This is a genomic window from Hymenobacter sp. BT730, from assembly GCF_030542105.1.
In the GTDB taxonomy this organism is placed as follows: Bacteria; Bacteroidota; Bacteroidia; order Cytophagales; family Hymenobacteraceae; genus Hymenobacter.
Window position 1 is genome coordinate 287198 of sequence record NZ_JAUOFB010000003.1, and the last position, 230686, is coordinate 517883.

Below are 230686 nucleotides of genomic sequence, written 5' to 3' on the forward strand. Positions count from 1 at the left end.
CGTCTGGCTACGCTGGAAGGCGTACTGGAAGTAGGGCAGGAAATTGACGTGAAACTGCTCGATATCGACAAGAAAACCGGTAAGTACCGCTTGTCGCGCAAGGTATTGCTGCCAAAGCCTGAGAAGGCCGCTGCCAGCAATGGGGAGGAGCAGCCCAGCTAGCTGAACTTAATCGGGCGTCGGAGGGTTGATTCTCTCCGATACCCGTACCCATCCGGATGTTCTACGTAACCAAACACACTTCACTTCCGCGCCCGCAATGAGACAGTTAAAAATCAGCAAGCAGATAACCAACCGCGAAAGCCAGTCGCTGGATAAATACCTCCAGGAGATTGGTAAAGTGGATCTGCTCACTCCCGATGAGGAGGTGACGCTGGCGCAACGCATTAAAGAAGGCGACCAGCAAGCGCTGGAAAAGCTGACCAAGGCCAACCTCCGTTTCGTGGTGTCGGTGGCCAAACAATACCAGAACCAGGGCCTTTCGCTGGGCGACTTGATCAACGAGGGTAACCTCGGTCTGATCAAGGCAGCCAAGCGTTTCGATGAAACCCGGGGCTTTAAGTTTATCTCCTACGCTGTTTGGTGGATTCGTCAGTCGATTCTGCAGGCTTTGGCCGAGCAGTCGCGCATTGTACGTCTGCCCCTTAACCGGGTAGGCTCGCTGAATAAAATCAGCAAATCCTTCTCGGAGCTGGAGCAGAAATTTGAGCGGGAGCCCTCGCCCGAAGAAATTGCCGAAGTTCTGGAACTCACCACCTCCGAAGTAGTGGACACCCTGAAAATCTCGGGTCGCCACGTATCCGTGGATGCACCGTTCGTGCAGGGCGAAGAAAACCGCCTGCTGGACGTGCTGGAGAACGAGGACGAGGAGAGCCCGGACATGGGTCTGATGAACGACTCGCTCCGCAAGGAAGTGCAGCGCGCCCTGAGCACGCTCACCAAGCGCGAAGCCGATGTTATCACGCTGTATTTCGGCCTGAACGGGGAGCACTCCCTCACGCTGGAAGAAATCGGTGAGAAGTTTAACCTCACCCGTGAGCGGGTTCGTCAGATTAAGGAAAAAGCTATTCGCCGCCTGCGCCATACTTCGCGCAGCAAAGCGCTAAAGCCTTACCTGGGGTAAGCGCTTTACTCAATTTAAAAAACCCTGACCCACCGGTTGGGGTTTTTTGTTGTAGTACTAGGCTGCTACTTTTTTAAGCTTCCAGAGAAGATTTAATAGTAGCTGGCAACTTAGTAAAAGGCAATTACCTGCAGCAGGCTGCTGAGCTTGGTGTTACTAGTTACCTTTGCACTCCCAACCCCAACTTGTCGGGCCCTGGCGGGCCCCTTTGCTACTGCCTTCTCATGGAGAATACTACCCCGGAACACGTAAAGTGTCTGATTATTGGCTCCGGCCCCGCCGGCTATACTGCCGCTATTTATGCAGCCCGCGCTAACATGGCGCCCGTTATGTACCAGGGCCTGCAGCCCGGCGGTCAGTTGACGATTACCAATGACGTAGAGAATTTCCCCGGCTACCCCGACGGCATTATGGGCCCGGAGATGATGGAAGACCTGAAAAAGCAGGCCGCCCGCTTTGGTACGGACATCCGCTATGGCCTGGCTACCGCTGTAGATTTCTCGGGGCATCCACATAAGGTGACCATTGACGAAAGCAAGGAAATTACCGCCGATGCCGTCATCATTGCTACCGGAGCTTCGGCCAAATGGCTGGGCCTGGAGTCTGAGGCCCGGCTGAATGGCTCAGGTGTATCGGCTTGCGCCGTGTGTGACGGTTTCTTTTACCGGGGCCTGGACGTAGTCATTGTGGGCGCCGGCGACACGGCTGCTGAGGAAGCTACCTATCTGGCTAACCTCTGCAAAAAAGTGTATATGCTGGTGCGGAAAGGGGAGATGCGCGCCTCGAAAATCATGCAAAAACGCGTAGCGGATAACCCGAAAATTGAGGTACTATATAACACCGCTACCGACGAGATTCTGGGCGAGCATGCCGTGGAAGGCGTACGCGTGAAAAACGTGCTGACCCATGAAACCCGGGAACTGCAGGTGCAAGGTTTCTTTGTGGCTATTGGCCACGAGCCCAACTCCAAAATATTCCAGCCTTACCTGCACCACGACGAAATGGGCTACCTGAAAACCATTCCAGGCACGGCCAAAACCAACGTGGACGGTGTGTTTGCCTGCGGTGATGTGCAGGATTACACCTACCGTCAGGCCGTAACCGCTGCCGGCTCTGGCTGTATGGCTGCGCTGGATGCTGAGCGGTATCTGGCAGCCTTAGGCGTACACTAGCCTGCACACCAGCGTTATATTCCGGCTTGTATACCAGTTGAGCTTGGTTATGCGTTGGTTGCGTACTTTGCTGAAAGCCTCTGTCTTTTTACGCAGCGGCTTTCCTGAATCCTAATTCTATTGCAGTTGTTGAACTTCGTGAAATTCTGGCTGGTGCCGCTACTTTTGATAGTGGCCCTGCTGGCAGCTCCCACCTCCGCACAGGCCCAGCGCCGCAAGCCCGGCCCAACCCGGGCCAAAGGCAGCTCCAGCGGAAACCGTAAGGACTTTTTTCGGTTTAAGTCGCCCGTAATCCGTTATGTGCGGCCTGATACCACCGTCCTGATAAAGACGGAGGACTTACCCGACGACGACTCGGAAGCAGCAAAATCCATTTACTTCAACCCGGCTAAAAAACTCTCTATTGTTAGTGAGGATACTTCTTCGCTAAACGAGGGAGAGCAGCGCATTGTGGAAATATCGGAACAGGTGCTGATTGACAGCTCCTGGATTAAGGTGGCCGGGTATTATGCCATTTGGGACACGCGCAACATCAACCCTTATCGGGTAGATGGACGCCGCCTCAAAGACACGCTCAACCTGCACCTGACCGACCCACCCCGGCAACGCTTCGCCAAAATGCCGCTGCTCACCACGCCGCTCACTTCCGATTTCGGTTTTCGGGGTTCGCGCTGGCACTACGGGGTAGACCTGGATCTGGAAACCGGGGACTCTGTGAAAGCGGCCTTTGATGGGGTAGTGCGCATTTCCAAGTGGGACGGCTCGGGTTATGGTAACTACCTCCTGGTGCGCCATTACAATGGTGTTGAAACCCTGTACGGTCACCTGCAAAAGGCGCTGGTGGCACCGGGTACCTTTGTAAAAGCCGGCCAGCTGATTGGTAAGGGTGGCAGTACGGGCCGCAGTACTGGCTCGCACCTTCATTTTGAGGTGCGCTACGAAGGCAACCCCATTGACCCGGAGCGCATGTACGACTTCCCGGACTACAAGCTGCGCGGTGACAATTTTCAGATTACTTCGGCGCTGTTTAATTACTATAGCCGCGCTTTGCGGGCCCGCTCATCCTCGCACCGTTCCGGTACACCCACCGCCGCTCGGCGCGTAGTTACGCACCGCATCCGCTCCGGCGATACGCTTTCCGAAATTGCTCAGAAGTATGGGGTATCGGTCAGCCAGATAAAGCGCCTAAACAAAGGTACCGCCACGCTAAAGCTCGGCCGTACGCTGCGAATTAAGTAAACGAAGTAAAACTACATTTGTCATCCTGAGTGGGCGCAGAGCCTCTTTCCAATTAGCACAAATCGTTCATCTGATTTGTAGCTCGGGAAAGGCCCTACCTCTACTCAGGATGCTGGTTTTTATAATCTTTCCTTCTTTCTTGCTTCCATGAAATTAGACATACTGGCTTTGGGTGCTCATCCGGATGATGTAGAAATGTCCTGTTCCGGCACCCTGCTAGCCGCTGCTGCGGCAGGTAAAAAAATCGGTATTGTTGATTTCACGCGGGGCGAATTAGGGACTCGCGGCACCCCCGTAACCCGCGCCCAGGAGGCTGAAGTGGCCAGCCGCATTCTGGGCCTGAGCGTGCGCGAAAACCTGGGCCTGCCCGATGGCTTCTTTCGCAACGACCGGGAACACCAGTTGCCCGTTATTGCTGCCATCCGCCGTTACCGGCCCGAGGTGGTGCTCTGCAATGCTATCCATGACCGGCACCCTGACCATGGACGTGGCTCTCAGTTGGCCTCGGAAGCCTGTTTTCTTAGTGGACTACGCATGATTGAAACCTTGGGCGATGATGGGCAGCCCCAGCAGCCCTGGCGACCACACGTGGTGTACCACTACATTCAGGACCGGCAAATTGCCCCCGATTTTGTAGTCGACATCACGGAGTTTTGGCCCAAGAAATGGGAATCCATTAAAGCCTACCGCACTCAGTTTCACGATCCGGAAAGCACGGAGCCTATCACGTACCTCTCTACGCCCGTTTTCTCCAATTTCATGGAAGCCCGCGCCCGTGAGTTTGGCCACATGATAGGAGCGGAGTTTGGGGAAGGATTCACGCGTGAACGGCCCTTAGGAGTGAAGGATATTACGGAGTTGATTTAACAGGTATCAGCAGAAGCCACCACTAGCCCTTTGTAGTGGCTACACTGCATAACATGGTGGACATTATACCCTGGGCAATACCCTCCGGTGGTGATTCTCACGCCAGGCAACCCAGCCCTTTGGCCGAACCATGGCTTTCTTTAGATTTAGGCTCTGAATCAAATTAATACCATTGCTTTATTTCATTATTCATGGCGGTTGAATCCAATAATTCATCGAACAAGGATATTGCCTCGCATAGGTTAGTTGAAGCCAAATCCCAAGTAAATGAGGTAATATTTCCTAGGCGAAAGCGGCTCAATGAGGCTGTTGTTACTACAGCAGTACAATTAGTGCCCCTTATAAAGTTGCTTGATTTCATTCAGCCACAAGTAGCCAGCGAATCGGTTTTTCATACCCGCCGCAAGAAGATACAGGCTCATTTTGCCGAAGTGTATTCCGAAATCAGAACAGAGCGGCCCAAACGCCAGGCGTTGATTTTTGCCTTTCAGGCACTTTCAGAACTGGTACGGGAAGAAGCCCACGACATCAGTAAAGATGAGCTACAGCAGGCTGCCAAGGAAGTAGTGCTTGCTACACTCAAGAACGCTCCCGGCTTGATTAATGTGGCCCACCAGGCGAGGTTATTGTCTTAATTAGCCTTTGCCATAAACACTCTATTCATCCGGCAAGATGCACGAGGTATGGTTAAAGAAAAGGGCGGCTCTCAATAAGGGCCGCCCTTTTCTTTTTGCTAAACTCTGCTAGCGTGAGCCTAATCGGTTCCGTTTCCAGGCAGAACCCGTTGTAGCGGGAGCATCTTGCGCTGCGGAAGTAGGTGTCTTCTTTTCCAAAAGCAGCATAGCCCCTAATACTGCTGCCAACTTATGTTCTGCTTCAACCGCCGCAGGTTTCAGGGAATCAACTGTGAAATGGTCCCGGATGAAGTTCGTGTCGAAGTGGCCGCTTACAAAGGCGGGGTGCTGCAGCACATAGCGGCCAAAGCCCAGCGTGGTTTCGATGCCCGTAATCTGATACTCGTCGATGGCGCGCAGCATCCGCTCAATGGCCTCTTGGCGGTCCTTACCAAAGGTGACAAGTTTGGCAATCATGGGGTCGTAGTAAATCGGGATGTCCATGCCTTGCTCGAAGCCATCATCCACGCGTACTCCGGGGCCTTGCGGGCGCACATAAGTGGTCAGGGTTCCGATGTCGGGCAGGAAGTTGTTCTGCGGGTCTTCAGCGTACACACGCAGCTCTAGGGCATGGCCCGTTATGGTTAAGTCTTCCTGCGTGAAGGGTAGGGGCTGACCCTCGGCCACACGGATCTGCTCCTTTACCAGATCAAGGCCTGTGATTTGCTCCGTTACGGGGTGCTCTACCTGCAGGCGGGTGTTCATCTCCAGGAAGTAGAAGTTGTGGTTCTCATCCAGCAGAAACTCCACGGTACCGGCTCCGGTGTAGTCGCAGGCGCGGGCCACGTCTACGGCGCACTGGCCCATACGAGCGCGCAGTTCCGGAGTGAGCACGGAGGAAGGTGCTTCTTCAATGACTTTCTGGTGGCGGCGCTGAATAGAGCATTCCCGCTCAAACAGATGCACAATATGGCCATGTTCATCGCCCAGCACCTGAATTTCGATGTGGCGCGGCGAGCCAATGTATTTCTCGATGAAAACAGCACCGTCACCAAAGGCGGAAACTGCTTCGTTTACCGCCAGCTGCATCTGTTCCTCAAAATCAGCTTCCGCATTTACAATGCGCATGCCTTTACCGCCGCCGCCCGCGGAGGCTTTAATCAGGATGGGAAAGCCTACTTCACGCGCAATCTGCTTGGCAGCCTCTACATCCGAAATGGCCTCTTCTGTGCCCGGCACCATCGGAATGCCATATTGGGAAACCGCCTGTTTAGCAGCCAGCTTCGAGCCCATCAGCTCCATAGCTTCCGGCGAAGGGCCCACGAAAATTAACCCAGCTTCCTTCACCATTCGGGCAAATGCGGCGTTTTCGCTCAGAAAGCCATAGCCTGGGTGAATAGCATCAACGCCCAACTCCCGGCATACTTCCAGAATCTTATCACCGCGCAGGTAGCTTTGGGCTGAGGCAGGCGGGCCCACACATACGGCCTCATCAGCATAGCGTACATGCAAGGCGTTGCGGTCAGCTTCACTATATATAGCCACGGTTTTCAGCCCCATTTCTTTGGCTGAGCGCAGTACGCGCAATGCAATTTCGCCCCGGTTGGCAACAAGCAGCTTGGTGATTTTTTTCATGCAGTGGGTGGGAGAGGAGCAGAATAAATAAATTGGCAGGCAACGGCAACAGGGCTGGTTGGGTACTCAATTAGCACCCCAACCTCGGCACGCCTCATGGATCGGCTGCATTTTACTATCGTTCTGGGTTATCTTTAACCTGGAACCGATACCCAAAGAAACGCCATTCTGGCGGCTCCATAAAATGCAAGGCGGAATTTCAAGACCACCCTCGTTCTGTTGGATGCCTCGCACGGGAAGGTTACCTTTGCGGATTGCCATAACTTTGCACATCGGGGGTGCTGTTATTTTCTACCCAACCCCTTGATTTCTTTTCACATCTAACCCTGTTCCTTCGTGGATCTATTTGAGAAGATTGCCGCCAACCGCGGCCCGCTGGGCAGCCACGCGCATTATGCACATGGTTATTTCTCATTCCCTAAACTGGAAGGCGAGATAAAGCCCCGCATGATTTTTCGCGGTAAAGAGGTGCTCACCTGGAGCCTGAATAACTATCTGGGCCTGGCTAACCACCCGGAAGTTCGCAAGGCGGATGCCGAGGCGGCAGCCGAGTACGGTATGGCCCTGCCCATGGGCGCCCGCATGATGTCCGGCAACTCCAACCTGCACGAGCAGCTGGAGAGCGAGCTGGCCGACTTCGTGAAGAAGCCCGACTGCATGCTCCTCAACTTCGGCTACCAGGGTGTAGTTTCTATTATCGACGCCATGGTGAACCGCCACGACGTGATTGTATACGATGCCGAGTCACACGCCTGCATCATTGATGGCGTACGTCTGCACCAGGGCAAGCGCTTTGTGTATACCCACAACGACATGGCCAGCCTGGAAAAGCAGCTGGAGCGCGCCAAGCGTATCACGGATGAAACCGGTGGCGGTATTCTGGTAATTACGGAAGGCGTATTCGGCATGTCCGGCAACCAGGGCGACCTGCGCGGCGTGGTGGCTTTGAAGGAGAAATTCGAGTTCCGTTTGTTCGTAGATGATGCCCACGGTTTCGGCACAATGGGCACTACCGGCGCCGGAACGGGCGAAGAACAAGGCGTGCAGGATGGTATTGACCTTTATTTTTCGACGTTTGCGAAGAGCATGGCCAGCATTGGTGCCTTCGTGGCCGGCCCTGAGAACGTAATTGAATATTTGCGCTACAACATGCGCAGCCAGATTTTCGCCAAATCCTTGCCCATGGTGCTTGTTGTGGGCGCTTTGAAGCGTTTGGAGCTGCTGCGTACGCAACCCGAGCTGAAGGATAACCTCTGGACCGTGGTACGTGCCCTGCAAAGCAGCCTGCGCGAAAAAGGCTTCAACATTGGCACCACAACCTCGCCCGTAACGCCCGTGCTGCTGGCCGGCGAAATCAGCGACGCCACCCAGCTAATCTTCGATCTACGTGAGAATCACGCTATTTTCTGCTCTATCGTGGTTTATCCGGTAGTACCGAAGGGAGTAATTATGCTCCGCCTGATTCCTACGGCGTCTCACTCGCTGGAAGACGTAAAAGAGACCATAACGGCCTTTGAGGCCGTTGCAGCCAAGCTTGATAAGGGCTTGTACTCCAAAACCCAGGTGACTGTATAAGCAGCAGGCACTATGGAGCAAGCGCCGGAGCCCGCAAGGGTTCCGGCGCTTATGCTTTATAGGACTTTCTATAGAATTGACTTGGCAAGCTGGACAGGGTAACTAGATAAATTAGAGGTCGAATCTGGGAATAGCGGCTGAAAAGGGGGTTTTTAAAAAAAGTTGAACTATTGCTTGTATTTGAAATCCCTGTATATTAGGCCCGGTCAAACCCATTATTCCACATCTCATAACCCTCCCCCTCATGAACAATTTTGGCAAACTGCGTGACCTCGTAATGGCTATGGAAGGCGACTTCGAGAAGTTCTACGACAAGAGCAACTCGGCAGCCGGCACTCGCGTGCGTAAAGGCATGCAGGAGCTGAAGAACATGGCTCAGCAAATCCGCTCGGAAGTGCAGAACATGAAGAACGATGCTGCTGGCTCGGCTGGTGCCGGTGCTGGTGCAAAAGCTCCTGCTGCTAAGAAAGCTGCTCCTGCTGCTAAGAAAGCTGCTCCTGCAAAGAAGAAGTAATGTCGGGCGGCCTTAGTTGCCGCATCCGCTTACAAACAAAAGGGAGTCCGTCATTCGACGGACTCCCTTTTGCTTTCTGGCATAGTAGGACCAGCTACACTACCTTAATCAGGTAGTAGTTCTTCTTGCCTTTCTGGGCCACCATGTATTTATCCAGCAGCAGGGGTACTTCTGATGCTTGCTGCTCCAGTCCGGCTTTCTCCCGGTTCAGACTCACACCACCGGCCTGAATCATCTTCTTGGCTTCGCCTTTGGACGGGAAGATGACCGAGTTGGTAGCCTCACTCAGCAGCGTAACGGCATTCAGCTCGGCCAGCTGGGCGCGTGGCACTTCCATATGCGGTACGCCGGCAAATACATCCAGCAGGGTCGCTTCATCCAGGCTGGAGAGGGCACCACCACCGAACAGCACCTGAGAGGCAGCCAGTGCGGCTTCGTAAGCCTCGGCAGAGTGCACGCGGGTGGTTACATCCTTAGCGAGGGCCTTCTGCAATACGCGCAGGTGCGGGGCCTGGGCGTGTTCCGCTTCCAGCGCTTCAATTTCCTCCTGGCTCATCAGCGTGAACACCCGGATGAGACGCGGTACGTCGGCATCGGCAGCGTTCAGGAAGAACTGGTAGAACTGGTAGGGCGAGGTCATAGTGGGGTCGAGCCACACGGTGCCAGTTTCGCTCTTGCCGTACTTAGTACCATCGGCCTTGGTGATGAGCTGGCCGGTGAGAGCGTAAGCTTTGCCTTCGCCGCCGGTCATGCGGCGGATGAGCTCCGTGCCGGTGGTGATGTTGCCCCACTGGTCAGAAGCGCCCATTTGCAGGGTGCAGCCCAGGTTTTTGTAGAGATGGAAGAAGTCGTAGCCCTGTAGCAGCTGGTAGCTGAACTCGGTGTAGCTGATGCCTTCCGCTCCGGTGTCCTCGTTGCCGCTGATGCGGCGCTTTACCGAGTCTTTAGCCATCATGTAGTTCACCGTGAGGTGCTTGCCTACCTCGCGCAGAAACTGAAGGAAGCCGAAGTCTTTGAACCAGTCGTAGTTATTTACCACCAGGGCGCCGGTAGGGCCTTCGGAGAAATCCAGAAACTTCTCCAGCTGGGCCTTGATGCCGGCTTGGTTGGCCCGTAGGGTTTCCTCGTCCAGCAGGTTGCGCTCGGCTGATTTGCCGGAAGGGTCGCCAATCATGCCGGTGGCGCCGCCTACCAGGGCCAAGGGGCGGTGGCCAGCGCGCTGCAGGTGTACCAGCAGCATAATGGTGGCCAGGTTACCGATGTGCAGGGAGGCGGCAGTAGGGTCGAAGCCGATGTAGCCGGTAATGGGGGCATTGGTGCGCAGGTGCTCATCGGTACCGGGCATCATATCGTGGAACATCCCACGCCAGCGCAGTTCGGAAATCAGGTCCATCAAGGAAGTATTGTTTGTCAGAGAGTCGTTGCATTTGGCCGCGGAAATCCACCGACCGAACAGCAAAGGTAACGCGCCGGAACGGTACCTTTATGCTTCGTTTTGAAGGACGCTAGTGGATTCCGCCTGAATCCTGCCTTTCCTCCATCTGCCACTGACTACCCCGCCATGCCCGCCGTTTCCGCCGACGAAATCCTGAACCAGCTGCGCCAGCGCCAGTTTGCGCCCGTGTATTTTCTGCAGGGCGAAGAGCCGTACTACGTGGACCTGGTGACTGATATCCTAGAGAAAGCCGTGCTGCAGGAGCACGAAAAGGGGTTTAACCAGGTGGTGCTGTATGGCAAGGACACCGATGTGGCTACTATCCTGAACCAGGCCAAGCGCTTTCCCATGATGGCGGAACGTTCCGTCGTTATCATCAAGGAAGCACAGGCCGTTGCGGATCTGGAAGCGGAAAAGACGTGGCCGTTTCTGGAAGCCTACCTGAAAAACCCACTGCAAAGCACCGTACTGGTGTTCTGCTACAAGCACAAAACCCTGGACTCGCGCAAAAAGCTGGGCAAGCTGCTCACGGAAAAAGCCACCGTACTGACCAGCAAAAAGCTCTACGATAACCAGGTGCCGGGGTGGCTCACGGCCTACGTGCGCAGCAAAGGCCAGCAGATTACGCCTCAGGCCACCGCCATCCTCTCCGAATACATCGGGGCCGAGCTGGGTCGCCTTACCAATGAGGTAGACAAAATGCTGCTGAACGTGCCGGCCGGTCAGCCCATCGACGACGACCTGGTGCAGCGTATGGTAGGCATCAGCAAGGAATACAACATCTTCGAGCTGCAGAGCGCCCTCATCCGCCGCGACGTGCTGAAGGCCAATCGGATTCTGCTCTATTTCGAGGCCAACCCTAAGGCAAACCCGCTCATTCCGAACCTCACACTGCTGTTCAACTACTTCTCCCGCCTGCTGGCACTGCACCAATTGCCCAATCCCACCGAGGCCGACTGGAAGCGCCTGGGCCTGGTCAGCACCTTCGCCCGCAAAGACTACCAGACCGGCCTGAAGGTGTTCAGCTTTGAGCGCACCCGCGGCATAGTACACCTCATCCGTCGTGCCGACCTGCAAAGCAAAGGCATCGAAAGCGGCTCCATGACCGACGGCGAAATTCTGCGGGAGCTGATTTTCCTGATTCTGCACCCCGTGCCGCTGCACGCCATTGGGGCGTAGGTGGTACACTTAGTGTAAGGCTGGAGTTAGTAGTAGAGCTATAAGCTGTTCGCCTTCTTTTTGCAGAAGGGGGGTATGGGTGTATCTCATCGTTAAATAAGAAAACACCTCGCCAGGCCGTGCGTGGTTTGCAAAGTACACCCTAAAGCATATGGCCAAACGGCTTAAATCCGGACATATCCTACGCCTTCCACTCTGGCACGGCTGGGGTTTTGCCTATGCCAAGTATGTTAATGTTGTTGGCCTACAGGGCAATGACTTATACCCCGATCTTCTCAAAATTTTCGACTACCGCTCCCCAACGGATGAACCCCTACAGCTTAATAAGTTGGGGGATTATTTGACCCAACCGGTGTTATTGGCAGGTCGCCTACCCACAATGCGGCAGCAACTCTGGCAAATTGTCGGGGAAATGCCTTTGTTAGACGAAGATCGTCTACTGCCGGATATGCGAGTTCGGGAGGAAAGTATTTCAAATTCCATCTGTGGTTTTTCTCCTCCCCGGCCTGGCGCAACGCTATATACCCGGAATTTAGCCATTCGCCCGGCAGTTGAAACGGCTACGTTCAATGCGGCCCATTTAGAATTTATAGGTGCCTTTGGCTCCGGCCTGATTGAGATTCGTGCCACGATGGCCTTCATGCAGCAGGAAGGTGCTAGCATTGCTGATTATTTCGATCTAAACGACCCGAGAGACAAGTACGAATATGAACTTATCAAGGACCGGCCATTAGCTAATACACTGCCTAAGAGCCTATATGGCCGTGCGCGCCAGCCCGGGGACCCCGGTTACGTAGAGCTTCTCTAGCTTTATAATAGCTATGCTGGAAAGACAATTGTAGATCGAAAAAATGCTGGAGCCAAGAATAGAATTCTTATCCGAGAAAAAGCTAATAGGCCAGCGGCTGCGAATGTCTTTTGCCAACAATCGAACAGGGGAGTTGTGGCAGAACATCATGCCCCGGCGCCATGAAATTCAGCAGGCAGTAGGAGCAGACCTATACTCTATGCAGCAGTATCCGCCGGGCTTTTTCACCACTTTCAGCCCAGCGGCAGAGTTTGAAAAGTGGGCCGGCATAGAAGTGACGGACTTTGGCGCGGTGCCGCCGAATATGGAATCTGTGATAATCCCCGCCGGCCAATACGCCGTTTTCTTCTACCGAGGGCTTAACACGGATGCCAGCATCTTCCAGTACATTTTAGCTACTTGGCTGCCAGCCTCTGATTACGTGTTAGACGACCGGCCACATTTTGAAGTTCTAGGACCGAAGTACAAGAACAATGATCCTGCGTCGGAAGAGGAAATCTGGATTCCGGTTAAATCAAAAAGGTAGTCCAACACTATCTATTTCGTTGATATTACGCTTTATGTTATGTTGAAATGGTGCTGGATGGCAGCTACAAGCATAATTATGCTTCTCTATTATTTAAGATATCCAAACGACCATAATATTCTGCCTGCTATAATCGGGGTGGGCTTTCTATCGTTCTTCTTATATGCCCTTGCTTGGATCCTAATCAGGATTAAGAAGAATTAGGGCTTGAATAAACTCAGTATACTAGGTCCTGATTAGCGCTGAAGAAACCAAAGGAAAAATTTCCGCGTTATATGGAAAAATTTCCATAGCTTCGTCAACGTCAATTCCCGAAACCATGGCCAGCACCGCAACCCGAGTTAAAGCCGCTCCACAAAATATGTGGGCCCAATGGGGCCGCACCGGGCAGGATTCGTTTGCCCTGGTGATGGCGGCGCGCAAGGGTATTCCGGCCGCTACGGCGTTTGAAGTGGCCGAGGCACTGCACCTGCAACCCAGCCAGTTGGAGGCTATTTATGACCTCTCTACCAAAACGCTGCGGAGCTATCTGCAGGATAAAAAGCTGCTGAACGCCGCCAGCAGCGAGAAAACGCTCAAGATTATTGCTCTTTATAACCTGGGCGTGGAAGTGTTTGGCGAAGCCGATGCGTTTCTGCGCTGGCTGGGCAAGCCTGCCCACGGTCTGGATGGTGAAGTGCCGTTGCGTCTGCTGGAAACCAGCGGCGGCATAGATTTGGTAGAGGAGGAGCTGAGCCGCATTGCCTACGGCGACCTTGCCTAAGCATGTTCGTCTACCGCATCTGCCTGGCCAAATATGCCGAAGACCTGTTTGCCTCCGGCCGCCGCGCCCGCTGGAACAGTAAGGATAGGTTTGTAGTGTACACCGCCGCCACGCGCGCCCTGGCCTGCCTGGAAAACGTAGTGCACCGGAGCGGTGAAGGTCTGAATGACCAATTTCGGGTCTTGGTCATCGATATCCCCGATGACTTGGCCATCGAAGAAATAAAGCCTACTCAACTGCCCGCCGGATGGGAAAAAGCCAGCAGCTACTCCGTCTGTCAGCCTTTGGGTGACGCATGGTACGAGCAGCGCAAAGCTGCGGTGTTACGAGTGCCCTCGTCCATTATTCCCCAGGAAAACAACTACGTCCTGCACACCCGCTACCCGGATTTTAAGCGCATCCGAATTGTGGCTTGGGAAGAGTTTAGCTTTGATAACCGCATCAAGGCAGAGGAACCGGAAGGCTAACTAAACCCGTCGTTCATGCTGAGCGGAGCCGAAGCATCTCGTGTGCAGTTGTAGCCAGAGTAATTGTCATGCTGAGCGCAGTCGAAGCATCTTGGTAGTGTAGTAAACCCAACGAAGCGGGAGAGATGCTTCGACTGCGCTCAGCATGACACCACTAATAATAAAGTAGCTTCTATTTTAACCTCACTCTATGCAAGTCCTCGATATCATTCAAATGTCACCGAAAGAAGTGTTCATCGTGGGCAATCTGGAGGGTGCGGTGAAGCCGGGTCCATGGGAGTTGCGGCTAAATGGCGAGGCAATAATTACACTGGAAGCCATGGGCGAAGCGCAGATTCAAGGCAGTTCAAAAGGCAAGCTAGCGCCGCCGCGGGTAGTGGTTTGCAAAGGGCAGGTAGACAAAAGCCGCTTTGACTTTACCAAGGATGAAGTGATGTTGGTGAAGATGTAAAGCGGAGCAACAGCTGCCTGGCACACCAAAACTTCTCCTCAACACGTTACAACCGGCAAAAAAGGGCATTTTAGCGGCAACCCGCCGTAAACTTTTCGCTACTTTTGGCCATATGCGGCCTTTGGAGGCCGCCTCCCGTAACGACCCGCAATGAAGTTTATAAACCGGATTGTACTGGCTGCTGCCCTTGGCACGGCGGCCCCGCTAGCGGCTCAGGCCCAGCAGACGCAGGTTTTCGCCAACGATGAACGCTACTTCCAGGCAGGCCTGGAGCTTTTCGACCGCGCCAAGTACGGCGCCGCCCAGGTGGCTTTTCAGCATTACCTGGAGCTGGCCCAGCGCCGCACAGGCGACCAGCAGGACCGCACCACCGATGCCGAGTACTACTACGCCGTATCGGGTCTGTACTTGCTGCACCCCGATGCCGAAGGCCGCATTCTGGCCTTTGCCGGGCGCAACCCGGCGCATCCCAAGGCTGCCGTGGCGTTTTTTGAGCTGGGTAAATTCTACTTCGATAAGAAAAATTACCCTAAGGCCATTGAGTACCTGCAGAAAGTAGGGCCCGATAACCTGTCAGCGGACCAGCGGGCGGAGTCGGAGTTTAAGCTGGGTTACAGCTACTTTGCCCAGAAGCAGTTTGATAAAGCCCGCCTGCTCTTCGACCGTAACAAGCAGGGCAACCACCAGTATCACTACGCCAGCAGCTACTACGCCGGCTACCTGGCCTACCTGAACAACGACTTTGCCGGCGCGCGCAAAGACCTGGCCGTGGCCGAGGAGAACGACGCCTACCGCCCCGTGGTGCCGGCTGTGATGACGCAGATTTACTACAAGGAAGGCGACCTGGACGGGCTCATCAGCTACGGCACCAAAGCCCTGGCCCAAACGCCACTGCCACAAAGCGCCGATGAAATTCAGTTGCTGGTAGGGGATGCCTTCTATCAGAAGAAGGACTATAAACAGGCCGCTGAGTATTTCGACCGGTATGCCAACGGCCGCAAACGCATTGAGCCGGAGGTGCAATACAAAGTAGGCTTCGCCAACTACAAGATGGGCGACTACAAAGGCGCCATTGGTAGCCTGAAAGGCGTGGCTGCCCGCCGCGACTCACTGGGGCAGAACGCCGCCTACCATCTGGGGTTGAGTTATATGCAAACCAATCAGAAGCAGCTGGCCCTGAACTCTTTTGATGCCGCGCGCAAGCAGAACTTCGATAAGAACATCACCGAAAATGCTACGCTGAAATATGCCCAGCTGAACTATGAGCTGGGTAACTCGGCAGAGGTAATTGCGGCGCTGAAAGACTTCAACAAGAAATTCCCCCGCTCCAAGAATGCCCCCGCGGCGGATGATATTCTGAGCGAGAGTTTCCTGAACTCCAACGACTATGCCCAAGCCCTGAACTATCTGGAGGGCCTGGACAACCGGAGCAGCAAGCTGAATGCCACCTATCAGCGCGTGGCCTACTATCAAGCTGCCACACTTTACAACAACACCCGCTACAACGAGGCGCTGCCCTTAGTAGAAAAGTCCCTGAAATACCCGCAGGATGATGCTCTGCAGGCTGCCGCCCAAGTATTGCAGGGAGACTTGTACAGCGTAGGTCAGCAGTATCAGCCGGCTATTACCAGCTACACTGCCGCGCTACGCACTGCAGCAAGTGGCCCTGCTTCGCAAACTACCTTCGATCAGCAGGCCCGCTACGGCCTGGGCTACGCCTACTACAACACCAAGCAGTATGAGCGTGCCCGTCCGCAGTTTCAGGCGTACCTGAGCGATGCGCAGGCCAAGCCCACTGACCCCAATTATTACGACGTAGTACTACGTCTGGCCGACATCAACTATATAGCTAAAAGCTACCAGCAGGCGCTGGATGGCTACAACAAGGTCATCAACGCCAACGCCGCCGATAAGGACTACGCCTACTACCAGAAGAGCGTAACGCTGGGGCTGATGGGCCGCCGCGACGAGGCAGCCAGCACACTGGCCACGCTGCTGAAAACCGCGCCCAGCTCCCGCTACGCCGATGACGCCGTGTATCAGCAGGCTGATTTGGAATTCCAGGGCGGTAACTATCAGGCCGCCGTGGCCGGCTTCACGCGCCTGCTCGACAACCGCCCCAACAGCCCGCTGGTGCCCACTACGCTGCAAAAACGGGGGGTAGCTTACGCCAACCTGGACCAGCAGGATAAAGCCGTAGCCGATTTCAAACGGGTGCTGGACCAATATCCGCGCAGCAAAGCCGCCAGTAGTGCTATTTACTCGCTGCAGCAGTCTTCCACGGCTCTGGGGCAGACGGCGGAGTTTGATATGTACCTGGCGCGCTATAAGCAGCAGAATCCCAATGACGCCGCGGTGGAAAGCGTGGAGTTTGAGGCCGCCAAGTCCTTGTACCTCGCTGAGAAGTACGAGCTGGCCATTCCCAAGCTGGATGCTTATCTGAAGCAATACCCGGGCAATGCGCTGTCGGCGGATGGGCGCTACTTCCTGGCCGACTCTTATCTGAAGACCGGTAAGAAGGACCTGGCGCTGCCCCGCCTGCGCGCGGTGGTAGAAGAAGGCAAATCAGAGTTTCTGAACCGGGCTATTGGCCGGGTAGCCGAGCTGGAGTTCGAGAACAAGAACTACTCTGAAGCCATCAAGTACTACGCACGGCTGCGGGAAGTGTCGCAGAGCAAGCGCGAAATTGCCAATGCTGCGCTGGGGCTGATGAAGAGCTACTACGAGAGCGGTGACTATGCTGCCACGCGCCGCACGGCGGAAGAACTGCAGGCTATGGGCAATGCCTCGCTGAACGCTACCAACTCGGCGCTGCTGTATCTGGGCAAAGCCAGCTACAAAGCAGGCAACCTGGACCAGGCCGTAACGGAGCTGGGCAAAGCCGCCGGCACCGCTACCGATGAAATTGGAGCCGAAGCGCAGTACCTGCTGGCCGAAGTTCTGTTCAAGCAGCAGAAGTATGATGCCGCGTTGGATGCCGCCTACAAGAGCAACTCCAGCTTCTCCAACTATGAGCTGTGGCAGGGCCGCTCGTTCCTGCTGATTGCTGACATCTACACGGCGCAGGGCGAAACCTTCCAGGCAAAAGCTACGCTGAACTCCATCATCGACAATAAATTCCCGGTGCCGGAAATTATTGAAGGAGCCAAACAGCGGCTGGCTGCACTGGACAGCGGTGCAACTCCGGCTGCGCCTGCCAAACCCACTCCGTCCAAGGCAGGCGCCGGCAAAGCCCCCTCCACCGGCAAGCCTGCCACAACGGGCAAACGCACGCCGCTGAAAAACTCCCTGACCGACACGCCCACGGACTCAACGGCCACGCCCGCCAATTCCGACGAACAGTAAGCCGGTTATTCAAACCCATTACCCATGGTTCGGCAGGAGCGGAGTACGGCTCCTGTCTGCATCAACCCCAACTATATGACGCTTCGCTCTCCTCAGATTCTTGCCCTTGCTGCCGTGCTGGCGGCCAGTGCCGCGCCCCGTACCCTGTGGGCGCAGACCACCCGCGGCAAGATTGAAGACGCAGAAATTGAAATCGTGAAGGAGCGGGTAAATCAACTGCCCGAGGCCACCCGAAATTTTGATAAGATCAAAATTGAGCCGCCGGCGAAAGGTGACCAGCAGGTGAAGTACTCCTTCCAGGACTTCCAGCTGCCTTCCAATAACCTGAACCCATCGGTGCGGGTGCTCACCATTAAGCAGGAAGAACTGGCCCCGCTGCTGGGTAATTATGCCAAGGCAGCCATAGGTAACTATGGCTCCTTATACGGAAAGCTCTACCTGCACAACACCCGGGACAATGCGGCTTCCTACGGCGTAAACCTAAGCCATATTTCCTCAGCTAAGGGTCCGGTAGATGGCAAGAACTCAGCCAGCAGCCAGAGCAGCTTAGGCCTGAATGGGGAAACCTACAGCGGTCCGCTTACCCTGGGCGGCAGCCTGGATATGGGCCATGAGCGTTACAATTTCTACGGGTATAAGGCTCAGAATGAACGCCCCGACGCCGACTCGCTCAAGCACGCCTTCAACCGCGCCGCGGCCAAAGTGTACTTGCGCAACCGCGCCGCCGATGCCCAGTTTCAGTATGACCTGAGCGCCGGCTTTAACTTCTGGAAAGACAACCTGGAAGCCCGTGAAAGCAATTTCCTGGTGGGGCTGCAATCCAAGTACTACCTCACGGAAAATACCCGCGTAGCCATCAACGGCGACGCCTCGTTCATCTCTTATAAAGACTCCCTAACGGTAAGCCGGCCCTATGTGCAGGTAACGCCCGCGTTTGAAGTAGACCTGGACCGGCTGGATATTTCGCTGGGCGCTACCATCGGATACACCGGCGACACTATTGGCACGGCCAAGCAACTGAGTGTAAACCCGGCCGTGCGCCTGGGCTATACCGTGGCCGAGGATAAGTTTGTGGTGTATGCCGGCCTGGGCGGTGGGCTGCAGCGCGTGACCATGTACGATCTGAGCACTGAAAACCCCTGGTTGGGCCGAAACCAACGTGTGGCCGATACGCACCGGGGCCCTTCGCTGTTCGTTGGTTTTAATGCTGCACCGGTGCGGGCACTGGAGCTGAACGCCAAAGTAACCGTAGCCCAGGACCAGAACCTGTACTTCTACAACAACTCCCTGCGCGACCAAAGCCGGTTTGATTTAGTCTACGACCGGAAATCGACGCAGCTGTTGAATGTGCATGGCGAGCTGCTGTATAATGCCGCCGAGCGGTTCCGTTTAGGCTTTAAAGGCGACTACAACAGCTATAAGGTGCATTCGCTGGAAAAAGCTTTTCACCGTCCCAATTTCCAGGGCTCGTTTTTCAGCACCTACAACATGAACGACAAGCTCCTGCTGGGCGCCGAACTGTACACTCTGAGTTCCAGCTTTGGCTCTGAGTTCGTGCCCGGTACCTTCGAACCCGCCTACACGCCGGACCATCTGGCTCCCAAGGCAACCGACAGTGTTCTGGACCTTAATCTGCGGGCGGATTACCGTTTTACGGAAAATCTATCAATATTTGCTTTGGGCAACAACCTGCTGGGCCGCAAATACGAGCGTTTCCTGTACTATCCGGTGAAAGGCGTGAACGTGCTGGCGGGGGTTACCTATGAGTTTTAACCTTTTGCTATCCGTTCCAAGCCACCGTCCCTTGCAGCTATCTGACCACATCCGCGCCTTGCTGCGCGAGCACGACTGCGTTATCATTCCCGATTTCGGGGGACTTATTTCCGACTATGCTCCTGCCCATATTCATCCGGTACGCCACACATTGGCCCCGCCGGATAAACGGGTAGCTTTCAACCAGGCACTTACCCGCAACGATGGGCTTCTGGTAGATGCCCTGAGCAACACACTCAATATCACTTCGGCCCAGGCCCGCCAGTTGGTGCGGGAGGCTGTAGCCCGTTTGCAGGGCGAGTTGGCCGAAAACCACCGCACGGAGCTTCCGGGTATTGGCGTATTCCGGTATGCAGCCGGTCGAGGTCTTGATTTTGAATATACGGGTACCCAGAATTTGCTGTCGGCCAGCTATGGTTTGCCCGAGCTGCTCTCGCGCCCCGTGCGCGCTACCGATGCGCTGATTGCCCGCGAACGTCCCACGGAGGTGGCTCCGCTGCTGGCTATTACGCGCCGTCGTTTGGGTAAGCGCGTATTTAATACACTGGCTGCGGTAGTTGTATCCGGCCTGGTGCTGTCAGCTAACTACATGTTGGCCCAACGCTTGGACTATCTCCCCGCCAGCCTGAAGTTCTCCAGTGAAACTGTAGCCCAGGCCCCTGCAACGCCGACGCCCAAGCATCAGCAGGCTGCCTTGGCCCAGACCGACTGGGACGATCAGCGCGTAGTAGAGCCAGTAGCGGAAGCAACGCCGCCTGAAGTTAAGACTGCGCCAACTGCACCAGCCAAAGCCCCGGCTACGGCAGCTGCAACTTCTACTGTACCTCCAGTGTCGGTTGCCAAAGAAAAACAGCCGGTTATCTCCGAGACAATTTCTACCATCACCAACCGTTGGTACGTGGTGACGGCGGCGCTGACAAACGCTAAAGCAGCCGAGCAGCTACGCAAGCAATATGTAAGCAAGGGCATTGCAGTAAAGCTGCTAACGCCCCGCCGCGGTAACCGCTTCGTGCAGGGCACCCGTTACTACCGCATTTCTGTAGCCGACTTCGCAGACAAGGCTTCGGCAAAGAGCAGCCTGCCCGCGCTGCGTAAGAGATTCGGCAACGACATTCTGGCCACCAATTATTAGCATGACGCCCTTCCTCCTTCAGATTACCACCACCGCTGCTGATACTGCTGCTGCCGCCACGGCGCTACCAACCACCGCTGCCGATACTGACCTTTCGCTGATTGATCTGATCCTGAAAGGGGGCTGGATCATGATTCCGCTGTTTATCCTGTCGGTTATTTCGGTGTACATCATTATCGAACGGTACATCACTATCCGTCGGGCAGCAGTCAATCCGGATTCCTTCATGAACGGTATCCGTAACCTGATGGTGAAAGGAGACCTGCAGGGTGCTAAAATGCTATGCGCCCAGAACCCTTCGCCGCTGGCCCGCATGATTGAAAAGGGCATCCGCCGCATCGGCCTGCCTCTGAAGGATATTGAAGCCAGCGTAGAAAACGTAGGCAAAATTGAAATTGCCCGCCTCGAGAAAAACATCAGCATCCTGGGCATTATTGCGGGTATTGCGCCCATGCTGGGTTTCGTAGGAACCATCATCGGCGTAATCAAGATTTTCTACGCCATCAGCGCTACCGGCGACTTCGGCATTGCCCAGATTTCGGGTGGTCTGTACACTAAAATGGTAACTTCTGCTGCCGGTCTGATTGTGGGTATTATTGCCCACGTAGGCTACCACTGGCTCAGCATCATGGTTGAGCGACTGGTGTTCCGCATGGAGAATTCGGCCATTGAGTTCATGGACATTCTGCAGGATAATTAATCGGCTGACGGTAACCAGTAAGGAGTTAGAGGCCATTCGAAGAAAGGCATCATCCATAAACTGGCAATAGTCAACTGAAAACTGGTAACTGAAATGGATTTAAGCCGGCGCCGTAAGCTTTCCTCGCACGTCGAGACCAGCTCGATGAACGACATCATGTTCTTCCTGATGCTGTTCTTCCTGATTGTGAGCACCATGGTTAACCCGAATGTGATAAAGCTAATGCTGCCCAATGCCCGTTCAGGCAAGGCAGTCATGAAGCAGACCATCAACATTTCGGTGGATGCACAGGGACAGTATTTCCTGGACCGTCAGCCCGTAACCTCCGCCACGCTGGAGCAGGCCCTGGCCCAACGCATAGCAGGGCTCGATAAGAGCATTGAACCCACCGTGGTGCTGCGCGTCGATTCGTCGCTGAACGTGCAGAAACTGGTCGATATCCTGGAAATCGGAAACCGACTGAAAGTAAAAATGGTGATGGCCACTCAGGCCCAGCAAAGCGCCAGCAAGTAATTGGGTTGGTTTTTGGTTAGAGGTTTCAGACCAAGTGCTTTATGAAAAATGCGTAAAGTCGAACCCTGAAACCCACCGGGGCTGTTTACTGAAAAAGCAGCCAGCAGGACGATATCAGCCTGATTTCTTACCTACCTAAATGTAACTAGTATTTATCCCATGGAATACCGCGAGGAACATAAGCGCGAGGCGCTGGTTGGCACGGTGGTATTTCATGCCCTGCTAGCGGCTTTCTTCATCTTCACCATCTTCAAAGGTCCCGACCCGCCACTCACCGAAATTGGTGGCGGAGGTGTAGAGTTGAACTACGGTATTGATGAAGCCGGCTCCGGTGACATCCAAAGCATGGCTCCGGCCAACGAGTCGAAAAACCGCGAGGACAGCCGTCCGCCGGCTGCCCGCCCGGACCCCACGCCTCAGCCGGCCCGCACGGCCGCAGCGCCCGAGCCGCAGCCTGCGGCCCAGGAAAAGATTGTAACCAGCGAAGCGGAGGAAAGCCCGGTAAAAATCCCACCAGTGGAAACGGCCGCGCCTCCACGCCCGGAGCCCGTGCGCGAAACGCCCAAGCCCGCTGAAAAGCCTCGTACCCTGTACACGCCTAAAGGCAGTACTGCCGGCGGTGGCAATGGCCAGAATGGCACCAGCAACACGCCCACCGGCAACAACAATGGCGACAAGCCCGGTTCAGTAGGCGACCAGGGCGACCCAAATGGTTCCCTGGATGCCAAAGCCCTATACGGCACGCCCGGTAGCGGCGGTGGCAGTGGGGGCGGCAGTGGTTTGGAGATGAGCGGCTGGGCGTTTGAAGAAAAGCCTTACGCTCCGGCTATTGATAACTCTTCCGGCTCCATCCGCTTCAAAATCAAAATCAACGAAGACGGCGAAGTAGAATCCGTAACGAAGGTGTCAGGCAACGTGTCACCCACGCAGGAAAAAGCCTGTCGGGATGCTTTGTATAAAGCGAATTTCCGGCGCACCACGGCCGTGGCCGGTGGCGCCACCGGATTCTACACTTTCCGCTACACGGTGAAATAACGGCACTGCCAGAACAGAAATAAACGGGCCGCCGGTGGGATATTCCTGCCGGCGGCTTTCTTTTGCAGAATAATTTCTCCCTCCACCAGCAAGATTCTACTACTGGATGTGGAGCAAGCACAATGCGTATGAATTATCAGGAAACGCTGGCCTATTTATACGCCCAGTTGCCCATGTTTCAGCGGGTGGGAGCCGCCGCTATTACCAAGAGCCTGGCCAATACCGAGGCGTTGGCTGCTGCCCTGGGCAACCCGGAGCGGAAGTTTCGTTCGGTACATGTGGCCGGAACGAATGGGAAGGGCAGTAGCTCCAACTGGCTGGCTGCAGTGTTGCAGGCCGCTGGCTACAAAGTAGGCCTATACACCTCACCGCATCTACGGGAGTTTACAGAGCGCATCAAAATCAACGGCCAGGACATTTCGCCGGCGTATCTGGTGGATTGGGTGGAACGCTGGAAACCTTTGTTTGAGCAGATCAAGCCGTCTTTTTTCGAAATGACGGTTGCGCTGGCTTATGAGTATTTCGCCGATGAGCAGGTAGATATTGCCATTATTGAAGTAGGCCTGGGCGGCCGGCTGGATTCCACCAATATTATTACCCCGCTGGTCTCACTCATTACCAATATCAGTTTCGACCACCAGGCGCTGCTGGGAAATACGCTGCCAGAAATTGCCGCCGAAAAAGCGGGAATCATCAAACCCAACGTGCCGGTAGTCATCAGTCAGACGCAGCCGGAAGTACGGGCCGTGTTTGAGCAATATGCCTCGGCTGTGCAGGCGCCTCTTGTTTTTGCTGATGAAGTCTATCAGGTAGAAACAGTGGGGGTGCCGGCGGCAGATGCTGAACAACAGCTGGTGCGTGTGCAAAGGGCTGGAAGACCTGCTCAGGAATACCTCCTGGGCCTGGTAGGCGACTATCAGCGTTTTAATCTGCCCGGTGTGCTGGCTGTGCTGGTAAGGCTGCGGGAAATGGGCTTTCAAATTTCAGAAGCGGCCTTGCAGGAAGGGCTTCGCGATGTACGCCGCCTGACCGGATTCCGGGGACGTTGGCAGATTCTGGGCCGGCGCCCGCTGGTGGTCTGTGATACCGGGCATAATGAAGCAGGTATTCGCTCGGTAGTAGCCCAGCTGCGACGGTTAAACTACCACCGTCTGCACATGGTGCTGGGCACGGTGGCCGATAAAGATGTGGCGGCAATGCTGGCTTTGCTGCCGAAAGAGGCTATCTATTACTTTTGTCAGGCCGCCATTCCCCGGGCGCTTTCCGCTGCTGAGCTTTCTACGCAGGCTGCCGGAGTAGGGCTTTCGGGCGGGGTATTTACCTCCGTTGCCGAAGCCGTGCACGCTGCCCGTGCGGCTGCCGCTCCCGATGATGTGGTCTTTATTGGTGGCAGCACCTTTGTGGTAGCCGAGATTGAAGACCTGTTTACATAAGGGCTTGCGCCTGATTTCCTCCACATCAACCGGCGCCTTGGGTGCCAACCTCTTTCCCGCTTTCCGTGAGTAGAATTAAACTAGTACGCTTCGCCGAAAATGCCACCCGTTCCGAAATTGTAGAGCCGGGTAAAGAAACCTACCTGCAGTTGGCCGGGCGGTGGAACGAAGCATTTTTCTCAGCAAACCAACCTATCACCTTGGAAATGGGCTGCGGAAAAGGAGAGTACACCGTAGGGCTGGCCCAGCGCTACCCCGAGCGCAACTTCCTGGGGCTCGATATTAAAGGGGAAAGAATCTGGCGCGGCAGCACCCGGGCTCGGGACATGGGCTTGGCCAACGTAGGCTTTCTGCGCACCCAAGGTCAAACCCTGGCAGAGCATTTCGCCCCTGGTGAGCTGAGTGAAATCTGGATAACGTTTCCCGATCCACGCCCCCGCGACCGGGACATCAAGCGCCGCCTAACCGCTCCACGCTATTTAGACCTGTATCAGCAAGTATTGCGCCCAGGAGGGATAGTACACCTGAAAACGGATAGTGAAGCGCTGTACGACTATTCACTGGAAACCGTGCTAGCCCGTCCCGGTGCTCAGGTGCTGGCACAAACCAAGGATTTGTACGCCACGCCTGAGCTGCTGCCGCACGCCGAGGATATTCAGACGCACTATGAAAGCCGCTACCGTGCCAGTGGCATTCCCATTAAATATTTGCAGTTCCAGCTTAGCTAGCGTCAGCTTATGGCTCCCATTCACACAGTGCAGCTGTTGCCGATTCTTGATGAAAAGCTGCTGCAGTTACTGCGCAGCCTGAGTCCGGCAGAATGGGAACTGCCGACTGTAGCCCCCAACTGGCGTGTGCGTGACGTAGCCCTGCACTTGCTGGATGGGAATGTGCGCACCTTGTCTATACTACGGGACGGCTACTTTGGTCAGGCCCCCGCCAGTGGCAGTTATACCGATGTTGTTAGCTTTCTTAATCAGTTGAATGCCGATTGGATAGCAGCTGGCCAGCGCCTGAGCCCGGCCGTGATTTCCTGGCTGCTGGAATTGACGGGCCCGGAGTATTGCCGCTTTCTGGCTTCTCTGGACTTGCTCGCGCCAGCCGTATTGGCTGTGGCCTGGGCCGGGGAGCAGGAGTCAGTAAACTGGTTTCATGTGGCCCGGGAGTACACTGAAAAGTGGCATCATCAGCAGCAAATTCGTCAGGCAGTGGGGCAGGAGGAGGATTTGCTTACGCGGGAGCTTTACTTCCCCTTTCTGGATACCTGTCTGCGGGCCTTGCCATTCCATTATCGAAATACCCAAGCTGACCCAGGGACTCTTCTTCAAATTTTAATAACGGGCGAAGGGGGCGGCACCTGGCAGCTGCAGCGCTCTACGGACGCCTGGCAATTGTTGGAGACACCAGCCCCGGAGCAGGATACAGCAACCCAGGTAATATTGGATGGGAGGGTAGCATGGCGGCTTTTCACCAAAAGCTTACCCCGCCCGCAAGCCGATGCGCACATTCAAATTACCGGCAATGCGCAACTGGCAGAGCCCTTCTTTAGCCTGATAACCGTAATGGCGTAAGATCCTTAGTCTTCCAGTTCTTCAAATACTGCTTCCATTTCGGAAAAGTCGCGCAGGCCGGGTTTGATTTCGTTGCCACCTTCCAGCACAATGCCCGCCGGATGCACCGTGTTCAGGAGTTCACGCAACTTGCCATTGGCAAATCCTGCCGCCAGCCAAATAGGATAAGTGCGGGCCTGCTCGGTGAGGTGAGCAAGCTGAATCCCGTTAAGCGGCTGCGGGGGAATGGTAGGCAGCACGAAACCCGCCACATGCGCCTGCATCTGCTGGAAGCGCATATCCACGTCTTCAGGTAGCATATCAGGTACCCAATTCATCAGCTGTAGCACGGGAAGCTCCAAAGCGGCTAGCTCTTCGGTGGAGCGGATGCGGGTGAGGAGTATATAGCTTAACCCGCATTCCCGTGCTATGGTATTGATTTCGAGGACTGGGAGTGTGCTGAATTCGCCCACCAGCCCGATGCCAGCAACCCAACCACTAAGTTCCTTGACGGCCTCTGGAGCAAGGTGATTAGGTAAGGCAGGATCCAAAAGGAAAGTGAGATAATCGGCACCCATGCCCGCGCAATATCGGGCATCAGACAGGTTATTGATTCCGCGCACCAGCACGGATGTAATAAGTGACATAAGGGAGAAGCTAACGGAGCAGAGAGGGCTGGACAGGGCCAGCAGGCAGGTTTGCCGCTGCAATATCCGAAACCTGGTGAAATTGGTTTGGTTTATAGTCCATCAAACTGCACGCTGTTGCCTGCGGACCTACCCAGCTTTAGGCAGTAACTTCAAAGAGGGGAGTAAAACGGAACTCCGTACCTTTGTTTATTCGGCCGGAACCTTTCACGCTTCGGGCGCAATTTGATTCACGTATGAACACAACGAAAGGACGGGTGCTGGTAGCCATGAGTGGCGGCATCGACAGCTCCGTGGCAGCTGTATTGCTGCACGAGCAAGGCTATGAGGTGGTTGGCATGACCATGAAAACCTGGGATTACGCCTCCGCAGGCGGCAGCAAGAAAGAAACCGGCTGCTGCTCCCTGGACAGCATCAACGACGCCCGGCAGATTGCCGTGGACCTGGGCTTCCCACACTACATTATTGATATCCGCGAAGAGTTCGGTGACTTTGTCATCAGCAACTTCACCGATGAATACTTGGCTGGTCGCACGCCTAATCCCTGCGTGCTGTGCAATACCCACATTAAATGGGATGCCCTGCTACGCCGCGCCGACCAACTGGGCTGCGAGTTTATTGCCACTGGTCACTATGCCAACGTACGCCAGGAAAACGGCCGCTACGTGGTCAGCAAAGGCATTGATGAAAACAAAGACCAGAGTTACGCCATCTGGGGCGTAAGTCAGGAGAGCCTGGCGCGCACCATGTTCCCGCTGGGCAGCCTGCGCAAAACCGAAATCTATGACATGGCCCGTCAGCGCGGCTTTACGGAGCTGGTAAACAAGCCGGAGAGCTACGAAATCTGCTTTATCCCCGACAACGACTACCGCGGGTTCCTGCGCCGCCGCGTGCCGGGCCTGGAGGAGCGCGTGGCCGGGGGCGAGTTTGTGCTGCGCGATGGCACCGTTATTGGCAAGCACGAAGGCTATCCGTTCTACACCATTGGTCAGCGCAAAGGCTTAGGCGTAGCGCTGGGCTTCCCCGTGTATGTCACCGAAATTCGCCCTGAGACCAACCAGGTGGTGTTAGGCAACTTTGATGAGCTGGCCAGCACGGCTACTGTAGTGGGCAAGCTCAACATGGGCAAGTATGCCTCCCTGGAAGGAATGGGCCTGGTACCGAGCCGTACAAAAATCCGCTATAATCATGATGGCTCGCCCGCATTTTTAGAACAGATTGGTGATAAAATTCGAGTATATTTCGAAGAAGCCGTTCATGCCGTAACGCCCGGGCAAGCTGCCGTTTTCTATGATGGCAATGATGTGCTGGGTGGCGGCTGGATTGAACGGCACGTTATGGATGTGGCACCCGTAGCCACAGAAGATATTATAGCTACCTCATGACTCAATTCGTAAGAATGCAGCGGCAGGCCCGCTGGGCAGTGCTTTTGGTTGGAGTGGTCGTCAGTTGTAAAAATGAAACGGAGGCCCCGGCGCCACTGGGTAAGGAATACTACCCGGTGGCCACCGGCACCTACCGCACCTTTGCTGCCGAAGATGTTATCTGGGATGATAACGTAGCCACCACCACCCAGTACCAGCTGCGCGAACGAATTGAAGATACCTTTACTGATGCCGCCGGCCTGCTGAGCTACCGCATTATTCGCTCCCGCCGGGAAAAGGCCGCCGAAGAATGGGCCGATGACAGCGTGTTTGTGCTTACGCCCACCAGCCAGAGCTTGCAGCTACTGCGCGGCAACCGCCGCACGGTAGAGCTGGTATTCCCGGTGCGCGAAGGCAAACGCTGGAACCCCTTTGCCTTTGCCGCGCTCGATACCGTGGGCCGGCAGTATCAGAACGTAGGCCAGCCTTTCAAGGCAGGCGAGAAGGAGTACACCGAAACCCTGACTACGCTGGACGATGTGGAGAATAACCTCTACTACCTCACGCAGCGTAAGCAGGTATACGCCCGCAACGAAGGCCCTATCTTCCGGGAAAATAAGCGGTATATCTACTGTGATGGCAGCACCGCCGGGCAAAATTGTCAGGTAGGCACAGGCTACATCCTGGCAGGCCGGGAGCACCGCGAAACGCTGCTGGAATCGGGCAAGTTATAAGCGGCAGGCTGCATCCTTTTGCCGGAATTGGTGTTAATAATACAGCTGTTGATCTTCTTTAAGCTGGTATATGCGCGCGTGGCTACTGCTGCTTCTTTCAATTGGATTTAATGTAGCGGCCCTGGGCAATCCACCGGCAGTAGCAGGGGGCACCGTGCGCAAGCATCTGGTGTATTTCCGGGATAAAACCGGCACGCCTTTCTCCACCACGCGGCCAGATGCTTTTCTCTCGGCCCGTGCCCTGCAGCGGCGTAGCCGGCAGCAAATACCTGTATCCTCCCGGGACCTGCCCGTAGCTCCGGCTTACGTAGCCCAGGTGCGGGCCGTGCCGGGCGTGCAACTCTGGTATACCTCCCGGTGGTTTAATGCTGCTGTTATCAGTTGCGACTCCGCCACGCTGGCCCAGGTGCAAGCCTTACCCATTATCCGTAGCGCAGAAACGCTCAACCGCAAGCCCCAGGCCGGTAGCAGGCCGGCTCTCCGGCCCGCTCTGCCACAAAAGCAGTCTACGCAAAGCCGCCGCGCCGACTATGGGTTGGCCTTTGCTCAGGCAGCACAGCTGGATGCCGTAACCATGCACGATGCCGGCTTTAAAGGGGAAGGTATGCAGATTGCGGTATTTGATGCCGGCTTTCCCAGTGTAGATCAGCTAGAGGCCTTTAAGCCTCTTTTCAGTGAAAAGCGAGTAGCCAGCACCTTCAATTTTGTTGATAAAACCAAAACGGTTTTTGAGCGTGACGCTCACGGCACCAGTGTCCTCTCGGCGCTGGCAGCCAATACTCCGGGTTTTTTTGTAGGCACTGCGCCCCAGGCTACTTATCATCTCTGCATTACTGAAGATGCCAGCTCTGAGCATCCGGTAGAAGAAATGAACTGGCTGATAGCGGCCGAGTATGCTGATTCGGCCGGGGTAGATATTATCAGCTCTTCCTTAGGCTACACCACCTTTGATGAGCCTTCCATAGACCATACCTACCCCGATTTGAACGGACGCACTACTATCGGAACCCGCGCCGCCACAATGGCCGCGCGCGTAGGTATGGTGGTTCTCAATAGTGCCGGCAACGATGGGGATAAGCCCTGGCGCTACATTGACGTGCCCGCTGATGCTGATTCGGTCATTGCCGTCGGAGCTGTCGATTCGCTGGGTGTTCGGGCAGGTTTCAGCTCCGTAGGGCCTACTGCCGATGGGCGGATCAAGCCCGATTTAATGGCTATGGGTTACCTGGCAGCTGTTATTCGCCCTAGTGGGGTTGCCGTGCGGGGCAATGGTACTTCTTATGCCTGCCCGGTGCTGGCAGGCATGGTAGCTGGGCTGTGGCAGTCCAGCCCGGGCTTAAGCGCCCAGCAGGTTATTGAGACCCTGAAGCGCTCCGGTTCGCAGGCTGCCAATCCGGACAACGAGCGGGGGTACGGCATTCCTAACTTTGTACGGGCGTATGAGCTGGCTAACCCGGGTAAACCGTTGAGCTTACCTGGTAAGGCCACCGGGCTGTTGGTGTATCCGAATCCGACGGCCAGCAATGAGCTTTTTCTGACTATTCCGGAAGAGTTGCTGCTGAAAAATCTGCGCGTGCGGGTATATGATTCCCGCGGGGCGCTGGTTCTGGACCGGACTATGTTTAATAATAGCCCGAAAATGCAGGTGCGAACCGGGGTACTGGCCCGTGGTACGTATACCTGCACAGTCAGTTCAAACGGTGTGCGGCGCACCGCCCGCTTTGTCCGGCTGTAGCGTCAAGTTTTTTTATAAGGAAGCGACCGAGGCTACTGTTCAGAATTCCAGGCAACTCCTACCTTCGTGGCATGAATACTTCGCACCGCCCGGCCCCACTGCTGGCTCCCTCTTTCCTGGCTGCTGATTTTGCTAATCTGCAGGCTGAAACCGAACGCCTGGCGAACAGTGCTGCCGACTGGCTGCACTGTGACGTGATGGATGGGCGGTTTGTACCGAATATTTCCTTTGGCATTCCGGTGTTGCAGGCAATTCATCGGCATGCCCAGCAGCCCCTGGATGTGCACCTCATGATAGAGGAACCCCAGCACTACCTGGCTGCCTTTCGGGATGCCGGCGCGGCTAACCTTACTGTGCATTATGAGGCCTGCCCGCACCTGCACCGCGTTATTCAACAAATTAAAAGCCTAGGATGCCGGGCCGGTGTGGCCCTGAATCCCCACACGCCGGTATGGGTACTGGAAGACATTGCCGCCGACCTGGACCTGGTGTGCGTGATGTCGGTAAACCCTGGGTTTGGTGGACAGAGCTTTATCCCCAATACCCTGCGCAAAGTAGCGGCCCTGAAAGAGCTGCTGGTAGATTGCGGCAGCCGTGCCCTTATTGAAATTGATGGCGGAGTTACGCTTGACAATGCGGCGGCGCTGGTGCAGGCTGGCGCCGATGTGCTGGTAGCTGGCAGCTTCGTATTCCACTCAACGGACCCCGTAGCAACTCTGGCCGAAATGCGCGACTCATTGGCAGTAGCTCTGACTTCCGACCTCGACTAATGCGGGGCGGCCAGGTTCCGGGAAGTCAAATAATGTTCAGGTGGCCGGCATTAGTGCTGGTGCTACTACTCCTGGGTGGAAGCTTACCCGCCGCTATGGCTCAGCAGAACGAGGCCATACAGCTTTCCGGTACTGTGCGTGATGCCGCGGGTATCCCCCTGGAGTTGGTGGTAGTAGGCGTAGAAGGCCTGCCAGGCGCAAGCACCACGGATGCGGAAGGACATTTTCTCCTGAAAATCTCTACTCCATCGGGAAGCCGAAAACTGATGTTGATTGCCCGGCGACTGGGCTATCAGACTTTGCGCCAGCCTGTGAACCTCTCTGCTCCTCGCGAACTAACCCTGGTTCTAAAAGCAGATTCCCGCTCCCTGCGTAACGTCACTGTGCGCGGCCGCACCGAAACCGCCGACCCGCGGGAGCAGGTCAGCATTACGCCCTTAGATCCACGGGCGGCTAAAGAGCTGCCTTCCGCCTTTGGCGACTTCAATAAGATATTGACCACGCTGCCCGGGGTGGTTGCCAATAATGAGCTGACCAGCACCTATTCAGTGCGCGGCGGTAACTACGAGGAGAACCTGGTATATGTGAACGGCTTTGAGGTATACCGGCCCTTTTTGGTTACTTCGGCCCAGCAGGAAGGCCTCAGCTTCGTGAACCCCGACCTGGTCGATAAGGTAGATTTCTCCAGTGGAGGCTGGCAGCCAAAATATGGCGACAAACTTTCCTCGGTGCTGAATGTAGCTTATAAGGTGCCACAGCACTTTGCTGCCTCTGCCTCGGCCAGCTTAACCGGTGCTACCGCCCATGTAGAGGCGGTTTCGCCTAACAAACGTATTAGTTACCTGGCTGGAGTGCGCTACAAGAATCCTACCTATGTATTCAATTCGCTGCGCAGCGCCCAGGGAAATTATAATCCCACGTTCTATGATGCGCAGCTGTACGTAACGGCCGCACTGGGCCGCGATACTACCGACCTGGACCGCACTACAGTGGGGCTGCTCACCACGGTGGCCCACAACGATTTTGTATTTGCTCCGGAGAGTGGAGAGTCTACCTTCAGCACCGGTACGGCGCAATTCCAGCGACTGTATATTGCGTACGGTGGCCACGAGCGGATGCAGTATGATACGTACCAGACGGGCCTGAACCTGCGCCACCGCTTCACCCGGGAGTTGCAGGCCGAAGTTCTGGCGGGGGTATTGCTTTCCCGGGAGCTGGAGTACCGCGACGTGGAAGCAGGCTATTCGCTGGCGGATATTGAGAATGACCCCAACTCGCCGGATTTCCGCAAGCCGGTGCGCCAGCGCAACCTGGGTTCCCGCTTTGATCATTCCCGGAATACGCTGCAGGCTCGCATAGGTACGCTGGAAACCCGCGCCAGCTGGACGCCCGGCACCCGCCATACGGTACTGGCCGGCATAAAAGCGGGCCGCGAAAAAATCAACGATGTTCTAAACGAATACAGCTTTGTAGACTCGGCAGACTTTGTGCCCGATTACCGGCGTACCCGCCTGCAGGCCGACCTGGGTCTGAGCAGCTTCCGGTATCAGGGTTATGCGCAGCATACCATTACGCTGGATTCGTTGCGCACGCTTACCTACGGCATGCGGGCCAGCTACTGGACGGTGAACGACCAGTTCACGATTAGTCCCCGGGTGCAATATTCCATGATTACGCGCCGCAACCCCAATCTTTCCTTTAAACTGGGTACGGGCGTGTACTACCAGCCCCCGTTTTACCGCGAGCTGCGGGACCAGCAAAGCGCCCGCGACGCCAGCGGCGTGCAGGTGTACACCGGCGTGCTGAACCCCGAGCTACGCGCGCAACGCTCCCTACATTTTATTGCCGGCTCCGACCTGAAGTTTGAGCAATGGGGGCGCCCTTTTCGTTTCTCCGGCGAAGTGTACTATAAGTACCTGACGGATGTAGTGCCCTACGATGTAGATAATGTTCGGCTGCGCTACTTTGCCCGTAACAATGCCACGGCCTATGCTGCTGGTATTGATGCCCGGGTAAGCGGGGAGTTTGTGAAAGGAGCAGAGTCGTGGTTCAGCTTGGGAATTCTAACCACCAAGGAAAACCTCAATGGGGATTCTATTACACGCTATGATGCAGATGGGCAGGAAATTGGGCGGGATGCCAAAGGCTACATCCGCCGCCCCAGCGACCAGCGGGTGAACCTGGGTATTTTCTTCCAGGACCATCTGCCCAATAACCCCTCCGTGAAAGGCTACGTGAACCTGGTCTTTGGCTCCGGCCTGCCGTTTAGCCCACCGGCGCTGCCGGAATTACGTGGTACCAGTAAACTCACTCGCGCTTACCAACGGGTAGATTTAGGCTTCTCGAAAGCTATTACTATGCACGCGGAAGGGGCCCGTCGCGTGGGCCAGCTGGAAAGCCTGTGGATAGGCCTGGAAGCGCTGAATATTATTGATGCCAATAATGTGGGCGGCTACAACTACGTACAGGACCTTAATGGGCGCACTTATTCGGTGCCCAATTACCTTTCCCGCCGCGTGATAAATGTGCGGGTGATAGCCCGGTTTTAAAGAGTTAGGCCTGTTTCTGAAGTGACATTAGGAGTCCTCTTCGTGCACATCTTTGAAAAAGAGCATCGGTAGTAACTGTTGCTCTTTTTCATTGTCGAAGCCGCAGGTGGCCTCGAAACGGTCGGGGTTGCGGTAAGTGCCAAAGAGCCAATCCCACACTACCAGGTCGCCGTAGTTATGGCTGTGTTGTTGGTACTGATGATGGACACGGTGCATTTCCGGTCGTTGAAAAACATATCCTACCCAACGAGGGGACCGAACGTTGGTATGATAAAAGAACTCGCCCAAGGCGGTACATAATGTGTAAATGGCGCCGGCGGCCGGGCTAAGCCCCAAGAGGGTATATACCAGCAAACCGCCAATCAATGAGTTGACAGCCATTTCCAGCGGGTGTTTGTAGAAGGAAGTTATTACCTCTATCCGCTGGGGGCTGTGATGAATCTGGTGGAAGTGCAGCCACAGAAAATCCTGGGTATGGCGCCAGCGGTGCCACCAGTAAAAGATGAATGTGGCTACCACGTAAGCCAGCATACCACTGGCCAGGGGCTCTAAATGCTGGGAAAGATGAAAGACAGAGTAAGCCGAAAACCACTTTTCCCACGTCAGGCCCGCTACAATGACAATAAGTAGCTGAGCCAGGTTAACCAAAAGCACTCGCAAGGGCCAGGTGGGTACCCATGGCAGCTGCCAACCTGGTACTAAACGCTCCAGTACAAAGCAGAAAACAAAGACAGAGAAAATAATGGTGAGCATGGGCGGCGGACTCCAGCTCAGCGTAATGAAAGGGCCGTTGTCAAAAAATGACAGTAAGGAGGCGGGCATGGACATAGCAAAAGGACTTAAGGATAAAATCATGATCCAAAAGTCAGGTATGCGCTGGCCAATGCGCTTGACAAATGTCAAGAAAGAAGCTTAGTTACTGCGGCGGGCACGTAATCGGCTTAAAGTTTCCGGTGACATGCCCAGGTGGGAAGCCAGCATTTTAAGTGGAACCCGCTGAAAAATACCAGGGAAATGAGTCAGTAGCTGCTCATACCGCTCGGCTGCGGAGTACATACGCAGATGTAAAGCCCGCTGCTCACTCAGGACATAATACTTCTCCGTGAGGGCGCGGCCGATAAAGTTGAATTCCGGAAACTCCCGATAGAGCTGTTGGAGCTGCTCATAAGTCAGGGACCAGAATGTACAGTCCGTCAGCGCCTGCAAATACTCATGCGAAGGTTGCCGGGAAAAAAAGCTATGGATTGAGATAACAAAGTCGCCTTCCTGCATAAACCAGGCAGTAACCTCTTTTCCTTCTTTCAAATAAAAGCCCCGCACCAGGCCCTGTTCCAGAAAATACAGGCGGTTGGCCGTTTGCCCGGGCTGCAGCAGATAGCTCCGCGCCGCCACTGTTTCCGGTTTTACCAGTTGCTGAAGTGCCCGTCGTAAGGGTTCCGAGAGGGGCTGTATGGCTTCACAAAGGGTTAAGAAGGCTTCCACGCTGGGCAATATACCGCGCCAGGTTTAGAAAAAGGAAAGCCGCTCTTCAGGGAGCGGCTTTCCTTTTTCTAATAAATAGGGAAGGTTAGTAGGCCTTGGCTTGCCATTCCGTTAAGGCAATGCGCATAGTAGGCTGCTGCGACATGAAGGCATTGTCGTCTTTTTCGCCCAGCTTGAGGGCTTTCCGGGCGTATACAATGGCAGTGCTGTAATCCTCTTTGGAGGCCAGCAAGCGGGCTTTCAGCCAGTTGTTCAGGTATGTGTCGTTTAGGCGAATCGACTCATTAATATAACGCAGAGCCAATTCCGCCTGAATGTTATTCTGAATCAGATACTCTGCTGCCTGCGCCAGCAGCTGCCAGTTGCCGGGCTGCTTGGCCAGAGTTTGCTCTATGCCCGCCAGCGCTTGGGCGTGTACATCAGTGGTAATGTAGAGTGAGCCGGTTAACTTTTCCCAGCTCAGATTGAGACGGGCAGTTCCATTTTTGGCATCGGAAAACCAATAAAGCAGCGTTTCACGGAATGGCGAGGCTTCCGGTACGATAGGAATGCGTACCAGGTCGTCCTTTTCCTCATAGCCCTCTGCCCCCCAGTGGGTAATTACGCGGTTAAGCACAAACTGCCAGTCTTGGTCAGAAACCGGTAAAACATAGATGGAGTAGCTGCCAGCAGGCACAGCCTGGCCGTTGATGCGCACGGCCGCCGAAAATTTGATAATGGTATTCTCATTGGCCCCGGCCCGCCAAATCTGGCTATAGGGCACTAACTGGCCCCAAATGGTACGGCCTTTCACCCCAGGGGCATGATAGTCTACGGAAATATCCGTGAGGCCAATGGTTTGCTGCACCAGGGCATGTGGGCTGGCCTGGGGCAGGGGCAGCTGAACGGCTGGCTCACTGGCCTGCTGCTGGGCTTCTGCGGCAGGAACAACCATGCCCAGACTCACAACCAGACTTATTCCACCAGCCAGAACGGTATGAAAACAGCTACGCATACTTAATTATGAAACACTTGTTAAACGTAACGGGTGACACCGAAACAATAGTGCCACTTTTAGAGTTTGGCCCATAAACCACTTCAAAGGTCAGATTTCTACGGATTTTTTTGAAGAAAAAGATTATTTCTGACGCTTCTACCGTAGTATTGCACCACCATTTCCCCCTCCATGCCTTTCGCCGCGCCTATTATAAGCTCCATCAGCCCCCGTGCTGCCGCCTTTGCGGCCGCTGGCTCGCTGCGCGCGGCGCATCATCATCTGCATGGGCATCATTCCTCTTTCTAGAGGAATGCACGAATCATATTGACCCGTTGGGCGAACCGCATCAGGTTCCCCGGCCCCCGCAAACTGGTGGCCCCGGCAGTCTTTTGCCGTTTTCCAACGAAAGGGTCCCGCTGCCCGTTTCCCCTATAGACTTTCACGAATGAATGGACAGTAACTAGCTGTAGCTGGTTCTGGCTTTCCGTCCCTCGCTTTTAAATTCAACCTTATGCTCCGTCTGGCTATCCAGAAATCGGGCCGCCTCAGCGAAGACTCCCTGAACTTGATTCGGGAGTGCGGCATCAGCTTCCTTACTTCCTCTTACAAGCTTAAAACCGAAGCCACCAACTTCCCCCTGGAAATCCTGTATCTGCGTGACGACGACATTCCCGGCTATGTGCAGGATGGAGTGGCCGATTTGGGCATTGTGGGGCAAAATGTGCTAGTGGAAGCCGGTTTCCCACAGCTGCAGATTGAAGGGCTGGGTTTCAGCAAATGCCGCCTGAGTCTGGCAGTGCCCCGTGCCGCCGCCTATAATTCTGTACAGGACTTGGAGGGAATGAACATTGCTACCTCATATCCACAGATATTAGGAGGCTATCTGGCGGATCGTGGTGTGAAGGCCCACCTGCACACCATTAGCGGCTCCGTAGAAATTGCGCCCAGCATTGGTCTGGCCGAAGCCATTTGCGACATTGTTAGCAGTGGCTCTACGCTACTAGGGAACGGACTGCGCGAGGTGGAAACGGTGTTTCGCTCTGAGGCAGTACTAATTGCCAACCAAAGCCTGAGCGCGGAGAAAAAAGAATTGCTGGAGCAGCTGCAATTTCGGATGCAGGCAGTTCGTCGTGCCCGCCGCAATAAATACATTCTGCTGAATGCACCCGTGGCTTCACTGGAAGCCGTGAAGCAGTTGCTGCCCGGCATAAAGTCACCCACGGTTACGCCTTTGGCCGAGGAAGGCTGGGTATCGGTGCAGTCGGTGGTAAACGAGGATGACTTCTGGCACATAACCGGTCAGCTAAAAGCGGTGGGGGCCGAGGGTATTCTGGTGCTGCCTATTGAAAAGATGATCAGCTAAGCATTCAGGCCTTAGCTAAATTTTTACTTATCAGCCGAGTTTGAACCCATGCAGATTTTTCAATACCCCAGCCAGTCAGACTGGGCCAACCTGCAGCAGCGTGCTGCCCAGCAGCAAGCGCAGGACGTGGAGCAGCGGGTGCAGCAAATTTTTGAAGATGTGCGTCAGCGCGGCGACGCCGCTTTGCTCGAGTATGCCCGGCAGTTTGATGGTGCTGACCTTAGCGCTGGCTTACGGGTAAGTAACGAAGAGCTGGCAGCCGCCGCCGCCGCGGTACCGGCCGAGCTGCAAACTGCCATTCGCCTGGCGCACGCTAATATTCTGCGTTTTCATCTGGCCCAGGTGCCGCAGGAAGAAAGGGTAGAAACCATGCCGGGCGTTACTTGCTGGCGGCGGGCCGTGCCCGTGCAGCGGGTAGGGCTCTACATTCCGGGTGGCACAGCTCCACTGTTCAGCACATTGCTCATGCTGGGCGTGCCCGCGCGCCTGGCCGCCTGCCCCGAAATTGTGCTGTGCACGCCGCCTCAACAGGATGGCTCTGTAAACCCCATTATCCTGTTCACGGCTCAGCTGCTGGGTATCTCCATTATCGTGAAGGCCGGTGGCGCCCAGGCCGTGGCTGCTCTGACCGGCGGAACCGAATCGGTGCCGGCCGTTGACAAAGTCTTTGGGCCCGGCAACCGTTATGTAACAGCTGCCAAACAGCTGGCCACCCGCTATGGTGTGGCTATTGATATGCCCGCGGGCCCATCGGAAGTACTCATTATTGCCGATGATTCTAGCATCCCTGCTTTTGTAGCGGCAGATCTGCTAAGCCAGGCAGAACACGGCCCCGATTCTCAGGTAATTTTGCTTTCTGACTCCATGGCTGTGCTGGAGCAAACCAAAGCAGAAGTTGAGCGTCAGCTGCTCGCACTACCCCGGGCCGCAATTGCCGCCCAGGCCTTGGCCGAAAGTCGCGCCATTCTGCTGCGCACACCGGAGGAAATGCTGTATTTCTCGAATCAGTATGCCCCTGAGCACCTGATATTGGCTGTACGAAACCCCGAGCAAATGGCCGAAGGTGTTACCAGTGCTGGTTCTGTCTTTCTGGGGCACCTCACGCCCGAAGCTGCCGGCGACTATGCTTCCGGAACCAATCATACCCTGCCCACCAACGGCTATGCCCGCAACTACAGCGGAGTTTCCCTGGATTCCTTTTTCAAGAAAATCACCTTTCAGCGGCTCACCCCCGAAGGGTTATTAAATGTGGGGCCTGTGGTAGAAACAATGGCCGAAGCGGAGGGGCTGCGCGCCCACGCCCGGGCCGTTACGCTGCGGCTGGAAGCACTGGCCAGCGGAGATTCAAAAACTAATGCGTCATGAGCGCCTCATCTTCCTCATTTAACATGTTCAACTTAGAAAGTCTCGTGCGGCCTAACATTCGGGCCATGAAACCTTACTCTTCGGCACGTGATGAATTTCAGGGGGAGGCCCATGTCATGCTCGATGCCAACGAGAACAGCCTGGGTAGTGCCGGTCCTGAACGGTTTAACCGCTACCCCGATCCACTACAGCGTGCTGTCAAGGCCGGGCTGGCTCCCCTGAAAGGCGTAAGCCCTGAGCAGATTTTCCTCGGCAATGGCTCCGATGAAGCCATTGACTTGCTGGTGCGCCTTACCTGCACACCCGGCCAGGATAGTATTCTGATTCTGCCGCCCACGTATGGTATGTATGAAGTGGCGGCAAACCTGAACGATGTAGGAATTGAGCGGCTTCCCCTGAGCGCCGACTTTCAACTTTCCGCCGAAACGGTAGCGGGCATATTAGCCTCAGAGGCTAAGCTGGTGTTTCTGTGCTCGCCCAACAATCCCACCGGCAATCTGCTGCATTCGGAAGGCATCGAACAAATACTGCGCGGGTTCCGGGGGCTGGTAGTAGTTGACGAAGCCTACGTGGATTTCGCCGAAGCGCCCAGCTGGACCACGCGCCTGCATGAGTTTCCGAACCTGGTGGTGCTACAGACTTTTTCGAAAGCCTGGGGTTTGGCCGGCCTGCGCCTGGGAATGGCTTTTGCCTCCCCAGAGCTAATCAAATACCTGAATAAAATTAAGCCTCCTTATAATGTATCGGAGGCTACGCAGCAGCACGCCCTGCAGGCCTTGCGCGATGCGCCTCATTTTGAGCAGATGCGCCGGGAGTTACTCCTGGGCCGCGACTGGTTGCAGGAGCGGCTGCCGGCTCTGAAAATAGTAGAGGAGGTATTTCCTTCCGATGCCAACTTTCTGCTCGTGCGTTTTCGCCCCGATGCCACGGCTGTATATGACTTTCTGCTTGGCCGGGGTATTGTGGTTCGAAACCGGACCTCCCAACCTGGTTGTACTGGTACGCTTCGCCTTACGGTTGGCACGCCCCAGGAAAACCAGTTATTACTGTCCGCACTGCAGGAGTATGTATAATCCACTTCGTTTCTAAAGTTCAAAACCTGTGTCGTGCAGCACTGCACCAAGCATATCAATTGCGTGGGGTTTGCCAAAACAAGAGATGTCTGCATTCAATGGAAATGAAGTCACAAACTGTATCATGAAAAAAGTACTCTTTATTGACCGCGACGGGACTATCCTGATTGAACCGCCAACGGATTTTCAGGTGGATTCCCTGAGTCGGGAAAAATTTCAATTTGTACCTGGTGCCATTACCGGGCTGGCTCGTATTGCCCGTGAGCTGGACTATGAGCTGGTGCTGGTAAGCAACCAGGACGGTCTGGGTACCGAGAGCTTTCCGGAGCATACCTTTTGGCCTGCCCACCAAATGATGCTGGACATTCTGCGCTCAGAAGGGGTGGAGTTTTCACGGGAGCATATTGACCGTAGCTTCCCACACGAGAACCTGGCTACGCGCAAGCCCGGCATTGGAATGCTGAAAGAATACCTGAGCGACGCTAGCCAATATGACCTGGCGCATTCATTCGTAATCGGCGACCGGCTGACGGATGTGGAGCTGGCCCAGAACCTCGGGTGTCAATCCATCTTAATGCGGCCACAAGAGGAGAGTGACGAGCGGGCTGCCTTAACCACCACTAGCTGGGAAAAGATATACCAGTTTCTGCGGCTTCCTTCCCGCACCGCTATAGTGCAGCGCGACACGAACGAAACCAAAATCCATATTGAGCTCAACCTGGATGGTAGTGGCCGCCCGAAGATGCACACCGGACTAGGCTTCTTCGACCACATGCTCGACCAGCTTAGTAAACACTCTGGAGTCGATATGAAAATCACCGTGCAGGGCGACCTGCATATTGATGAGCACCACACCATCGAAGACACGGCCATTGCTTTGGGCGAAGCCTTCACCCAGGCACTAGGCGATAAGCGCGGCCTGGCCCGCTATGGTTTTCTTTTACCCATGGATGATGTACTGGCACAAGCTGCCATCGATTTTTCGGGTCGACCATGGATAGTATGGGACGCAGAGTTTAAACGCGAAAAAATAGGGGACATGCCGACGGAAATGTTTTACCATTTTTTCAAGAGCTTTTCCGATACCGCGCGCTGTAACCTAAACATTAAAGCCGAAGGTCAGAACGAACATCATAAAATAGAAGCCATTTTTAAAGCAGTGGCTAAGTCTATAAAGATGGCTCTGGTGCGTGACGCAGGACGTATGGAGATTCCAAGTACGAAAGGGGTTTTATAGATTTTAACAAATGAGTAAATGCGCGCTTCTTATTGCATCTGGCTTAACAGAAGGTATATACATTTTCAATGCATATACGGTATGCTAAAGGGATGTTGGGCATTAATTGTGTTTGTTCAAATGTATAAAGAAGGTAAATTGCTCTTTTAACTGCGGTTTCTCATATGGATATAGCTGTAATTGATTACAAAGGCGGCAATGTGCAGTCTGTCTTGTTTGCACTGGAACGGTTAGGTGTGCAGGCAATGCTGACGGCAGACCACGATGTAATTCGGCGGGCGGACAAGGTATTGTTTCCCGGGGAAGGCGAAGCAGCCTCTGCTATGCGAGAGTTGCGCGCCCAGGGACTAGATGAGTTGCTGCCCACGCTTACTCAACCTTTTCTAGGGATTTGTCTGGGCATGCAGTTACTGGGTCGTCATACGCAGGAAGGCGGCGGAACTGATATGCTGGGTATTTTGCCGTTCGATGTAGTACGCTTTGAAGGCTCTCCGGAACACAAGGTCCCGCATATGGGATGGAATACTTTACAAGCTCTCCGCACGCCACTGTTTGAGGGCTTGCAGCAGGAGGACTATGTATACTTTGTGCATAGCTATTATGCACCGGTTGGTCATTACACCATTGCCCAAACAGAATATCCTGCTCCTTTCAGTGCGGCCGTACAACACCGAAACTTCTATGCCGTGCAGTTCCACACGGAAAAAAGTGGCCCCGTCGGCACACGTATTCTCGAAAACTTTCTGAAACTGTAAACAAACCTCGGTCTGCAGTACGCTCAGACCGAGGTTTGTTTGCCTCAATAATCTTATGGAAATCATTCCAGCAATTGACCTCATCAACGGCCAGTGTGTACGCCTGACGGAGGGTGACTTCGCTCAGCAAACAACCTATGATGCCGACCCCCTGGCCGTGGCGCAGCGCTTTGAGCAGCATGGCATAAAGCGCCTGCACCTGGTTGACCTGGATGGAGCCCGCGCCAAGCAGCCCGTAAACCTAGTCGTGCTGGAACGCATTGCCCGCCATACCAACCTGATTATTGATTTTGGGGGCGGACTACAGAGCGAGGAAGCCGTACGTCAGGCATTCGACGCCGGCGCCCGGCAGATTACGGCAGGCAGTATTGCTGTGCGGGAACCTGCTACCGTGAGCGGCTGGCTGCGCACATTCGGGCCTGAGCGTATCCTGATTGGAGCTGATTTTCGTGACAACCATATTTCCATCAATGCCTGGGCCGAACAGAGTGACCGAACGCTACGGGAGTTTTTGGAGAGCTATGGCACCGTTGGAGCAACTACGTTCATCTGTACCGATGTTAGTAAGGATGGCAAGCTGCAGGGGCCTTCCCTGGCCACCTACCAGGAGTTGCGGAAGGAGGTGCCGTCTGCCCACCTGATAGCCAGCGGCGGTGTTACTACCATTGCGGATGTGGAGGCGTTGGCAGCGGTAGGCATGCACGGCGCCATCATTGGCAAAGCTATTTATGAAGGCACTATCACCTTGCAGGAACTGCAGCCCTGGCTATAAGGCTATGGAGCTGACTTTGTGTTTCGAGAATTGAAACATGCATTGCTCAGGAACAAGATAATTAGCTGGTTCTCGCTTCAAATCATCCCAAATGCTGACCAAACGAATAATACCCTGTCTTGATATAAAGGACGGCCGCACCGTAAAAGGTGTTCGGTTCGAGGGCCTGCGCGACGCTGGCGACCCGGTAGCCCTGGCTGCCCGATATGCCCGCGAAGGCGCCGACGAGCTGGTTTTCCTGGATATTACAGCCACCAATCAGAAGCGCGCTACGTTGGTAGCCTTGGTGCGTGATGTAGCCTGTGAGCTGGATATTCCATTTACTGTTGGGGGCGGAATTGGGACCGTAGCAGATGTGGAAGTGCTCTTACTGAACGGGGCCGATAAAGTCAGTATAAACTCGGCGGCCCTGGCTCGTCCGGAGCTAATAAACGAGCTGGCAACCCGTTTTGGGAGCCAGTGCATCGTAGTGGCCGCTGATGCGCGACATCATGAGACGGATGGATGGCAAATCTACACCCGGGCTGGGACCAACAACACTGGCCGCAATGCCGTGGATTGGTGCCGGGAAGCCGCCGACCGGGGCGCCGGGGAAATCCTGCTGACCTCCATGAGCAACGATGGCACCAAGGATGGTTTTGCCCTGGATATAACCGGCGCTGTCAGCCGGTCCGTATCCATTCCTGTGGTGGCTTCCGGCGGGGCAGGCACTAAGCAGGACTTCACGAATGTGTTTCGACAGGCCCACGCCGATGCCGGGCTTGCCGCCAGTATCTTCCATTTTGGGGAAATCGGTATTCGGGAGTTGAAGGAGCATTTACGTCAGGACGGAATTCCCGTGCGACTGTAAGAATCGTTCGTAGTGCTTGGGACAACCATGCATGACACATAGCCAGAACGCTCAAATCAATGGATTTTCAGAAAATGCCCGACGGGCTAATACCCGTCATAGTACAAGATGCACAAACGGGGCAGGTACTCATGCTGGGCTATCAGAATGAAGAAGCGCAGCGTGTAACCGAGGAAACCGGACGCGTAACCTTCTTTTCCCGCTCTAAGCAGCGCCTCTGGACCAAGGGAGAAACCTCGGGCAACTACCTCACCGTGGTAAGTCAGCACCCGGATTGTGACCAGGATGCCCTTTTAATTCGCGCAATTCCCGATGGGCCTACGTGCCACCGCGGCACCACCAGTTGCTTTGAGCAGCTGGATCAGACGGCTTACCCTGCGCCGGCAGTAAGCTTTATTGCCGAACTGGAAAGGCTGGTACAGCGCCGCAAGCAATTTCCTGACGAAGATGCCAAATCCTACACAGCCTCGCTGTTTCGGAAGGGAATGCCCAAAATTGCCCAAAAAGTGGGAGAGGAGGCTGTGGAGACGGTTATTGATGCCGTAGCCGGCAATACCGAAGGCCTGAAAGGAGAAGCGGCCGACCTGCTGTTTCACCTGCTGGTGCTGCTTACGGCTGCCGGTTTGGGGCTGGAGGATATAGTTGCGGTTTTGCGTCAGCGTCATGCTACCATCTCTGGCGGGGTACGGCGGGAGGAATAAGAAGTAATGTTCCTGGTTTGTTAAGCGGGGAAGGCCGCCAAAACCTCCTTACCTTGCCCGCCGTTTCATCATTCTACTATGCCTGACCACGCTTCTACTTACCTTTCCCTACAAACTCTGACCGTTCTGGTTCCCGTGTACAACGAAGAAGAGAGCCTGCGGCAGTTTGTAGTGGAGATGAATAAGTTTCTGGAAAAAACGCCGGTAGCCACAACCGTTTTATTTGTAAATGATGGTTCTACAGATGATTCGCTGCCGATTCTGCGCGACATCTGCCGCCAGGACTCCCGCTACGAGTTCATCTCCCTGAGCGAAAACCGGGGCCTGAGCACAGCCATCAAAGCCGGCGTAGACCATTGCCGCACCACGCTTATCGGCTACATCGACTCCGACATTCAGACCTCGCCAATGGACTTTCTGAAGTTCTTCGAGTTCTTCCCGGAGTATGATATGGTGAATGGCATCCGGGCCAAGCGGCAGGATACCGTGGTGAAGAAGCTTTCCTCTAAGGTGGCCAACACAGTTCGCCGCACGCTTATCAACGACGGGATTCAGGATACGGGCTGCCCGCTCAAGATCATGAAGGTGGAGTATGCCCGCCGGTTGCCCTTGTTTCATGGTATGCACCGCTTCCTGGGGGCATTGGTACAGCTGCAGGGCGGGCGCGTAAAGCAGATACCCGTGCAGCACTTTCCGCGCTTCGCCGGCACAGCCAAATACAACCTTTGGAACCGGGCCTGGAAGCCTCTGGTAGATACGTTTGGTTTCCGCTGGATACGTTCCCGGTGGAAAAACTATGAAATTGGCGAGCATCACCGTGCTGAAACGACGGGACGCTAAACGGCCAAACTATGACTACACAAACGGTAGCACTGGGCATTGGACTGGTTTCGCAGCTTTTGTTTTCCAGCCGCATTGTGCTGCAATGGATCCAGAGCGAGCGGGCCAAGCGCGTGCTGGTGCCCACCTTGTTCTGGCAGATCAGCCTGATATCATCGTTTCTGATGATAGTCTATGGTATTCTGCGCCACGACCCCATTATCCTGGCTGCCCAGCTTATCAGCTACGGTATTTATATCCGTAACCTACAGCTGCTGGGTGAATGGCGTAAGCTCAATCCGTGGTTTCGGGCAGGCGCCTATGTGTTTCCGGTGGCCATGTTAGCTTGGTTTGTGGCCGGCAACCAGCACTTTAGTCTGCGCACCATGCTCGATAACCGCATACCGGGCGGGGTGCTGCTATTGGGGGCCTTTGGTCAGGCTATTTTCCTGCTGCGTTTCGTGTATCAATGGCTATACTCGGAGCGCAAAGGGGAATCTACGCTGCCTTTGAGCTTCTGGGTAATTAGCCTGCTGGGTTCTGTCCTTATTCTAGTGTATGCCTTACTCCGGAAGGACGCCGTCCTCATTATCGGAAATATGTTTGGCACAGTAGTCTATGCTCGTAACATTGTCCTGCTGCGCCGGGAGCTAGCCCGCCACCAGCAACAACCTAAAGCTTCTGTGGTGTAGCTACAACCTATCTAATTGTTTAGTCGAAACCTTAAAAGAAAGCCCTGGCAGAACCTAACTGCCAAGGCTTTCTTTTTATTCATGTCCGATTTATTCTTCCTGCTGATCCAGCCACTGCACAAATGCCCGCAGGCCCTCCTGCAGGGACGTTTGGGGCGAATAGCCCAACAATTGATTCGCTTTTGAAATATCGGCGTAAGTCACATCCACGTCGCCGGCCTGCATAGGCTGAAACTCCAGCTGCGGCTCCGTGCCTACGGCTTCGCCAACTGCTTTTATAAGCTCCAGCAGCGCTACCGGGCGGTGGTTGCCTAGGTTAATGGTTTCATACACGTCGGAATGGCCTAGTAAGTAATCTATTCCCCGTACGATGCCGTCTACCGTGTCCAGGACGTAAGTGTAGTCCCGGGCCGTGCTGCCGTCTCCGAACACGGAAATAGCTTCCCCGGCCCGCAGGCGGCGGACAAACTTATGGATAGCCAGGTCGGGGCGCTGGCGTGGGCCATACACCGTAAAAAATCGGGCATTCAGTACATCCAGCCCGTAGAGGTGGTGGTAGGTGTACGTAAGCTGCTCGCCGGAGAGCTTAGAAGCAGCATACGGCGAAATACAGGTAGCCTGCAGGTTCATATCTTCCCGGAAAGGCAGTTCCCGGGTATTGCCGTATACCGAAGAGGAGGAGGCGAAGAATAGCTTCTGAATCTCGCGCAGGCGCATCCATTCCAGCAAATGGGTGGTCCCGATAACGTTATTCTGCAGGTATGCGGCAGGTTCCCTCACCGAAGGGCTCACGCCAGCTTTGGCGGCCAGGTGCACCACTATTTCTATGGGGTCGGCAGGAAGTGCGTCTACCAGAGCATCCAGACCATCCCGCAGGTCGGCTTCATGAAAGCTGAACCGTTCATGATGCAGGAAGTTGGCCATATTGGCCTGTTTGATAGCCCGGGGGTAAAACGGGTCGAAGTTATCCAGGCCCACCACGCGGTGGCCTTGCTGCAGTAGCCTGTCACAAAGATGAGAGCCAATAAAGCCGGCACAACCCGTAACCAGAATAGACGCCATATACACAGTAAATAGGAGAGAGCCGCTGGTCCAGGACCGGGCAGGCGGGCAAAGGTAAGCTGATTTTGATACCCTGAGTGGCCATTATGCGTAGGCTACCATTCTATGAGAAAATCCTTCCGTATGGCACTGCTTTTTAGCAGCTGGCTGTCGTCCATAGTAACTGTAGCCACGGGGCAGTCAGGGGCCAAATCTCCCTTGGAAGCAATGCCTGTTCAACAGGTTCAGGTGTTGGGCCATGCGGGCTCAGGTTTTTTCACGTTTCTACATCCCTTTAATGCCTGGCCCCCCAGCAGCCTGCGGGGAATTGAGCGCGCCCTGGAGCGTGGGGCCGATGGGGTAGAAATTGATATTCAGCTTAGCCAGGACAGTGTACCCATTTTGTATCATAATACGGAGCTTTCCACCCTTACCAATGCCCGGGAAGGCTGCATTAGCGCCGTAGCAGCAGACAAAATTACTACCCTGCGCTACCGGGGTGGCTGGCCATATGACTGGCTACAGCAAGAGCGCCCGCAACGCCTCGATACACTGCTGGCCCATCTGTCTCGGCGCGGCAGCTTTCCTTACCTGCATCTGGATCTGCACGAAACCGATGCCTGCACCAGCTACGGCAATGGCAGCCGCTCCCGTGCCTTAGTAAGGGCGCTGGCGGCAGTACTTCATCAATATCAGGTACCAGGAGAAAAGATATTAATACTCACGAACCAACCCGAAACTCTTCAATATCTACACCAGCAACTTCCAGCAGTATCTCTGGGGCTGGAGGTTACCCATGATTTTGAAGCCGGCCTGCTACAGGCTAAGGAATTGAATGTCCATGCGGTGGTAATGTCCAAGTATGTGGCCACTCCGGAGCGTTGTGCCCAAGTGCATCAGGCAGGCTTGAAAGCCGTTATCTTCGGAGGCCGCTCACCCCGGGCTATCCGGCGGTTGTTAAGCTGCCACCCCGATGCCGTGGAGGTAGATAACCTGCGGCAGTTGCTGCGTTTGCGTCGTAAGGGTACTTAAGCTCACCGCCGATTATGCTGGTAATTATTAAAGGTCCTTAACTTATTATACTGCAGCAGCATTTATGCGAATTCCGTTTTTTGAGTCGGGACCGGGTCGATTAGTTGCCGTGTTGCTGGTCTGTTTCTTTTGCTTTTTCCTGCACTTGGGTGTGCAGGAGGTAGGGCTTATGGAAAGCCGCAACTTCGTGGCCGCCCGGGAAATGGCAGGTGGTGGATCCTGGCTTCTGCCTTCCATGAATGGCGAGCTGCGCCTGGCTAAGCCTCCTTTGCCTACCTGGGCAGTAGCTGGCATGATGCGTGTCATTGGCTTTCCTCAGCAAGAACAGCTTTTCTGGCTGCGACTTCCCGCGGCTGTTATGTCTACACTGCTGGTGCTTTTTTTCTGGGGTTTGCTGTGGGAACTCACCCGGGGCCGCCCCGGCGAAGCAGAAGAACCTGGCCGCACGGCCTGGCTGGGGGCGCTGGTACTGGCAAGCAGCCTGCTGATGGTTACCGTGGGTCGAGATGCACAATGGGACATCTTCTCGCATGGCTTTATGGTGGGCTCCTTATGGCTGATGGTGCGAGCAGGCAGCAAGGCTGATAAAGGGGGGCTTTGGGCACTTTCCGGGCTCCTGTTAGGCTTATCAATGCTCAGCAAAGGTCCGGTGGCTCTGTATGGCATTTGGTTGCCGTTTTTGATTTGCTATTATCAACCGCGCCTGTGGGGCGAATCCGGGCGGTTACGGCAGGAGTGGAGAGGCCTTTTGCTGTCGGTGCTGGTAGCCTTGACGGTGGGTGCCTCCTGGCCTTGGTATATATGGCAGCATGTTGCCGCTGCTGCCCTAACAGTTGCACAAACAGAAGTTTCCTCCTGGCAGGGGCGCCACGTGCAGCCTTTCTGGTATTACTTTAATTTTCCGGTGTTTACCGGTGTGTGGGCCATGGTGGCTCTGGTCTCACTGGCTGTGCCGTATGCGCGCCGCCGGGCTACGGCGTATGTTCCATATCTATTGGGCTTGGTCTGGCTGCTAGTTTCAGTAATACTGTTGAGCGTAGTTCCTGAGAAAAAAGAGCGCTATATGCTGCCTCTTATGTTCCCTTTGGTCATGCTCCTTACCGGGCTGCTTCGGGCCTGGGAAATTGCTGCCCGCCAGCAAAAGCTCACTCAAACGGATAATCGGGTCCTCTGGGCATGGGGTATCCTCCTAACGCTGGCCGGAGTGGCCCTGCCAGCTGCTATGGCAGTGGGTGGGCTGCCAGGCTTCGGAATGGGGAGTGCGCGGTTCTGGGCCGCGTTGTTGTTGGGTGGGCTGTTGGCATTCGGAATTCTCCGCCAAACCGGGCACGGGAAAGCTCCCCGGCCGCTTCGGTTGATACTGGCTTCCATAGTCCTAATGGCAGCTGGATTAGCCATTCTGATGCCGGCATATCCGCTGTGGGAAAACCGCAAAGCAGAGGCCGGCCTGCGCCGTATGACCGATGTCCGCCGGGAAGCCCGCTGGCAACACTATGCCTGGCGCAGCCTGAGCGAAATTCAGATCAAGCAGGTATGGGCTGCCGGGAAATCTATTCCACTTTTGACCCATCAGAATTCTCCGGAAATGCCTTTTCTCTTGTTTTCCCCAGCTCCGGTCACCAAAGATGCGCTCGGAGAGAAAGGAAGAAATTTTCAGTTTCAGCTCGTCGATAGCTTTTTTCTAGGCCGTAACCGTAAGTCAGAGCAGTGGTTTGTTACACTGGTCAAATAGTATGAAATGAAATTATATGCGTTTCATTATTAATGAGATAATAAAAAAAACGTCTGGGTATCGGAATCCAGACGGTTTTTTATGGCTTATTGGTTAGCGGCTTACCTGCCGTCGTATTTTCTCCAGCAGGCTGTTCACAATCAGTAAGTCATCAACATCCTGAATGCTTAATTCAGTATGAATACCAGGCCCGGATATCAGAATTCGAAACCCCGAATCTATAGTTGGGGTTGTTGCTGGCGGCGGGGCCACTTTTTCATTTGTATATAATGCTGGCACCTGGTCAGGTGGTGCAGTCGCTAAAGTCGGAACATCCCGTACAGCTTGTCTGATATCTTCAGATGGGTGTGTCAGGATTGTGGTATTAGGGATACTCCGTTCTAAAGAAGGCTGAGGCATCGGAATGTCCAGATCTTCGGTGTCTAATCCAAACAGTTGAGATATAGCATCGCCACCCGATACTGATGGAGGTACAAACAGAGGCTGTTCTTTATTGCCAGCGGATGTACCGGCCCCGGTTGAGGTATAAGATAAGCTAGCATTGGATATACTAGTCGGCGAGGACGAGGGAGCATCGGCCTTAAATAGATTGATAGGCATTTCCCCGGCAGCTAACTCACGACGCGGGCCTTGTTGGGCTGCCAGTTGATCAATGTCGGCTATGATGTTACGCTCATCCAGGATATCGACCATACGGGCGCCATCCAGAAATGCTTTAGCAACACTCTGAGCATTGATTTCCTCCACATTGAACTCGCGAATAAGCATGACATCAAGCATATGCACGGGTAATTCGCGGTTCCTGAACTTGCGACATATCTGAGTAAATAGCGGTGGATGCAGAAAGGCTTCCCGATGATATATCTTTTCCTCTCGCTTGTCATAGGCATGCTTGATTCTACGGAAGAGGTTAGTCGTCGTCAAGAACTCACGCTTACTGGTAAGCAGGCCAAACTTAACGGCTGAACCAATAATAGCCTTAAAGGAGCCACTAACCTTACGGTCAAGCTTTCGAGCAGCCATTTCTATGGCGCACTTACCACCAGTGTCATCAACAATCTCAGCTACTTCCCAAGCACTATCATAAGAAGTGCGAGGGTAATCAATTGTCTTTGGCATAAAGAAGAAAGTAGAAGGGTAATATTAACACAAGGATAGCAAATAAAGACAGTATATGAAAGTAGTATAAAGTATAAAAAAGTATAGAAAAGTATAACCATTTTGTACTTTTTTATACTTTTATACACTAATTGATGCTTATTAACTACAAACATCACATAAAATGTATATAAATACTAAACTAACGTAGGGGCACGAACGGCAAGGGCGGGGCAGGAGGGTAGGGTTCTAGAAGAGGTATAAACGCTTAGGATTGTCCTGACAACAACCTAGCTATGGTTGGAGAAGGAAATCGGGAATCATTCAGCCAGTCTCATATTTCGCTATCTATTTGAGCTGTCCTTTAATCGTCCGATGATTAACTTCCTATTTTTAGAGTGTTGTAATTACTTAACATAACTACAAATAATATAGAGGTGGCTCGCAAGGGGAGAGCCACTTCATTCAGTACTGCCAATCAACGTTCCGTCATCTACAAGAATGATTTGCTTCTTCAGCATCCAATTACATTATGATTTTAAATGTGACAGGCTCAAGAGCAATTTCTTCCGCGTTAGGGTGATTGAATCAAGTAGGAAATAAAGCCAGTCCCGAGAGAAACAGCAGGTAAAAATTCCTTAAGGAGCAAATGAGTTGAATGCAGCAAATGCATTGGCCTGGCCTAAACGCCTAGCTTACCAAGCTTTTCTTTATAGGCTATTTATTCGCACAATAAATCTTTCCACAAACCCACATTACTAGCTGTGCTACGAACCATTGGGAAGGGAATCAAAATCTTTATTTAAATAAGCTATGCTGTTTTCAAGTACTTAATAGGGAAGCTTAATGAAAGGCATAAATGGCTGCTGGTTTATATGGCCATAGGATCAAGTGGCAACAGCTAATCTTATCTTCTAACGTTCTACACCGAACACCAAACGATTCCAGCTATATCCACTGTAATTGCTCTCCGTTACTTTTTATACTCTGGCAAACTCCATACACCAGCTCAAAAACCGCCTAAATCAAAACAAATCTTTTTGTCTTATAATTTATATTATGTTAAGTAGCATCTCTTAAAAGCAGCCCGAGTATGACCCGGGCTGCTTTTCTTACCTCCCCTTACTTCTTAAGGGCTTCCAATTTCGTATTCATCCGTTCCGCATCAGCATTACGGTTGAGACGTACATACACTTTCTGTAAAGAAGAAATGACAGCCCGGTCATTAGGCTGCAACTGCAATGCCTTTTCAAAGTATGGCAACGACTGCTCGAAATACTTCTTGCCATCAGCTTCCATCTTTTTGCCAGACTTCTGATACGTGGCTAAGCTCATGCGGCTAGCTTTAGTATACAAGTCAGCTGCCTTATTATAGTTGTACACGCCAAGGTTAAATTGCGCGTCGAAGTTATTCGGATCAATTTCTACAGCTTTCCTATAAGCAACTACCGCCTGTTCAGGCTGCTTATTCTGATCCAGAATGGAGCCTTTTACAGCATACAGGTTGGCATTAGTTGGATCGGCCGCAATGGCTTTGTCAATCTTATCCATGGCCTGTGCGCCCTGGCCCGAGCTGAGCAGCATATTCAACTCTTCCAACATAAAGCCCTTATTGTTGGGGTATGCTTTCAAAGCTTGCTGAACTACATCCATAGCTGCTTTCTCATCTTTTTCCTGACGAGCAATTTGCAGCAAACGGGTGTACATCTGGGGCGACTTATAATTGATGCCCATCAGCTTGTTGTAGCTCTCCTTGGCTGAAGCAAAATCCTGCTTGGCCTCAGCGGCATAGGCTGCATACAAATACGCCGTGGTATCCTGCGGACGAATCTGCTGGGCCATTTTGTACGAGTTAATAGCATCGTCGTACTTCTGAGCGTTGTAGCTTTCTACCCCAGCGTTGAGGGCGGCACCAAACAGGTTATCCATTTTGGCTGTGGCCAGCTTGCCATACTCACCATCTTTACCATCCAACTGAATGGCTTTCTGGTATGATTCGAAAGCAATTTTAGCACCTTCTCCTGGTGCCAGCGTCTTCCCGTAAATGGGGCTCACAGCCATAGCGTCGTATACTTCGCCACGAGTGTACCAGGTCTTCGCTTTATCAGAAGTCTTGGGGTTCTGAACTGCTTTGTCGATTTCCGTACGGGCTTTATCCAGCGTGCCTTGGCGCTGGTACAGCACCGCATTGGTAACCGCTGAGTTCTGAGCCATAGCCGCTTGCATCGATAGTGCAGCCAGGCAGGTTAAAATAATCTTCTTCATAGGGTTGTCGAAGAATAACGAGTGAGAGAATGGGAATTACTTGACAAACGAAAGCACGAAAGCCCGGGTTCAGGCCCGGGCTTTCGAAACAGAGGTTAGTTGGAGCTAAGCGCGTCAGGATCAGATAGCGCACCCAGATCAGATTCGGCCGCCGAATCGGCAGTGCCAGCCTCCACGGGCGTTGCTTCCTCCGCCAGCGCCTCCTCCACTTTATCTTCAGCTTCTACTTTAGCTACTGAAGAAATGGCATCTCCTTCTGAGATTTTCAGCAGACGTACGCCCTGCGTAGCCCGACCAATAGTACGCAGATCAGCTACCCGCAGACGAATAGTGATGCCGGACCGGTTGATAATCATCAGATCATCGGAATCGTTTACGGCCTTAATGGCCACCAACGCACCCGTCTTATCCGTGATTTTCATAGCCCGAACACCTTTACCACCGCGGTTGGTGATGCGGTACTCTTCCAGCTCGCTGCGTTTGCCGTAGCCCTTTTCGGATACTACGAGCAGCTCCTGCGTGGGGTCAGATACACATACCATGCCTACTACCCGGTCTTCGGGGCCTACCAAGGTTATACCGCGCACACCAGCCGCGTTACGGCCCATAGAGCGCACTTTGCCTTCATGGAAGCGAACAGCGCGGCCCGAATTCAGGGCTACGATGATTTCGCTATTGCCCGTCGTGAGCTGTACGTCCAGCAGTCGGTCACCTTCGTTGATGGAAATGGCGTTGATACCGGCGGTGCGAGGACGCGAGTAAGCTTCCAGCGGGGTTTTCTTCACGGTGCCCTGCTCCGTGCAGAACATCAGGAAGGTGTTTTCGAGATAATCCGGGTCACGCAGACCGCGCACGTTCAATACCGAGCGGATGGAGTCTTCGCGCGGAATCTCAATCAGGTTCTGAATTGGACGGCCTTTGGTGTTCTTCCCTCCTTCTGGCACTTCGTATACTTTCAGCCAGAATACGCGGCCCAGTTCGGTGAAGAACAGGAGGTATTCGTGGGTGGTAGCGACGAACAGGTGCTCGGTGAAGTCATCGTTCTTGGAGGCAGCACCACGGGCGCCAACCCCTCCCCGACCTTGTGCCCGGTATTCGTCCAGCGCCGTGCGCTTGATATAACCTTCCCGAGAGATGGTAATCACCATGCTCTCATCGGCAATCATATCTTCCATCGAGAAGTCGCCACCGGCGTACTCAATGTTGGTGCGGCGGGCATCCCCGTAACGCTCCCGGATATCAATGAGCTCGTCTTTAATGATCTGCCGCTGCATCTCATCCGACGCCAGAACGGCATTCAGGTGGTCAATCAGACGCATCAACTCATCGTATTCCTTCACAATCTTGTCGCGCTCCAGGCCGGTGAGGCGCTGCAGACGCATATCCAAGATAGCGCGGGCCTGCACTTCGCTCAGCTTAAAGCGCTCAATGAGCTCGGTGCGGGCTACCTCGGGGTCACGCGAACCACGAATCAGGGCAATTACCTCGTCCAGGTGGTCAAGCGCAATCAGCAGACCTTCCAGGATGTGGGCGCGCTTCTGGGCTTCGGCCAACTCGTAGCGTGTGCGCCGAATAACTACCTCGGCGCGGTGCTCTACGAAATATACAATCAAATCCTTCAGGTTGAGCGTGAGCGGCCGGCCTTTCACCAGCGCCACGTTATTTACCCCAAAAGAAGACTGCAGCTGCGTGTACTTATATAGGTTGTTGAGAACCACGTTGGGCATGGCGTCCCGCTTCAGCTCATACACAATGCGCATACCGTCGCGGTCAGACTCGTCGCGCAGGTCGGAAATGCCTTCGATTTTCTTTTCGTTGATGAGCGCCGCCGTTTTCTCAATCATGGAAGCCTTATTCACCATATAGGGAATTTCGGTTATCACGATTTGCTCACGGCCAGACGGCTGCACTTCTACGCTGGCTTTGGCCCGCACTACCACGCGGCCACGGCCGGTTTCGAATGCCTGCCTTACGCCTTCATAGCCATAAATGGTACCACCCGTGGGGAAGTCGGGAGCCACAATGTGCTCCATCAACTCGGCAATGGTAATTTCGGTATTATCCAGGTAGGCAATGATGCCACTTACTACCTCGGTGAGGTTGTGGGGCGCCATGTTGGTAGCCATACCCACGGCAATACCGGAAGTACCGTTTACCAGCAGGTTAGGGAACTTGGCTGGAAACACCGAAGGCTCCTCCAGGGAGTCGTCAAAGTTGGGCTGGAAGTCAACTGTTTCTTTGTCCAGGTCGCTCAGCAGCTCATCGGCCAAACGCTTTAGGCGGGCTTCGGTATAACGCATGGCCGCCGGCGAGTCGCCGTCCACGGAGCCAAAGTTACCCTGGCCGTCTACCAGCGGGTAGCGCAGGCTCCAGTCCTGGGCCATCCGTACCATGGTATCGTACACGGAGGAGTCGCCATGCGGGTGGTACTTACCCAATACCTCGCCCACGATACGGGCGCTTTTTTTGTAGGATTTGTTGTAGGAGACACCCAGCTCGCTCATGCCGTAGAGCACGCGCCGATGCACAGGTTTCAGGCCGTCGCGCACATCGGGTAGAGCCCGGGAGATGATAACCGACATCGAGTAGTCGATGTAGGCGCCGCGCATTTCATCTTCAATGTTAATTGGGATGATTTTCTCGCCTTCTGCTTCTGCCATAAGAGGTCGGAAAAGCCAACCAAGCTAAACGGTTGGTGGCTAATTGGTGGTTACAGTATTAAGCCTGCAAGATACAAAAAAACGGCCTTATTGCCTAGCCCTGCTAGGTTTTCGACTTGCTTTTATCCGCTTTATTCTTTCCCTTTTGCTGCTGGTGCACCTTTATTTTTTCACCAATAGCAGGGTTCTGTTTTTTCCAAAGCGGCTGGCCGCGGTAACGGGCTCCATTATGGTAATGCACCTTACGGGTATGGCACGATAACATGGGGCACGTGCGGCAGGAACTTACTCCCAGTAACACAAAGAGTGGAAGGAGAAGCCGAAGTGCAACGGTACGTGTGGTCATTGGTCAAATGTACGATTCTATTCGGAAGCCTGTATAGGGGCTGTACCGACATCGGCACTATCCCACTCGCGCAGGAATTGGGCCAGAAACTGTTCCATAAAGGCATGGCGCTCTTCCGCCACCGCCCGGGCGGCCGGCGTGTGTAGCCGCTCGCGCAGGTGCAGCAGCTTCTCGTAGAAATGGTTGATGGTGGGTCCGGTATTCTTTTTGTAGCTCTCGAATGAGTAGTGCTCCACCGGCGGCACGGCAGGGTCGTGCAAGGGGCGCCCTTTATGGCCGCCGTAAGCAAAAGCCCGCGCTACTCCAATGGCGCCAATGGCATCCAGGCGGTCCGCATCCTGCACCAATTCCCCTTCCAGCGTGCTCATGGGTGTGGGCACACCTAAGCCTTTAAAGCTGATTTCCCGGATAATGGCTTCTACGTGCTGGATTGTAGCTTCCTCAACCTTCAGGCCAGTGAGCCACTGACGGGCTGCGCGTGGACCCGCCTCTTCATCACCGCCGTGAAATTTCCAGTCGGCTACATCGTGCAGCAGCGCGCCCAGTTCTACAGCTTCCACCTGAGCGGTAGGCGTATTCTGTGCCAGGGTTCGGGCCGTTTGCCATACCCGGCGGATATGCTCCCAGTCGTGGCCGGAGCCTTCATTCAGGAATTTATCCCGCACGAAGTCGGCCGTGCGGGCAATTATATCGGAGTTATTCACTGACAGAGAAATTTAAACAACAGGAGACAAGCCGTAAGCTTTGCGGATGAGAAGCTACAAATCAACGAATCTGTCGGGAGAAGCTTGCCTCCCTCCTACTAAAAGCCCGTTTTTCTTCTGCTTGTGATACATCAGTCTTCAGTCGGCCCTCGTCTTTTCTCAGTCAATGATGGGGTGGCGCTGAAACTCGCGGGTACTGTCAAACAGAAAGCGAAGCGTTTCATGCGTGCGCCACGGCCGGGCACCCACCAACTCAGCCACATTCATCATTTTAGGATTGAAGTCCCCAATCCAGTTCATGATGGTTTGGGTATAGGGTATTTCGCCGGGCTTTTGCACAACCAGGGAAGTGGCATACACCAGGGCAGCCTCCACACCTTTGCGCTGATGTTCCGGCACCACGCCAAAAACTACCCCAAACATGGTTTTAATGGTACCGCGCAGCTGGTAGTACTTAAACTTCATCTTTTCCCACCAACCCAGTTTACCATTTAAATGCCGGACGATTTCATTTATCTCGGGTAGGTTGATGTAGAAAGCCACGGGCTCCTGGTCATAATAGCCGAACCAAATGATTTTCTCATCCAGGATATCCAGCATACTACGCATCATTTTCTGCGCTACTTCCGGGCTCAGTGGCTTCACACCCTCATGCTTCACCCAGGCTTTATTATAGATGGAGCGAAAATCTTCGGCATAGCGCTTCCAGTCCTTTTTCCGCATATACTGAAAGTGGTACCGCGGATCATGGTAGATGCGCTCAGCCCGGGCCAGCACGGCCGGCTGGAGTTTTGCCTGTACGGTGCGGTAATATGAAAGCTGGCGATAAAACGTCTGGAAGCCATATTTCCGGAATAGCTCCTCATAATAGGGCGGATTGTATGTGGCGCGATAGATAGGCGCGCCGAAGTTCTCCGTCAGCAACCCCCACCACTGGTCCCGGTCGCCGAAGTTGATGGGGCCGTCCATGGATGTGAGGCCCCGCGCAGTCAGCCAGTCCCGACAGGCATCGAACAAGGTATTCGCAGCCTGCTGATCATTCACACACTCAAAGAACCCCATAGCGCCGGTGCCCAAGAAGGCGTCCCGCTTCTGGCTGGTACCACTACCTGTTGAGAAAGCAGTTTCGCGGTTGTAAAAAGCGGCTACGCGGCCGATAGTTGTCCCCGCCGCATCCAGCAGTAACCAGCGAATGGCTTCTCCTTTCTGAAACATTTTATTCCGGGCTGGATCAAATACGGCTTCTACGTCATGATTCCAGGGGCGGATATAGGCAGCATCGTTCGGGTATATCTTGCGGGGCGGAAATTCCAGAAATTCACAGGCTTGTGCCGCTGTAGCCACTTCTATTAACTGCATATCATAGTTTATATCTGACTCAGGAAGCTACGAAGTAATATTATTTGTCACGGAAATTTCCATTCAATATTTGGCCATTTGCAGCGAATGGCGTAGGTTTGTCCCACAATTAAGGCCTCCTTAGCTCAGCTGGTAGAGCAACTGACTTGTAATCAGTAGGTCGCTGGTTCGATCCCGGCAGGAGGCTCCAATACAAAAAAACCGTTTACAGCCTGTAAACGGTTTTTTTGTCTGTAAACGGTTTAGTTAACCATTTACCAAGCGAGCGACGCCTTTACTTGGTGCTTTGCATAGCATTTAGGGAGTATTTCCATACCGTTAAATTGCGCGTATCCGCAGGCATAGAAGCTGCGGCGGATTCAAATAGACAAGGATACGAGAGAGGTCAACAGGCCCAAAATAGCAGGGTTACTTCGGATATCTTCTTCATCTTTATTCAGGGTAAGCACTAACCATTTACAGAAGTAGATGTAGCAGTCGTGTTGGCTGGGAGCCTTTCGTTTGACCAATACAGGCGGGCATCGCCCCACAGGGTCCGCACTTGGTCCGCGTCACGGGAAAACAACAGATGCACTCCACCTACCCACCCGATGGAGCCTACCCAGCCGGCCAAAACGTCGGAGGGAAAGTGTACGCCCAGGTAGACGCGTGACCACCCCATAAGCAGCATCCAAGCCACCCCGAGCGTTACGGCCAGCCAACGCGCCCGGGTGGACCATAGTAATATGGCTACTGTTAGGGCCAGGGCGGCAGCGGCCATGGCGTGGCCGCTGGGAAAGCTGTAGGAGTCGAGAGCCGCCCCAACCCACAAAACCTGCGGGCGGGAACGGGCCAGCATGAATTTCACAAACAGGTTCAACAAGGCTGCGCCCCCGGTGGAAAGCAGCACAAATAGAGCCGCACGCCGATACCCGGCCAGCAGCAAGCCGGCCATCAGGATGAGTTCAAGCACTGGCATCCATAGGGGCCCGCCCACCTGAGCAAGCCCCAGGGCCAGGGCATCCTGCCCGATGCTGTGGTGGGCGTGCACCTGTTCCAAGATAAGCTGGTCGATGGGAAAGCCTTTGTCTTCCCACAGCTCCTGGGCCACCTTTAGAAAAACAAACCAGGGCACCAGAAAGCCCAGCAGTAACCAAAGCAGCAGTTGGCGGTGCTTGTACCAGATTAGGGCTGTAAAGCCCAACAGGGGGTTTCGCATTATCAGACCGGGATATGCCGACTTCTACGGCAGCAAGCGAAAAAAGGGAGACCTTTCCTCCTCTACCTGGCCCTGCTTCGGGCGGCCACTGGCAGCCGGCAGCTACAGCACCACGACGGCCGTTAAGCCAGCGGCCCGCAGCTGGTAATTAGGCAGTACCATGGCGTGGCGACCCACCATTCTTTGTAGGGGGCGCTGCAGGTGGGGATACAGCCAGTAAGCCGCTTCCGTGGAGAGGATGCCGATGCCGGCTCCGGCCAGCACGTCCGACAGCCAGTGGGCATCCTTGACCATACGCATGCCACCGGTAGTGGCGGCTACGGAATACCCGCCTATGCTGTACCATAGGCTGCGCCCCCCGTACTCCTGGTGCAGAAAGGTGGCGGCGGCAAAGGCCGTACTGGTGTGCTGGCTGGGAAAAGAGTGATAATTGGAGCCATCGGGCCGCTGCACATGCGTAAGCTTTTTCAAATGGCTGGTCACCGCATCGTTGATGGAATATGTTAAAGCGCCCAGCATTAACTGATCAACGGGGGTATGCCGGCCTTTTACCCCGGCCAGGCCCAAGCCAAGCGTGGCCACACCTGGCAGGTAGCGCAGCTGGTTGTCGATAGTGGTGGTGGGGCGGGCCATGTGTTCCCGAATTTCCTCATGTAGCTCCTCATCCGTTTCCAGCACCTGCCTTTCAGCCATCATCAGGGCTCCGGCGCCGAGCAGCAGTGAAGGAACGAACAGCGGGCGCATGCAGCTGCGGTGTACCCGGATGGGCTCATGCTGGCCAAGGTCTATGGCCAGGGAATCTGATGAGGATAGAACCGTAAGGGGAAGAGGAACCGCAAACGGCTGCTGAGCAAAGCCCTGGTAGCTGACGAGCAACACTAATACCGTCCCTGCTGCCCGCAGACCCCACAAGCGCAAAACGAGGAAGCAATTCATGGCGTCTGTTTATGTCAGAAAGCTACCGAATTCTTCTTTGACCACCTACTCCACCGGCTTGCTGATACTACAGGCAGAAACTTCTCAAATGTAGCTTATGGTGCTTACTGAGACTTCCTTCAAAGTCAAGCACCTTCCCTACTGTTAGCAAATCCTCTAACCGAGTGGTATACGCCGGGCTGCGATGCCGGGCTTTCCCTACCAGGGGGCTGGCTGGTTAGCGACGGGACGTACGGCGCCCCCGCCGAACCGGCGGTTGAGGCTGTCAACACTTAGCATGAGCTACTGGCTCCGGCTCCCGGATATGACCTGGACTTCCTCCTTGGCAGAGGCAAACAAGTCGATAGAGCTTTTCCAGTTGGCGGCGGCAGTAGGCCAGCAGGCGGAGCGTATCACTGGTGGGGCCCGAGGCTAGCGGGCCGGGAACTGGCGCTGATAGTGCAGTTTGAGAATCGTATCGACTTTCTCCTTGGTGAGGGGCTTGCTGACCAGGCCGGCAATGGGCAGGGCCTCAATGCGCCCCAAGTCCACGGAGCTCATGGAAGAGGTATGCATGACAATCACCACGGCCTGCTGCTGGGCCGGAGGCAACTGTTGGTACGCTTCGACAAAGGCCAATCCGTCCATGCCGGGCATTTTCACGTCGAGCAGTACCAGCACCGGGCTGGTTGGGTTTGCCTGTTGGCTGAGTTGGTCCAGGGCGGCAAAAGCGGCCACGCCATCGGTGGCGGCCAGGTATTGGTCGGCGACGCCGAGCTGCTGGAGCAGGCGTTCATTGAGGTCATTGGTGAGCGGGTCGTCGTCGACGAGCAGCACACTGGAAAGCTTGCGCATGAAAAGCGGGACTTGGGCGGCAGATGCAGTTGGGGAAACCAAGAAGGTCGTACCCTGCTCGTCGTAAAGATAAGGCAAGGCCAGCTAAGGAAGTTCGATAAAGAAGGTAGAACCTTCCTGCTCGCGACTTTGCAGCCAGATGTGTCCGCCGTGCAGCTCTACAATTTGCCGGGCAATGAACAGGCCCAGCCCGGTGGTGGTTTCGCCCTGCAGGCCGGCCCGGCGGGTGGGGTTGAATTTATCAAAGAGGTTGGCGTGCAGCTTGCCGGGGATGCCAATACCAGTGTCCTGGATGGAGATGCGCGACTTCCCGCCTTCTTCCAGCAGGCCGATGGTAATTTTGCCCCCGGCCGGTGTGAACTTAATGGCATTGCTGAGCAGATTGTCCAGCACCCGACCGAACTTCCCCGGATGTATGGAGGCATACCGAGGCTGGTCGGGCAGGGCCAGGGCCAGGGCCACCCCTTTCTCCTGAGCGGCCAGGCGGTGTACCGTCAGCTGCTGGGCCAGATAAGCATTCAGGTCGGTGGGGTTCTTCTGCAGGCCGTGTTCGTCCAGGTCGCCGACGTAGAGAATATCCTGCAGCAAAGTACTGGCATGGGTACACGCTTTCTGGATCAGGTCCAGGTAGTGCACCATTTCCGGCGGTGGGGGCGCTTCCCCGTTGCGGCTGATGAGTTCCCGCTGGAGCAGGTCGGCCAGTAGCTCAATCTGGGCAATGGGGTTCTTGATGTCGTGGGTGGCCAGTTGCAGAATGGTTTCCTGCGCATCGTACACCCGTTTCAGGGAAGCTTCCAAGCCCTTGCGCTCGGAAACGTCTTCCAGGATAGTGTAGCCCAATTCCCCCCCCTCATCAGGAAATAGCACAGACGTGACCTGGCACCAGAAGCTGGAGCCGTCGGCCCGGATCATACAGGTTTCCAGCGTGAAATGGGGTGTCTTGTGCTTCCACAACTTCTCCTGTAGGTGTTGCCAGTCGGCGCTGTACTGTGGGTGTGAAAACTCCATGATTTTGCGGCCAATCAGCTCCTGGGGGTCCGTAAAGCCAAGCATGGCCACCACGGCCGGGTTGACCTGGCGGATGGTCAGGTCGGGCGTAATGATTTTCTGCCCCAGGGGCGAGTTTTCGAAAACGGTGCGGAAGCGGGCCTGGCTTTGCTCGTAGCGGTCGTGGTGCGCCTGGTGCTGGGTAGCAGTTGCTTGATTTTCCCGGAGCTGGCGGTTTTCCTCCCGCAGGGCCTGGATTTCTGTTGCCGCGGAATGGTCGTGGGCAGAAGGGGATTGGGGGGAAGACATGCGGAAAGGGAATATGGGAGATGCGCAGGCCGGAAGGATGCGACGAATTGGTTAACTATCAAATATATACAATAGCTAAAAAGGAAGTTTTTATTCTACGGGCACTCCTCCCGGTGCCAGGGCAGGTAGCGTAATGATGAAAGTTGAGCCTACTCCCAGCTCGCTCTTCACGGCAATAGTACCGCCGGCGTTTTCGACCATGCGCTTGACCATATAGAGCCCGATGCCCGAGCCCTCGACGTGGTCGTGGAGGCGTTGAAACAAGCCGAAGAGTTGCGCCTGCTGGACCTCATTGAGGCCTAGACCATTGTCCTGCACCTCGAGGACCATTGTCGCGGCTGTCCGATAAGTGCGCAGGTGCACCACGGGCGGGCAACCGGGGCGCTGGTACTTGAGAGCGTTGCTGAGCAGGTTGTAGACAATGCTGCGCAGGTTTTGGGGAGCAAAGGAAATGCTGGGGCAGGTGGTGACGTCGATGGTGAGGCGGGCATCGGTGGCAGCCAGCAAGTGGGCCAGGTCGAGGCGAATGTCGGCGATGAGGGCGGCCAGGTCCACGGTTTCAGCAGGTTGAGCCTGGGCCCGCTGGAGCCGGTACACGTCGGTGAGCTGGGCAATGGTGAGCTGGAAGCGACCTACCGCGCGTTGCATGCGCTCGAGCAGAGGCTGCACATTGTCGGAATGCTTGACGGTGGCGGGAAGTTCCTGGTTCAGCGCCATCAGCAACCCTTCCAGGTTGCTGATGGGGGTCTTCAGGTCGTGGCTGGCGGTGTAGACAAAGGTGTCGAGGTCGGCGTTGGTGCGCGTGAGCTGGATGTTGGCGGCGGTCAGCTCGGCGTTGGCCTGGGCCAGTTGCTGGCGGGCCAGCACTTGCTCGGTCACGTCGGTACCAAACACGGAGATACCCGCCGGCTGGCTTGCTTCCTCGAACCGGTGGTAAGTGAAGTTAAAGTAATGGCGTTTGGGGGGCAGGCCATCGGGCTGGTCGAGGTCGGCAGGCACTTCGACCCCTACTTGCGGCTCGCCGGTGGCGTACACCCGGTCGAGCAGGGCCACGAAGGCCGGCGTGGCGGCGTCGGGTAGCACTTCTGCCAGGGGCCGACCCCGGCGCTGGCGTCCAGGAAACACTCGTTCCTGGGCCGCATTGCAGTACTCAAACCGGTGTTCGGGGCCCCGCAACAGGGTGAGCAGAGCGGGAGTTTGCTCGAACACCTGGTGAAAGGCTTCGCGCTCGTCCAGCTGCCGTTGGGTAGCGGCCAGCGCGTCGGCCTGCAGGGTTTCGTTGAGGCGCCGGGCCAGCACTGCCTCGGTTACATCATAGGCGAAAAGGGACACACCCACAGTGTGGCCCTGCTCCTGGTAGGCGTCGCAGGAAAACGTGAAGTACTGGGTGCGGGCCACCTGCCCCACGGGCGGTACCAGGGCCAGGGGCGTCTCCACACCGAAGTACGAAACGCCGGAGCGGTACACGCCGTCGAGCTGCGCCACGAGGCCTAAGGCCACGGCTTCGGGGTGCCAGTCGGCCACGGACCGGCCGAGGGGCATGGGGTGGTCTGAAAAAAGCTGCTGAAAGGCGGGGTTGCCGTAATCGAGCTGGTGGGTAGGCCCGCGCAGGATGCACACGGCGGCCCGGGTCTGGCTCAGGAAGCGTTCGAGGCTGGCCCGCTGATGGTCCGCCTCGGCCTGGGCTGCCTTAGCAAACCGGGTTGATGCCAGCACCTGGGCTTCCAGGTGCTGGTTGTGCGCATGCAGGTCGGCATTGCTGGTGAGCAATTCCTGGTTGGTAGTCTGCAGGACGCCGTTAACAGCGGACAGCTCAGGGTTCTGCGGCACCTGCTTGGGAGAGTCAGGAGCAACGTTTAGGGGGGTGGGAGTCCCGAGGGAGGAATTTGACATAGCGGCGCAGGATGCGCCAGGGGAAAACAGGAGCCAGGAAAGCAGCGGCGAAGACTGCGGGCGAAAAGGGCCGACGGCCGCCCTGAGGCGGTGGAGGAGCCTCCGGGGGCGGAAGGCAAGCCGGGCGGCCGTCCACGCGGACCCGGCAATAGGGATATACGGAGGTAACCGAACAATGAACGGGGAAGAAGAAAAGCCGGACCGTATGCGGGACCTTGTCCGTATACTAGAAAAGATGCACAGCCCTACCCCAACGGATGCCTCAGGGGCCAGAGCCTAGACAGGGCTATGCACTTCGCGGGTTTTCGAGCGGCATTGTCACCGGGGATTTTGGGCACTACTAAACCTCACCGGGAGCCAATTGGCCTCCAACCGAAACAAACATGGCCATTTCCAGAACAAAAGACCACCGGAAACACCGCCGGGATATTGTGGTGATTGGTGCTTCGGCGGGCGGCGTAACGGCCCTGCTGGATTTGGTAAAGACCCTGCCAGCAGACTTCCCGGCCCCTATTTTCGTGGTGCAACACGTGGGTCCCGACTCGCCCAGCATCCTGCCGCAACTGCTCAGCACTGCGGGGTCGCTGCCGGCAAAGCACCCCGAGAACGGAGAAATCATCGAGGCCGGGGTGATTTATGTGGCAATGCCCGACCACCATTTACTGGTAGAAAACGACCGGGTGCTGGTAACCCGGGGCCCGAAGGAAAACCGCTTCCGGCCCTCTATCGACGCGCTGTTTCGCTCGGCCGCCTACATGTATGGCCCCCGCGTAATTGGCGTGGTGCTCACCGGCTACCTCGACGATGGCACCTCGGGCCTCTGGAGCGTACAGCGCATGGGCGGGCTGGCCGTGGTGCAGGACCCGCATGATGCGCAACAGCCGGCCATGCCGGAAAATGCGCTGCAATTTGTTCAGGCAGACCATATCGTGCCCCTGGCTGAACTCGGGTCGCTGCTGGTGCGCCTGACCCTGGAGCCGGCCCCGGCCAAAACGCGCCTGCCGGCCGCGCAGTTGGACCTGCTTAAAATTGAGTTCACCATTGCAAAGCAAAACAACGCCTTTGAGCTGGGTATCATCGAAAAGGGCGAGCTTACGCCCTTCACCTGCCCTGACTGCCACGGCGCGCTCACCCAGCTCATCGAGGGCAAGCTCATTCGCTACCGCTGCCATACGGGCCACGCCTACACCATCAGCGCGCTACTGAGCGAGGTTACGCAATCAGTAGAAAGCCTGCTCTACCAATCCATGCGTGGGTTGGAAGAAACCAAGCTGCTGTTGCTGAACCTGGGGCAGCACTTTGAGCAGGAAAAACAGCCGGACGTAGCCGCGCAGTTTTTTCGCAAAGCCGACGAAACCGGCCACCAGGCCCGCGTGGTGCACGACTCCATTCTCAAGCAAGAGTTGCTGAGTGGCGACCTGCAGTTCCAGCCAAAAGACCAGAGGTAGCCGGTGCACCTATGGCCAGCCTGCCCGCGGAATAAAAGCGTACCTTACAGGTAGTTTCTACTAATATGCCTGATTCCGAGTCGTTTACCAATCCTGACACCCACCCCAATCCATCGGCAGGTTCCCCAATACGCCCCGAGCCGGAAACGGCGAGCAGCGCCGGTGCCCGCCAGTTGCTGGCCCTGGTACAGGATTCACCATCCTGCGTGGCCAGCCTGGCCGGCCCCGACCACATGGTCACGGTAACCAATCAGCGGTTTCGGGAGCTGTTCGGCAGCCGGCCTCTGGTGGGCCTGCCGCTTAGGGAGGCCTTGCCGGAGCTGGCCAGTCAGCCCTTTTTTAGCTTGCTGGATGAGGTATTTGCCAGCGGCCGCACGTGTTACGGCCTTCAGGAAGTGGCTTACCACGGCCGCGCCAGGCACCGTCCCGTGCATTTCACGTTCATTAGCCAGGCCGTGCGGGACGCCACCGGCACGGTGACGGGGCTGCTGCTGTTTGCCTACGACGTAAGTGCTCACGTGCTGGCTCGCCAGTGGGTGGAGACCCACGAAGAGCATGCCGCCCGGACCCGACACCAGCTGGCGGTAGCCAACGAGAAACTCTCCATTACCAATGAGGAGCTGGACGTGACCAACGAAGAGCTCACCGTGAGCAACCACGAGTTGAGCGTCACCAACCTGGAACTGGCCCTGGCCAATGAGCGGCTGTCGGTCGTCAACGAGCAGCTACGCGCCTCTAATGAGGGAGTCCGCCTACAGGCTGCGGAGCTGCGCCGGGCCGAGGCGGCGGTGCGCCAGCTCAACGACGAGCTGATGCTTACCAACGATGGACTGGTAGAAACCGTGTCCAGCGCCGTGGAGGAAGTTGAGGCGGCCCGGCGTGAGGCGGAGGCTCAGCGCCTGCGTCTGCACCGGCTGGTAGCCGAGGCCCCCGCCCTGATTGCCGTTCTTTCCGGCCCGGAGCACCGCTTTCAGCTGGTTAACGAGGCATTTCAAAACCTGCTCGGGAACCGCCCCCTGATGGGCCAGCCTTTTCGCAAGGCGCTGCCTGAACTGGCGGGCCAGCTGTTTGGGGAGCGGCTTGATGCCGTGTACCACACAGGTGCCACCTACCATGGCACCGATGAACCTGCCGCCCTGGACCGCACCAACACGGGCCAGTTACAGATGGGATATTTCAACTACATCTACCAGGCCACCCACAACGCGGCCGGGCACATCGATGGCATCCTGGTCTTCGCTTACGACGTGACGGCCCAAGTGCTGGCCCGGCAGGTACTGGCCGACAACCGCCAGCAGATGTTGGCCCTGAACCAGCAGCTGGCGGCGGTAAACGAAAAGCTATACGCCGCTAACGCTCAGTTGGGCGACGCCAATGTGCTACTCGGTAATGCCAATGACCAGTTGGGCGACAGCAACCAGCACCTCACGTTCGCCAACAGTGAGCTGGACACCTTCGTCTACACGGCCTCACATGACCTGCAAAACCCTATTACCAACCTGGAAGGGCTGCTGAGGGCCTTGCGCGAAGAGTTGCCGGGCGAATGCCAGGCGGGCCCGGCGGCACGTATTCTGGAGCTGATGCAGGATTCGATGGAGCGGTTCCAGCGTACCTTGGGCCACCTGGCCGCCATTACCCGCCTAGCCCCCGCCCTGGGCGCTCCAACTGTCCCGGTGAGCCTAGCAGAGGTGGTACGGGATGTACTGCTGGACCTGGCGCTGCCCATCACCGCAGCCGGCGCGCAGGTGGATGTGGACGTGGCCGCGTGCCCGGCGGTGGCCTTCCCGGAAAGCAACCTGCGCAGCATTGTCTACAACCTGCTCAGTAACGCCCTCAAGTACCAGCGCCCCGGCCTGCCACCGCGCGTGGGGGTACGCAGCCGAACGGAAAACGGCGGCTGCGTACTGGAGGTTGAAGACAACGGCCTGGGGCTAAGCGCGGCCCAGCAGGCGCAACTCTTCGGCTTGTTTCAGCGCTTGCACGCGCATGTGTATAGTTGCATAGCACTTTCGTGTGCCGAATTAGCCCGGCAGGCTTTGCCTTACTATCCGCGCTGGGGGCTACTGAAAAGCGGAGTGGAATGGTGGAGGTTAGGGATTGGGGCTGGTAGAAATAATAGTCTTGTTGACTTGCTTTTATTATTCAAGAAAGCTAATATTTACTTAATCCCTGATTAATACTCCTTATCAATTACTCGCGCTATTGCCGCGCTTAAGTTCGCCGCTGAGCTAGAAGGCTCCCCACCGTTTTGCCGTTTTCCGGACTTGTAGATGTGTTGTTGATGGCCCTGGTGGTGTAGCCGGGGCGGTGTTAGGCGTACTACTTCCCCCTCTTTTTATGGGACATTTTTTTACCCGCGCCCTGCTACTGGCAGGAGGCATGCTGTGTGTATCTACTTCACAAGCACAGCAAAATCGAATATCACCCCATCAAGGCATCCTGCCCAAAATATCATCCAGTAGTTCTTCTAAGAATAATACTTTTAGCCCCCCCGTTTTGCGTCGACCGGTTCTTATGCAAAGGGACTCAGATTTTGGCGCCAAAGTGCCTACCAAACACGGATATCTTCCTCCTGATGAACCCGCAGCACCAGTCGCCGCACCCCTAACCCTAGCCAGCACTACCGGCCCCGTTTCCCAGGTTTGGGCTTCGCGCTACAATATGCCTGCATACGATCAGGCGGAGGCATCTGCCATTGAAGCCGATAGCGAGGGCAATGTTTTTGTAGCAGGGCGGGCGCATAATAATGAGACCAATAGTTCTGAATTTGTTACGATTAAATACGATGGTGCAACAGGCGACACACTATGGACTTCCATTTACAACGGTTCCGCTTCAGCGCAGTATATCGTCATCGACGGGGCTGGAAACGTGTTTGTAGCAGGTTCTACTTTAAATGGAAGTCTGGTAGTAAAATATAACGGGGCGACCGGAGCGCAGATTTGGTCCACTTTTTATAGGGGTTCTGCAAACATTAGTTTCGGCGCATCGGGAATAGCCATTGATGCGGCAGGCAATGTGTTTATAGCCGGCTATTCCTATAATGGTCACGATTACGACTTTGCGACCCTCAAGTACGATGGGACAAGCGGAGCACAAAGCTGGGCAACCATCTACAACAGTCCGGCTAACAGTGACGAGGGGGCAAATGGGCTAGTGGTGGATGCAGACGGCAATGTATTCGTGACAGGCTTCAGTAACAACGGAACCAATAATGATTTTGCCACCATTAAATATGATGGCGCTACTGGTAGCCAGATCTGGAATACCATTTATAATGGGGACTCGAACAACAACGACAATGCTCATTATCTCGCGGTAGACGCAGTAGGCAACGTGCTGGTTCTGGGTGAGTCTTTTAACACCACCAGTGACTACGCCATCCTTAAGTATGATGGTGCTACTGGTGAACAGATCTGGGCTACCATTGCTGATTCGCCCTCACACGGTAGTGAATTTACAAGAGGCATTACCGTGGACGCAGCGGGCAATGTGTTCATTATTGGCGGCACCATCTACACCTCAAACTTCGATACCTTCAAATATAATGGTGCTACGGGCGAACAGCTGTGGGCCGCCACCTACTATGGCCCGCAACCCAACGCAGATCAACCTTCCGACTTGGTGGTAGATGCTCTTGGCAACGTGTACGTGACGGGCTACTCGGCCAAGGCTTCCGGAAGAGAAGATTATGCAACCGTTAAACATGATGGGCAAACGGGCCAGATCCAGTGGGTAGCCCGCTACGACGACCAAGCCCAATCCCGGAATCGGCCTAAGTGCATTACGCTGGATGCCAACAATAATGTATTTGTTAGCGGTAGGGCAAATGATGAATTCGCCACGATAAAATATGCTCAAGTAGCTCCTCCTCCCGGGCCCACGGTTTGGACCGGCGCTAGCTCCACCATCTGGTATGATGCGGCCAATTGGACAGATGGCACGCCTACTGCCACCCGTGATGCGGTAATACCTGAGGGAACTACGAACTCCCCGGTTATTGGCCCTGGCTCCTACTTTGTGCATGATTTAACGTTGAATAACAGCACCCTTACAATTTCCGGAGGTAGCCTCACCATTAGCGGCTCCTTGACGAATAATGGCGGGACACTCACTCAAAATGGAGAAGGTGAATTAGCCTTTGACAGTGATACGCCCCAGGTACTGGGCGGTAGTGGCGGCACGGTGGAGCTGACGACGCTGACGGTGGGCGAGGCCGGTATTGAGCTCAGTGGTCCTGTAGAGGTGCAGCAGGTTTTGACCCTGCAGGGCGACCTGATTTCGAATGGGTTCCTGGTGCTGCGCGGGGATGAAAACGGCACGGCCATGGTGATTCCCTCCGGCGACGGGGTGATTATCGGGGACGTGACGGTGCAGGTGTACGTGGGCGGCACCAGCAGCAGTACGCTGAGTGCGGCCAAGGCTTCTGCCCTGCTCGTCAGCAATGCCGTGGCCAGCACGGACCGATACCTGCAGGTGGGCTCCCCGGTAGTGGGCGCGACCATAGCTGACTTAGCGACGCCGGAGTATACGCCGGTGATAAACCCGGCCTTTAACTCTCTGAAATCTCCTACAGCCAAGCTGAACCCAGTACCTACCGTGTTCCGGTATGCGGAGTCTCTGGCCACGAGCGGCTTCTGGCGGGGGTGGCAGTCGCCTACGGCCCTGTCGAATTCGCTTACGATAGGCAGTGGTTATAATCTACGCATCAGCAACGCCACTAAGTTTGAGTTGACGGGTACCCTGAACACGGGTACCATCAGTAGCCCAGCGCTTACCCGCATGCGGGCCGAGGGGGGCTGGCAATTGCTGAGTAACCCCTACCCTTCGCTGCTGGACTGGCGCGTGATTGTGAGTAGCCTGCCGGCCAACTCCAGCCTGGGTCGGGCGCTGTACGTGTACGATAACGCCACCGGGGCCTTCCGGTACTACGTCAATGGCATCGGCAATCCGCTGGTAGATGTGATGCAGGGCTTCTGGGTGCGGGTAGTGGGCCCGGTGGGCGGGGCGGCTACCACCTTTAACTTCACCGACGCCGCCCGGCGGGCGGACTTCCCGCGCGCGGCCGATTACGTGCCGGCCCCCAATTCCGATACGCGGCCGGTGGTGCAGTTGACGGTACGCACCAACGCGGGTGCTACGGACCAAACCGTGGTGTACTTTGACAGCCAGGCCACCACCACGGCCGAGGCGAAAGCCGATGCCTGGAAAATTCCCACGGAGGCTATTTCGCCCCTGCTGGCCAGTAATTCTCGTCCCATCTTCGGCTCGTGGGCGGGGACGGAGCTGCTGGCGGTGAATGGGCTCCCCGCGCTGGGCACGAAAAAGGTATCGGTGCCCCTGAGCCTGGAAATACCCCAGGCCATGGCCTGCACCATTAGTGCTTCGCTAAGCCGTATCCCCACCAACATGGATGTGTTACTGGTGGACCAGGTCAGCTCCAAGACTATCAATCTAGGACAAGTGCCAGCGCCCAGCTATTCCTTCCAGAGCACGACCAACAACATGAAACAGCGCTTCACCCTGCAGCTGGCCCCGAAGAAGCAAAGCCTGGCGGTTACTTCCACCACGGCGGAGACGCTGCGTATTTACCCGCAACCCGCCCGGGAGGAAATGGACGTGCTGCTGCCGGAAGCGTACGCCGAAGGGGAAATGGTACGCGTGCAGTTGGTGAACATCTTTGGCCGGGTGGTGCTGGACCGGCGGATGCCGGCCGCTCAGGCAGGGACGCCCGTGCGCATACCTGTTCGGGGGCAACGGAGTGGGGTGTATACGCTGCGGATATCGAGTGCTCAGTCAGTGCAGTCCCAACGCGTGGAGGTGGAGTAGTTACCAAATGCCCTCGTTCCATCCCTAAAGTAGTGTTGAAACGAGAGCATTACTTACTCCAATATGCCTTTCTTCATGACCACGTGGACGCCCGTACCGGGGCCGGAATAGATTTGATTGTTACTGCCTTAAATAATTAGAGAGGAGCCCTGGCAGGAGGCTCAACAATTAAAACCCGGAAAACCGCATATCTGGCAACAGAAGCTGGTTTCCGGGTTTATGCGTTTAGGCAAAAGCCCTTATCCGCGCTATGCAAATCCGGGTTATAAGTAGGTAAATGAACTACTAGCCTCCCTGTCGGCGCGGGTGTTGGAAGCGCACCGTAAACAACGGCAGCAGGATTGACGCCGACACCTGCTACACTGAAGGAAGCACTAAGCTCCGCGCCTGCACCGGTAGCTGTACGTCTCGGTGATAAAAGCTGTGAAGCCCGTTGCTTCGGATACGGCGACAATTAAGTGGGCCAACAACAGCAACGTAAAGCTGACTCATTCGGCCCCATTTCTAATACTCCTGGAAAGGCAGGCCCGAAAAAGTTTCTAAGTAAACCATCCATCTGGGACCTTCTGCGTAAGGTAGCACGGTTTGTGGTTTTAATCCGGTTTTAATCTAACCCAGAACTTTTTGCCATGCGTTTCCTCTCATTTTGCCTGTTACTGCTACTTTCCGTCGTAAGTGCACAGGCACAGACTCCGGCGCAGAACGTCACCTGGAATACGGACCTCACTCAGGCCCTACAACAGGCGAAAGCCACCAACAAGCCTGTCCTGGCCGTGTTTTCGGGTTCCGACTGGTGCAAGCCCTGTATTATGCTCAAGCAGGAAGTGTTCGACCAGCCCGAGTTTCAACGCTATGCCCAGGAGAACCTGATACTTGCTCGATTCGACTTTCCGCGCGGCAAGAAGAATAAACTGTCGGCTGATCAGACCAAACGCAACGAGCAGGCCGCCGCCCAGCTTAACAAGGAGGGCTCGTTCCCATTGGTGATTCTGCTTTCGCCACAGGGCAAAGTGCTAGCCAAAACTGGCTACCGCCCTGGCGGTGTGGAGGCCTACGACGCCTACCTGTCTCAACTGCTGGCCAAACACTAATACCGGCATGTTCAGCACCTTCCTTGTTAAGTTGGGCGGCGGTCTATTACTCGGACTAATGCTGAGTGGCAGCGGGGTGCAGGCCCAAACGTCCGCCGTCCGGGTCCGCAATTTCACGCGCTCAGCCCACCTGATGGGTTCCCACTTTACCTTCACGGCAGTTTCAAACGACGACTCGCTGGCCTGGCGGGCTATCAGAGCGGGTATCCGGGAAGCCCAGCGCATTGACAGGCTATGCTCCTACTGGGACTCTACGTCGCAAATCACCCGGATAAACCGACTGGCCGGTATTAAGCCAGTGGTGGTGGACCAGGAAGTCTACGACCTGATTCAGCGCACCCTAAAGCTCTCAGAGCTTAGCGGCGGGGCTTTCGATATCACCTTCGCGGGCGGCGAAAAGATATACAAGTTCGACCGGCAGGAGCACGCATCCCTACCCCCGCCCGAAGTCGTGAAGGCCTCGGTAGCCCGCATTGACTACCGCAAAGTGCTGATGGATCCGGCCACGCATTCGGTCATGCTGAAAGACAAAGGCATGCGCCTGAATCTGGCCGGTATCCTGCAGGGCTACGGCGTGCGTCAGGCTCAGGCCCTGATGAAGCAAATGGGTGTAACGGGCGGCCTCATCAATGGCTCCGGTGATGTCTCATGCTGGGGCCGGCAGGCCGATGGCTCGCTCTGGCGTATTGCCATTGGGGACCCGGCATTTCCGAAGTCCGTGTCTTCATGGGTCACAGTAACGGATGTGGCTGTGGTGACGGCGGGCAACTACGAGCAGTATTTCACGGTGAATGGCACGTACTACGGGCACATTATTGACCCTCACACTGGCTACCCGGCTACGGGCCTGCGCTCGGTCACTATCATCTGTCCGGATGTGGAGCTGGCGGATGGACTGGATGAGGTAGTGTTCGTGAAAGGGCCGGAGCAGGGCCTGGCCTTTATCAATCAATTGCAAGGCGTGAACTGTACACTTATCACCAACGACGGCCGCACGCTCACCTCGCGCGGCATGGCCATCAACTATTACTCCACCCAGCCACCCCAGGCCGCCGCGGCTTCTAAACCATGAGCACTATTCCTAGATATATCCGGCGGGTTCGGCTCCTGGTAGTACTACTGCTCCTTACGGCCGGCAGCGGGCTGACCAGTTGTGTGTCGGTGGCTGCCTACCAGAAGGTATACCTGAACGACGAAGACATGAAGCTGGCTAACAAGCGCGTGGAAGTGTACGAAACCAACTTCGAGAGCTACCGCGAAGGCGCGGGTGGGGCCAACGGGGGCAAAGTAGGCGGCGGCTGCGGCTGCAATTAACCAATGACGAACCCGATTCTCCCGATGTCTATACTCCGTTCCATCCCTCGGCTGGCTGGACTACTCCTGGCCTTGGTAGCACTGCCCACACTAGCTTTTGCCCAAGCCACGCCTATTCCTAACCGCGTGGACGGCTACGGGACTCCGGCCGCTACAGCCCCTAGTCCACCTAACCCCAGCAACCACGGCGAAACTGAGGTAAACATTCTTTCCAGCTACTATGCTCAGGATGGCGACCACGGGGCCGTAGAAGGCGGACGGGGCACCCAACAGCTCACCGATTTTACTCCTACCATTATCCTGAATGTGCCGCTGGATTCGGTCACGCGCCTTTCGGCTAACCTGGGCATGGACTATTACGCCTCGGCCTCGACTGACCGGATTGACCAGGTACTGTCTTCCCCCTCATCGTCGGATACCCGCTACCACCTCGACCTGGGGCTCTCGCGCCAGTTGGCTGACAAGCGCACCACCGTGGGGCTGGGCGGCGGCTTTTCCAAGGAGTATGATTACCTCTCGGGAAATATTACGGCTTCCTGGGCCCATGCCTCCGCCGACGGTAACCGGGAACTGAGCGTGGCCGCCCAAGCCTTTTTTGACCGTGCTACAGTTATTTTGCCGGAAGAACTGCGCGTGAACGGCCGACGTGAGGACGGCACCGATACACGACAGAGTTACAACCTGAGTCTGGTTTACTCACAGGTGCTTTCGCAACGTCTGCAGGCAGCAGTGAGCACCGAACTGGTGGCCCAGAACGGGTTGCTGAGCACGCCCTTTCACCGGGTTTACTTTAAGGAAACGGGCGGGGCACTGGGTTCGGCCAAAACCGAGCTGCTACCTCGCCAGCGCTACAAGTACCCGGTGGGCCTCCGCCTAAACTACTACGCCACCGACCTAGTGCAGCTGCGCGGCTATTACCGCTTCTACAACGACAACTTCGGCATCACGGCTCATACTCTGGAGTTGGAGACGCCGGTGAAAGTGACGCCCTTCTTCGTACTCTACCCTTTCTACCGTTACCATACCCAAACGGCAGCCCGGTACTTCGCACCTTACCTGGAGCATAGTATCACCGACACATATTTCACCTCCGACTACGACCTAGCCAGCTTCGCAGCCAACAAATTTGGCCTGGGGTTGCGCTACTCACCGGTGTACGGTATCGGCCGCTTCAAAACTCCATTTGGAGGCCGGGTTGCCAAGTTTAAGGCTCTAGACGTTCGCTACGCCTACTATCGTCAGAGCGTCGGCCTGACCGCCAGCTTGCTCAGTGCTGACCTTTCTTTCACCATGCCCTGAACGAACTCGTTGACTCGGGCCGGCAACTTGGCAGCCAGGTTATTTATCCTGAAATCCGGAGCGAAGCGGTTTCAGATTTACTAGACCACTAATACTAAGGGAGTTTTCATTGTCGAATAAACAAAAAGAGCCTCAGCGGAAGCGGAGGCTCTTTTTTGTTTATTTCAACCTGGCAAGCTAGCTACGCACAATTTTGAGCTGCTTTTTCAGGCCTTCGATGCGCTGTTGAGCTTCATCTATGCGGCCTTGATATTCCTCGCGCAGCTGACCTGCGTTTTTGGAGCGGGCGAAGAACTCAAGGTTCGTCTTCAGCGTGGAAATGTCATTTTCCAGCTCATTGATTTCCCGACGCAGCGCCTGCTCCTTCTTATACAGTTGCTGCTGAGAATCCGGGGAAGACTTAAGGCGGTCAATTTGCAACTGAAATAAAAGGTCGGCGCGCTCCGCATAGGAAAGGGCAGGCACCATATCCAGGTACTTCGCCATCAGCCCCTGGAAGCGTGCATCAGCCCGTTCAGATTCAGCGCGGCCACCGGTTCCGGCAAACGCCTGCCATTCGGATGTAAGCTGGCGGAAGCCCTCCAGAGTGCCAGGCTCATCCACGGTCAGTGTGGCAACGGTATCTGCCACCCGGTCCAGGTAAGCTGCCTGCTCCTTGGTTACCTGCTGAGCATGCTGCTCGCGCTGGCGACTTTCCTCGTGCTTCCGCTCAAAGAAGGCGTCGCAGGCGGTGCGGAAGCGGTTCCACACTTTATCGGACTGTTTTTCAGGTACCCGGCCAATGGTTTTCCAGTCTTTCTGCAGGCGAATAACAATCTCGCGGCCTTCTTCCCAATTGGGGTTTTGCAGCGCCGCTTCCGCTTGTTCGCACAACTCCAGCTTGCGCTTCAGGTTGGCGTTTTTTTCTTCGTCGAGAGCTTTAAAGAACTGATTTTTACGCTGGAAGAAGCCTTTGTAGGACGACCAGAACTGCTTGTTCATCTGCTCGGCCTTGTCGCGCGGCACCAGGCCGGCGGCATCCCACTCCTCCTTCAGCTTCTGCAGCTCATCGGTTTTACTGCGCCACTCGTTTACGCGGTCTGTCTGGAACTCTGCATAGGGCTTAATTTGCTCCAGCAAAGCCATTTTGCGCGTGAGGTTGGCGTTTTCCTGGGCGGAGCGGGCATCCAGAAACTCCTTTTTACGGTCGTGGACTTTCTCCGAAGCCGCCAGGAAGCGGGTCCAGATGGCATCCCGCTGCTCCTGGGGAACCGGGCCAATATGCTTCCACTCCTCATGCAGCTGACGCAGTTCCTGCAGGGCTTTGTTAATGCTGGTATGCTGCTGCAAGGCCTCAGCGCGAACGATAAGGGCCTCTTTCGCTTCCAGATTTCGGCGTCGGTCCAGCTCCTTCATTTCGAAAAAGAGCCCGCGGTTATTATAGAAAATGTCGAGCAGGGCGTGGTAGCTGTTCCACAGGTCCTGTGCGTCTTTCTGCGGCACAGGGCCGGTGGCCTTCCAGTCGTTTTGCAGGGCCTTAATGCGGGCCGAGCTATCCTTGGTTTCTGCTGACTCAACCAACTGGCGCAGCTGGGAGAGCAGATATTGTTTGTGTGAAAGGTTTTTGGCGCGTTGCTCTTCCTCGGCCCGAACATCACGAGCCCGGCTTTCCCGGAACTCCTGCATGGCTCTTACTACCTCCTGATAGCCCTCCGGGCCAGCATAGGAAAAGTCATCCGCCTCATTACCCCCGTCGGTAAAGCGCTGCCGGGCGGCGTTACGGTCGGCGGTGACGGCCGCTTCATACAGCCGGTGCAGGTCGAAGATTTGCTTGCGGTTTTGACGAGCATCGGACCGGCGCAGTAAGGTGAGCAGGTGCGTACCCTGGCCGGCTAAATCCAGCGTGGCAAAGTCTGGGGCGGGGGTTTCGGGCACATATTCCTCTTCCTCCTCTGTAGCCTCTTCGCCGGAGGGCAGCTCCGCTGAGGTTTCAGCAGATGAAATAGAAGGCGGCGAATCCGGCGTACCCAGTGTGGCGTGGGGTGCTGGGGGAGCGGGGCTTATGGCATCCTCGGCAACCGGCGCAACGGTCTGTTTTGTTTCGGTGGCAGGCACCGGCGCAGCAGCTAGTTCTTCCGAAATGAAAGCTTCTTTGTTCTGCGTTCCAGCATGGTCGATAGACCGGGCCTGGGAGGCCGATATGGGCTCATCTTCAGCAGGTGCTGTAGCAGAGGCGTCGGGCTCGGCCGGCGCTTCGGCAGTGCCGGCACCTAGCGGCTCGGTAACGGGCGGCGCAGCGGCTCCCTGGGCAGGCTGCTCCTGAATTTCTTCGGTAGGCGTGGCAGGGGCTGCCGCAGGTTGGCCCTGGGCATTAATCTCAGCCAAGCGGCGCTCCAGAATGCTCATGGGCGAGTCAGAATCGGGAGCGGTGCCGTTGGCAGGATTGGTGGGAGTGGCTTGTTCGTTTTCAGGTACCATAACTTCAGCAGAAAAGCCCTGTAGTATACAGGGAATGGAAGGCGGCCGGCGGGGATATTAGTTAAGCCGGGGGTCTACAGGGTAATTGGACAGCATGCGGTAGCGTCCGCCTTTCTCACGCAAAATAGCTTGCCAGAATGCATCACTTTCCAAAGTAAATACTTTCCCGGCAGCATTGGGATGCACTATCCAAACATTTTCCCGGACTTCTTCGGCAAGCTGGCCATTTGTCCAGCCAGAGTAGCCGGCGTACAGGCGCACCGAATCGGGGCCGATACTACCACTTTCAATCAGGCCCAGCAGCACGGAAAAGTCGCCACCCCAGTAAACGTCCTGGCCAATGGGCTCGGCTCCAGGTACATCGGAGCGGCGATGCAGGTAGTGCAGTGTATCGGCCTGCACAGGGCCGCCAATACCTAGTGGGAGTTGCGCCGCAACGGATTCGTCGCCTGCGGGCAGTTCCATCACGTCGCCCAGCATTAGTACGGAAGGCCGGTTCAACACTAAACCAAAAGAGCCCTCCTCCGGCGAATCCTGGCACAGCAGTAGCACCGTCCGCTCGAAGTTAGGGTCGCCCAGGAAGGGCTGCGAGATAAGTAAGCTACCGGGTTTCATACGCAACATGCTGGTGAATGACGCCCAGTGGCCAGCAACACCGCCGGGATGGAAAGATGCACAAGATTCGCGGCAATATGCAGGAAAATATATGGGTGTTTTCCTTCTGCAGTACGTGTGTGTACTAGCTGCGGGTTCCCGGCATAGCCGCATTCTGTTACCTTGCAGCCGGATTACCACAGGGTGCTGCTACCAGCCCCCTGCCATTATTACCACCTTCCATCTAGCGTTATGACTGACCAGCAGCTGGCTGATTTGCGCAAAACCTACGCGCAGCATACCCTTACAGAAGCCGAGGTTAACCCAGATGCTGTTCAGCAGTTTCGGGTATGGCTGCAGGAGGCACTGGACGCCCGCCTGGACGAGCCTACGGCCATGCTGCTTTCTACCGTAAATACGGAAGGCCAGCCCACCGGGCGGGTAGTATTACTGAAAGGCCTGCCTGATGATGCGGGATTTCTGTTTTTTACCAACTATGAAAGCCGGAAAGGTCAGGAACTGGCCGCGCAGCCGCTGGCTGCCCTCACTTTTTTCTGGCCTGGCCTGGAGCGGCAGGTACGCATTGAAGGGCGGGTAGAAAAAGCCCCGGACAACTTATCTACGGAGTATTTTCAGAGCCGCCCACGCAGCAGCCAGGTAGGGGCCTGGGCCTCGCCCCAAAGTCAGGTAATACGTAGCCGCGAGGAACTGGAAATGCGGGAGAAAGAAACAGCTGGCCGCTTTGCCGGGCAGGACCCACTGCCCCGCCCGGAAAACTGGGGCGGTTATATTCTACAACCACACCGTCTTGAGTTCTGGCAGGGGCGGCCTTCTCGTTTGCACGACCGAATTGTTTATGAGCGTACCCCGGATAATTCCTGGCGCCTAAGCCGCTTGGCCCCGTAAGGGCGGCTTCTCCCCTGCTATATTCCCTGCTAACTTGCGGCGCCGGCCCTTAACCCACCGTTATACTTGTCACACTCTTCTACTCCTTTTATCTCGGTCATCAGTCCGGTTTATATGGCCGAAAAGCTGCTGCCCGAGCTTGTGGCACGTATTGAAGCAAGTGTGCGGCCCATTACGGAGGATTTTGAGATTATTCTGGTGGATGACCGGAGTCCTGACCAGTCCTGGCAGGTGATTGAGCAGCTGACGCACGCTTATCCCCGCGTGCGAGGGCTGCGCCTGAGCCGGAATTTTGGGCAGCACAGCGCTATTACTGCCGGCCTGGATTATAGCCAGGGCCAGTGGGTGGTTATTATGGATTGTGACCTGCAGGACCGCCCGGAGGAAATCCCGCTCCTGCTGGCCCACGCGCGCAAAGGGTTTGATTGGGTTATTGCCCAAAGGGCCAACCGGCAGGACAGCTGGCTGAAGAAAACCTTGTCGCGGCTGTTTTACCGCGCTCTGGCATACCTCACCGACACCCGGCAGGACAGCAGCACTGCCAACTTCGGCATTTACAACCGCCGGGTAATTGATGCCCTGTGTAGGATGCGGGAAACCGCCCGCTATTTCCCCACCATGATTCGGTGGGTAGGTTTCCGGGGGGCAACGCTGCCGGTAGCGCATGCTCCGCGCCCTTCCGGAAAAAGCGCTTATGGATTCCGCCGAAAGCTGGATCTAGCAATGGATACTATTCTGGCGTATTCTGATAAGCCCCTGCGGCTGACTATCAAGCTCGGGCTGTTGATTTCGGCCACTGCCTTTATTGGCGTATTCTACACGCTTATTCGCTGGCTGGAAGGCCGGATTACCGTACTGGGTTATGCCAGCTTAATTACCTCTATCTGGTTTTTCTCCGGCCTGATAATTTTCGTGTTGGGCGTAGTAGGGCTATACATCGGCAAAACTTTTGAAGGAGTTAAAAACCGGCCGCTGTACCTTATTGATCAGGATATACGGACTGATCAGCTAACAGAAAAGCCTTAACTCTTACCCTCCTTATCTTCCAACTCGCGCCGTTCCTGTGCCCATGATTCCTTTTAACAAGCCGTATCTCTCGGGCAGGGAAACCCGCTACATTGAAGAGGCCGTACGGATGGGAAAAATATCGGGTGATGGGGCCTTCACCAAACGTTGCCACGCGTTTTTTGAACAGCAGCTGGGCTTTCACAAAACCCTGCTCACGACATCGGGAACCGCCGCGTTGGAAATGGCCGCTTTGCTGCTGAATATCCAACCCGGCGACGAAGTCATTATCCCTTCTTTCACCTTTGTCTCCACGGCCAATGCCTTTGTGTTGCGCGGGGCAAAAGTGGTGTTTGCAGATAGCACCCTAGAAAACCCCAACCTGGATGTAGACCAGCTGGAGGCGCTCATTACCCCACGCACCCGCGCTATTGTGCCCGTACACTATGCCGGCATTGCCTGCGACATGGATGCCATTATGCGCCTGGCGCGGAAGCACCATCTACTGGTGGTGGAAGATGCGGCCCATGCTATTGATAGTTATTACAAAGGCCAGCCTCTGGGCCAAATAGGCCATTTAGCGGCTTTTTCCTTTCACGAGACCAAAAATATAATTTCCGGGGAAGGCGGCTTACTGGCCATTAACCAGGCTGAGTTTGCCCGGCGCGCAGAAATCATCTGGGAGAAAGGCACTAACCGCTCAGCCTTCTTTCGGGGAGAAGTAGATAAATATACCTGGGTGGATATAGGCTCCTCTTTTCTGCCTTCGGATATCATCGCCGCTTTTCTGTATGCCCAGCTGGAAAACCTGCAGGATATTCAGCAGCGCCGCAAGCACCTCTGGACGGAGTACGCTACCCAGCTGGCTCCGCTCCGGGCTCAGAGCATTGGCCTGCCCACGCTGCCAGACTATGCTACCAACAATGGCCACCTGTTTTATCTGGTGTGCCGGAATTTGCAGGAGCGTACGGCCCTGATTGCCCATTTGCGGGCCTGTAACGTGCTGGCTGTATTTCACTATCAGCCTTTGCACCTGAGTCCATATTATCAGGCGCAGCATGATGGCCGTACACTCCCATGGGCCGAACACTATGCTGATTGTTTGGTGCGTCTGCCGCTGTTTTATGAGTTAGAAGCTTCCCAACAGGCTATGATAATAGAGGAGGTAAATACTTTTTATAGCTCCATCGTCTGAGCGGGGTTAATACCTTTACACTTGTAAAAACTGACCTGCTCCTTTGGCTGAAATTCAACCCGTGCGCGGCTGGCGCTACAATCCGGCGCTCAGCGCTGCCATAGACGATTATGTATCCCCACTATTCGACGTGGTTTCGCCGAAGCAACGGGAGGCATTGTACCGCAATCCGCTGAACAGCATTCATCTCTCCGTGCCCCGGGGTGATGATGCCGCCGGAGCCGCTCTGGCCCGCCTTACGGAGTGGCAGGAGAAAGGCGTGCTGCTGCAGGATGAGTTGCCCGGCATCTATGTGTACTACCAATATTTCCGTTTGCCCGGTCACACCCGTGAATACTGCCGCAAGGGCTTCATGTGTCACATCCGGGCATACGACTGGCAGGAAAACGTAGTATTGCGGCACGAAAACACCCTGCCACTAGCCGTAAACGACCGGGCCGAGTTGCTGGCCCGCACCCAGTTTCAGACCAGCGCCACCCATGGCTTGTACCGTGATGTGCTCCATGAGCTGGAGCCTTTTATGGATGAGGCCATGAAAGCCCCATTATATGAGACGGAAGAAGATTACCAGGGTGCGCGGGATGTACTGGCCGTTATTCAGGATGCGGCGGTTATTCAGCGTTTTCAGCAGGTACTAAAGCAGCGGGAGGTTATTCTGGCCGATGGGCACCACCGCTACGAGGGCTCTCTGGCTTATCGCCAGGCCCGGCAGTTGGCCAACTCTACGTCTACGGGTCAGGAAGCCTGGAACTACCACTTGATGTACCTGACCAACTCCGCTTCTGATGACCTGCGCATTCTGCCTACGCACCGGTTGCTGCTGGAGCTTCCCGATGGTTTGACGGACGCCGAATTTCTTTCCCGCCTTGAGCCGTATTTTACTGTTCTGCCTCAGGAAGACGCTTATTCGCTGCCGGAGCTGATTGCCGGTAAGCGCTGGGCCTTTGGCCTGTATCTGAATGGCCAAGCCTACAAGCTGCGTCTGCGACCGGAAATACATGAACAGCTCAGCTGGCCCACCACCCCCGAGGTGAAAGCCCTGGATCTGACGGTGCTGCATTACTTCGTTCTGGAAAAAGCCCTTGGTATCATAGGGCCTGATGCCCAGCGGCAGTGGACGGGCATTGCGTACGTCCGGAATTTCTCAGAATGCCTGACACGCGTAGACCGAAACGAAGCGCGCGCGGCCTTCATCACCAACGAAGTAACCATGGCAGAAGTGGAAAGTGTGTGCCACAGCGGCGCTGTAATGCCGCCTAAGTCTACTTTTTTCTACCCCAAAACCATTGGTGGCTTTCTGTTCACCTCCATCCGCGATGACGAGCACACGCATGCATTTACTACTTGCTTCTAATTCTCCGCGCCGCCGCCAGCTGCTGTCTGATCTGGGTATACCCTATGAGGTGCGCCTGCAAGAGGTAGATGAGAGCTTCCCTACCCATTTGCGCCGGGCTGAAATTGCCGAATATCTGGCCGCTCATAAAGCCTCAGCCTACGCCGCGGGCCTGGCCCCAAATGAAGTAGTGCTAACCGCCGATACAATTGTGTGCCTGGATGACGACGTGCTGAACAAGCCTGCCGATGAAGTGGAAGCCCGGCAAATGCTGACCCGCCTGCAGGGCCGCACGCATGACGTGTTCACCGGGGTGTGTCTGCTGGGAGGAGACGGCCGGAAAGTGGTTTTTTCTGATCAGACCCGGGTACATTTCAAGCCGCTCAGCCCCGTGGAAATTGACTATTACGTGCGACAGTACCAGCCTTTGGACAAAGCGGGCGCTTACGGCGCCCAGGACTGGATTGGTATGGTAGCCGTAACCCGGCTGGAAGGCTCTTACTTTAATGTGATGGGGCTGCCGGTACACCGGGTGTGGGAAGAGCTGCATAAATTCGGGTTGAGTTTGCCCGTATGAGCCCTTCGTTAGCTCGGATACCTGGTTCGCAAAAGGATGCCATGCACCCTGGCTTAGCCTTTTTCGGGGCCAGCGGCTTGCTGGTTTGGTGGGTAATTCTGCTTTTCCTAACGGTGGTATTCGGGTTCAGCCGTTACGCTGAAATCCAGCGCCTGCAGGAGCTTACCTATCATGAGAGTGGGTATCAGCACTTACCCGTAAGGATGAGCGAAACCGGTTTTGGTTATTTCCGCTTACTTATTTGGGTGGCTTTTGCCGCGGTTACTACAGTAGTGGCCTTCGGATATCGACACCAAAGCCAGTTACAGCAGGAGCTTCGAGTTCTAGGCCAGGAATTCAACGAAGGGATACGTACCCTGTGGAATACCCTTGACCATCTTCCCAAGCCCTACAAAATTACGTCCCTGCTCCTTCTGCTGCTGCTTATGGCAGCCCGGACCTATTATTTATTTTATTACCCTCAGGAAAGCGACGAAACCCAGTCTCATATGTGCTTTGGCAGCGAAGGGTTAGTGGCCGCTGCCAGCTACTATCCGCTGCCCAATAATCATATTCTTTACAACGTTATCAGCAACCTGTTCCATCAGGTATCCTCTAATTTCTACTGGACAACAAGGGCACCTACCTACCTGATAAGTCTGGTTGGGACGGTTGTGCTCTTTGCGGCTTTGCTCCGTTTTACCAGCTTTACGGTAGCACTTCTCGCGGTGGGGATTTTTTGCTTTGCGCCTTTTGGGCTTTACTACTCATTTATTGGCCGGGGGTATTTTCTGCAAGCAATCTGCGCCAGTCTGGGGTTTCTGGCAGTACTAGGCCTGGGCTTCCGACAGACCCGGCAACGGCTTTATTGGTTTGTGCTGCTGGCCACTAATATTCTGGGCTTTTACACGATTCCTACCCACGCGTATGCCATTCTCCCCCTGATGGCTATACTGGGGCTTTATAGTATAGGACGACGCGGGACGGTGGCTTTGTCAGGCGTTATAGCTACCGGTATAAGCACTGGTGTTGGCTGCCTCTTGCTTTATTCCCCTGTCGTGCTGATTTCGGGCAAGCAGATGCTACTGGGCAACCCGTACCTGGAAACCATCCCCTTTTCAATATTTCTGGTTGGGTTCAGGAGTTATTTCGGGCCTGTGCTGGAAGTGTTGGTGGGTCAGGAACGGGTAGGGCTGGCAGCTGTTCTGCTTGTTCATGCCGGTTTATTAGTGGGCCTTTTCTTAGCAGGTTCCGGAACGTGGGTACGACGTTATGGCCCGGCTCTGCTGATCATGCTGGTATTACCCTATGGCATTATGGCCGTGCAATTGCTTTATCCGCCGGCCCGTACGCTTACTTATTTAATGTTCTTCCTGTTTATGGGGGCAGGTATCCTGTATGTACAGTTAGGACGGCAACTTAAGGTATCCGATACCTGGCAATTCCGGGGCGCACTGGTATTTATCCTGGCTTATGCCGGCTACCAGCTTTATTATCTGAATCATTATGCTCGAAAAACGGCATCCGTCCAGCAACAGGTGGAAGCTACTTATGCTTGGTTAACTCAGCATCACCCTAAGCGGGTTTTTGTTGAAAACGGGCACTACCAGTTTTTCTTTTGCTTTTTTAATAAGCAGGATCAACATATTCCGCACTTATCATCTACTTACCAGTTTGGGGCCGATTACGATTACCTGGTCCTGGATAAAACGAAGCCCGGCCTCTGCCCCAGCAGTAGTTGGAAACGGGTTTATGAGAATCAATATGTGCGAGTGTTAGCCCAAGATCCTACTATAGCCGCCGGTGCTCTAGTGCCCACGCGCCAGTAGCGCAATACCTCCCACAATTAGCAGCAAACCTAAGGCCTGTGGGAGAGAAAGGGATTCACGCAGCAGTAACAACCCCATAGCAGCCGTTAGCAGCACCGAGCCCCCCACAATGATGGGTGTGCCCACGGAGGATGGCACGCCCCTACTGAATATCACAAACGTTAGAATCTCGGCCAGTCCTACGCCCAGCCCCGCCAAGGCGGCCAGTGCCAACCCTTTCCCTGATACGGGTAGCGGCTGGCCCTGCAGTTTTAACTTGAGCAACCAGGCTCCGCCCAAAACAGCGGCTACGAGCTGCAGCACCACTGCCCCTACCGCCGCTGGCAGCTGATCGGAGGCCAGTTTGATGAAGAAATTGTAGAGGGCCAGACAAAAGGCCGTGAGCAGGGCCAGGACAAACCAAGGCATTGGGCTAAACAAGCTTATAGTTGCGGTATTCGCCCGGGCGGTAGCCCGTCAGCTTTTCTACCAAGTGCTTGAGTTGGTCTTTGCGGCGGTAGCGGTTGCGGGACATATCGTGCTCATACTGCCAGTTCTGGGTCTTGATGCGCGCCAGCATCACCTGTGGATGCGTACCTGTGTAGCGCTGCAAGGAGTCTACCTGGCTATAATCGAACTCGGTAGCGGGTACTACGTTTTCGGCCATCCACTCATCAGAATGCCAGAGCTTGCCAAAGGTTTCCTGCTTGCGTTGCATGGCCGCAGGCGCTTTCACGTAACCATAGTGGTGCACCGTGGCATCCAGCAACTTCACGCGCAGCTTTTCATCCTGCTTTTTGCGAAAGCCCTGCGCGTCTCGGTAAGAATAAATGCCCGCGCCGGGCCGTACAATGCGTATCTCCCGGCGGTACCAGCGGGGAGCATCGCCCAGATAGTCATAAGAGCCATAGAAATGGCGGTATTTCAGCAGTAGGCCATCTACTTGCTTATCAGTTACCCAGCGCTGCATGCCTTTCCGAATAGCCGGGTAGTCCTGCTCGTGCAGCACCTCATCTGCCTGCAGGTAAATGGCCCAGTCAGCATCCGGGGCAATGGCGGAAAATGCCTTGTCGGTTTCTACGGCCAATACCTTTCCTCCTTCCCGCAGGGTATCATCCCACACGGTTTCGATAATGCGGATTTTAGGTGAGTTAATGCTACGGATTAGGCCCAGTGTATCATCGGTGGAGTTGCCAACGGCTACCACAACCTCGTCGCAGAGCGGCAGCAGGGACTGAATGCTTTCCACCACCGGGTAGTCATACAGCACGGCATTGCGCACAAACGTGAAACCGGAAACTTTCATCAAACCCATCTATTTCGGTAAAACCGCTGCTAGTACCTTGTTCTTACCGTAACTTCTCCTTCAGAATCTCCAACTCTACAGCTGGTGAAATCTTCTCGTAAAGAATATGATAAGCCGCCGACGTAATAGGCATCGATACATTCAGCTTCTTGTTGAGCTCATGAATGCTTTTCACTGCATAATAGCCCTCGGCCACCATGTTCATTTCCATCTGTGCCGATTTTACGGAATAGCCGCGCCCAATCATGTTACCGAAGGTGCGGTTGCGCGAGAATTGGGAGTAGGCCGTTACCAGCAGGTCGCCGAGGTAGGCGGAAGCCGACAGGTCGCGGGGTTGTGGGTTTACGGCATGCACAAAGCGGCGCATTTCCTGCACGGCATTGCTTACTAATACAGCCTGAAAATTGTCGCCATAGCCCAGGCCGTGGGCTATGCCGCTGGTCAGGGCAATGATATTCTTCATTACGGCGCAGTACTCAATACCATCCAAATCGGCCATAGGATAGGCTTTGGTGTAGCGGTTGCGCAGCAATTGGCTAAACTCCTCCGCCAACTCCGGATCGGGGCCGCCAATGGTGAGGTAGCTTTGTTTTTCCAGGGCTACTTCTTCGGCGTGGCACGGACCAGCCACTACGCCCAACTGGGTATGCGGGAGTCTGAAACGCTCGGCCACATAATCCGTCACCAGCACGTTTTTGCCCGGAATCATGCCTTTAATGGCTGAGATAATACGCTTATGCTTGAGGGCGTCGCGGTCCAGCTTGTCTAGGGCTTCTTTTACGAAAGCGGCGGGCACGGCCAGCACCAGCCAGTCGGCTTCCTTTACAGTTTCCTCCAGGTCAGTGGAAGGGAAAACGCGTGTCAGATCAAAGGCGACTGAAGACAGATAGCGGCGGTTGTGGCGGGTGCGCTGCAGGTGCTGCACATCCTCTTTGCTGCGCATCCACCAGCCCACACGGGCTCCGTTTTCAGACAGAATCTTGGTTAAAGCTGTGGCCCAGGAACCACCGCCAATCATGGCTATTTTTTCCACGCAGAAATGCTGTAAAGCACCAGAAGGAGGTGCCAAATCGAGGTTCAGGCCAGGGAGGGTACACTCATCCGGCACGTTCCGACAGTTAGGGCTACTATGCCCCAACTGTCAGAAAGGACGAGTTTAGACAAAAAAAATGAGAGGCCGGCACCCACTCAGGGCACCGGCCTCTCCTACGTAATGCCTCTCAGCAGGTTAGCGGCTTACTTTTCTTCGCCTTCTTCCTGCTTCTCTTCTACTTTGCTGATGCTCTTGGCATCTTTCACAACCACGGCAGCGCCATCTTTCAGGCTTTTGGCTACAGCCCGGAACGGCCCACTCACCACCTCGGTGCCATTGGTAATGCCGCTTACGATTTCAATATTCTGGAAGTCACTGATGCCGGTTTTCACGGGCGTGAGCACTGCCTTACCATTGCGCACCACAAACACAGCTTCCTGCACATCAGCGCGCGGCGCGGCTTTATCATCGGCAGCATCACCGCCGCTGCGGCGTGGCCCGCCTACGCGCACCTTTACCCCGTTTTTGTCTTCGCCGCCTTGCGTAAAGGCACTGTCAGAACGGGTGGTTACGGCGGCCAGTGGCACGCTCAGCACGTTGCTTTTGCGGTCGGTAATAATATCAACGGAGGCCGTCATACCGGGGCGAAACGGAACTAAGGTACGGCCTCCCACGGTGCGCAGCAGGTGGCGGTAAGACTCCGGCAACAGGCGGATGCGCACCTCAAATTCCGTTACGGCTTCGGCCGTCAGGGCATCTTTGGCGGTGTTGGCGATGCTGGTCACAATGCCGCGGAACTTCTCATCCTTGCTGGCATAGCTGTCTACCTCCACAATGGCAGAGTCGCCGAGGTGCACGTTGATGATGTCATTTTCATTTACGTTCACGCGCACTTCCATCGAGTTCAGGTTGGCGATGCGCATGATTTCGGTGCCGGCCATCTGGGAAGTACCTACCACCCGCTCTCCACGCTCCACGTTCAGCTTGGAAACGGTACCACTCACGGGCGCATAAATGGTGGTTTTGTTAAGGTTTTTGCGGGCTTCTTCCAGCGAGGCCTGAGCGCTGGCCACATTGCTCTGCGCAGCCCGAATGCTCTGGCGGGCCGAGTTTATTTCTTCCTGCGACGCCTCATATGCTGCTTTGCTGGCTTCAAAATCAGCCTGAGAAATTACTTTCTGCTTGTAAAGCGAGGCGTTGCGGCGGTAGCTTAGCTCCGTTTGGCGGGCATTGGCCAGGAGCTGCTGCAACCGGGCATTGGCCTGACCGACGCCGGCCCGCTGGGAATTTACCATTGCCGACTGCTGGCTCACCATGGCCTGATAATTATCAGGGCGGATGCGCAGCAGCAGCTGGCCTTTCTTCACGGAGTCTCCTTCGTGCACATACAGCTCTGTAATTTCGCCGGACACGTCGGGCGAAATTTTCACTTCGGTTTCGGGCTGCACTTTGCCCGAGGCACTTACTTTCTCCACAATGGTGGCCGGCTTGGCTTTAGCGGAAATTACTTCCATGCCGGCGGGGCCACCCACCCACCCTTTCTTCTTCGCAAAGACAAATCCAAACAGCAACACGGCCAGCACTGCCAGCAGGATGTACAGAAGGCGGTTGTTTTTCATTTTAGGGTATTAGGAGCTTGAAAACTTAGTTACTGGAAATTCTGAGTTCTGGCACCATGAAAAGTGGTGCAGAAATATGGTTATGGATGAGCTTGCGGATCAGGGCGAGCTATGCTTTGGAGCTTGATTTCTTTGCCCCTGTTATCCGCTATTACAGGCTTACTGGCTTACCCTGATAGAATTCCAGCACTTTGCTACGGAAGATGAATTCGTATTTCGCCTGAATCATGCTGGACTCCGCTGCCGAAAGGTTGTTTTTGGCAATGTTGAACTCCGTGCCGTTGAGCAGGCCATTGTTAAAGCGAATTTCGGAGTTGCGGTAGGACGTAGTCAGAGCTTCTACCTGGCGCTTGGCCGCCACAAACTTGCGCTGTGCTGCAACAGCATCCGCATAAGCCTGCTGAATGCTCTGGCGAAGCGTAAGGCGGGTTTGCTCAGCGCGCAGCTCGGCCTGCTTCACGGCAATCTGGGCGCGTTGCACGTTGGTGCGGGCCTGCAGGCCATTGAGAATGGGAATATTGAGGTTGAATTGCAACTGCTTACCCAGGTTGTCTTTCAGCTGGCTATTGAAAGCCGTGGGCTTCACATCATATTTGGGCTGCACGTTCAGCAGGGCCAGCGTGCCCGATGGGCGGTTCGTCACCGAATCAACTACCGGTATGTAGGTTCTGGTGAACTCGCCCGTGGGAATAAACGACGAGCGGGCCGAGGAATAACCTGTGAAAATGCCCGCCCCAAACGTGAGGCGCGGATAATAGCCGCCACGGGCTATTTCCTGCCCGTACTGGGCGCTGCGCACGCGCAGATCAGCCGCTTTAATTTCCGGCAGCAGGCTTTGCGCTGTCTGGTACGTATCGTTTACATCAAGTCGTACTTCTGTTTCCTCATCAGGGTCACCTAGAACAGGTACCTCAATCTGAAAGTCGGTGGAAGCAGGGTCAATATTCATCAGCTGCATGAGCTGCAGGCGGGCTATGTCGCGCTGGTTCTGGGCCGTAATAACGTTCAGCTGATCGGAGGCCAACTGCGCCTGGCTGTCGAGCAGGTTGCTTTCGGCCACCGCACCGGCTTTCAGCAGCTTGCGCGTGCGCTCAATCTGCTGCTCGTCGCTGTTCACGCGCAGGGCGTTGGATTTCACCAGCTCCTCGGCCAGTACCAGCTGTAAAAACGCCGATGCTACGTTCAACGACAAATCGTTGCGGGCCTTGGTAATATCGTTGCGGCTGGCCTCATAGCTCAGCACGTTCTGCTTCACGGTATTGCGCAGCTGAAACCCCGAAAACAGCGTGACCTGCGAAGAAGCCGAGAAGTTGTTGGAGCGAATAGTCTGGGTAATGAAGTCGTTGGTCAGTGGGTCAAGGCTGGTACCAAAGTTCCAGGCCTGGGAGCCGCTGAGGTTGGCCGAAGGAAGCATAGCCGCCCGGCTCTGGCGCAGGTCGGCCTCATCCAGATCCGCCGTCAGCTGGTTCTGCCGCACAGTCAGGTTATTCTGAAGGGCGTAGTCTACGGCCCGCTGCAGGGTCCAGGGGCCGCTGGGAGCCACTTGCATGGTACCGGCGGGCGGTTGCGTGGGCGCGGTGGTCTGCGCGGAAGCCGGCAGGGCGGACAATACCGCTCCGGCAATGGCCAGGCGTATCAGAACGGGGGTAAAAGCTGCTTTCATAGCAAGAAAATGTCGAAAAAACTGCTTAATCGGCGGCGGAAATATAGGTAACCCGGTGCACCCAGCTAAGCTGGCGCAGGTATTCCAGGGTAATATCCTTCAGGCCCGAGTCCATTTCAATAAACTGCCGGGCTGCATCGTGCTTGCCCTTACGGGACACCGACATGGTGGCAATGTTGCAGTCGTCGTGGGCAATAACGGAGGCAATGAAAGCAATAGAGCCTGGCACATCATCGGCATCAATAATGAGTGTGTGCAGGGCCGTAGAGAAATCAGACGGGAAGCCATCTACCTCCACAATGCGAATTACCCCGCCCCCCCGGCTTTGCCCAACAACTTCTACCGCGTGGCCCGTGTGCTCATCACGCAGCTGCACCTTAATAGTGTTAGGGTGCATAGTGGAGGCATTGCCCACACTTTGAAACGTGTACTGGAGGCCAGCCGCCTTGGCGTGGTCAAAGGCCTCCCGGATGCGCACATCATCGGTAGCCATGCCCAGCAGGCCAGCCACAATGGCGCGGTCGGAGCCGTGGCCTTCGTAGGTGCGGGCAAAAGAATTGTAGAAAGTGATGACGGCGTGGGTGGGTAATGAGCCCAGAATGCGGATAGCCGCCCGTGCAATGCGCACTACTCCGGCCGTATGCGAAGAGCTTGGTCCAATCATGACGGGACCAATCATATCAAAAATGCTGCTTTTTTCTGCCATGTTGGGCTAAAAGTAGAAGTTTCGCCCGGGAATTTTACACCACGGGCGTAGGCTTCGCTATTATTCTTTATTAATAGATGTAGATAAGGCCATAGAGGTGGCCTGCCGGTGTTGCTTTCAGCGGGTTTTTCGTTCTTTGCAAGCCTTAACCCACCCTACGCTCTCATGAATACCCCACTCCCGCCGGATGAATTTTCGCCAGCCGTACTGGAACAGCTGCGGCGGCTACAGCAGAAATACGCCGCCGACGGCCAGGATCTGGCTGGCTACCTGGAAGGCCTCTACTACGCCGACTACGTTAACTACTGGGACTACATTGAGCTAGACACGCTGCTGAGCCTGCAGCGGCCGCTGACCAAAATTCCCGACGAGCGGATTTTCATTATCTACCATCAGATTACCGAGCTGTACTTTAAGCTCTGCCTCTGCGAGTATGAGCAAATAGGCGACTTAAAAGAGCCAACCCTGCAGGAGCTGGTACTACGCACCGGACGCATCAACCGCTACTTTGAGAATCTCATCAACTCCTTCGAGGTGATGGTGGATGGCATGGAGAAGGCACAGTTCCTGAAATTCCGCATGTCATTGATGCCGGCCTCAGGCTTCCAGAGCGCACAGTACCGCATGATTGAGCTGGCCAGCACCTCGCTCTACAACCTGGCCGACAAGGAAAAACGCCGACTGCTGGGCGAAGCCGCCGCCCACGATGACCTGATGGGCTGCATTTACTGGAAAGCCGGCGCTACCATAGAGGAAACCGGTGCCAAGGCCCTCACACTGTTACAATTCGAAGAGAAATACACGGATACTCTGCACGAGCACGCCCGCCGCTTCCAGAACCGCAACCTGTGGAGTGTAGTGCAGCGCCTGCCGGAAGAAGACCAGCAGCACCCTCGGCTGCTCCGCCAGCTCCGCCAGTTGGATGTAAATGTGAACGTGAACTGGCCGCTTATGCACTTTAAATCGGCAGTGCGCTACCTGGAGCGCGACCCTACTGCCCTGGCTGCTACCGGCGGCACCAACTGGAAGAAGTACTTGCCTCCCAAGTTCCAGAAACGCATCTTTTATCCCCAGGTCTGGACCGAACAGGAACTGGAAGACTGGGGCAAGGCCTGGGTAGAAAGTGTGATGGGCGAAGGATAAAACCTGACCTCATCACCCGCTGTCATCCTGACGCAGGAAGGACCTTCTCACATTAGAGCGACAATCGTACTAACGACTCGTTCTAGTGTGAGAAGGTCCTTCCTGCGTCAGGATGACTCTTGGTATTATTGGTATTGATTATTTCGCAGACGCCACCATAAAGTCCACCTGCGTATTCTCCCACAGGATGGAGACTTTGCCGGATTTGTCAACAGTGAAGGTCATTTGCTCCGTCAGCTTAGGCGTTACCATCGGCTTTACTTTCACGCGCAGCGCATCCTGTTTCTCATCATATTTAAAGGCGCCCCACTGCACGGGCACTTTGTTGAAGATGATAGTCCACTCATCCTGAGCAGGAATGGTGAACAGACTGTATTTTCCGGCAGGCAGCGCCTTACCCTCTATTTTCACATTTTTATCTACGGTGAAGGTAGTGGCCTCGTTAGCGCCCGTGCGCCATACCTGATTCAGAGGGACCAACTCCCCAAAAATCTTGCGCCCCCGCACCGATGGCCGGCTATAGTCGATAGTGATAGTTGCGGCCGGCGTTTTGGCAGCAACCACCGCTGGCGGGCTGGGCCGCTTGGATTTGTCTTCAGGCATTTTGTCCTGCGCGTAGCCACTCACAGAAAGCAGTAGCAAACCCAGCCACAGCGCGCTAAGGGCCGCGAAATGCAAACGGGTGTTTTTCATAGCGGAAAGAGAGTTGGTGAAACGGATAGCACTAAGGTACGATTTCAAGAAAACTTTTCATTCCCGTATTCTTGAAAGCCGAACAGGCCCGGTAACCCACAGCTACCGGGCCTGTTCGGCTTTTTAAAAGGTACTTATCCAGGGAAATCAGCCGAGTCGCCAATGCTGGCTACGCTTTCCAGCTCCTTCACCAAACCGGCAAATTTATCTCGCGCGCCTTTCACGGCAGCTTTGCCCAGCGGCAGGTGGAGCGGTGGGTTTTCCTGGCGCACCAGGTCATACATAATCTGCGCAGCGCGCTGCGGGTCGCCGGGCTGGCGGCCGCTGTAGCCCTGAATGCCTTTCAGGTTCTCGCCCACGGTTGCCTCATAATCTGGAATGCCGGTGGTAATGATGTTGGCGGAACGGCCGGCCCAGTCGGTACGGAAGCCGCTGGGCTCGATGTTGGTGACTTTAATCCCGAGTGGCCCTACCTGCTGAGCCAGACTTTCGCCAATGGCTTCCAGGGCAAACTTGCTGGCATTGTACACGCCCACCCCGGGGAAAGTCTTCAGACCGCCGATGCTGGTAATGTTGAGCACGTGGCCGCTGCGCCGCTCGCGCAGGTGGGGTAGCACGGCCCGCAGGACGTGTAGGGGCCCGAATACATTGACATCAAACTGGCGCTTTACTTCCTCCGCCGTAATTTCTTCAATGCTGCCCAGGGAGCCGTAGCCGGCGTTGTTTACAATGACGTCCAAGTGGCCGAAGTGCTGAATAGCATCGGCTACGCCTTGTTTCACCTGGGCTTCGTCGGTTACTTCCACCACGAAGCCGCGGCCATTTTCACCGGCTTTTTGAGTGAATTCATCAGCCTGCTCCTGCTGGCGGAAGGTGGCGGCTACTTTGTCACCTTTCTGGAGTAGCAAATCGGCCAGGGCAGCGCCAAAACCGGTACTTACGCCGGTAATAAACCAGTTTTTAGGGGTATCAGCCATGAATTTTCTCTATAGAAATGAAACACCAAGCAGCGGTATGGCTGCAGTTGGGTTGTTCAACTGCCAGAGGCGGCCGCAGGTTTTGACGGGCGGGCAATTCCTTTCGTTTCCGGTACTATTTCGCCTGCAAACAAGCTAGTATCTTTGCAGCTCAATTGATTTTTTGGTCTAAAGGCTAAACACCTTTCACCCCGATGCCCGATAAACAGGAAATTGAGGTCATGCTCCCGCCGGAAGTGGCCTACGATGAATACGCGCGCTACCGCGCATTGCTGCAGGCCGCGGGCCTGCAGCCCGGCCAGGCCGATTTTGTACACCTGCGCAAACGCTCCATCGATGCCCGCGGACGCCAGCCGCTGGTACGCCTGCGGGCCGATATTTATCAGGAAGCGCCACCTGCTGACTTGTTTGGCCCCTGGTTCCGGTTTCCGGATGTGAGCCGGGCCCGACACTCTGTGATTATTGTGGGTGCTGGTCCGGCCGGACTGTTCGCTGCCTTGCGGGCTATTGAGCTGGGCATTAAACCCATTGTGCTGGAGCGCGGCAAAGACGTGCGCACCCGCCGCCGCGACCTGGCTGCGCTCAACAAAGAGCATATCGTCAACCCCGACTCTAACTACTGCTTCGGAGAAGGCGGCGCGGGCACTTATTCCGACGGGAAGCTCTATACTCGCTCTACCAAGCGCGGCGACGTCGGCCGCATTCTGCGCTTATTGGTGCAGCACGGCGCTACTCCGGATATTCTGGTAGACGCCCATCCGCATATCGGCACCAATAAGCTGCCCTTGGTAGTGGCGGCCCTGCGCGACAGTGTGCGCGAGGCCGGCGGCGAAGTGCGCTTCGATACCCGTGTTACGGACCTGATTATTGAGCAAAACCGCCTGCGCGGTGTCGTAACCGCCACTGGTGAAGCAATTGAAGCGGATGCTACTATTCTGGCCACCGGCCATTCGGCCCGGGATATTTACGAGCTATTGCACCGCCGGCAGGTGCTAATTGAGGCCAAGCCGTTTGCTCTGGGTGTGCGCGTAGAGCATCAGCAGCAGCTGATTGATCAGGCGCAGTACCGCCTGCAAGACCGGGGCCAGCTGCCGGCGGCTTCGTATGCCCTGGTGCATCAAACCCAGTGGCAGGGCAAGCAGCGGGGCGTATTTTCCTTCTGCATGTGCCCGGGTGGCTTTATAGTGCCTGCGGCTACTGCGCAGGGCGAAGTGGTGGTAAACGGCATGAGCCCCAGCCGGCGCGATTCCCGCTTTGCCAACTCCGGCATTGTGGCCGCAATTGAGCTGGAAGAAATGGACGTGCGCCAATACGGGCCGCTTGCCGGGCTACGCCTGCAACAGGAAATAGAGCAGCGCGCCTGCCTGCTGGGAGGCAATACGCAGGTAGCCCCAGCTCAGCGCCTCGCCGATTTCCTGAAAGGCAAGGTATCCTCGGAGCTGCTGGAAACCTCCTATCAGCCGGGCCTGGTATCCGTTTCGATGGATGAGGTACTAGGCAAAGGGCTGGCGGAGCGACTGCGCCAGGGCTTCCAGAACTTTGGTCGTAAGATTCCGGGCTATGCCACTAACGCCGGGCAGATAGTGGGCGTGGAAAGCCGCACTTCCTCCCCTGTGCGCATCCCCCGCGACCGGGACACGTTGCAGCACCCCATCCTGGCGGGACTGTTTCCCTGCGGCGAAGGTGCCGGCTATGCCGGAGGCATTGTCTCGGCGGCCATGGATGGCGAACGGTGCGCAGAAGCCGTAGCCGCCCTGGTTGGGTCGCGCTGAGACCTGGATTATTGTAATTGGGGTGCTGCCTCTTGTAGTACTTCGCCCATACGGGCCAGAACGTGGTGCACCATGGCGTCGCAGCGGGGACCCAGATAAGTAAAGGTATGCGCTGGGGCAAAGTCCTGAAGCTGACTGCGCAGTCGTTCCCGGGCGCGCAGCAGGCGCACCTTTACGTTGGTTTCAGACAGGTGCAGCATCTGGGCGGTTTCCACCACGCTCATGCCCTCTACTTCCCGGAGCATAAATACGCTCCGGTAGGTATTAGGCAGGGTACCAATGGCCGTTTCCAGGGCCTGACGCAGCTCCTCGTTCAGCACGTCATGCAGCGGAGTATGCTCTTCACGCAACGAGGCTTCCGTAGTGGCTTCGGGTTGCGGCAGCTCTACCAAGCGGTGTTGCCCGCGCAGACTCATCAGGCATTCATTGAGCATAATACGGGTAAGCCAGGTAGGAAAGCTGGCCCGGCCCTCAAACCGGCTCAGGTGCTGATAGGCCTTTATCCAGGCATTTTGCATGGTTTCCTCCACCCCTGCCACGTTGCCGCCCAGCGCGGCCAGGCCAGTGCGGTACAGGCGCTGGTTGTAACGGCGCATGAGCAGCTCAAACAGCTGCTTTTCTCCGGACAGTACCCGGTGAATAACTTCCAAATCAGAAAGCGGAGTGTAAGGCATAGGAACGAGAGCGGGCAGCATGGGGCGAGCTATTGGGCCGGCTAAGCAACCGGCTTACAATTGATGCTGCGGGCCCTAATAAGTTACAAAAATCTACTGTAACCTTCCCGGGTGGTAGTGCATCCAATGGCAACAAAACATCCTTCACCAAACGTCAACTGTCATGCAAACCGACCTTCATTATCCGGCTGATTCCTCCGCTACCGCAGCCCCCAGCGTAACGCAGGTGTTGCGCCTCACCTATGGCCTGATACCCATTGTAGCGGGGGCCGATAAGTTTACCAACCTGCTGACCAACTGGGAAGCGTACCTGAATCCGGCTATCGTGGCCATGCTGCCTTTCTCGGCCCACACCTTTATGCTGGTGGTAGGTATTATTGAAATTGTGGCCGGGGTATTGGTGCTGTGGCGCCCCCGTATTGGTGCGTGGGTAGTTATGGCCTGGCTGATTGCCATTGCCCTCACCCTGATAACCAGCGGCCGCTACCTGGATGTAGCCGTGCGCGACCTGGCCATGGCCGTAGGTGCCTGGTCGTTGGCGCGTTTAAGCGCAGGGGCTCATCCGCACCACTAATCCCGGCAAGCTATTCTTAGCTTTGCCGCCCCTGGCTGCGTATAAGGCGAAGGCAGTGCTTTTGGCTGCCTTTCTGACGCTGCTTTATTTTTCTTCTGATGTCTTCTAAAAAAACCCTCGTTCTGGGAGCCAGCGACAACCCAGCCCGCTACTCCTTTCGCGCTGTTCATCAATTAAAAAGTCATGGTCACGAAGTGGTGCCCGTCGGTATTCGCAAAGGGCAGGTAGCCGGCCTCGATATAGCTATTGACCGCCCCCTGTCTTCGGATGTTGATACCATAACGCTGTACGTAGGCCCACAGCACCAGCCTGTCTGGTACGACTATATTCTGGATCTGAACCCCAAGCGCATCATTTTCAACCCGGGCACTGAAAACCCGGAACTGGAGAAGCTGGCGCAGCAGCGCGGCATTCAAACCGAAGAAGCCTGCACGCTGGTCATGCTGGCCATTGGTCAGTATTAGTAAGCCCTTCCCATTTGGTTTCTAACCTGCTTACAGGCCCCGCGGCCCGGCAATACCGGCGGTGGGGCCTGTGGTTTTTCCGGAGGCAATAAAAATTTCTTTTCCTTCAGGCAACCGGGGTAACCCTGCCTGCATCTACCCTTCCAAACGCCACCGCTATAGTTTCACCTTTACTTTTTCTGTTGTGACCGAGGCCGAACTCATAGCCGCCTGCCGACAAGGCAGCAGCCGTGCCCAGAAACAGCTCTATGAGCAGTTTGCGGGCATGATGCTGGGCGTGTGCATTCGGTACCTGCGCCACCGCGACGATGCCGAGGAAGTAATGCTGATGGGCTTTGTGAAGGTGTTTCGGGCCCTGGAGCAGTACCGCCATGAGGGCAGCTTTGAGGGCTGGATTCGCCGGATTATGGTGAACGAGGCGCTGGGCCAGCTGCGCCGCAAGGAGCCCATGCACCTGGCCATTGACGACCTGACCCACGATGTGCCGGCCACGGCTGCCGAGGCCGAAAGCCATTTGAATGCCGAAGACCTGCTGGCTTTGCTGGCAGAGCTACCTGCCGGCTACCGTACCGTGTTTAACCTCTATGCCTTGGAGGGCTACTCTCATCCCGAAATCGGCGAGCTGCTGGGTATTTCGGAGGGCACCAGCAAATCCCAGCTTAGCAAGGCCCGCGCCATGCTGCAACGCCGCGTAGCCGCTGCCAATACGGTAGCGACTCCTCACTCTTCACCGAAAGAATATTATGCAACCGGAAGATATTGATAAGCTGTTCCGGGACCGGCTGCAGGGCCACGCGCCCACGCCCCCCGCTTTTTTGTGGGATAAGCTGGAAGCTGAGCTGCAGCCCGCCCGCAAGAAGCGCCCCGTTATGTGGCTGTATGCCACGGCGGCTGTTATAGCTGTGCTGTTACTGGCGGGGGGTGCCTGGCTGCTACGCACCGGGCCACTGGCTCCCGCATCAGTTGATATGGCTACGGTAGTTACGCGTCCTGCTGACCAAGCCATTTCGCAGCCTCAGCCAGGCAATCAGGCCATTGAAAAAGAAATTTCTACACCTCAGGCAACGGTCACTCAGGCCCCTGCATCTACCCTCTCGAAAGCAGTAGCCACTGCCACCCAGGCCTCGGCCAAAGGGCAAAGGACTACGAAACCTGCTTCTACCCGCCGGAACACCGCCGGTATGGCAGCCACTGAAAACCGGGCCGTAGCGGCCGCTACTTCCCGCCCTGCGCAACCGGAGCGCACAGTGAAAGCCGAGCCTATTCCTACTCTTTCGCCTGAAAAAGTGCCGGCTACCCTGGCCAGCACGACGACTACTCCAGAACCCGCGGCGCCGCAAGGTTCTATTGAGGTAGAAGTGCGTCGGCATACCCAGGCACCGGTAGCCCTGGCCAGCAATGCGCTAGCCTCCCGCCCCCGTTTGGGGTCTATCATTCGGCAGGCCCGCAATGCCCTCCGGGGCGACCAGGTAAGCCTGGCGGATGCCGGCTTACCAGAATCCGTGACGGTACAGGCCCGTGTGGCCGGTCACACCCTAACCAAAGTCATTCAACTCTAATTTTCCCCTTTGTCATGAAACGCCTCCTCTCACTGCTGGCCCTGCTGCTGCTGGTAGTGCTGGCCCCGGGCCGCGCCCAGGCCGCCTCCGGCCCTATTACGACTTCCACCGATGACACCATTATGGTAAAGCTGCCGAATCAGGCTACCATGACGCTGTATGTCAAAAACAAAGAGCAGCTTCGCGAATTCCGGGCTTACAAGCTGGATTCTCTGATGCGCATGCTGGATATGTATATCAACCAGGCTGTGGAAGCCGGTGCCAGCTCTAAAACCGACCAGGTAACGCTGGAATTCAAGCCTTCTAAAGACCACCCCGGCACCCAGGCAGAACTGGTGCGGATAACTGTACGCAACGATGAGCCCGGCAATGCTAAAAGTAAGCCCAAGGCTGAAAAAGTAGACGTGATACTGGGCAAAGCCTTTGGCGTGACCGTAGTAGAAACCGGCGAGAATGAAGATGGAAACCACATTTCGGTGCACGTAGGCTCCACTCCTGCCGAGGATTCGGTTCGGCAGGTACAGAAGCGGGCGCGGGAACTGGAACGGGCCAACCGCCGCGTACATCAGGACTTTGGCATTGACCTGGGCGTCAACACATTGGTGAACCGCCCAACTCCTGGTGCCTCTATAGCCGACCAGGACTATGAGCTCAAGCCTTTAAGCTCCCGCTATATCAGCCTGAACTGGCGCTATGATTTGCGGCTGGGCTCTAAATCCTCGCCCCTGCACCTGATAACCGGCCCAGAGGTAGCTTTCAATAACTACATGCTGGATAACAACCAGTTCTTCCGCAACGACCGTACCCGCCAACCCAGCGCTACATTCATTAGCCGTGATACGGCGCGCAGCCTGGAGAAAAGTAAACTGGCCGTGACTAGCCTGAACCTGCCCCTGATGATGGAGCTGCGCTTCAAGAATGATGAAGGCAAAACCAACTTCCGAATAGGAGCCGGTGGGTTTGTGGGCTACCGCCTCAGCAGCCATACCAAGCTTAAATATGAGCAGGAAGGCCGCTCCCACAAAGACAAGGACCGCGACAACATGAACCTGGAGGACTTCCAGTATGGCTTGCAGGGTATGATCGGGGTGCGTGGACTAGACCTGTTTGTGAAGTACCATCTTACCGATGCCTTCAAAGCCAACCGCGGACCAGAAGCCCAGACTGTCAGCTTCGGCATCTCGCTGCTGAACTAGAAGTCGGTTTGGCAAAGAGTTACAAAAAAGGGCAGCCAAACGGCTGCCCTTTTTGCGTCTTGACTACGATAACCAAGCCATTAGTCACAATGGTTAGATTCGTTGTATCTGGTAAGCGTTTCATTCAAATTGCTTGTCTGACTTGTGGGCAGGGTGCCATATACTTTGCCTGTCAATAAGGCGTCAGCAGCATCAATAGCATCTGTTGCGTATTCGGGGGCACAATTGTTTTTCTTATAATTGAGTTTGGCGGCGATAAGCTGATGCTCGAGCTGAATCACGCCATTGCCTTGTACTGGAGTTTTAAGTATTTCAAGCAGTTTGGCCTTCTCTACTCTTTCTCCGCCTATATATAAGTGGTCAACAGGCCATGCAGAGGGGTGATTCTTCCAGTAGCCCTGCGTGTAGGTGCACTTATTGCATTCTTCTTTAGGGCATTCTTTAGTATGGCATTTAATCTCACAGCTGTAGGGACTGCAAGCGTAATAGCAGCCATCCTTCGTGTAGCTGTTGGCGGAAGCACGAATTACGTAGCACTTGCCGCATTCCAGTTTATCAATGCAGATAATTTTACACTCATAGGGCTTCAGACAGTAATCGTAGGACTTAGTCAGGCACTTGCTCCAGTCTTCCCCTTCTTTTTTCCATTGCACCGTGAAGCCGCCAGGAGCCCCTCCAGCGCCTGCTTTTACTTCAATGGTAATACTAGTCTCGGTGCTGCTAATGCATTTTATGGTTGGGGTAGAAGCCTGTTTGACTTCGCTGTTGCTTACTGCTTTTACGTCGGCTGGAGACGCTTGAGGCTCTACCTCTTCTTTGCCGCAACTGGTGAACAGCATGGAGGCAGCAAGCAGGCCAGCAGGAAGTAGCTTGGCCCAACTCTTCAAAACGGACGAGGTTGTGAAAGTTTTCATAATAGATGAGGTAATGGTGAATAATAAAATGGGGGGCTTACCGATGAAGGCCGATAAAGAAGCCCGGCAAAGCAGCTGGTTACAACAGTGGGCAGCTTGATTAGCGAGACTACCCAGGGCACATGCCTCTCCTGCTGACTTTTTACAAGTCAGGGCCATTCTATACCTGGCATTTCATCAGTGGCCGCAGAGCACTACTTTGGCAGATTGCGGCTTGCCTGAGACACGGTTTTGCTGCGCGCTAGCAAATCCGCGAGAGGCAAGCACCTCGAGCCATGCCAGTCCGGGCCCGGACTGGGCACAGCAACGAACAACAGCGCAGCACGGCAAAGTGGCTAGCTGCACAGTAAGTGTACTGATACAGATGAATCAGTAAACAGAAGGTAATGTGAAGGGGGTGGTAGTTGCGGGCAGAAAGAAGCTACTTAACTAATTACTTCTCAATTTCTGCAGGCGAGGCCATTTGGCCAATAAGTTAAAGTGGCGGGTAATGGGTCACTAATTGCATTTTATAACAGGTAATTGCATCATGAAAGGCCCTTTGTTTTTTACCTATTCCCGGGCGACGCCCACACCTCCATAGTGTAAGCCAGGGGCACGAATTAATATATGCAATTATACATATTACTTCCCGGTAAAATCAATTAAAAATTGATATTTATTTTAATTAATATTCTGTTTAACTATCCTACCCTTTTTATTTAACCCAACAATAAAACAACCATTTCATCAGCTAACATTGCCCATATTAGCTTCTTTAAGCCTTACTTAAATTTATTATCAAAACAAATTAATAATAAACACAACAATAAAATTCAGCTATTTAATATCATCTATAGTTAAGTTCCATAAATCAATAACATGATATACTCGTCTATTATTTATTTACGCTGTTGAGCATACATACTATAAATTTCGGTGAAAATTATCCAACAAAATAGCGGCTGAAACGGCCACATTTAAACTTTCGGCCCCACCCGCACCCGGGATATATAAACGCTGCGTCAGGCGCGCCAACACCTCAGTGCGTGGGCCGTGCGACTCGCTGCCCATTATGAGTACGCCGCCGGGCTGGAGCGTGAGGCGATGCACATTATCCCCCTCCAGGTGGGCACCATAGCGGGGAAAAGCAGGCGGCAACGTGTCCAGCCACCCGGGCAGGTCGCGCTGCCAGATGGCCACCCGGCTGAAGGAACCCATGGTGGCGGCCACGGTTTTTGGCGACCAAGGGTCGGTGCAGGTATCGGAGCAAACCACGCCGGCCAGCCCGTACCAGTCGGCCAGTCGGATAAGGGTGCCCAGGTTGCCAGGGTCACGGACCTGGTCTAGCGCCAGCAATAGTTGGTTGGGGGCAGCCTGCAGCGGGGTTTCTTCGGGAATTCGGGCTACGGCCAACGCGGCGTTATTAGTAGCCAGCGTACCTAATTTGGTCAGTTCGTCCTCCGTCGCCAGCTCGGTGGGCACGTTCGGGGGGAGCAAATGTGCATTTTTGTCGGCGAAATCAGCCGTCACAAACAGTCGTTCCGTTAGAAGTCCTGAACTTAGCAACTCGCATACGTTCTTGCCGCCTTCCACCAGAAAGGCGCCGCTACGCAGTCGATATTTCTTCTGCTGCAAAGAATGCACGTACTTGGCAACTGCTTTTGAAATCATATTCTTCTATTGTGCTGACCGCGCGCCGGCGAGTTCTACTTGTTTTTCTGCTGCTGACCGGAGGCAGCTTGCTTCCGGCCTGCTCTCCTACCCGGCTGCTGCTGCCGGGGCAAAACCTGCTGTATAAGATAAAGCTGGAAGGCGTGAAGCAGGCCGATGCGGACCGCCTGCAAACCCTGTATCAGCAGAAGCCCAACAATCGGTTTCCCATCCCAAAGCTAGCAATCTACCAGCTAGGGCAGTATTTCTATAAGCCCGACGAGCTCCAGAAGGAGCTGCAGGATGAGCGTACCAAGTACGACTCCCTTATCCGAAAGGCGGGCCGCGACTCTGTAGCGGTGGGTAAGCTGCTGCTGAAGCGCGAGCGGCACACCCGTCGGCACCAGTTGGCCCTCAGCGAAGGTAATGCCCTGATGCGTCTGGGCGAGCCGCCCGTGGTGTACGACTCCACCCTGACGGAGCGCACCACCGAGCAGCTGAGTACGTTTTTGAAGTCGCAGGGATTTTTCCGGAGCTCAGTAAGTGCGCGGGATGCGGTGAAAGACCGGCGCGTTACGGTCACGTATCAGGTGACTGAAAATCAGCCTTTCCGCTATACCCAGCTCGATTATGACATTCCGGACTCGACAGTAGCTAAGGTGGTGTTAGAGAATCAAAAACACGCCATTATTCACAAAGGCGACCAGTACAGCGAGGAAGCTATTGGGCTGGAAAGGGCGCGGCTGGAAAACCTGCTGAAGAATGCGGGCTATTACGATTTCCGGCAGCAGTACATTACTCTGGAGGCCGATACCAGCTATGCGCCCGGCACCGTGCGCCTGCGCACGCTCATTGCCAATCCGGGACCGGGGCAGCTACATCAGATCTACACCATTCGGCACGTTAGCTTCCTGACCGATGCCAGCACCATCCGTTTTGGCGTGAAGCGCGACACGCTGGTGCGCGACTCTATCTACTTCCTGGCGTACAAGCACCGGTTTAGCACCAAAGTACTCAATCAGCGGGTAGAAGTACGGCCGGGCTCGGTGTACAGCCTCAACAACACGCAAACCACCCAGCGCCAGCTCGCTGACCTGGACATGTTCAGGTTTAACACCGTGAGCTACCAGAAAGTAGCCGGAGACTCGGCCAGTGGCTTGCACCGCCTGGATGCGATAGTGAATGCGTCCCCGCAGAAAAAATTCCAGGAAACCACCGAGTTGGGGGGAACTATGGTAGCTAACCGCCCGGGCCCTTTCGGCAACTTCCGGCTAAAAACCCGCAACGTATTTGGCGGTGCCGAAGTCCTGGAAATTGGCCTGCGGGCCGGTTTGGAAGGGCAGTTCCCCCTGGTGGCGCCCAGTGAAGGATCCAAATTTTCTACGGCCTATACTACTCAGCTCGGTGCCAACCTCAGCCTGATTTTACCGCAGTTTCTGGTACCCTGGCGCACCAATCGGTTCCTGACCCGCTACAACCCCAAAACGCGCATCTCTACCAGCTTCACCTTTGTAGACCGGCCGGAGTATACGCGTACCAACCTGGAGGCCAGCTACGACTATATCTGGCAGCGCAATGTGTTTCAGCAGTATGTTGTCACGGTGCAAAACATCAGCCTGGTAAATAGCCGCCTGGATCAGGGATACCGACAAGAGCTGCTGAAACTACCCAACAATGCTGCCCTACTGCGCAGCTTTAGTAGTCTGCTGATACCCAGCGCCAACGCCACCTCCTACTATAACAGCAACGACTTCAACCAGACCCGCGACGCACGTTCCTTCCGAGCTACCGCAGAAATTGGAGGCTTGGGCAGGCGCCTCTATTCGCGCCCAGGTTCCACCGACAATTCCGGCACGGTAGCGGAAACTACCATCGGCGATGTACTGGTGCTGGACTACGCCCGCTTCAACGCCGATTTCCGCCGTTACCACAAGCTTACGCCCCAAACCTATTTTGTGTGGCGCCTAAATGGTGGCTTGGCGCACGCCCTCACCCCTACACGCCTCTCCGCCCAGGATGGCACTTCTACCTCCCCCTACATTATTCCCTACGATAAGTATTTCTTTGGCGGTGGGGGTACTAGCTTGAGGGCGTGGCGCCCTCGCCGGCTCGGCCCTGGCTCCTACACCTCCGTGCTGATGAAAGAAGGCGTGGTAGAGTTAGACAGCCGAGGCAAGCCTATTCAGGATGAAAATGTGGAGCAGCCAGGTGAGCTGCTACTGGAAGCCAGCGCCGAGTACCGTTTTCCTTTGTATGATTACCTGGATGGCGCATTGTTTACCGATATCGGCAACGTTTGGTCGTTACAAAAAAACGATCCTAGGCCTGGCGCTCAGTTTGACCCCGGCCGCTTTTACAAGGAACTGGCTGTCAGCAGCGGCTTCGGTCTTCGCTTCGACTTTACTTTCCTGATTATCCGGCTCGATATTGCCACCAAAATATATGATCCAACAGCCGTAGACGGTGACGAATGGGCCATTAACCGCTTTGCCATCTGGCGTAACAAAAACAAGCCCTGGCAGAACACGCCCACGCTGAATGTAGGCATTGGCTATCCATTCTGATGCCGCATGAAATGCACAAAAAAGGCTGACCCGGTATGGGTCAGCCTTTTTTGTGCTGTAGAGTCAGGTGAGGTTAGTACTCCAGCAATTCACTCAGCATAGCAGCTACTTTATCCGCATTAGGCAGCATCTGCCTCTCCAGGTCTACGTTGAGAGCAATAGCCGGCAGGTTGGCGGCACCCAGCGTAAACACCGGGGCATCCAAGCGTTGAAAGCAGTGGCGCTGAATACGGCCCGCCAGACTCTCTGCGAAAGAGTTCATAAGTGGTTCTTCCGTGAGGACCAGCACTTTGCCGTGGCGGATTACCGCGGCCTGCACTGCTTCAAAATCCAGCGGATTGAGCGTGCGTAAATCCAGGATTTCTACCTGACCCGGGAACTGCCTGCTGGCTGATTTAGCCCAGTATACGCCCATGCCGTATGTTACAACCACGCAGGTTTCGCCATTACGGAGCTTTTCCGCGTCGGCTTCCTGCACTATGGCGGCTTTGCCCAGTGGAATGACGTACCCAGCGGCCGGTTCTGTAGTTTTGGCGTCTTCAGTACCGGGCACTTTGCTCCAGTAAAGACCTTTATGCTCCAGCATTACCACCGGGTTGGGGTCGAGGAAGGCCGCACGCATCAGCCCTTTCATATCCGCCGCATTGCTGGGATACACCACTTTGATGCCCCTGATAGTCAGCAAAGTGCTTTCAATGGAGCCCGAATGATACGGCCCACCGCCACCGTAGGCCCCAATAGGCACGCGGATGAGCGACTGCACCGGGAACTTGCCATTAGAGAGGTAGCAGGATTTCGACAGCTCCTCCACCAACTGATTCAGCGCTGGCCAGATGTAGTCAGCAAACTGGATTTCCACAATGGGTTTCGCGCCTACAGCACTCATGCCGGCGGTGCTGCCCACAATGTAGGCCTCCTGAATGGGCGTGTTAAATACGCGGGCGTCGCCGTACTTTTTAGCTAGCAGGGCGGCCTCGCGGAACACCCCGCCTAACTCACCGCCTACGTCCTGGCCGTAGAACAGTGCTTCGGGAAATTCACGCAGAATATCATCCACGGCGTGTAGCGCGGCGTCCACCATCAGGGCTTTATCAGCACCGGCGGGGCTACGCTCCCCGGCTTCCTCCATTACGGCCGGGGGTGCAAACTCATGGTCCTGAAAAGTGGCGGGGTCGGGCGCGGGCGCGGCCAGAGCACGCTGGTAGTCGGCCTCCACCGTGGCGCGCGCCTGGGCGCCTAGCGCTTGCAGTTCGTCTTCGGCAAAGCCTAGCTCCAGCATTTGCTGGTGGAAGCGTGGCAGTGGGTCGTTGAGCGTATGCGAGGCCAGGTTGTCGCCGCGGTACCACTCCCGGCGCACGCCACTGGTATGGTGGCCCAAAAGCGGGCACTTAGCGTGTACCAATACCGGCCCCTGGCGCTGACGAACGTAGTCGAAAGCTTCTCCCATGCCGGCATAGCTCGCCAGGAAATCGGCCCCATCAAACTGCAGGCGGTGCAGCCCTTTAAAGCCAGCGGCAAACTCGTAGGCATCCATGGCGCGCATTTCGCGGCTGGTGGCCGAGATACCCCAGTCGTTGTCCTGCACCAGGTAAATAATGGGGAGCTGATGCAGCACGGCCATCTGCAGGGCCTCAGCAACTTCGCCTTCCGTCATGGCCCCGTCGCCGATGGAGCAAAGCGAAACGGGAAAATCTGAGGCTGCCGCATCAGCAGAAAGCAGCCCCTGACTTTCCAGATACTTAATGCCGTGGGCAATACCCGTAGCTGGAATAGCCTGCATGCCAGTAGCCGAGCTTTGATGCGGAATAACCGGGAAACCCGCGCGGCGCAATGAGGGGTGGCAATAATAGGTACGCCCGCCCGAAAAAGGGTCGTCGCGCTTGGCCATCAGCTGCAGCATCAGCTCGTAGGGCTGCAGGCCCATGCCCAGAAGCATGGCGTCGTCGCGGTAGTAGGGCGCGGCGTAGTCCTGAGGCGTGAGGTGGAAGGCAGTGGCGAGCTGAATAGCTTCGTGGCCACGGGCCGTGGCGTGCACGTATTTAGCCGTTATGGCCTTGTTTTCTTCGTAGAGGCGGGCCATTTCATCGGCCGTGCGCATGAGGCGGTATGCGCGGGCCAGGGTGTGGCGATTGGGCTGGGTAGTAGCGGCGGTAAAGTCGGTTTCCAGGGTGGGGGCAGTTTGCGTCGACATGAAGCAGCGGAAGATTGACCGGGCGAAGTTACGCCTTCGTTGCCAAGTATGCCCAGCCATGGCTTATAGAAACCGACGGAGCAGCAAGGGTTGCCGCTTGGGGTTCTTTCCTGGCCCTCCTACCTTTGCGCCATGCCTGAAACTCTCCACATTTCTCCGGCCACCGAAGCGGATATTCCTGCCCTGGCAGTACTGGTAAACAGCGCCTACCGCGGCGAGGTCTCCCAACAGGGCTGGACCACCGAAGCCCACCTGCTAGGTGGTCAGCGCACCGATGCCGAAAACCTGCGTGAGATGATGGCCCCGGAAAATGCCACTATTCTTTTAGCACGTACTGCCGAGGGAATATTGGTTGGCTGCGTCTATTTACAGCATCAGGCTGATGCGCTGTACTTGGGTATGCTTTCTGTAGCCCCTGACCGGCAGGCGCTGGGTATCGGCAAAAAGCTGATGCAAGCCGGTGAAGAGTATGCTCGAAAACGGGGCTGCCCTGTAATGCGCATCACGGTTATTTCGCTACGGCATGAGTTGCTGGCCTGGTATGAGCGCCACGGCTACCAACGCACCGGTCAAACCGTACCTTTCCCCACAGACCCACGTTTTGGTCTGCCCCGCCAGCCATTGGAACTGCTGGTGCTGGAAAAGGCTATTGATAATCCATAATCAGTTGCAGGATAAATAAGGGTGATGTTTTGATTTGCATCTAAATAGAGTCTGCCTTTGTTAAACAGACGAAGCATCGGTTGGGAACCATCCCGGCAACCATACACTCAAAAGCCGCAACTCTTACCTTTGCTATACGAAACAACAGCGGCGGTCCTGATTTATGTCAGGTGGCGCGTTGGTTTTCCCGCTAGGTTTACCCCGGATTTATCCCTCGTTGTTTATGGATACTTTGCTCGCCTCCGCACCTTCCTTCCCCGTTCCCACCCCCGCTCCGGCCTTCCGGGACACCGTCGCCAACTGGATGCGTCAGTTTCAGGACTGGCTGTGCCAGGAGCTGGAAGAGGCCGACGGCCTGGCCCAGTTTCAGGAGGATGCCTGGGAGCATCACGGCGGTGGCGGTGGCCGCTCCCGAATCCTCACCAACGGCAATATCATTGAGAAAGGCGGGGTCAATTTCTCGGGCGTTTCGGGCACCATGAGCGACAAGGCGGCTCAGATGCTGCTAATGCCGGACCCGCGCTATTTTGCCACGGGAGTATCCGTAGTGCAGCATCCGCGCAGCCCTATGGTACCCATTTCGCACATGAACGTGCGCTATTTTGAAGCCGGCAACGGTGAATCCTGGTTTGGCGGCGGCCTCGACCTGACCCCCATTTACGTGGATGAAGCCCAGGCCCGCTGGTTTCATGAGCAGATTGCCTGCGTGTGCCAGCGCCACAACCCTACCTATTATACCCGCTTTAAAGAGTGGGCCGATGAGTACTTCTACATCACACACCGCCAGGAAACCCGCGGCGTGGGTGGTATCTTCTTCGACCGCCTCACTGTGGGACAGGATGGTGACCGGGATGCCCTGTTTGCTTTTGTGCGGGAAGTAGGCGAAGTATATGGTCGCGCCTATACGGAGCTCATGCGCTGCAATGCCGAACTGCCTTACACAGCGCGGGAGAAAAAATGGCAAATGGTACGCCGCGGCCGCTACGCCGAGTTCAACCTGGCCATTGACCGAGGCACCCGGTTTGGCCTGGAAACCGGGGGCCGTACTGAAAGTATTCTGATGAGTTTGCCACCTCAGTGCGAGTGGCACTACAACCTGCAACCCGAGCTGGGCTCACCTGAAGCCGCCACCCAGGAGTGGTTGCGCAAAGGCGTAGACTGGCTTGCCACCTCTCCCACCGTTTGATTGATCAGCTTCAAGGCCTGGACCGCTGGCTGCTTGTAGCCGCCAATGCTCGACATCAGAAATGGCTCGATGCCTTCATGGTCTTTTTCTCGGAACGCTTTGTGTGGTTCCCGGCGTATCTCGTGCTGGTGGTAGCCCTGGCTTATTACCTGCAGCGGCGCGTGTTGCTGGCTGTGCCTCTGCTGGCCCTGTGCATTGGCCTGGCCGATAGTATTTCCAGCCGCTTCTTCAAGCCCTTCTTCGCGCGCCTACGCCCCTGCCACGACCCTGAGCTTTCCGAGACACTGAACCTGGTGCATGGCTGCGGCGGGCAGTTCGGGTTTATTTCCTCACACGCGGCCAACTCCTTTGCGTTGGCCGTGTTTCTCTCCCTGATTCTACCCCGTCGCTTCCGCATCGCCAAGGTTTTTCTGTTTATCTGGGCGGCCTTAGTGAGCTATAGCCGCATCTATCTGGGTGCCCATTATCCGAGCGACGTGGTGGCTGGTGCTCTGCTGGGCAGTGTACTAGCCTGGGTGGCCGCCATCACTTATGAACGGATAGCCGTGCGGGTACCGCCCACTTTGCAAAATATGCGCTCCAATGCCTGAATCAGCCTCAAAATTCCTCTTCCTGCTCTCTAGCACCCGGCGGCAGGGCAACAGTGAACAGTTAGCGCAAGCCGCTGCCCAACATTTACCAGCCGGTACTGAGCAGCAATGGCTTCAGCTTATTGATTACCCATTGCCTGATTTTGTAGATCTTCGGCATGATGGGGCCTATCCGCCGCCTGAAGGGAATTCCCACTTTTTACGGGAGGCCACGTTGCAGGCCACAGATCTGGTGTTGGTAGCACCACTCTATTGGTATACCCTCCCTGTGCCCGCCAAGCAGTATCTGGATTATTGGAGCGCCTGGATGCGTGCCACCGATGTGGCATTCAGGGAGCAGATGCAAGGCAAAACCTTTTGGGCCGTTGTGGCCAGCAGCGGAGACCGGGCCGACGCGCAGCCTCTGGAAGATACGCTGAAGCTGTGCGCGCAGTATATGCGCATGCACTGGGGTGGTTTTCTGTTTGGCAATGGCTCCCGCCCCGGCGACATCCAGCAAGACGCCTTAGCGCTGGAACAGGCTCGGCAGTTTTTCTCGGAGGCTGAAATCGTTAAATAATATGAAGTCTGCCGCCTTTTGGTAGCGTCCAAAAACAGAAAGCCCCACCTATGTATAGGTGGGGCTTTCTGTTTAAAGTTACCTGGGCTTATTGGGCAGGTTTGCGTTTACCGGTGTGGCCATCTCCTTTATCTCCCTGACCTGATTTGCTGGTCTTTTTGGAGTTATGCTGATCATCCTGTGACAGGGACTTGTGTAGATCAACGGACTGCTCAATTCGGCCGTCTTTATCCCGGCGGATGTAGCGCTTATCTCCTTCGTTCGGCTCAATTAATTCGCGTTTCGACATAGTATAACAAAGCTGGTGGAGAGCTTGCTACGCAGATACGCGGCACTATGTTGAGCTCTAGCGCCCCAGCAGTTTTGCCACGTACTTTCCCACAATATCAAATTCCAGATTCACTACCTCGCCCGGGCGCAAGTCCTGAAAGGTAGTGTGCTCGTAGGTGTAGGGAATGATGGCTACCGCGAAGGTTTCATCCGTGCTGTCGAAGCAAGTGAGGCTGGTGCCATTGATGCAGATAGAGCCCTTTTCTACCGTAACGCGGCCGGCGCCCGGCTCATGGCGGAAGCGGAATACCCAGCTGCCGTTCTGATCTTCCACAGCCGTGCAGGTGGCCGTCAGGTCTACGTGGCCTTGCACAATATGCCCATCAAAGCGGCCGTTAGCGGCCAGGCACCGCTCCAGATTGACCCGGCGGCCGGGCTGCCACTGGCTGAGATTGGTTTTTTGCAGCGTCTCGTCAATGGCAGTGACTATATGGGTGCCGGCCATGCCATCCACAGCTACAACCGTCAGGCACACGCCGTCATGGGCTACACTCTGGTCTATCTTCAGCTCAGCGGCAAATGGCGAGGCCACAGTGAAGTGAAGGTTAGTGCCTTCACGTTGTACGTTCTGGATGGTCCCCAGGCCTTCTATAATTCCGGTAAACATGGTTGGTTGCTTGAGAGCGGCTGTAAACTAAGCCATGAGCAGTATTTTATTCCCTGTGAAGCGCGGAATCAGGCTTATTGTTTGACCTCTAGAGTGCGCGCTTCACTAAAGAAATCAACCCGAATTTTACTGCCCTCGTCCCTCTAGTATAATTTTCAGGGTATAGAGCATCACGCGGAAGTCCATTGCCAGGCTCATGTTTTCGATGTATAGGATATCGAATTTGAGGCGCTGCACCATTTGCTCCACGGTTTCGGCATAGCCGTATTTCACCTGCCCCAGGCTGGTGATTCCCGGCCGCACACGGTGCAGATGGCGGTAGTGCGGGGCTACCAGCATTATCTGGTCGATATAGTACTGGCGCTCCGGGCGGGGGCCTACCAGGCTCATGTCGCCCTTCAGCACATTCCAGAATTGCGGCAGCTCATCCAGACGCACTTTGCGCATGAATCGGCCCCAGGGCGTAATGCGCGGGTCGTTCAGCGACGACAGCGCCGGCCCCCGTTCTTCGGCATCCACGTACATGGAGCGGAACTTGTAGATCATGAAAGGCACCCCCAACCGCCCAATACGCTCCTGACTGTAAAACACCGGCCCTGCGGACGACAGCTTCACCATAATGGCCGTGAAGGCATAAATGGGCCAGGCCAGCAGCAGAAATAGGGCTGAGCCTAGGACATCTAACCCACGCTTGGCCACTTCCTGCCACACCGGCAGCAGATCCTGCTTAATCTCAATAAGCGGGGTGCCGAACACGTGGTTTACCTTTACCGAGCCCAGCAGCATCTGGTAAAGGTCGGGCAGAATACTAACCCGGGCGGGCGTGCCTTCCAGCAGGGTTAGAATATCCTGAATCAGGCGATGCTCACCGGGCTCCATAGCAATGACAATCTGCTCTACCTGCAGGCTGCGCACCAGTTCGGGCAGTTCCTGGTAGTGGCCCTGCAGCGGCAGGGCCTCGGCCAACTCGGGTGCCACCGTGTCGCCTACGGCCACGTACCCAATTACCTTCAAACCCAAATAGCGGGTGGTGCGGGCCAGTTCCCGGCGTACTTCGCAGGCCAGGCCATTAGAGCCTACAATCAGCGTATTAAAAGCAATGATGCCTCGGCGCACCAGGTGCTGCACGCTGGTCACGGCCCAGATGCGAAACACGGCCGTAATCAGAAAATGCAGCAGAAAATAGGCTGTGATGGTGCGGTAATACAGCCGGTAGTTACTTACTCCCTGATCATCGAGCAGCAGGGCAAAGAAAATTACCAGGGCCCCGAGCAGCGAAACCTGCGCCAGCCGAATGATTTCCCCCAGCCGCGATTTGCGGAAGATGTCCCGGTACTCGCCAATAAGCGTGTAGAGCACCAGCCAGAAGCTGGAAATCATAAAAGCCGAGCCCAGAAGTGTGAGCAGCTCCCCGCTCGTATACTGGTACCCTTCATTTAACTCACCAAGCAAGTATTTACGCAGCAGGTAAAACGCCATCCATGCCAACAGCGCGCCGGCAAAGTCGGCGGCCATCAGTTTAAGCTTCTGGAATGTTCGAATCAAGCGAAGGAAATAGACAACAGGAAGACAGGAACCACGAAGGGACAAAAATGCGGTTTTCTAGCTGGCAAATGATAGTTTTGCAAACTCCTTAGCCGATACAAGGCGCCCCCAGGCCGCGCAAAGGTAGGCATTCTGGTGAACCCCTAAACCTGCCTCGTGCATGCAAACTGACACTTACCGGCACCGTGGGCAGCGCCGAGCGTTAGTAGCCGAGCTACGGCGCAAAGGTATTCACGATGAGCGGGTACTGGCCGCCATGGAGCACGTACCCCGCCACCTGTTTTTTGAGCCCGGTTTCCGGGAACATGCCTACCAGGACAAGGCTTTTCCCATTGGCGAAGGCCAGACGATTTCGCAGCCCTACACCGTAGCGTATCAGACGCAGCTGCTGAACGTGCAGCCCACTGACCGGGTGCTGGAAATCGGGACGGGTTCGGGGTATCAGTGTTCGGTGCTGCTGGCCCTCACCGGGCAGGTATATAGCATTGAGTATAACCGTGTATTGTTTGAACGCACGCAGCGCCTGATGGCCCGCATGCACGCCCCGGCGCACCTGTTCTGTGGGGATGGCTCCCTGGGGTTGCCGGACTACGCGCCCTACGATAAAATTCTGGTTACGGCCGGTTCTCCCACGCTGCCCCGGCCCCTGCTGCGCCAGCTGCGCGTGGGTGGCGCGCTGGTAATTCCCGTAGGCGACGCCAGCAGCCAGCGCATGGTCCGCGTGGTGCGGGAATCAGAGGAGTCCTTTGCGCGCGAAGATTTTGAGGTTTTTCGTTTTGTACCCCTGCTAGGTGAAGCCGGCTGGCAGAAGTAGTTTTGCGTTGTCCGTTTGAAATAGACATTGCTATTCCGGCACTTGCTTCGGAAGGAACTGGCAAATGGCTACTCTAAACTGCCAACTGCTGTATCTTTGCGACCCTTCATCCGCTTAAACCCTATTCATGCTCTCGCGCAAACAGAAGCCCGTCAAAGAATCCTTCGTTAACATGACCGAGCTGGTTCTGCCCAACGATACCAATACCCTCAACAATATGATGGGCGGCCGCATGATGCATTTGATGGACATTGCCGCTGCCATTGCCGCGCAAAAGCACTCCAACCGCATTGTGGTTACGGCTTCCGTCGACAACGTTTCCTTCCGTGACTCCATTCGGCTGGGCAACGTGGTAACGCTGCAGGCACAGGTGACGCGCGCCTTCAGCTCTTCTATGGAAGTGCATATTGATGTATGGGCCGAGGATATTCCCAGCGGCACCAAGGTAAAGAGCAACGAAGCCTTCTTCACCTTTGTGGCCGTAGATCAGTCGGGCCGCCCAATAGATGTGCCGGAAGCAGTGCCGGAAACAGAGGAGGAAATTAAGCTGTACGATGGCGCCCTGCGCCGGCGGCAGCTGCGCCTGATTCTGGCCGGCCGCATGAAGCCCACCGACGCCACCGAGCTGAAAGCCCTTTTTGAACTGCAGTAAGCCCTAGTTGGGCCACCAGCCATGCAAGAAGCAAACCTTGCTTTTTTTCAGGAATTCTACGCCAACGTAACCCTGTACACAGTGGCGGAGGAAGCGTCGGTGGCGGTGCCTGAACCAGCCTTAGAGGCGGTTGAGCCGGTAGTGGCTCCGGCACCAAAGGCTGAGGTAGTGGCAGCACCCGTACCCGTAACGCCTGCGCCGGCTCCAGCACCTGCAGCACCTGCCGCGAGCCTGAACCGGCTACCGTCGCTGAGCCAGCTTAAAACACCGCCTGCTCCTGCCGTTCCGGTTTCCACGCCGCCGCCTACTCCTGCTGTCCCAGTTAGTCCGGTTAGTGCTGCTCCGGCCCCTCCGGTACGCACGGCGCCGCCACTTACGGAAACGCCCTTTACCACGCTGGGCAGCAACCCTAACGGCCTGTTAATTTTGGTGCGTATGGATCCGGTACTGTTTCAGCGCCTGCCGCGTAATTTCTTCCTGAACAACTTATTGAAAGCCATTCGGCTGGTAATGGAAGATGTGGTGCTGATTAATGTAGAGTCTCACCTGCCGGTAGCTCTAAGCACACTGCGCCAGAAGCTGGCGGGCAAGCAAATTATTGCCTTCGGCAAAAACCTGTTGGATGTAGCCGTGCATAAAACCCAGCTTTATGAGCCTGTTTTACTGGTAGGCGACGCCGCCTATCTGCCCGCCGCCGAAATTGAGCTTATTGAGGAGGACAACAGCCGTAAAAAGCTGCTTTGGCAAGCTATGCAGCGCATGTTTCTGAGTTAGCAGCCACGGAAGTCTTTCTCACTTCAAATAAAAAAGGCCCGTCAACTTAGTTGACGGGCCTTTTTTAATAGCTAAGCGCTAATACCAAAAGCTTATTTCAGCACCGAAGCCAGCTTAGCTTCCAGCGCAGGGCCGCGTAGGTTTTTGGCAATGATTTTTCCTTGAGGATCCAGCAGCAACGACATTGGAATTGAGGTAATGCCATAGGACTTGCCGGCTGCGCTTTCCCAGCCTTTCAGGTCTGAAACATGCGTCCAGGTCAGGTTATCATCTTTAATTGCCTTGAGCCACTTATCACGGTTTTGATCCAGGGAAACGCTGTAGATTTCGAAGCCTTTGCCTTTAAACTTCTGATAGGCTTTCACCACGTTGGGGTTTTCCTTGCGGCAGGGGCCGCACCAGGAGGCCCAGAAATCCAGGAGCACATATTTGCCCCGCAGGCTGGAAAGAGGCACCGTTTTTCCGTCTGGTGCTGACAGGTTGATTTCCGGAGCCTGCACACCTTCTGCGGTAGCCCGCAGGGGGTCTAACCGGGCAACCAGCGCCTTAGTATAGCGCGACTCCGGCATGGCTTTCTTATAAAGCGTAGCCATAGAGTCGGCAAACGGAAACTCCTGTTCCAGATTAAGAAGGTTGTTGACCACAAAGGCCGAGGCCACCGATGTAGGCCGCTGGCGAATGAGTTTTTTGATGGTGGCCGAATTGCGCGTCTGAGCTGCCATAAACTGCGCTTCAATGGCCTGCATAGAATCGGCGCGGCCAGCAGCGGCGGCAGCGTTGTAGCGCTGCTCCAGCGCCTGCCCCGATTCGCGGCCCTTACTCAACACCGAACCGAGTTGGCGCAGCATCTCCGAATCTTCGGAGCCTTTCACCGAATAGCCTTCCGTCAGGCGAGTGGCATCTCCCTTTAGCTCCAGTTGGGTACTGTTATCCAAGGCCACCAAGGCTTGATTTTGGTCGTTCAGCTTTACTTGGTATAAGCCAGCCTCCGGCACGGTGCCTTTAAAGGTGAATTGCCCCTTATCGTCCACGGTAGCCGTATCGCGCGAGACGAACTGGGCTTCGCCCAGCTCCGCCAGATACACCTTGGTACCTGCCGGAGCATTGCTCAGCTGCCCACTGATCTGGAAGCCCGCACCGGGCTTAGCACCCGACGAGGTAGGTACATTCGATTTGTTACAGGCATTGGCCATGCACAGCACGGAGCCTATCAGGAGCAGACTTTTAGGGGTTTTCAGCATCAGTATTGAGGATAAGCTGCGGGCTTACCGGCCGTTTGGTCATAGACCAGGTTTGGGGCTGCAAGTTGCCGGTTTTCGTGTAAATTCAGGATATTCCCGGAAGAATCCTGCCTGAGTTAACGGCCACCGCCAGTATTGCAGTATCCAGGAAGCCCGACAACCAGCGTTACTAACAAGATATAGAAGAGAACTTGAAAACCGAAAAACCACTAACAGCGCTAGGCTATTAGTGGTTTTTCGGTTTACGCTAAGTCAACATGAGTGCTAGGCATCCAGCTTCTGGCGCAGGAGTTGGTTGGCCATTTTGGGGTCGGCTTTGCCGCCGGTCAGCTTCATCAACTCGCCCATAAACATGCCTGTGAGGCTCTTTTTGCCAGCGCGGTACTCCGCTACTTTGGCCGGGTTGGCGTCCAGCACCTGCTGAATCATGGCTTCCAGCGCCCCTGCATCCGACTGCTGCAATAATCCCTGGGCCTGGGCAGCTTCGGCAGCCGACTGCGTCGGGTGATCGAGCAGATAAGGGTAGAGCTGTTTGGCGGCTACCGAGTGGCTGATTTTGTTTTCGTCGATGAGCTGAATAATGTCGGCCAGCTGGCGGGTGCTCAGCGGGAACTGGTCCAGCGTGAGGGCGCGCTCATTGAGGAAGGATTTCACCGGGCCCTGCACCCAGTTGGCGGCGGCTTTGGCATTGGGCGTCAGGCGCGTCAGCTCATCAAAGAACAAGGCCACGTCTTTCTCCACCGTCAGCACCGAGGCATCGTAGTCAGACAAACCCAGCTCGCCGGTGAAGCGGGCGTAGAGCTGGTGCGGCAGAGCCGGCAGCTCCTGCTGCATGCGGTGTAACCAGGCATCATCAATAATAACGGGAGGCAGATCGGGCTCCGGGAAGTACCGGTAGTCGTTCATAGTCTCCTTGCTGCGCTGCCCGCTAGTGGTACCCGTTGTGGCATCAAAACCACGGGTTTCACTGTCGATAATCTCGCCGGCTTCTACCAGCGCAATCTGCCGCTCAATTTCGTACTCAATGGCCCGCTGCACATTGCGGAAGGAGTTCATGTTTTTCACTTCCACCTTGGTCCCGAACTGGTTGGCGCCTTTCAGCATCACGGAAATGTTAGCGTCGCAGCGCAGCGAGCCTTCCTCCATATTGCCGTCGCAGATACCCAGGTACTGCACCAGCTTCTTGATTTCGGCCAGATACGCGTAGGCTTCCTCCGAGGTACGGATATCGGGCTCCGATACGATTTCAATCAGCGGTACGCCGGCGCGGTTCAAATCCACCAGGGTTTCGGTTTCGCCGGCCAGGTGCATGCTCTTGCCCGCGTCTTCCTCCATGTGAATGCGCGTGATGCCGATTTTCTTCTCCGTGCCATCCGAGAGACGCACTACCACGTGGCCGCCAGTGCAGATGGGTGTTTTGTCCTGGGTAATCTGGTAGCCCTTGGGAAGGTCGGGGTAGAAATAGTTTTTGCGCGCAAACAGGTTGGTGCGCGTAATGTGGCAGCTGGTAGCCAGGCCCATTTTCATGGCAAACTCCACCGCCGAGTAGTTAATCCGCGGCAGTGTGCCGGGGTGGCCGAGGGTAAGAACCGAGAGGTTGTGGTTGGGCAGCGCGCCGTACTCATTCTCATCTGAAGAGTACATTTTGCTCTGCGTGAGCAGCTGCGCGTGTACTTCCAGGCCGATAACGGGCTGGTATTTGGCTTTTATTGCTTCGTCCATACGTCCTAAATAAGGCGGAAATACCGCCGGGGCTGCAAGATAAACACTATCCGGACGCCTCTACCAGACATTAAACTTGTTAATGGTAAAAAAGGCTTACCAAAAATGCAGTCTGCATCTTAGTGCTGCCCGAACTGCCCGTCGATCTGCTGGATAAGCCCGCGGCTGTGTTGCATCACCTTGTGGTACTTGTTTATAATCAGCGGTATATTTCTCCCGCGCATCAGATAGTTTTGCATGGGAATACTGGTGAATACGGCTTTAAAATTTTTCTTATCCGGAGCCAAGTGTTCGTCGAGGTAAGCTCCAATGTGCTGCTGCTTATAGGAAGAGTAGTTATCGGACTCTGAAACCAAATCCGGTATCAACTCCTGATAATGATCCAGGATACCTGCCTGCAACTCCTCGTCTTCCACTATATCAATTCCGCCGACCGATTTCAATCCTTCAAAGCGGGAGTTATTAGGGATTAGTACAGTAGTATTGCGCAGCGTCCAGCTGTAAAAGCTCACGCTATCCGCTGGCTGCAATCCGGCCGCATAAGCTAGGTAGTAGCGCATAGCCCGCATCTGCGTTATATAGGAGGTTGAATCCCCACTCATTTCTTGCAGGTCGTGCTGTAAATCCTGGCGCAGCCCCACCAGAAATTTACGCTCCTTTTCGCGCTCCAGCGAATGCTCGTGCCAACTGTGAAGCTGAATGGAAAGGGTTATAGCAAATACGATAATGCCGATTTCCAGCAAAATATCGGGTAGGCGCTGCCGCCACGTTTGCGCTGCGTGGCCGTGCTCCTCCATGCCCATGGCTTTTTTACCGTGTTTTTTTATTAGGTCCGCTTCTATCATGTCTATCCTTAAACTGTTTGCTGTGCGCTTTTCAGGCTGCTGCTGAGCAATGCTTCAGCTTTGGCAATAGCAGTGCTGTTGCGCGCGTACTTCGAGGCCGATGACGGACTGGCAGTAGCTGTTTTTGCTAATCGTTAAACACGGGCACGTATGTAGCCATGAAAACATTTCCGGCCTGGTTATAAGCATTTATCATCTTCTGATTCTGGGTATTATAGAAGTTGATGTACTTGTTGTAGTTATCGACATCCACCTTCGTAAGCTTGTCTTTGCGCTCAATCAGGTCCTTCATTTTCACAAAATGATCAGCACACATGGTGTTGTAATGCTTGATGAGGTTGCGAGCCGCGTTGCGGTACTGAATGTCTTTGCCCCGGAACGCGGGTACGGCCGCCAGGCTTTCCAGCGCTAGCCTGGTATCCTCCAGTAATTTCACCCGGGCCACTTCAAATTCGGCAGCATTTTGCAGGCGCAAAGCATCGGCCAGCATGGCGCTGGCTTTCTCCGTCCGGAACTGCGCCAGGAATACCTGGTGCTGGTAGGCATTCACTTCCGATACCTGCCGCATGTATTGGGCCAGGCGCTTGCCCTCCGGATCTTCGCTGATGCTCATTTTATGGCGCTTGGCAAAACGCGTTTGAGCAGCATTTACACTGTCGTTTACCACCTGCAGCTTGGCTTCGGCCACTTCCTGGGCGTGCAGATAGCGCTCCATGTTTTCCACGCTGCCCGTGCGCGTGGAGGCCATCATGTCCACCGCTTTGTAGTCCTCGGAATACACTTTCAGCAGCTGGTAAAAAGCTTCGGTGGTTTGGTCCTTGAAGCCTTTATCATCTTGGAAGGCGGGTAGCTTAGCTAGTTTGTTAAGCGAAATTTCTGTTTGCTTAACCAAATCGAGCCGTTTGGCCTCAATTCTTTTTTCGTTCTCGCTGTGCGCCGACTTGCTGATATAGCGCAGGTTCTTTTTGAGCATGGCCCGCTGCTCGCCAATAATGAAGTTGTTATAGGCGCCCGGGTCAGTAAAGGTCTGGGCCGAGGTGGTGGTGGTAAAACCAGCCAGCAGCGTGCCGGCTAGAACAAGGGTAGAAATACGCATTTGGGAATCAATATGAATGAAGAATAATGGAGATGACGCGGAATAAAAAAACCGAGCGTCGGAAAGTAGCGGGGATGCCCCCAGTACCTTACAACGCTCGGTTTGGCAATTATATGGACTTCCAAAAATACCGTCCTCTTGTTAAAATACAAGCTTAGTCTAAAGACTATTCTACCAGCTCTCCCGCCTCTACACCGCATTACCTTAGCCAGCTCGTGCAATAGCTTGCTTATGTTCAATTAAGCATTACGGGCAGGTGCGCATGCACTTGGCGGCAAATGACAGGCTGGTATTTGGCTTTTATGTATTTGGCTTTGAATGGCATATAATAAACGGAAACAGCAATTGAAGTCGCAACCGGGCTACAAGATTCAAAGCCAGATTCAAATCTGGCTTTGTTTCATGTCGTAATTAAGGTAGCATCATGAGTGATTCAGTTATTAATCCTTGTTCTCCCTGCGCTATGAATACCGATAACACTGGTTTCGATCTAAGCAAGCTGCCTACCCATGCTCCCCATAACATGCATAAGGCAGCCACCGAGGCGAAGCTGCAACACCTCGTACAGGAGCTGATTGAACTTCAGAACCGCCTTTACGCCGAAAACCGACGCAGCGTCCTCATCATCTTACAAGGAATGGATGCCAGCGGAAAAGACGGCCTCATACGGCAGGTGTTCAGTGGAATAAACCCACAGGGCGTGCAAGTACATTCCTTCAAAGAGCCTACAAATGAGGAACTAGGGCACGATTTCCTGTGGCGGATACATCAAAAAACGCCGCGCCGGGGAATGATGCAGGTCTTCAACCGCTCCCATTATGAGGATGTATTGATTACCCGAGTCTCAGGCTTAATTAATGCGGATGAAGCCCGGTGGCGTTTTGCGGCTATAAATGCCTTTGAAAAGTTACTGCAGAACTCAGGCACTACGGTGCTCAAATTTTACCTGCATATATCACAGAAGGAGCAGCGCGTGCGGTTGATGGAGCGCGTCACAGACCCTAATAAGCGTTGGAAGTATGAAGCCGGCGACGAGGAAAAAGTAAAGCAGTGGCCCCAGTATCAAAAGATGTACGAGGACGTATTCAGGCACTGTAACCCCGATAGCTGCCCCTGGCACATTGTGCCTGCCGACCAAAATTGGTACAAAGCCTACGTAGTGGCCAGCACCCTGCGCAATACGTTGGTAAGTATGGACCCTAAATATCCTCTGCACAAAGCCGACCGGCCAAAATAGCCTTTCGGTATCGCACCCGCAGTCATTAGGTTGTCTACTCCATGGCAGGATGCTCCTTTTAAGCAAGTTGCCGCGGCTACGAGTAAAAAACTCATAACCGCGGCAACCTACTATGCTTGGTATTAGTGCGTGATGACTATACCAGTGACTTCCCTATCAGTTCCTCTGCCTTGGCAATGGCAGCCCCCAAACCAGCCGCATTCTTGCCGCCGGCCGTGGCGAAGAACGGTTGACCGCCCCCCCCACCCTGGATTTCCTTGGCCAGCTCCCGCACCAGCGTGCTGGCGTTCAGCTTGCCGGTTTTGGCCAGCTCGTCGTCCAGCATCACAGCCAGCTGCGGCTTGCCATCAATTTCAGCACCCAAAATGGCTACCAGATTCGGTACGGCCTGGCGCAGGTTGTAGGCCAGCGTTTTCAGGCCATCGGCCGACGAAACCTGCACCTGAGCGGCCAGGAAGTTGACACCGTTCAGCGGCTTCACCTGGCTCACCAGCTGGTCTTTCTGCTGATTGATGCTTTGCTGCTCGAACTGCTCAATCTGCTTGCGTAGGGAGGCCATTTCCTCAGTCTGCTTTTCGATGCTGGGGATGAGGTGCTGGGGGTTGCCCAGGGCCTCACGCACCTGCTGCAGCAAATCCAGCTGCTGGTTCACGTAGGCTTCGGCAATACCGGCGGTTACGGCCTCAATGCGGCGCACGCCCGCGCCCACGGCACTTTCCGAAGTAATTTTAAAGTACCCAATGTCGCCGGTGGTGCGCACGTGGGTCCCACCGCAGAGCTCCACGGAGTGGTCCTGGCCGAAGGTGATAACGCGCACGAACTCGCCGTACTTCTCACCGAACAGGGCCATAGCACCGAGTTGCTTGGCTTCCTCAATGGGCACGTTGCGGCGCTCATCCAAGGGAATCTGCTGACGAACCCGCTCATTTACCAGGCGCTCAATGTCGCGCAGCTGGTCGTCGGTTACTTTGGTGAAGTGCGAGAAATCGAAGCGCAGGAGCTTTTCGTTGACTAATGAGCCTTTCTGCTGCACGTGCGTGCCAATTACCTCACGCAAGGCGGCCTGCAGCAAGTGCGTGGCCGTGTGATTCTTGCGGATCAGGTCACGGCGGGCCTGGTCTATGCGGGCATTGAAGGGCACATTCAGATCCTCGGGCAGGTCCAGCACCGTGTGCACGATGAGGTCGTTTTCCTTTTTCGTGTCGATGACGCGCACCCGGGTGAAGTCCGACTCCAGGTAACCGGTGTCGCCCACCTGTCCGCCCGACTCGGCGTAGAACGGTGTTTGGTCAAGCACTACGTGGTATTCGGTTTTGCCTTTCATGGTGGTTTTGCGGTAGCGCAAAATGTGGGCGGGAGCTTCCTCCAGATCATAGCCCACAAAAGCAGGCTGCTCCTCGGAAGGCGTTACAATGGTCCAGTCGCTCTGCTCCGATTCCTGGGCGTTGCGGCTGCGGTTTTTCTGCTCCTCCAGGGCTTTCTGGAAACCGGCTTCATCCACTGACAGACCTTTTTCGCGGGCAATCAGGGCCGTGAGGTCCAGCGGGAAGCCAAAGGTATCCGACAGCTCGAAAGCCGTTTTGCCATCAATTACACCGCCCTGAGCGCGCACGGATTCTTCCAGCGCATCAATGCGGCGCAGGCCATTTTCCAGGGTTTTCAGGAAGGCAATTTCCTCTTCCTCAATCACGCGCTGCACAAAAGCCGTCTGGGCTTTCAGCTCGGGGAAGATCAGGCGCATTTGGTCGGCCAGCACAGGCACCAGTTTGTAGAGGAAGGGCTGCTTGAAGCCCAGCGAGGAAAACGCATAGCGCACGGCACGGCGCAGAATCCGACGAATGACGTAGCCGGCCTTCACGTTGCTGGGCAGCTGCCCATCGGCAATGGCGAAGGAAATAGTGCGGATGTGGTCGGCAATAACGCGGATGGCAATGTCCGTCTTCTCTTCTTCCGTAACGGGCTGGTCGTTCACCGTAGCGGGCGCGGTGCCGTGGTATTTCAGGCCGGCTTCGGAGGCAATGAACTGGATGAGCGGCTGGAAAACGTCTGTGTCGTAGTTGGACTTCACACCTGACACAGCCATCATCAGGCGCTCAAAGCCCATGCCCGTATCTACGTGCTGGGCCGGCAGTTTCACCAGCGAGCCATCGGCTTTGCGCTGAAACTCCATGAACACGTTGTTCCAGATTTCCACCACCTGCGGGTGGTCGGCATTCACCAGCTCGGCGCCGCCTTTCAGGGCAATTTCGGCCTCGTCGCGCAGGTCAATGTGGATTTCGGTGCAGGGGCCACAGGGACCGGTGTCGCCCATTTCCCAGAAGTTATCCTTCTTGTTGCCGGGCAGAATCCGGTCATCGGTGGTGTATTGGCGCCAGAGGTTCTGGGTTTCGGTATCGGCCTCCAGCTTGTCGCCGGCGTCCCCTTCAAAATACGTTACGTACAGGCGCTCTTTGGGTAGCTTGTATACTTCAGTGAGCAGTTCCCAGGCCCAGTTAATGGCGTCGGTCTTGAAGTAGTCACCAAACGACCAGTTGCCCAGCATCTCGAACATGGTGTGGTGGTAGGTATCGTAGCCTACTTCTTCCAGGTCGTTGTGCTTGCCGCTCACGCGCAGGCACTTCTGCGTATCGGCAATGCGCTTGTAGGGTGCAGGCTTGTTGCCCAAGAAATAGTCCTTGAACGGGGCCATACCCGAGTTAATGAACAGCAGCGTTGGGTCGTCCTTCACCACAATAGGCGCCGAGGGCACAATGTGGTGACCTTTGGAGGCGAAGAAATCCAGGAATTGCTGGCGGACGTGAGAGGCTGAGGGAAGTGACATGAGGGAGATTATGAACGCGCCGTGTGATTGGGGACGGAGGCAATTTTGGCTACTTTGCGCTTTCAAAAACCCAAATAACCGGGCTGGAAGGCAATTCTGCAAAGGTAGCCACTTCACTTGGAAGTCGGAGCAGTACCAGCGGTTAGCGGCCCCTGATAGCCATATTTTAGTATTTATTATGAAGTCTTCTGTTCTGCACTGCAGGTCATCAATCTCCTCGGCACTATCTGCCTGGCTACTCCTGGGCCTGTTTTTAGCGTTTCTGCCCGTTGGCTCGCCGGCACAAGCGCAAGCCAACAAGCCCGCGCAACGCGCCGCTGCGCCGAAGAAGAAAATTGGCAAAATGCTGGGCGCCGACATTTCCTTTCTGCCGCAGCTGGAAGCTAAGGGCGTTAAATTCTCTGATAAAGGCCAGCAGAAAGATGCTATTGAGATTCTGAAGGACCACGGCTTCAACTACGTTCGACTGCGTTTATTCCACAATCCGGCCGCTGACAGTGGCTATTCGCCCCAGCAAGGTTTCTGTGATTTGGCGCACACCCAGCAAATGGCAACGCGCATAAAGAAAGCCGGCATGAAATTTCTGCTCGACTTCCACTACAGCGACAACTGGGCCGACCCACAGAAGCAATTCAAGCCATTGGCCTGGAAAGACCTGCAAGGCGCCCAGCTGGAGCAGGCCGTGCACGACTACACCCGCGACGTGCTGCTGGGCCTGAAGGCCCAGGGCACCCCGCCCGATATGGTGCAGATTGGCAACGAAATCAACCACGGTATGATCTGGCCCGATGGCGACATTCACCAGGCGGACAGCGTGGCCAAGCTCGATAACCTGGCTCGCTTACTGAAAGCCGGCGTAGCGGCGGTGCACGAAGCAACGCCCAAAAGCCTGGTGATGATGCACATTGCACTGGGTGGCCAGAATGTGGAATCCGTCTACTGGCTCGACAACATGTTTTCCCGCGGCGTTACCTGCGACGTAATCGGCCAGTCGTACTACCCCAAGTGGCACCGCACCCTCCCCGATCTGAAGCAGAACCTGACGGATCTGGCCCGCCGCTACCCCCAGGATATTGTGGTGGTGGAGTATTCGGAGCTGAAGCGCGAGGTGAATGATATTGCCTTCAACCTGCCCGGGGACAAAGGAAAAGGCACCTTCATCTGGGAGCCGCTCAACACCTGGGAGCAGATTTTCGATAAAGAGGGCAAGTCCAACGAGCTGCTGATGGTGTATGATGAGATTAGCAAAAAGTACAAGGTGAAGTAGCTTCCACTATAGTAACTTGACGCTTTTCTGAGAATTATACTGTTGCGCTCAGTAAATTCGAAACAAGATTCACGTGGCAGCTCTGGCCCCTTTCAGACTTCCTCCAAATTTCATAAGCTCTAAGCCCCAACCGATGCCCTACAAAGAGCGCGACATCGAGAAGCAATATTTTACTATTGGCGAAGTAGCCCAGCAATTCAACGTGGCTCCGTCGCTGATTCGCTTCTGGGAGACGGAGTTCGACGAGCTGCGCCCCCGCAAAAGCAAGAAAGGCAACCGCCTCTATACCCCGCAGGACATTGATATTTTCCGCACCATTTACCACCTGGTAAAGGAGCGCGGCTACACCATTCCCGGCGCCCGCGACATGCTCCGCCAGAAAGGCCCTCAGCTAAAAGAGAAGATTGACGTGATTCAAAGCCTGGAGAAAATCCGCGGCTTCCTGGTGAAGATGAAGAAGGAAGTAGATGCGGCCGGGAAGGCGGAGTAATGCACGACAAGGATTAACAATTTGATTCTAGCATCAATAAAACCGTGTCATCCTGAGCTTTGCGAAGGACCTTGTCACGCTTGAACAAGTTGTTGTTACGCGAGTCGTGCAGTAGCGAGAAGGTCCTTCGCAAAGCTCAGGATGACAACAGGTTTTGGAGTTATTTTATTATTAGTTTATCTACCTACTGAATGTCCATTGTTACTCCTGACGATACCCTTCACTACGAAGTAGCTCTCACATTATTTTCAGGTATCGGGCCACAGCTCACGCGGCAGCTGATGAGTTACGGTGGCTCAGCGCGCAACGTGCTGCACCTGCCGCCGGGCAAGCTGCGCAAGATTCCGGGTGTGGGGCCAGCCACGGTAGCCATCCTCACAGGCGCAGAGCGCACCAACGCATTAAAGCAAGCCGAGGCAACACTACTCAAAGCCGAAAAAGACGGCGTGCAGTTGCTGTTTTATACCAGCAAAGCCTACCCTTCCCGACTCAAAACCATTCCCGATGCCCCGATGCTACTCTACTACCAGGGCACTGCTGACCTGAATCAACCTAAAAGCATTGCCCTGGTAGGCACCCGCCAGGCCACCGATTACGGCCGGGAGCAAACCGAGCGCCTGGTAAAAGGCCTGGTGCCGCACCGCCCACTGGTGGTCAGCGGACTGGCTTATGGAATTGATATTGCCGCCCACCGCGCCGCCTTGCAGGAAGGATTGGAAACCATAGGCGTCATGGCTACCGGGCTGGACGTTATCTACCCGCATGCCCACCGCAAAACCGCCGAGAAAATGCGTGAGCAAGGCGGTTTGTTGACAGAATATCCCTTCGGCACCCCGCCCGATAAATACAACTTTCCGGCGCGTAACCGCATTATTGCGGGCATGTCGGATGGCACCGTGGTAGTGGAAGCTACCCGTAAAGGCGGCGCCCTAATTACCGCTGAGCTGGCACTGAGCTACGATAAGGACGTATTGGCCTTGCCAGGGCCACTGCACTCGCTGGCTTCGGAAGGGTGCCATGAACTCATCAAAGCCAGCAAAGCCGCCTTGTACTCCGAGCCCAGGGATTTAGAGCAGCTACTGAATTGGGATGCCGCGCTGCATCTGCAGGGCAAGTTTAAAGCTGTTACTACTTACGACGCCGCCAATTTTACGCCGGAAGAATACCGGGTAATTGAAGTTTTGCAAGCGACTCCCAACCGGGAAGAGCACCTGGATACGCTGGCCTGGAAAGCCCAACTTCCTATTCATCAGGTAGCATCCCTATTACTGAGCCTGGAATTTAGTGGCGTGGTGAAAGCTATGCCCGGCAAACGTTTTGGATTAGTATAGCCGCTGACTTTCGTTTTAGAGGGTTTTTGTGAACCTTAGGAGGCAACAGAGGGGCATTTAGTTACGCTTCTGTTAGTAAACGACTGGTGCTGAAGGAGCTGCTTAATTGCTCCAACCATATAGGACTTTCTTCGTCTTTAGGTTATCTCTCAACCTCATCTATGGAAGTAAGCTCTACTCCTCCTGCTGTTCTGCTGTACAATGGTCAACTTTACACCACCGATAGTTTTGGGCTGACTTTGCCCAACCGCGGCCTGCAGTTTAACGACGGTTTTTTTGAAACCCTGATCTGGTCGAATGACGGGCTGCGCTACCGCACCCAGCACCTGCAGCGCATGCAGGCTGCGGCTACCGCCCTGGAATTAGAACTGCCTTTCGCTCTGGTTGCCGAAGGAGCCTTAGAATGGGCACTCCGTGAGTTAGTAAACGCACTGCGCCTACCGGAGGCGCGCCTGCGCATACAGGTATGGCGTAGCGGCGGCGGGCTTTATACCCCAGGCAACAATAATGTAGAGTGGCTGGCAACGGCTCTGCCCTTTGAACTGCGGGAGTCGCCGGTGCAACGGGCTGGTTTTGGACAGCGCGTGCGGGCACTCTATTCGCCGGTGTCGTTCTGCAAGGGTCCGCAGGCCGTGCTGTATGTACTGGCTGCTCAGGAGCGCGCGCGGCGGGAACTGGATGAGTTACTCCTGTTGGATACGGCCGGCCATGTGGCCGAAGCAAGTGCCGCCGCTGTGTTCTGGATTCGGGATGGAAGGCTCTTTACGCCCGCGCTTAGCACTGGCTGCGTGGCCGGGGTACGGCGGGCTCACCTGCTGGATCTGGCCCACGCCAAGCATCTGTACGCGCACGAGGTGCTGGCCAAGCCAGAAGAATTGCTGCAGGCAGAAGCCGTCTTTACGGCTAACGTGGCCGCAATTCGGCCGCTACAGCAAATAGACGACGCGCTTTTCGCCTCCGATGCCCACCCGTTATTGCAGGATTTACGGCGCTGGGAGGCAGCAGTCTATTAATTGTAAGAAACTACTGGGGTAAGGCTGCGGCGGGTGCGCATCCACTGCCAGCTTTCCTCGAAAAGCTGCAGGTCTTCGTCGGTCACATCATGCAACCGGAGAATTTCGGTGCGGGACCGAAGCCCGGCTTCCAGATCATAAAGCGCAATCCAGGCGCGGTGCTTGCGGGAAAGTTCAGGTGCCACAGCAGGCGAAAAAGTAATCATATTCCAAGGGCAATGTAATCTATTGCGCCTTCTACGGAAATGTACTTTACGTGGATACGCCGGGAAAGAATTAGCTTAACCGGGCCACTATATAGCATATTAACTATACTGCTACCGGCGCTTTAATAGCTGGATGTGGCTGGTAGTTTTCCAACTGAAAATCCTCATAGCGGAAGCCAAAAATATCGGTCACTTCCGGGTTAAGGCGCATTTGTGGCAGGGCCAGTGGCTCACGGGTTAGCTGTAGGCGGGCCTGCTCCAGGTGGTTGCTGTACAGGTGCGTGTCGCCGCCGGTCCAGATAAATTCGCCGGGCTCCAGGCCAGTTACCTGCGCCATCATCAGCGTGAGGAGGGCATAGCTGGCAATGTTGAAAGGCACACCGAGGAAAACATCGGCGGAGCGCTGGTATAGCTGGCAGGAAAGCTTGCCATCGGCCACGTAGAATTGGAATAAGGCGTGACAGGGCGTGAGGCGCATCAGGGGCAAATCGGCCACGTTCCAGGCCGATACCACCATGCGGCGCGAGTCGGGCTGGGTGCGGAGCAGGTGCACCATTTGCGCAATCTGGTCTATGCTCTGGCCATCGGGGGCCTGCCAGCTGCGCCATTGCTTACCGTAAATGGGCCCCAGGCTGCCATCGGCATTGGCCCACTCCCGCCATATGCTCACGCCTACTTCTTCCAGGGAATTGTTGTTGGTATCGCCGCGCAAAAACCACAACAGCTCGTGGATGATGCTTTTCAGGTGCACCTTTTTGGTGGTAACCAAGGGGAAACCTTCCTGCAGGTTGAAGCGCATCTGATAGCCAAACACGGAGAGCGTGCCGGTGCCGGTACGGTCGGTTTTTTGGGTGCCGTGGTCGAGGATGTGCTGGAGAAGGGCTTGGTATTGGCGCATCTGGGGAGAACAGCTGGTTGGAACGAATTCCAAAAGTAAAGAAACTCCAGTAGCTGATGGCAGCGAATATTTCAACTTCGTCCTTTACTGCCTTTTACCTACTTGCCTGCAGTTGCTCTTGGTTTCTTCAGGTGCTCAACCGCGCCCGTATTCTTTGGATTCAGGATCAACGACTGCTGGTAGTTGGTGATGGACAGTGTGCTGTCGCCTGCCATCTCATACGCTTCCCCTAAGCTGTCGTAGGAATTCCAGCTGTTAGGATGCAGGCTGACATTCAATTTGAATAGCTCAATTGCTTGCTTGATTTTGCCTTGTCGAGCTAGCGTATAGCCCCACTCGTTCACAAACTCTTCGGTCAGGTGCAGCTCCGGATGCGCTTTCTTAACTGCTCGGTACACGTCGAGAGCCTGGCTGTAGTCATTCGTGGTCAGGTGGCTGCGGAAAGCCTGCAGGGCCGGTGGCACGCCGTGCATGTCTTCTATTATCTGATCTGCCAGTGCCTGTAGGCGCCCCTGCGTGCCTCTGTCCGATTCGTTTGCCAGTACCACAATACCAAGGCCTAACTCCGGATAAAAACTGCAGTAGCTCGCAAAGCCAAACGTGCCACCCGAATGCAGCAATTGCCGTTTGTTGTCGGTGGTTTTGCGCACACTCCAGTTCAGGCCAATAGCTGCTTCTTCCAGGGTTCCCCACATTGGCTGATGGCTTAGTGCCACGGCTTTATCAGTTTCCGCGAGCTGATAGGCCAGATATTTCACCATATCGGCGGCGCTATACCGCAAACCGCCCGATGGCTCCACCTGGTCTATAAAGTGATAGGGCATTCGGTTACCCTTCTCATTGTGCCCAACCGCCAACAGGGTGCTACCGGCTTTTACACTCGCGGCGCTTTGCATATGCAGTGGCTTGTCAATGTACTTTTCCACCAGCTTCTCGTAGGGAGCCTGATAAATGCTTTCTAGGATGTATGCCAGCAACTGCGTCCCTGCATTGGAATGCCGCGGAATCAAGCCGGGCACGGTATCGAGTTTGACGGAATGCAGATCGTGGTAGAAATTCTCCTTGGTGTAGGTGCTGGAGGCTTTGAGAATAAGGGACGGTATCGAATCGGGGCTGACTTGCTGCAGAATAGAGGTGCGGTCAGGTAGGTTATCGGGCAAGGCAGAGGTAGTGTTGGCTAAATGCACCAGTTCGATTGGCTTGCCAGCATAGGCCAGATTAGGATACTTCCCTTTCAGATATTTGCGCACGTCATCCTGCAGGCTTACTCGTTTTTCTGCCACGGCCCGGGCCAGCAGCAGGCTAGTAAACGTCTTGCTGATAGAGCCGATTTCGTAGACGGTATTTTGCGTTGGGGTCTTGCTGGCTCCTTTCTCGGCGGTGCCAAAATTGTAAAAATAGGTCTGCTTGCCCTGGATAATTCCTATCGAAAGTCCCACTGCAATTGGCTCTTTGATGAAGGCCTCTCCCGCCCGCTGCACAACTACGTCCAGTTGTTTTTTTGCTTTGCTACCGCTTATCGGCGCTGTAGATTGACCGGATACAAATTGAACTGCCAACAGAAATAGGCAGGTAAGTAGGGCACCGCGGTTTGCACTCATGTAGGTTATAGGTTGGGTTCGCACAGGACACTTCCCATCCGCAAAAAGGTTACACGGCGCAAACACATTATTAAAGTTAGCGACAGACAACGCCCCTTTCTTTATGAGAAAAATCAGGAAATGGATAGTGCAAAAACACCTGCCTATGTAAAAGAAAGCGCCCCTATTCTGGGGAATAGGGGCGCTTTCTTTAAAACTTATAAGGACTTTACAAGGACTTCGTCACCGGCTTAGCGGCCGGAGCAGGCGTAGCGGCGGCCGTTGTGGTTTTGGCACCTTTCTTCACGCAGCAGGCAGCACCGGATGCCGCCATTTCTTTGCTGCACTTGGCTTGCATAGCCGTAGGACAAGCTTTCTTGGTTTTTTTAGCGCCTTTCTCGCCTTCCGTGGCGGAGGCAGTTCCAACAAAAGCAAACAGAGCGAGGGCCAGCAGAGCGTTTTTCATGACAAGGAAGCTATAGGAAGTGGAAACAAAACGAGGAAAACGGCGGTTGGCTTTCCGCCGTCTCTAAGGTAGGAAAAGTAGCGTAAACTGGCTATTGCTTTCCCGGGGCGGGCTACTACTTATGCCGCTTCGCAAACTTGCTCATTACACACTGCTGGCCCTGGGGCTCCTTACCGCGCTGGCGGTGTTTTTTGTGGCCCAGCTCCGCTTCAACTACAATTTCAACGATTTCTACCCGGCCGGCGACCCGGACCTGGACTACTACGTCCAGTATTCTCAGCGCTTCGGCAACGACAACGACTACGTGCTGCTGGGCCTGGAAGCGCCCGCCGGTCAAACCGTGTTTGACGTCCGGTTTCTAACGAAAGTTGATACGCTCACGCGCTTTATTCAGAGCCGGCGGCACGTCACGCACGTGTCCTCCCCTACCAACCTCACCAACCCGGTAGTAGAAGGGCTGGGCGTCTTTAACGTGTCCTACCTGCACCCCCAGGAGCCCGGGCGCCGGGCCCAGGATTCGGTGCTGGTATACCGCACCCCGGGCGTGGTGGGCAACCTGATTTCTAAAGATGCCCGGGCCGTTACCATCCTGTTTCAGACCTCGCCTAACCTCAGCAAGCCGCCCGGCGACTCCCTGTTGGCAGCCGTGCGCTGGGAGCTGCAGCGGCAGGGCTTTGCCGATAACCAGGTGCATCTGGCCGGCAAAATGGTGGCGCAGTCGGTATTTGTAGACCGGCTCCAGACCGAGCTAATGGTGTTTATGAGCCTTTCCGTGTTGCTGGTGACGGGGCTGCTCTGGCTTACTTTCCGCACGTGGTGGGGTGTAGTGCTCCCGCTGGTAGTGGTGCTGGGCGCCATTTTGTGGGGCCTGGGCCTGATGAGTGCCTGCGGCGTGAGCATTGACCTGATGACGGCTCTGCTGCCGGTGATGCTGTTTGTGGTAGGCATGTCTGATACCATTCACATTATCACGCGGTATGTTACAGAGCTGGGCTACGGGGCCAGCAAGCGGGATTCGCTGCTGATTGCGCTGAAGGAATCCGGCTTCGGCTCGGGCCTGTCGGCGCTGACTACCAGCATTGGCTTTTTCACGCTGATGACCAGCACCATCCGGCCGATTTACAACTTTGGGCTGTTCACAGGTATTTCGGTGCTGCTCACGTTTGTGCTGTCGTTTACGCTGCTGCCGGCCATGCTGGTGCTGCTGCGCAAGCCTCAGCTGCGGGTGCCGCGCCGGGAAGGGCACAGTTGGGACGGCGTGCTGGGCCGGCTATTTCGCATGGTGCTGGCCCGGCGCCACTGGGTGGTGGCCATCAGCGCCCTGGTATTGCTGGGGTCGGTGGCGTCGGCTTCCCGCATCCGCATTAATTCCGCGTTGCTGGATGACTTATCCAAAAACGACCCGGTAAAGCTGGACTTCGTGTTTTTTGAGCGGCAGTTTGCCGGCGTGCGACCCTTTGAGCTGGATTTGAAGCCGGGCGCCGGCCGCACCATCTACGACCTGACGGTACTACGCCAGACGGAGAAAATCGAAAACTATCTGCAGCATACCTACGGCCTCAATTTCGTGGCCTCGCCGGTTACCATCATCAAATCGGTGCGCAAGGCGCTGAATGGGGGCCTGCTGTCCGAATACCGCCTCCCCGATTCGGAAGCCGAGCTACAACGGCTTTTGCGCAAAGTGAAGCTGTTCCGGAAAAAGCCCGAGTTTCGGGCGCTGGCTCTGCCCGATGCCACCGAAGGCCGCCTGACCGGCCGCATGCCCGATGTAGGCAGCATCAAAGCCGATGCCCTCAACGCCGACCTGCGCCGCTTTCTGCACACGCAGGTAAACAATACCGTGCTGCAAACCCGCCTTACCGGCTCGGCCAACCTCATCGACAAAAACAACGAAAACCTGACGCTGAATATGATTACGGGCATGACCATCGATATTGTGATGGTGACCTTGATTGTGCTGGTGCTGTTCCGCAGCCTGCGTATGACGCTGGTGGTGCTCGTTCCCAACCTGGTGCCTATTCTGGTGGTGGCGGGGGTAATGGGCCTGGCCGGGGTGCATATGAAAGTAAGCACCAGTATCATCTTCACCATTGCCTTCGGCATTGCCGTGGATGATACTATTCACTTCATCAGCAAGCTGAAACTGGTACTGCTGAAGGAGAAAAGTCTGTTTAAGGCCGTGCGGAAGACCTATTTAATGGCCGGCAAAGCGGTAATTGTTACTTCCCTTATTCTGGTAGGCGGCTTCTCCACGCTAATCTTTTCTTCCTTCGATGGGACTTTTTATGTGGGTCTGCTTATCGGCCTAACCTTGCTCTTTGGCGTAGTGGCCGAGCTGACCTTGCTGCCCATTTTGATTCTGTACTTCTACCGGCATAAGCCCCGGGAAATCCGGCAGCCCGTGCCGGCGCTGGGTGGCTGACAAGGTCCGTGAAGCCAGCCAATAAACTACAGGTGCTACTTCGTCGTTACTTTGCTCTATGACGAAACGCTTGCTCCCTTTCCTTTTCGCCTTCATCTGCCAGATTGCACTGGCCCAAACGCCTGCTACTCCTGCCCCGGAAAATGAAGTTTCCCGCCTGATTAAGGAGCGGGAAACCTTGGTGCGGGAATATGAGGAGGCTAATTCCCAGCGCAACAGCCTTTTTGGCAATAAGCCCAGTAAAAAAGATCTGCAGGAAGTGGTAGATGCCCTGAAAGGCATTATCCGCAAAGACACTGAGCTGGTGCGGGCTGTGCAGGCCAGCACCCTGCGCCAAACGGCCGCCGTAGTAGCCGAAAATCAACAGGCCAAGCAGCAGGTAACGGTGGCTACTACTGATCAGAGCAGTGTGCGCCAGCGCTTCTATGACCTGCAAAATCAGATTCAGAACCTGGAGCAGCGGGAAAAGCAGCGGGAGAAAAAGCTGCAGGAAGCCCAGGCAGCCGCTAAAGAGGCGGAAGAAGCCCGCACGTCCCGCGAAATGATTGCCGTAGGTTTGGCGCTCCTATCCGTTGCGCTGCTGGTCTATGTATTCCGGTTGCGCCAACAGGTAGTGACGGCTCCTTCACAGCGGCGGCGCTAACTTGCGCCATGTTAGTAGCCGTGGCTGAATACCTGACGTATGCCGAGGCTGTTAGCCTCTATAACCGGCTACTAAACGAGGCGGAGGTGGTAGCGCTGGTAAAAAACTACGGCCCCGCGACCCTGCCCTTCGGCGACGGGCTGTATTTTCAAATGCTAGTGGAAGAAGCCGACCTCCCGGCGGCCCAGCCCGTGGCGGAAGAATTTGCCCGCCAGCGCATTTTGCCTGCGGTATTGCGCTGCCCGCGTTGTGGCTCGCCCGATACACTGCCCGTTGCGCGTCCCTCCTGGTGGAAACGGGTTTTCTATGCTGGCACTACGCTGTATCGGTGCCATAATTGCGGAGAAGAGTTTGGGGGCTGAGGCGCCTACAGCACCATTTTAAGCTACACAGTAGATGTCGGAAAACACTTTCCCTTTCAAGATTTACACCATTCCCGAACACCTACGCATTGAGGATGCGCAGTTTGGCATCATGGCCAACGTAGAGGCAGACCCCGCGTTGGAAGGCTATTTCTACCTCTTCGAGAAGTATGGCTTTGGGGGCAGCGGCTTATCCTGGGAAGAGCATATTCATACTATTCTGGAGGAAGAAGCCCCTGCCCTGCTAGACCAGATTCACGGCTTCTCAACTCCGGCCTGCTTGTTATTCTATGCTGATTCGGAGGAAGCGGTGCGCCAGTTTATGCAGCACATCGTTCCTATTTTCGCTGATTTGGGAAAGCTCAACAAGTATTTCAGCCAGACAGATTCCAGCGACTTCTTCGAGTAGAAATCAAGCTAAGGCAATCATATGGAGCCTGCGGGTCTATTGCTCTACTGCTGCGCGCAGAATCTGCTCAATGCGGTCCAACTCTGAGGCACTAAATGTCAGGTTATCCAGACAGCGGAGCGAATCAGAAAGTTGGTCGGGTTTGCTGGCGCCGATGAGGACCGAGGTTACCCGTTCATCCCGCAAAATCCAGGAGAGGGCCATTTGAGCCAGGCTTTGCCCCCGCTCCTGCGCCAGAAGGTTCAGCTGTTGCACTTGCGCCAGGCGCTCTGATGTAAGCTGGTTTTCGGTGAGAAAACCCACGCCTTTTGCTACCCGGGAATCCTCGGGAATGCCATGCAGGTACTTATCCGTAAGCAGGCCCTGGGCCAGCGGGGAAAACGGAATGCAACCCACGCCGGTTTCTCCTAATAAATCCAGCAGGCCATCTTCTACCCAGCGCTCAAACATAGAGTACTTGGGTTGGTGAATCAGGCAGGGAGTACCCATTTCCTGCAGCATCCGGATGGCTTCGGCGGCCTCAGCGGGCTGGTAGTTGGAGATGCCCACATACAGCGCCTTGCCCTGGCGCACCACGTGGTCGAGGGCACGCATGGTTTCTTCCAAGGGCGTGTCCGGGTCGGGGCGGTGATGGTAGAAAATATCCACGTACTCCAGCTTCATGCGGCGCAGGCTTTGGTCGAGGCTGGAAATGAGGTATTTGCGGGAGCCCCATTCGCCGTAGGGCCCTTCCCACATGTGGTAGCCCGCTTTGGTGGAGATAATCAGTTCGTCGCGGCAGCTGCGAAAATCTTCTTTCAGAATGCGGCCAAAGTTGGTTTCCGCCGAGCCGGGCGGCGGGCCGTAGTTGTTGGCCAGGTCGAAGTGCGTGACGCCGCTATCGAAGGCCCGGTGCAGAATGGCGCGGAAATTACTCAGCACGTCCACGTCGCCGAAGTTATGCCACAGGCCCAGGGACACGGCCGGCAGCTTTAGGCCACTACGGCCGCAGCGGCGGTACTGCATGGAAGAATAACGGCTGGGGCTGGGTAAGTATGGCATAATGCGGTACGATATGAATTGATGCTGAGACGCAAATCTATCCCCTCACGTTGCGAATCAAATATGTGGACCGCATCCTTTGGGCGATTCACTCCCGGCTTTGCAGCTTTACCATACTTTTAGCATTGAGGTAAATTAACTTTTTTCCTACCGACCTTCGGCCACCAAAATGCCTTTTTCGTTGTTATCAACGAATCCCCAATACCCTTCTACTGTTGACTGAACAACCTACTTATACCGACCCCTACGCGCTGGAAAAAGAGCTGCGCAAGGTGCAGGCCCTAATGCAGCTCGAGCAAAAGGAAGACCTGGAGCAATTCAAGATCAAAAGCGCACAGTCTACAATTGCCGAGCGCCAGCGGCGTGGCCTTACCTGGTATCCTGTCAAGATTACCAAGGAAGACATTGGCTTTGGTGGCAAGCTGGTGCTGGAGCTGGAGCGCCCCTCTGGCCAGGGTGGCCTGCACCTGTTTCAGGTAGGCAAAAATGCGGCACTCTTCGGCAACGTGCCCGGCCGCTCCGGCTCCGACCGCCCCACGCTCAGCGGTGTTATCACGGCCGTAAAGCGCAATAAAATTCTGCTGGCCACCAACAAGGAAGACCTGCCCGACTGGGTTGATGAAGGCAAGCTGGGCGTAGACCTCACCTTTGATGAGGTAAGCTACCGCGAGATGGAATATGCGCTGGGCAAGGTGATGGGCGCCTATGACACCCGCCTGGCGGAGCTGCGCGACATCTTGCTGGGTGCTAAGCCCGCCCGCTACCGCCCCGAAACGGATGCGCAGCTATACTATCCCAGCCTGCTGAACGACTCCCAGCTGGCGGCGGTGCGCCACGTGCTGGCGGCGCAGGATGTTGCCATTATTCATGGCCCGCCCGGCACCGGCAAAACCACCACGCTGGTGCAGGCCATTCTGGAAACCATTCGGCGGGAGCGGCGGGTGCTGGTGTGTGCTCCCAGCAATACGGCGGTAGATCTGCTCACGGAAAAGTTGGCCGAGCGCGGCGTAAACGTCATTCGCATGGGTAACCCCTCGCGCGTGTCCGACCTGTTGCTGCAGCACACCCTCGATGCCCAGATAATGGCGCATAAGAGCTACCCGGAGCTGAAAAGCATGCGCCAGACGGCTGAACAGTACCGCGAGCAGGCTGGCAAATTCAAGCGCCACTTTGGCTGGGAGGAGCGCGAGCAGCGCCGCTTGCTGAAAGAGCAGGCCCATCAGATGCTGCAGGATTCAGACCAGCTGGAGCGCTACATCACGGAGGATTTGCTGGAACAGGTGCAGGTAATTACCTGCACACTGGTGGGCGCCAGCAACCGCGCCATTCGCCACCTCACCTACGAAACCGTATTTATTGATGAAGCTGCCCAGGCTCTGGAGCCCGGCTGCTGGATTCCCATTACCAAAGCCAACCGTGTAGTACTGGCCGGTGACCACCAGCAGCTGCCGCCCACGGTAAAAAGTGAAAAAGCCGCTCAGGAGGGTCTGCGCGAAACCCTGTTTGAAAAGTGCATCAAGCGCCAGCCCCACACGGCCCGCATGCTGCAGGTGCAGTACCGCATGCACGAGCAGATTATGGAGTTCAGCTCGGAGCAGTTCTACCATGGCAAGCTGATAGCCGCGCCTGCCGTAGCCCACGCCGACCTGCCCGACTACGACCTGCGCTTTGCCCCCGACACGGCTGTGGAGTTTCTGGATACCGCCGGCTTCGGCTTTCAGGAGCTGGGGCTGGATGAAAGCCGCTCCATTGCCAACCCGGAAGAAGCCGACCTGCTGCTCAAACGCCTGGCCCAGTTGCTGGAACCCTACGATGCCGCCGACCATACCGAAGACCTGTTGACCATCGGTGTAATTGCCCCCTACCGCGCCCAGATCAACTACCTGAAAGATGCTGTAGAGGAAAACGACGAGCTGACCGGCCTGATGGAGCACCGCATGCTCAGCATTGGCACCGTGGATTCTTTCCAGGGCCAGGAGCGCGACATTATTGCCATTAGTCTCACACGCAGCAACCCGCAGGGCGAAATAGGCTTCCTCTCCGATGTCCGGCGCATGAATGTGGGAATGACCCGCGCCCGCCGCAAGCTGCTCATTGTCGGCGACTCCAGCACCCTCGGCTCTCACCCTTTTTATAAGGCATTTCTGGACTATGTAGAAATGATTGGCGCTTATCGTACGGCTTGGGAATTACAGTAAAGGCACCCTTTTTAACCTTTCAACCATTAAAACAAATTTGTCATCCTGAGCAAGCGAAGGACCTTCTCAAGTTAGGCCGAGGCGTTGTTACGCTAGTTGTTCAGCTGTGAGAAGGTCCTTCGCTAGCTCAGGATGACAGTTGGTGAAAAAATGACAGCGGGGCTGATGCGTTTAGCGGGCTTCTCCCCGTACTCTATATTGGCATTACCTCCCCAAATACCGACAAATCCGGGGCGTTTACGTAACTAGCCGTTCCAACTTATTTTTCAACTTCTACTTCCCCGGACACCCCCGGGCACCCAGACGTATGGCTCAAATCAGCGAAAACAAAGTCGTCACCATCACCTACGACTTGAGCGTGACCGATGAAAACCAAGAGAAAGTCCTCGTAGAATCGGCGGAGGCTGATGCCCCGATGGTGTTTCTGTTCGGTATGAGCGGCCTGCCCGAAGAGTTTGAGAATCAGCTCAACGGCAAGCAGCCCGGCGACGCGTTCAGCTTCTCCCTCACCCCGGAGCAAGCCTACGGCGAATACGACCAGCAGGCCGTAGTGGACATCCCAAAAAACGTCTTTGAAATCGACGGTAAGATTGACGAGGAGATGCTGCAGTTAGGCAACTTCCTGCCCATGGCCGATAACCAGGGCCACCACATGCAGGGCAAAATCGTGGAAATCGGCAACGAAACCGTGAAAATGGACTTCAACCACCCGCTGGCCGGCATGATGATGCACTTTGATGGTAAAGTGGCTGACGTGCGCGAAGCTTCTCAGGAGGAGCTAGACCACGGCCACGTGCATGGTGAAGGTGGGCATCACCACTAGGTTGTATTGACTTATTTATCATGAAAAGCGGGGCTTCATGGCTCCGTTTTTTGTTTTGTATTTTTTTAACACAATAAAATCATTAACATATCTTTGATTTCAGCCTTATCAATCAAATATGAAATACAACAGCAAATCCTTTCTTATTATCCTATTTGCATACTCGCTCTTGCTGTCTGCCTGTCAAAAGGATGGTATAAAGCCTAAACTACTTGAAAAGAAATGGTGGTTTGTAACTGGAACTTATGAGGATGCGCCTAATAATGGCCCGGTTTATAGAACCGATGATGATGCCCAACTAGCTTCATTATACACTACTATAACTTTTGATAAAAAAGAGGTGACGTTTTACAATTCGTATTATCGTGACACTTCTAAATTATCTTATACCCGAGACGGTAAAATGATAAAAATTGAGTCTATGCCTGGAACTTCGCATACCTATGAAATAAAGGAGCTTACAAGTGAAAAGCTTATACTTCATGGTATACGCAAAAGTAGTTATGGCACAATTACCGATGATATTACTTATAGAGCTGATTAGTAAAGGCTCTAATGTGTATACCAATAGCGACGTATCTCTTCTCGTAGCTCCGGCCAAAACTCCCGAAAATCTACCTCATACACCGGCAATTCTGCCAGAAACGCTGCCGCGCCTATTGCCAGTACTTCCGCGCTAGGCACACGGCGGCTTAAACCTAGTAGAGCGCGGTGCAGGCCTTCGGGCTGGGCATAGCCGGAGAGCCAGTCGTCGCGGCGCATGTACTGGAGCATGTGCTGCAGGCGCTCCGGCAATTCCGCGCGGCGGGAGTGCAGCAGCGTGTACATGCGCTGACTGAAGGCGGCTAGCGGCTCGGCGGCATCGTCATGAAACTCAGTGAAGTTGCGGGCCAGCAGATGGTCGAAGCCAACATCGGACACTACTCCCGCCCATTTGCCCAAACCGGCTTCGCGCAGGCGGGCAGTGGTACGGCGTACTACAGGGTGGGCATCAGTAAAGGTATCAATGGCGCGGTGTAGGATAATGCCACGCTGCACAGCTTCGGGGTAGGCCAACAGACCGGCGCGGCCCCGCACGGCCTCAGCAGCAAAATTACCTACTACAATATCGTGGTAGTTGGGGTGCGAGGACGGGCCGGAGAGCAACAGATGCGCAAGGAAATTCACAGGTGCAAGGTAAGATCTAAGCTAGTACTAACGGCTGAATGCGGAAGGCGGGCAAACCATGGTCGAAGCCAGACCGTAAGGAAAGGGACGTATTACAACAAGACACCAACCTACGATTCTACGCTCATGTCTTCTAAAACACCCGTTACCCACGACATAACTACGCTGCTGGAAAAAATCAAAGATGTGCGCATTGCCATGCTCACTACTTCTGATGAGCAGCACTGCCTGCATAGCCGCCCCATGTTTACCCAAAAGCCGGAGGCCGATGGCTCCCTGCTCTTCCTGACGGATAAAGACTCGGCCAAGATATACGAGGTAAAAAAGGACAGCCAGGTAAACCTGAGCTACGCCAACCCCGACAGCAACGTGTATGTCTCAGTTTCGGGCCGCGCTAATGCCTTCCGCGACCAGGCCAAGATTGACGCGCTGTGGAGCGAGCCTATGCGCGCCTGGTTCCCCAAAGGCAAAGACGACCCCCAGATTATGATTCTGAAGGTGGAAATTGACAAAGGCGAGTACTGGGATACCCCAAGCTCCCTGCTCACGCAGGCCTATGCCTACGCCCGCGCCGTAGTAACCGGCGAGCCCAGCAAGGACGACGACGTAAACCAGCACGCCCAGGTGAAGGTTAAGTAAGGGCACACCGCTCTATCTTTGAAAGGCCGGAAGCAATTCCGGCCTTTTTGTTTTCTAGTTATAGTTAATAGCCTCTTCCTTTGCCACTCACCACCCTCTCCATCCTTACCTTACGCCCCGGCCATGGCCGCTGGGGACTGGCGCAGATGGGCACCGCCCAACGGCCGCTGCAGCGGGTGCCGGGGCTACGTTTCCAAAAACTGCTGGGAAGCGGGGCAGAGTCCTATCAGTTTATGCCCAACCTGAACCGCTACGGCTTTATGGCCGTGTGGGAGTCAGAGGAAGCCGCAGCTACTTTCTTTGCCACGCACCCGGTGTGGCAGGAATACCGCCAACGCACCCAGGAAATCTGGACGGCGCGGCTGGCCCCTTTGCAGGCCCACGGCCTCTGGGATGGCGCTAACCCTTTTGCGTATCCCACGGATGAGGTTCTGCCCACTGATGGTCCGGTGGCGGTGCTTACGCGGGCCTCTATCCGGTGGCAAAAAACGCCCCGTTTCTGGCGCTATGTGGCGCCCAGCCTGGCGGCTGCTAACAAGGCGCCGGGCGTACTGGCTTCTATTGGGCTGGGCGAGTTGCCAGTGGTGCGGCAGGCCACCTTCAGCATCTGGGAGTCGGTGCAGGCCATGCAGACGTTTGCCTACCGAAGCGAGCTACACAAAGAGGTTATCCGACTTACGCGCCAGGAGAAGTGGTACGGCGAGGAGCTGTTTGCCCGGTTTCGGGTGCTGAGCACTGAGGGCACCTGGGACGGCCTTGCCCCGGGGCTGTAAGCGGGAATAACCTTTCATTCTGGAAACCGACCCTACCGTTTTGAAAGGGTTTACACAAAGTGCGGCTGTAGTCACAGCCGCACTTTTATTTTTTAATCAGTGATTATCAAGTATTTATAAATAATTAACAGAAATACTGCGGAGCGCGGCACCGGGTTTGGCAATAGGCAACCATCAACCAAACACTGCCTGACCAATGCCTATTCTTGATAACCTCGCCAAAGCGGCCAAAGACTTCTTCATTGAAGAAGGCGAGGAACCCGCTCCTACCGCGGCGCGGCCGCTTCCCAATGCCGCCCCGGCGGTGAATACCCCGCCAACGGCCTCTTTCAGCCCAACAGCCCCGCTGGCAACCCAGCCCGAGCAGCGCCACCTCGACCACATTCAGAGCCTGTTGGCCGGCAATGGCAAGGACTTCGTGGCATACACCAAAATGGTGAAGAGCATGGCGGCTAGTGGGCTGAGCGGGCCGGTGCTATACCAAACAGCCTTCAACGCCTTTGCCGCCGTCACGGGCCTCGACCTACCCACGCTGCTGACCTCCGCCGATGCATTTGAGCAGGCCCTGGCCGCCGACCGGGCACGGGTGCAGGAGCGGCACCGGGCGAAGCTGGGCGAAATTCAGCTGCCCAAAGCCCCGCCCAGCACCCTGGTAGAGCTGCAGAAACAGGAGCAGCAGCTGCAAACCGAGCTGACCGAGCTGACCCGGCAACTGGAAGTAAAGCAACAGAAGCTACTCCAAATCCAGCAACAACGCCAGCAGGAACACCAGAAAGCCACGGCGGCGCTGGCTTCCTACGAGCTGGCTAACGCGGCTGCCGCCGCCGAGCTGCAGGCCCACCGTCAGGCGGCCAATTCCTTCCTGCTGGGCGCGTCCGTTTTCCCTCCCACCTCAACTAAATAACCCTGCATTATGAACGCACTTTTTCCTTCCGATTCGCAATCCGGCCTATCTGAAAAGCTCCCCAAGTGGCAGCAGCCGGAAAAGGTAGCTGGCTGGATCTTCCTGGCCGGCGTAGTGGCCGCCGGCATCTACGGCTGGGGTACCATCGTTCCGTTTCTGGTAGACATGGTGTTTGATACCGTGAAGCTGGGCATTGGCCTGGGCGTACTGTTTGCCCTGTTTTTACTGGTAACCAGTCCGCGCATTAAGGCCGGGCTGTGGTACGCCGGCCAGCGCATTTTTCGCACCGTGGCGGGCATTTTCGTCAACACCGACCCCATCGGCATCATGGAGGACTACATCCATAGTACCTCGCAGGAAGCCCGCAAAATGGAGGAGGAAGTGGGCCACATTGAAGGCGCCCATGAGCTGGTGAAGCGCAAGCTGGAAGCCAACAAGGAGCAGATGCGCGAGTACCTGTCGCTGGCCGATTCGGCTACCCGGCAAAAGGAAACCGACATGGCCGCTTCCTATGCCTCCCGCGCCGCCCAGCTGCAGGACTACAATCAGCGCCTGCAGCCTATGGCCACTACCACAGCCAACGTGAGCCTGGTGATGCGCCAGATTCTGAAAGCCGCCCTGCGCCAGATAGACAACAGCAAGTTTAAAGTGAACCTGCTGAAAGACGAGTACGAGCTGGTGAAACGCACCAGCAGCGGCATGCGCGCCGCCATGAACATTCTGCGCGGCGACCCTGACAAGAAGTACTTCTTCGACCTGGCTACCGACCGGGTGGCCCAGGACATGGCCCAGCAGCTCGGCCAGATTAAGCAGGCCATGCGCTACTCCCAGGAGTTCGTGAAGGAGATGGACATCCAGAATGGCGTGATGAGCGAGAAAGGCCAGCGCCTGCTGGAGAAATACCAGAAAGGCGAGTTCAACGCCTTGCTCGACGAAAAGTCCCTCACGCCTGCCTCCCCAACCCAGCTCCGCACCGCCACTACCGATGCTTACAGCAGTCTGCTGGACTAAGCACTGCCCCACACCTCTTCCCTTTCAAACTTTCTTTCCCTCTATATCATGACAACTCGCGGTAAAATTGTAATTGGCGCCCTTATCGTGGCGCTGCTGTACTTCGGCATCAACAAGCTGGTGTCGAGCGGCATGGTCTTCAAGAAAGCGGCTACCGAATCGGTACTGCTGAACTCCATTGAGCTGCCTACTACGGCCGGTGGCTCGCGCACCAACGTGGCCGTGCCGCTGGCACCGTTGCCTTCCGAAACGCCGGCTGAAAAAGGCACGCCCGTGGTGTGGGAGGTAATGGCCTGGAACTCGCAGATGGCCGGCATGCTGGCCAACGGCGGGCCGCGCACTACGGAGGGCTCAGCGCTGGCCGCCAACGGTCTGGATATGCAGATTGTGCGTCAGGACGACGTCTCCAAAATGCAGGCCGACCTGGTGAAAAATGCCTTGGACATGCAGCAGAACCCCGAAACGCCGGGCCTGCTGGTGAGCATAATGGGCGACGGTCTACCGGCCTTCTCGGCGGTGCAGGCCCAGCTGGAAAAAGCCGGCACCGGCCTGCAGATCATTCCCTACTCGGTGGGTAAATCCTTCGGCGAGGATAAGCTGATGGGCCCGAAAGAGTGGCTCGACAACCCCAAAACGGCCCTGGGCAAAACCATTGCCTGCTACCTGCGCGACGGCGACCAGAACATTGCCCTTAAATGGTGCGCCGACAACGGCCTGAAAGTAAACCCCGACGAAACCACTTACGACCCCGAGGCCGTGAACTTCATGGCCGCATCTGACTTCCTGGTGGCCGCTGAGAAATACATTCTGGGCAAGCCCGAACAGCGCACCAAAGTGGTGAACGGCAAAAACACCGGCGTGAAAGTAGACGTGGTGGCCGATGCCGTGGCTACTTGGACGCCGGGCGACGTGAACATTGCCCGTCAGAAAGGCGGCCTCGTGAACATTGTGTCTACCAAGGACTACTCGAACCAGATGCCCAACATTATGGTGACGACTAAGCTCTGGTATGAAACGCACCAGAAAGAAGTGGAAGGCCTCATGACTGCCTTTGCCGTAGCCGGCGACCAGGTAAAATCTCACCCTGAAGCCCTGCAGCGCGCCGCCGATATTTCGGCGGCGGTGTACGGCGATAAAGACAAGCCCGGTGCCTACTGGCTGCGCTACTACAAAGGTGTGAGCGAGGCCGACCGCAACGGCGAAGTAGTAGAATTAGGTGGTAGCAAGGCGTTCAACTTCGCGGATAACCTTACGCTGTTTGGGCTGGATGCCGGCGGCACCAACATCTATGCTTCGGTGTACAAAACCTTTGGGGATGTGCAGAGCCGCCTCTACCCCAAAGAGCTGCCCAGCTACGTGCCCCTGACGCAAATGCTGAACCTGGCGCCACTGAAAAAGCTGCAGGAGAAATACCGGGGTAAAGCCATTGCCCCCGCCGAGCAGCAGCGCTTTGCTGCCGATGACGAAATCCGCCAGAGCGTGAGCAAGCGGGCCTGGAACATTGAGTTCAACACGGGCCAAAGCTCCTTTACGCCCGCCGCTGAGCGCCAAATGCAGCAGCTCTTTGATGACCTGGTAGTAGCCGGCCGCCTGAAAGTAGCCGTGCACGGCCACACCGACAACGTAGGCGACCCGCAGAAAAACCAGCAGCTCTCCGAGGACCGTGCCCTGGCCGTGCAGCATTGGCTGGAGCAGCGCAGCACCAGCGCCTTTCCCGCCGGCCGTGTGCAGGTATACGCCCACGGCGCCACCGAGCCAGTAGCCAGCAACAATACGCCAGACGGTAAAGCCAAAAACCGCCGCGTGGAAATTGTGCTGGGCAACTAATTCTCTCTATGCCAGCGGTATTTCTTATGCTTTATCCTACTCCCTGATTTCTAGCTACCCTCTATTTCTCGTGCCGAAGCAGCCCAGCCACCGGGCTGGGCTGCTTCACCTTATCGCCTCGTTTTCTTCCCGAAGCCTGAACAACCATGAAAGAACTCTTCTCACCCAATGCCCAGCCGCGCCGCACCACCTTTCTGCTGATGGCGGCCGGCCAGGGGGCTCTGCTCCTGCTGCTGTGGCTGTTTTATCCGCTGCGGATGTTTCCTTCCCTGGGCGAAGTGCTCCGCTCACTGCAGGATATGATCACAACCCAGGGCCTCATTCAGGAGCTGTGGGCCAGCATGACCACGGCCCTGCAGGCGCTGACAGTGGCCACCATCCTGGCACTGCTGATCTCCTACCTCACCGCCCTGCCGTTCTTCCGGCCCCTGGCGTATGCGGCCTCCAAAATGCGCTACCTCACCCTCACCGGCCTCACCTTTTTCATGGCCCTGATGGTTAACTCAGGCCACGAGGTAAAGCTCTCGGTGCTGATTTTCGCTACCACCGTTTACCTCGTAACGGGTATGACCTCGGTGATTCTGACCACCACGCAGCAGGAAATGGACCACGCCCGCACCCTGGGCCTGGGCGAGTGGCGCAGCTTTTTGGAGGTAGTGGTACTGGGTAAGCTGGACGACATGCTGGAAGTGGTGCGCCAGAACTTCGCCATCATCTGGACGATGATTACGCTGGTGGAAACCCTCTACCAATCGGAAGGCGGCATTGGCCTGCTGCTCTACAAGCAAAACCGCTACCTCCACCTGGATGGCGTAGTAGCCATTCAACTGGTTATCCTCGCCGCCGGTGCTGCCCAGGACTACCTGTTCACCCTCCTGCGCCGCGTGTTCTTCCCTTACTCGGCCCTGACTACGGCACGGTAGCTCTCTTCCCCATCCCCCTACTCTCCCACAACCATGACACCCTATTTCTATAAAGCGCCGGTTCTGACTCTCGACAATGTGTCGATGGAATATGCGGGCGAAACCGTTCTGCGCGATATTTCTGCCCAGGTGCTGGATGTGTGCCGGCCGGGCATGAACCAGGGGCAGGTGGTCGGTTTCTACGGCCGCTCGGGTTTGGGAAAATCGGTGTTGTGCCGCATCATGGCCGGACTACTGGCTCCTACCCGCGGCACCGTGCATGTAGGTACCGAACAGGTGCCGGTGACCCCGGGCGCGGTGGGCTTTGTGCAGCAGCAATACCCGCTGTTCAACCACCGCACCCTGCAGGACAACCTCACAGTAGCTGCCGGTCGGAAATTTGAGCCCGAAGAAGCCCGGCGCCAGGTGGATGCCTATCTGGAGCGGTTTCAGCTGGCTCCGCACCGTAAAAAATATCCTGCGCACCTTTCCGGCGGCCAGCGCCAGCGGGCGGCCATTGCCCAACAGCTCCTCTGCTCCGACCACCTCATTCTGCTGGATGAACCCTTCTCCGGCCTCGACATTGCCATGATTGACGAAGTCAAAAAAATCATCCTCGAAGTGACGACCATGGACGAGCTCAACACCGTGGTCATCGTGTCCCACGACATCCAGACTACCACCGCCCTGGCCGATCGGCTCTGGCTGCTGGGCTATGAGCGGGATGCCGAAGGTAAACTGCTACCCGGCGCCACCATTAGCCCCCAGCACCAATACAACCTGGCCGAAATGGGTCTGGCCTGGCACGAAAACGTAGAAGCAGAACCTGAGTTTAACCGCTTCGTGGAGCATCTGAAAGACGAAATTAGGTCAACTTAGTACTGTGTCCTGTCCGCTTAAAGTTCAAAATACCTGTCCACTCTCTATTACCAGCAACGGTAAATTCTCCATGAAACCCATTACGCTGATTTGTCTGGCAGCATTGCTTACTACCCCGGCTCTAGCCCAGGTTTCGCCCGCTGTGCCTGACTCAGCCGTGACAGCCCCATCGGCTGCCAACAGTGTAAATCCCGTCACCATTTGGGGCTTTGCAGATGTGTATTACGGCTATGATTTTCCAGGCAGAAGTCAGCAACGGCCTGCTTTTCTATACTCGCACAACCGCGCTAATGAGTTTGCGCTCAACAATGGCCTGATTGGTTTGCGCTACCAGGATGAGCGGGCCCGCGGAGCTGTTACGCTGCACACCGGCACCTATGTTGGGGCTAACTATGCCAGTGAGCCGGAAGTGCTGCGGCACGTGTATGAAGGGTACGTCGGCTTTCGGCCTACCCAAAATACCTGGCTCGACCTCGGTATTTTCAACTCGCACATTGGGTTTGAATCCGCGCTGAGCAAGGACAACTGGACACTGACCCGCTCCCTGGCCGCCGAAAACTCCCCGTATTACGAAGCCGGGGCCCGCTTTACCTACGAAGCCTCGCCCAAGCTAACCCTCACTGGTTTGGTGCTAAACGGCTGGCAGAACCTGCGCGACAACAACCGAGGCAAAGCCCTCGGAACCCAGCTGCAGTGGCGCCCCACCGAGAAGCTACTGCTCAACAGCAGCACCTTCTTCGGGAACGAGCAGCCCCAGGATTCCTCCCGCCGGCGGCGCTATTTCCATGATTTCTACGTCAGCTACACTGCTACAAAAAAACTAAGCCTGACGGGCATATTTGATGTTGGGGCCCAGCAGGCACCGGGCCGCCGGGCTGATGTCTGGCATACGGCGGCAGTTTTAGCGCGGTATCAGTTCACGGAAAAATGGGTGGGCGCAGCGCGGGCCGAGTATTATCAGGCCGCTCATGGCATCATTATCCAAAACATCCGCCCATTGGGCTCAGAAAACCTGTTTCGTGTAGCAGGGGCTTCCCTCAACCTGGACTATGCACACTCCAGCCATGTGGTGGCGCGGGTGGAAGGCCGGGTGTTGCATGGCCGGGAGCAGCTTTTTGCAACAGATGATGCGGGAATGGCTCGCACCTACGGAAATATCACTTCCTCCATTGCGGTAAGCTTTTAGAAAATGGAAGGTTTAGAAATGGTGAAGGTTTAGAAAAAGTTGTCATCCTGAGCTGTGCGAAGGACCTTCTCCCGGCAGAACGCCTAGCGTACCACCGACTCGTTTAACTGGCATAAGGTCCTTCGCACAACTCAGGATGAAACAGTAAACAACTTCCAAAATCTATTCTAATACTCTCTACTCGTCAGCTTATACCTTCGTGCCAATTGCACCTCATTCAATAAGCAGCATCTAAAATTCAATTCTTCTCCCAATGCCCACTGGTACCCTCCTGCTGATTGATGACGAAGCCCGCTTGCGCCAGCTGCTGGCCCGGGTACTGGAGTTGGAAGGCTACACCGCGCTGCAAGCGCCCGACGCCACGCGCGGCCTGGAACTGCTCCAGCAGCACGCCGATGAAGTGCTGGTGGTCATCAGTGACGTAAAGCTGCCCGATGCCCACGGCGTAGACCTGATTCCGCGCCTGAAAGCAAAAGCGCCTGATATTGAAATTGTGCTCCTAACTGCTTTCGGCACCATCCCGGATGGGGTGCGGGCCATGAAACAGGGTGCTTTCGATTACCTCACTAAGGGCGACTTTGAACAGCAATTGGTAGTGGTAGTGGAGCGCGCTGCCGAAAAAGCCCGCCTGCGCCGGCGTGTAGCCGAGTTGGAGCGTCGCATGGGCCAGCGCTACAGCTTCGAGAGCATGATTGGTACGGCTACGGCGCTGCGCCGTGCCCAGGACCTGGCCCGCCAGGTGGCTCCCACGGATAGTACGGTGCTACTGGAAGGCCCCACCGGCGCGGGCAAAGAGCTATTTGCCCAGGCTATTCACGAAGCCAGTGAGCGGAAGCTCAAATCATTTGTGGCCGTAAACTGCTCGGCTTTCCCGAAGGATTTACTGGAATCGGAGCTATTTGGCTACAAGCGCGGTGCCTTTACCGGGGCGCTGGCCGATAAAAAAGGCTTGCTGGAAGAAGCCAATGGCGGCACGTTGTTTCTGGATGAAATTGGGGAGCTGGAGCTGAACGTGCAGGCCAAATTTCTGCGGGTGCTGGAAACCCGGCAGTTCACTAAGCTCGGCGACACCAAACCCACCAGCGTGAACGTGCGCATTGTGGCGGCTACCAACCGCAACCTTAAACAGGAAGCTGCGGCCGGAAATTTTCGACCTGATTTGTATTACCGTCTCTCCGTTTTTACCATCAACGTGCCCAGTTTGAAGGAGCGGGCCGCTGATGTACCGGCTTTGGCCGAGTACTTCCTGCAGCACTTTGCTGCCCAGTTGCGCAAGCGCCTGCCCAGTCTGGAGCCCGAGTGCGTGGAGCTGCTGCAGCGCTACGAATGGCCCGGTAATGTGCGCGAATTGAAAAACGTGCTGGAGCGCGCCGCTATCCTCGCGCCGGCTGACCAGCCCTTGGCCGCTGGCTACCTCCCCGACGAATTCCACACCCTGCCTGCCCCCCTCAGCCCCGCTGCTGATGCCAACGACCAAAGCCTGCGGGCCGTGGAAGCACGCCATATTCGCCAGGTGCTGCACCAGGTGCAGGGCAACAAAACCGAAGCCGCCCGCCGCCTGGGCATTGGCCTAACCACTTTGTACCGGAAGGTGCAGGAATATGAGCTGTAAGCCCTGGTCCTACAGACTTAATCAGTAAGAATTTAAGATGACCGTTCTGTCGCGAGATTTAGGCGCGGCACAACGGTCTTTTCAAAGGTTACCATGTCCCTCAAACTTAAAATTCGCCTGAGTATTCTGCTGATGCTGGCCTTACTGCTGACGCTGGGCGGGTATGCGTATTTTGCGCTGCAACGGCTGGAATCAGGCGCGCGGGGTGTCAAGCAAGTGCGCTCCATAGAATATGGTCAGCACATGCTGCGGGCACTCGATCAGCTGGAAGACCAGCACGCCGCAACGGCACCCCTGCAGGATTTGCGCCTTGCCCTCACTCAGGAAGCCGTTAACGTTACCCAGGAGCAGGAACTGGATTTAGTTAATACACTCACGCAACACGCAGCTGAATATCAGCGCCTCGTAGATGACCGGGCGCCGGTTGCGCAGCAACTCGCAAAGCTGCGTCAGCTGCGGGCCGAAACGCACCGCATGATTGGCCTTAACACGGCTTCCTTCAAGCAGGAAGCCCGCCAGACTGCCGGCTACACATACCGGGCCCAACGACTGGTTCTTATTCTTATTCTCTTAAGTGCTGCGGCTGCCATAGGCTTGATTGTGCGCTTGCCCCGTGCCGTTCTGCGCCCCCTACGCCGCCTTACCGCCGATGTAGAAGCCGTAGCCAGCCCCAGCCCTGCCACGCAGGTATCCATAGCCAAAAACGATGAGGTAGGTGCCGTGGCGCTGGCCCTCAACCGTGCTTTTGGCTATATGCAGGACCAGCGCAGCTCCACACGGGCGGCACTGGCTACGGAGCGCAGCCGCCTGGAAAGCATGGTAGAACACTTGGACGAAGGCCTGCTGCTGGTAGATCAGTCGGGGTGCGTGCTGCTGGCCAACCCACTGGCGCGCAAGCTACTGGGACTGCGGGCCGTTGATCTGGTAGGCCAACAGATTGAAGACCTGAGCCACCAGAATGAAGTGCTGGCCGATATGTTCGGTACGTTGCTGGCTGGTATGGCCCCGAGCACTGCTCCTGAGCCCCCGCGCATGCTCACATTTCAGCAGCGGAGTGAAGAAGTATACTATCAGCTAACCATCAACCACATTGTCTTTTTCAACAAGGAAGTAGGGCGTACCGAGTTTGCCGGGCATATTTTGTCACTGCGTAATGTATCGGATTTCAAGAAGCTCGACCAGATGAAGTCAAACTATCTGGCTACCATCTCGCATGAGCTAAAAACGCCGCTGGCCAGCATCAAGCTAAGTCTTATGCTGCTGCAGGACGAGCGCACAGAGGCGGAGGAACGCCAGCGCCTGGCCGATGGTATTCGGGACGAAACGCAGCGTCTGCTCAACATGGTAGGCCAGCTTCTGGCCGTGTCGCGCCTTGATGCCGGGTCTGAAATTCAATTCGATGTGCAGCCTGTTGCCTTGGCTGAGGTAGTCAATTACGCCATTGATACGGTGCGCCTGCAGATTGACGACAAGCAGTTACAGCTCTGCGTGGACATGCCTAGTACTTTACCTCCTGTTCACGCCGACCTGGAAAAAACAACCTGGGTCCTGATCAATCTACTCAGCAATGCTATTCGCTACTCGCCTACCGGCGCCAATCTGCTGGTACAGGCCACGCAACAGGCTAACACTGTAGAAATCAATGTGCAGGATTGCGGGCCCGGCATTGCTACCGAACATCATGAGAAGATTTTTCAGCGCTTCACCGAGGTACCTAACCCCAGCGGGCACAAGGGTGGCTCCGGGCTGGGTTTAAGCATTTCGCGTGAATTCATTGAAGCTCAGGGTGGCCACCTGTGGGTAGAGAGCCTGCCCGGCTGTGGCAGTAGTTTCCGCTTTACTCTGCCAGTGGTAGAAACCGCATACAATAAACAATAACGGCCTAGTTCAGTGCGGGTGCGGTTCTTTCTGTAATTTCGCCACTTCACACGCAGCAGAATTGTATGCCCGGCTACTACCCCCAGGATATCGAGAAGAAGTGGCAAGCCCACTGGAAAGAGCACAATACCTTCAAAGCGGAAAACAGCTCTGAGAAGCCCAAGTTCTACGTGCTGGACATGTTTCCCTATCCTTCCGGGGCGGGGCTGCACGTGGGGCACCCACTAGGCTACATTGCCTCTGATATTGTGTCGCGCTACAAGCGTCTGCAGGGCTTTAACGTGCTGCATCCCATGGGTTTCGATTCGTTTGGCCTGCCTGCTGAGCAGTATGCCATCCAGACCGGGCAGCACCCCGCCATTACTACGGACCAGAACATTGAGACCTACATTCGGCAGCTTAACTCCCTGGGGTTCAGCTACGACTGGAGCCGCGAAGTACGTACCTCCGACCCCAGCTACTATAAGTGGACGCAGTGGATTTTCCTCAAGCTGTTCAACTCCTGGTATAACCTGGATACCGACCGCGCCGAGCCCCTGAAAACCCTGCTGGAGAAGTTTGAGCAGAATGGCAGCGAAGGCATCCGCGCGGCCGGCGACGATGAGGAGCGGCACAGCTTCACGGCGGGCCAGTGGCAGTCGTTCAGCGAAAAGCAGCGCCTGCAGGCCGTGCACCCCTACCGCCTGGCCTACCAGCAGGATACCTACGTGAACTGGTGCCCCGGTCTGGGTACAGTGCTTTCCAATGATGAAGTAAAAGATGGGCTTTCCGAGCGCGGCGGCTTTCCTGTAGAGCGCCGCCTGATGCCTCAGTGGAACCTGCGCATCACAGCCTACGCCGACCGCCTCCTGCGCGGCCTCGACCACATCGACTGGCCCGAAGCCGTGAAGGAAATGCAGCGCAACTGGATTGGCAAGAGCATTGGCGCCGAAGTGACGTTTGAGGTGCAGGACCACCCCACGGCCCACATCAAGGTGTATACCACCCGCGTAGACACTATTTACGGTGCTACGTTCCTGGTGCTGGCTCCCGAGCATGAGCTGGTGACGGAGCTGACCACGCCTGAGCAAAAGGAGCATATTGAGGAGTACATCAATGCCACTAAGCGCCGCTCGGAGCGCGACCGGATGGCCGATACCAAAACGGTTTCGGGTGCCTTTACTGGCAGCTTTGCCATCAACCCGGTAAGCGGCGAGCCAGTGCAAATCTGGATTGCGGATTACGTGCTGGCTGGCTACGGCACCGGCGCCGTAATGGCCGTGCCCAGCGGCGACCAGCGAGACTATGTGTTTGCCAAGCACTTCAACCTGCCCATAATTCAGGTAACGGACGCCCAGCAAAATCTGGAAGAGCAGGCTGACCCTACCAAAGAAGGCAAGTACATCAACTCGGGCATCATAAACGGCCTCGGCTACAAAGAAGCCACCCAAAAGCTCATTGCCTACCTGGAAGAAAAAGGCCAGGGCAAAGGCAAAACCAACTTCCGTATCCGCGACGCCATCTTCGGCCGCCAGCGTTATTGGGGTGAGCCTATCCCGATTTACTACAAGGATGGCGTAGCCTACGGCGTGGCCGAAGCCGACCTGCCGCTGGTGCTGCCGGAAATTGACGAGTACAAGCCCACCGAAACCGGCGAGCCGCCCCTGGGTCGCGCCAAGGACTGGAAATACAAAGGTCAGTACGAGTATGAGCTAAGCACTATGCCCGGCTGGGCCGGCTCCTCCTGGTACTACCTGCGTTACATGGACCCCACCAACGAAACCCGTTTCGTGGGCGAAGAAGCCGAGAAATACTGGAAGAAGGTAGACTTATATCTAGGTGGTGCAGAGCATGCTACGGGCCACCTGCTCTACTCCCGCTTCTGGCATCTGTTCCTGAAAGATCTGGGCCTGGTAACGGCCGATGAGCCTTTCCAAAAGCTCATCAACCAAGGCATGATCTTAGGCCGCTCCAACTTTGTGTACCGCATCAACGGCACCAACACGTTTGTGACGGCCAGCAAGAAAGCGCAGCACGAAACTACCGCCCTGCATGTCGACGTGAACATCGTGGAGAATGATGTGCTCGATCTGGAAGCCTTTAAAAAGTGGCGCGACGATTACGCCACGGCTGAGTTCATCCTCGAAGATAACGGCACCTACGTGTGCGGCGTCGAGGTCGAAAAGATGTCGAAATCGAAGTATAACGTAGTGAGCCCTGATGTTCTCATTGAGAAGTTTGGGGCCGATGCGCTGCGCTTGTATGAAATGTTCCTGGGGCCGCTGGAGCAATTCAAGCCTTGGAATACCAATGGCATGAGCGGCGTTTCGGGCTTCCTCAAGAAGCTCTGGCGCCTCTACCACCCGCAGGATGGTGACTTCGCCGTGACGGACGAGGCAGCCACCCCGCAGGAGCTGAAGGCGCTGCACAAGGCCATTAAGAAGGTAGAGGAAGACATTGAGCGGTTCAGCTTCAACACCACTGTCAGTGCCCTGATGATAACGGTGAACGAGCTGACGGCCCTGGACTCGCACAAGCGGGCGGTGCTGGAGCCGCTGGTGGTTTTGATTTCGCCTTATGCGCCCCACCTGGCAGAAGAGCTGTGGCAGAAGCTGGGCCACGCGCCGGGCAGCATCAGCTCCGCTTCCTACCCTGAGTTCAAGGAAGAGTATCTGGTAGAAGACACGGTAACGTATCCGGTGGCTATCAACGGCAAAGTGCGCGAGCAGCTGCAGTTTGCCGCTACCGCCACCGCCGCGGAAATTGAAGCCGCCGTGCGCGCAACTGATATCCTGGCCCGCTTCGCCGATGGTAAAGAAGCCAAAAAGGTGATTGTGGTGCCCGGCCGCATGGTAAACGTGGTGGTCTAATTGCCCGACTGTTAAACCCAAAAAAGGCCTACTGGATTAATCCAGCAGGCCTTTTTTATTTTCTTGCCCTTCATGCCGAGCACAGCCGAGGCATGACAGACTACATTTTGGCTACTCCCGCTTAGTACGCAGCGGTAAAGCGCTGGCGGATGTGTTTCGGCTGTTCCAGTTCGTCCAGGATTACTACGGCCAGATCTTCACCCGAAAGCACACTACGGCCTTCGTCGTTGAAAACCGGGGCTTCGAGGCCGAGGCGGTACTGTCCGGTGCGGCCGGTGCTGATGCCCTGATGCATTTCAATGGCGGGGCTGAAGAACGTCCAGTCGAGGGTATCGTTTTGCTTCAACTGATTCAGATAGTCGCGGGCGGAGGTGGCGCCGGGCTTAATGTCGGCGGGAAACTGCGGGCCGTCTACCAGCTGCTGACCATCGATATACAGGCTGCCTGCTCCGCCTATAGTCACCAGGCGCTTCACGCCCGATTTTTCGGTGGCGGCTTCAATGTCTTTGGAGCCTTGGAGGAAATCCTGATACAGGTTGGGGTTGGTCCAGCCGGGGTTGAAGGAACTAACCACAACATCGTGGCCGGTTAGCTGCTGGGCAAACTCCTCTACCTTGTTCACATCACCAACAGCAACGCGCAGATTTTCGTGTTGCACAGACAGTTTGGAAGGATTACGCACAATGGCAGTTACCTCGTGACCTCGGCTGAGGGCTTCAGTCAGTAGGTGCGAGCCAACAAATCCAGTGGCTCCGATGAGGGCAATTTTCATATTGAAATGAGTTGAGTGAAAGTAAAATAAATAGTTATTGTAACCAATATTGTTACAATTGAAGTCAAAAAAATAGCTAGCACATGGTTATGGCCTTTTGCTGAATATCCGTCGTCACGTGGTGCAGCGTTACCCCCGCCAATACCTGCTCCATGGCCTGCTGGGCCTGTTGCAGCGTATCATCCAGGGCCGACTGAATGTTGCGGCCGACGGGGCACTTAGGGTTGGGCTTATCGTGCACGCTGAACAATTGTCCTTCTTCCACAACCTCCACGGCGCGGTATACTTCCAGCAGGGAAATATCCGCCGGGGTACGCGTTAGGAAGGTACCACCTGATGCCGGCCGCACTTCTACCAGACCCGCCTTTTTGAGCTGGCCAAGAATGCGCCGAATTACTACGGGATTGGTATTCACGCTGCCTGCCATGCGCTCTGAGGTCAGCAGCACGTCGTCTTCCTGCTGCAGAGCCAGCAAGGAAAGCACGTGAATGGCGACGGAAAAGCGGCTGCTGATCTGCATGATTTGTTGGGAATACGACGTCGGACGACGCCACTGTTTCCTGACGGTGCAAAGATAGGATTGTAACCTCAGTAGTTACAAACAAAAGTCAAGAATAATTCCTGGATGTCAAAGTTCTTTCTGCCTACCTCGCAGGAGGTCAGCTTATTCCTGTTGAGGCCTATACGCTGCTCCCACCCAAACCTGCTGCCAATGCGTATGCGGCCTTATGATTATAAGGCCGAAGTACAATTGGTTTCAGATGCTGTTTGTGTGGCAGGGCTCGGTACTGCCGCAGATTCTGCCCCGTCTACTCCTGTTGTTTGTGCTATCGGTGGTAGTAACTTACTATCACGGTACTATTTTCCAGCATAGGATTCCGCTCACGGCTACACCGTTTACCCTGTTTGGCGTGGCCCTGGCCATCTTTCTGGGGTTCTATAACAATGTTAGCTACGACCGTTTCTGGGAAGGGCGTAAGCTGTGGGGCGCACTACTCAACACTACCCGCTCCCTGGCCCGGCAGGCCCTCACCATGAGCGGCTACCCGTCAGATTCGGCTGAGGTGGCGCACTTTGTACAGTTGCTCATTGCCTTTACGCACACCCTGCGCCATCAGCTTCGGCAAACCAACCCGGCCACTGACCTGCAGCGCCTGCTACCGCCCTCCCTCGCCGAAACTGTGCAACAGGCTCACTTCCGCCCCATTGTGCTACTACGCGAAATGGGCCATTGGCTGCAGGAAGCCAGCCAAGCCGGACGACTGGATAGCAACACCCACCTGGCCTTCGACCGCAACCTCAACCAGCTTTCCGACATTGTAGGCGGGTGTGAGCGACTAGCCAGCACGCCCGTCCCCTATACCTATAGTGTGCTGCTTCACCGCACCGTGTACCTGTACTGCTTCCTACTACCGTTTGGGTTGGTGGAAAGTATTAGCTGGGCTACCCCGCTCATTGTGGTTTTCATCGGCTACACGTTTATGGCGCTGGATGCCATAATCAGCGAGATTGAAGAGCCCTTTGGTACGCAGCCCAATGATCTGGCCCTGAATAGCATGAGCAACATGATTGAAGCTACACTGCGGGAACTGTCCGGTCAGCCCGTACCGGAGTGGCCCATATCTCATTCCGGCTATCAGATAGACTAGCCCGGAGCATTTCAGCAGGCTTACTCTTGTGGGCCAGCCACTTCTTCCCGCACGGTGCGGGGCAGTGAGGCCAGCACCAGGCTATAGGAATGGTCTGTCCATTCCTGTAGCTGCTCGTCTGTAACACCGGTGCCTACCAGCACAGTGTTCCAGTGCTTCTTATTCATGTGATAGCCAGGCTGTACGTAGTCGTACTTTTCGCGCAGCTCCATCGCAAACTCCGGGTCGCACTTCAGATTCACGCTGCCAAACGTGTCGATATCGGTCAGGGCAAAGATTTTGCCCCCTACCTTAAATACCAGTGTTTCCGGGCCAAAGGGTGTTTCCTCCGTTACCCCGGGTTTTAGCAGACAATAGTCGCGGAAATCTTCAATGTTCATTGCCCGGCTCTTATTTCAGAGGTTAACGAACAAACCAGCGGTATAGCAGCACCAGAAAGCCAACGACAAACATGGCCATGCTCAGCTTATTGATGAAGTGCATGGTGCGCAGGTTGAAGTTGGATTTGCGGTTTGGATCATTCTTACGAAAGAAATAACCAAAAACGGGTCCTAAATCGAAGAGGCCTTTGGAACGCATAGACTTGACAGTATACCCTTTTAAACAGGGTGTGAATAAGTAAAACTACAACAAATTGCTCTGCCTGCTCCCTCCAGCCAACCGGCAATCTGAAGCTTTTTTAAAAGCAGATTCCCTCATACAGGGAAGCGCCCTATTCTCCAAACAAGAGGGGTGAGACCATAGTTGCGGTGGCTGTAGGATATTTTAGCTGGCTACTCCCCTCCGCAAAGTATCTAGAAGCTAGCCTCTAACAGGCAGTTTTTTGCCTGTTAGAGGCTAGCAACAGAAAATGTTCGAAGTCATCATTAATTGCGGTATTTCCCCTCCTCTACAAAGCATAAAGTGGCACCACTTATTTATAAGCATAATTATATATTATCTGGCAAAATATTTTTCTGTTTAGCAGCTTTGAATCAGATGTAATGAGTAGCTGCATTTCAGGCCTAGCAACCACTATATCTCTTTATTATTTTATCAGTTACACTAAATACAAAGCATTGCCAAAGGGTATTCATCTCCTAAATTCCCACTAGAGCATCCTCTTTAATTCATATTATTTACTTAATAATTGAATTTTTATTTCGCGGAATATTCAAATAAATTGCTCGACTATATGGCTTCCCTATTCGGGGTTTAGCTGTGCGGTTGGAATGTGTAGTCGGCAAAGCTTTTGAAACAGATTTTTACTTTCCTGCTGGTTCTTGTAAGCCTGCATACGTCCGCGCAAACCGGCATTCCGGTTCCTCAATTAGCCCACTGCGATACTGCCATTCAGCAGTTCATGAAGCGTTGGGATGTGCTGGGCGCATCCGTAGCCATCAGCAAAGAGGGGAAGCTGGTTTACGACCGGGCTTTCGGCTACGCCGACCAGGCCCGCCAGATACCCATGCAGCCCTACAATCTGCTGCGTGTAGCCAGCGTCTCGAAACCTGTAACAGCTATTGCCATCATGAAGCTGGTAGAAGATGGCCAAATCAGTCTGAGCCACAAGGTTTTTGGACCTAATGGCTACCTGCAGAGCCCCTACTATCTCCGCCTTATTACCGATAAGCGCATCTATGATATAACGGTGCAGAACCTGCTGGAGCACACCGCGGGCTGGGACCGGAGCGTCCCCTGTGACGGCCACTCCGGCTGCGACCCTATCGACTTCCCCCTGGCCGTTAGCAAGGCCATGCATGCCCCCAACCCCGTTGGCGACTCCACCCTGATTGGCTATTTGCTCAAAAGAGGCCTGAACACCGCGCCGGGCAAGCATTATGCGTATTCCAATGTGGGGTACCTGGTGCTAGGCAAAATTTTGGAGCAGGTAACCCACCAACCGTATGAAGCCTGGGTAGCGGAGCACATCCTCCGGCCGGCCGGGGTGCTGGAAGCCCACCTGGGTCATAACCTGCCCGATGCCCGCCAGGAGCGCGAAACCGAGTACAAGGGGCGCAACCGCAAGGCTTCCTGCTACGGAACCGGGCAAAAGGTGCCCCTCAGCTATGGGGGCTTCAACTTAGAAGCTATGAATGCGCACGGCGGCTGGATTTTCTCCGCCCGTGACTTAGTGCGGCTGCTGCTTTCAGCTGATGGCTTGAATTCCCGTGCTGATCTGCTTTCGGCTTCCACTATTGAAACAATGACCACGCCATCGGCCGCTAACCCGGCGTATGCCAAAGGCTGGGCACTGGCTGATGGAAACTGGAAGCATTCGGGGTATATCGATGGCACGGCCAGCTACCTGGCCCGTACCCCCGACGGCTATACCTGGGCTATTTTGCTAAACTCAAACGGCACCTCGGCGCAGTTCTGGAAGGCACTGGATAAGCTGGGCCGCACCTGCGTGCAGGGCACCGACAGCTGGCCCTCCCATGATCTTTTACCACCTGAGCTGAATGCTTCTGAGCTAACGGCTACTACTTCCAAAACGGAAGCGGCCCGCCTACGCTGGACTAACGGCAACGGTACCCGGCGGCTGGTGCTGGTGAAAGCCGATACCCCCGTAGATGCCTTTCCGCAGGACGGAGTAGCCTATACCGCCCATTCTTCCTTTGGGCAGGGGCAGCGCCTGGGCCTGGATACCTTTGTGGTAAGCAATGAGGAGGACAACGACGTGCTGGTACGCAACCTCAATCCTCACCGCCAGTACTACGCCCGGGTAGTAGAATACCGCCAGGACGAAACCACTAATAACCAGCCTGTTTATACGCTGGAAGGCAACCCGACCCTGGTGCTGAACAGCAAAGAGCCTGTTTTTGCTGTAGTTCGTGCCTCGGTTAACTCGCTCTTTGCCCGCTATTTCCGCAGCAGTAGCAATACCATAGTGGCCCTCCACGTACCAGTCACTACCCGGGTGGAAAGCGTGGAGTCGGAACTTACGCCTCGTACTGTATATAGTGCCTGGCCCATTAAGCAGGCCGGGCTGCCCCAGCAGCTTCCAAGTCAGCACACGGAAAGCCGGGTAAATTAAGCAGTTGTAGCAGGCCAGTTTTGGGATAAAGCTTTCGATTATCTTCGCTGCATTCCTACGCTCTTTCTCTTAGATGAAAACCTTCCTGATTGCTTGCTTTTTCCTGGCGCTTTTCCCTTTTGCGGCTCAGGCCCAACGTGCTTCAGCAGAAGAAGCTGCCGTTAAAAAAACCATTGCTACCTTCTTTGAAGGCATGCGCCAGGCCGATAGTACGCTGGTACGCTCTACGCTGGCACCCGGAGCCATTTTCCACACAATCATCAACCGCAAGGGCATTACCGAGCTGCTGCCGGAAAGTCCCGCTGAGTTTGTGAAAGCTGTGGGCACGCCCCACAAAGAGGTGTGGGATGAGCGCATCAGCTTCGATAAAATTTTGATTGATGCGAACCTGGCCAGTGTCTGGACGCCCTATGAATTTTACCTGGGCACCACCTTCAGTCACTGCGGCTACAACTCTTTTCAGCTGGTAAAGCTAGCGGATGGCTGGAAGATTGCGCATATCATTGACACGCGCCGCAAGGAGAAGTGTAAATAGAAAAACAGGCTAGAAAGCCGGGATACGCTGCAAGGGCATGTCATTTACTTTCCAGCAATCCAGCTCATACAATCCCCCCTCTTGGTCCAGATACAGCGAAACCAGCACTGGCACACCATCATCGTCCAGAAAATGGGTGTTAGCAATCAACTCCCCCAGCTGCCGGTTGGGCTGGTTACTGATAAACCGTAAACTACCGGTCTCGCCTCCCCCTAGCTCTGCTACTTCCACCGTATGCAGCCGCCCCAGCAGGTGCTCAGCGCCTGCTTTACCGCGGAGTAAAAACAGCAGTAACCCAAGCTCCGGTAGGTTTAGGGCGCGTTTGTTCATGCAGCATTTCTCCTTTCATCCACAATTAAGTACGTGGCGGATAGAGGAATGTAAGCTGTAGAGGACCTTAAAGGGCAGGGCATGCTGCATTTTTAAGGTGCGCTTTTCTTCCAAGCAAAACAGGCAGCAGTAAGTGCTTAATATGCCGGAACGCCAAACGTCTGTATAGCGGCATAATTAAGCTGGCTCAAGTGCGAAACCACGTGGTCGGCGTGATGCAGGTCCTGGCCTTCGGAATGCTCGCTGCGGTAGCCAATGCAGTACATGCCAGCCGCCTTGGCCGCCGTTACGCCGTTGGCTGAGTCTTCAATGACCAGGCATTCCCGGGGCGGCATGCCGCTTAGCTTGGCCGCATGCAGGAAAATAGCCGGGTCGGGCTTCGACTTCGGAAAGTCCTCCCCGCTCACCAGGTTATCGAAATACGGGTACAGCCCGAAGCGCGTGAAAACCCGGTCAATGGTTTCTTTAGAAGCTGAGGATGCCAGCTGAAGCGGGATACCGGCCCTAAACAGATCCTCAATAAGCGGCCGGGCGCCGGGCAGCAAATCCAGCTCTGCAGATTCGTCAAACGACTTGCCGAACAGCTCCCGCTTACGGCTCATTAGCGTTTCTACGTCTTCCCGCAGGCCAAACTGCTCTTTCAGCAGTTGGTACACGTTACGGGTAGAGGAACCGAGGAAGGTGGAGTATTCCTCTCGAGTCATAGGAATGCCTAACTCGGCAAAGTGACGGAAAAAGGCGTCGTGGTGGAGCGGCTCGGTGTCAACCAGCACACCATCCATATCGAAGATGACGGTTCGAATCATGTGGGAAGGGAGAAGTCCGGCAAAGCTAGCAATTACCTTCTTGCCCTTCTGCGCGGCAAACTCCTCCATCCGGGCAATAGCGACGAAGCTGCTGAGGCGGGGATAAAAATACGTCCTGTCGCGGCTTGGATCAACAGGACGGAATACTTTAAGCAGGTTTTCTTATCCTTTGGCAAGTGCCACAATATCTGGCACTTCCAGCACCGGTTTAAAGTAGCCTTTTCGCACTACGTTTATCATGGCCAGGCCCATTTCCCGTAACGTGGAAACATACTGAGGCAAAAACCGGCGCAGGGCGGGATAGAGCCAGCCGAAATATTTGTAATACGGCAATGTGTGCTGCAAGCCTGGAGTAGCCTGCATGAAGCCAGGACGGAACATATAGGCATGCGCGAAGCCCAGCTTCAGCAAGTCGTTTTCCGTCTTTCCTTTCACGCGGGCCCACATTTGCCGGCCCTTCTCGGAACTGTCGGTGCCGGCGCCTGATACGTAGCAGAACGTGAGGCCAGGGTTGCGCGGCAGCAGGGTGTTGGCGAAATGCATCGTCAGGTCGTAGGTCAGGCGGCGGTACTCTGGCTCCTTCATGCCGACGGATGACACGCCCAGGCAGAAAAAGCAGGCGTTATAGCCCGTCAACTGGTCCTGAATGGGCGACAAATCCTGAAAATTCTCGTGCAGGATTTCGCGCAGCTTGGGGTGCGTAATGCCGCTGGGCTTGCGGCTGATGGATAGCACCTGCTCCACCTCCGGGTGGTTCAGGCACTCGTGCAGTACCCCCTCACCCACCATACCGGTTGCCCCGGTCAGAATTGCTTTGATCTTCATGGGAAGGTAGACGGGTGGGCGTCGCGGATGTTTTAAGGTTCCTTTACTTATTCATCTTCTGCATAACCTGTAAACTCCGCACCAGTATAGGCAGCAGCTTCATAAGCATCTACTGGGTAATCTTCTACTGAAAGAGAATTCCAAAAGAGTTGGCCTAGCGAACAGTTCATCTTAATAAAGAACTTTCGCGGATCCTCCTCTTCTTGCTCCCAGAAATAATCATGGAACAAATAACCGGCCTGATAATCCCGTAAATCCAGCGCAATTGGGTCACCAGTAGATCCACTGCCTATTAACAGTAATTCTGCTCGAAGGGCACGCTGGAAGCCGTCTTCCCAATCAAAATTTTTCTTTAAACAGTTTGCTTGGTCGAAGTGCAACTCCCCAATTTCCAGATCTTCATCAAAGGAAAATTCTGTTAAGAATTGCTTGGCTTCCTCTGACAAACCAATCCGAAGGAGCAGCTCTATATTCTCGCTTCGTAATGGCTCGAAATGCTTTCTTACGTTGATACCGGCTAAAGCAAGGGCCTGTCGCATCTTTTCTGCATCCATCACTGGTATATTTTCTTTCACTACACCCTTACTGGCTCCTCCAGCAACACCGGCTCAATCCATCTGCCATCCTCGCGCATCAGCTCAATAAGCTGATCCACGGCCTGGGCTTCCGGTACGGATTTCTTGATGACTTCCTGGCCGCGGTAGAGGGCAATTTTGCCCTTGCCCACGCCCACGTAGCCGTAGTCGGCGTCGGCCATTTCGCCGGGGCCGTTCACGATGCAGCCCATAATGCCGATTTTAACACCCTTCAGGTGGTCGGTGCGTTTGCGGATCATGGCAGTAGTTTCCTGCAGATCGAACAAGGTGCGGCCGCAGCTGGGGCAGCTGATGTACTCCGTCTTGCTCATGCGGGTGCGCGCCGCCTGCAGAATACCAAAGCTGAGCTGGTTGAGCTGGTCGATATTCTGGAGCCATTCCTCTTTCGGGCGCTCAGGGAGCAGCTCGGTGCTCAGCACTACCCCGTCGCCGAGGCCGTCGAGCAGCAGGCCGCCCACGTCGGTGGCGGCATAGAGCTGGGTTTGCTCGGGCGTAAGCTCCGGATACTGGCGGTTGATGATGACCGGGTTGGTAACGCCATTGTTCATTAGCTCGAAAAACGCGCGGCGGATTTCGGGCATGGCGTGGGCGTTATCGGTATACAGGATAACCACGGCGGTGCTGTCCTCGCGCAGCTGGTCCAGGGCAGCACTGGTGAGAGAGGCCAGGTTATGAAACACGAAGTTCAGCTCGGGGTGCTTGGCGGCAGCCACGGCGTATTCGGCCTGGGTGAGCACGGGGAAATGGTCCGGGCGATGGCCGGCATCCATCCAGGCGCTGTAGTCGACTACTTCTTTTAGGCCGTTGGGCAACATAAACGGCACGGGGCGTTGGCCGCTGTAGAGGTAGTCGGCGCCGAGGTCGTTCATCTGAAACTTGTCGAGGAACGCCGAGTACAAGTGGCCTACGGCCCGCAGATCGGCATACTCTACCGAGGTGAGGCGCGAAATGTCTACCATCACGCGGGGTACGTTCTGGCCACCCATGTTCAGCACCTCGCGCGTTACGCGGCGGTGATATTGGAAGGGGTCAATGGGCACTTCCGCTACCGCCGCCATAGGCTTGGCTTCAGCGGCGCGGTGGGTGTAGCGGTCAATCAGGGCTTTGGCTACGGGAGCTTCGGCTTCAGGGGCTTCTGTCAGGGAAACGCGCACGGTGTCGCCGATGCCGTCTTCCAGCAGCGTGCCAATGCCCACCGCCGATTTGATGCGGCCGTCTTCGGCCTCGCCGGCTTCCGTTACGCCGAGGTGCAGCGGGTAAGGCTGCAGGCCTTCTTCGTCCAGCTTCTGAACCAGCAGGCGGTAGGCCTGCACCATCACCTGGGTGTTGCTGGCCTTCATGCTGAGCACTACATCGTAATAGTTTTCTTCCTCGCAGAGGCGCAGAAACTCCAGCGCCGATTCTACCATGCCCAGCGGCGTGTCGCCGTAGCGTGACAAAATCCGGTCGGATAGGGAGCCGTGGTTGGTGCCGATGCGCATAGCCGTGCCGTACTGCTTGCAGATTTGCACTAGCGGACGGAACCGCTCCCGTATGCGGTTTACCTCGTCCTGATAGCTAGCATCGGTGTACTCAATGATGTCGAACTTCTTCTTATCGGCGTAGTTGCCGGGGTTTACGCGCACTTTCTCCACAATGCGGGCGGCCAGCTCGGCGGCGTTGGGCGTGAAGTGGATATCGGCAATAAGGGGCACTTGGCAGCCGCGCTTGCGCAGCTCCTTTTTAATTTCCAGCAGGTTCTGGGCCTCTTTCACGCTGGGCGCCGTGATGCGCACATACTCGCAGCCAGCCTCTACCATGCGCAGCGTCTGCTCAACCGAGCCCAGCGTGTCCATGGTGTCCACGGTGGTCATGCTCTGCACCCGAATGGGGTTCAGGCCACCCATAGGCACGTCGCCAATTTTTACTTCGCGGCTGAGGCGGCGCTTATACTCGGTGAGGCTGGGGCAGTAAATCTTGGAAGCGGAAGTCGGGGTCATGCGGCAGACAAAGTGGGCGTAGCAGAAACTACGGGAGGGCGCGTAAAGTTGCTGAAGGCAAAGGTACGAGGCTTTCCCTCGTTGCTTAAACAGAATTCTTCAGTTCATGTATCAAGCTTTATATAGGGTTCATGACTTGCTTATTCTATTGCTCACGTCTTCAAAATGCCTGTCTTTTAACCAATAAATTTTATAACAAATAAACGCCGCAACTTTGAGCTACCTGAACTGTCTTTGCATAAATACCCTTTCACGAAACATGACTCGACTACGAATTTTAGGAGTGCTTGCCGGCGTGTTGCTTTCGGTTTCCGCCAGCGCGCAACAGGTAAGTGTGATTAAGCTGCCGGAGCTGCAAAAGCGGCTAAACCGGCAGAGTGATACTACTTACGTGGTAAATTTCTGGGCTACATGGTGCGCGCCGTGCGTGAAGGAGCTCCCCTATTTCGATCAGGTAAATACCACCTATGCCAAGCAAAAAGTGAAGGTCTTGTTGGTGAGCATGGATTATGCCTCGCAGCTGGAAAAGAAAGTGACGCCCTTTGTACAGAAGCGCAACCTTAAATCGGAAGTAGTGCTGCTGAATGAAACCGACCCCAATTCCTGGATTGATAAAGTAGATCCTAAATGGTCGGGGGCGCTGCCTTTTACATTGATATTCAATAATAAGCAGCAAAAACGCGCTGCCTTTGAGCAGGAATTCACCCAGCGCGAGCTAACCACTCAGCTTCAGAAGTTTTTGCAGTAATTCTTTACCGTCATCCTTAAAACCAACTTATTTCCGCTTATGAAAAAGCTCCTTTCTTTCTTTACGGCGTGCTTAGCGCTGGTGCTGCTCAGCAACTTTGTTGTGGGTACGGCTGGGTATGAGGTCGGCGACAAAGTGGCCGATTTTAAGCTGAAAAACGTGGACGGCAAAATGGTGTCCCTGGCCGATAACAAGGCAGCCAAGGGCTACATTGTAGTATTCACCTGCAATACCTGTCCGTTTTCCCAGGCCTACGAAAGCCGCATCATTGCGCTGCATCAGAAATATGCCTCTAAAGGGTATCCGGTGGTAGCTATTAATCCTAATGATGCGGGAACCGTGCCTGAGGAGTCTTTTGCGGATATGAAGGCCCGGGCAGCCACCATGAAGTTTCCCTTCCCCTATCTGCAGGATGAAACCCAACAGGTAGCAAAAACCTTTGGTGCTACCCGCACGCCGCACCTGTATGTGGTTACGAAGAAGGGCACTGACTTTGTGGTTTCCTACATCGGTGCCATTGATGATAACTCGGAAGATGCCTCCCAAGTGAAGACCAAATATGTGGAGCAGGCCATGACGGATATTCTGGCTGGTAAGCCCGCTACTACCAGCTCTACCAAAGCTATTGGCTGTACCATTAAGTGGAAGAGGGCGTAATAGAGCGCGGCTTCATTGTTACTTGCTATCATCCTGAGCTAAGCAAAGAACCTTCTCCCCGCATACCGAGTCGTTGTTACGCGAGTCGTTTTAGCTGGCAGAAGGTCCTTCGCTTAGCTCAGGATGACACGTTTTTAGACTTCCCCTGTTCCAACCTCCAGCACTATTTTACCAATATGCTCACTGCTTTCCAGCAGGCGGTGGGCTGCCGCAGCTTCCGCCAGCGGGAACGTACGGTAGATAACCGGACGGAATTTACCGGCTGCCAATAAGGGCCACACGTACTTTTCTACTTCGGTGGCTAATGTGGCCTTAAATTCTGCAGAACGAGGCCGTAGTGTGCTTCCAGTTATAGTCAGCCGGCGGCGCATAATATCCAGCGCATTGGCTTCCAGCTTGCCGCCCTGCATGGCGTTTATGAATACTAAGCGCCCATCATCCTTCAGCAGGCGCAGGTTTTTTGGCGTATAGTCGCCGCCTACCATATCCAGCACTACATCCACCCCTTCCGGGCGCAAAATCTCTTCAAAATCGGCCTCTTTGTAGTTAATAACCCATGAAGCGCCCAGGTCCTGACAAGCCTGCGCCTTGGCAGCATTTCCCACCGTGGTGGCCACCTTACTGCCCAACGCATGCGCCAGCTGTATGGCCGTAATGCCTATGCCGCTACTGCCCCCGTGTACGAGCAAGGTTTCGCCAGGCTGCAGTGTGCCCCGCTGGAATACATTGTGCCACACCGTAAATACGGTTTCAGGCAGTGAGGCTGCTTCCACCATGCTCCAGCCAGCAGGCACGGGCAGGCAATGCTGGGCATCCACTACAGCATATTCGGCGTATCCACCAGCGGCCAACAAAGCACAAACAGCGTCGCCGGGTTGCCAGCGGGTTACACTGGCACCACACCGCTCCACAATGCCCGCTATTTCCAGGCCGGGCACTACACCACTCACATCACCGGCGCCGCCATACTTGCCCTGGCGCAGCAATACATCGGGCCTGTTTACGCCGGCCGCTTGTACCCGCACCAAAACCTCATGCGCCGCAGGCTGCGGAATGGCTTGCTCCTGCAAATGAAGCACTTCGGCCCCGCCGGGATGCTGAATTATAATTGTCTGCATCCTTAAAAGTATCGATTCAGATATTGTGGCCTGCCAGCTTACAGTATCGGCTATAAAAAAACGGCCTATGCGAGCCGTTCTTTTCATTCGAGATGCTGGTTTTTCAGCAGGCTATGCTTCTTTGCTCAGCTGTTGTTGCAATGCTTTTATCTGACGCTCCAATTCCAGGGTACGAAAGGTTATTTTGGTTTCCAGGTCGGAATAAGAGCGCTCCAGCTGTTCCTGCAGGCGCTTTTGCTCGGTAATATCGGTGCAGGTGCCAAACCAGCGAATGATCTGGCCATCTTGATTACGCTGGGGCAATGCCTGTCCTAAAAACCACCGGTAGTTGCCCTCTTTGGAGATAAAACGGTATTCGATTTCATAAAATTCGCCCGTTTGTAAGGAATGGTTCCACCGGTCGCGGGCGCGCTGTTGGTCTTCGGGGTGGAGCAGATTGTTCCACATTTCCGTACCACGACTTTTTTCCAGGGTATACCCTGTGTATTCAATCCAACGCTGGTTGAAATAGGTATGAAAGCCTACCGAATCAGTAATCCAGACCAATTGTGGAATCAGCTCAGCCAGAAACCGAAACTGGCTGGCATCCTGCGTTAGAGGGAAATCTTCACCGGAAGGAACCAGATTATTTGCCATAGCAAAACAGTAGTAAAATCTATCGAAAATGAGCTTTTACGCACTAGGGGCGCGTGAGCTGCATCTCCATTCCTGATTGAAAATAAAGGTTTAGGGAACTGAACTCCCCATCGGGGGAGCGGCGCATGCGGGTAATGAGGGCCCGGGTTTCTTCTTCGGAAAGCTGCAGCTGCAGATAGGGACGGTTCAGCAACTCGTCGCGCTGTACGGACCAGTCGCCTTGGGCGGTATGGCCGGGTGCCTGTAACTGCAAGAACCCAGGCTGCATGACAAAATTAGTAGCCAGTGCCAGCGCGCTGTTCGGATTTGTTTGGTTCAGTACCCGGTCGGAAACTCGCCATGTACCTGCCAGATATTCATCTGGCAATTGTTGAAGGTTTATGTCAAGTAGCAAATCGGGCATACAGTCAGCTTAGTCGCACAAAAATACGGGTACCACAGAAAAAACACGTAGTAATAAACTCTGTATTTTCCTCCAAAAAATGGACGTGATAGGCATAGAGGGCCTCTTTAACCCTAAGACTCGTATAAAGATTCCAAAGGGTGGCTAATACCGATTATCATGCTACCTTGATTGGCGGTGCCGGTAGGCGGCACTGGTTTCCTGCCTTATGAAATACCCTAAACGAGTTTTTCCCTTCCTGCATCAAGTTGCCCGCGTTTCCGGCCTGGCAGCCTGGCAAACCGGGCGGCTATTTCGCAAAACGGCCCTGGCTGCCTTGGAATCCATTCAGGATGTACTCCGTGCTGAAGTGAAAAAGGGCAACATGAAGCTGGTAGCTGATTTCCTGGCCGATAAAGCCATGCCCGCCGCCCGTGCTTTGCTGTTGGAGCGTATGGCAGCCCGACTGCTGGTGCGGATTGGGCTGCGCGGAGTCCTGGCCTCCAGCGTGGTGGGCTGGGTTTTACCATTTGTCCTGGAGAAACTTCTGCAACTGGCCAATAAAGCCGGAGTATTCGAGAAGATTAAGGCAAATGATACTGTGGCCGATGCGCTCCACCGTCTGGATGAGTTGAAGCGCGCCACCCTGAAAGCTATCCTTCCGGATGCAGGCAGTAGCGCCGAAGTCATGGACGATGATGCAGAGCTTCCCCGGCAGCTTTCCTAGCCATGGTGGTTACTGAACCTCCTTACAGTAAGATTTTAATCTAATCTATGCCGCACAAAAATGTTGCTTCAAAGGTTTTAAAGGCCTTTTTACTGCTGCATTAGCGTATGATTCCCAGCACCTGCCGCTTAGGGCAAAACACAAAAGTGTATCCTCAATGTAGCCTTCATAAGCAGGTTACCGTACACGGGACCTTAACCACCAACCTTGACTCTTATGAAACTGCCATTTAAATCCATCTTGCTAGCCGCTACATTTGCCGCCCTTACTACTGTATCCTGCACCGAAAAGCAGCAGGAAAACACCGAAGCCGCGACTGAAAATGCCGCTGATCAGACGGGTGCAGCTGCAAATGATGCCGCCAACGAAGTACAAGAAGATATGGCCCGGGAGCCCGGTGATACGGCCGTTGTAATAAATAAAGAAACTGAGGGTGTGGTAGATAAAGTACCTGCTACCCCGCAGAACTAGTTCGACTTCATAGCTTACTTATAGTACCGAAAAGCCCACTTCGAAAGAGGTGGGCTTTTCGTTTTTTATCAGAAAGCAAGCGGGCTTTACAAAGCGGTGCTATCATGCAGCATTAATGCGAGTCTGTGGCAGTACATGCTAACCAAGCAGTCCGTAAACGAAAAAAAGCCGCCCCACCCGGAACGGCTTTTTCGAAATCGAGACCGAAGAAAATTCCCACCCAACTTCGGTTCGATTCTGACCCTGGTGGGCTTAGTGCCGGAACAAAAGTTCGCGGTACTTCACCAGGGGCCAGTCCTCATCGGCCACCATCAGCTCCAGTTTGTCTACGGAGCGACGGATGACGTCGAAATGCGCTTTCACGTTGTCGCAGTAGGCCAGGGCCCGCTCGCGCGTGTCTTCAATTTTGTTGGCCACTTTGCGGGCATTCACCATTTCATCCACTTGGGTTTTGATGGTAGCAATGTGGCGCGAAATAGCTTTAATAGTGTCTACCGTAACCTGCGTGTACTCATCGTCGAGGCCAATTTCGCGCAGGCCGCGCACGTTGTTTACTAGCTTGGTCTGGTACGCCACGGCCGTGGGGATGATGTGGTTCACGGCCAGGTCGCCCATTACGCGGCTTTCAATCTGGATTTTCTTGATGTAGTCTTCCAGCAGGATTTCGTGGCGGGCGTGCAGCTCTACATGCGAGTAGATGTTGTGCCGCTCGAACAGGTGCGCCGACGTGCGGGTTACCAGCGCATCCAGGGCCTGTGGCGTGGTAGGGATGTTGGACAAACCACGGCGCTCAGCCTCTTCTTTCCACTCGTTGGAGTAGCCATTGCCCTCAAAACGGATGTTTTTGGAAGTGATGACGTAGTCGCGCAACACATCGACAATGGCTACTTCCTTTTTCTTGCCCTGCTCAATCAGCGCGTCAACTGACTTCTTGAACTCGATGAGCTGGTCAGCTACAATGGTGTTCAGCACCGTCATGGCTGAGGAACTGTTGGCGGAGGAGCCTACTGCCCGGAACTCGAACTTATTGCCGGTGAAGGCGAAGGGCGAGGTGCGGTTACGGTCGGTGTTATCGAGCAGAATAGCGGGAATCTTATCGATGCCCAGCTTCAGGTAAATGTTGTCGCCTTTGTCCAGGGGCAGCTTGGCGGTGCGCTCCAGCTCATCCATTACGGAATCCAGCATTGAGCCCACGAATACCGACATGATGGCCGGCGGTGCTTCGTTAGCACCCAGGCGGTGGTCGTTGCTGGCCGAGGCAATGCTGGCGCGCAGCAGGTCGCCGTGCGTGTGCACCGCTTTAATGGTGCTGATGAAGAAAGCCAGGAACTGCAGGTTCTCTTTGGGGCGCTTGCCCGGAGCCAGCAGGTTTACACCGGTGTCGGTGCTCATGGCCCAGTTATTATGCTTACCGGAGCCGTTTACGCCAGCATATGGCTTCTCGTGCAGCAGCACTTTGAAGTTATGCGTTTCCGCTACCCGGTCCATGATGTCCATCAGGAGCTGGTTGTGGTCTACGGCCAGGTTAGCATCCTCGAAGGTAGGAGCGCACTCGTACTGGTTAGGTGCTACCTCGTTGTGACGGGTACGCAACGGAATGCCCAGCTTATTGGCTTCTTCCTCGAAGTCGAGCATGAAAGCATGCACGCGGCTGGGAATAGAGCCAAAGTAGTGGTCTTCCAGCTGCTGGCCTTTGGCCGGCGCGTGGCCGAACAGCGTACGGCCGGTCATCACCAGGTCAGGACGCGCATCAAACAGCGCTTTGTCTACCACAAAGTACTCCTGCTCGATACCGAGTGTGGTCGACACGCGGTTTACGTCCTTATCAAAGTACTGGCATACATCTACTGCGGCCTTTTCCAAAGCGGCCAGCGACTTGAGCAGAGGTGCTTTGTAGTCGAGGGCTTCGCCGGTGTAGGCAACGAAAATGGTCGGAATGCACAAGGTTTTGGCACCCGCCGTTTCAATGATGAAAGCCGGCGAAGTGGGGTCCCAGGCGGTATAGCCGCGGGCCTCGAAGGTATTGCGGATGCCACCGTTCGGGAACGAGGAAGCATCGGGCTCCTGCTGTACCAGCGCGGAACCTTTGAAGTTTTCTATCGGACGACCGTCTGAGTTCAGGTCGAAGAAGGAGTCGTGCTTTTCGGCAGTAGCACCGGTGAGGGGCTGGAACCAGTGCGTATAGTGCGTCGCACCTTTGGCCATGGCCCAGGTCTTCATGGCAGAAGCAACGGCATCAGCTACGGAACGCTCTACAGGCGAGCCTTGCTTGATGGCAGCTTGCAGCTTCTTGAAGTATTCACCAGGCATAGTAGAGCGCATGGCGTCCAGGTTGAACACGTTCTTCCCGAAGGAATCGGAACGACGTTCACCGGATGAAATCACCTCGACCGTTTTGCGCTGGTCGACGAGTTCAAGAGCTTTGAAGCGAAGAATGGCCATAAAGAGTTTAACGTGTACTTATTCTTGAGTTATACAAAGGTAGAGCTGCCAAACACTATAATCCAAACATACCCATCTAAAACAGGGGTGTTTTTCTGAAAATTCAACTATAATTTCAACAACAGCCCTTCAAAATACCTGTGTTATCAAAATATTAACCTTGAAAAGCCGAAATCACCCCTTTTTCACTCACCCCACCCCTATTTATATACTGTCGAGCTATTTTCAGATGAAAACTCTCAACCTGCATGGCTCCCCAATGGTTCATCTTACTTTTACAGTGTGAGAAACCGCTTTACGTTTCAGCCTCGCCTCTTCTGCTTCTGGCTGGCGTACTTTATTCTGGCTCGTCTGCTTTTTTTAGGATATCACGCCGACCACCTCAGCGCGCTGCCGGCCGGTACAGTTCCCCGGCTTCTGTGGTATGGTTTGCGGCTTGATGCTTCGGCCGCGGCTTATCTATGCCTGCTACCCTTCCTGATATTTATGTTCGGCAGTTTGGCCGGGCCGCAGTTTCCTTTAGAGAGGCTGGTGCGCTTTCCTACGGCCGTAGCAGGCGTAGTCGTAAGCTTTCTGGTAATTTCGGATCTGGAGTTGTACCGGGCCTGGGGGTTCCGGCTGGATGCTACGCCCCTGCAATACCTGAATACACCTTCCGAAATGCTGGCCTCGGCTGGGTCCGCGCCGTGGGCGGTGCTGCTGGCTTTGTTTGCCGGGCTCTTAATAGTGGGATGGCTCCTATATAATAAAGGAGTAGGCCGGCTGCCGCCACTACCAGCTGGGTTCGGGCGTGGACGCGCTTTACTGGTTAGCTTACTATACTCATTGCTGCTGATAGTTCCGCTGCGCGGTGGGGTGCAGCAAATTCCGGTAAACCAGAGCGACGTTTACTTTTCGCCCCAACCCTTTGCCAACCATGCAGCGCTCAATGTGGCCTGGAACGTGGTAAATGCGCTGGTGCAGCAAGGAACTACTACCAACCCTTATCAGTACATGGCAGATACTACGGCTCACCGTCTCACGCGGCAGCTGTATCCAACGGCTATGCAAGATTCAGGAGCAACCCTGCTGCGGGTTAAGCGCCCAAACGTGCTGTTCATTATTCTGGAAAGCTTCACTTCTAAACTAGTGGGCAGCATGGGCGGTGAGCGGGGCGTAACGCCGACGCTGGACAGCCTGCAAAGCTCTAGTGTGTTGTTCACCAACATCTACGCCGCTGGCGACCGGAGCCAGAAAGGGCTGGTTTCCCTGTTGAGCGGATATCCCAATCAGCCCAACACCAGTATTATCAAATACCCCCGCAAAACGGAGCAGCTGCCGCAGTTAAACCGCAGCCTGAAAGCGGCAGGCTATTCCTCGCATTATTATTATGGCGGCGAGCTGGCTTTTGCTAACATGAAAAGCTACCTGGTAGCCGGGGGTTACGACCAGATTACAGAACGCACCGACTTCCGCGCCAAGGAGCAAAACTCCAAATGGGGCGCCCACGACCACATCCTGTTTCGCCGGGTACTGGCGGACTTGACCACCCAGCGGCAGCCTTTTTTCGTTACGGCTTTTACCCTGAGCAGCCACGAGCCTTTCGAGGTGCCCATGCCTACCCGGTTTAAGGGTCCTTCAGAAGCTGACCAATTCCGCAACTCTATCTATTACTCAGACCATGCTCTGGGCCAGTTCCTGCGCCAGGCCCGGCAGCAACCCTGGTGGGACAACACGCTGGTAGTGCTGGTTGCTGACCACGGCCATGCTCTGCCCGGTAACTCCCCCAACCACGACCCGGCCAAGTTTCGGATTCCGCTCCTGCTGACGGGCGGCGCCCTGCTCCCTGCCGCCCGGGGCCGGATTGTACCCGAGCTAGGCTCGCAGACTGATGTCGCCGCCACCCTACTGGCGCAACTGCATTTACCAGCTGCCGGCTACACCTTCAGCCGCAATCTGCTCCAACCGGGCACTAAGCCATTTGCTTTTTATTGCTTTACCGATGGATTTGGTCTGGTGACCCCGCAAAGCACCGTTTCTTATGATAATGCTGCCCGGCAAATCATCAGTAAATCGGACAGCGTTACTACCGCGCAGCTGCGCCTGGGCCAGGCCTACCAGCAGGCAACGTTTGAAGACTTTCTGCATCGGTAGAACGGTGTCTACGCTTGGCGGAAAAGCTTAGGTCCGCTGAGTTTAGAGGAACTTGCGGGCACCCTTGAAAACTTGATTCGGCAGCTCCGCCAAGGCGTTGTATCTTTGCGGTCTTGCTTATGGATACAAGAAAAGTTGCCTTTTATACGCTGGGCTGCAAGCTCAACTTCTCCGAAACCTCGGCTATTGGTCGGCAGTTTGAAGAACACGGCTTTGCTAAAGTAGCTTTTGAGGAAGCGGCCGACATCTACGTCATCAATACCTGCTCCGTCACGGACCACGCCGACCGGAAGTGCCGCAAGGTGGTGAAGGAAGCCCTGCGCCACAACCCCGAAGCCTTTGTGGCCATTGTGGGCTGCTACGCTCAGCTCAAACCCCAGGAAATTGCCGAAATCCCCGGCGTGCACGCTGTGCTGGGCGCCGCCGAGAAATTTCAGCTGGTAGAAACGCTGGCCGGTTTTCAGAAGCCGGCCGCCGGACAGCCGGGTCAGGTGTTTGCCTCCCCTATATCTGAGGCTACGGAATTCCATGCCGCGCATTCTTACGGCGACCGGACGCGCACCTTCCTGAAAGTGCAGGACGGCTGCGACTACTCCTGCTCCTTCTGCACCATTCCGCTGGCACGTGGCAAAAGCCGCTCCGGTTCCGTGCAGAGTGTGGTAGAGCGAGTGCAAAAGTTGGCCGAAACCGGCGTAAAGGAAATCGTCCTGACCGGGGTAAACCTCGGCGACTTTGGCCTGCAAGGCCCTGAGCGGGAGCGGCAGGAGAACTTCTATGACCTGGTACAGGCCCTGGACGAAGTGGAAGGCATTGAGCGGTTCCGCATCAGTAGCTGCGAGCCCAACCTGCTCACGGATGAGATTATCCGCTTTGTAGCCCGCTCCAAGCGGTTTATGCCCCATTTCCACATTCCACTGCAATCGGGCTCTGATAAGATTCTGGGGCTCATGCGTCGCCGCTACCGCCGCGCGCTCTACATGGATCGGGTGCAGCTGATTAAGGAAGTGATGCCGCATGCGTGCATCGGCGTGGACGTTATTGTAGGATTTCCTGGCGAAACCGAAGCCGATTTTCTGGAAACTTACCAGTTTCTGAATGATTTGGACATCAGCTATCTGCACGTTTTTCCATATTCGGAGCGGGCCAATACGCTGGCGCCCTCCCTGCCCGGCCGCGTGCAGGACCGCCACCGCCACGAGCGCACCACCCAATTGCGCAGCCTCTCCGAAAAGAAAAAGCGCTTTTTCTACGAGCAGCACGTGGGTCAGGAAACGAAAGTCTTGTTTGAAGACGACGTGACCAACGGCCAGATGGAAGGCTTTACCCCCAACTACATCCGCGTAACGGCTAAGTACGACCCGCTGCTGGTAGGCGAAATGAAGCTGCTACGCCTGACCAGCGTGAACCCGCAAAACCTGATGGAAGCCGAGGAAGTCGGTTTTGAAGTGCTGCAGCATTAACAGTTGAGCCTAGACAGAGGATTACTTATTGCTCTTTCTTTCGATTCAAGAGAATCATCCAACTAATCCTCGTCTAGCTACCTGCTGATGAAACACTTCTTCCTTTTCCTGCTGCTCCTGCTAAGCTGGAGCGCGCAGGCAGTGCCGCTTACGTTTCGGGTAGACATGAGCCAGCAGGCGGTAGTTGCCGCGGGCGTGCATGTAGCGGGCAATTTTCAGACAGCGGCTGGTTTTGCTGCCGATTGGGACCCGGCTTCTACCCTACTCACCGATACCGATAAAGATCAGATTTACGAGGTAACGGTGGAAGTGCCGGCAGGGGTGTACCTCTATAAATTCGTGAATGGCAACAGTTGGGATGGTGCGGAGTTACCCAGTTCTACCTGCGGCGTAACGGATGGAGGCGGAAACGTAAACCGCCAGGTAAGCCTGAGCGCTACCGGTCTTCGTCTGCCCAGCGTTGCATTTGGCGACTGTAACACACAGGTGCGGTTTGCCGTGAACATGCGCGGCCAGACGGTTTCCCGGGCCGGCGTACACGTGACGGGCAATTTTCAGACTCTGGCCGGCTACGGCAGCAACTGGGACCCCACGTCTATAGCCCTGCGGGATGATAATGGCGATGGTATCTACGAAGTCCAGCTGTCCTTGCCCGCGGCCAGCCGTTTTGAGTATCGGTTTGTGAATGGTGACACTAACAGCAGCGCTGAGATAGTGCCCGCCGCCTGTGGTACAGCTGATGGGAACGGCACGCTCAGCCGTGTGCTTGATGCAACGGGCGCCGTAAATACCACGCCCGAAGTCTGCTATAGTACCTGCCAGGCCTGCGGCTCCTCACCTACGGAGTACAGCACCCACTGGTGGAACGATGCTGTTTTCTACGAAGTATTTGTACGGAGCTTCTACGACAGTAATGGCGACGGGCAGGGGGACTTTGCCGGGCTAACGAAAAAGCTCGATTATCTGAACGACGGCGACCCTGCCACGACCACTGACCTCGGCATTACAGGTATCTGGCTGATGCCCATGATGGAATCCCCCAGCTACCACGGCTACGACGTTACCAACTACAAAGCCACCGAGCCGGACTATGGCACCATGGCCGAGTTTGAAACTTTTCTGGCCGCTGCTCACGCCCGCGGCATTAAGGTCATCATTGACTTTGTACTGAACCATACCTCCAGCCAGCACCCCTGGTTCACGCAGTCGGCCAGCAGTGCAACCAATGCTTACCGCGACTGGTACCGGTGGTCGAGCACTTTCCCGGGTACCGGCCCGGGAGGAAGCACAGTGTGGCACCCGCTGAACAGCAGCTATTACTATGGCTCATTCTGGAGCGGCATGCCTGATCTGAACTGGCGCAATGCCGAAATGAAAGCCACTATGTGGGATATTTCCCGCTTCTGGCTTAACAAAGGGGTAGATGGCTTCCGGCTCGATGCCATTAAATTATTGGTAGAGGACGGAGCCACTTATGAAAATACACCCGGAACGCTGGCCGTGCTGGAGGAATTTCATGATACGATTACGCAGATAAAACCGGATGTATTCACCGTTGGCGAAGCCTGGTCTCCGACAGCAGCTGTAGTGCCCTATGTGGTGAATGACCGGCTGAATACCTGCTTCGAGTTTGAGCTGGCCTCGGCTACCCTCACTGCCTTAAATACTGGCAGCGCGAATGCCCTGCGTAATCAGCTGAACTTGGTAAACCAAAGCTACCCGAAGCTGCAGTACGCTACCTTCCTTACCAACCATGATCAGAACCGGGTACTGGGTACGTTGGGCAGCAACATGGCCCGCATGAAACAGGCCGCTATGCTTTACCTGACGATGCCGGGAGTACCCTTTCTTTACTACGGCGAGGAAGTGGGCATGCTGGGGGAAGGCGCAGATGAAAACAAGCGCCGGCCCATGCAATGGGCCAACAGTTTAAATGGCGGTTTCAGTACTGGTACGCCGTGGCGTGCGCTCAATTCCAACTATGCTCAGTTTAACGTGGCCACAATGCAGACCGATCCGGCTTCGCTGCTCAACCACTATAAGAAGCTGATTGCCTTACGCAACTCGCATGAAGTGTTACGCAAAGGCTATTATTTGCCCACTACTACTTCCTCAGACGCCAGCGTACTCGGCTACGGCCGCATATTGGGTTCGGAAGCGGTGCTCATTATTGCCAATATTTCCGCAAGTAGTGTGGCAAATATGAAGATTTCCTTGGCTGTTTCCTCACTGCCGGCTGGTACATATCAAGCCTCTGACCTGTATACCGGCAAGGCAGCCGGGACTATTGTTCTCAATGGACAAGGCGGCTTCAGCAATTGGGCAGTACCACTTACTTCTCTAGGCGCTAACCAAACCTGGATGCTCCATTTGGAGCCTTCTCAGCCTACCGCAGCCATTGGTCAGCGTGCTTTGCTCCAGATGCGGCTATTCCCCAACCCGGCCAGCAACCAAGTAACACTGGAACTGGCTCAGGCCTCAAAGGTACCCAGCCAACTTACCGTGTATGACCTGCAGGGCAGGATAATTCAGACTGGGTACTTTTCCGGCCGACGGCATCTGCTTACCACCAGCACATGGGCTAACGGCTCCTATTTTCTCCGGGTGCAGTCAGACCAAAATATCTATATACAGCGTGTAGTAATAACCCACTAAAAGTCCGGCAGCATAAAAGTCTTAAACAGAAAACGGGGTCCTGGCCAAGTGCCAGGACCCCGTTTTCTGTTTAAGACTTTTAGTTAATGTTTTATAAAAGCTGGAGCGAGCATTCCATCCCTTTTTATTTAATGAGTTGCCGCTGCATTAAATCCATCATTTGCTGCATCAGGCGCTGCTGTTCTTGCAAGTGCTGGTTGCGTAGCTCAGCCATGGCCAGTTGATGCGCCATTTGCTGGGTGTATAAAGCAGTCTGCCAGCTAGTATCTGCCGCAGGAGTTGCTGGCGGGGTGATTGATACTGGATTCTCTGTTAAGGCAGGATTCCCAACAATGGAAGGAGTGGATATTGCAGATTCAGACTTTACGACTTGTGCGGCTGACTTATCAGCGTTTGCAGAATCTGGTAGGTGTGATACAGAATTATGTGGGACCACAGTATTGAAAGTAGCAGGCCCTGCTTGCGCTTCCACTTCGGCAGGAGCCAACGTTGGTATAGCGGCAGACACTGTGGTTGTCACTTCCTGGTCGTTTCCTCTAAACATAGGACCTGAACCCTGCATCAACCAATCCTTTGATACATTTGGATATACTTCAAATACCTTACACAAAAGGTCAAATCCAGGCTTGTTTCGCTCTTCAACCAAATGTTGAATGACTGTTGCAGTCTTTTCCAGGGATATAGCAAAGGCATTTTTAGTCATCCCCAATTCCTGAATGAGCTGGCTAAACCGCTGTCCTATTGTTTCTTCTTTTGTCATATTTCCAAATGAGTAATATATTATTACACCCCAAATATACTCAAATGGAAACAAAAATATGTATTCTCATTCTTTATAAAATAGAGACAGAAGTAACTGAAATGGGAATCCTTGTGGGTGTTTGGCACCGAATGTTAAAAGCCGCGCCAACGTATTGCTATTACTTTGAATGAATACCTCAGGGCTTGTTCTCGGTTTTAATGAAGTGTGTACTTGCTTGCATACCCAGTTTCAAGAAGTGAGAAGTTGTAGGAAAAAGTATCGGCATTGAGCTAGTTCCCTCCTTCTCTACCTTGAGATTACTGGTCGAATTAGCTAAAAGAGGAACTCAGTTCTGGTTAAATTCCATATAGATATAGAAGCCCTTTACCCTGTCTTACTGGCCTTCATCGTTGGCTATAATTCGTGAACATAAACGCTTCCTGTCAATAGCCTTAGGTACTAAAACTCTTCTAGAAACGACTTGCCTCCATCCAAGCCTGGGCCTGGAAGGTGCGCGGCGATGCCCTTTGAAACGCCAGTAATAAGTTAGAATAGGGAAGCATGGAAAGCCAATTGAGCCCTGGATGCTTTTTGCCCCTTACTCGTAGCGCAACGACTCTATAGGGTCGAGCTGAGCGGCACGGCTGGCGGGGTAATAGCCCGAGGCCAGCCCTACGCTTACACAGATAAACAAGCCCAGGGACATCCACAGCCATGGCACCAGGAAAGCTCCTTCGCCAATAAACAGAGAAATGGAGTTGCCCATGGCTACCCCTAAAACAATGCCCAGGGTACCACCCATTACGCAGATAACAATAGCCTCAATCAGGAACTGCTGCCGGATCTGTAGGGCCGTTGCGCCCAAAGCTTTGCGAATTCCGATTTCGCGGGTACGCTCTGTTACCGATACCATCATGATATTCATGAGGGCAATACTGGCACCCAGTAGCGTAATAAAGCCCACCAGAAAGCCGCCGATTCGCAAGTTGCCCGACAGGGAATCCAGCTTACTGGCTAGCGAGTCACTACGCTCTACTTCAAAAGAATTTTCTTGGCCCAGTTGGTCGTGGCGTACGGCGCGCATAATACCGGTGGCCTGCCCCATAACGAAGCCCAGGTTTTCGGGCTGCACAACGGCCGTTTTAATATCGTAGGTCAGGGCACGCTGGCGGGGCATCTGATTGCCCGTTTCCAGCGGAATCAGAAGGGTACGGTCGGCACCGCCACCGCCCATGGTGGAGCCGCTTTTCTCCAGCACCCCTACCACCTGAAAGCGTCGGCCCAGAAAATAGATATACTTATTGAGCGGGCTTTGCCGTGGGAAGAGTTTGTCTTTGATTTCGGAGCCTACAATGGCCACGTTGGTGCCATTATCCAATTCTGCCTGTGAAAAGGCTCTGCCACTACCCAAGGCGTAGTTCTGAATCATCAGGTAATTTTCATCACCTGCCACCACGTTCATGTTGGGGTTGGTTTTCTCTCCATTGGCTTTCACCTCAGTAGCTCCGGCAATAAAGGCCGATACGCCCACCTTGGCTTCCTCTCCCACCTCTTCCTTGTACTTCTTGGCTTGCAGGTACGATATGGCCGGATAGGTTTTGGTCTGCATGCCACCCCGCCGCATGCGGTTCGTATACCCTTTGGCGGTCATCTCAAAGGAGTTGGCCCCCAGGCTGGCGAAGGTTTGGTTCAGGGAATACTTAATGGAATCGATGGCCGTTAGAATACCGACCAGCGACATAATACCAATGCTGACAATTAGAGCCGTGAGAACCGTGCGCAGCAGGTTGCTGTGAATGGAACGGAATGCCTCTTTGATGTTTTCTAGCAAGTGCATGGCAGAAACCCTCAAAAGCCGAAGCATGCCCAGAACTCGGGGTAGCTATGTTGGCGGGTCCTGCAAGGTAACCGCTTTCGGGTAAAAGCCCAGCGGTTTTGGTACATTTGTTTAGGCGGGTATTTTTCCGATTTCGGCTATGATATTGAAGCGTTTTATTCTACTGATTGCGCTCCTGCTGGCGGGCATGGCTGGCTCGGGGGCAGCCTGGGCCAATCATATCCTCATTCCCATGGATGAGGCCCAGAAAGAGCATCTGAAAGCGTATGGCATTGCTTACTGGCTGCTGACCAAACAGGTAGAGGTGGATTGGCTGCTGAACTACCGCGGCGGGGCCTTTGCGTGCGAGAATGCCCAGGGGCTGGAAAATGAGCTGGCTATTCGGGGCGTGAGCTTCCAGGTCATCAGCGCCGCCCAGTACACTGGCATCCTCTCCGAAATTGCCGACCCCAATGCCAACATGGATATCATGAAGCTGGAGAAGGTTCCCAAAATTGCGGTATACACTCCCAAGGGAAAGCAGCCCTGGGACGATGCTGTAACCATGGTGCTGACCTACGCCGAAATACCCTACGACCAGATTTATGATGATGAGGTATTGGACGGTGCCCTCCCCAAGTACGACTGGCTGCACCTCCACCACGAGGATTTCACCGGCGAGTACGGCAAGTTCTACGCGAACTACCGCAACCGCCCCTGGTACCAGCAGCAGCAGCGCGAAGCTGAGGCGGCGGCGCGGCGCCACAATTTTACCAAGGTAAGCCAGATGAAAGGGGCCGTGGCCGCCCGCATGCAGGAGTTTATTGCCGGCGGCGGTTTCCTGTTTGCCATGTGCTCCGCCACGGATACCTATGATATTGCCCTGGCGGGCCTGGGCGTGGATATGGTAGAAAGCATGTACGATGGGGACCCGGCCGACCCCAACGCCCAGCAAAAGCTCAATTTCAACCGCACATTGGCTTTCAAGGACTTCCAGTTGGTGCGCGACCCCTACCAGTACGAATACAGTAACATCGACATGCAGCCGCAGGAGCGCGGCGTTTACGAGGACAACGACTACTTCCAGCTGTTTACTTTTTCGGCTAAGTACGACCCCGTGCCCACCATGCTCACGCAGAACCATGAGAAGACCATAAAGGGCTTTATGGGCCAGACCACGGCGTTCCGCAAGCAGCTTATCAAGCCCGATGTAGTGGCGATGGGCGACAACAAAACCTCCGGCGAGGTGCGCTATATGCACGGTACGCTGGGCAAAGGCACCTGGACGTTTTATGGCGGCCACGACCCCGAAGACTATCAGCACCTGGTAGAAGAAGAGCCCACTGATTTGTCGCTCCATCCCAATTCGCCCGGCTACCGCCTCATTCTGAACAATGTGCTGTTTCCGGCCGCTAAGAAAAAGAAGCAGAAAACCTGATTCTTTGGCCGCTTATCCTGGCCTGTATAATGCCGGGGCATTTCCTTTTTAAAGCTATAGGGTTGGAGCTAGATGCTCCTATCCTGAGGACCCGCGTGTTGCCAGCTAAGGCGCATTGTTTTAGCTTTCCCCCAGATAAACCTGCTGTTCCGGCGCCGTCGGCCTCCTGCTGCCTGTACTTCCGGGGTGCTGATTTATCCTTTGCACCACAAATAGAAGTTGCCCGCACCCGCTTTACTAGTCAGGGGCAGACATGAGTAAGCGCCTGCTGTTAAGGAATATCGATATTTTTTAACTTACTATACGATCAATAAAAGCCAAGTTCTCGTTAGTTAAGGCTTCACCTTTTGCAGCTTTCATGGATTCTGATCAAAAGAACTACGGGTTTTCGCGCAGCGAAGGCGAACTGCGCACCGCTAATCCCTTGCCCCGCGCCGTCCTGCGTACCAATAATTACCTGCTGTTGGACGGAGAATGGAAGTTTGAACATGACGTACATGATGTTGGTTTGCGTGACAACTGGTATGTAGGGCACAACTACTCCGATACTGCCCCCTGGCCGGGCTCCGTAGAGGACCACCTGGCACAGGTAAAAGGCGAGCAGATGCCCGTTGGCTGGCAGGATCAGGTGATTGTGTGGTATGAGCGGGAGTTTCCGCTGCCTGAACGCGGCGACGATGGTACTCATTCTATGTTCCAGCTCACCTTTGGGGCCTGTGGCTACGAAACCCGCGTATGGCTGAATGGTCACCAGCTGCGCACCATTGAGGGCGAAGACGTGCATTACGGTGAGTATACCTCGTTTTCCTTTGAGTTGAAGGAAGAAAACCTGCGGCCCGTTAACCGCATTACGGTACGTATTGCCGACACCATGGACGCTGAAACCACCCGTGGTAAGCAGGAGTCACACGTGTATAAGCGCGGCGGCATCTGGTACCAGACCTATACGGGAGCCGTACGCAGCGTTTGGCTGGAGATGGTAGAGCGCAACCGCCTTCGCTCCCGCGTTGGCGTAGACAGCATTATTGAAGACCAGCTGGTGCGGTTCAATATCACCACCCGCATCCACGACCCAGGTTTCTACACCCTACGCCTGCAGGTATTTGACCGGAGTACGCCCTCCCCTCAACCTCTGGCCACCTCCGACTTCCCCCTGCGCCTGGAATCCGGGCAACGTCAGCAGCGAGTGGTGATGGAACTGCCCGGGGCCCGGCTTTGGGGCCCCGGAAGCCCCAACCTGTATTATCTGGTAGCCCTACTTATTGACAGCGAAGGTTATACGGCTCAGATTGAAACTCACTTTGGGCTGCGCAAGATTGAGTCCCGGGGTAAGTTTGTGTACGTGAATAATCAGCCCCTTTATCTGGATGGCATTCTGTACCAGCCCGGCACTGCCACCTACGAGGAAATGCGCAAGCATATGTATGCCATGCGAGAGTTGGGCTGCAACCTGGTACGCGTGCACATTGCTGGCGTAGACCCCCGCATTTATAACCTGGCCGATGAGTTGGGTTTGCTCCTTTGGGTAGAGGTACCCAGTCCGCATACCTCCACGCAGCGCAGCCGGGAAAACCACCGGGCGGAGCTACTGCGCATGCTGGCCCTCATTGAGTCGCATCCTTCAGTAGTTATCTGGAGCCTGTACAATGAGGACTGGGGTGCTCAGGATATTGCCACAAACTCTGAAACGCGCCGCTACATCACCGAAATGTATCATTACATGCAGATCGAGCACCCCCAGTTTCTGGTGGTGGATAATGATGGCTGGCAGCACGTATCGGCGGGTGGCCGTCTCATGTCGGACCTGTTAACGGCTCATTTATATACTCCGGAGCTGCCGCACTGGCAGGATGTATTGGACCGCCTGGTGCAGGGAGATTTAAACGGCGTAGCTGCCTTCCCCCTGGTAGTAGGCGACCCATTTTTCTACCGCCGCCAGAAACCGCTAATTGTCAGCGAGTGGGGTGGCTTCGGTTTCCCGGATTACGGGGGGCCGCAGGATGCGGCAGCCCGTACCGAGCAGATTCGGCAGTATAAAGCAGAGCTGCGTAAGCGTCCCATTGCCGGCGACGTATACACGCAGGCTACCAATATTGAGGATGAGCGTAACGGCCTGATTGATCCACATACCGGTAAGCTGGATGTGCCTGCTGGCCTGTTGGCGTCCAGCTCGGTCTGAGAATCAAATACTAATAACAGCTTGGCCCTATGGTAGCGTCTCACAAGCGAGACGCTACCATAGGGCCAAGCTGTTTCAACTTGTCCTGGGGCTCCGTTAATGCATTCGGTCGTTGCGCACCGGCAGGTTGGTAATGATTTCGCCTTCTATTTTGAGTAGCTCCTGCAGGCGGGCATCTACTTCCTGGGCATTACAGTATTCCTTGGCTAGGTCAACATAACTTACAAAGTGGCCAGCTTCCGACACCATCAGCTCATAGTAGAATTTGCTCAGGCCAGGATCCGGAATATGCTTCCACAAAAGCTTGAATCGCTCACAGCTACGAGCCTCTATCAGAGCACTTACCAACAGTTGATCCATGAGCTGCCGCTCGCGGGGCCCGCCCTTTCGAACGTACGTCATGAGCTGCACCACGTACTCGTCACGGCGAGGACGGCCCAGCTCGTGGCCGCGCTTGCGCAGCTCCAACAGCACCCGCTCAAAGTGCGCCCACTCTTCGGCTACTAATGCCGTTAGCTCATCTACCAGTCTGGATTTCTCGGGGTACTTCAGAATGAGGCTGATGCCCGTGCTGGCGGCTTTTTGCTCACAGTAGGCGTGATCTACGAGAATATCCTCAATGTTCTTGCTGGCAATATCCACCCAGCGGGGGTCAGTATTGAGTTTGAGTTTGAGGATGGTTTTCTCGCGCTGCCGGGCTACGTCGGCATTTGCATCAGAAAGGATATCGTCAGTCATGATAAGCTAAAGCAGTGCTTTAATCGGGCTGGTTAGAAGAGGCCCTATAGAGCAGATTAATCAAAGAAATTCCACTTTATTCCAAACTGGAAGCTTCGCGGATTACCCGTGTAGTAAGGGGTAGCAAAATACCCGTTGTGCAGCAGACCTTGATTGAGGTAGGCCATCTTCAGAAACACGGTTACGGTCTTAATGTCACCCGTCAGGAACACATCCACCAAGGGGTAGTTGCGAACGGTAAAGTGGTCCTGCACGAAAAACTGCTGCGTACTGGGGCTATAGTCATATGCCTTCCACCGGGACTGAAAGTACGTCTCCACTCCTACCTGCCCAAACAGCGCTTTCTTGAACAGGAACCCCTGATAGGCAATACGGCTGGTGAGCACGGCGGCCGGAATGCGCAGGCCTTCTTCATCGCCCCCGCCGGTTAGCGTCAGGTCATGGTCAGTGTAGAAGCCTCCCAGCACCAACCGGTGCCGGAGGCGGCCGATATATAATTGGCGGTCCGTACTCAACTGCTCCGGTTTAGCCTCCTGATTATAAAAAATCAATTTACGGATATTCACCGCAGAGCCTTCCACCAGAAACCGTTGAGCGCCAAACTGCCTCTCAATTCTTACCAGCAGTTGGTTTACTTTGGTAAAATCGAATTCTGAAGGGTCGGAATCTAAGTGAGACCAGGCAAAATGGTTTCCGCTGAACTGCTGCTCCGTGAGCGTGGGCGAATAGCTGGAACTGAAAACCTCCGCCGTAAGAAAACCTAACCGCGCCGAAGCGCGCACCCAGTATTCATCGGCAATCTTGTATTCTCCAGCCGTTTGAATAGCAAATTGCTGATAGCGGAAGGCCGCGTTGCCACCCACAAAAACCTGATTAAACTTGCGCACACCAACGGTGTCTGTACTTTCTCCGCCTATCAAGGAGCGTGTTTCCAAGCGGGCATTGCGGTAGCGGCCGTACGCGCGGTAGTCTACGGCATCGGTGTGGCCGAGTACGCCTACCGTATTTTCAATCTGCCGGAATAAAGCCCGGTCTTCGGTTTTGGTGGAGTCGAACTGGGTCTGCCGTTTGGCGCTGAACCGGGGATAGTACCGGATATTGCCGCTTTCATCGTAGGGAATGGCGTCGTCGTTGTAGCGGTTCTGCTGTCGGTTAAAGTCGAAGACATGGAAGGCGGTGAGGCCTTTGCCCAGTAGCCGGTAGGTGTGCGCCAAGTGAGCATCGTCTCGGTTGTCGCGGTTAATAGCCTGACTTAGCCAAACCCGCTCCCGCTGATAATCAAACAACTGATTTGGCACCGTATCTTGTTGGGCACGAGGAATTGACGCATCATTTAGCGGACGGATACCTCCCTGCTCTACGGCCTCATGACGGGTAATAATATAGTTGGCCAGGAGATGATACCGCTCATCGGTGGTTTGGTAGCGACCAAAAAGAGTAATCCCGGAATGCCGAATCAGGCCCTCGCGCGGCGACGCGCCTACTACTTTATTTGACGCCAGTCGCTCGTAGGAAAAACCCACGTTGGCATTCTTTTTCAGGCTGCGGGAGTGAGAGAGCTGGAAAATCTGCTCCCCTAGTCCTCCTTGCAGATAACGAAAAAAGGTATACGGCGAGCGGGTATCGTAATACACCACATCGGCGGCGGTCCGGGCATATTTATCGAATACGTTGCGGCCCAGACGGGCGCCCAGCTTGGTGGGTTGCTCCCACAGGAGTTTGCGTGAGGCGGTACCCAGGTTCCCCAGGTCCTGCTGGTAGGTGGTATCGTTCAGCCAGTACCGCCGAATGTTGTGGAACGTCAGCAACGTAGTATCCAGCGTTTGACCGGTGGTGATGTCGCGCAACACGTCCCGCTCCCGGATAACTTTGGTAGTCAGAGGACTATATAACACTCTGGTAGTGTCATCCAGTACCTGTGCGTGTAGCGGAGCACCCATACCCAGCCACAGCAGGATAGCCAGCAGCCACTTTCCGGGGCTGCTGGAAAGCTGCTGCACCCGGCAGCGCCGCATCAAGGAATAAAAAGACAGATCAGACAACAGCTTGGGGCTGAAAAGAAGACACTAGTAAAGCACGAAGCCGGCTGGCGCCATCGGCCAGAAACCGGACTTCAATAGGAACATAGAATACCGGTACGCCCGCCAGCACCCGCTGCAAAGCGGGCTGAGAAAGGCGCATGGCATCCTTTTGCGTGGTAAAGATGCTTTGTCCCGGCCGGAGTTGGGCACAAACGGCCTGAATTTCCGCCGGGGTAAAGGCATGGTGGTCGGAAAAAGCCGCATGGTGTTCTATCTGATAGCCCGCTGAGGCCAGATAGGTACGTAGCGGTTCTGGCTGCGCAATACCAGTGAGCAGAACCACTCCGGTACTGGCCGGCGCGGGACTTGCCCCTACGGCCACGGGGGCTCCATAAAGATAAGCGGAGAACAGCACCGGCACTCCGGCCCTGGTGTAACGGCTAATGCGCGCCTCTATTGCTAGCTTTTCTGCATCTGGCAGGTGACTGGGGCATTTGGTTACCACTACCACATCGGCCCGGGCAGCTCCGGCGCGGCTTTCCCGCAAACGGCCGGCGGGCAGCACATGGTCCGAATAAAATGGCCGTTGGTATTCCGTCAGGAGCACAGAAAGGGTTGGGTGCACGCGGCGGTGCTGATACGCATCATCCAGTACAATTACACTAAGCTGCTGATGCTTTAGCAGTTCCAGTAAGCCCACGCGGCGGTCCTCCGCCACGGCCACGGGCACGGCGCTATGAAAATCTAGAAAATGCTGCCGGGGCTCGTCACCTACGGTAGTGGCGGTATCCGTGGGCTGCACCAGGCGGTAACCTTTGGTGCGGCGGCCGTATCCACGGCTCAGAATAGCGGGATGCTCGCCTAATTCCTGTAGCTCCCGCACCACCCAAGCCACGTGCGGGGTTTTGCCTGTGCCGCCTACCCGTAAATTGCCCACACTGATGAGCGGAACCGGAAACCGCCCGGCCGTCAGCATTCCGGCATCGTAAAGCCAGTTGCGCACCGCCATAATGCCGGCATAAAGCCAGCTTAGGGGCAGGAGCAACAGCGTAACCAATCGGGGCATAGAAACGAAAACAGGGCCGGCAAAAATACGGGGATTTTGACGCCATGGCTGAGTACCTTTCCAGAAGGTGTAATTTCCTGGCTTGAGTCCATCTTTACTGTGGCTATCCTGCGCCTTAGCCTCTCATTATGCCGCATTTTTACTAGATGACTTCCTTCGCTGACCGCCTCTTACCTTTTCTAACCAATTTTCCGCTGCCTGCTGCTTTACCTGATGGTGTTTCGGCAGAAAGCCCTTACCGGCAGGCAGACGTACAGCCGTTGCTTAAGGCCTTTGCCAGGCAATACTACGCCAGCCCTGCCCCGCGGGTAGCGATGCTGGGCATTAATCCCGGGCGCTTTGGGAGCGGCCGCACCGGCGTGGCCTTCACCGACCCGGTAGCACTGGCCGATGAATGCGGCATAGCCAATCTGCTGCCCCGGCAGCGGGAGCTCTCCAGTCAGTTTATCTATCAGGTGGTGGCGGCCATGGGTGGGCCCGCCCGGTTCTATCAGAATTTCTACCTGGGCTCCCTTTACCCGCTGGTCCTGCTTCGGCAGGAGCGCAACTATAACTATTATGATTCCTCGGCCCTCACGGCGGCACTGGCAGACGATATGCGTCTTTCGCTACAACAGCAAGTACACGAGGTGGGACTACGCCGTGAAGTGGCTGTCTGCCTGGGTAGGCGCAACGCGAAGTATTTGCAGCAGCTAAACCAGGAGCTCACCCTTTTCGACCATATTGAAGTGCTGGACCATCCCCGCTATCTGATGCAATACAAACGGCGGGAGCTGCCTCAGCACGTAGCGCGGTACGTAGAAGTACTTAGCACCATTATTAAGTAGTGACTAGCATGAATCAATCATTAAAGTGTGTCACAAAGTTGCAACCCAGCCGAGCCCTGCAACTTGCGGCGCGCTCCTACCACCATTAATAAAACTACCTATGTATACTCAGCCTGCTCCAAGCCCTTCTTCCGTTAGCACCCATAAAATGTCAACCGTTGCTGACCTTGCCCGGGTGCTCGAAGCCGCCGCCCCCCTGGCCTATCAGGAATCCTACGACAACGCCGGCCTACAGTGCGGCGACCCCACCATGGAGGTGCATGGAGTGCTTATTGCTCTGGACTGCACCCCAGCCGTGGTAGATGAGGCCCTGCAGCGCGGCTGCAACGTGGTAGTAGTGCATCATCCCGTCATTTTCCGCCCCCTGAAACGCCTCACCGGGGCTAATGAGGTGGAACAGACGCTGATAAAAGCCCTTAAAAATGATGTGGCCATTTACGCTGCCCACACCAACCTGGACAATGTGCAACACGGCGTTAACCGCAAGCTGGCCGAAAAACTGGGTCTGCAGAACCTGCGCATTCTAGACCCTAAATCAGGCACTCTGGCCAAATTAATTACCTATTCCCCCCCTCCCAACACCCAAAGTATTCTACAGGCACTGTACCAGGCGGGTGCGGGCCGCGTGGGCGACTACCATGACTGCAGCTTTCGTATAGAAGGCACTGGCACGTTCACGCCCGGCGCGGGTACTCACCCCTACATTGGCCAGCCGGGTCAGCCCGAATCCGTATATGAGCAGCGGGTGGAAGTGCTTCTGCCATTGCACCTGCAGCATAACGTGCTGCGTGCGCTGCGGCAGGCTCACCCGTATGAAGAAGTAGCCTACGAAATTGTAAAGCTGGAAAACACCCATCAGGAAGTAGGATCCGGCATGATTGGTGATTTGCCGGAGCCCATGGAACCAGCGGCCTTCCGCCAACAACTGCGGGAGGCCCTGTGTGTACCCGTAGTGAAGCACACAGAATATACCCGGCCTATTCAGAAAGTAGCCCTATGCGGCGGGGCCGGCAGTTTTCTGATTGGCAAAGCCCGCAACGCCGGGGCCGATGCCTACGTGACCGGCGACCTGAAATATCACGAATATTTTGGAGCCGAAGGCAGGCTGATGCTCTGCGACGTAGGCCATTTTGAGAGCGAACAATTTACCGGGGAGGTTTTCCGGGATTTGCTTACCGCCAACTTTGGAAGTACTTTTGCGCTCTTCATTGCCGAGACCCTCACCAACCCTGTCCGTTATGATTTCTAACCCCTCTGTGGAAACCACCGTTGCCAGCAAGCTGGAAGCACTTCTGAACCTGCAGCAGCTTGACTCGCAGCTTGACGAAATCCGGCGCGTACGGGGCGATTTGCCGGAAGAGGTACGTGACCTGGAGGACGAAATTGCGGGTTACGAAGTGCGTGTAAGCAAGTTCGACGAAGAAATTGCCAGCCTCAACGAGCAAATTAAGCAGCGTAAGCAAAACGCCAAGGATGCCGATGGCCTCATCAAAAAGTATGAGGATCAGCAGCAGAATGTGCGTAACAACCGGGAATACGAGGCTATTGCCAAAGAAATTGAGCTGCAGAAGCTTGAAATCCAGATTTCTGAAAAGAAGATCAAAGAAGCCCAGTACCAGATTGAGTTGAAAAACAACGAAATCAGCGGTACCAAGCAGCGCCTGGAAGAGCGGAAGAAAGACCTCGACAACAAGAAGTCGGAGCTGGAAACCATCGTCGGTGAGAGCGAAACCGACGAGAAAAAAATCATGACCGAGCGCGAGAAGGCTGTAAAGCCTATCGAAGAGCGTTTGCTGATGGCTTATACCCGTATCCGTGGCAACGTGCGCAACGGCCTGGCCGTGGTAACGGTGAAGCGCGACGCCTGCGGCGGCTGCTTTAACACAGTGCCCCCCCAGCGCCAGGCGGATATCATTGCCCACAAGAAAATCATCGTGTGCGAGCATTGCGGCCGCGTACTGGCTGATGTGGAAGTGAAAAACGTGTAATTGCTTACCACCCGGTACTCAATACAAAAAAGGAACGGTGTTATGCCGTTCCTTTTTTGTTGGTCCATAGCGCTCCGTGCAGAACTCACCGTCAGTAGTTTGCTTTCTATCCCGATGCCAATGCCGGTCTGTGGGCCTGCTGCTGGGAGTGCTGTGTCTATTGGCGAACACAACATTGGCTAGGCAAGCCCAGCCGGAGAGCACAACCGCCACTACGTACAACTGGCCGCTTACTGCCTCTACCCGGCAGGCCTACGCTGAACTCCTAAAACTACGCGTACCCGCCGCGCGAGCCCGCCTGCAGCCCGAACTACAACGTGCGCCCAATAATGTCGGCTCGCTGCTGGTTGCCGATGGTATTGATTTTACTGAGCTGATGATTTCGCAGGACGCCCGGTTATATGAAGGGGTCATTCAGAAGCAGGATAAGCGGCTGGAATTACTGGCGAAGTCAAAAGAGCGTTCCGCGTTGCGGGCCTATGCCCTGGCGGAAATCCGGTTGCATCAGGCGGCGGCGCAGGTAGCCTTCCAGCACGAGATTCAGGGGGCCTGGAGTTTGCGGCTGGCTTATCTGCACATGCAGGAGACTGTGGGCCAGTACCCCAATTTCCTGCCAGCCCGCAAAACGCTGGGGATGCTGCAATTTTTTATCGGCTCTTTGCCGGAGGGCTACCGCTGGTTCCTGAAGCTGCTGGGGTTGCCCGGCAGCGTGGAGGCGGGTTTGCAGAATCTGCGCATGGCCGCGCGGCAGCCCCATGAGTTTCAGCCTGAGTCCCGGATTATCCTGGCTTTGGTAGAGGAAACTTATTTTAAGAAGAGCGACGAAGCCGTACAACTGGCTAAGCGGCTGGCAGCCCAGCAACCTGACAACCTATTGTTCAGCTACCTACTGATCAGCCTGCATAAAAAACAGCACCAGACAGACCAAGCCCTGTCTGCCTTCCGCGCCCGCCCCACGGGCTCGGCTTACCTGCCGGTGCCCTACCTGCACCACATGGCCGCTGACTTGCTTTTGTATCAAGGTAATTACGCGGCCTCGGAGCGGGAGAATCTACAGTTTCTGCGGGAAAGCAGGGGCCAGCACTACCGCAAGGATGCCGCTTTCAAGCTTTATCTGGCCGCTTGGCTATCCAATGATGCCCCCGCTGCCCGGCAGTATTACGAGCAGATTGAAAATGGTGGGCGCACAGTAGTAGAAGAAGACAGCTATGCGCAGCGGGTAGTGGAGGACAAGTTGCCTCTGAACCGTACGCTTACCCGCGCCCGGCTGCAGATTGACGGTGGCTACTACCGTGAAGCTCTCCGAACCCTGGCCGCCTTTCATACCACCCGCACATACCAACTGCGCGACCAACTGGAAGCCCCCTACCGGGCGGCCCGCGCCTGGCATGGCTTGGGGCAGCTGGACTCGGCCCGGCTGCTGTATGCCCGCACCATTGCGCTAGCGGGCACGGCGCCGTATTACTTTGCCCCGCAGTCTGCTTTGCAGCTAGGTTATCTGTATCTGGCTGAGGGACAAAAAAACACCGCCCGAACCTATTTTCAGAAAGCCCTGAGTTACCCTAAACACGAGTACAAGAATAGCACTGATGCCAAAGCCAAGGTGGCGCTGGCGAGCCTGAAATAGGCTCTGCATTATTAAGCATTCTGTGTCAACTGCTCTCCGCTACCTTTGTCCTGTGCTCGTTGTTTCTTACTCTTCCCTTCCTGTTTCTTCGGTCCGCTTCCGGGAGTTGGCGCTAAGCTGGGCCGGCCGCTTTCGGTGTTGTGCTTATTATACCTCCAATGGCTTGGAATACCCTTTTGGTGGTTTTCAGGACCTGCTGGCCGTCCGGAATACCCCGGCAGCTAGCCCCACTACATTGGCAGAATTAAGGCCATGGCTGCTGGGGCCTTCCAAGGCCCTGCGCTGCGGAATGCTGTCTTATGAGTTAAAGAATGAAATAGAGCCGTTGTTGCACAGCCTCCATCCGGACGGTTTAGAATGGCCGGCGTTGCAATTCTTTGAGGCCGAAATCTGGTTCCGCTTTTTAGCCGAAAGCGTGGAAATTCATGGCCCGGAATCGGTATTGACAGAGATACTTAGTTCGGAGCTGGCTGATTCGCCAACAGTTATTCCTGCTTTGCGGCCGCGAATGCCGCAGGAAGATTATTTGCAGGCAGTCAGTCATATTCAGGAGGACATTCTGAACGGGGAAGTGTATGAGTTGAACCTGTGTCAGGAGTTTTACGCCGAGCAAGCTGTGTTAGAGCCCGTTGCCCTGTTTCAGCAGCTTAATGCGGCCTCTCCCACTCCTTTTGCCGGGTTTTACAAATGGGAAGACCACTACCTATTATGCGCTTCGCCGGAACGATTTCTGCGGCGCGAAGGCAATACGCTGCTTTCCCAGCCGATAAAAGGCACCATTCGCCGGGGTAATTTTCCAGAAACGGACGCGCAGCAGCGCCACACCCTGCTACACGACGAGAAGGAGCGCGCCGAAAATCTCATGATTGTGGATTTGGTGCGCAACGACCTTGCCCGAGTAGCCGAAACCGGCACAGTGCAGGTGCCGGAGCTCTTTGGGCTGTATCCATTCCGGCACGTCTGGCAAATGATATCCTCCGTGCAGGCCCAGGCCCGCCCCGGCACTGACCTGGTGGATGCGCTGCAGGCAGCTTTCCCCATGGGCTCCATGACGGGCGCCCCTAAAATCAGGGCCATGCAGCTGATTGAGCAGTATGAGCGCACCCGGCGCGGCCTCTACAGCGGCAGCATCGGCTACGTGCTACCCAATGGCGACTTCGATTTCAACGTCGTCATCCGCTCTTTGCAATACCGCCGGGATACGGGCTACCTCAGCTTCCAGGTCGGCTCAGCTATAACCTATGACTCCGTACCAGAGCGGGAGTATGAGGAATGCCTGCTGAAAGCGCAAGCCATGCTAGAAGTACTAGGAGCGACAATTGATTGACTTTCTACTACATATCAACAATTAAGAAGGAGTTACTGGGCTGGTGACGGGCATACTCTGGTCAACCTAAGGAGCAGATTCCATTAGCATTATAACTCAGACAGTTCCTTTTATACAGGCCTACAGAAAGCAGAGAAAAGGACTAACCAGCACCTTTTTACCAGCTCAGTAGCTCTGCCATTCTGTCATTTTTGCCCTAAAAACGCTACCTTTGCTGTTCTCACGAGCTGTGAAGCTGACCCTGCGACGAATACCCATGTCCCAACCGCTGATTACCCTCGACTTCCTCGATACGCCTACGCTGCCCACACCGAGCACCGACGCTACCACCCATGCCGAAACCCCATCCGGCGAGGTGCGCGTGAGTGCCGCTACCAGCACGGGCCGCAAGCGCAAGCTATATATTGAAAGCTACGGCTGCCAGATGAACTTCTCGGACTCCGAAATCGTGTCCAGTATTCTGTTTAACGAAGGTTTTGACACCACGGAGCAGCTGGAGGGTGCTGATCTGGTGCTGCTGAATACGTGCTCTATCCGGGAGAAGGCCGAGCAAACGGTACGGATGCGTCTGTCACAGATTAACGGTCACAAGAAGCGTAACCCCGGCCTGCTGGTGGGCGTGCTGGGCTGCATGGCCGAGCGTCTGAAAAGCAAGTTTCTGGAAGAAGAAAAGCTGGTTGACCTGGTAGTAGGCCCCGATGCCTACCGCGACCTGCCCCAGCTGATTCAGCAGGTAGATAGCGGCCAGAAAGCCGTGAACGTACTGCTGAGTCGGGAAGAAACCTACGCCGACATCACGCCGGTACGCCTGAACTCGAACGGCATTACGGCCTTCATCAGCATCATGCGAGGCTGCGACAATATGTGCTCCTTCTGCGTGGTGCCCTTCACCCGCGGCCGCGAGCGGAGCCGCGACGCCCACAGCATTGTGCAGGAAGCCCGCGACCTGGTGGCCGCCGGCTACAAGGAAGTTACCCTGCTGGGCCAGAATGTGGACTCCTACAAATGGGCATCAGAAGATGGCACCGAGCAGGTAAACTTTGCCCAGTTGCTGGAAAGCGTGGCCCTCATTAGCCCCGAGCTGCGCGTGCGCTTCTCCACCTCCCACCCCAAGGATATTACGGATGAGGTGCTGCACACTATGGCGCGGCACGAGAACATCTGCAAGTATATTCACCTACCCGCCCAAAGCGGTAACACGCGCATTCTCAAGCTCATGAACCGCACCTATGACCGGGCGTGGTACGAGGACCGCGTGCAGGCCATCCGCCGAATTCTGGGGGACGAATGCGCCATCAGCTCTGATATGATTTCGGGCTTCTGCTCCGAAACCGAGGAAGAGCACCAGGATACGCTCAGCCTGATGGAGTACGTGAAGTACGACATGGCTTATATGTTCTTTTACTCCGAGCGGCCCGGCACGCTGGCCGCCCGCAAGCTGGAGGATGATATTCCGCTGGAAGTGAAAAAGCGCCGCCTGGCCGAGGTTATTGCCCTCCAGCAGCAGCACAGCCGCGAGCGGAATCTACTGGGCGTGGGCAAAGTGCATAAAGTATTGGCCGAAAACTTCTCCAAGCGCTCTGATGAGCACCTGAGCGGCCGCAACAGCCAGAACCAGGTGGTCATCTTCCCGAAAAAGCACTACAAAAAAGGCGACTATGTGAACGTGCTGGTTCATAGCGGCTCGGCCAGTACCCTGCTGGGCGAGGCAGTGTAACTTTCTGTCATCCTGAGTTCATGAAGGACCTTCTCACGTTAGCGCCGTTACTATTACCAGTACTGGTGCTTATCTGAAAAAGTAACCCGGGAGTTCAGGATGAAGATTTTTATTCTGCCTGCTGTAAAATAAGCCGCGCCGCTTTTCGTCTTCCACACGAAACTTTCCTCCTGACCTTGACACCTTCCGAAATACAAAGTATCAAACAACGCTTCGGCATCATCGGCAATGCGCCGGCACTGAACTATGCCATTCAGGTGGCGGCTCAGGTAGCGCCTACGGACATGACGGTGATGATTTCCGGCGAAAGTGGCTCGGGCAAGGAGTCGTTTTCCAAAATCATACATGCGCTGTCGCCGCGCAAGCATGGGCAGTTTATTGCTATTAACTGCGGCGCTATTCCGGAAGGCACTATTGACTCGGAACTGTTTGGCCACGAGAAAGGCTCCTTTACGGGCGCACAGGAAGCCCGCAAGGGCTACTTTGAGGTAACCAACGGTGGCACCATTTTCCTGGATGAAATTGGCGAAATGCCGCTGGGAACCCAGGCCCGCCTGCTGCGCGTGCTGGAAAATGGCGAGTTTATTCGGGTAGGATCTAGTAAAGTACAGAAGACGGATGTGCGGGTAGTTGCGGCATCCAACGTGAATCTGCTGGATGCGGTGCGCGAAGGCAAGTTCCGCGAAGACCTCTATTACCGCCTCAATACCGTTCCGATTACAGTTCCACCGTTACGTGAACGGGGCGATGATATCTATCTATTATTCCGCAAGTTCGCTACGGATTTTGCCGAGCGCTACCGCGTAAAGCCAGTGTCGTTGACGCCCGATGCGGTGCTGGAGTTGCAGCGCTTTCAATTTCCTGGCAACATCCGGCAGCTGAAGAATGTGGCCGAGCAGATGTCGGTATTGGAAACGGAGCGGGAAATAGATCTGCGCCGTTTGCGCCAGTACCTGCCCGCGGAGCAAACCAGCCGCCTGCCCATGCTGGTGCATGCGGCCGGCACGGCCACTGATGGGGCCGGCAATACCTACTCCGAGCGCGACCTGCTCTATAAGGTACTGTTTGATATGCGCCGGGATGTAACAGACCTGAAGAAACTGGTGCTGGAACTGGCCGCCGGGCAGCGCCCGCAGGAGGCACAGGAACTGGTGCGCCAGAACAGTCACCTCTTTACCAACCTCAACGTGGCGCCCTATGAGGGCGGACGCCCATTGCGGCAATCTACCGATGCCGGCTCGGAGTATTTCATTAATCCATCCGTGGATGATGCCACCGACTATGAGGATGAGGAGCAGCGCGTAGAAGACATTTCGCACGAGACAGAAGAAGAAACTCTTTCTCTCGATGCCAAGGAAAAGGAGATGATTATCAAGGCGCTGAAGAAGCACAACCACAAGCGTAAATACGCCGCCCACGATTTGGGTATTTCAGAACGCACCCTCTACCGTAAGCTCAAACAATATGATCTGGAACAGCTATAAGTGGTTGATTAGCTGCTGTATTTTAGCTGTAGGCTTTTGTGTGGCGGGTTGCCGCGTATATTCCTTCGCTGGCACCAATATTGACCCTACCGTCAAGACTATTTCTATTTCTACCTTCCCCAATAGCGCACCTAATGGGCCTTCCTCACTGGCACAGCGCTTCACGGAGGATTTCAAGGACTACTTTCAGCGTAACACCACCCTGAAGCTAATTCCGCGTGATGGTGATTTGCAGTTTGAAGGCGCCATCATTGGCTATGATATTGCTCCGGCGGCTATTGAGAAGACGGAAGGGCGTGACCAGGCCGGGCTGAACCGCCTCACAATTCAGGTAAGGGTGAAATTCACTAACACTAAAGACCCCAAGCAGGATTTCGAGCAGACGTTCCAACAGTCCGACGACTTTCCGGGCTCGCAGGATGCCACTCAAATCAATAATAGTCCGCGAGTAAGAGAAATTACGGGGCGCATTATTACCGATGCCTTTAATAAATCTGTAGCTAACTGGTAGTAGGCACCGTGTGCTTTACTGGCTAAATTGCTGTATTGTTGTTATTCGGTAGTGCACTATAAGGTGCGCACAGTGCCGTACCGCCCTTATCCGCCGCGAAAAGCTGTTGCTTTTCGCCCCTATCACCCGTCCGCAACCCTAGTTTCCATGACCCGTGCGTCCCTACTGCAGATTCTGGACCATGTAACTTCCATTTCAGAAGCTGAAACGCGGGAGCTGGAGCAGTTGGCGGCCACTTTTCCCTATTGCCAGACAGCCCATCTGCTGCTGGCCAAAGCGGCGCATGACCATGGCAGCATGCTGGCCAGCCAGCGCCTACGCCACGCGGCCACCTATGCTGCCGACCGTCAACTGCTGCGGGAACTGATTGAGCGTCAATCAAAACCTTTTGAAGCCCTGGCTGTGAGCACAGCACCGGTTGTTGCAGCATCGGCAGCAGAATCTGAGCCCGTTGTAGCGGAAGAAGTACCAACTGCCCCAGTTCCCGCTGACTCTCTTCTTCAGTCTGGTGAAGAGCTTGCTATAGTAGATTCAGCTTCTTCTCCCGCTACTCTGGACGAAGCTCCTGTTGACAGTTCCTCTATGGAAGAACAGCCCGAGACAGGAACCGAAGTAGCAGAGCACGGAGGGCCTTTTATTGAAGAACCAAAGGAAGAAATTCCGGTAGAGGCTGAGCAAGCGCCTATAGAAGAAGCTATTGAAGCTGTGCCTCTTGTAGCGGAGGTGCCTGATCAGATACACACGCCCGAAGTTTTTCAAGAGTCTGTAGCAACTGCATCTATTCCTCATCAGGATGAGCCTACCTCTGAAACGCCAGAAACTTCCCTTGTAATAGAGCCCGTAGTGGCTGAAATACGGGACGAGCTGCCACCTATAGCCCCTCCTATTCGTCCGCCGGCGGATGCGGGTATCTCCCGTTTCGAGTATGGGTTTGAAGAGCCGGAGCCGATAGTCGCGCCTGTGCTGTACCAGTTGCCCGAGCTGGAAGCCGCTACTAAAGCCGGCGTACCAGCCTTTTACGCCGATAAGGAACTAGCCTATGGCTTACCGTGTGGCAGCCGGCTGGGCTATGCACTGGTAACAAGCGGCGAAGAAGCTGTGAACCTGCCACTCTCAGCCTTTTTCGAACCCGATGCCTTATTGCTTGCGCATGCTGAGGCGAATCGGCCGGCTTCTCCGCCAGCGCCCTCCTCTTTTGACCTTATTAACCGTTTCCTGAAGATACAGCCCCGGCTGAAAGCCCCTACTACCTTGCCGCCCGTAGATGAGCAGCAGGATCTATCGGTGCGCAGTACCAGTATTGCCCCCCAGCTGGCTTCAGAGAGCTTGGCCAAAATTTTGGTGCGGCAGGGCAAATTGGCCAAAGCCATTGAAATATATGAACAGCTGATGGTGCGCCAGCCGGAAAAAAAGACGTACTTTGCCGACCAAATTAATCAACTGAAACCTTCGGAGTAGATGTACATTGCCCTGATCAGCCTAATCATTTTTGTGTGCTTGTTGCTAGCCCTGGTGGTGCTGGCCCAGAATCCTAAAGGAGGTGGCCTATCCAGCCAGTTTGGCGCAGGCGGCACCGCTCAGCTTATGGGCGTAAAGCGCACCGGTGACCTACTGGAGCGCCTGACCTGGGGCTTCGCTATTGCCCTGATGGTATTGTCGCTTGGCACTCAGATGGTGAGTCACACCTCGGGTGATTCTGCTCCCGTACGCAGCGTAAACCAACAGCGCGCTCTGGAGACCCGGGTTCCTGCTACTACGCCCGCTCCGGCACCAGCTACTCCGGCTCCTTCTACCCCAGCGCCTGCTCCGGCTACACCTGCCCAGTAAGCGCTTCGGCTCAACGAATTAATTAGCGGGTGGCTTCTCTATCAAGAAGCCACCCGCTTTTTTGTGCCCATTGACTTTTATATTTTTATTTCAAGATTAAATTATACATTTACCCACATACCAAGAGCACGTTGAATGCCTGTTTTTTTGCATTAAGAATGAATAGCATTCCTTCCAGTGCCTTGCGGCCATCTGGCGCTTCCAACTAGTGCGGTCAGCCTATCTATTTACACTTCTATACGGTGATGAAAAAGTCCGGGGTTTCTACTGCTATTGCAGTTCTATTACTTAGCCTGGCGGCTTTTACCTGGCTTATGAAAAAGGATGGCACTGGGGTGCTTTTGCAGGTGCGGACCACAGAGCCCATATTAGAGTGGGTAGAGCCGCATACCTGGGCTTCTGCCGGGGCGCTGGGGGCATCCAGCCGCAACATGCACCATTATGGTCTAAGCTGGAAGCCGGCCTCATCCTACTCGAAGTCTCTACCCATAGAACTGCCCAGGTTGCCCGCCGGGCATTCTGTTCTTCTGACCATTGAATTATGGCCTGAGCACGACGTGCTGACTGCCCAGAACGATGTTATGCAGGAACTAACCAAAGGGGCTTTCGACCAACAAATAGACCAACTGTGTGCCCGTATCGCCGCGCAAAAAAGCACTTACTACCTACGGCTGAATCCGGAGATGGAAGTGCCCGCGAAAGTATACCCCTGGCAAAACCAGGCCCCACAGGCTTTCAGCCAGGCATTCCGGTATTTCGCGCAGCGCTGCCGCAAGCTGGCCCCTCAGGTAAAAATAGTCTGGGGCCCGGCTGGCTACCCCGGCGACCTGGAATTCTGGCCGGGCAATGATGTGGTGGACGTGGTTAGCATTACCATGGGAAGTGCTTCAGAAGCACAGGCACCTGCTTATCCAGGTGGAAGCAAGGGGCAGGATGCTCTTCTCCGAAAGCTGCACCGCCTGTCTATAGTCGGGAAGCCGGTGCTTATTCTGGGCTCTCCGGCATTACCACGCCAGGAGTTTCGGCGGGAATGGCTGTTAGCTGCTACTCAGGAACTCCGTGCCCACCAACAGTGGATGGCAAAAAGCCAGCAAGCAGCCGGCCCTTTACAAAAGAGGCTCCCCGGCAGAGAGGCAGGCACCGCGCCCGTGCTGGGTGTATTAGACCGAAACCATTTGCTGGTGAATCAGCCCGCCGTTCAGGTAGAACACTTGTTCACCGATTGGCTTCAAATTATGAACGGCGGCCTACAAAAAGACCTACAAGGTGTTTTTGGCCGGAATCATGACGTTATCCTGACGGTGGAGCCCTGGAATGGGCCTGAGAAGCCCCGGGACAAGGAAGTGTTGGCCAATATCCTACGTGGCCATTACGATAAACAGATCAGGACCTTATATGGCCTCCTTTCTAATGTTCAGCACACCGTCTATCTACGCTGGGCGCATGAGATGGAAATTCCCATTACCCGCTACGCCTGGCAAAGCCAGAACCCGCTGACCTATATTAAAGCCTACCGCTACTTTACCTTATTTAATCAGGGAAATAACCCTAATATCCGAAGGGTGTGGGGGCCGGCCGGTGACCGGGGCTCCCTGGATTATTGGCCCGGCGACGACGTAGTGGATTATATCAGCATTGCTATTTATGGTCTTCCGGACAAGAATATCACGGACCATACCCAGCAGGAAACTTTCCGCGACATATTCCAGCGCAAAACCCGCCGGATGGCATTCGTGCACAAACCTATTTTCATTACCGAATTTGGCGTAAAAGGCCCTGACGATTTTCAGCAGCAGTGGCTCCAGGATGCTGCCCAAACCCTGTGGGAACACCCCGAAGTGGTAGGAGCCTGCTATTTCAATTGGCAGGACTTACCGGAAGCTTGGGGTAAAATTCAGGCCCCCGACTGGAGTATTACCCCCGCCGCCTTTCAAAAATTTGCCGCCAGCCTAGGCGTCTCTTCCACTCAGACTGTGCCTAGCAGTAGTATGGCCAAAGCGGACTGAGGATTAGGCGCTGCTGGCATAACCTGACACAGTTGGCAGATTTCAAGGAAAAAACTGCCTGTAAAAGTGGGCCGGGCGTTCATTCTGTCAGGTTTGATGGGGCTGGCACAAGAAGTGCGGACTGCGGGCACACGCAACCTTTGTGTACACCCTTCATCCAAAACATACTTTATGTCACTTAGCATGAAACCACTGGCTGACCGCGTCATCATCGCGCCAGCCGCTGCCGAGGAGAAAACCAAATCGGGCATCATCATTCCCGATACGGCCAAGGAAAAGCCCCAGCGTGGCGAAGTAGTAGCCGTAGGCGAAGGCAAAGTGGCCGACAACGGCACCACCATTAAGCCCCAGGTGAGCGTAGGCGACCAAGTGCTGTATGGCAAATATGCCGGCACGGAAATCACCATTGAGGGTCAGGACTACCTCATCATGCGTGAGTCCGATATCCTGGCCGTGCTCTAAGCCCAGCCTTTTTCTCTTCTGATTTCATTCTTCTGTAAAATAAGATGGCTAAGAACATCCAATTTGATACCGACGGCCGCGACAAACTGAAGCGCGGCGTAGATAAACTGGCTAACGCCGTGAAAGTAACCCTGGGCCCTAAAGGCCGCAACGTGGTTATCGACAAGAAATTTGGCGCTCCTACTATTACTAAGGACGGTGTAACCGTGGCCAAAGAAATTGAGCTGAAAGACCCGATTGAAAATATGGGGGCTCAGCTAGTGAAAGAAGTAGCCAGCAAAACCGCTGACCAGGCCGGTGACGGTACTACTACCGCTACCGTACTGGCCCAGGCTATTTACACCGCTGGCTCCAAGAACGTAGCCGCCGGTGCTAATCCCATGGACCTGAAGCGCGGTATTGACAAGGCGGTACACGCAGTAGTGGCTAACCTGAAGCAGCAGTCCAAGAAGATTGAAAACTCTTCGGAAATTGCCCAGGTAGGCGCTATTTCGGCCAACAACGACATGGAAATCGGTCAGATGATTGCCGATGCTATGGACAAAGTGGGCAAAGAAGGCGTAATTACTGTGGAAGAAGCGCGTGGCACCGAAACCGAAGTAAAAACGGTGGAAGGCATGCAGTTCGACCGTGGTTACCTCTCCCCTTACTTCGTGACTAACGCGGAGAAAATGGAAGTGGAGCTGGAGAACCCCTTCATCCTGATCTACGACAAGAAAGTAAGCACCATGAAGGAGCTCCTGCCCGTGCTGGAGCAAGTGGTGCAAACCGGTAAGCCACTGGTTATCATCTCCGAAGATGTAGACGGTGAGGCTCTGGCTACCCTGGTAGTAAACAAGCTGCGCGGCTCGCTGAAAATTGCCGCTGTAAAAGCTCCCGGCTTCGGCGACCGTCGTAAGGCGATGCTGGAAGACATTGCCGTTCTCACGGGCGGTACTGTTATCAGCGAAGAGCGCGGCTACAAGCTGGAAAATGCTACGCTGGAGTATCTCGGCCAGGCGGAGAAAATCATCATTGACAAGGACAACACGACCATTGTTAATGGTAAAGGCGACAAGGAAGGCATTACCGGCCGCGTAAACGAAATCAAAGCCCAGGTGGAGAAAACCACTTCGGACTACGATAAGGAAAAGCTGCAGGAGCGTCTGGCCAAGCTGTCGGGCGGTGTTGCTATCCTGTACATCGGTGCTTCTACGGAAGTAGAGATGAAGGAGAAGAAAGACCGTGTTGACGATGCCCTGCACGCTACCCGCGCCGCAGTAGAAGAAGGTGTAGTGCCCGGTGGCGGTGTTGCCCTGGTGCGCGCCCTCGAATCGTTGGACGCAGTTAACACCCTGAACGGCGACGAGCGTACCGGTGTAAACATCATCCGCACAGCGCTGGAAGCACCCCTGCGTACCATCGTGCAGAACGCCGGTGGCGAAGGCTCGGTAGTAGTACAGAAGGTGCGCGAAGGCAAAGGTGACTACGGTTACAATGCCCGCGAGGACCGCTACGAAAACCTGATGGCCGCTGGTATCCTCGACCCCACCAAAGTAACGCGTCTGGCCCTGGAAAATGCCGCTTCAATTGCCGGCCTGCTCCTGACCACCGAGTGCGTTATTTCGGATGAGCCCGAAGATGACAAAGCTGGCGCTGGTGCCGGTGCTGCCGGTATGGGTGGCATGGGTGGTATGGGCGGCATGATGTAAGATCATCCGTCTGGTGCCGTTACAGGCCTGGATGATTAAAAGCCCCACTGGACTTATCCAGCGGGGCTTTTTGCATTACTAGCAGACTCTATTTTTTATTGATCAGCTGTTTGCTCAGTACAATTAGCAGAGTCACTAAAACGAACAGGCCTCCGGTTGCCCATTTCATAAATCTATAGTCAGCACAAAGGTCTCGGCCTGACACCAGAGAAAGGCAACTGTCCGCCCCTGTTTCATATTTTAGACTGACTTGCACGCTAACCATGCTCAACCCGGCGCACAGAACTGCGAAGCTGGAGAGTATTATCAGGACTGTATGCACACGGTCTGACATAAACTATATAGGTGCTATAAAGCAATGAATGCCGCTGCCAATCAAACAACTTCAAAACTACTGCTAAATCAAAAGCCCTGATGACTTATTAAGTCATCAGGGCTTTTGATAATCACTGGAGCTAGCGCTACGCTGTTACGGGCTCCTCCATCATGGTATAGAGGCGCTTGTAGATGATGAACAGAATAAACGATGCTACAGCCGACATGCCCACGAAAATCATAAAGAAATCATAGAGGCTGGTGATTTGGAAGCCGAGGAAAGTAGGCCAGTGGGAAGTCAGTTCCAGGCTGCTGAGTTTGGCGGATACGTCGGCGGTAGCCTGCGCGGTGCCGTTCAGGATGGCGGGCAGGTTGATGCCTTCTTTGGCCGCTTTAGCAAACTCGCCGGGGCCGGGAGGATACAGGCCGGAGAGTACCCCAGCCAGCTTGTTGCCGGCAGCCGTAGCCAGGAACCACACTGCCATCAGCAAGGAGGCAAAGCGGGCAGGTGCCAGCTTATTTACCAAGGCCAGGCCAATGGGCGATAAGCAAAGCTCGGCGAAAGTGTGGACCATGTACATGGTGATAAGCCAGAACATGCTCACTTTGGTGGTGGCATCCACACCCTTCACCCCGAAGGCAATGATAAGGTAACCAATGGCCATCAGCATCAGGCTGATCGACATTTTCAGGGGCGAAGAAGGCTCGGCGCCCCGCTTGCCCAGCCAGGTCCAGAGGACAGCGAAGATGGGAGCGAAAATAATGATGAACAAAGCATTGGCCGACTGGAAGTAAGAAGCCGGTACCACGGACGAACCCAGTGTACGATCCGTCTGCTCATCTGCAAAGAAGGTGAGCGAAGCACCTGCCTGCTCAAACGTGCCCCAGAAGAAGATTACGAAGAAGCTCAGGATGAAAATTACGTAGATCTTCTGTTTTTCGCGGGCCGTGAGCGTGGGGTCCGTGAGGATAGTAATAGGGGCTACAATCATGGCCGAGAAGACCAGCGCGCCTATCCAGTCGCGGTTCATGAGCCAGGCAATGGCGGCATATACTACGGCAAACAGGCCAATGAGCATGGGCAGCTTGCTGGCGAAGCTCTTGGTGGGCTGGCTAATAGTTTCGGCCCGCACCGGAGCATCAGTTTGTGTGGGTACTACGGGGGAGTGTTCAACGCTGCGCTCAGGCTTGGCGCCTAGTGGCGCGCCGCTGGACGTAACTACGTACTTATTCTTGAGCAGCTCAAAAGTGATGGTGCCAAACAGCATACCAATACCAGCGGCCAGGAAACCCCACTTAAAGTCGGCGGGGTTGCCGGTATCACCCAGGGTACCACATACCAATGGCGACAGGAAGGCGCCCAGGTTAATACCCATGTAGAAGATGGTGTAGGCGGCATCAATACGCTTATCGCCGGCGGGATACAGCGTGCCCACCATGGAGGAGATATTGGGCTTGAAAAAGCCGTTACCGAAAATCAGACAGCCCAGACCCAGGAAAAACAGCATAAGTTGCATCTGGGGAGCATCTGTCTGGCCCGTCTGGTATAGAGACGCACTAAAAAACAAAGCAAACTGGCCGGCAGCCATTAGCAGGCCACCAAACAAGATGGAGCGGCGGTTGCCCCAGTAGCGGTCAGCCACGTAGCCGCCCAACAGCGGCGTGAGGTACACCAAGCTAGTGTAGTTACCATAAATGAGCGACGACATCTCCTTGTTCATCAGGAGGGCCTTGATCATGTACAGCGACAAGAGGGCGCGCATGCCATAATAGCTGAAACGCTCCCACATTTCTGTGGCGAACAGTACGTACAGGCCCCGAGGGTGGCCGCTTTGCGCGGCTACGGGCGGCTGTTCATGAAGAGCAGCAGATGTTGTTTGCATGAATGGTAATTGAGTGAGGAAAGAAGAGGAAGGAGCCCTGTTCGCTGCAACCGAATGAGGGTTGGTAAATCTACAAAACTTTCCAAATTGAGTAGAGTTTCCTATGAATTCGCTAGAAAGAGGCAAATGACCTCAAATTACGAAAGCGAATTTTCGCTATTTTAAATTGGCTTATCTACCAAGTCGGGTTTTTGTCTATTTTTGTCTTCCGATTCCCCATTTTCCCACCCACCCTTTAACCTCGTTTTCGGCCCCATGCAAGATTATGCCGCCAACGTTCTCCCACGCCTTCAGCCCCTTGGCTTTACGCGCACTACCGGTCCGGTCCACCTGAACCTTACCCCCGCCGAGCTGATAGAGCAGGCTCTTCGCCGCGGCGAAGGCTACCTCACCGACACTGGCGCCCTGATGGCCGACACCGGTAAGTTTACTGGCCGCTCGCCCAAAGACCGGTTTGTGGTGAAAGATGCCTCCACCGAAGAAAGCGTTTGGTGGGGCGACATCAACATAGCCTTTGACCCAGCGAAATTCGACCAGCTGCAGACCAAAATGGTGCAGTACCTGGCCGACAAAGAGCTATTTGTGCGTGATGCTTATGCCGGTGCCCACCCCGACTATCAGCTGAAGCTCCGCGTGGTAAACGAGTTGGCCTGGCACAACCTGTTCTGCTACAATATGTTCCTGCGACCCACCCAGGGTGCTGACACCAGCTGGACGCCCGATTTCAGCATTATTTGCGCCCCCGGTTTTGAGGCTGATCCGGCAGTAGATGGCACCCGACAGAGCAACTTCGCTATTCTGAACTTCGAGAAGAAGATGATTCTGATAGGCGGAACTGGCTATGCCGGCGAAATGAAGAAAGGCATCTTTGGCGTGCTGAATTATCTGCTGCCCCACGAAAAAAACACCTTGAGCATGCACTGCTCGGCCAACGTAGGCGAAAAAGGTGACACCGCTATTTTCTTCGGCCTTTCCGGCACGGGCAAAACCACCCTTTCCGCTGACCCCAACCGCGGCCTCATCGGAGATGATGAGCACGGCTGGATGCCCGGCAACGCTGGTATCTTCAACTTTGAAGGTGGCTGCTACGCCAAGGTAATTGACCTGAGCAAGGAGAAAGAGCCCCAGATCTGGGACGCTATTCGCTTTGGCTCTATTGTAGAGAATACGCGCTTCATCCCCGGCACCCGCACGGTAGATTATGCCAACAAGTCGGTAACGGAAAACACCCGTACGGCCTACCCTATTGGCTTCATTGATAATGCGGTGGAGCCTTCTGTGGGTGGTGTGCCGAAGAACATTTTCTTCCTCACGGCCGATGCCTTCGGCGTGCTGCCTCCCATCAGCAAGCTGGATAAGTGCCATGCCATGTACCACTTCATGTCTGGCTACACCGCTAAGGTAGCAGGTACAGAAGTTGGCATTACGGAGCCTCAAACCACTTTCTCGGCCTGCTTTGGCCAGGTATTCCTACCGCTGCACCCCACCAAGTATGCGGAGATGCTGGGCAAGAAAATGGAGGAACACGATGTAAATGTGTGGCTCATTAATACGGGCTGGACGGGTGGCGCCTACGGCGTGGGCCACCGCATGAAGCTTAGCTACACCCGCGCTATGATTACTGCCGCCTTAAATGGCGAGTTGCAGGAGGTAGAGTTTGTGAAACACCCGGTTTTTGGGGTGGAAATGCCGATTTCACTGGCGGGCGTGCCTGCTGAAATCCTAGACCCGCGTAACACTTGGGAGGATAAAGAGGCATACGATAAGACGGCTGCTTCGCTGGCAGAGAAATTTGTACATAACTTCCAGAAGTACGCTGATTTCGCTAACGAAGAAATTCTGGCTGGCGCTCCTAAAATAGCTGCTGAGGCAGGCGTATAATTTTAGCGTACAGTTAAAAAGCCCCACCAACAATTGTTGGTGGGGCTTTTTTATTTACTGGCACTTGCCATTTGCTCTATCTGTAGCTTCGCAGCATTTTTCGCCACCCAATCATCGAAGGTTTGCAGATCGGGGTTTAATTCTCGCGCAAACTTAAGGTCGCGGGTCTTTGCGACCTGGTCGGCAAAGTCATGGTAGAACTGGAACATATTGCCCAAATCGTCGGCGCCGGGAAAGCCGAAGTTGCGGTACGTATCGGGAGTTATATGGTGGTAGACTACCTTCCTGCCCAAAGCCTTTGATAAGCTAGCCGCCATTTGCTGACAGGTAATATGCTCCCCGGCTATGCCGATGGTCTTCCCAATCAGCTCCTTCCCTTTTTTAAAGATACCGTAGGCGCATTTTCCGATATCTTCTGCTGCCATGCCCGATAGTTTCTTGTCGCCCATAGGAAAAGTAATGGCTAACTCCCCGCCGGGGCCAGGTTTTGGGCCCATGCCAAAATAGAGAAGATTCTCCCAGTAGAAGGAGGTAATCAGAAAGGTAGTAGGCACACCCAAATCCCGGAAATATTGGTCTGCTTGGCCTTTGCCATCAAAGTGAGGCACTTTGTACTTGCCCTGCAGCGTGGGCATCCGGTTATCCGTGAGTGGGACAAAACGGCGCGTATCTTCCAGCGTAGACCAGATGACGTGCTGCAGGCCAGCCGCCTTAGCAGCCTCGGCCATGTTACGGGCTTCGGCGACTTCACGCTCGGGTGAGTAATGGTCCCAGAAGAAGGTGACGCAGTAAGCGCCATAAGCTCCCTGTAATGCCTTCCGCAGGCTTTCAGGATTATCAATGTCGGCGGTAACAACTTCGGCTCCTAAACTGGCCAGTTTTTGGGCCTTGTCAGATTCGGGGTGGCGGGTAACAGCGCGCACTCCGAATTCGCTGGAAGGGTCATTCAAAATGGCACGGGCCAGCCCGCCACCCTGGGCCCCAGTGGCCCCAAATACAACGATTATCTTCTTGTCAGCCATAAGTGTTGTCGTTAAAACGGATAGATAATTACTGATAATCCGAAGGTACAAAACACATATTTAATATAAAATTGCATATAATCCATATAACAAATCCAATCAATTGAGTCTGCTGGACAATGCCATTTCGGTCGCATGACAACACCTCAGTTATGCTTAGTGCAGGTTTAAAAAGTACAAAAGCCTCGCTGACGACTATCAGCGAGGCTTTTGTATTATAGGCCAGGCAGGGTTAGTGCACGCTGGGATTGGGCTCGGTTGGATAGGTAAACTGCGTATCGATATTAGCCTTTTCCTGATGGCCGTTGCCCCCCTCGGTGGTATAGCCATTACCTTTCTTGGTGCGGCCTAGCAACGACACCAAAGCCAGCCCGGCTCCTACGGCTAAAGCCGTTCTCAAAATAGGCTTACTAGTGGAAGCCTCCGTGTAGTAACTGGTTTCGCGGGTATGACCGGGGTAGTTGCCACGCTCCTGCAAAGAGCCGGAGGCGCGGTCCAGGCCATTCTGGGCGAGGGGCCGCGGTGCATAATCGGCTTTCTCCTGCTTTACAAATACATTTTCCATAAAAGAGTCGTGAAGGCCAGGAGCCCAGTGGGCCATACCCGTTATCATTTTGCCACCACCACCAACGGTTATTTCGCGCTCAGGCGTTTCGCAGCAGTGCAGAATAGCTCGTGCTACGGTTTCAGGGGCATAGGCTGGCGGCGCATGCTTGGCTTCACGCTCCATGTAGTTCTTGGCGTGTAGGGTGTAAGGGGTATCAATGGCTGCAGGCTTGATGAGCGTAACGGCAATGGGCAGTTCATCCAAGGAAAGCTCCATCCGCAAGCCATCGGTGAAGCCTTTCACGGCATGTTTGCTGGCACTGTAAATGCCCTGCAGAATAGCCGTGCTTTCTGAGAGAATGCTGCCCACGTTAATAATAACTCCGCCGTGCTGGCGCAGGTGCTTCACTGCCTCCAGGGAGCCGTACACCACCCCCCAGACGTTCGTCTCGAAGAGCTTACGCATATCCTCTATTGGAATATCCGTGAGCTTACCATAAATGGATACCCCGGCATCATTTATCCAGGTATCAAAGCCCCCAAACCGTTGCAGTGCTTTGCGGGCAATGTTATGAACATCCTGCTGCCGGCTTACATCAGCCACCACATACGTAGCCTCACCGCCCTTCTGCTCAATTTCATGAGCTAGCTCCCGTAGGGCGTCTTCACTGCGCGCCGCCAGCACTAAACGGGCACCCTTTTCGGCGGCCATGCGGGCCGTTACCAGTCCAATACCGGAAGAAGCACCGGTAATTACAATCACCTGGTCTTTTAGTTTCTTCAGTTTAGGTGTCATCGGCAAACAGATTTAAATGATAGGATAGAATGACCTGCCTTCTTTTACGGAACAAACTGCATTCTGACAGTATAAAATATGGCCTTCAATAGGCTTTCAGCCCCATTATGCAGCCATCCAGTAAAAAGCGGGTAATTTGCGGCGTCGTTTATCTCTTCCTTATTTCCATGTTGAAACGTTTCTTTTCGGTGGCCTTGCTGCTGCTTTCTCCTGCTATTGTTTGGGCCTGGGGAGTAGATGGCCACCGCGCCGTAGGCCGCATTGCCGAGCAGCATTTGTCCCGCAAAGCCAAGCGCGAAGTGCACCGCCTGCTAGGCACTGAAACCCTGACCATGGTGAGCACCTGGCCGGATGAGGTACGCTACTACCCTGATTTCAAGCACACTGCTCCCTGGCACTATGTTAATACAGCTTCTGGCCTCAATCAGGAGCAGTATCTGCAGGCGCTGAAAGGCCAGACGGAGCCAAATGCCTACAATATGCTGCAAGCCAAGCTGCAGGAGTTGAAAGACCCTAACAAGTCACAGGCAGAGCGAGTGGCGGCGCTGAAGTTTGTAGTGCACCTGGTAGGCGATGCACACCAGCCCCTGCACGCCGGCCACGCCGAGGACAAAGGCGGCAACGACATTAAAGTAAAATTCCGCGGCAAGGACACCAACCTGCATAGCCTCTGGGACAGTGGCCTGCTTGATTATCAGGGCCTGACCTACACTGAAATGGGCTGCCAGTACGACCACAAGCTGCCACATCAGCTGGTACATCAGTGGCAGCGCACGCCCATGGAGCAATGGTTCTGGGAATCGTATCAGGACAGTGAGAAGATTTATCAGGAAGCGCCCACTGGTACGGATATCGACTACAACTATTACCCTGCCCATTCTGAGCTCATGAAGCGGCGCATTCAGCAGGCGGGTATCCGGCTCGCCGAGGTGTTGAACAAAACGCTGGGTTAACCCCTTTTCTCTAAAAACAGCAAGGCCCTGGCACTGATAAGTCAGGGCCTTGCTGTTTAGGATGGAAGCCGCCAGGGCGGATTTATCCGATTGTCACCGGCGAAATACAGAATTATCTGGTTCTGGTCCGGGTCTTTCAGCCGGGCTTCTCGCCACAGCCACGGCTTGTTGGTGGGAAGTTCCTCGAAGACTACGCCGGCCTCAGACAACCTTTGGACCTGCGCATCCAGATTGGTGCACTCAAAATACACCCATATGCCTCCCGCAGACGGTAAATTTTCTACCTGATGCAGGGAGAAAGTGGTTTCGCCATGGGGGCATACAAAGCGGGCATAATGCGGCAAAGCCTCTACAATCAACTCTAACCCCAGCAGTTGATAGAAGCGTATGGCCACTGGTAAATTCAGTGAGGGAACAGTAACCTGATTCAGATTCATGCTGTGCCGGAGATAGTGAAAAGAAGTTGCCGGCCCCAAGATGCATCATGCTCCGGTAGCCACAAAAGCCAATTCCTGTAGCTTTGCCTTATGCCGCATACTTTCTTCGCTCCCGACCTTACGCTGCCTACTTATACCTTGCCCGAGGATGAAAGCAAGCACGCCGTGCGGGTGCTGCGCCTGGGGCTGGGCGCCCCGGTAGTGCTTGTAGATGGCCGTGGAGGGGTATTTCAGGCTGAAGTAGCTGATGCGAATCCTAAACGCTGCCAACTGCGCATTACGCACCATGAAACCGTGCCGCCCCGCTCCTATCTCACCCATGTAGCCGTGGCCCCTACCAAGAACCTCGACCGCATGGAATGGATGGTGGAAAAGGCGGTGGAAGTAGGCGTAGAACGTATTACGTTTCTGCGCTGCGCCCGATCCGAGCGCCGGGAGCTGAAGCTGGAGCGACTGGAGAAAATTGCGGTAAGCGCCCTGAAACAGTCCGGTCAGGCATGGCTGCCGCAAATGGACGAGCTGACGGATTTCGCTGATTTTCTCCCAATGGTTGCACCCGAAACTACCTTTATTGCCCACCTGGAAGAAGGGGAACGGATGGCCCTGTCTCGAGTGGCAGCCGGCGGACCTGGCTGCTGCATCCTCATTGGCCCGGAGGGGGACTTTACTCCGCAGGAAATTGAGGCCGCCTTTGCGCTAGGCATTCGTCCGGTAACCTTAGGCGCCTCCCGTCTGCGTACCGAAACAGCTGGGCTGGCAGCCGTGTTTACTGTACATATAGCGCGGGAACTGCAATAGCGTAAATTTAGTATCCAAAGAATACCACCTACTCCGCGAGCTATGCTGAAAAAACTGTTTCTAACGGCTATTCTCCTGCTGCCCCTGCTGGCAGCAGCGCCCGTTGCGCCCAGCTTCCGCATTGCCAAGCTTCACTACGGCGGGGGCGGCGACTGGTATGCCAACAAGACCTCCCTGCCCAACCTCATACAGTTCTGCAACCGAAACCTCCATACCAACATTGACCCCGAGGAAGGCACCGTAGAACTGGACTCGCCGGAACTACTCACATATCCCTTCGTGCACATGACCGGCCACGGCAATGTGGCTTTTACGGATGCAGAAGCCAAAAACCTACGTCGTTACCTCACCGGCGGCGGTTTCCTGCACATTGATGACAACTACGGACTGGACCGCTACATCCGGCCGGAAATGAAGAAGGTATTTCCGGAGCTTGAGTTTGTGGAGTTGCCCTTTTCCCATCCTATCTACCATCAGAAATATTCGTTTCCGCGCGGCCTGCCCAAAGTGCATGAGCATGATGGCAAACGCCCCCAGGGCTTTGGAATCATCTACAAAGGCCGCCTGGTCTGCTTTTACACTTATGAGTGCGACCTGGGCAATGGCTGGGAAGATCTAGGCACATATCCAGAAGATACCCCAGCTATTCATGACGCCGCTCTGCGCATGGGTGCCAATCTGGTAACCTACGCTCTGACGCAGGATTAATGCGCTAAACTGCACATAAAGGCTACTAGGCAGCCACGGAAGTGTTATCCCTTTAAAAACGGCGCTGCAGTACCTCTGCCAGGATAAAGGCCGTTCGTACGTCAGCGGGGTTGCGCAGGCGGGCGGCTACATTTGCTGCAGTAGCCGATGGCGCGGCCGTGGCGCCCTGCCGGCTCCAGTAATCCTCTTGTCCATGGGCTACAGCCGCCCGCGGCAATCCGGCGGCCCGTCTGGCCGGGCCGGCGTCTAATTCCTGGCTACGAGCGTGACGCTGCGTTGCGGCCACTTCCAGACTGCGGGCAGCTGGCTCCGTTACTTCCAGCGAGCGAGCCGGCTTGGCAGCTTCCAGTGGAATTGCACGGCCAGCAGGCGTAACCTCTGAGGGCGTTTTCTTTGGCTGGTTTTGCTCCATCATTTGCTGTAGCAGTTCCTCAAAATTAGGAGCCGGAGCGCGAGTCGGCTTAGCAGATGATGTAACCGTCTTGGGTAAAGGCCGCTCCTGTGCTTCCTGACGAGTAGTTTCCTGGGCTTTGCGCCACATACGCACGATAAAAAGGAGGAGCCCGAGGGCAATCAGCAGCAGGGTTTGGAATTTTTCGGGCATATAGCTGAGGGCATTAATACAGGCCGGGCGTTGGTAATCTACGCAAGTTGAGCGGTATGTTGCTCCACCTTAGCCATTTCCCATCCAATGAGAGCTTTTTTGGTAGTGGAGCCCCAACGGTACTCACCCAGTATGCCTTCCTTACGAATTACCCGATGGCAGGGAATCAGCAGGGCCACCGGATTGGCCCCCACTGCCGAGCCTACGGCCTGCAAAGCCCGCGGCTGCCCAATGGCGTGTGCTACGTGCTGGTAGCTTACTACCTGCCCGACGGGCACCCGCAGCAACGCCTCCCACACTTTCACCTGGAAGTTGGTACCACGCACTAACAGGTGCAGGGGCTGCCCAGCCACTGGCGCAAACGCCCGGGCCAGCAGCGGCCCCGTACGGTCGGCATCGGCTCCAAATTGGGCCTGGGGCCAGCTCTTTTGCAGCGCACCAAGGGCGGCCGCAAAATCTGGCTGCTCGGGATGCAGCAAATGCAGCCCACAGATGCCCCGATCAGTAGCGGCCAACAATGCCGGGCCAAAAGGCGTGTCATGCACGCCATAGCTAATGTTTAACCCCGCACCACCGGTACGGTACTCCAGCGGCGTAACGGCCTCCAGAGTCACAAATAAATCATGCAGGCGGGAGGGCGCCGATAGGCCAGCATCTTCGGCTGCTTCGGCAAATGGCGCGGCTTCTGCCAGACGGGCCTTTAGAAATTCGGCGGTGAGGTATTGCACAAAACGCTTCGGGCTGATTCCAGCCCATTCGCTAAACAGCCGCTGAAAGTGAAACGGGCTAAGGTGTACCGCCGCAGCCACTTCTTCCAGGCTGGGTTGCCGTCGGAAGTTAGCTTCCAGAAATTGAATAGCCTGCGCAATGCGCTGATAATCGGGGTTTGCCGGGATAGTAACCATCTGCTTTGAAGCTAAGTGATAATCAAAGCTACACCCCTGCCCTCCCGGTATCAACCCGATTCTTGCGGAGTTGTGCTAGCGCACGCCCTGCTCCGGATAGCGGCCGGTTTTGGTACGGTAATAAGCCTTTATTTTCTCCAGATCGGCCTCATAGTCGCCGGTGGGATACACCGCAGGACCGACACCGGCTTCCTTGTTCTTATAATCCAGGAAGCCCAGAAGAATAGGCACATTCGCGCCCTGAGCAACGAAATAGAATCCTTTGCGCCATTTTGGCTGGTACTTGCGGGTGCCTTCGGGCGTAATCATAATAATCAGCTCCTCCCGCTCATTGAAGAGCTTTACCATGCCATCTACCAGGCTATTGTTTCGGCTGCGGTCTACTGCCAATGCGCCTAAGGAACGCATCAGCCCACCTACTAGCGGGTTATCAACCCACTCCTTCTTTACGGTGAAGCGCACAGGAATACCCATCAGAAAAAACGCGGCACGGGCATACAGTAGGTCCCAGTTGCTGGTATGCGGGGCGGCCACCATAATAGCTTTCCGGATATCAGGCGGCACTATCGAGGCCAGCTTCCAGCCATTCAGCCAAAACCAGAATTTCGAAAACAAATACCAGAAGGTGGGTGTGGTAGCAGGTTTAGGCATAGATGCAGAAAAGACGCAGAAAGAGTCAAGGGTAAAAATAGTTGAATTTTATGGGCTCCCCTTCCCCATATGTCCCCTGAAGCGTTTATTCCGCCAACAAACTCCGAAGCTGCGTTTCCAGCTGTAGCGTGTACCGGTAGCCAATCTGAAAAAGCTCGGGTGCCAGGCGGTAGCTCAGCGGACGATACTGGTGTAGTTCCGGCGGCTCAATGAGCAGCTGGCACTGCTGCTGCCGTGAGGCAGTATTAGCGTTAATAGCCAGATGCAGCGTCCGTTCCACCAAACGGCGGAAAGTGGTAATACGCGCCGTATGATTAACCGGGTTGCAATGCACACCCACAACCGGATTACCATAGCCGAGCAATGGCTCTACAGGCAGGTTATTCAGCAGCCCACCATCAACCAGCTGGCGGCCCTCAAACTCTACCGGCCTATAGACAATAGGAACGGCCGAGGAAGCCAGCAAGGGCGGAATTAATAGCCCCTGGTCGTAAAATACGGATATTCCTTCCCCTAAGTCAGTAGCCACCAGGGTTAAGGGGCAGTGCAGGTCGGCGAATGTGCAGCCTGGGCCCAGGTACCGTACAAACAATTGCTCCACAGCATCCATCTGCAACAGCCCGAAGCTGCTGAAGGCGGGCCGCATCAGGCGGGCTACGTTGGTGCTGGTAAGCATGCGGAGAATATCAGCCGGCGGATACCCCGCCGCGTAGAATGCTGCAGCAATAGCTCCGGAGCTAACGCCTGCCAGCCGGCCCACCGGCAGCTGCAGCTCATCCAGCGCTGCCAGCACCCCCAGGTGCGCAATACCGCGTGCTCCTCCCCCCGATAATGCAATGGCTAAATGCTGCGGCATCCTCTTTGGGCGGGAGTATAGGTCTATAATTCAGCGAAGCGGAAGGTTTCGCCCAGGCGTATGCCTTTGTCCGTGTGCTGCACGGTGCAGCATTCCACGGCGGCATCGTGCTCCAGTACCAATACCCAGTTCTCATCGGCCGCTCGGCGCAGCACCCGCTCCTTTTCGTCCAGGGTTATGAGGGGGCGCATATCGTAGGCCATGATGTAAGGCAGCGGAATATGTCCCGTGCTGGGCAGCAGATCGGCCATGAATGCCACAGTACGCCCCTTGTACTTCAGCAGAGGCACCATCATTTTTTCCGTGTGCCCATCGGCGAAAATGATTTCCCGGAAGACGGACAGCGGCTCCGGTACGCCTGATTTTGGCTGGATAAACTTTAACTGCCCACTTTCCTGAATGGGCAAAATGTTTTCACTCAGGAAGCTGGCCTTTTCACGGGCGTTGGGGTGTACAGCCCATGCCCAATGCGCCTCATTTGACCAGTATGTGGCGTTGCGGAAGGCTACTTCCAGTTTGTTTTCCGCTGTGCGCACTACTGAGCCCCCACAGTGGTCGAAATGCAGATGCGTCAGAAAGACATCAGTGATATCCGAGGAAGTATAGCCTAGCTTACGCAGGGACTTTTCCAGCGTGTCGTCGCCGTGCAGATAAAAATGGCCCTTAAACTTCTCATCCTGCTTGTTGCCAATGCCATTATCCACCAATACCAGCCGGTCGCCATCCTCTACCAGTAAGCAGCGCATGGCCCAGGTGCACATATTATTGGCATCGGGCGGGTTTAGCTTCTGCCACATGGATTTGGGCACTACCCCAAACATGGCACCGCCATCCAATTTAAACAGACCGGTATCGAGAGGATGAATTGTCATGCAGTACTAACAAAATGAGGGATGAGAAATGGGTATTTCCATTCCTCATCCCTCTTATGTACTTATTCTACTACTACGCCCATGGCGGAGAACTTGTCGATACGCTGACTGATTCGTTCGTCGGCAGGCAGCGCTTCCAGCTCATCCAGGGTTTTAAGTAGAGTCTTTTTCAAGGTATCCACCATCTTTTTGGCATCGGTGTGGGCACCGCCAAGGGGTTCTTTCACGATGCCATCAATCAGCTTGGCGGCCAGCATATCGGCGGCTGTTGGCTTCATGGCTTCCGCTGCCTGTTCTTTATAGTTCCAGGAGCGCCACAAAATAGTGGAGCAGTTTTCCGGCGAAATCACCGAATACCAAGCGTTTTCCAGCATTAGCACCCGGTCGCCGATGGCAATGCCCAGGGCCCCACCGGAAGCACCTTCCCCGATGATGACACAAATAACGGGCACCTTCAGCAGGAACATTTCCTTCAGGTTGCGCGCAATAGCCTCGCCCTGCCCCCGCTCCTCGGCTTCCAGGCCGGGAAAAGCACCGGGCGTGTCAATCAGGGTAATAATGGGCTTGTTGAATTTCTCAGCCAGCTTCATGAGACGCAGCGCTTTGCGGTAGCCCTCGGGATTCGGCATGCCGAAGTTGCGAAACTGACGCTGCTTGGTGTTGCGGCCTTTCTGCTGCCCAATCACCATGACGGTACGTCCGCCCAGTTCGGCAAAGCCTCCTACCATGGCTTTGTCGTCGCCCACGGTCCGGTCGCCGTGCAGCTCCACAAAGTTGGAAGTCATTCCTTCAATGTAATCCAGCGTGTAGGGACGGTCAGGGTGACGTGAGAGCTGCACGCGCTGCCAGCGGGTAAGGTTGGCGTAGGTCTCCTTTTTGAGGGCTTTTATTTTGGCTTCGAGAGCGGCTACCGCTTCGGATACATCTACCTGGCTATCGTGCGCCAGTTGTTGCATTTCGCGGAGCTTGCCTTCGAGGGCGGCGATGGGTTGTTCGAAATCGAGGAGCATTGGCCGAAAAAAGGGAAACGTCTGGATTAGGTAGTCCTTTTGAGAAGGGAAGCAAAGGTAAGTGAAGCAAAGGATACAAGCCGCGCCCAGTTAACAGGGATTTGCAAAAGAGGTGGCTAAAATTTTTCTGCCTGATAAACAGCCCTTAGGGTCCTTCCCGGCATTTTTTTTGCGGTTTTTTTAGCTCCGGAGTTGTGTAGTAGGGAAAGGCCCTCTACATTTGCATCACAATAACGGAAAACACACGGTCTTCCAGTAAGTAAAACGGTTCGGTAGTTCAGTCGGTTAGAATGCCGCCCTGTCACGGCGGAGGTCGCGGGTTCGAGTCCCGTCCGGACCGCAAAGGCCCCTCAGAGCAATCTGAGGGGCCTTTTGCTTTTCCAGAAGTTATGCTTTGGGCATGCGTAATACACAATGAAAGGGGCGTCTGCATCATAATGCAGACGCCCCTTTCAGGTACCGACCTTCTCGCTACAGCAACTTAGCTGAATAAGGCAAGGAAATTTGCTTCGTTTGATTTTACGGAATAACGGGTTTCAATGGTGTTGCGGGCCGCTTCACCAAAGCGCGTGCGCAAAGGCGCATCCTGAATCAGCTTTTCGAGGGCTTGGTACCATTGTTCGGGGGTAGAGCAGATATAGCCATTTACGCCATCCGTCACTACTTCCGTGTTCATGCCTACCGGCGACACCAAGGCCGGGACGCCCAGGGCCATATACTGCAGCGCTTTGAAAGCGCATTTCCCTTTGGCCCAGGGGTCGTCTTCTAAAGGCATCAGGCCAATGTTAAAGCTCAACAAATCCTTAATTTCTGTGTCTTTCCGCCAAGGCAGAAAGCGCAGGGACTTGAGTGGCAATGTGGGTTCCTGGTTGGAAATGACCCGAAACTCGAAAGCATACTGCTGTTCCAGCCGGGCCAGCACCGGTACTACCTGCTCCAGGTACTTCATGGTGGAGTGCGTACCCGTCCACCCTATCACTATTTGCTCCGTCTGCTGGTCCTTTACCTCGTTGTGCAGGCGCAGGGTATCGATGGTAGTAGGATTGATGTAGGCCTTTGGGTTGTACTGCGCCGCAAAATTGCGCAGATAGGCGTTGCCACAACTCACTTTGTAAGCCCAACGGCAGATACTGCCTACTTTATCATGCCACTTGATGCCGGCCACTATCTTATTGGCTTCCGAGGTGTTCGGAATCCAGATGGCATCATCAAAGTCATAGATAATTTTCTTCTGGAAGACGTTGGCTATCAGCCATTCAAATATAGGTGGCCCAATAGGTGAAGCCTCCCGGTGAATAAACACATAATCATAGCCTGATAAAGTAAAAAGCTGCCCTATGCGCGAAGCGAAGCCCCCCAGGATACCCAGCGCCTTGGCCAGGGTATGGCCCGGCTTATATAGAATACCCCAGGTTTTCTCAGAAACAAAGGATGCCAATGTATAGGTATGCCCGGCTTCAGTCAGCAAGGGTAAATATTGTTCAAACCGAAACCGCTGGGAAGGTGCTTTCCCGTGCGGATAGGGTGTTAGGAAAAGTATATTCATTAGGGAAAAAGAAGGACACGTAGGCAACTACATATGTGTGGATATACAAAGGTACCAAAGAAAGGTAGCGTCAAAGTCTGCGGAACACTTATTGTCAATTGAATACAGCAGGGAGTAGAAATCAACTCTTCCTTGATTATTCAACAGTGGAATTTACTTTTTGAACTAAGTCAAGAAGCATTTTTCAGATGGCTGGGCGCGAGGGAAAAGCGTCATAAAATATTATTGCCCTGATTTTTCTCAGTAACTTTGTAGCCCCTTGGTATATCTGTATAAGAATTTGCTTAAATCTGCCTCATGAGACAACTTTTTCTCGCTTTATTTCTCCTTAGTTCGTTAGCGGCATCAGCGCAGGTAAAATCTGAGCGCAAGCGGTATATGGTTCCGAAGAAGGATTCCGAATGCCCTTACGTTTTGAACGTAACCAAGAACACGGATGAAGATGCGGAAGTATCGGCTAGCGTTACGCGGCTGGTTTACCGCCCCTACTCTGAATTGCTGACGGAAGTCAACGAACTGAAGAAGATGAACAGCTGGGCTGATAGCACCTACCAGCGCAAGCTGAACAGCATTCCAGCTGGGGGCCAGTTGTCTGTGACGATGTATCGCCGGGGTTCCCAGAATGCGGACCCGTCCTATCTGAGCTTGGTGGCGAAGGATAAGGATGGTAAAGAGCTACTTAACATTCCATCCTTACCCGCCGGTGAAGGCCGTTTCTGGAACCGTGACTTGTATAAGAGCCAGCGGATTATTCCATTTGTTAAAACGGATGCTCCTCAGTCCGTTAAGGTGTTTATTAACGACGCAAAGCTGAAAGAAGATTTTGAATATGTGGTAAACACCCAATAATGGACTGTATTACCCAACATTAACCAAAAGAAGTGCCCGCTCCAACATAAGAGCGGGCACTTCTTTTAACCATCTGTATAAGCAACTAAACCACCTTACTATTGCCCTTGTTAAGCTGTGCCCATTGAACGGCAATCCAGGTTTTGCCGTCCTGAATAGGCTGCTGCAGGAGCTTATCTAGCGGAAGGCGTACAATTTCTATTTTCTCGTTTTCAGCAGCGGCCCCACCACCGGCAGCGGTTTGCCGGCTAACTTCAGCGTAGTACAAATGGATAAACTCGGCGCTATTGCCGGGAGAAGGATAAAAGCCAGCAATTAGACTCAACTTATCTACTTCGTAGCCAATCTCTTCCATAATCTCCCGGCGCATGGCTTCTTCCGGCGCTTCTCCTTCATGGTCCAGTACGCCGGCCGCAATTTCCAGCACGTCATCTTCTGCCCCCACCCGGTACTGGCGCACCAGAATGTATTCCTGGCGGCGGGTATCAAAAACCAATGCGGCTACCGCCTGTCCGGGCTCAAACCGCTCACGCCGCAACTCTTTAGCGCCATCCTGCACCGTAAGCTGACTGAGCTTATAATGACCATTATGAAGCAATTGGCGGTGTGTAATGTGCATAGCGGAAAGTAATAGGTTGAACTAAAGCAGGAGCTGCCGTGTCCTACTATACTGGGCCTGCTACCGCGAGGTTGGCCTGAATATAGCCGTATGTGGCTATTGCTGGGTTAAAAACCCGACCTTTGCGGACATTACCTGCTGCTGCTCTGCCTGCAGAGGGCCGCAACCCATTTCCTTCCCTTATTTCCTGTTGATGTCTTTCGACGAATTGAATCTGATTGACCCTATTCTGCGCGCTTTGCAAGAAGAAGGGTATACTACTCCTACCCCTATTCAGCAGCAAGCTATTCCGCACGTGCTGGATGGCCGCGACCTTTTGGGCGTGGCACAAACCGGTACCGGCAAAACCGCCGCCTTTACTGTTCCTATCCTGCAGGTGCTGCACCAGACGGCTCAGGTTGAGCGTCATTCCCAGTCCCGTATCCGTTGCCTGGTGCTCACGCCCACCCGGGAGCTGGCTATCCAGATTGGTGAAAGCTTCGCGGCTTATGGCCGACACCTGAAAATGCGCCACACCGTTATTTTTGGTGGCGTGGGCCAATTGCCCCAAACTAATGCACTGAAACGCGGTGTAGAAGTCCTGATTGCCACTCCCGGCCGCCTCCTGGACCTTATGAGCCAGGGCTTCGTTGATTTGCGTCATATCGAAGTATTTGTGCTGGATGAAGCGGACCGTATGCTGGATATGGGCTTTATCCATGATATCAAGCGCATTCTGCCTAAGCTGCCTACCAACCGCCAAACGCTGTTTTTCTCGGCTACTATGCCCAGTCAAATTCAGCAATTGGCCGACAGCATTCTACGCCCTAACCCCGTGAAAGTGGCGGTTACACCCGTATCGAGCACGGCGGATACCGTAACGCAGGCAGTATACCTGGTTGAGAAGAATGATAAGCCAGCGTTGCTGGAGCATTTGCTGGGTGATAAAACCATTCGCCGGGTGCTTGTCTTCACGCGCACCAAGCATGGCGCCGACCGGGTGGTGAAAACCCTGGCCAAAGCCAGCATTCCCGCCGAAGCTATTCACGGCAATAAGTCGCAAAACCATCGGCAGCGGGCTTTGTCTAACTTCAAAGCCGGTTCTACCCGCGTGTTGGTGGCTACCGACATTGCGGCCCGCGGCATTGACGTGGATGAGCTGACGCACGTTATCAACTACGAAATTCCTAACGAGCCCGAAACCTACGTGCACCGCATTGGCCGTACCGGCCGGGCCGGGGCAAATGGCATTGCCCTTTCCTTTGTGGAGGATGAAGAGCGGGCTTATCTGCAGGATATTCAGCTGCTGATTCGTCGGCAGATTGATGTGGTGGATAAGCACCCCTATACGAGCAGCGCCGTGGCGCCTGTGCCACTGCATGGCGGTGCACCTATCAAAAAGCCCAAAGGCCCAGCCGGTCGCCCGGCTCGGCCCGGTCGTGGCCCACGCGAAGAACGTCCGTCCCGCTCACATGGCGATTCTCATGCTTCTTCCCGCCCATCACGGCCTTCAGGCCAATCGGCTGGGGGCAGCGGCGGTTCTGCTAGCCGGGCTGGCAGCAGTGGACCTCGACGCTCTTTTCGGGGCGGCAACCGCACAGGTGGTACGGGAACCCGCTAAACCATCCGTTTGCCCTTAAACAGAAAGAGCACAGGCCGCGGGCTGTGCTCTTTCTGTTTAAGGGCAGTAGCTTTCTAATGTTTCTTTGAAACAAATCCGGGGCTTTCAGCATTTTATTCCCAAGAAGTATCATCGGACTCTGCATCAGCCTTTTCAACTTATGGCACAAAGCACACTTCCGGTTATTGAGGCGCTGCGAAATACAGCCCTGCGCCTGCAAAGCCTGGCTCCTTATCAATGGGGCCATATGGGTAGCTGCAACTGTGGGCATCTGGCCCAAACCATAACGCGGCTAACCAAAGGAGAAATTCATGCCCGAGCCATGCAGCGCCACGGCGACTGGGAGCAGCAACTAACGGACTATTGCCCTACCAGTGGCCTTCCCATTGACCAGACTATCGATGAAATGCTTGCCCTGGGGTTTTCCCGTCAGGATTTAACACATCTGGAACGTCTTTCTGATCCGCGCATCATGTCTGCTATGCCATGGGACCGTCGGAATAGCCTCCGGCACAATCAGCGTGATGATGTAGTGTTTTACCTCCGCACCTGGGCACAGCTGTTAGAAGAGGATTTAATGACGACTATACAGCTTAAGCTTCCAGAAGTAGTGAAAAATCCCGTGCCTGTTTCAGCTCATTTCACGCTGGCATAGCCTTGCGCTTCAGCTAAAAGCATAAAGCCCCACCAGAATTCATCTGGTGGGGCTTTATCATTATCAGTAGGGTAAAAACCGGGTGAGCTTTAGTGCACCACGTAGGCACAGATGCAGGCAGCAACCAGTTCCCGAAGGTGGGTTAGTAATTAACGTTGCTACGTTGTGCCTCCCGGTATTGCTCAGCACGATGGCTACGCTTATAGGCGGCATCAGCATTAGGATCTTTCTCGGCGTCGGGGGCTTGAGTGCAGGACGACAGGAACAGGGAAGCGCCGACGGCGGACAACAGGAGCAGACGGAATTTTTTCATGCGCCAAAGGTAAGCAGCCCACTTCTTTCCCACAAACCCACTTCCCATGGATTGAAAACACGGTGGTGCCTGAGAATAAGCGCATACAAACCCACATGGTCCAGAGGCAGATGTATCAATTCAGCAAATTGATTTTGATACAAATGTAACAGTAGAAAAATCATGCATTTACCTTTCGAGTAAAATACAATTCTCGCAATTTACCATTGTAACAGACTAAATACATTGCACTACCCCTTTTTAAGTTACCAAAAAGGTTAGCATCACTAGTATTGAAATTTATATAACGATTTTAAGCATAACCTCAAGATAAAGAACTTAGCATTGCCGAGTTTCCTAAACAGATATTTACAACATGTTGTAAATAAAATTATTCCGTGCAAATACCCTATACAACAAGAACATAATAATGGATAACCAAGCCTTTAATATTCAAAGCATAACTCATTGACTAAAAGGTATTTTTATTTCAAATATTTGCCTTTCATTATTTAACAATCATCATATCTTATAACATAATAATTACCATATCATTCCATAAGTTTTATCAAGTGAAATCCGGCTAAAGATAGCTCCTATCTACTCTAACACTAACTCCCGGAAGTACACTCTGCCAAATTGTACCTTGTTAGCTTGGCACAAACCATCAGCTTAGCTAAGCTATACATCAACGGCATAGATGCAGCACGTAATTAGCCTATTACTCTGGCTGATATGCAGAGAAGGTCCCATCCTGGTAAAAGATGACAATGCGCCTGATGGCTTTACCTGGATCTACTAATCCACTTAAGAAGGAGGTAGTTGGTTCCTGAGCTGGCTGTGCCACCGTGGTGGGTTTGATAACCATGGCAGGCCCAGGCTGGATATTGGATGAGGCAATAGGAGCATTCACCACGGACTCTGCTGGCGCTTGAGTAATAGAGCCCAATGCAGGTTTAACCTCAAAAGCCTGTAACGGCTTGTTTATAGCAGGCTTGGCTGGTGGGCTCTTAGGCTGGCGCTCTTTATCCACCATTTTTTGCTCGGTTTTAGGAGCACTGGCAGGACTTGAGCTATTAGAAAGGCCTAGCATATCACCCTGGCCAGAAAGAAGCCAGGAGATGCTTAAATCAGGGAAAGCAGATAATATCTTCTGAACTACCTCCAAGCTGGGCTTATTGCGGCCACTAAGAATATGGCTGACAATTGGCCTTCCTACTCCAATAGCATCCGCAAACTGCGTAGGCGTGAGTTGGCGCGTAGTCAACAGGGCTCTGATACGTTCTACCATAAGACGATAAATTGGAATCTTCTGGTTACAAATGTAGTAGATACCCTTGAGAGTACCCTGGAAAGCTTGAGTTGAACTCTTATGTTACTGTTGTTAATACATCAGGCTATTATTAACAATAGTAATCAGATTAAGAACCTTGTTTACATATGTAACACATATGTAAACAACTCAGTGCCGCATTTTGCCTTACCAACATTTAGCCTCTACCCCCGCTGTTTCATTGCAATAATTTGCTTATTCACATAGGCCATCTGTTTACTTCTTTGGCTCCCTTGATCATATATATGAAATGCAAAAGCCGACTCTACCACTGAAGGCAGAGTCGGCTTGCGTATGTTGGGGCTACAGGCTAAGGCCTATGGGAATCATCCCGCAAGAGCCGGCGGCTCCTTAATCAAAGTATTCGCGGGCCAGAGATTTATCGTGTCCATAAATGTCGTCGCGGAAATGCACCTTCCCGGCTTCATCTACCCACGAGGTAAAGTATACCAGATATACCGGAAGCTTTTCCGGAAGACTAACGTACTTCTCCTGCCCCTGGGAAATAGTATTCATGATGTTGGACTCATCCCAACCGCTCTTGTTACGCAGCAGATAAGTAGCCAGTCGGATGGGGTCTTCTACGCGCACACAGCCATGGCTAAAGCCCCGCTTAGTTTGGTTGAAGAGTTCATCATGCGGCGTATCGTGCAGGTAAATATCGTTGGAGTTCGGGAAGATGAACTTCACATTGCCTAGGTCATTCTGCGGGCCCGGCCGGCGGCGCAAGGTATAGCGCCAGGTTTTTTCTGTCAGGTTGGCCCAGTCAATGGTACCGGGGTCAACGGGGGTAGCCTTGGCACCAGAGCCTTTCACTACCTCCATATCCAGGCGGTCTAGCGTGCTATAAGGGTCAGCGGCCAGCTTGTTGCGCAGTTCTTTATCAATAATGCTGTAGGGTACATTCCAGTAGGGTGCCAGCACAACAAACTCCATTTTGTCACTGAACACAGGAGTTGCGTTCAAGGTCTTGCCTACAATTACGCGCATATCGAACACCTCTTTGTTGTTCTCGATGACGTGCAGCTTGTAGTCGGGAATGTTCACCAAAAGATAGTCAGCTTCGAAGCGCTTAGGCACCCAGCGCCACCGCTCCATGTTCAGCATGATCTGCTGAATCCGGCTTTCCAACGGAACGTTGAGCTGCTTTAAAGTCTCCCCACCTACTACCCCGTCGGGGCGCAGGCCGTTGAGCTCCTGAAATTCTTTTACAGCATTTACCAGTTCCCCTTCGTACTTGGCAGCCGGGGCTGTGGGTGCGTTAGGGCCACCATTGGTAACCGGAGTAACCGGGGCCGTTGCTGGAGCAGGTTCGTTGAGCAGGCGCTGGCGGAGGAGCGAAACACTGGGCGACGTTTCTCCGGGTTTCAGCTTCAGCGTGGCCGGGAGCTTTACCCAGCCGCCATTCCGCTGAAGAGCGCGGTAGTCGGCCAGGGCTTTTTTCAAACGGTCATACTCAGGATGCAGAGGCTCGAACTCATAGTACGGGTACGTACTTTCACGCTCCTTCAGAATGGTCATCAGGGCCTTATGCAACTTAATTTTGTTGCGTTTTACTCGCCAATCCACTCCTTTAGTAGCGCGTGGATCAACCGTACCCCGGTAGAAATCAGAGGCATAGTTAAAATACGTACCGGACAAAGCCACATCAATTTCCTTCTCCAGGGCATTGCGCCGAGTAGTATCCTGTTGGGCTTTTTCCAGCTCAGCAAACAGCTTATTGAAGTCTTTGATTTTGTAATCCTTGGGGTCCAGGCCTTCTTCGGCCGCTTTGTCCAGCACACTCAGCATGGTTTGCGCCTGGGGCACCAGCTCATGGTTGCGGAACCAGCCTAGGCGGAAGTCACGCTCCCGGTAGAACTTTTTAGCCCACTCCAGTTGGTCTTTGAATGCGGGCTCAGCCAGCATCTGGCGAACCACAAACACACTATCCAGCTTGGGCTGCGGGCCGCCCGGCTTGGAAACCATTCCTGGCAGGGCATTCTGGATTTTACTTTTCTGATCATCGCTGCAAGCTGAAGCCGACGCTAACAGCGACAGTCCGAGCACCCAGAGCAGAAAAGTTTTAAAGAAATATGTAGCAAACGGTGATTTCATGTCAGAACGGGGTAGCGACTCAGAAGCCAATAAAACGGTGAAAGACCAGGCAGGACAAAAGGCCGGCTTTGCTGGTCGGTCGTTCTACTTTAAACAACCAAGCAAGGTTGTGCTTCCCTTATTTGGGCCGCGCTACACCATGCCGCAAGTTAGCAGTTTACATGATACCCATGTAACTATTTCAACTCCCCTTCCGGCCTGGCATATTGGCTATATTTACGCTTACCTCTTTCTACCCTACTTTTTCGCTGCCCTGTATGTCAACCTCTGCTGCCCTGTCCCTGCCCGCCGATCCGCACAGCTATGCCCGCCCAGCAGAAGTAAGCGTGCGGCATTTGTTACTTGATCTGAGTGTTGACTTTCGCAGTCATACCCTGGCCGGCATAGCCACCTGGCAACTACAGCACCAGGGAGAAGCCACCGAGCTATGGCTGGATACCCGCAACCTGCAGATAGATGCCATTACCGCGGGAAACGAGCACCGCGAGGAACCGACGACCTGGGAAAACGGCACGCCCGATGCTATCCGGGGGCAGTCGCTCCGCATACAGCTACCGGTAGGGGCCAGCCAGGTTTCCATCCGCTACCGCACTTCTCCCCAGGCAGCAGCTTTGCAGTGGTTGAACCCGGAGCAGACTGCCGGGCACCAGCAGCCCTTCCTTTTTACTCAGTCGCAGGCCATTCTGGCCCGCACCTGGTTGCCCTGCCAGGATTCGCCCGGGGTGCGCTTTACTTACGAAGCTACCGTGCGCGTGCCTGCTCACATGCTGGCGCTCATGAGTGCCGAGAACCCGCAGATGCGCAATGCGCTGGGAGAATACCACTTCCGCATGGCACAACCTATACCGGCTTACCTCATGGCACTGGCCGTAGGCGACCTGGCTTTTACCCCACTAAGTGGCCGCACCGGTATTTATGCCGAGCCGGTCACCCTCCCCGCCGCTACCAGCGAGTTTGCGGATCTGGAAAAAATGGTGGCAGCGGCGGAAGAACTATACGGTCCCTATCAGTGGGAGCGATATGATTTACTGGTGCTCCCGCCCAGCTTTCCTTTCGGCGGCATGGAAAACCCGCGTTTAACATTTGTAACCCCCACCATTCTGGCCGGCGACCGTAGCCTGACCAGCCTGGTGGCCCACGAACTAGCCCACTCCTGGTCTGGCAACCTGGTAACGAATGCAACCTGGAACGACTTCTGGTTGAACGAGGGCTTCACCGTTTACTTTGAGCGGCGCATCATGGAAAAGCTCTATGGTCGTCCTTATGCGGATATGCTTCAGGTATTGGGGCATACCGCACTGCTGCATACCCTGGAGGAGTTAGGCCCGGCTAGTGCTGATACGCATCTCCATTTGAACTTGGCTGGCCGCGACCCTGACGAAGGCCTGAATGAAATTGCCTACGAAAAAGGCGACTATCTCCTACTGACCCTGGAGCACTTGATAGGTCGTGAGGAATTGGATGCTTTTATTAAAGAGTACTTCACCAGGCACCGTTTCCAGTCCATGGATACCGCCTCGTTTATTGCCTACCTGCGGCACGAGCTGCTGGATAAGCACCCGGGCCTGGAGGAAGAATTGCAGCTTGCTGCCTGGGTTAATGCACCGGGCATTCCGGCCATAGCCCCGCCCGTTACCTCAGAGCGTTTTGACCGGGTAGAGCAGTCCCTGCAGGATTGGCTTGGTGGCACGCCCAGCACCCTGCTTCCTACCCAGGAATGGAGCAGCCACGAATGGGTACACTTCCTGCACGGTCTTCCTGATAATTTACCAGCCCCCCGCCTGGCAGAGTTGGATGCTGCTTTTCAGCTTACTCATTCGGGTAACTCCGAAATCCTTGCGGCTTGGTTTCCACACACGCTGGCCGCTGGCTACCAGCCTGCCGACGCTGCACTGGAAGCTTTCTTGATCCGCGTAGGCCGGCGTAAGTTTCTGGTGCCGCTCTACAAAGCACTATTAGCAGCGTCTGATGGTCATGAGCGGGCCCAGGCCGTATACACACAGGCCCGGCCCAATTATCACTCAGTGGCCAGCGGCACGCTGGATGCTTTGCTGGGTCGTTCGTAAATCAAGTCCATTTACCCGGCGGTTTATGGCGCGAAGCTTGCCTGCAGGTAGTAGCTTTGTCATAGTGAGTCGTAAAGTTGAATTTGAGTTGGAAGCACAAAAACCTCTTGGTAAACTGATTGCCGTTGGTGGCAATGAAGATAAAGGCACTTATTCCACCCCCCGGGCCCGGAAGAAGTACTATCTGAATTTCTTTGAGCTGGGTATTTTGAAGCGGGTAGTAACCGAGTCCCAGAAAACCGACCCGCGTATTGAAGTAGTCACCACCGCTTCTATGATTCCGGTGGAAGTGGGCACCATCTATACATCTTCCTTCGGGATGCTGAACTGCCACAATGTAGGCGTAATGGATATTCGCACGCCGGAAGATGCCCGGCAGCCGGAATATCTGGAGCGCCTGCGTTCCACGGACATTATTATGTTCAGTGGTGGCAACCAATCCCGGCTAAAGCAAATGTTTGGGGGCAGCGCATTTTTGGAGTTGCTCACGAACCGCTACTATACCGAGCCCAATTTTGTGGTAGCTGGCACCAGCGCCGGCGCTATGGCCATGTCGCAAATCATGATTACCGGGGGCAGCGTCCCCGACTCTCTGCTAAAAGGGGCGGTAAAACTGGGCACCGGCCTGGCCCTGATTGATGATGTGATAATCGATTCCCATTTTGTGAAGCGGGGCCGTTTTGGCCGCCTGATTGAGGCCGTCAGCGTGCATCAAAAGCTAATTGGCATTGGCCTGGGCGAGGATACCGGCGTACTAATTACGGATGGCAACCTGATTGAAACCATTGGTTCTAACCTGGTTATCATTATGGATGGGCACACCATTCGGCACAACAATGCGCTGACCGCCAAAAATGGCACTGCGCTTTCTCTGGAAGGCATGACGAT

Annotated in this window: 203 protein-coding genes, 2 tRNA genes and 1 pseudogene (2 of these 206 cut by a window edge); 128 read left to right on the forward strand and 78 right to left on the reverse strand. The window is 54.9% G+C overall.

The features are described 5' to 3' along the window. From pnp to Q4G72_RS11130, 6 genes are all read left to right on the forward strand, one after another. Nucleotides 1-162, forward strand: the final stretch of a protein-coding gene (pnp, locus tag Q4G72_RS11105; RefSeq protein WP_303311493.1) for a polyribonucleotide nucleotidyltransferase. The gene continues 2007 nt to the left of window position 1, outside the view; only the last 162 of its 2169 coding nucleotides appear in the window; its start codon lies beyond the left edge, outside the window; its stop codon occupies nt 160-162. 97 nt (nt 163-259) lie between these two features. Further along, on the forward strand, nt 260-1123 hold the full coding sequence (locus tag Q4G72_RS11110; RefSeq protein ID WP_044513580.1) for a sigma-70 family RNA polymerase sigma factor: 864 nt from the start codon (nt 260-262) through the stop codon (nt 1121-1123). Between the two features lie 224 nt (nt 1124-1347). Beyond that, a complete protein-coding gene (gene trxB, locus Q4G72_RS11115) occupies nt 1348-2295 on the forward strand; it encodes a thioredoxin-disulfide reductase (protein ID WP_303311494.1) in 948 nt (315 codons plus the stop codon). A 120-nt stretch (nt 2296-2415) separates the two neighbouring features. Then, nucleotides 2416-3534, forward strand: a complete 1119-nt coding sequence (locus Q4G72_RS11120) for a peptidoglycan DD-metalloendopeptidase family protein (RefSeq protein WP_303311495.1) — start codon at nt 2416-2418, stop codon at nt 3532-3534. 147 nt (nt 3535-3681) lie between these two features. Then, nucleotides 3682-4401 carry a bacillithiol biosynthesis deacetylase BshB1 gene (bshB1, locus tag Q4G72_RS11125; RefSeq protein WP_303311496.1) on the forward strand — a complete coding sequence of 240 codons (720 nt, stop codon included), beginning with the start codon at nt 3682-3684 and terminating at the stop codon, nt 4399-4401. A 191-nt stretch (nt 4402-4592) separates the two neighbouring features. Further along, the gene (locus Q4G72_RS11130; protein WP_303311497.1) at nt 4593-5036 is read left to right on the forward strand and encodes a hypothetical protein; all 444 of its coding nucleotides are present in this window, start codon (nt 4593-4595) and stop codon (nt 5034-5036) included. Between the two features lie 108 nt (nt 5037-5144). Here Q4G72_RS11130 and accC read toward each other — a convergent pair whose 3' ends face one another. Further along, on the reverse strand, nt 5145-6650 hold the full coding sequence (accC, locus tag Q4G72_RS11135; RefSeq protein WP_303311498.1) for an acetyl-CoA carboxylase biotin carboxylase subunit: 1506 nt from the start codon (nt 6648-6650) through the stop codon (nt 5145-5147). 336 nt (nt 6651-6986) lie between these two features. Between accC and Q4G72_RS11140 the strand changes: the two genes are divergently transcribed. Together Q4G72_RS11140 and Q4G72_RS17885 are read left to right on the forward strand one after the other, a co-directional pair. Next, complete coding sequence (locus Q4G72_RS11140; protein ID WP_303311499.1) at nt 6987-8225, forward strand: aminotransferase class I/II-fold pyridoxal phosphate-dependent enzyme; 1239 nt, start codon at nt 6987-6989, stop codon at nt 8223-8225. A gap of 244 nt (nt 8226-8469) precedes the next feature. After that, nucleotides 8470-8637, forward strand: a pseudogene (locus Q4G72_RS17885) (BF3379 family histone-like protein); the annotation flags it as partial. Between the two features lie 196 nt (nt 8638-8833). Here Q4G72_RS17885 and tyrS read toward each other — a convergent pair. Beyond that, nucleotides 8834-10132, reverse strand: coding sequence for a tyrosine--tRNA ligase (gene tyrS / locus Q4G72_RS11150; protein ID WP_303311501.1), 1299 nt, complete (start codon nt 10130-10132; stop codon nt 8834-8836). Between the two features lie 168 nt (nt 10133-10300). Here tyrS and holA point away from each other — a divergent pair, with 168 nt between their 5' ends. The 15 genes from holA to Q4G72_RS11225 all read left to right on the forward strand — a co-directional run bounded on the left by holA (nt 10301) and on the right by Q4G72_RS11225 (nt 25870). Then, nucleotides 10301-11353, forward strand: coding sequence for a DNA polymerase III subunit delta (holA, locus tag Q4G72_RS11155; protein ID WP_303311502.1), 1053 nt, complete (start codon nt 10301-10303; stop codon nt 11351-11353). Between the two features lie 151 nt (nt 11354-11504). Beyond that, nucleotides 11505-12161 (forward strand): hypothetical protein, encoded by a 657-nt coding sequence (locus Q4G72_RS11160; protein ID WP_303311503.1) that lies wholly within the window; start codon nt 11505-11507, stop codon nt 12159-12161. A gap of 43 nt (nt 12162-12204) precedes the next feature. Further along, on the forward strand, nt 12205-12687 hold the full coding sequence (locus Q4G72_RS11165) for a GyrI-like domain-containing protein (protein WP_303311504.1): 483 nt from the start codon (nt 12205-12207) through the stop codon (nt 12685-12687). Nucleotides 12688-13006: 319 nt separating this feature from the next. Beyond that, on the forward strand, nt 13007-13450 hold the full coding sequence (locus Q4G72_RS11170) for an Xre family toxin-antitoxin system antitoxin (protein WP_303311505.1): 444 nt from the start codon (nt 13007-13009) through the stop codon (nt 13448-13450). Between the two features lie 2 nt (nt 13451-13452). Further along, the gene (locus Q4G72_RS11175) at nt 13453-13917 is read left to right on the forward strand and encodes an RES family NAD+ phosphorylase (protein ID WP_303311506.1); all 465 of its coding nucleotides are present in this window, start codon (nt 13453-13455) and stop codon (nt 13915-13917) included. A gap of 190 nt (nt 13918-14107) precedes the next feature. Further along, entirely contained in the window at nt 14108-14368 is a 261-nt protein-coding gene (locus Q4G72_RS11180; RefSeq protein ID WP_303311507.1) for a hypothetical protein, read from the forward strand. A 150-nt stretch (nt 14369-14518) separates the two neighbouring features. Beyond that, complete coding sequence (locus tag Q4G72_RS11185) at nt 14519-17713, forward strand: tetratricopeptide repeat protein (RefSeq protein WP_303311508.1); 3195 nt, start codon at nt 14519-14521, stop codon at nt 17711-17713. 75 nt (nt 17714-17788) lie between these two features. Next, nucleotides 17789-19486, forward strand: a complete 1698-nt coding sequence (locus tag Q4G72_RS11190) for a TonB-dependent receptor (RefSeq protein WP_303311509.1) — start codon at nt 17789-17791, stop codon at nt 19484-19486. A 31-nt stretch (nt 19487-19517) separates the two neighbouring features. Continuing rightward, a complete protein-coding gene (locus Q4G72_RS11195) occupies nt 19518-20618 on the forward strand; it encodes an HU domain-containing protein (protein WP_303311510.1) in 1101 nt (366 codons plus the stop codon). A gap of 1 nt (nt 20619) precedes the next feature. Then, nucleotides 20620-21318 (forward strand): MotA/TolQ/ExbB proton channel family protein, encoded by a 699-nt coding sequence (locus Q4G72_RS11200; RefSeq protein ID WP_303311511.1) that lies wholly within the window; start codon nt 20620-20622, stop codon nt 21316-21318. A gap of 93 nt (nt 21319-21411) precedes the next feature. After that, nucleotides 21412-21831: an ExbD/TolR family protein gene (locus Q4G72_RS11205; protein WP_303311512.1), complete on the forward strand. Its 420-nt coding sequence runs from the start codon at nt 21412-21414 to the stop codon at nt 21829-21831. Nucleotides 21832-21990: 159 nt separating this feature from the next. After that, nucleotides 21991-22866 carry a hypothetical protein gene (locus tag Q4G72_RS11210; protein ID WP_303311513.1) on the forward strand — a complete coding sequence of 292 codons (876 nt, stop codon included), beginning with the start codon at nt 21991-21993 and terminating at the stop codon, nt 22864-22866. 128 nt (nt 22867-22994) lie between these two features. Then, nucleotides 22995-24299, forward strand: coding sequence for a bifunctional folylpolyglutamate synthase/dihydrofolate synthase (locus tag Q4G72_RS11215; RefSeq protein ID WP_303311514.1), 1305 nt, complete (start codon nt 22995-22997; stop codon nt 24297-24299). Between the two features lie 65 nt (nt 24300-24364). Continuing rightward, nucleotides 24365-25027, forward strand: a complete 663-nt coding sequence (gene trmB / locus Q4G72_RS11220; protein WP_303311515.1) for a tRNA (guanosine(46)-N7)-methyltransferase TrmB — start codon at nt 24365-24367, stop codon at nt 25025-25027. 9 nt (nt 25028-25036) lie between these two features. After that, complete coding sequence (locus Q4G72_RS11225; protein WP_303311516.1) at nt 25037-25870, forward strand: maleylpyruvate isomerase family mycothiol-dependent enzyme; 834 nt, start codon at nt 25037-25039, stop codon at nt 25868-25870. A gap of 5 nt (nt 25871-25875) precedes the next feature. On the opposite strand, the gene Q4G72_RS11230 is transcribed toward Q4G72_RS11225, so the two are convergent. Then, the gene (locus Q4G72_RS11230) at nt 25876-26496 is read right to left on the reverse strand and encodes a beta/alpha barrel domain-containing protein (RefSeq protein ID WP_303311517.1); all 621 of its coding nucleotides are present in this window, start codon (nt 26494-26496) and stop codon (nt 25876-25878) included. Nucleotides 26497-26732: 236 nt separating this feature from the next. Between Q4G72_RS11230 and mnmA the strand changes: the two genes are divergently transcribed. From mnmA to Q4G72_RS11255, 5 genes are all read left to right on the forward strand, one after another. Beyond that, a complete protein-coding gene (mnmA, locus tag Q4G72_RS11235) occupies nt 26733-27881 on the forward strand; it encodes a tRNA 2-thiouridine(34) synthase MnmA (protein ID WP_303311518.1) in 1149 nt (382 codons plus the stop codon). Beyond that, a complete protein-coding gene (locus tag Q4G72_RS11240) occupies nt 27878-28594 on the forward strand; it encodes a hypothetical protein (protein ID WP_303311519.1) in 717 nt (238 codons plus the stop codon). The genes mnmA and Q4G72_RS11240 overlap by 4 nt, the downstream gene beginning before the upstream one ends. A 70-nt stretch (nt 28595-28664) precedes the next feature. Beyond that, nucleotides 28665-30329 (forward strand): S8 family serine peptidase, encoded by a 1665-nt coding sequence (locus Q4G72_RS11245; RefSeq protein ID WP_303311520.1) that lies wholly within the window; start codon nt 28665-28667, stop codon nt 30327-30329. A 71-nt stretch (nt 30330-30400) separates the two neighbouring features. Then, nucleotides 30401-31099 (forward strand): ribulose-phosphate 3-epimerase, encoded by a 699-nt coding sequence (rpe, locus tag Q4G72_RS11250; RefSeq protein WP_303311521.1) that lies wholly within the window; start codon nt 30401-30403, stop codon nt 31097-31099. A 95-nt stretch (nt 31100-31194) separates the two neighbouring features. Continuing rightward, nucleotides 31195-33648: a TonB-dependent receptor gene (locus Q4G72_RS11255; RefSeq protein WP_303311522.1), complete on the forward strand. Its 2454-nt coding sequence runs from the start codon at nt 31195-31197 to the stop codon at nt 33646-33648. 27 nt (nt 33649-33675) lie between these two features. Here Q4G72_RS11255 and Q4G72_RS11260 read toward each other — a convergent pair whose 3' ends face one another. The 3 genes from Q4G72_RS11260 to Q4G72_RS11270 all read right to left on the reverse strand — a co-directional run bounded on the left by Q4G72_RS11260 (nt 33676) and on the right by Q4G72_RS11270 (nt 36124). After that, nucleotides 33676-34476 (reverse strand): sterol desaturase family protein, encoded by an 801-nt coding sequence (locus tag Q4G72_RS11260; RefSeq protein WP_303311523.1) that lies wholly within the window; start codon nt 34474-34476, stop codon nt 33676-33678. An 84-nt stretch (nt 34477-34560) separates the two neighbouring features. Continuing rightward, nucleotides 34561-35130 (reverse strand): Crp/Fnr family transcriptional regulator, encoded by a 570-nt coding sequence (locus Q4G72_RS11265; protein WP_303311524.1) that lies wholly within the window; start codon nt 35128-35130, stop codon nt 34561-34563. A gap of 85 nt (nt 35131-35215) precedes the next feature. After that, nucleotides 35216-36124 (reverse strand): DUF2911 domain-containing protein, encoded by a 909-nt coding sequence (locus tag Q4G72_RS11270; RefSeq protein WP_303311525.1) that lies wholly within the window; start codon nt 36122-36124, stop codon nt 35216-35218. 493 nt (nt 36125-36617) lie between these two features. Here Q4G72_RS11270 and hisG point away from each other — a divergent pair, with 493 nt between their 5' ends. The 10 genes from hisG to Q4G72_RS11320 all read left to right on the forward strand — a co-directional run bounded on the left by hisG (nt 36618) and on the right by Q4G72_RS11320 (nt 45733). After that, complete coding sequence (hisG, locus tag Q4G72_RS11275) at nt 36618-37469, forward strand: ATP phosphoribosyltransferase (protein WP_303311526.1); 852 nt, start codon at nt 36618-36620, stop codon at nt 37467-37469. Between the two features lie 48 nt (nt 37470-37517). Further along, nucleotides 37518-38834, forward strand: coding sequence for a histidinol dehydrogenase (gene hisD / locus Q4G72_RS11280; RefSeq protein WP_303311527.1), 1317 nt, complete (start codon nt 37518-37520; stop codon nt 38832-38834). Between the two features lie 23 nt (nt 38835-38857). Next, nucleotides 38858-39907: a histidinol-phosphate transaminase gene (gene hisC / locus Q4G72_RS11285; RefSeq protein ID WP_303311528.1), complete on the forward strand. Its 1050-nt coding sequence runs from the start codon at nt 38858-38860 to the stop codon at nt 39905-39907. A 124-nt stretch (nt 39908-40031) separates the two neighbouring features. Further along, nucleotides 40032-41144: a bifunctional histidinol-phosphatase/imidazoleglycerol-phosphate dehydratase HisB gene (gene hisB, locus Q4G72_RS11290; RefSeq protein ID WP_303311529.1), complete on the forward strand. Its 1113-nt coding sequence runs from the start codon at nt 40032-40034 to the stop codon at nt 41142-41144. A gap of 164 nt (nt 41145-41308) precedes the next feature. Beyond that, nucleotides 41309-41899 (forward strand): imidazole glycerol phosphate synthase subunit HisH, encoded by a 591-nt coding sequence (gene hisH / locus Q4G72_RS11295; protein WP_303311530.1) that lies wholly within the window; start codon nt 41309-41311, stop codon nt 41897-41899. 55 nt (nt 41900-41954) lie between these two features. Continuing rightward, nucleotides 41955-42671, forward strand: a complete 717-nt coding sequence (gene hisA / locus Q4G72_RS11300) for a 1-(5-phosphoribosyl)-5-[(5-phosphoribosylamino)methylideneamino]imidazole-4-carboxamide isomerase (RefSeq protein WP_303311531.1) — start codon at nt 41955-41957, stop codon at nt 42669-42671. 91 nt (nt 42672-42762) lie between these two features. After that, on the forward strand, nt 42763-43521 hold the full coding sequence (gene hisF, locus Q4G72_RS11305; RefSeq protein WP_303311532.1) for an imidazole glycerol phosphate synthase subunit HisF: 759 nt from the start codon (nt 42763-42765) through the stop codon (nt 43519-43521). A 38-nt stretch (nt 43522-43559) separates the two neighbouring features. Next, a complete protein-coding gene (gene hisIE / locus Q4G72_RS11310) occupies nt 43560-44222 on the forward strand; it encodes a bifunctional phosphoribosyl-AMP cyclohydrolase/phosphoribosyl-ATP diphosphatase HisIE (protein WP_303311780.1) in 663 nt (220 codons plus the stop codon). Nucleotides 44223-44300: 78 nt separating this feature from the next. Further along, the gene (locus Q4G72_RS11315; protein WP_303311533.1) at nt 44301-45062 is read left to right on the forward strand and encodes a glycosyltransferase; all 762 of its coding nucleotides are present in this window, start codon (nt 44301-44303) and stop codon (nt 45060-45062) included. 11 nt (nt 45063-45073) lie between these two features. Beyond that, nucleotides 45074-45733 (forward strand): lipid-A-disaccharide synthase N-terminal domain-containing protein, encoded by a 660-nt coding sequence (locus Q4G72_RS11320; protein ID WP_303311534.1) that lies wholly within the window; start codon nt 45074-45076, stop codon nt 45731-45733. A 90-nt stretch (nt 45734-45823) separates the two neighbouring features. On the opposite strand, the gene Q4G72_RS11325 is transcribed toward Q4G72_RS11320, so the two are convergent. Beyond that, the gene (locus Q4G72_RS11325) at nt 45824-46795 is read right to left on the reverse strand and encodes a GDP-mannose 4,6-dehydratase (RefSeq protein ID WP_303311535.1); all 972 of its coding nucleotides are present in this window, start codon (nt 46793-46795) and stop codon (nt 45824-45826) included. Nucleotides 46796-47002: 207 nt separating this feature from the next. Between Q4G72_RS11325 and Q4G72_RS11330 the strand changes: the two genes are divergently transcribed. Together Q4G72_RS11330 and Q4G72_RS11335 are read left to right on the forward strand one after the other, a co-directional pair. Then, a complete protein-coding gene (locus tag Q4G72_RS11330) occupies nt 47003-47806 on the forward strand; it encodes a glycerophosphodiester phosphodiesterase (RefSeq protein ID WP_303311536.1) in 804 nt (267 codons plus the stop codon). A 64-nt stretch (nt 47807-47870) separates the two neighbouring features. Next, nucleotides 47871-49538: an ArnT family glycosyltransferase gene (locus Q4G72_RS11335; RefSeq protein WP_303311537.1), complete on the forward strand. Its 1668-nt coding sequence runs from the start codon at nt 47871-47873 to the stop codon at nt 49536-49538. 93 nt (nt 49539-49631) lie between these two features. Here Q4G72_RS11335 and Q4G72_RS11340 read toward each other — a convergent pair whose 3' ends face one another. The 5 genes from Q4G72_RS11340 to Q4G72_RS11360 all read right to left on the reverse strand — a co-directional run bounded on the left by Q4G72_RS11340 (nt 49632) and on the right by Q4G72_RS11360 (nt 57970). Further along, entirely contained in the window at nt 49632-50657 is a 1026-nt protein-coding gene (locus Q4G72_RS11340; RefSeq protein ID WP_303311538.1) for a hypothetical protein, read from the reverse strand. Nucleotides 50658-51758: 1101 nt separating this feature from the next. After that, the gene (locus Q4G72_RS11345; RefSeq protein ID WP_303311539.1) at nt 51759-52901 is read right to left on the reverse strand and encodes a tetratricopeptide repeat protein; all 1143 of its coding nucleotides are present in this window, start codon (nt 52899-52901) and stop codon (nt 51759-51761) included. 95 nt (nt 52902-52996) lie between these two features. Next, nucleotides 52997-55561 (reverse strand): DNA gyrase subunit A, encoded by a 2565-nt coding sequence (gene gyrA, locus Q4G72_RS11350; RefSeq protein WP_303311540.1) that lies wholly within the window; start codon nt 55559-55561, stop codon nt 52997-52999. A gap of 363 nt (nt 55562-55924) precedes the next feature. Continuing rightward, on the reverse strand, nt 55925-56611 hold the full coding sequence (locus Q4G72_RS11355; protein WP_303311541.1) for an HD domain-containing protein: 687 nt from the start codon (nt 56609-56611) through the stop codon (nt 55925-55927). Nucleotides 56612-56770: 159 nt separating this feature from the next. Next, on the reverse strand, nt 56771-57970 hold the full coding sequence (locus Q4G72_RS11360) for a hypothetical protein (RefSeq protein ID WP_303311542.1): 1200 nt from the start codon (nt 57968-57970) through the stop codon (nt 56771-56773). 114 nt (nt 57971-58084) lie between these two features. Between Q4G72_RS11360 and Q4G72_RS11365 the strand changes: the two genes are divergently transcribed. Then, nucleotides 58085-58160: transfer RNA gene (locus Q4G72_RS11365), tRNA-Thr, on the forward strand. Between the two features lie 258 nt (nt 58161-58418). Here the strand turns inward: Q4G72_RS11365 and Q4G72_RS11370 are convergent. Next, nucleotides 58419-59168, reverse strand: a complete 750-nt coding sequence (locus tag Q4G72_RS11370) for a phosphatase PAP2 family protein (protein ID WP_303311543.1) — start codon at nt 59166-59168, stop codon at nt 58419-58421. Nucleotides 59169-59270: 102 nt separating this feature from the next. Then, nucleotides 59271-60104, reverse strand: a complete 834-nt coding sequence (locus Q4G72_RS11375) for a phosphatase PAP2 family protein (RefSeq protein ID WP_303311544.1) — start codon at nt 60102-60104, stop codon at nt 59271-59273. Between the two features lie 277 nt (nt 60105-60381). Between Q4G72_RS11375 and Q4G72_RS11380 the strand changes: the two genes are divergently transcribed. Next, the gene (locus Q4G72_RS11380) at nt 60382-60519 is read left to right on the forward strand and encodes a hypothetical protein (protein WP_303311545.1); all 138 of its coding nucleotides are present in this window, start codon (nt 60382-60384) and stop codon (nt 60517-60519) included. On the opposite strand, the gene Q4G72_RS11385 is transcribed toward Q4G72_RS11380, so the two are convergent. The 3 genes from Q4G72_RS11385 to Q4G72_RS11395 form a co-directional block, all read right to left on the reverse strand. Continuing rightward, on the reverse strand, nt 60516-60938 hold the full coding sequence (locus tag Q4G72_RS11385; protein WP_303311546.1) for a response regulator: 423 nt from the start codon (nt 60936-60938) through the stop codon (nt 60516-60518). The two genes, Q4G72_RS11380 and Q4G72_RS11385, sit on opposite strands and share 4 nt — an antisense overlap. A gap of 84 nt (nt 60939-61022) precedes the next feature. After that, nucleotides 61023-62234 (reverse strand): PAS domain-containing sensor histidine kinase, encoded by a 1212-nt coding sequence (locus tag Q4G72_RS11390; RefSeq protein ID WP_303311547.1) that lies wholly within the window; start codon nt 62232-62234, stop codon nt 61023-61025. 90 nt (nt 62235-62324) lie between these two features. Continuing rightward, on the reverse strand, nt 62325-64127 hold the full coding sequence (locus Q4G72_RS11395) for a PAS domain-containing sensor histidine kinase (protein ID WP_303311548.1): 1803 nt from the start codon (nt 64125-64127) through the stop codon (nt 62325-62327). Between the two features lie 383 nt (nt 64128-64510). Here Q4G72_RS11395 and Q4G72_RS11400 point away from each other — a divergent pair, with 383 nt between their 5' ends. The 7 genes from Q4G72_RS11400 (at nt 64511) to Q4G72_RS11430 (ending at nt 75108) form a co-directional block, all read left to right on the forward strand. Further along, on the forward strand, nt 64511-65575 hold the full coding sequence (locus Q4G72_RS11400) for a chemotaxis protein CheB (RefSeq protein WP_303311549.1): 1065 nt from the start codon (nt 64511-64513) through the stop codon (nt 65573-65575). 65 nt (nt 65576-65640) lie between these two features. Beyond that, on the forward strand, nt 65641-67752 hold the full coding sequence (locus Q4G72_RS11405) for a PAS domain-containing sensor histidine kinase (protein ID WP_303311550.1): 2112 nt from the start codon (nt 65641-65643) through the stop codon (nt 67750-67752). 484 nt (nt 67753-68236) lie between these two features. Continuing rightward, nucleotides 68237-71404, forward strand: a complete 3168-nt coding sequence (locus Q4G72_RS11410) for a DUF8693 domain-containing protein (RefSeq protein ID WP_303311551.1) — start codon at nt 68237-68239, stop codon at nt 71402-71404. A 629-nt stretch (nt 71405-72033) separates the two neighbouring features. Beyond that, nucleotides 72034-72495: a thioredoxin family protein gene (locus Q4G72_RS11415; protein WP_303311552.1), complete on the forward strand. Its 462-nt coding sequence runs from the start codon at nt 72034-72036 to the stop codon at nt 72493-72495. Nucleotides 72496-72502: 7 nt separating this feature from the next. Further along, nucleotides 72503-73567: an FAD:protein FMN transferase gene (locus Q4G72_RS11420; RefSeq protein ID WP_303311553.1), complete on the forward strand. Its 1065-nt coding sequence runs from the start codon at nt 72503-72505 to the stop codon at nt 73565-73567. Next, entirely contained in the window at nt 73564-73809 is a 246-nt protein-coding gene (locus Q4G72_RS11425) for a DUF4266 domain-containing protein (protein WP_502213676.1), read from the forward strand. Before Q4G72_RS11420 ends, Q4G72_RS11425 begins: the two co-directional genes overlap by 4 nt. A gap of 24 nt (nt 73810-73833) precedes the next feature. Beyond that, nucleotides 73834-75108 (forward strand): DUF3570 domain-containing protein, encoded by a 1275-nt coding sequence (locus Q4G72_RS11430; RefSeq protein WP_303311554.1) that lies wholly within the window; start codon nt 73834-73836, stop codon nt 75106-75108. A gap of 177 nt (nt 75109-75285) precedes the next feature. Here the strand turns inward: Q4G72_RS11430 and Q4G72_RS11435 are convergent, their stop codons facing one another. Together Q4G72_RS11435 and Q4G72_RS11440 are read right to left on the reverse strand one after the other, a co-directional pair. Further along, nucleotides 75286-77565: a DUF349 domain-containing protein gene (locus tag Q4G72_RS11435; protein ID WP_303311555.1), complete on the reverse strand. Its 2280-nt coding sequence runs from the start codon at nt 77563-77565 to the stop codon at nt 75286-75288. 57 nt (nt 77566-77622) lie between these two features. Continuing rightward, complete coding sequence (locus Q4G72_RS11440) at nt 77623-78180, reverse strand: YqgE/AlgH family protein (RefSeq protein WP_303311556.1); 558 nt, start codon at nt 78178-78180, stop codon at nt 77623-77625. 231 nt (nt 78181-78411) lie between these two features. On the opposite strand from Q4G72_RS11440, the gene pdxH reads away from it, so the two are divergent. The 6 genes from pdxH (at nt 78412) to Q4G72_RS11470 (ending at nt 84983) form a co-directional block, all read left to right on the forward strand. Continuing rightward, nucleotides 78412-79065: a pyridoxamine 5'-phosphate oxidase gene (gene pdxH / locus Q4G72_RS11445; RefSeq protein WP_303311557.1), complete on the forward strand. Its 654-nt coding sequence runs from the start codon at nt 78412-78414 to the stop codon at nt 79063-79065. A gap of 66 nt (nt 79066-79131) precedes the next feature. Further along, complete coding sequence (locus Q4G72_RS11450) at nt 79132-80091, forward strand: glycosyltransferase family 2 protein (protein WP_303311558.1); 960 nt, start codon at nt 79132-79134, stop codon at nt 80089-80091. A 43-nt stretch (nt 80092-80134) separates the two neighbouring features. After that, on the forward strand, nt 80135-81265 hold the full coding sequence (gene rffA / locus Q4G72_RS11455; RefSeq protein WP_303311559.1) for a dTDP-4-amino-4,6-dideoxygalactose transaminase: 1131 nt from the start codon (nt 80135-80137) through the stop codon (nt 81263-81265). A 43-nt stretch (nt 81266-81308) separates the two neighbouring features. Continuing rightward, entirely contained in the window at nt 81309-82619 is a 1311-nt protein-coding gene (locus Q4G72_RS11460) for a DUF1015 domain-containing protein (protein WP_303311560.1), read from the forward strand. Beyond that, nucleotides 82597-83175 carry a Maf family nucleotide pyrophosphatase gene (locus Q4G72_RS11465; RefSeq protein ID WP_303311561.1) on the forward strand — a complete coding sequence of 193 codons (579 nt, stop codon included), beginning with the start codon at nt 82597-82599 and terminating at the stop codon, nt 83173-83175. Before Q4G72_RS11460 ends, Q4G72_RS11465 begins: the two co-directional genes overlap by 23 nt. Next, the gene (locus tag Q4G72_RS11470; protein WP_303311562.1) at nt 83172-84983 is read left to right on the forward strand and encodes a hypothetical protein; all 1812 of its coding nucleotides are present in this window, start codon (nt 83172-83174) and stop codon (nt 84981-84983) included. The genes Q4G72_RS11465 and Q4G72_RS11470 overlap by 4 nt, the downstream gene beginning before the upstream one ends. On the opposite strand, the gene Q4G72_RS11475 is transcribed toward Q4G72_RS11470, so the two are convergent. From Q4G72_RS11475 to sdaAB, 6 genes are all read right to left on the reverse strand, one after another. Then, nucleotides 84963-85391 carry an EamA family transporter gene (locus Q4G72_RS11475; protein WP_303311563.1) on the reverse strand — a complete coding sequence of 143 codons (429 nt, stop codon included), beginning with the start codon at nt 85389-85391 and terminating at the stop codon, nt 84963-84965. The two genes, Q4G72_RS11470 and Q4G72_RS11475, sit on opposite strands and share 21 nt — an antisense overlap. A gap of 4 nt (nt 85392-85395) precedes the next feature. Further along, the gene (locus tag Q4G72_RS11480; RefSeq protein WP_303311564.1) at nt 85396-86268 is read right to left on the reverse strand and encodes a glycosyltransferase family protein; all 873 of its coding nucleotides are present in this window, start codon (nt 86266-86268) and stop codon (nt 85396-85398) included. A gap of 43 nt (nt 86269-86311) precedes the next feature. After that, on the reverse strand, nt 86312-87301 hold the full coding sequence (locus Q4G72_RS11485; protein WP_303311782.1) for an NAD(P)H-dependent glycerol-3-phosphate dehydrogenase: 990 nt from the start codon (nt 87299-87301) through the stop codon (nt 86312-86314). A gap of 203 nt (nt 87302-87504) precedes the next feature. Next, complete coding sequence (locus Q4G72_RS11490) at nt 87505-88920, reverse strand: efflux RND transporter periplasmic adaptor subunit (protein WP_303311565.1); 1416 nt, start codon at nt 88918-88920, stop codon at nt 87505-87507. 151 nt (nt 88921-89071) lie between these two features. Next, nucleotides 89072-90583 (reverse strand): TolC family protein, encoded by a 1512-nt coding sequence (locus Q4G72_RS11495; protein ID WP_303311566.1) that lies wholly within the window; start codon nt 90581-90583, stop codon nt 89072-89074. Between the two features lie 25 nt (nt 90584-90608). Continuing rightward, nucleotides 90609-91289, reverse strand: a complete 681-nt coding sequence (sdaAB, locus tag Q4G72_RS11500; RefSeq protein ID WP_303311567.1) for an L-serine ammonia-lyase, iron-sulfur-dependent subunit beta — start codon at nt 91287-91289, stop codon at nt 90609-90611. A 165-nt stretch (nt 91290-91454) separates the two neighbouring features. Between sdaAB and Q4G72_RS11505 the strand changes: the two genes are divergently transcribed. After that, a complete protein-coding gene (locus Q4G72_RS11505; RefSeq protein WP_303311568.1) occupies nt 91455-92432 on the forward strand; it encodes a tryptophan 2,3-dioxygenase family protein in 978 nt (325 codons plus the stop codon). A gap of 138 nt (nt 92433-92570) precedes the next feature. Here the strand turns inward: Q4G72_RS11505 and Q4G72_RS11510 are convergent, their stop codons facing one another. Together Q4G72_RS11510 and Q4G72_RS11515 are read right to left on the reverse strand one after the other, a co-directional pair. Then, entirely contained in the window at nt 92571-93125 is a 555-nt protein-coding gene (locus Q4G72_RS11510; protein WP_303311569.1) for a DUF2911 domain-containing protein, read from the reverse strand. A gap of 134 nt (nt 93126-93259) precedes the next feature. Continuing rightward, entirely contained in the window at nt 93260-94102 is an 843-nt protein-coding gene (locus tag Q4G72_RS11515; protein WP_303311570.1) for an oxidoreductase, read from the reverse strand. A gap of 194 nt (nt 94103-94296) precedes the next feature. On the opposite strand from Q4G72_RS11515, the gene Q4G72_RS11520 reads away from it, so the two are divergent. Continuing rightward, on the forward strand, nt 94297-95874 hold the full coding sequence (locus Q4G72_RS11520) for an NAD(P)/FAD-dependent oxidoreductase (RefSeq protein WP_303311571.1): 1578 nt from the start codon (nt 94297-94299) through the stop codon (nt 95872-95874). An 8-nt stretch (nt 95875-95882) separates the two neighbouring features. On the opposite strand, the gene Q4G72_RS11525 is transcribed toward Q4G72_RS11520, so the two are convergent. Beyond that, the gene (locus Q4G72_RS11525; protein ID WP_303311572.1) at nt 95883-96548 is read right to left on the reverse strand and encodes an RNA polymerase sigma factor; all 666 of its coding nucleotides are present in this window, start codon (nt 96546-96548) and stop codon (nt 95883-95885) included. Nucleotides 96549-96711: 163 nt separating this feature from the next. Between Q4G72_RS11525 and Q4G72_RS11530 the strand changes: the two genes are divergently transcribed. The 5 genes from Q4G72_RS11530 to Q4G72_RS11550 all read left to right on the forward strand — a co-directional run bounded on the left by Q4G72_RS11530 (nt 96712) and on the right by Q4G72_RS11550 (nt 100341). Further along, on the forward strand, nt 96712-97122 hold the full coding sequence (locus tag Q4G72_RS11530) for a hypothetical protein (RefSeq protein ID WP_303311573.1): 411 nt from the start codon (nt 96712-96714) through the stop codon (nt 97120-97122). 98 nt (nt 97123-97220) lie between these two features. Continuing rightward, nucleotides 97221-97586 carry a CoA-binding protein gene (locus tag Q4G72_RS11535; RefSeq protein ID WP_303311574.1) on the forward strand — a complete coding sequence of 122 codons (366 nt, stop codon included), beginning with the start codon at nt 97221-97223 and terminating at the stop codon, nt 97584-97586. A 184-nt stretch (nt 97587-97770) separates the two neighbouring features. Next, nucleotides 97771-98349 carry an RNA polymerase sigma factor gene (locus Q4G72_RS11540; RefSeq protein WP_303311575.1) on the forward strand — a complete coding sequence of 193 codons (579 nt, stop codon included), beginning with the start codon at nt 97771-97773 and terminating at the stop codon, nt 98347-98349. Then, entirely contained in the window at nt 98330-99145 is an 816-nt protein-coding gene (locus Q4G72_RS11545; protein ID WP_303311576.1) for a hypothetical protein, read from the forward strand. Before Q4G72_RS11540 ends, Q4G72_RS11545 begins: the two co-directional genes overlap by 20 nt. A 14-nt stretch (nt 99146-99159) precedes the next feature. Next, nucleotides 99160-100341, forward strand: a complete 1182-nt coding sequence (locus tag Q4G72_RS11550; protein WP_303311577.1) for an outer membrane beta-barrel protein — start codon at nt 99160-99162, stop codon at nt 100339-100341. Between the two features lie 80 nt (nt 100342-100421). Here Q4G72_RS11550 and Q4G72_RS11555 read toward each other — a convergent pair whose 3' ends face one another. Beyond that, entirely contained in the window at nt 100422-101255 is an 834-nt protein-coding gene (locus Q4G72_RS11555) for a hypothetical protein (protein WP_303311578.1), read from the reverse strand. A gap of 906 nt (nt 101256-102161) precedes the next feature. Beyond that, nucleotides 102162-102908: a TrmH family RNA methyltransferase gene (locus tag Q4G72_RS11560; RefSeq protein WP_303311579.1), complete on the reverse strand. Its 747-nt coding sequence runs from the start codon at nt 102906-102908 to the stop codon at nt 102162-102164. On the opposite strand from Q4G72_RS11560, the gene tamL reads away from it, so the two are divergent. Then, nucleotides 102899-105451: a translocation and assembly module lipoprotein TamL gene (gene tamL / locus Q4G72_RS11565; RefSeq protein ID WP_303311580.1), complete on the forward strand. Its 2553-nt coding sequence runs from the start codon at nt 102899-102901 to the stop codon at nt 105449-105451. The genes Q4G72_RS11560 and tamL overlap by 10 nt on opposite strands. Before the next feature lie 73 nt (nt 105452-105524). On the opposite strand, the gene Q4G72_RS11570 is transcribed toward tamL, so the two are convergent. Continuing rightward, nucleotides 105525-107642 (reverse strand): alpha-ketoacid dehydrogenase subunit alpha/beta, encoded by a 2118-nt coding sequence (locus Q4G72_RS11570; RefSeq protein WP_303311581.1) that lies wholly within the window; start codon nt 107640-107642, stop codon nt 105525-105527. Nucleotides 107643-107774: 132 nt separating this feature from the next. Here Q4G72_RS11570 and Q4G72_RS11575 point away from each other — a divergent pair, with 132 nt between their 5' ends. The 4 genes from Q4G72_RS11575 to Q4G72_RS11590 all read left to right on the forward strand — a co-directional run bounded on the left by Q4G72_RS11575 (nt 107775) and on the right by Q4G72_RS11590 (nt 110640). Then, a complete protein-coding gene (locus tag Q4G72_RS11575) occupies nt 107775-108305 on the forward strand; it encodes a GNAT family N-acetyltransferase (RefSeq protein WP_303311582.1) in 531 nt (176 codons plus the stop codon). 223 nt (nt 108306-108528) lie between these two features. Further along, nucleotides 108529-109491 (forward strand): oxygen-dependent coproporphyrinogen oxidase, encoded by a 963-nt coding sequence (gene hemF, locus Q4G72_RS11580; protein WP_303311583.1) that lies wholly within the window; start codon nt 108529-108531, stop codon nt 109489-109491. Next, on the forward strand, nt 109488-110081 hold the full coding sequence (locus Q4G72_RS11585; protein WP_303311584.1) for a phosphatase PAP2 family protein: 594 nt from the start codon (nt 109488-109490) through the stop codon (nt 110079-110081). The genes hemF and Q4G72_RS11585 overlap by 4 nt, the downstream gene beginning before the upstream one ends. Further along, the gene (locus tag Q4G72_RS11590; RefSeq protein ID WP_303311585.1) at nt 110074-110640 is read left to right on the forward strand and encodes a flavodoxin family protein; all 567 of its coding nucleotides are present in this window, start codon (nt 110074-110076) and stop codon (nt 110638-110640) included. The genes Q4G72_RS11585 and Q4G72_RS11590 overlap by 8 nt, the downstream gene beginning before the upstream one ends. An 88-nt stretch (nt 110641-110728) precedes the next feature. Here the strand turns inward: Q4G72_RS11590 and Q4G72_RS11595 are convergent, their stop codons facing one another. From Q4G72_RS11595 to Q4G72_RS11605, 3 genes are all read right to left on the reverse strand, one after another. Further along, nucleotides 110729-110929, reverse strand: coding sequence for a hypothetical protein (locus Q4G72_RS11595; RefSeq protein ID WP_303311586.1), 201 nt, complete (start codon nt 110927-110929; stop codon nt 110729-110731). 57 nt (nt 110930-110986) lie between these two features. Continuing rightward, nucleotides 110987-111577, reverse strand: a complete 591-nt coding sequence (locus Q4G72_RS11600) for a riboflavin synthase (RefSeq protein ID WP_303311587.1) — start codon at nt 111575-111577, stop codon at nt 110987-110989. 126 nt (nt 111578-111703) lie between these two features. Beyond that, the gene (locus Q4G72_RS11605) at nt 111704-113122 is read right to left on the reverse strand and encodes a sugar transferase (protein ID WP_303311588.1); all 1419 of its coding nucleotides are present in this window, start codon (nt 113120-113122) and stop codon (nt 111704-111706) included. Nucleotides 113123-113282: 160 nt separating this feature from the next. Here Q4G72_RS11605 and Q4G72_RS11610 point away from each other — a divergent pair, with 160 nt between their 5' ends. The 3 genes from Q4G72_RS11610 (at nt 113283) to Q4G72_RS11620 (ending at nt 115362) form a co-directional block, all read left to right on the forward strand. Then, nucleotides 113283-113936 carry a protein-L-isoaspartate(D-aspartate) O-methyltransferase gene (locus Q4G72_RS11610; RefSeq protein WP_303311589.1) on the forward strand — a complete coding sequence of 218 codons (654 nt, stop codon included), beginning with the start codon at nt 113283-113285 and terminating at the stop codon, nt 113934-113936. A gap of 127 nt (nt 113937-114063) precedes the next feature. Continuing rightward, the gene (locus tag Q4G72_RS11615; protein ID WP_303311590.1) at nt 114064-114588 is read left to right on the forward strand and encodes an acyl-CoA thioesterase; all 525 of its coding nucleotides are present in this window, start codon (nt 114064-114066) and stop codon (nt 114586-114588) included. A 21-nt stretch (nt 114589-114609) separates the two neighbouring features. After that, on the forward strand, nt 114610-115362 hold the full coding sequence (locus Q4G72_RS11620; RefSeq protein WP_303311591.1) for a hypothetical protein: 753 nt from the start codon (nt 114610-114612) through the stop codon (nt 115360-115362). Between the two features lie 92 nt (nt 115363-115454). On the opposite strand, the gene Q4G72_RS11625 is transcribed toward Q4G72_RS11620, so the two are convergent. From Q4G72_RS11625 to Q4G72_RS11640, 4 genes are all read right to left on the reverse strand, one after another. Next, a complete protein-coding gene (locus Q4G72_RS11625) occupies nt 115455-116603 on the reverse strand; it encodes a TlpA disulfide reductase family protein (protein ID WP_303311592.1) in 1149 nt (382 codons plus the stop codon). Between the two features lie 264 nt (nt 116604-116867). Beyond that, a complete protein-coding gene (gatB, locus tag Q4G72_RS11630; protein WP_303311593.1) occupies nt 116868-118325 on the reverse strand; it encodes an Asp-tRNA(Asn)/Glu-tRNA(Gln) amidotransferase subunit GatB in 1458 nt (485 codons plus the stop codon). A gap of 119 nt (nt 118326-118444) precedes the next feature. Then, nucleotides 118445-119170, reverse strand: coding sequence for a hypothetical protein (locus tag Q4G72_RS11635; protein WP_303311594.1), 726 nt, complete (start codon nt 119168-119170; stop codon nt 118445-118447). Between the two features lie 127 nt (nt 119171-119297). After that, nucleotides 119298-120266: an LIC11966 family surface protein gene (locus Q4G72_RS11640; protein WP_303311595.1), complete on the reverse strand. Its 969-nt coding sequence runs from the start codon at nt 120264-120266 to the stop codon at nt 119298-119300. A gap of 463 nt (nt 120267-120729) precedes the next feature. Between Q4G72_RS11640 and Q4G72_RS11645 the strand changes: the two genes are divergently transcribed. Further along, nucleotides 120730-121503: a PPK2 family polyphosphate kinase gene (locus Q4G72_RS11645; RefSeq protein WP_303311596.1), complete on the forward strand. Its 774-nt coding sequence runs from the start codon at nt 120730-120732 to the stop codon at nt 121501-121503. Nucleotides 121504-121639: 136 nt separating this feature from the next. Here the strand turns inward: Q4G72_RS11645 and alaS are convergent, their stop codons facing one another. Then, complete coding sequence (gene alaS / locus Q4G72_RS11650) at nt 121640-124324, reverse strand: alanine--tRNA ligase (RefSeq protein ID WP_303311597.1); 2685 nt, start codon at nt 124322-124324, stop codon at nt 121640-121642. A 178-nt stretch (nt 124325-124502) separates the two neighbouring features. On the opposite strand from alaS, the gene Q4G72_RS11655 reads away from it, so the two are divergent. The 4 genes from Q4G72_RS11655 (at nt 124503) to Q4G72_RS11670 (ending at nt 128425) form a co-directional block, all read left to right on the forward strand. Then, the gene (locus tag Q4G72_RS11655) at nt 124503-125591 is read left to right on the forward strand and encodes a glycoside hydrolase family 53 protein (RefSeq protein ID WP_303311598.1); all 1089 of its coding nucleotides are present in this window, start codon (nt 124503-124505) and stop codon (nt 125589-125591) included. Between the two features lie 133 nt (nt 125592-125724). Then, nucleotides 125725-126081 (forward strand): MerR family transcriptional regulator, encoded by a 357-nt coding sequence (locus Q4G72_RS11660; RefSeq protein WP_044513675.1) that lies wholly within the window; start codon nt 125725-125727, stop codon nt 126079-126081. 191 nt (nt 126082-126272) lie between these two features. Further along, nucleotides 126273-127412 carry a DNA-processing protein DprA gene (gene dprA, locus Q4G72_RS11665; protein ID WP_303311599.1) on the forward strand — a complete coding sequence of 380 codons (1140 nt, stop codon included), beginning with the start codon at nt 126273-126275 and terminating at the stop codon, nt 127410-127412. Nucleotides 127413-127573: 161 nt separating this feature from the next. Further along, the gene (locus Q4G72_RS11670) at nt 127574-128425 is read left to right on the forward strand and encodes an aminotransferase class IV (protein WP_303311600.1); all 852 of its coding nucleotides are present in this window, start codon (nt 127574-127576) and stop codon (nt 128423-128425) included. Here the strand turns inward: Q4G72_RS11670 and Q4G72_RS11675 are convergent. The 4 genes from Q4G72_RS11675 to Q4G72_RS11690 form a co-directional block, all read right to left on the reverse strand. Further along, nucleotides 128422-128610: a hypothetical protein gene (locus Q4G72_RS11675; protein ID WP_303311601.1), complete on the reverse strand. Its 189-nt coding sequence runs from the start codon at nt 128608-128610 to the stop codon at nt 128422-128424. The two genes, Q4G72_RS11670 and Q4G72_RS11675, sit on opposite strands and share 4 nt — an antisense overlap. Before the next feature lie 124 nt (nt 128611-128734). Beyond that, on the reverse strand, nt 128735-129529 hold the full coding sequence (locus Q4G72_RS11680) for a thymidylate synthase (protein ID WP_303311602.1): 795 nt from the start codon (nt 129527-129529) through the stop codon (nt 128735-128737). A 98-nt stretch (nt 129530-129627) separates the two neighbouring features. Beyond that, nucleotides 129628-131088, reverse strand: a complete 1461-nt coding sequence (locus Q4G72_RS11685) for a serine hydrolase domain-containing protein (protein ID WP_303311603.1) — start codon at nt 131086-131088, stop codon at nt 129628-129630. A 250-nt stretch (nt 131089-131338) separates the two neighbouring features. After that, nucleotides 131339-131575, reverse strand: coding sequence for a hypothetical protein (locus tag Q4G72_RS11690; protein ID WP_303311604.1), 237 nt, complete (start codon nt 131573-131575; stop codon nt 131339-131341). A gap of 121 nt (nt 131576-131696) precedes the next feature. On the opposite strand from Q4G72_RS11690, the gene Q4G72_RS11695 reads away from it, so the two are divergent. The 4 genes from Q4G72_RS11695 to Q4G72_RS11710 are packed head-to-tail and all read left to right on the forward strand — an operon-like array spanning nt 131697 to nt 135411. Further along, the gene (locus Q4G72_RS11695) at nt 131697-133997 is read left to right on the forward strand and encodes an efflux RND transporter permease subunit (RefSeq protein ID WP_303311605.1); all 2301 of its coding nucleotides are present in this window, start codon (nt 131697-131699) and stop codon (nt 133995-133997) included. A gap of 58 nt (nt 133998-134055) precedes the next feature. Then, on the forward strand, nt 134056-134640 hold the full coding sequence (locus tag Q4G72_RS11700) for a hypothetical protein (RefSeq protein WP_303311606.1): 585 nt from the start codon (nt 134056-134058) through the stop codon (nt 134638-134640). A gap of 8 nt (nt 134641-134648) precedes the next feature. Next, the gene (locus tag Q4G72_RS11705) at nt 134649-135002 is read left to right on the forward strand and encodes a PaaD family protein (RefSeq protein WP_303311607.1); all 354 of its coding nucleotides are present in this window, start codon (nt 134649-134651) and stop codon (nt 135000-135002) included. A 34-nt stretch (nt 135003-135036) separates the two neighbouring features. Continuing rightward, nucleotides 135037-135411, forward strand: coding sequence for a hypothetical protein (locus tag Q4G72_RS11710; RefSeq protein WP_303311608.1), 375 nt, complete (start codon nt 135037-135039; stop codon nt 135409-135411). A gap of 36 nt (nt 135412-135447) precedes the next feature. Here the strand turns inward: Q4G72_RS11710 and mgrA are convergent, their stop codons facing one another. Further along, nucleotides 135448-136452 (reverse strand): L-glyceraldehyde 3-phosphate reductase, encoded by a 1005-nt coding sequence (gene mgrA, locus Q4G72_RS11715; RefSeq protein ID WP_303311609.1) that lies wholly within the window; start codon nt 136450-136452, stop codon nt 135448-135450. 215 nt (nt 136453-136667) lie between these two features. On the opposite strand from mgrA, the gene Q4G72_RS11720 reads away from it, so the two are divergent. From Q4G72_RS11720 to Q4G72_RS11730, 3 genes are all read left to right on the forward strand, one after another. Further along, complete coding sequence (locus tag Q4G72_RS11720; protein ID WP_303311610.1) at nt 136668-138650, forward strand: AAA domain-containing protein; 1983 nt, start codon at nt 136668-136670, stop codon at nt 138648-138650. A gap of 307 nt (nt 138651-138957) precedes the next feature. After that, a complete protein-coding gene (locus Q4G72_RS11725; RefSeq protein ID WP_303311611.1) occupies nt 138958-139473 on the forward strand; it encodes an FKBP-type peptidyl-prolyl cis-trans isomerase in 516 nt (171 codons plus the stop codon). A gap of 118 nt (nt 139474-139591) precedes the next feature. Continuing rightward, nucleotides 139592-140017, forward strand: a complete 426-nt coding sequence (locus Q4G72_RS11730; protein ID WP_303311612.1) for a lipocalin family protein — start codon at nt 139592-139594, stop codon at nt 140015-140017. A gap of 8 nt (nt 140018-140025) precedes the next feature. Here Q4G72_RS11730 and Q4G72_RS11735 read toward each other — a convergent pair whose 3' ends face one another. Next, nucleotides 140026-140640, reverse strand: coding sequence for an acyl carrier protein phosphodiesterase (locus Q4G72_RS11735; RefSeq protein WP_303311613.1), 615 nt, complete (start codon nt 140638-140640; stop codon nt 140026-140028). Nucleotides 140641-140766: 126 nt separating this feature from the next. On the opposite strand from Q4G72_RS11735, the gene Q4G72_RS11740 reads away from it, so the two are divergent. The 11 genes from Q4G72_RS11740 (at nt 140767) to leuS (ending at nt 155100) form a co-directional block, all read left to right on the forward strand. Further along, nucleotides 140767-141279: a pyridoxamine 5'-phosphate oxidase family protein gene (locus Q4G72_RS11740; RefSeq protein ID WP_303311614.1), complete on the forward strand. Its 513-nt coding sequence runs from the start codon at nt 140767-140769 to the stop codon at nt 141277-141279. Nucleotides 141280-141359: 80 nt separating this feature from the next. Further along, nucleotides 141360-142052: a spheroidene monooxygenase gene (locus tag Q4G72_RS11745; RefSeq protein ID WP_303311615.1), complete on the forward strand. Its 693-nt coding sequence runs from the start codon at nt 141360-141362 to the stop codon at nt 142050-142052. Between the two features lie 196 nt (nt 142053-142248). Beyond that, nucleotides 142249-142956, forward strand: a complete 708-nt coding sequence (locus Q4G72_RS11750) for a hypothetical protein (protein WP_303311616.1) — start codon at nt 142249-142251, stop codon at nt 142954-142956. Nucleotides 142957-142965: 9 nt separating this feature from the next. Further along, entirely contained in the window at nt 142966-143967 is a 1002-nt protein-coding gene (locus Q4G72_RS11755) for a hypothetical protein (protein WP_303311617.1), read from the forward strand. Between the two features lie 48 nt (nt 143968-144015). Beyond that, entirely contained in the window at nt 144016-145794 is a 1779-nt protein-coding gene (locus tag Q4G72_RS11760) for an OmpA family protein (protein ID WP_303311618.1), read from the forward strand. Between the two features lie 146 nt (nt 145795-145940). Continuing rightward, nucleotides 145941-146717 (forward strand): ABC transporter permease, encoded by a 777-nt coding sequence (locus Q4G72_RS11765; RefSeq protein WP_303311619.1) that lies wholly within the window; start codon nt 145941-145943, stop codon nt 146715-146717. Nucleotides 146718-146750: 33 nt separating this feature from the next. Continuing rightward, complete coding sequence (locus tag Q4G72_RS11770) at nt 146751-147575, forward strand: ATP-binding cassette domain-containing protein (RefSeq protein ID WP_303311620.1); 825 nt, start codon at nt 146751-146753, stop codon at nt 147573-147575. A 70-nt stretch (nt 147576-147645) separates the two neighbouring features. Further along, entirely contained in the window at nt 147646-148761 is a 1116-nt protein-coding gene (locus Q4G72_RS11775) for a porin (RefSeq protein WP_303311621.1), read from the forward strand. A 253-nt stretch (nt 148762-149014) separates the two neighbouring features. Then, entirely contained in the window at nt 149015-150373 is a 1359-nt protein-coding gene (locus Q4G72_RS11780) for a sigma-54-dependent transcriptional regulator (RefSeq protein WP_303311622.1), read from the forward strand. 93 nt (nt 150374-150466) lie between these two features. Next, nucleotides 150467-152251: a sensor histidine kinase gene (locus tag Q4G72_RS11785; protein WP_303311623.1), complete on the forward strand. Its 1785-nt coding sequence runs from the start codon at nt 150467-150469 to the stop codon at nt 152249-152251. 65 nt (nt 152252-152316) lie between these two features. Further along, nucleotides 152317-155100, forward strand: a complete 2784-nt coding sequence (gene leuS, locus Q4G72_RS11790; RefSeq protein WP_303311624.1) for a leucine--tRNA ligase — start codon at nt 152317-152319, stop codon at nt 155098-155100. Nucleotides 155101-155221: 121 nt separating this feature from the next. Here the strand turns inward: leuS and Q4G72_RS11795 are convergent, their stop codons facing one another. Together Q4G72_RS11795 and Q4G72_RS11800 are read right to left on the reverse strand one after the other, a co-directional pair. Further along, on the reverse strand, nt 155222-155872 hold the full coding sequence (locus Q4G72_RS11795; protein ID WP_303311625.1) for an NAD(P)-dependent oxidoreductase: 651 nt from the start codon (nt 155870-155872) through the stop codon (nt 155222-155224). Between the two features lie 76 nt (nt 155873-155948). Then, on the reverse strand, nt 155949-156392 hold the full coding sequence (locus Q4G72_RS11800) for an Rrf2 family transcriptional regulator (protein WP_303311626.1): 444 nt from the start codon (nt 156390-156392) through the stop codon (nt 155949-155951). A 208-nt stretch (nt 156393-156600) separates the two neighbouring features. On the opposite strand from Q4G72_RS11800, the gene Q4G72_RS11805 reads away from it, so the two are divergent. Next, complete coding sequence (locus tag Q4G72_RS11805; RefSeq protein WP_303311627.1) at nt 156601-157521, forward strand: bestrophin family protein; 921 nt, start codon at nt 156601-156603, stop codon at nt 157519-157521. A gap of 20 nt (nt 157522-157541) precedes the next feature. Here Q4G72_RS11805 and Q4G72_RS11810 read toward each other — a convergent pair whose 3' ends face one another. Both Q4G72_RS11810 and Q4G72_RS11815 read right to left on the reverse strand, forming a co-directional pair. Next, on the reverse strand, nt 157542-157901 hold the full coding sequence (locus tag Q4G72_RS11810; protein ID WP_303311628.1) for an MmcQ/YjbR family DNA-binding protein: 360 nt from the start codon (nt 157899-157901) through the stop codon (nt 157542-157544). Nucleotides 157902-157923: 22 nt separating this feature from the next. Continuing rightward, a complete protein-coding gene (locus Q4G72_RS11815; protein WP_303311629.1) occupies nt 157924-158100 on the reverse strand; it encodes a DUF6728 family protein in 177 nt (58 codons plus the stop codon). Between the two features lie 652 nt (nt 158101-158752). Between Q4G72_RS11815 and Q4G72_RS11820 the strand changes: the two genes are divergently transcribed. Then, the gene (locus Q4G72_RS11820) at nt 158753-160537 is read left to right on the forward strand and encodes a serine hydrolase domain-containing protein (protein WP_303311630.1); all 1785 of its coding nucleotides are present in this window, start codon (nt 158753-158755) and stop codon (nt 160535-160537) included. A gap of 73 nt (nt 160538-160610) precedes the next feature. Beyond that, entirely contained in the window at nt 160611-161072 is a 462-nt protein-coding gene (locus Q4G72_RS11825; RefSeq protein WP_303311631.1) for a nuclear transport factor 2 family protein, read from the forward strand. Nucleotides 161073-161081: 9 nt separating this feature from the next. Here the strand turns inward: Q4G72_RS11825 and Q4G72_RS11830 are convergent, their stop codons facing one another. From Q4G72_RS11830 to ispG, 5 genes are all read right to left on the reverse strand, one after another. After that, the gene (locus tag Q4G72_RS11830; RefSeq protein WP_303311632.1) at nt 161082-161402 is read right to left on the reverse strand and encodes a DUF6984 family protein; all 321 of its coding nucleotides are present in this window, start codon (nt 161400-161402) and stop codon (nt 161082-161084) included. A gap of 137 nt (nt 161403-161539) precedes the next feature. Next, entirely contained in the window at nt 161540-162208 is a 669-nt protein-coding gene (locus Q4G72_RS11835) for an HAD family hydrolase (RefSeq protein ID WP_303311633.1), read from the reverse strand. Between the two features lie 162 nt (nt 162209-162370). Continuing rightward, a complete protein-coding gene (locus Q4G72_RS11840; RefSeq protein ID WP_303311634.1) occupies nt 162371-163033 on the reverse strand; it encodes a Rossmann-fold NAD(P)-binding domain-containing protein in 663 nt (220 codons plus the stop codon). Nucleotides 163034-163080: 47 nt separating this feature from the next. After that, complete coding sequence (locus Q4G72_RS11845; RefSeq protein ID WP_303311635.1) at nt 163081-163587, reverse strand: hypothetical protein; 507 nt, start codon at nt 163585-163587, stop codon at nt 163081-163083. Between the two features lie 20 nt (nt 163588-163607). Beyond that, entirely contained in the window at nt 163608-165608 is a 2001-nt protein-coding gene (ispG, locus tag Q4G72_RS11850) for a (E)-4-hydroxy-3-methylbut-2-enyl-diphosphate synthase (RefSeq protein ID WP_303311636.1), read from the reverse strand. Nucleotides 165609-165867: 259 nt separating this feature from the next. Here ispG and Q4G72_RS11855 point away from each other — a divergent pair, with 259 nt between their 5' ends. Both Q4G72_RS11855 and Q4G72_RS11860 read left to right on the forward strand, forming a co-directional pair. Beyond that, nucleotides 165868-166356 (forward strand): TlpA disulfide reductase family protein, encoded by a 489-nt coding sequence (locus Q4G72_RS11855; RefSeq protein ID WP_303311637.1) that lies wholly within the window; start codon nt 165868-165870, stop codon nt 166354-166356. 39 nt (nt 166357-166395) lie between these two features. Further along, nucleotides 166396-167013 carry a thioredoxin family protein gene (locus Q4G72_RS11860; RefSeq protein ID WP_303311638.1) on the forward strand — a complete coding sequence of 206 codons (618 nt, stop codon included), beginning with the start codon at nt 166396-166398 and terminating at the stop codon, nt 167011-167013. Nucleotides 167014-167147: 134 nt separating this feature from the next. On the opposite strand, the gene Q4G72_RS11865 is transcribed toward Q4G72_RS11860, so the two are convergent. The 3 genes from Q4G72_RS11865 to Q4G72_RS11875 all read right to left on the reverse strand — a co-directional run bounded on the left by Q4G72_RS11865 (nt 167148) and on the right by Q4G72_RS11875 (nt 169035). After that, nucleotides 167148-168131 (reverse strand): NAD(P)H-quinone oxidoreductase, encoded by a 984-nt coding sequence (locus Q4G72_RS11865; RefSeq protein WP_303311639.1) that lies wholly within the window; start codon nt 168129-168131, stop codon nt 167148-167150. 111 nt (nt 168132-168242) lie between these two features. Next, entirely contained in the window at nt 168243-168767 is a 525-nt protein-coding gene (locus Q4G72_RS11870; RefSeq protein WP_303311640.1) for a PAS domain-containing protein, read from the reverse strand. Nucleotides 168768-168810: 43 nt separating this feature from the next. Then, the gene (locus tag Q4G72_RS11875; RefSeq protein WP_303311641.1) at nt 168811-169035 is read right to left on the reverse strand and encodes a hypothetical protein; all 225 of its coding nucleotides are present in this window, start codon (nt 169033-169035) and stop codon (nt 168811-168813) included. Nucleotides 169036-169378: 343 nt separating this feature from the next. Here Q4G72_RS11875 and Q4G72_RS11880 point away from each other — a divergent pair, with 343 nt between their 5' ends. Both Q4G72_RS11880 and Q4G72_RS11885 read left to right on the forward strand, forming a co-directional pair. Further along, the gene (locus Q4G72_RS11880) at nt 169379-169876 is read left to right on the forward strand and encodes a hypothetical protein (RefSeq protein WP_303311642.1); all 498 of its coding nucleotides are present in this window, start codon (nt 169379-169381) and stop codon (nt 169874-169876) included. Nucleotides 169877-170092: 216 nt separating this feature from the next. After that, nucleotides 170093-170347 carry a hypothetical protein gene (locus Q4G72_RS11885; protein ID WP_303311643.1) on the forward strand — a complete coding sequence of 85 codons (255 nt, stop codon included), beginning with the start codon at nt 170093-170095 and terminating at the stop codon, nt 170345-170347. Between the two features lie 252 nt (nt 170348-170599). Here Q4G72_RS11885 and Q4G72_RS11890 read toward each other — a convergent pair whose 3' ends face one another. Continuing rightward, nucleotides 170600-172789, reverse strand: coding sequence for a glutamine synthetase III family protein (locus tag Q4G72_RS11890; RefSeq protein ID WP_303311644.1), 2190 nt, complete (start codon nt 172787-172789; stop codon nt 170600-170602). A 282-nt stretch (nt 172790-173071) separates the two neighbouring features. On the opposite strand from Q4G72_RS11890, the gene Q4G72_RS11895 reads away from it, so the two are divergent. From Q4G72_RS11895 to Q4G72_RS11905, 3 genes are all read left to right on the forward strand, one after another. Further along, on the forward strand, nt 173072-174922 hold the full coding sequence (locus Q4G72_RS11895; RefSeq protein ID WP_303311645.1) for an LTA synthase family protein: 1851 nt from the start codon (nt 173072-173074) through the stop codon (nt 174920-174922). A gap of 119 nt (nt 174923-175041) precedes the next feature. After that, nucleotides 175042-176382: a tRNA (N(6)-L-threonylcarbamoyladenosine(37)-C(2))-methylthiotransferase MtaB gene (gene mtaB / locus Q4G72_RS11900; RefSeq protein WP_303311646.1), complete on the forward strand. Its 1341-nt coding sequence runs from the start codon at nt 175042-175044 to the stop codon at nt 176380-176382. 87 nt (nt 176383-176469) lie between these two features. Further along, on the forward strand, nt 176470-179037 hold the full coding sequence (locus tag Q4G72_RS11905; protein ID WP_303311647.1) for an alpha-amylase family glycosyl hydrolase: 2568 nt from the start codon (nt 176470-176472) through the stop codon (nt 179035-179037). A 124-nt stretch (nt 179038-179161) separates the two neighbouring features. Here Q4G72_RS11905 and Q4G72_RS11910 read toward each other — a convergent pair whose 3' ends face one another. Then, a complete protein-coding gene (locus Q4G72_RS11910) occupies nt 179162-179797 on the reverse strand; it encodes a helix-turn-helix domain-containing protein (protein ID WP_303311648.1) in 636 nt (211 codons plus the stop codon). Between the two features lie 580 nt (nt 179798-180377). Continuing rightward, nucleotides 180378-181616: an ABC transporter permease gene (locus Q4G72_RS11915; protein WP_303311649.1), complete on the reverse strand. Its 1239-nt coding sequence runs from the start codon at nt 181614-181616 to the stop codon at nt 180378-180380. A gap of 139 nt (nt 181617-181755) precedes the next feature. Between Q4G72_RS11915 and Q4G72_RS11920 the strand changes: the two genes are divergently transcribed. Together Q4G72_RS11920 and Q4G72_RS11925 are read left to right on the forward strand one after the other, a co-directional pair. After that, on the forward strand, nt 181756-183033 hold the full coding sequence (locus tag Q4G72_RS11920; RefSeq protein WP_303311650.1) for an asparagine synthetase B: 1278 nt from the start codon (nt 181756-181758) through the stop codon (nt 183031-183033). A gap of 358 nt (nt 183034-183391) precedes the next feature. Next, nucleotides 183392-185212, forward strand: coding sequence for a glycoside hydrolase family 2 protein (locus tag Q4G72_RS11925; protein WP_303311651.1), 1821 nt, complete (start codon nt 183392-183394; stop codon nt 185210-185212). A gap of 96 nt (nt 185213-185308) precedes the next feature. On the opposite strand, the gene Q4G72_RS11930 is transcribed toward Q4G72_RS11925, so the two are convergent. The 3 genes from Q4G72_RS11930 to lpxK are packed head-to-tail and all read right to left on the reverse strand — an operon-like array spanning nt 185309 to nt 189037. Continuing rightward, entirely contained in the window at nt 185309-185950 is a 642-nt protein-coding gene (locus Q4G72_RS11930; protein WP_303311652.1) for a MiaE family protein, read from the reverse strand. 56 nt (nt 185951-186006) lie between these two features. Beyond that, on the reverse strand, nt 186007-187992 hold the full coding sequence (locus tag Q4G72_RS11935; RefSeq protein WP_303311653.1) for a putative porin: 1986 nt from the start codon (nt 187990-187992) through the stop codon (nt 186007-186009). Continuing rightward, nucleotides 187985-189037 (reverse strand): tetraacyldisaccharide 4'-kinase, encoded by a 1053-nt coding sequence (lpxK, locus tag Q4G72_RS11940; protein WP_303311654.1) that lies wholly within the window; start codon nt 189035-189037, stop codon nt 187985-187987. Before lpxK ends, Q4G72_RS11935 begins: the two co-directional genes overlap by 8 nt. A 146-nt stretch (nt 189038-189183) precedes the next feature. On the opposite strand from lpxK, the gene Q4G72_RS11945 reads away from it, so the two are divergent. The 13 genes from Q4G72_RS11945 to groL all read left to right on the forward strand — a co-directional run bounded on the left by Q4G72_RS11945 (nt 189184) and on the right by groL (nt 204504). Further along, the gene (locus tag Q4G72_RS11945) at nt 189184-189864 is read left to right on the forward strand and encodes a uracil-DNA glycosylase family protein (RefSeq protein ID WP_303311655.1); all 681 of its coding nucleotides are present in this window, start codon (nt 189184-189186) and stop codon (nt 189862-189864) included. A gap of 148 nt (nt 189865-190012) precedes the next feature. After that, the gene (locus tag Q4G72_RS11950) at nt 190013-191113 is read left to right on the forward strand and encodes a Nif3-like dinuclear metal center hexameric protein (protein ID WP_303311656.1); all 1101 of its coding nucleotides are present in this window, start codon (nt 190013-190015) and stop codon (nt 191111-191113) included. A gap of 7 nt (nt 191114-191120) precedes the next feature. Then, nucleotides 191121-191852: a zinc ribbon domain-containing protein gene (locus tag Q4G72_RS11955; protein WP_303311783.1), complete on the forward strand. Its 732-nt coding sequence runs from the start codon at nt 191121-191123 to the stop codon at nt 191850-191852. A gap of 175 nt (nt 191853-192027) precedes the next feature. Then, entirely contained in the window at nt 192028-193479 is a 1452-nt protein-coding gene (locus Q4G72_RS11960) for a tetratricopeptide repeat protein (protein WP_303311657.1), read from the forward strand. A 52-nt stretch (nt 193480-193531) separates the two neighbouring features. Beyond that, nucleotides 193532-194806 carry an aminodeoxychorismate synthase component I gene (gene pabB / locus Q4G72_RS11965; protein WP_303311658.1) on the forward strand — a complete coding sequence of 425 codons (1275 nt, stop codon included), beginning with the start codon at nt 193532-193534 and terminating at the stop codon, nt 194804-194806. A gap of 256 nt (nt 194807-195062) precedes the next feature. Beyond that, nucleotides 195063-196523, forward strand: a complete 1461-nt coding sequence (gene miaB / locus Q4G72_RS11970; RefSeq protein ID WP_303311659.1) for a tRNA (N6-isopentenyl adenosine(37)-C2)-methylthiotransferase MiaB — start codon at nt 195063-195065, stop codon at nt 196521-196523. A gap of 176 nt (nt 196524-196699) precedes the next feature. After that, entirely contained in the window at nt 196700-198007 is a 1308-nt protein-coding gene (locus tag Q4G72_RS11975; protein ID WP_303311660.1) for a sigma-54 interaction domain-containing protein, read from the forward strand. After that, nucleotides 197988-198518 (forward strand): LptE family protein, encoded by a 531-nt coding sequence (locus Q4G72_RS11980; protein ID WP_303311661.1) that lies wholly within the window; start codon nt 197988-197990, stop codon nt 198516-198518. Before Q4G72_RS11975 ends, Q4G72_RS11980 begins: the two co-directional genes overlap by 20 nt. A gap of 147 nt (nt 198519-198665) precedes the next feature. After that, nucleotides 198666-199976, forward strand: a complete 1311-nt coding sequence (locus Q4G72_RS11985) for a DUF8458 domain-containing protein (RefSeq protein ID WP_303311662.1) — start codon at nt 198666-198668, stop codon at nt 199974-199976. After that, nucleotides 199977-200345 carry a preprotein translocase subunit SecG gene (gene secG, locus Q4G72_RS11990; RefSeq protein ID WP_303311663.1) on the forward strand — a complete coding sequence of 123 codons (369 nt, stop codon included), beginning with the start codon at nt 199977-199979 and terminating at the stop codon, nt 200343-200345. A 314-nt stretch (nt 200346-200659) separates the two neighbouring features. Next, complete coding sequence (locus Q4G72_RS11995; RefSeq protein ID WP_303311664.1) at nt 200660-202351, forward strand: glycoside hydrolase family 26 protein; 1692 nt, start codon at nt 200660-200662, stop codon at nt 202349-202351. A gap of 171 nt (nt 202352-202522) precedes the next feature. Beyond that, nucleotides 202523-202813, forward strand: coding sequence for a co-chaperone GroES (groES, locus tag Q4G72_RS12000; protein WP_303311665.1), 291 nt, complete (start codon nt 202523-202525; stop codon nt 202811-202813). Nucleotides 202814-202857: 44 nt separating this feature from the next. Next, nucleotides 202858-204504, forward strand: coding sequence for a chaperonin GroEL (gene groL, locus Q4G72_RS12005; protein WP_303311666.1), 1647 nt, complete (start codon nt 202858-202860; stop codon nt 204502-204504). Between the two features lie 461 nt (nt 204505-204965). Here the strand turns inward: groL and Q4G72_RS12010 are convergent, their stop codons facing one another. Further along, complete coding sequence (locus Q4G72_RS12010) at nt 204966-206702, reverse strand: peptide MFS transporter (protein ID WP_303311667.1); 1737 nt, start codon at nt 206700-206702, stop codon at nt 204966-204968. Nucleotides 206703-206957: 255 nt separating this feature from the next. On the opposite strand from Q4G72_RS12010, the gene pckA reads away from it, so the two are divergent. Further along, nucleotides 206958-208583 (forward strand): phosphoenolpyruvate carboxykinase (ATP), encoded by a 1626-nt coding sequence (gene pckA, locus Q4G72_RS12015; RefSeq protein ID WP_303311668.1) that lies wholly within the window; start codon nt 206958-206960, stop codon nt 208581-208583. Nucleotides 208584-208633: 50 nt separating this feature from the next. Here the strand turns inward: pckA and Q4G72_RS12020 are convergent, their stop codons facing one another. Together Q4G72_RS12020 and Q4G72_RS12025 are read right to left on the reverse strand one after the other, a co-directional pair. Continuing rightward, a complete protein-coding gene (locus Q4G72_RS12020) occupies nt 208634-209605 on the reverse strand; it encodes an NmrA/HSCARG family protein (RefSeq protein ID WP_303311669.1) in 972 nt (323 codons plus the stop codon). A gap of 232 nt (nt 209606-209837) precedes the next feature. Further along, nucleotides 209838-210947 (reverse strand): SDR family oxidoreductase, encoded by a 1110-nt coding sequence (locus Q4G72_RS12025; protein WP_303311670.1) that lies wholly within the window; start codon nt 210945-210947, stop codon nt 209838-209840. Nucleotides 210948-211114: 167 nt separating this feature from the next. Between Q4G72_RS12025 and Q4G72_RS12030 the strand changes: the two genes are divergently transcribed. Continuing rightward, nucleotides 211115-211900, forward strand: coding sequence for a S1/P1 nuclease (locus Q4G72_RS12030; RefSeq protein WP_303311671.1), 786 nt, complete (start codon nt 211115-211117; stop codon nt 211898-211900). A gap of 56 nt (nt 211901-211956) precedes the next feature. Here the strand turns inward: Q4G72_RS12030 and Q4G72_RS12035 are convergent, their stop codons facing one another. After that, a complete protein-coding gene (locus Q4G72_RS12035; RefSeq protein ID WP_303311672.1) occupies nt 211957-212337 on the reverse strand; it encodes a VOC family protein in 381 nt (126 codons plus the stop codon). Nucleotides 212338-212427: 90 nt separating this feature from the next. Between Q4G72_RS12035 and Q4G72_RS12040 the strand changes: the two genes are divergently transcribed. Continuing rightward, on the forward strand, nt 212428-213135 hold the full coding sequence (locus tag Q4G72_RS12040; protein WP_303311673.1) for a 16S rRNA (uracil(1498)-N(3))-methyltransferase: 708 nt from the start codon (nt 212428-212430) through the stop codon (nt 213133-213135). Between the two features lie 42 nt (nt 213136-213177). After that, nucleotides 213178-213843, forward strand: coding sequence for a DUF4159 domain-containing protein (locus tag Q4G72_RS12045; protein WP_303311674.1), 666 nt, complete (start codon nt 213178-213180; stop codon nt 213841-213843). A gap of 52 nt (nt 213844-213895) precedes the next feature. On the opposite strand, the gene Q4G72_RS12050 is transcribed toward Q4G72_RS12045, so the two are convergent. The 6 genes from Q4G72_RS12050 to Q4G72_RS12075 all read right to left on the reverse strand — a co-directional run bounded on the left by Q4G72_RS12050 (nt 213896) and on the right by Q4G72_RS12075 (nt 218741). Next, nucleotides 213896-214447 (reverse strand): hypothetical protein, encoded by a 552-nt coding sequence (locus tag Q4G72_RS12050; RefSeq protein ID WP_303311675.1) that lies wholly within the window; start codon nt 214445-214447, stop codon nt 213896-213898. A gap of 38 nt (nt 214448-214485) precedes the next feature. Further along, nucleotides 214486-215352: a methylated-DNA--[protein]-cysteine S-methyltransferase gene (locus Q4G72_RS12055; RefSeq protein WP_303311676.1), complete on the reverse strand. Its 867-nt coding sequence runs from the start codon at nt 215350-215352 to the stop codon at nt 214486-214488. Between the two features lie 75 nt (nt 215353-215427). Further along, nucleotides 215428-216003 (reverse strand): 1-acyl-sn-glycerol-3-phosphate acyltransferase, encoded by a 576-nt coding sequence (locus Q4G72_RS12060; protein ID WP_303311677.1) that lies wholly within the window; start codon nt 216001-216003, stop codon nt 215428-215430. 85 nt (nt 216004-216088) lie between these two features. Then, nucleotides 216089-216859, reverse strand: coding sequence for a patatin-like phospholipase family protein (locus Q4G72_RS12065; RefSeq protein WP_303311678.1), 771 nt, complete (start codon nt 216857-216859; stop codon nt 216089-216091). Nucleotides 216860-216882: 23 nt separating this feature from the next. Beyond that, the gene (locus tag Q4G72_RS12070) at nt 216883-217731 is read right to left on the reverse strand and encodes an MBL fold metallo-hydrolase (protein ID WP_303311679.1); all 849 of its coding nucleotides are present in this window, start codon (nt 217729-217731) and stop codon (nt 216883-216885) included. A 62-nt stretch (nt 217732-217793) separates the two neighbouring features. Beyond that, complete coding sequence (locus tag Q4G72_RS12075; RefSeq protein ID WP_303311680.1) at nt 217794-218741, reverse strand: acetyl-CoA carboxylase carboxyltransferase subunit alpha; 948 nt, start codon at nt 218739-218741, stop codon at nt 217794-217796. A gap of 266 nt (nt 218742-219007) precedes the next feature. Between Q4G72_RS12075 and Q4G72_RS12080 the strand changes: the two genes are divergently transcribed. After that, nucleotides 219008-219081: transfer RNA gene (locus Q4G72_RS12080), tRNA-Asp, on the forward strand. Nucleotides 219082-219222: 141 nt separating this feature from the next. Here Q4G72_RS12080 and Q4G72_RS12085 read toward each other — a convergent pair. Beyond that, nucleotides 219223-220287 carry a glycosyltransferase family 4 protein gene (locus Q4G72_RS12085; RefSeq protein WP_303311681.1) on the reverse strand — a complete coding sequence of 355 codons (1065 nt, stop codon included), beginning with the start codon at nt 220285-220287 and terminating at the stop codon, nt 219223-219225. A gap of 414 nt (nt 220288-220701) precedes the next feature. On the opposite strand from Q4G72_RS12085, the gene Q4G72_RS12090 reads away from it, so the two are divergent. Further along, nucleotides 220702-221136 (forward strand): hypothetical protein, encoded by a 435-nt coding sequence (locus Q4G72_RS12090; protein WP_303311682.1) that lies wholly within the window; start codon nt 220702-220704, stop codon nt 221134-221136. 85 nt (nt 221137-221221) lie between these two features. On the opposite strand, the gene Q4G72_RS12095 is transcribed toward Q4G72_RS12090, so the two are convergent. After that, nucleotides 221222-221755, reverse strand: coding sequence for an NUDIX domain-containing protein (locus Q4G72_RS12095; RefSeq protein WP_303311683.1), 534 nt, complete (start codon nt 221753-221755; stop codon nt 221222-221224). Between the two features lie 193 nt (nt 221756-221948). On the opposite strand from Q4G72_RS12095, the gene Q4G72_RS12100 reads away from it, so the two are divergent. Continuing rightward, nucleotides 221949-223355 carry a DEAD/DEAH box helicase gene (locus Q4G72_RS12100; protein WP_303311684.1) on the forward strand — a complete coding sequence of 469 codons (1407 nt, stop codon included), beginning with the start codon at nt 221949-221951 and terminating at the stop codon, nt 223353-223355. 160 nt (nt 223356-223515) lie between these two features. Continuing rightward, complete coding sequence (locus tag Q4G72_RS12105) at nt 223516-224010, forward strand: hypothetical protein (RefSeq protein ID WP_303311685.1); 495 nt, start codon at nt 223516-223518, stop codon at nt 224008-224010. Nucleotides 224011-224152: 142 nt separating this feature from the next. On the opposite strand, the gene Q4G72_RS12110 is transcribed toward Q4G72_RS12105, so the two are convergent. The 3 genes from Q4G72_RS12110 to Q4G72_RS12120 form a co-directional block, all read right to left on the reverse strand. Then, nucleotides 224153-224323 carry a hypothetical protein gene (locus tag Q4G72_RS12110; RefSeq protein ID WP_156126354.1) on the reverse strand — a complete coding sequence of 57 codons (171 nt, stop codon included), beginning with the start codon at nt 224321-224323 and terminating at the stop codon, nt 224153-224155. A gap of 700 nt (nt 224324-225023) precedes the next feature. Next, nucleotides 225024-225593 (reverse strand): helix-turn-helix domain-containing protein, encoded by a 570-nt coding sequence (locus Q4G72_RS12115; protein ID WP_303311686.1) that lies wholly within the window; start codon nt 225591-225593, stop codon nt 225024-225026. A gap of 393 nt (nt 225594-225986) precedes the next feature. Then, a complete protein-coding gene (locus tag Q4G72_RS12120; RefSeq protein ID WP_303311687.1) occupies nt 225987-227732 on the reverse strand; it encodes a L,D-transpeptidase family protein in 1746 nt (581 codons plus the stop codon). A gap of 257 nt (nt 227733-227989) precedes the next feature. Between Q4G72_RS12120 and Q4G72_RS12125 the strand changes: the two genes are divergently transcribed. Continuing rightward, complete coding sequence (locus Q4G72_RS12125) at nt 227990-229798, forward strand: M1 family metallopeptidase (protein ID WP_303311688.1); 1809 nt, start codon at nt 227990-227992, stop codon at nt 229796-229798. 64 nt (nt 229799-229862) lie between these two features. Further along, nucleotides 229863-230686: the 5' portion of a cyanophycinase gene (locus Q4G72_RS12130; RefSeq protein ID WP_303311689.1), read on the forward strand. It continues 118 nt past the right edge of the window; the window shows 824 of its 942 coding nt (coding positions 1-824); it begins with the start codon at nt 229863-229865; the stop codon falls past the right edge of the window.

Coding starts and splice junctions, on each gene's coding strand:
- Q4G72_RS11110 (WP_044513580.1), top strand. CDS start 260: ATGAGACAGTTAAAAATCAGCAAGCAGATAACCAACCGCGAAAGCCAG.
- trxB (WP_303311494.1), top strand. CDS start 1,348: ATGGAGAATACTACCCCGGAACACGTAAAGTGTCTGATTATTGGCTCC.
- bshB1 (WP_303311496.1), top strand. CDS start 3,682: ATGAAATTAGACATACTGGCTTTGGGTGCTCATCCGGATGATGTAGAA.
- Q4G72_RS11130 (WP_303311497.1), top strand. CDS start 4,593: ATGGCGGTTGAATCCAATAATTCATCGAACAAGGATATTGCCTCGCAT.
- accC (WP_303311498.1), bottom strand. CDS start 6,650: ATGAAAAAAATCACCAAGCTGCTTGTTGCCAACCGGGGCGAAATTGCA.
- tyrS (WP_303311501.1), bottom strand. CDS start 10,132: ATGGACCTGATTTCCGAACTGCGCTGGCGTGGGATGTTCCACGATATG.
- holA (WP_303311502.1), top strand. CDS start 10,301: ATGCCCGCCGTTTCCGCCGACGAAATCCTGAACCAGCTGCGCCAGCGC.
- Q4G72_RS11160 (WP_303311503.1), top strand. CDS start 11,505: ATGGCCAAACGGCTTAAATCCGGACATATCCTACGCCTTCCACTCTGG.
- Q4G72_RS11165 (WP_303311504.1), top strand. CDS start 12,205: ATGCTGGAGCCAAGAATAGAATTCTTATCCGAGAAAAAGCTAATAGGC.
- Q4G72_RS11170 (WP_303311505.1), top strand. CDS start 13,007: ATGGCCAGCACCGCAACCCGAGTTAAAGCCGCTCCACAAAATATGTGG.
- Q4G72_RS11175 (WP_303311506.1), top strand. CDS start 13,453: ATGTTCGTCTACCGCATCTGCCTGGCCAAATATGCCGAAGACCTGTTT.
- Q4G72_RS11180 (WP_303311507.1), top strand. CDS start 14,108: ATGCAAGTCCTCGATATCATTCAAATGTCACCGAAAGAAGTGTTCATC.
- Q4G72_RS11185 (WP_303311508.1), top strand. CDS start 14,519: ATGAAGTTTATAAACCGGATTGTACTGGCTGCTGCCCTTGGCACGGCG.
- Q4G72_RS11190 (WP_303311509.1), top strand. CDS start 17,789: ATGACGCTTCGCTCTCCTCAGATTCTTGCCCTTGCTGCCGTGCTGGCG.
- Q4G72_RS11200 (WP_303311511.1), top strand. CDS start 20,620: ATGACGCCCTTCCTCCTTCAGATTACCACCACCGCTGCTGATACTGCT.
- Q4G72_RS11205 (WP_303311512.1), top strand. CDS start 21,412: ATGGATTTAAGCCGGCGCCGTAAGCTTTCCTCGCACGTCGAGACCAGC.
- Q4G72_RS11210 (WP_303311513.1), top strand. CDS start 21,991: ATGGAATACCGCGAGGAACATAAGCGCGAGGCGCTGGTTGGCACGGTG.
- Q4G72_RS11215 (WP_303311514.1), top strand. CDS start 22,995: ATGAATTATCAGGAAACGCTGGCCTATTTATACGCCCAGTTGCCCATG.
- Q4G72_RS11225 (WP_303311516.1), top strand. CDS start 25,037: ATGGCTCCCATTCACACAGTGCAGCTGTTGCCGATTCTTGATGAAAAG.
- Q4G72_RS11230 (WP_303311517.1), bottom strand. CDS start 26,496: ATGTCACTTATTACATCCGTGCTGGTGCGCGGAATCAATAACCTGTCT.
- mnmA (WP_303311518.1), top strand. CDS start 26,733: ATGAACACAACGAAAGGACGGGTGCTGGTAGCCATGAGTGGCGGCATC.
- Q4G72_RS11240 (WP_303311519.1), top strand. CDS start 27,878: ATGACTCAATTCGTAAGAATGCAGCGGCAGGCCCGCTGGGCAGTGCTT.
- Q4G72_RS11245 (WP_303311520.1), top strand. CDS start 28,665: ATGCGCGCGTGGCTACTGCTGCTTCTTTCAATTGGATTTAATGTAGCG.
- rpe (WP_303311521.1), top strand. CDS start 30,401: ATGAATACTTCGCACCGCCCGGCCCCACTGCTGGCTCCCTCTTTCCTG.
- Q4G72_RS11255 (WP_303311522.1), top strand. CDS start 31,195: ATGGCTCAGCAGAACGAGGCCATACAGCTTTCCGGTACTGTGCGTGAT.
- Q4G72_RS11260 (WP_303311523.1), bottom strand. CDS start 34,476: ATGTCCATGCCCGCCTCCTTACTGTCATTTTTTGACAACGGCCCTTTC.
- Q4G72_RS11270 (WP_303311525.1), bottom strand. CDS start 36,124: ATGCGTAGCTGTTTTCATACCGTTCTGGCTGGTGGAATAAGTCTGGTT.
- hisG (WP_303311526.1), top strand. CDS start 36,618: ATGCTCCGTCTGGCTATCCAGAAATCGGGCCGCCTCAGCGAAGACTCC.
- hisD (WP_303311527.1), top strand. CDS start 37,518: ATGCAGATTTTTCAATACCCCAGCCAGTCAGACTGGGCCAACCTGCAG.
- hisC (WP_303311528.1), top strand. CDS start 38,858: ATGTTCAACTTAGAAAGTCTCGTGCGGCCTAACATTCGGGCCATGAAA.
- hisB (WP_303311529.1), top strand. CDS start 40,032: ATGAAAAAAGTACTCTTTATTGACCGCGACGGGACTATCCTGATTGAA.
- hisH (WP_303311530.1), top strand. CDS start 41,309: ATGGATATAGCTGTAATTGATTACAAAGGCGGCAATGTGCAGTCTGTC.
- hisA (WP_303311531.1), top strand. CDS start 41,955: ATGGAAATCATTCCAGCAATTGACCTCATCAACGGCCAGTGTGTACGC.
- hisF (WP_303311532.1), top strand. CDS start 42,763: ATGCTGACCAAACGAATAATACCCTGTCTTGATATAAAGGACGGCCGC.
- Q4G72_RS11315 (WP_303311533.1), top strand. CDS start 44,301: ATGCCTGACCACGCTTCTACTTACCTTTCCCTACAAACTCTGACCGTT.
- Q4G72_RS11320 (WP_303311534.1), top strand. CDS start 45,074: ATGACTACACAAACGGTAGCACTGGGCATTGGACTGGTTTCGCAGCTT.
- Q4G72_RS11325 (WP_303311535.1), bottom strand. CDS start 46,795: ATGGCGTCTATTCTGGTTACGGGTTGTGCCGGCTTTATTGGCTCTCAT.
- Q4G72_RS11330 (WP_303311536.1), top strand. CDS start 47,003: ATGCCTGTTCAACAGGTTCAGGTGTTGGGCCATGCGGGCTCAGGTTTT.
- Q4G72_RS11335 (WP_303311537.1), top strand. CDS start 47,871: ATGCGAATTCCGTTTTTTGAGTCGGGACCGGGTCGATTAGTTGCCGTG.
- Q4G72_RS11340 (WP_303311538.1), bottom strand. CDS start 50,657: ATGCCAAAGACAATTGATTACCCTCGCACTTCTTATGATAGTGCTTGG.
- Q4G72_RS11345 (WP_303311539.1), bottom strand. CDS start 52,901: ATGAAGAAGATTATTTTAACCTGCCTGGCTGCACTATCGATGCAAGCG.
- gyrA (WP_303311540.1), bottom strand. CDS start 55,561: ATGGCAGAAGCAGAAGGCGAGAAAATCATCCCAATTAACATTGAAGAT.
- Q4G72_RS11360 (WP_303311542.1), bottom strand. CDS start 57,970: ATGCAGTTAATAGAAGTGGCTACAGCGGCACAAGCCTGTGAATTTCTG.
- Q4G72_RS11370 (WP_303311543.1), bottom strand. CDS start 59,168: ATGCGAAACCCCCTGTTGGGCTTTACAGCCCTAATCTGGTACAAGCAC.
- Q4G72_RS11375 (WP_303311544.1), bottom strand. CDS start 60,104: ATGAATTGCTTCCTCGTTTTGCGCTTGTGGGGTCTGCGGGCAGCAGGG.
- Q4G72_RS11380 (WP_303311545.1), top strand. CDS start 60,382: ATGAGCTACTGGCTCCGGCTCCCGGATATGACCTGGACTTCCTCCTTG.
- Q4G72_RS11385 (WP_303311546.1), bottom strand. CDS start 60,938: ATGCGCAAGCTTTCCAGTGTGCTGCTCGTCGACGACGACCCGCTCACC.
- Q4G72_RS11390 (WP_303311547.1), bottom strand. CDS start 62,234: ATGTCTTCCCCCCAATCCCCTTCTGCCCACGACCATTCCGCGGCAACA.
- Q4G72_RS11395 (WP_303311548.1), bottom strand. CDS start 64,127: ATGTCAAATTCCTCCCTCGGGACTCCCACCCCCCTAAACGTTGCTCCT.
- Q4G72_RS11400 (WP_303311549.1), top strand. CDS start 64,511: ATGGCCATTTCCAGAACAAAAGACCACCGGAAACACCGCCGGGATATT.
- Q4G72_RS11405 (WP_303311550.1), top strand. CDS start 65,641: ATGCCTGATTCCGAGTCGTTTACCAATCCTGACACCCACCCCAATCCA.
- Q4G72_RS11410 (WP_303311551.1), top strand. CDS start 68,237: ATGCCTGCATACGATCAGGCGGAGGCATCTGCCATTGAAGCCGATAGC.
- Q4G72_RS11415 (WP_303311552.1), top strand. CDS start 72,034: ATGCGTTTCCTCTCATTTTGCCTGTTACTGCTACTTTCCGTCGTAAGT.
- Q4G72_RS11420 (WP_303311553.1), top strand. CDS start 72,503: ATGTTCAGCACCTTCCTTGTTAAGTTGGGCGGCGGTCTATTACTCGGA.
- Q4G72_RS11425 (WP_502213676.1), top strand. CDS start 73,564: ATGAGCACTATTCCTAGATATATCCGGCGGGTTCGGCTCCTGGTAGTA.
- Q4G72_RS11430 (WP_303311554.1), top strand. CDS start 73,834: ATGTCTATACTCCGTTCCATCCCTCGGCTGGCTGGACTACTCCTGGCC.
- Q4G72_RS11435 (WP_303311555.1), bottom strand. CDS start 77,565: ATGGTACCTGAAAACGAACAAGCCACTCCCACCAATCCTGCCAACGGC.
- Q4G72_RS11440 (WP_303311556.1), bottom strand. CDS start 78,180: ATGAAACCCGGTAGCTTACTTATCTCGCAGCCCTTCCTGGGCGACCCT.
- pdxH (WP_303311557.1), top strand. CDS start 78,412: ATGACTGACCAGCAGCTGGCTGATTTGCGCAAAACCTACGCGCAGCAT.
- rffA (WP_303311559.1), top strand. CDS start 80,135: ATGATTCCTTTTAACAAGCCGTATCTCTCGGGCAGGGAAACCCGCTAC.
- Q4G72_RS11465 (WP_303311561.1), top strand. CDS start 82,597: ATGCATTTACTACTTGCTTCTAATTCTCCGCGCCGCCGCCAGCTGCTG.
- Q4G72_RS11470 (WP_303311562.1), top strand. CDS start 83,172: ATGAGCCCTTCGTTAGCTCGGATACCTGGTTCGCAAAAGGATGCCATG.
- Q4G72_RS11475 (WP_303311563.1), bottom strand. CDS start 85,391: ATGCCTTGGTTTGTCCTGGCCCTGCTCACGGCCTTTTGTCTGGCCCTC.
- Q4G72_RS11480 (WP_303311564.1), bottom strand. CDS start 86,268: ATGAAAGTTTCCGGTTTCACGTTTGTGCGCAATGCCGTGCTGTATGAC.
- Q4G72_RS11490 (WP_303311565.1), bottom strand. CDS start 88,920: ATGAAAAACAACCGCCTTCTGTACATCCTGCTGGCAGTGCTGGCCGTG.
- Q4G72_RS11495 (WP_303311566.1), bottom strand. CDS start 90,583: ATGAAAGCAGCTTTTACCCCCGTTCTGATACGCCTGGCCATTGCCGGA.
- sdaAB (WP_303311567.1), bottom strand. CDS start 91,289: ATGGCAGAAAAAAGCAGCATTTTTGATATGATTGGTCCCGTCATGATT.
- Q4G72_RS11505 (WP_303311568.1), top strand. CDS start 91,455: ATGAATACCCCACTCCCGCCGGATGAATTTTCGCCAGCCGTACTGGAA.
- Q4G72_RS11510 (WP_303311569.1), bottom strand. CDS start 93,125: ATGAAAAACACCCGTTTGCATTTCGCGGCCCTTAGCGCGCTGTGGCTG.
- Q4G72_RS11515 (WP_303311570.1), bottom strand. CDS start 94,102: ATGGCTGATACCCCTAAAAACTGGTTTATTACCGGCGTAAGTACCGGT.
- Q4G72_RS11520 (WP_303311571.1), top strand. CDS start 94,297: ATGCCCGATAAACAGGAAATTGAGGTCATGCTCCCGCCGGAAGTGGCC.
- Q4G72_RS11525 (WP_303311572.1), bottom strand. CDS start 96,548: ATGCCTTACACTCCGCTTTCTGATTTGGAAGTTATTCACCGGGTACTG.
- Q4G72_RS11530 (WP_303311573.1), top strand. CDS start 96,712: ATGCAAACCGACCTTCATTATCCGGCTGATTCCTCCGCTACCGCAGCC.
- Q4G72_RS11535 (WP_303311574.1), top strand. CDS start 97,221: ATGTCTTCTAAAAAAACCCTCGTTCTGGGAGCCAGCGACAACCCAGCC.
- Q4G72_RS11545 (WP_303311576.1), top strand. CDS start 98,330: ATGCAACCGGAAGATATTGATAAGCTGTTCCGGGACCGGCTGCAGGGC.
- Q4G72_RS11550 (WP_303311577.1), top strand. CDS start 99,160: ATGAAACGCCTCCTCTCACTGCTGGCCCTGCTGCTGCTGGTAGTGCTG.
- Q4G72_RS11555 (WP_303311578.1), bottom strand. CDS start 101,255: ATGAAAACTTTCACAACCTCGTCCGTTTTGAAGAGTTGGGCCAAGCTA.
- Q4G72_RS11560 (WP_303311579.1), bottom strand. CDS start 102,908: ATGATTTCAAAAGCAGTTGCCAAGTACGTGCATTCTTTGCAGCAGAAG.
- Q4G72_RS11570 (WP_303311581.1), bottom strand. CDS start 107,642: ATGTCGACGCAAACTGCCCCCACCCTGGAAACCGACTTTACCGCCGCT.
- Q4G72_RS11575 (WP_303311582.1), top strand. CDS start 107,775: ATGCCTGAAACTCTCCACATTTCTCCGGCCACCGAAGCGGATATTCCT.
- hemF (WP_303311583.1), top strand. CDS start 108,529: ATGGATACTTTGCTCGCCTCCGCACCTTCCTTCCCCGTTCCCACCCCC.
- Q4G72_RS11590 (WP_303311585.1), top strand. CDS start 110,074: ATGCCTGAATCAGCCTCAAAATTCCTCTTCCTGCTCTCTAGCACCCGG.
- Q4G72_RS11595 (WP_303311586.1), bottom strand. CDS start 110,929: ATGTCGAAACGCGAATTAATTGAGCCGAACGAAGGAGATAAGCGCTAC.
- Q4G72_RS11600 (WP_303311587.1), bottom strand. CDS start 111,577: ATGTTTACCGGAATTATAGAAGGCCTGGGGACCATCCAGAACGTACAA.
- Q4G72_RS11610 (WP_303311589.1), top strand. CDS start 113,283: ATGCAAACTGACACTTACCGGCACCGTGGGCAGCGCCGAGCGTTAGTA.
- Q4G72_RS11615 (WP_303311590.1), top strand. CDS start 114,064: ATGCTCTCGCGCAAACAGAAGCCCGTCAAAGAATCCTTCGTTAACATG.
- Q4G72_RS11620 (WP_303311591.1), top strand. CDS start 114,610: ATGCAAGAAGCAAACCTTGCTTTTTTTCAGGAATTCTACGCCAACGTA.
- Q4G72_RS11625 (WP_303311592.1), bottom strand. CDS start 116,603: ATGCTGAAAACCCCTAAAAGTCTGCTCCTGATAGGCTCCGTGCTGTGC.
- gatB (WP_303311593.1), bottom strand. CDS start 118,325: ATGGACGAAGCAATAAAAGCCAAATACCAGCCCGTTATCGGCCTGGAA.
- Q4G72_RS11635 (WP_303311594.1), bottom strand. CDS start 119,170: ATGATAGAAGCGGACCTAATAAAAAAACACGGTAAAAAAGCCATGGGC.
- Q4G72_RS11640 (WP_303311595.1), bottom strand. CDS start 120,266: ATGCGTATTTCTACCCTTGTTCTAGCCGGCACGCTGCTGGCTGGTTTT.
- Q4G72_RS11645 (WP_303311596.1), top strand. CDS start 120,730: ATGAATACCGATAACACTGGTTTCGATCTAAGCAAGCTGCCTACCCAT.
- alaS (WP_303311597.1), bottom strand. CDS start 124,324: ATGTCACTTCCCTCAGCCTCTCACGTCCGCCAGCAATTCCTGGATTTC.
- Q4G72_RS11655 (WP_303311598.1), top strand. CDS start 124,503: ATGAAGTCTTCTGTTCTGCACTGCAGGTCATCAATCTCCTCGGCACTA.
- Q4G72_RS11660 (WP_044513675.1), top strand. CDS start 125,725: ATGCCCTACAAAGAGCGCGACATCGAGAAGCAATATTTTACTATTGGC.
- dprA (WP_303311599.1), top strand. CDS start 126,273: ATGTCCATTGTTACTCCTGACGATACCCTTCACTACGAAGTAGCTCTC.
- Q4G72_RS11670 (WP_303311600.1), top strand. CDS start 127,574: ATGGAAGTAAGCTCTACTCCTCCTGCTGTTCTGCTGTACAATGGTCAA.
- Q4G72_RS11680 (WP_303311602.1), bottom strand. CDS start 129,529: ATGCGCCAATACCAAGCCCTTCTCCAGCACATCCTCGACCACGGCACC.
- Q4G72_RS11690 (WP_303311604.1), bottom strand. CDS start 131,575: ATGAAAAACGCTCTGCTGGCCCTCGCTCTGTTTGCTTTTGTTGGAACT.
- Q4G72_RS11695 (WP_303311605.1), top strand. CDS start 131,697: ATGCCGCTTCGCAAACTTGCTCATTACACACTGCTGGCCCTGGGGCTC.
- Q4G72_RS11700 (WP_303311606.1), top strand. CDS start 134,056: ATGACGAAACGCTTGCTCCCTTTCCTTTTCGCCTTCATCTGCCAGATT.
- Q4G72_RS11705 (WP_303311607.1), top strand. CDS start 134,649: ATGTTAGTAGCCGTGGCTGAATACCTGACGTATGCCGAGGCTGTTAGC.
- Q4G72_RS11710 (WP_303311608.1), top strand. CDS start 135,037: ATGTCGGAAAACACTTTCCCTTTCAAGATTTACACCATTCCCGAACAC.
- mgrA (WP_303311609.1), bottom strand. CDS start 136,452: ATGCCATACTTACCCAGCCCCAGCCGTTATTCTTCCATGCAGTACCGC.
- Q4G72_RS11725 (WP_303311611.1), top strand. CDS start 138,958: ATGGCTCAAATCAGCGAAAACAAAGTCGTCACCATCACCTACGACTTG.
- Q4G72_RS11730 (WP_303311612.1), top strand. CDS start 139,592: ATGAAATACAACAGCAAATCCTTTCTTATTATCCTATTTGCATACTCG.
- Q4G72_RS11740 (WP_303311614.1), top strand. CDS start 140,767: ATGTCTTCTAAAACACCCGTTACCCACGACATAACTACGCTGCTGGAA.
- Q4G72_RS11750 (WP_303311616.1), top strand. CDS start 142,249: ATGCCTATTCTTGATAACCTCGCCAAAGCGGCCAAAGACTTCTTCATT.
- Q4G72_RS11755 (WP_303311617.1), top strand. CDS start 142,966: ATGAACGCACTTTTTCCTTCCGATTCGCAATCCGGCCTATCTGAAAAG.
- Q4G72_RS11760 (WP_303311618.1), top strand. CDS start 144,016: ATGACAACTCGCGGTAAAATTGTAATTGGCGCCCTTATCGTGGCGCTG.
- Q4G72_RS11765 (WP_303311619.1), top strand. CDS start 145,941: ATGAAAGAACTCTTCTCACCCAATGCCCAGCCGCGCCGCACCACCTTT.
- Q4G72_RS11770 (WP_303311620.1), top strand. CDS start 146,751: ATGACACCCTATTTCTATAAAGCGCCGGTTCTGACTCTCGACAATGTG.
- Q4G72_RS11775 (WP_303311621.1), top strand. CDS start 147,646: ATGAAACCCATTACGCTGATTTGTCTGGCAGCATTGCTTACTACCCCG.
- Q4G72_RS11780 (WP_303311622.1), top strand. CDS start 149,015: ATGCCCACTGGTACCCTCCTGCTGATTGATGACGAAGCCCGCTTGCGC.
- Q4G72_RS11785 (WP_303311623.1), top strand. CDS start 150,467: ATGTCCCTCAAACTTAAAATTCGCCTGAGTATTCTGCTGATGCTGGCC.
- leuS (WP_303311624.1), top strand. CDS start 152,317: ATGCCCGGCTACTACCCCCAGGATATCGAGAAGAAGTGGCAAGCCCAC.
- Q4G72_RS11795 (WP_303311625.1), bottom strand. CDS start 155,872: ATGAAAATTGCCCTCATCGGAGCCACTGGATTTGTTGGCTCGCACCTA.
- Q4G72_RS11800 (WP_303311626.1), bottom strand. CDS start 156,392: ATGCAGATCAGCAGCCGCTTTTCCGTCGCCATTCACGTGCTTTCCTTG.
- Q4G72_RS11805 (WP_303311627.1), top strand. CDS start 156,601: ATGATTATAAGGCCGAAGTACAATTGGTTTCAGATGCTGTTTGTGTGG.
- Q4G72_RS11810 (WP_303311628.1), bottom strand. CDS start 157,901: ATGAACATTGAAGATTTCCGCGACTATTGTCTGCTAAAACCCGGGGTA.
- Q4G72_RS11815 (WP_303311629.1), bottom strand. CDS start 158,100: ATGCGTTCCAAAGGCCTCTTCGATTTAGGACCCGTTTTTGGTTATTTC.
- Q4G72_RS11825 (WP_303311631.1), top strand. CDS start 160,611: ATGAAAACCTTCCTGATTGCTTGCTTTTTCCTGGCGCTTTTCCCTTTT.
- Q4G72_RS11830 (WP_303311632.1), bottom strand. CDS start 161,402: ATGAACAAACGCGCCCTAAACCTACCGGAGCTTGGGTTACTGCTGTTT.
- Q4G72_RS11835 (WP_303311633.1), bottom strand. CDS start 162,208: ATGATTCGAACCGTCATCTTCGATATGGATGGTGTGCTGGTTGACACC.
- Q4G72_RS11840 (WP_303311634.1), bottom strand. CDS start 163,033: ATGAAGATCAAAGCAATTCTGACCGGGGCAACCGGTATGGTGGGTGAG.
- Q4G72_RS11845 (WP_303311635.1), bottom strand. CDS start 163,587: ATGGATGCAGAAAAGATGCGACAGGCCCTTGCTTTAGCCGGTATCAAC.
- ispG (WP_303311636.1), bottom strand. CDS start 165,608: ATGACCCCGACTTCCGCTTCCAAGATTTACTGCCCCAGCCTCACCGAG.
- Q4G72_RS11855 (WP_303311637.1), top strand. CDS start 165,868: ATGACTCGACTACGAATTTTAGGAGTGCTTGCCGGCGTGTTGCTTTCG.
- Q4G72_RS11860 (WP_303311638.1), top strand. CDS start 166,396: ATGAAAAAGCTCCTTTCTTTCTTTACGGCGTGCTTAGCGCTGGTGCTG.
- Q4G72_RS11865 (WP_303311639.1), bottom strand. CDS start 168,131: ATGCAGACAATTATAATTCAGCATCCCGGCGGGGCCGAAGTGCTTCAT.
- Q4G72_RS11870 (WP_303311640.1), bottom strand. CDS start 168,767: ATGGCAAATAATCTGGTTCCTTCCGGTGAAGATTTCCCTCTAACGCAG.
- Q4G72_RS11875 (WP_303311641.1), bottom strand. CDS start 169,035: ATGCAGCCTGGGTTCTTGCAGTTACAGGCACCCGGCCATACCGCCCAA.
- Q4G72_RS11880 (WP_303311642.1), top strand. CDS start 169,379: ATGAAATACCCTAAACGAGTTTTTCCCTTCCTGCATCAAGTTGCCCGC.
- Q4G72_RS11885 (WP_303311643.1), top strand. CDS start 170,093: ATGAAACTGCCATTTAAATCCATCTTGCTAGCCGCTACATTTGCCGCC.
- Q4G72_RS11890 (WP_303311644.1), bottom strand. CDS start 172,789: ATGGCCATTCTTCGCTTCAAAGCTCTTGAACTCGTCGACCAGCGCAAA.
- mtaB (WP_303311646.1), top strand. CDS start 175,042: ATGGATACAAGAAAAGTTGCCTTTTATACGCTGGGCTGCAAGCTCAAC.
- Q4G72_RS11905 (WP_303311647.1), top strand. CDS start 176,470: ATGAAACACTTCTTCCTTTTCCTGCTGCTCCTGCTAAGCTGGAGCGCG.
- Q4G72_RS11910 (WP_303311648.1), bottom strand. CDS start 179,797: ATGACAAAAGAAGAAACAATAGGACAGCGGTTTAGCCAGCTCATTCAG.
- Q4G72_RS11915 (WP_303311649.1), bottom strand. CDS start 181,616: ATGCACTTGCTAGAAAACATCAAAGAGGCATTCCGTTCCATTCACAGC.
- Q4G72_RS11920 (WP_303311650.1), top strand. CDS start 181,756: ATGATATTGAAGCGTTTTATTCTACTGATTGCGCTCCTGCTGGCGGGC.
- Q4G72_RS11925 (WP_303311651.1), top strand. CDS start 183,392: ATGGATTCTGATCAAAAGAACTACGGGTTTTCGCGCAGCGAAGGCGAA.
- Q4G72_RS11930 (WP_303311652.1), bottom strand. CDS start 185,950: ATGACTGACGATATCCTTTCTGATGCAAATGCCGACGTAGCCCGGCAG.
- lpxK (WP_303311654.1), bottom strand. CDS start 189,037: ATGCCCCGATTGGTTACGCTGTTGCTCCTGCCCCTAAGCTGGCTTTAT.
- Q4G72_RS11945 (WP_303311655.1), top strand. CDS start 189,184: ATGACTTCCTTCGCTGACCGCCTCTTACCTTTTCTAACCAATTTTCCG.
- Q4G72_RS11950 (WP_303311656.1), top strand. CDS start 190,013: ATGTCAACCGTTGCTGACCTTGCCCGGGTGCTCGAAGCCGCCGCCCCC.
- miaB (WP_303311659.1), top strand. CDS start 195,063: ATGTCCCAACCGCTGATTACCCTCGACTTCCTCGATACGCCTACGCTG.
- Q4G72_RS11980 (WP_303311661.1), top strand. CDS start 197,988: ATGATCTGGAACAGCTATAAGTGGTTGATTAGCTGCTGTATTTTAGCT.
- Q4G72_RS11985 (WP_303311662.1), top strand. CDS start 198,666: ATGACCCGTGCGTCCCTACTGCAGATTCTGGACCATGTAACTTCCATT.
- secG (WP_303311663.1), top strand. CDS start 199,977: ATGTACATTGCCCTGATCAGCCTAATCATTTTTGTGTGCTTGTTGCTA.
- Q4G72_RS11995 (WP_303311664.1), top strand. CDS start 200,660: ATGAAAAAGGATGGCACTGGGGTGCTTTTGCAGGTGCGGACCACAGAG.
- groES (WP_303311665.1), top strand. CDS start 202,523: ATGTCACTTAGCATGAAACCACTGGCTGACCGCGTCATCATCGCGCCA.
- groL (WP_303311666.1), top strand. CDS start 202,858: ATGGCTAAGAACATCCAATTTGATACCGACGGCCGCGACAAACTGAAG.
- Q4G72_RS12010 (WP_303311667.1), bottom strand. CDS start 206,702: ATGCAAACAACATCTGCTGCTCTTCATGAACAGCCGCCCGTAGCCGCG.
- pckA (WP_303311668.1), top strand. CDS start 206,958: ATGCAAGATTATGCCGCCAACGTTCTCCCACGCCTTCAGCCCCTTGGC.
- Q4G72_RS12020 (WP_303311669.1), bottom strand. CDS start 209,605: ATGGCTGACAAGAAGATAATCGTTGTATTTGGGGCCACTGGGGCCCAG.
- Q4G72_RS12025 (WP_303311670.1), bottom strand. CDS start 210,947: ATGACACCTAAACTGAAGAAACTAAAAGACCAGGTGATTGTAATTACC.
- Q4G72_RS12030 (WP_303311671.1), top strand. CDS start 211,115: ATGTTGAAACGTTTCTTTTCGGTGGCCTTGCTGCTGCTTTCTCCTGCT.
- Q4G72_RS12035 (WP_303311672.1), bottom strand. CDS start 212,337: ATGAATCTGAATCAGGTTACTGTTCCCTCACTGAATTTACCAGTGGCC.
- Q4G72_RS12040 (WP_303311673.1), top strand. CDS start 212,428: ATGCCGCATACTTTCTTCGCTCCCGACCTTACGCTGCCTACTTATACC.
- Q4G72_RS12045 (WP_303311674.1), top strand. CDS start 213,178: ATGCTGAAAAAACTGTTTCTAACGGCTATTCTCCTGCTGCCCCTGCTG.
- Q4G72_RS12050 (WP_303311675.1), bottom strand. CDS start 214,447: ATGCCCGAAAAATTCCAAACCCTGCTGCTGATTGCCCTCGGGCTCCTC.
- Q4G72_RS12055 (WP_303311676.1), bottom strand. CDS start 215,352: ATGGTTACTATCCCGGCAAACCCCGATTATCAGCGCATTGCGCAGGCT.
- Q4G72_RS12060 (WP_303311677.1), bottom strand. CDS start 216,003: ATGCCTAAACCTGCTACCACACCCACCTTCTGGTATTTGTTTTCGAAA.
- Q4G72_RS12065 (WP_303311678.1), bottom strand. CDS start 216,859: ATGCCGCAGCATTTAGCCATTGCATTATCGGGGGGAGGAGCACGCGGT.
- Q4G72_RS12070 (WP_303311679.1), bottom strand. CDS start 217,731: ATGACAATTCATCCTCTCGATACCGGTCTGTTTAAATTGGATGGCGGT.
- Q4G72_RS12075 (WP_303311680.1), bottom strand. CDS start 218,741: ATGCTCCTCGATTTCGAACAACCCATCGCCGCCCTCGAAGGCAAGCTC.
- Q4G72_RS12085 (WP_303311681.1), bottom strand. CDS start 220,287: ATGAATATACTTTTCCTAACACCCTATCCGCACGGGAAAGCACCTTCC.
- Q4G72_RS12095 (WP_303311683.1), bottom strand. CDS start 221,755: ATGCACATTACACACCGCCAATTGCTTCATAATGGTCATTATAAGCTC.
- Q4G72_RS12100 (WP_303311684.1), top strand. CDS start 221,949: ATGTCTTTCGACGAATTGAATCTGATTGACCCTATTCTGCGCGCTTTG.
- Q4G72_RS12105 (WP_303311685.1), top strand. CDS start 223,516: ATGGCACAAAGCACACTTCCGGTTATTGAGGCGCTGCGAAATACAGCC.
- Q4G72_RS12110 (WP_156126354.1), bottom strand. CDS start 224,323: ATGAAAAAATTCCGTCTGCTCCTGTTGTCCGCCGTCGGCGCTTCCCTG.
- Q4G72_RS12115 (WP_303311686.1), bottom strand. CDS start 225,593: ATGGTAGAACGTATCAGAGCCCTGTTGACTACGCGCCAACTCACGCCT.
- Q4G72_RS12120 (WP_303311687.1), bottom strand. CDS start 227,732: ATGAAATCACCGTTTGCTACATATTTCTTTAAAACTTTTCTGCTCTGG.
- Q4G72_RS12125 (WP_303311688.1), top strand. CDS start 227,990: ATGTCAACCTCTGCTGCCCTGTCCCTGCCCGCCGATCCGCACAGCTAT.